Genomic DNA, 230,686 nt, shown 5'->3' on the forward strand with positions numbered 1-230,686 from the left:
TCATCATTCTTATAAGTAAAACTTGGAGACAACATTTCGATTTTATTTTCAATGCCTGAACGGAAACTGTTTGATTCTCCATATTCGCCAGTCAAACGTACAGCCACGTTATCCGTTAATACTTGGTTTAGATCAACTGTTGAACCATAGTTATCATATGATCCACCATAAATACCAACAGAACTTTTAGAATCAAAATTGGCAACTTTACTGACCATATTGATTACACCGCCACCAGAACTACGTCCATAAAGTACTGAGGCAGGACCTTTTAAAATCTCAATTCGCTCAACATTAGCAGTACTACGGCGCACCTGCCCACTTTCGCGAATACCATCACGATAGATATCACCAGTATCTGCATTAAATCCTCTTAGGCTAATCCCATCTCCACGCATGTCATAACTCGTAGAAACACCCGGTGTTCCTTGCAACATGACGCTCAGATCATTGGCTCCATAGATTTTATATTTTTGAACATCAATGGTATCAATGGTCTGGGGAATATCTTTTTTCTTAAGACCGTTACGAGTCACACTTGCCTGTTCATAATCAATATAACTTTTGATTGGATCAAGCTCACTCATCGCCTCGATTTTAATTGTAGGCATAACAGCTGTTTGCATATTTTCTTCGTTCGCAATCGCATATTGCGCTTGGATCAGCATCACCGTAAGTAAACTGAACTTAAAAACAGGCTTAGTATGTGCACTAGGTATCGAGAGACTCATAAAATATCCAAACTCAAATAAAAATTAAAAAAAGCTTAAAAATATAAAAACGATACAATTTTAATAAAAATAATTCTCATTTTCATCATCTTCAAGTCTATTTTTTGCTTTTAGTGCTTATTTATCGCCCAGATGAGATAGATAGAGCGGATACAGTGAGTAAAAAATTGCCAAAAATATTTTTAACATCCATGTGTTATTCTTTTTAAATTCGATTCTTTTTAAACAATTTTACATTCGGCTACGCACAAAATAATTCAATCTTTTTTAGGGTTCTAATGAAACATCCACTCTAATATGGAAGATTGAGTATTCTTAGTTCTTTATCGCTCAGTATAAATTCTACCCCTTGCCGCTAACAAGACGATTGATCTTCCTCTCCCCCTCCTCAAACTTCAGAAGTGATAACTGAAGGTATTCCATCGTTTCAAATAACGCTTTAAAAGAAACTCTAATTTTAGAGACTTAAATATTATGTATGATCGGTTAGCTACTACAATTTAACTGTTAAATCATCACTTATACGAAAGACTTCCCCTCTTAAACTTCACATTCTTTTATGTTCTGCTCTACGTATATTATGATGCAATTACCCATTAATGAAGATTTGAAGAGTTAGATGCGTACAGAACTGAGAACTAAAATCATAGAAGTATGTGATGATAAAATTGCCAAAAAAGGCAGTAATGTTGGTTTATCTTTTTATGCATTTTTTGCCAATAAAAATGATGATCCTGAGCAGCTTATGGAAGCAGCACATTGGTGGATTATGGAACATCAATTAAATCATTTTGAAAAAGCAACTAAAATTAAAACACTCGTTTTGGAACAACTAGATTAAATCGTAATAAAGACTGATTGCTTTAACTTGTGTTGCTTTAACTCAAACAAAAATATTTCCAATGAATAGCTTAATAGCCATATTTAAGTAAAAGGTAATTCATTTCCATTATGAAAAGAGCATAGTATATTGATTTTAAAACTCGTATTTATGTTCTTTTATGCACTCAAGAAAAACCAGCGATGCAGGCATCTTTTTGTGGATGGTGTATCAAACCATGCAAAAGATGGATTTAGATGCAGCAGCAATTTTTGCTAGTGTGCATTTACCTGACCAACCCCCAGATAAATTTGTTCGACGTGACAATTCAACCCAACAACGTTTTTGGCAAGCTGCGGAACAAATTAGTCATGATCAAGATATTGGGTTACATGTCGGCGCAAATGTACCCGCCTTTCGCGGTCAAGTAATTGAATATCTTTTTTTGAGCAGCCCAACATTTGGTGAGGGATTAAAACGAACTGTTCGTTATCAAGCCTTACTTACGGATGCAATGTCCTTTAAACTGAATGAATCAAATAGCGACTATATGATCATCTCAGGTTTAACACACCCTGTAAGACATTACCTTGAATGTGCGATTGGAATTTTTTTAAATTTTTTCAAATATATTAGTCAAGATACTTTTTCGCCTTTAGAAATTTGGCTGCCCTACAATGAGGGTGCTTGTTCTGAAGAATATCAAAAAATATGGAAATGTAAGGTTCAACTGGCACAAACTGAGGGTGCAATCTGTTTTGATCGAAAACTATTGGATCAACCCTCACCCGCTTACGAACCTGAATTATTAAAAATTCATGAGCATCATGCTAAATCACAACTTGAGCTTTTAGATAAACATCAACTAATTACCGAAATAGAAAGAATTTTAGCAAGTGGCTTATTGGAGTCAGGTGAATTCGATCAAAATTGTGTAGCTCAACATTTAAATCGAAGTGCTAGAAGCCTCAGAGCAGATTTACAACTGATTAATACCAGCTATGAAAAAGTGATTGCACAATATAGAGAACGCCTTTCTCGACGACTTTTATCACAAACCCAAGAAACAATTGATCAAATCGTATATTTAACAGGATTTTCTGAACCCTCTGCCTTTTCTAGAGCATTCAAGCGCTGGACCGGAGAAACACCTACTGCATATAGACAACGTAAGCAATCTGCATTTGATTAAGCCGGCAATATAAAACTGTCAGTTCAGTCAAAAGAAAACTTATTGTTTTTTCTAAAATCCAATTCATGTTTTAAGAGGTTTTTTACATGATTGGTTTTCCAGTAGGTATATTCGTTGCAAATGGCATGGAATGGTATTTTCATAAAGTGTGGTTACATGAGTTCCCAAGCAAAAATAGAAATAGCCCTTTCTTTACCCATATTGCCCATCACAAACGTGCACGTCTAAATGACTTTCATGATGAAGGCTATGCTGAATCTATGTTTAAAAATTCAGAAATGTATAATGAAAAATCAGCTTTAATTGGTTTAACCGTTGCATCAACAGTGTTTCTACCAGTAGCGCCTTTTTTTACAGCGGGTTTGTACTATGGCATTTGGAATTATTGGAAAGTTCATGCCAAATCTCATCTTGATCCAGAATATGCCAAAAAGCGCATCCCATGGCATTATGATCACCACATGACTAGCAATCAAAATGCAAACTGGTGTGTAACTAAGCCTTGGTTTGATTACATCATGGGGACTCGTGTTTTAACTGATGTATCGGATACCGAAACAAATCCTTTAGCGATTAAAATGCCATTATGGTTAGAAAAAAGAGTAAATCGCACTGCACGACGTCTACTTCCGAAAGCATTTGCTAAAATTGATAAGAATACACAAACAGATCAATTCAATTTAAGCCAAGGCATTGAAGTCGCACTTTAGAGAAGTTTAAGCAATAAAAAAGCCTAATCATAAAGATTAGGCTTTTTAGCAAAACCAACTTATTCAATAAAAATTAAGCTGTTTTCTTCGCCATATTATTTTTACGAATCGTAATCATCAGCAATTGAACTGCTGCTGGCGTCACACCGGGAATACGGCTTGCTTGTGCTAACGTTTCTGGACGTACTGTTTTTAGTTTCAATGTGATTTCACGAGACAAACCTGAAATATCATCATATTCAAAATCAGCAGGGATTCGGGTTTCCTCAAGACGCTTTAATTGAGCGACATCTTCGTGCTGACGGTTGATATACCCTTCATATTTCACAGCAATCTCAATCTGCTCACCAACTTGCTGAGATACCTCAGAACCTGTTAATTCAGCAATTTGAGTGAAGTTAATGTTTGGACGCTTAAGCAAATCAATTGCACTACATTCTTTACTTAAATCAGCACCTGTCATTTCAACAAACTTTTTACCCATTGGGTTGTTTGGTGCTGCCCATAAATGTTGTAGACGCGAAGTTTCACGCTCAACTGCTTCCATTTTTTCACTATAAGCAGCCCAACGTTCGTCATCAACTAAACCAAGCTCACGACCAATTTCAGTTAAACGCTGATCTGCATTGTCTTCACGCAACATCAAACGATATTCCGCGCGTGAGGTAAACATACGATATGGTTCTTTCGTTCCTAATGTAATCAAGTCATCAACGAGTACGCCCATATAAGCTTGATCACGTTTCGGCGTCCATTCTTCTTGCTCCCACGCACGGCGCGCAGCATTTAAACCAGCAAGTAAACCTTGTGCACCCGCTTCTTCATAACCCGTCGTACCATTTATCTGGCCAGCGAAATATAAGTTCTGAATCGCTTTAGTTTCGAGCGTGAATTTTAATGCTTGTGGGTTAAAATAATCATATTCAATCGCATAGCCTGGACGTAGGATATGCGCATTTTCCATACCACGGATCGAACGGACTAAATTAAACTGTACGTCAAATGGCAATGACGTTGAAATACCATTTGGATAAAGCTCGTGTGTATCTAAACCTTCAGGTTCAAGGAAAACTTGATGCGAATCTTTATCTGCAAAACGATGAATTTTATCTTCAATCGATGGACAATAACGTGGGCCTACGCCTTCAATCACACCTGTATACATCGGAGAACGATCTAGACCACCACGAATAATTTCATGGGTTTTTTCACTCGTATGTGTAATGTAGCAATTGACTTGTTCTGGGTGCATAGAGACATCACCCATAAATGACATCACAGGTGATGGAAAATCACCTGGCTGTGGAGTCATGACTGAAAAATCAACTGAACGTGCATCAATACGTGGCGGTGTACCTGTTTTCAAACGACCTACTGGTAATTTAAGTTCACGTAAACGATGAGCAAGTGCAATCGAAGGTGGATCACCTGCACGACCACCACTTGAGTTTTGTAAACCAATATGAATCACACCACCCAAGAATGTACCTGTCGTCAACACAACTGTTTTGGTATCAAAACGAATACCCATTTGTGTTACGACACCTTTAACCGTATCACCTTCAACAATCAGGTCATCAGCCGCTTGTTGAAAAATATCCAAGTTTGCTTGGTTTTCTAAGGTTTCACGAATCGCAGCTTTATAACGGACACGGTCTGCTTGTGCACGTGTTGCACGTACAGCAGCACCCTTACGTGAATTTAGGATACGAAACTGAATACCACCTTTATCAGCAGCCAACGCCATTGCGCCGCCCAACGCATCAATTTCACGTACTAAATGTGACTTACCAATACCACCGATCGCTGGGTTACAGCTCATCTGCCCCAAAGTTTCAATATTATGCGTTAACAATAATGTTTGTCTTCCCATACGTGCAGCAGCAAGTGCCGCTTCCGTACCAGCGTGACCGCCACCAATTACGATAACGTCGTAAACCTTAGGATAGTGCATAGTGGTAAATGTGTATTCAAAAAATGACAGAGTATTATACAGGAGTTTTCCATTAAATTGACAAAAACAGTCAATATTCTTGTTTTTAACACTCCGTTGAAATGACCACAAAATACACAAAAAGTAACGTTATGTTGCAATTCAACCCTACTGTTAACATAGCGCCCCATAATCGGTAACTTGAACACCACTGTTTTATTTAAGGAATTTCTTATCCTAGATAATGCATAACAAATACTTTAGGAAAATGATATGAACACTAAGCTTTTATTATCATCGCTAATTTGTGGCTTATGTTTCACAACAGTAGCGGCACATGCAAATACCAAATCAAACACAGACCAACTCGCTCAAAAGTATGTGCAAGTATGTAAGAGCAAAAAACAAGGTGATATGGTTTCTTTTGCTCAAAAAGGTGTAATTTTCAATGGTGTTTGTCAACCAAATGACGCAGGTAAATTAGTATTCCAACCACCAATGCCTGCAAACAATGCAATGCCTGAAACACAAAGTAAGATTTCAGAAACACAATCTGCACCTCGTCCAGTAAGCGCGCCGATGCAGGCACCAATGCAACATCAAATGATGCAGCAACCACCAGCAATGATGGCACCATCGGGTGATATGGATCAAACTGCTCCATAAACTTATATTTTCAGAAAAGGATGCTTAAATGCATCCTTTTTTATGGATTTTGAATACATAGATAGCTTAATTTCTAAAAAAATAGCCTTAAATTTGTAATCAGCTTATTTTATTGTCCCTTTCATGGTCATGAATCTATTACAATAATCGCAAATATATTTTCTTAGGTTTTCCTGTGAACTGGCTACAAATTCATATTACTGTTGATCAAAATCAAGTTGAACTCACCGAAACATTGCTTCTTTCTTTAGGTGCTGTCAGTGTGACTTTAGACGATGCAGAAGATCAGGCTTTACTTGAACCACTACCAGGCGAAACCCCTCTTTGGAATAAAGTTATCGTTACAGGGATCTACCAACAAGACGAAGAAGATCCAATCGACGTTGATACTTTAGAAGCTTTCTTAAAAGCTCAACTTCCAGATGTTCCAATGCGCCATGAGTATTTGGAAAACCAAGTATGGGAACGTGCTTGGATGGATTATTACGAGCCAATCCAAATCGGTGAGAAATACTGGATCGTGCCAGAATGGTTAGAACCACCTGAAGCAGACGCGACAAACATCAAACTTGATCCAGGTTTAGCATTTGGTACAGGTAACCATGCAAGCACCTTCTTATGCTTACAATGGTTAGGCAAAACCGATGTTAAAGACAAAATTGTCATCGATTATGGTTGTGGTTCAGGTATTTTGGGTGTTGCAGCATTGTTACTTGGTGCTAAAAAAGTTTATGCAACCGATATTGATCCACAAGCTGTGTTGGCAACAAAACAAAATGCAGAATTAAATGGCGTACTTGATCGCCTTTACGTTGGTCTACCTGAAGAGTTTGATCAGGAGTTCAATCAACAACAAGCTGATGTGTTAGTAGCAAATATTTTAGCTGCACCACTAATGGCACTAGCGCCTGAATTCTCAACTTTAATCAAAAGTGAGGGAGAGTTCGCACTTGCAGGTGTAATCGAAGAGCAAGTTGCTGATGTTTCTAGTGTTTACTCTGAGTTTTTTGATATATTAGACATCGAAAAGCGTGAAGAAAACTGGTGTCGCATTTCAGGAAAACGCAAAACAACAATTTGAGAATACTTTTTCTTATGAGTGAAAAACAGACCCGCTGCCCCAAATGTTCAACTGTGTACAAAGTGACCCTTTCACAACTCAGCGTTGCTCAGGGTATGGTTTGTTGCCCAAAATGCATGATCAACTTCAATGCATTGACCAATCTTTTAGATTCAGAGGCGAATGAAACGGTTCCTAGCACTACGAACCGTTCACTCTTTTCATCAATACAACCAGACAGCTCATTTGCAGAAAAACAAATGCAGATCTTAAGTATTTTTGATCAAAAAATTGAAAACTCAAATATCGACTTACTGACTTATTTAAATAACTTAAATTACTTTAATACCGAACCCGTTACAGCCCTTCCTAACCTAAATCTTTCGGAAGATGCCTTATTAATAGAGCACGAGCCAAATACCAAACAACACGGATGGCTTTATTACTCTTTATGGGGAATCGGCAATATTGTTTTAATTCTTGTATTTGCTTTTCAAATATTGTGGTTCAATCCAAAGCTTATGCATGAAAGCCCAGCATTGAATCGAATTTTCAATTATGCATGCGGTATTTTGACCTGCAAAACTTTAGACGAACAATATAAGTATCTCAGTTTTGAGAAAGTAAAAGTAAAACGTATCAGCAAAGATGAAACCAAGTTTTCTGGCGTGCTAATCAATCACCATGAAAACAGCATTTTGATTCCTTCTATTAAAGTTGTTCTAAAAGAAAAGGGTGAAACCATCACCGACATCACATTGAAGCCACAAGACTATCTTGTAGACAGTCTAAAAATGATTCAACGTATTCCATCAAACAGTCCTTTTAGATTCGAATTTACCATTCCAAAAAGCAAAAATAGCTTTGATGACTATAGTTTAGAAATTGTACAGCCCTAAAAGCATAAAAAAGTGACAAAAAAACAAAAAAAAGTGCAGTTAATTTGCTCACTTTTTCACAGACAGTGGTATGATACGCGCCACGAATGCTTTGACCTACATACTCCTCGTTATTTATAGACAATAAAATCGTTAAACGAACTGTGCTTCTATCCCATAAGCGCATTGTTGGTTTTTTTGTTTTTGAAAGTAGGCAGTAACAAATATTTAACTATTGTTACGCTTATTTTTTACACAAATCGAGGAATTGTGGCAAGCTAATAGTCCTTTTGTTTTAGAGTCACTGTTTTAGGATCTAAAACAGGGCTCAGTAATTTAGACCACATTTATATATCGCTTTACCCAAGCGATATTTGATTTTTCGGATTAACACGCATGAATAGCAAATCTCCTATTTTTACGGCTCAATCTGATGTCGCTCTTCGCATCCATGTAGATCGCGCAGTTCGTCATTATTTTGCACAATTGCAAGGTGAGCAACCATCTCAAGTTTATGACATGGTTTTAGCAGAAATGGAGAAACCTCTTTTATCTGTGGTCTTAGAATATACTCGTGGCAACCAAACACGTGCCGCTGAGATTTTAGGCCTTAACCGTGGAACTTTACGTAAAAAGTTAAAAGCTCACGGTTTAATGAGTGAATAATTGATAAAATGCTCACGTTCTCGTGGGCATTTTTTTATGCTTAATCTGTAGACTTCAAATTGTTGACTAAAATCATGACTATCAAACGTGCTTTAATCTCTGTCTCCGACAAAACTGGAATCGTTGAATTTGCTCAAAACCTTGTAGCTCTTGGGGTAGAAATCCTATCTACAGGCGGCACATATAAGTTGCTTAAAGACAACAACATCGCCGTAGTAGAAGTTTCAGAACATACAGGTTTCCCAGAAATGATGGATGGTCGTGTAAAAACACTTCATCCAAAAATTCATGGTGGCATCTTAGCTCGTCGTGGTCTGGACGAAGCTGTGATGCAAAAACACAATATTGATCCGATTGATCTTGTGATTGTGAATCTTTATCCATTTGCTGCAACTGTTGCAAAACCAAACTGCTCTCTTGCTGATGCAATCGAAAATATTGATATCGGTGGCCCGACAATGGTTCGTGCAGCAGCGAAAAACCATGCTTCTGTGGGTATTATCGTAAATGCATCTGACTATGACAGCGTCATTTCTGAATTAAAAGCAAATGGTTCATTGTCATACGAAACGCGTTTCGATTTAGCTGTTAAAGCATTTGAACACACTGCTCAATACGATGGCATGATTGCGTCTTATCTAGGTGCGCGTGTTGGTAAAGTTGAAGGTGAAGCTGACTTATTCCCTCGTACTTTCAATACTCAATTGAATAAAGCACAAGATTTACGTTACGGTGAAAATCCTCACCAAAATGCAGCATTCTATGTAGAAGAAAATGCAAAAGAAGCATCTGTTTCTACTGCGAAGCAATTACAAGGTAAAGAACTCTCTTATAACAATATTGCAGATACTGATGCAGCACTTGAATGTGTTAAATCTTTTGCAAAACCTGCTTGTGTGATTGTAAAACATGCAAACCCTTGTGGTGTCGCAGTTTCATTAGATGGCATCAAAGCAGCTTACGATCTTGCTTATGAAACTGATCCAGAATCTGCTTTTGGTGGCATCATTGCATTTAACCGTGAATTAGACACGGCTACTGCACAAGCTATTGTCGATCGCCAATTCGTTGAAGTGATCATCGCACCAAGCATTGCTGATGGCGTACTTGAAATCACAGGCGCGAAAAAGAATGTCCGTGTGATGGTGTGTGGTGAACTTCCAGCGATTGATGCTCGTGCTCCACAACTCGACTATAAACGTGTAAACGGCGGTTTGTTGGTTCAAGACCAAGACTTAGGCATGATCACGAAAGACGACCTTAAGGTTGTAACTAAGCGTGCGCCAACTGAACAAGAAATTGATGACCTTATCTTTGCTTGGAAAGTTGCAAAATACGTGAAATCAAATGCAATTGTTTATGCAAAAAACCGTCAAACAATCGGTGTTGGTGCAGGTCAAATGAGCCGCGTGAACTCTGCTCGTATTGCCGCAATCAAAGCAGAACATGCTGGTTTAGTGGTTGAAGGCGCAGTAATGGCATCTGACGCATTCTTCCCATTCCGTGATGGTATTGATAATGCTGCAAAAGCAGGTATCAAATGTATCATCCAACCGGGTGGTTCTATGCGTGACGAAGAAACAATTGCAGCAGCTGACGAAGCTGGTATTGCAATGGTATTCACGGGTATGCGTCACTTCCGTCATTAATACCCCGAAGTCCCTCTTTTCTGCGATGCCTTAGTCGCATTAGAGGGACTTTTTTATTCTTAACAGGTATATTCTTAAATACGGAAAAGGGAAATAACTTAATAATGAATATTTTAGTTTTGGGTAGTGGTGGCCGTGAACATGCACTTGCATGGAAAATCGCACAAGATCAGAAAGTGGCTAAAATTTTTGTTGCACCGGGTAATGCAGGCACAGCAACAGAAGACAAATGTGAAAATGTTGACCTTGATATTTTAAACAACCCAGCGATCATTGATTTTGCTAAAGCCAATGATGTTGCACTGGTGGTTGTTGGTCCAGAAGCACCGTTAGTCAATGGCGTTGTTGATGCTGCTCGTGCAGCGGGTGTTAAAATTTGGGGTCCAACTCAATATGCTGCGCAGCTTGAGGGTTCAAAAGCATTTGCTAAGCATTTCTTAAAACGCCATAATATTCCAACCGCTTTTTATGATGTATTTACAGAAGTAGATGCAGCTAAAGCCTATGTAGAACAAAATGGCGCGCCAATTGTTATTAAAGCTGATGGTCTCGCGGCAGGTAAAGGCGTTATCGTTGCAATGACCAACGAAGAAGCTTTTGCTGCAATTGATGACATGCTTGCAGGTAACAAGTTTGGTGATGCAGGTTCTCGCGTTGTGATCGAACAGTTCCTAGCTGGTGAAGAAGCAAGTTTTATCTGCATGATTGATGGTAAAAATATTCTTCCAATGGCAACCTCACAAGATCACAAGCGTATCTTTGAAGGTGATCAGGGTCCAAATACAGGTGGTATGGGTGCTTATTCCCCTGCTCCTGTTGTAACTGCTGACGTTTTCGAACGTGTCATGAATGAAGTTATGCGTCCAACTGTTGAAGGCATGGCTGCTGATGGTCATGTTTACACTGGTTTCTTATACGCAGGCTTAATGATTGATGAACAAGGTCAACCTCGTGTGATCGAGTTCAACTGTCGTTTTGGTGATCCAGAAACCCAACCGATTATGATGCGTTTAAAATCATCTCTTGTTGATTTAGTTGAAGCTGGTATTGATGGTAACTTACCAAGCGAAGCTGAATGGGATGAACGTAAGTCAATTGGTATTGTACTTGCAGCTGAAGGTTATCCTGAAACTGTACGTAAAGGTGATGTGATTTCTGGTATCGGACAATCTCCTGAAGATACAAAAATCTTCCATGCTGGCACAGCAACCACCGAAGATGGTCATATCATTACTGCGGGTGGACGTGTACTTTGCGTCACAGCATTAGGTGATACTGTACTCGAAGCCCAAATTAATGCGCTAGAAGTATGTGGTCAAGTGACATTCACGGGTATGCAATACCGTAGCGACATCGGCTATCGTGCAATTGCACGTGAAAAAGCTGAATAAGCCATTCTCTAAAGAGGCCTTCTTCGGAAGGCTTTTTTATTCCTGAAAATGCATAAAAATAAATTCTATATTCATTATTTAGATATAAAATTCAGAAAAATATATATTCATTATTCCACTGATTCAGCTCAATATCTTTTCTGAAAAATTTATAAAACTATCATCCATTTATGTTTACTATGAATGCAATTTCCCTCAAATAATCATACTCTTATACGCTTTAGTTCAATTTACGCCCCTATAACCTTATGTAAATTGTTGGTATCATTGCCCAAATTTTAGATGTTGTTTTTTTGTTAAACCGATGATCTTTTTCATTTATTTCAAATAATTAAGACATTGTAGTTTAGGGATTGAATTACAGCTAGATCCAAATTTGATGATGAAAATAATATGAAGGTTTCATTGTTCAAATAAGTTGTATTAAATTTGAACATGAATATTCATCTATTTTTATAATGTTGCAAGACGCAGATTTTAAAAGCAATTCACATGAATGTTTATGCATGATGCTAATTTGCAACATACAAAATTATTGCAATCACTAATGCTAGAGAAATACGAACCTTCTCAACATTATTTCGATTAGGATTTATACATGAAAAAGCTGATTGGTCTTTTTTTAAGTGTATCTGTGTTATTGCTTGCAGCGTGCAGCAAACAACCAGATACAGCATCGACTGAACAAAAAGGTGATGCTGGCGCGTTGCAAACTGTTGTAATTGCTTCTACTGGTTCTGATGCAGACATTTGGCGCTATATCGCAACATTACCTGAAACCAAAGCTGCTGGCGTTAAATTAGAAATTAAAAACTTCACAGACTATGTTGCAATGAATACCGCGGTTGCAAACAAAGAAGTTGATTTAAATGCATTCCAATCATATGCATATCTTGTTGCTTTCAATGCGGCAAATAAAGATAAGATTGCACCTGTTTCAACAACTTACTTAGAGCCAATGGGTATCTACTCAAGCAAAGTGAAAAAAGTTGAAGAGTTTGCTGAAGGCGCAACGATTGCGATTCCAAATGATGGTGCAAATGAATCACGTGCTTTATTACTTTTACAAAGTGCTGGCTTAATCAAATTAAAAGCTGATTTCGACCCTGTAAAAGGCACACCTGCTGACATCATTGAAAACAGCAAGAAAATCGTAATTAAGCCAATTCAAATGGCAACTGCTGTTCGTGTTAAAGACGAAGTGGATGCAATCTTGTTAGGTAATACGCTTGCAATGGAAGGTGGTTTAAACGTTCTTAAAGATGCAATCTTCTACGAACCAATCGATCAAAGCACAAAATTAAATGTGAACGTTTTAGCAACGGCAGAATCACGTAAAGATGATGCTGTATTGCAAAAGGTTGGTGCGTTGTATCACACCGAAGCTGTTAAGCAATATGTACAAGAACATTTTGCTGGTACTAAGGTTGACGTGAACAAACCAACAAGCTATCTCACAGAAGCAAATTCGTAATATAATCCTCTCAACGAAACAGGCAAAGTGACTTTGCCTGTTTTTTCTTTTTTGCTTAGTATTGACGAACATGATCCAATTTAAAAACATTTCGAAACACTATCAGCTAAAGGGTCAGACGATTAATGCGTTAGACCAAATTAATTTAGAAATTCCTGAAGGTAGTATCTTTGGGATTATTGGCTATAGTGGTGCAGGTAAAAGTACGTTAATTCGTTTGATTAATTTGCTAGAGCGTCCATCACAGGGACAAGTAATTATTAATCAAAAAGACTTTACTGCAATGGATGCGCGTACGCTTCGTCAAGAACGTGCAAATATCGGCATGATCTTTCAGCACTTCAATTTATTGCAAACAAAGACTGTCTCTGAAAATATTGAAATGCCGCTTAAATTACTTGGGCATAGCAAGGTTGAGCGTGAAAAGCGCTTAGCAGAATTATTAGATTTTATCGATTTAAAACATAAGAAAGATGCCTACCCTGATGAATTATCAGGAGGTCAAAAGCAACGTGTAGGTATTGCTCGTGCGCTTGCCAATCATCCTAAAATTCTACTCTGTGATGAAGCAACGTCTGCGCTTGACCCACAAACGACTAAATCTGTTTTAGCCTTATTAAAAAAGATCAACCAAGAGCAAAACATCACGATTGTCATGGTGACACATGAAATGGATGTAATAGAGTCAGTGTGTGATTATGTTGCGGTGATGGAATCAGGTCATGTGATTGAAACAGGTTCAACACTCGATATCTTTAGCCAACCCCAACATCCAACGACTAAAACATTTATTCAGACCGTGTTACAGCAACAACTCCCTGTCAATATTCTAAATAACCTTGAGCATAAGCATCATAAGAGTATCTATAACCTCCAGTTCTTAGGAACTTCAGCTCAAGAAACCGTTATTCAAGCGGTGATTAAACAATTTGATTTAAGCCTCAATATTCTTTTTGCCAATATGACTGAAATTAACGGAACTGTTATTGGCCAGATGTTTATTCAGCTCTTAGGTGATCCAAATATTATTCAGGAAGCAATTAAATTCCTTGAACAGCAAGGCGTTAAAGTTGAACAATCTGGAGTAAGCCAATGAGAGACTTCATCGTACAATGGCTAACAGAAGTCACAGCACCATTTTGGCATAGCTCACTGTCAATAGATCAATTCGTAACAGCTTTACAAGAAACATTTCAAATGGTGTTCTTCTCATTGTTGTTTGGTTGTATTTGGGGAATGATCCAAGGCATTACATTAGTCGTAACACGCAGTGGTGGTATTTTACAGAATCGCGCGGTTTATTATTTTCTCAATCCAATTGTGAATGCGCTGCGTTCATTGCCTTTCATTATTTTACTGATTGCAGTCATTCCATTAACCAAAATGATCGTAGGCACATCGATTGGAACATGGGCCGCGATTGTACCGTTAACGATTTATGTTGGTCCTTATCTCGGTCGTTTGATTGAAACCTCATTACTCGAAGTGAATGAAGGTATTGTTGAATCCGCTCAAGCGATGGGTGCATCACCTTGGCAAATCATTTTCAAGTTTATTATCCCTGAAGCTCGTAGTTCTCTGATCCTGAACTTAACGACTGGTACGATTTCTCTTATCGGTGCAACAGCGATGGCGGGTGCAGTCGGTGCAGGTGGTATTGGTGATTTGGCAATTTCTTATGGCTATCAACGCTTTGATACTAGTGTTGTGATTTTAACAGTTATTGTCTTATTACTTTTGGTCCAAATGGTTCAAATGCTTGGAGATTGGTTAGCTAAATTACGTTAATCAAGCTCAATCAAAAAGCACTCTTGTTTGAGTGCTTTTTTTATTTCAGCTCTCTATGGAAAGTAGATTTCGTTCGCAGCCTTGAATGTATTGACATGCAATGGAACTAAATCCTCAAGCTCCTGATATCCCCCCGCCAATACAAACAACATCGGAATTTTCATTTTTTTTGCCATTTCAAAAACCAATCGATCTCGTTCAAACAATAATTCTGTAGTAAACCATTTAGAACCATATTTATCCAGTTGATGACAATCCATTCCTGCTTGATAAATTATAAGATCCGCCTCCCAACGGGAAGCATAATTAAACGCTTCAAAGATCGCTTCTCGATAGAGATCAAAATTACCTTGTTTTGGATGAATATATCGGGTCAGACTGCGTTCATTCGCTTTACAGCCGAAACGGATACCAAAAATCCCAAAGTTGACTAGATTGGTCATTCGGTTGGTAAATATTGCTGTACCATCGCCACCATGCTGATCGCAATCCAAAATAAAGATTCTTTTTTCAGGGAGTTGCTTTGCTACCAGCGCTAAACCATTGAATGTGCAATATGCAGCGCCTGACTCATAACTTGCATGATGAAAGCCCTGTGCAATATTTGCAGCAATACCCTCTTTTAATGCGATTTCCGCTCCCAATAACTGCCCCGCCTGAACGGATAAAATCGCATCACGTAATTGCGTATTCCAAGGTTTAAACCCTTGCACCGTGGCAAAAGCAGATTCACCTGAGATAAAAGCTTCAACATATTGCGGATTGTGCAATTTCTTTAAAATTTCTACATCAATCATTCCAGGATCAATGAGCTCAACCATTTTATTTTCATACAGTACATCCGCAACTGCGGTCAATTTTTCCATGCTGTTGGTATGCGTTTGGGCATAATAGCGCGGAGAATAACAAGCTTTTAGCATGGATGTCCTACGCATATTTGATCTTGAGCAATTTCCATGAGTTGGCTCAACTCAGTTGTATCTGGTCGAAATAGCCCATTATCCACTTGCTGTTTAAAATGATAACCAAATGCACGCGCACGATTTTGCGGAGAAACAGCTAAAGTGGTTAACCGTAAAAACCAAAAACCGTTCATTTGTGAAATAGGAATGACATAACCTTTGTATTGCTGATTCTGATGTTTGTCCAAGTGATCTAAATCATAATTTGCAGAAAATAGACTCCCTGCAGGTAACCTTACCCCATTCATCATTAACGGCACTAAGCTGATACAGGAGTGATTGTCACCCATATTCATCTTTTCCATCATAATAGGCTGGTCTTGCTCATCTACAAAGATATTGATTTCACCTTGTCTGAGTAACCGATGATGTGCAATACGTAAGAAGAATTTTTCCGCCATTGGACATGAACCTACTTTTGGCTTTTCCTCCAAAGACTCACACTCAATCATTTCTAAATTTTTAGCATCTTGCGGGAGAATAATATCCGCGAGTAACTGACAAATTAAAATACTTTCTTCAAGTTCAGCATGTTGATACAAGGTTCTTAAAGTCGCTTGAAAATCAACTTCCTGCTTTAAATTCTGTGTAAATGTTTCTTGCGGATTGAGTTTTCCTAGGCAAGTTTGCACATCTGGATTCGTGTCCAAGTTGCGCCAAGTTCCTAGCTCCAAACCATATAAAGAAGCTTGATTTAAAATATTCTTTAAACCCTTGGTTTCATATTCTTCAAAAATTCTAAAGTCTTGAAAACCGATCAGATCACGCGGTTGAGAAACAAATTCTGCAATGACCCGTGTTGCTTGAGTATAACCACAGCCCCGACGCTCAGTTTGGTGACTAAAGTGCTCATTCAACATTTCGGTAAGCTTGGCAGACAAAGGGTGTAAATATTTTTTGAAGATAACAACAACTTCATGATCTACCAAATCAGACATAACTTCCCTCTCTTTCTTCTTATGATTTCCCTACATTCGATCTTATGCATTCACTCTATACTTATCTTATTCACTGTAATCTTTTAAATTATTTAGCTTAAATTAAATATCTGTTATTCGAGTCAAGATGAATGTAAATCATTAACTTATAAACCTTTTATATCATCTTTATTCAAAATACTACACTTGTCAACCATAAATATAATGGCTGATTTCAGTCGTCATATACTGCCCTAAAAAGTCAGTAAAACACATCGAACTCCTACAGCTTTTGCACTATGAATCTTTTACACTTAAACTAATACAATCGGTTAAATTTCATAATTGGCCGCACAATAACCTCTTGAAACAAAGATTTAGGATTCGGCTATGCATTATAAAATTCATGCAATTGACGTTAAAAACGCCTTAAAAAATTATATTTGGTTATTGGAAGATACGCATACCAAAGAAGTTGTTGTCATTGATCCTACTGAGGCACATCTTGTGACACAGTTCTGCGCCGAGCATCAATTGCAATTAAAGCAAATATGGCTGACACATTGGCATCGCGATCATACGGATGGAGTTTCAGGCTTATTGGCAGATCAAAATATTCCTGTTTATGGCCCTCGTGATGAGCTAAGTAAAATATCTTTAATTTCCAATCCATTACAAAACAATGATCATTTCCATTTTAATCATCTCAAAATTGAGATTATTGCAACTCCTGGTCATACTCTCGGTCATATCACCTATTTTATTGAAGAAATCGACAGCTTATTCTGTGGAGATACACTATTTGCGATGGGTTGTGGTCGTTTATTCGAAGGGACTGCCGAGCAAATGTATCACTCACTCAATCGGCTCGCAGCTTTGCCTATTCAAACCAAAGTGTACTGTACACATGAATATACATTAGCGAATGCCGAGTTTGCCTTAACCGTTGAACCACATAATGTCGCGTTGCAAGAACGCTTTAGAGAAGTTCAAGCACTGAGAGATGCGGGGCAAATCACACTGCCAAGTACAATTGAATTAGAGCTAGAAACTAACCCTTTCCTGCGTACAGAAAGTGCTGAAGACTTTACTCGAATTCGCAGTTTAAAAGATCAGTTCTAAACAAGAGCTTCCTCGCTGGGTACTCATTTTTCACTTTAGCAATAAAGTGAAAAATGAAATTATTTTTTTACATCTTTAAATACGAAAAACTTAACAATAGCAATTGCTTATTTTGCAACCAACGTTAATTTTATAATTAAAATACAAGTACATATAAAATATATTTTTTAAGATGATCTTTTTTAATTACTTCAGTTTTACAATATTTACAAGCCGAAAAATAAATATATGCATCACCCCTTTAAAAATTTTCAAGACACCCTTATTAATAATTACAAGTTCACAAGGAGTTCTGCTATGAAAAACAGAGTTGTTAAAGCAAAAAATTTAGTCGCTTTTCGTATTTGGTTAGAGAAATTAGGATATTCAGTTAAAAACTTAGCAGACAATCGTGGCTTTACTTTTAGTTTTAAAAAAGAATATGGTTTGGTGACTTGTGATCTTTCTGGTAATGCTTTAGCCATGCAACTTGGTGAAGAATTCGAAGATCATTTAAAAGCATAATGGTAAATTTTGCTGATTAGGGTTTCAAAAGGATAAGGAACCCTAAAATACGATTAACAATTTTTCTTTTATCTTTCCTCGCTGCAATCTCTCATTTTCTGACCATCTGACATAAAAATAACATTGGAACAAAAGTGATTTCCAAGTATTATATTGCCCTAGTCGAGGGATGCTGCGACAAGTGATCGTTACTAAAGATCAATTTGCCAGGCTCGACGATCGGTTGAACATTCGCTTTAACCAACAACGGCATCCGCGAACAGAATGATCCATACTATTTTTTCTAGGAGATCCTGATGAACGCGGTGAATGCTTCATTTACAGATTATAAAGTTGCTGATATTTCCCTTGCTGACTACGGTCGTAAAGAGATCAAACTTGCTGAAGCAGAAATGCCAGCTTTGATCGGCTTACGTAAGCATTATTCAGCGGCTAAACCTCTTGCGGGCGCAAAAATCTTGGGTTGTATCCATATGACAATCCAAACTGCTGTTTTAATTGAAACATTAGTTGAGCTTGGCGCAGAAGTCCGTTGGACATCTTGCAACATCTTCTCTACTCAAGATCATGCTGCTGCTGCGATCGCTGCAAGTGGTGTTCCTGTATTTGCTTGGAAAGGCGAAACTGAAGAAGAATACGTTTGGTGTTTAGAACAACAGATCAATGTGAATGGTCAGCCTTGGGATGCCAACATGATCTTGGATGATGGCGGTGACTTAACTGCACTTGTTCATGAAAAATACCCTGCGCTTTTAGAACGTATTCACGGTATTACTGAAGAAACCACGACAGGTGTTCAACGTCTGTTAGAAATGTGGAAAGATGGTTCACTTAAAGTTCCAGCAATCAATGTCAACGATTCAATCACAAAATCTAAGAACGATAACAAATACGGCTGCCGTCATTCATTAAATGATGCAATCAAACGCGCGACTGATATGTTGCTTTCTGGTCGTCGTGCGCTTGTGATTGGTTACGGTGACGTTGGTAAAGGTTCTGCTCAATCTTTACGCCAAGAAGGCATGATCGTTCGTGTGACTGAAGTTGATCCAATCTGTGCAATGCAAGCATGTATGGATGGTTACGAAGTTGTATCTCCATACAAAAATGGCGTACAAACTGGTAAGAAAGAAGACATCAACCATGATCTATTAGGTAACACTGATCTTGTTGTGACCACAACGGGTAACTACCATGTTTGTGACTCAGCAATGTTGGATAGCTTAAAAGCGGGTGCAGTTGTTTGTAACATCGGTCACTTTGACACTGAAATTGACACAGCATATTTGCGCGGTTATAAATGGGTTGAAGTTAAACCACAAGTCCACCAAGTGTATCGTTCAGAAGATGAAAGCAATTATCTGATCCTTCTTTCTGAAGGACGTTTAGTGAATCTCGGTAATGCAACAGGTCATCCATCTCGTATTATGGATGGTTCTTTCGCTAACCAAGTCTTAGGTCAAATGCATTTGTTCGCTGAAAAATTTGCTGATTTGCCTGCTGACCAAAAACAAGCTGCGATTCGCGTAGAAGTTCTTCCTAAGAAATTAGATGAAGAAGTTGCTGCTGCAATGGTTGTCGGTTTTGGTGGTGTGTTGACACAATTAACTCAAGTTCAAGCAGATTACCTTGGTGTTCCTGTAGAAGGTCCATTCAAATCTGACGCTTACAAGTACTAAGAAATAGAGGGCAGACGTTTTACGGACTGCCCTTTTTTCTAAAATTTCTAAGCAATTTTAAAAAGGATTTGAAATGACGAAAAGTGTTCCTATTTCTTTTGAATTTTTCCCACCAAAAACTGACGCTGGTGCAGAAAAATTACGAGTCGTTCATCAAGAGCTACAATTACTCAACCCTGAGTTCTTCTCGATCACTTATGGTGCTGGTGGTTCTACTCGTGAACGAACTTTAGCTGCAATTGATGACTTTAATGGTAAAGGCACGCCTGTTGCACCTCACTTGTCTTGTATCGGTGATGATAAAGCTCGTATCGCTGAGTTACTCGATTTGTATAAATCTCAAGGTATTGACCGTATCGTTGCGTTGCGTGGTGATTTACCATCAGGACAAGTTGGTCTTGGCGAACTCCCTTATGCACAAGACCTTGTACGTTTTATTCGTGAGCATTCTGGCGATCACTTCCATATCGAAGTGGCAGCTTATCCAGAAATGCATCCACAAGCAGAAAGCTTCGATGCAGACATCAAGCGTTTTGTAGAAAAAGTTCAAGCAGGTGCAAATGCTGGAATTACTCAATTCTTCTTCAATCCAGATGCTTATTTCTATTTCATTGACCGTCTAGAAAAAGCTGGAGTGAATATTCCAGTTGCACCAGGCATCATGCCAATTACAAATGCAAGCAACTTAATTCGCTTTGCTGATGGTACAGGTGCAGAGATCCCACGCTGGATTCGTAAGCAACTTGCAACCTATGGTGATGACAGTGCAAGCATTAAGGCTTTCGGTCATGAAGTGATTGTGAAGCTTTGTGAACGTTTAATTGCTGGTGGTGCACCAACACTTCACTTCTACTCAATGAACCAAACAGAACCAACTCGACAACTCGTTGTTGATCTTGGTTTGAACTAATTTGTAAGAGCCGTACCTAAGCATGAATCGTTTTTATATCGAAACTGAATTAAATACTGGAAATACAATCGAATTAACAGAATCAGTATTTCATCATTGGGTACGTGTGCTTCGAGCAAAAGAGCAAGAACAAGCCATCTTTTTCAATGGAAAAGGTGGTGAATACCTTGTAACACTCACTGAAATTAATAAGAAAAATGCCTTTGTTTCGGTTGATCAATTTAATGAGTTAGATCGAACTGCACCATTTAACGTAATTTTAGGTCAAGTCATGAGCAAAGGTGATCGCATGGATTATGCGATTCAGAAAGCAACTGAACTTGGTGTTACGACGATTCAACTCTTAACCAGTGACCGCTGTGAAATGCGTCTAAAAAATGATCGAGATCAAAAAAAATTAGACCATTGGCAATCTGTTGCTATCGCGGCCTGCGAACAATGTGGATTAAATAAAGTTCCCCAAATTCTTCCGCCGATTGCGCTGAATGATTGGGTAAAATCTGAATTGCCTACATCTCGTTTTGTGCTTGCACCAAATAAAAATCAAGAAAATGTTTTGCTAAAAAGTGACAATCATCTTGCTTTACTTATTGGCCCAGAAGGCGGTTTAAGTGAAGTAGAAATTGACACTGCCAACCAAAACAATTTTCAAAACTGGTGTATTGGAGATCGTGTTTTAAGGACTGAAACCGCTCCAGTCGTTGCTTTATCTATTTTAAATTATCACTTCAGCATGAAAGCATGATTGGCATTGCTTTCGATTTGGTTTAGCTGTAATTTAAAATAAAACGCTATTGTGTTTACAAAAAAACATAGACTGTGAACATAGATAAAAAATTAAAAGGACTATTCTTTATATGTTAGGGGCTCAGGAAAAAAATTTGCCACAATTTATCTATACGGATCAAATTAACTATCCTAATCATGTACGTTTATTTGTCATAAGCGTGTTTTGCCTCACTCTATTAGATTATGTTTTATTTGGATTTTTTTATTCATTCAACCTGAACGTTTTTTCAATTTGGACCGCACTAACACTCATTGTTCTACTTGTTTTTTACACTGTCTGCCATGTTTCTTTAAAACAATATTCTTCTGTCCGCTATGCAAAAAAAACCAATTTAATTTTTCAGGTCATTTGTTTCGTAACGGGCTTACTTCTAGGCTTGGGCGCAATCATCATTAATTACTTTTTAGCCAAAGATGTTCCAAACATTTCAAGCCCTCATCTTTTAACGTTAACCGCCTTTCTACTGACATCGTCTCATATCATTGCACTTACTTTTTTAACGCAGCATATCCGCTATTTCTTCTTATTTTTTATTCCAAGTATCAGCCCCTTAGTTATTTCACAACTATTGCATAAAGATCAAGAACACACCCTTTTCTATATAGCTTACTACCTCTCATTTTTCGCAACTTTGCTATGCGCTCAGGCGACATTCAAAATCCATAAACGTCTATTCCAAGTTCTAGAGAAAAATAAACAACTGATTGATGTAGCAGAACAGCACAATCAATGGACAGAAGAGTTATGTCAGCAGTTGCAACGTGAAGTTAACAAATCCAAAGACATCGAAGCACAATTACAATTTAATAATCATCTCTTAGAACAAAAGGTTCGTGAGCGGACATTTGACCTCACAGAAATGAATGAGAGCCTACAAGAGCATCGACAAAACTTAGCCTTTGCTCACGAAACAGCAGGTATTCGTCCTTGGGATTGGAATTTAGAAAACCACACTGTCGGCATTACCAACTCACATCTCAAAGAAGTAACTCGAAATTCAGAAAATCATTATTCACTACTCGAAAAAATTGTTCATCCTGATGATGCAGATCGTGTTAAAAATACGCTCTACAATCACTTATGCGGTTTAAATGATCGTTATGAGGAAACCTTTCGAATCAAGCGTCCGAATGGTGAATGGTCTTGGATTCATGATGTAGGACAAGTCATCCAAAGAAACCCTAAAGATGGGACTCCACTTCGTATGGTTGGTATTCATCGTGATATTAATCAAGAGAAAAAAGATCAAGAAAGACTTAAACTTGCAGCAAGTGTATTTGAACAAGCCTCAGAAGGTATTTTCATTTTAGATGACAACTTCCACTATTTAGAAATCAACCCCAAATACGAACAACTGACTGGTTTAGATAAACAATTTATTTTAAATAAACATATTTTTGAAATTACTAAGCAAAGTAAGCAACACCACCTTAATTTTCATCTTTCGATCCTTGATACATTATTTGAAGAGCATGAGTACGAAGGTGAATATCAAGAAACCTATGTTTCAGAAAAATCATGTTTCTTGTGGATGCATATCAACGCAGTTAAAGATGAGGCAGATCGTGTTATTAATTATATCGGTATTGTTTCAGATCAAACTGAACGTAAGCATCAAGAACAACGCCTATCTTATTTAACCAATTACGATACCCTCACCGATCTACCAAATCGTTTTTATTATCACCAACAACTGCATCAATACTTGGTAAATGAAGCTTCAATCCAACATCTTGCGGTCATTCGTCTCAATATTGACCGCTTTAGAGCACTGAATGAATTGCTAAGCAATCAAGCAGGTAACGAGCTATTAAAACAAGTGGCACAGCGTTTGCGTATCAGTAATATTGATGCATTGCTGGTTGCACACTTAAGTGCAGATGACTTTGCTATCATTTATGAAATGTCGCCGATTCATCCGCCAATTCACCAACTCTGCAACAATATTGTCGAGGCATTCAGCAAACCGTTTTATATTGCTGATCAAGAATACGTTGTCAGTATCTCTATTGGTGTTGCAATCTATCCCGAACATGGTAGACAAGTTGATAATTTAAATACTCATGCAGAACAAGCACTCACTGAGGCAAAGCGTTTAGGTGGCAACACAATTCGATACTATTCAACTGAACGAACCAATTTTGTTGCTAAACATACAGATTTAGAGCTAGACCTTAGAAAAGCAATTCAGAATAATGAGTTAGTTGTCTATTATCAGCCAAAAATTACAGCACAATCCTCTCATATCAGTGGTTTTGAAGCCTTAATTCGTTGGAACCATCCAACTAAAGGTTTGATCATGCCTGATATTTTCATCCCATTAGCGGAAAGTACCAGTTTAATTTCTGATATTGGCCGATTTGTCTTATATGAAGCGGCTAAGCAACTTCAGATATGGAAAAACTTAGGTTTTGCTGATATTCACGTTGCAGTAAATATCGTTGCACAACAGATATTACGTGGCCAATTACTACATGATATTGATGATGTACTAGAACAATATGCAATATCTGGTGAAAACTTAGAACTAGAAATCACTGAGTCAGCGTTTTTAGAAAATACTGAAAGTGTTAAAACAGTTTTATGTGCCATCAAAGAACGTCATATTTCGATTGCACTAGATGACTTCGGTACAGGCTATTCATCACTCGCCTACTTAACCGAATATCCAATTGACATTTTAAAAATTGACCGTGCGTTTATTTCAAAAATTGGCAATCCAAAACAAGATGCGATAGTTAATGCCATGATTGCGATGGGAAGAACAATTGGCTTAAAAGTCGTGGCAGAAGGTGTTGAAACTGAGCAACAAAGAGATTATCTGAAACGACAAAATTGTGACATATTACAGGGTTACTTATTTGCGAAGCCATTAACTGCTGCACATGCAACAGAATTTCTTCAAAAACATATGCAACTGTCAACCGCAAGATATTCCATTTAAAAGTAAATTTAGAGCATTTTGACAGTTTATTTTAAGCTGATTATAGATTGTCAATACGCATCTAGTTCACTGAAAATAAGCTTTTTTGACTGTGCGAAAGCATGAACTAGTGCTATATTCTTGTGCACTTATCTTAATATAATAATTAGACATATATATGCCTGATTATTATCGGAACAATCGAGACTCAGATGGACGATCAATCTTTAAAACAAGCCGCTTTGTATTACCATGAATTTCCAACTCCAGGAAAAATCAGTGTGACACCTAGCAAGCAGCTCGTTAACCAACGAGATTTAGCGCTTGCATATTCCCCTGGTGTTGCTGCTCCATGTTTGGAAATCGAACGTGACCCTTCAACTGCTGCGAAATATACAGCACGTGGCAATCTGGTCGCCGTCGTAAGTAATGGTACTGCTGTGCTTGGTTTAGGAAATATTGGTCCCCTAGCATCTAAACCTGTAATGGAAGGAAAAGGTGTACTTTTCAAGAAATTTGCTGGCGTAGATGTTTTTGATATCGAAATTGCTGAAAATGATCCAGATAAAATTGTTGATATCGTTGCTTCGTTAGAACCAACTTTTGGTGGTATCAACCTTGAAGACATCAAAGCACCCGAATGTTTCTACATTGAGAAAAAATTACGTGAACGCATGAAAATTCCTGTGTTCCATGATGACCAACACGGTACAAGTATCATTGTAGGTTCTGCGTTATTAAATGCTTTACAAATCGTGAATAAGAAAATTGACGAAATCAAAATCGTTGCTTCAGGTGCAGGTGCTGCTGCCCTTTCTTGTTTAGATTTACTTTGTGCTTTGGGTGTTAATAAAAAGAACATCGTGGTTGCGGACTCTCGTGGTCTACTTACAACTTCTCGCGAAGGACTTGACGACTCTAAAAAACGTTATGTTCAAGATATTCAAGCGAAGCAATTACACGAAGTAATGGCTGGCGCTGATATGTTCTTAGGCTTATCTGCTGCAGGTATCTTAACCAAAGAAATGGTTAAGGAAATGGCAGAAAATCCAATCATTTTTGCTCTTGCAAACCCAGATCCAGAAATTCTTCCTGAGCATGCACATGAAGTTCGTCCTGATGTAATTATGGCAACAGGTCGTTCAGATTACCCGAACCAAGTAAACAATGCACTTTGCTTCCCATACATCTTCCGCGGTGCACTTGATGTAGGTGCAACAACGATTAACGAAGAAATGAAAATTGCTTGTGTTCACGCAATTGCACGTATGGCACATGTTGAAGCTGATGCAGCAACTTATGGTGAGAAATCTGCTTCATTTGGTCGTGACTACTTAATTCCTCGCCCACTTGATCAACGCTTGATTTTAGAAATTGCACCAGCAGTTGCTAAAGCAGCGATGGATTCTGGTGTTGCATCACGTCCAATCGAAGATTTTGCAGCATATCGTCAAAGACTATCAGAGTTTGTTTATAACTCTGCATTCTTGATGAAGCCTATTTTCTCTCAAGCAAAAACTGATCCTAAACGTATCGCTTATGCTGAAGGTGAAGATGAGCGTGTATTACGTGCTGTACAAATTGCAGTTGATGAAGGTCTTGCTAAACCAATCTTAGTAGGTCGCACAACGGTAATTGAAGCCAATATCAAAAAATTAGGCTTACGTTTGCAACACGGTGTGAATATTGAAATCGTTGATCAAGAACAAAATCCGTTATACGAAGAATTCTGGAAAGACTATTATCAAACAATGCAACGCAAAGGTGTAACTGTCGAATACGCTCAACGTGAAGCTCGTCGTCGTTCAACACTGATTGCTGCTTTATTGGTAAAATTCGGCAAAGCTGACGGTATGCTTTGTGGTACGTACAGTAGTTATGACATTCATTTAGATTTCGTACGTAATGTAATTGGTTTAAAAGAAGGTCGTAGCACTTTCTTCACTCTGAATGCATTGATGCTTGAAGATCGTAATTTATTCATTGCAGACACCTATGTAAATACGAATCCAACTGCTGAACAGCTTGCTGAAATGACTATCTTAGCTGCTGAAGAAGTCCGCCGTTTCGGTATTACACCGCGCGTTGCGCTACTTTCTCACTCTAGCTTTGGTAGTGATCAATTTGATCCAAGCGCTCAGAAAATGCGTGAAGTTCACCGTCTTCTTACTGAACAAGCTCCAGAACTTGAAGTTGAAGGTGAAATGCATGGTGATGCAGCATTAGATGAAAGCATTCGTCACTTTGCCTTCCCTAATTCACGCTTCAAAGGTTCTGCAAACCTATTGATTATGCCTAACTTAGATGCTGCAAACATTTCATTCAACTTGTTGAAAGCAACATCTGGTAATAACGTAACAATCGGTCCAATCCTTTTAGGCGCAGCAAAACCTGTTCATATCCTTACACCAACGACAACAACACGTCGTTTAGTGAATATGACTGCGTTGACTGTTGCTGAAATTCAACAAAGTCAAAACTAATTATCTTAAGCGAAGCTTTTCGAGAAAAGCCTCGCTTAATGCTTGAGAAAACCTCTATTCTGTAGCATGATTGTGTGAAGAATAGAGGTTTTTTCATGCAAGTTTATTTAGTAGGCGGTGCTGTTCGAGATCATTTACTCGGCCATCCCTATCACGAAAAAGATTATGTAGTTGTTGGTGCCACCCCAGAACAATTATTAGCTGAAGGCTACCAACCTGTTGGAAAAGATTTTCCCGTTTTCTTACATCCCAAAACAAAAGAAGAATATGCACTTGCCCGCACTGAGCGTAAGTCAGGTGTGGGTTATCATGGTTTTCAATTTTTTACAGATACCACTGTTAAACTTGAAGAGGATCTGATTCGTCGAGATCTCACGATTAATGCAATGGCGATGGATGAAAATGGCACTGTCTATGACCCTTACGGTGGTCAACAAGACCTTGAACAGAAAATCTTACGCCATGTCTCTGATGCCTTTATAGAAGATCCATTGCGCGTGCTTCGTGTTGCACGTTTTGCAGCACGCTATGCAGCTTATGGCTTCAAAATTGCTGATGAAACTATCCAGTTGATGAAGAATATTGCAAAGACTGGTGAGCTAGACGCACTTACTCCTGAACGTGTATGGAAAGAAACATCTCGTGCATTGATGGAAGACCAAGCTGATGTCTATTTTCAAACGCTAAAAGAATGCGATGCCTTAAAAATATTATTTCCTGAAATTGATGCCCTGTTTGGCGTTCCACAGCGCCCTGAATATCACCCTGAGATTGATTGTGGTATACACACTTTGATGGCATTGAAAGAAGCATGTAAAGCAAACTATGCATTAGAAGTCCGCTTTGCTGTACTTGTACATGACTTAGGTAAAGCGTTGACTCCAGTGGAAGAATTACCAAGACATATCATGCATGAAGAACGCGGCTTGAAGCCAGTTACAGATGTATGTGATCGCTTGAAAGTTCCAACTCTGTTAAAAAATCTTGCACTAATTGTGTGTAAAGAACATCTAAAATGCCACCAAGCTAAAAATCTAAAACCGGGTACACTATGGCGGCTACTACAACGTTTGGATGTTCTTCGTAAACCTGAGAAAGTTGAAGCTTTTGTGCAAGCATGTGAATGTGATGCAAGAGGTCGCTTAGGATTGGAGACTCGCCCCTATCCTCAGGCTAAATACATTCTTGATGCAATGGAAATCGTCAGAAATATTCGTGCACAAGATCTACCATCTGACATTCAAGGTGCTGAAATAGGTGAAATGCTGATTCAATACCGAATTGAGGCTTTAGCTAAATATAAAGAACAATACGGCGAATAATTTTCTTTTTAATCTTATTAAAATAAAAAACCCAGTCAAAGACTGGGTTTTTTAACTTTTACTAAATCAGTAAAAATTATTGTGCAGCAGCAGCGGCTTGAGCAGCAGCAACTTCATCAGCAAAGCTCATTTCAGCTTTTTTCTCAATACCCTCACCCACTTCGAAGCGAACGAATTGAGCTACAACAGTACCAGTTGCTTTTAATACATCAGCAACTTTCTTGTCGTTATCGATAACATACATTTGACGATCAAGAGCAACTTCGTTCAAGTATTTTTCAACTGAACCAGTAACCATTTTCTCAACGATGTTCGCTGGCTTACCAGATTCTAATGCTTTCGCTTCAGCAATTTCTTTCTCTTTAGCGATTAAGTCAGCTGGAACAGCTTCAGCATTTACTGCAACTGGGTTGAACGCAGCAACGTGCATTGCAATGCCTTTACCAGTGTCAGCATCACCTGTGTAAGAAACAACAACACCGATTTTTAAACCGTGCTTGTAAACAGCCAAGTTTTCGCCTTCAACGATTTGAGCACGACGAACTTGAATGTTTTCACCAATTTTTTGAACCAATGCAACACGAGCTTCTTCTACAGTTGCGCCGTCTTCAAGCTTAAGTTCAGCAATTTTCGCAGCATCAGTTTCATTTGCAGCAAGTGCAGCAGTAGCAACTTTATCAGAGAAGCTTTTGAAGTTTTCGTCTTTAGCAACGAAGTCAGTTTGACAGTTAACTTCAACAAGAATTGCTTTGTTACCGTTTTGAATAATAGTGATCGCGCCATCAGCAGCAATGTTACCTGCTTTTTTAGCAGCTTTTGCTTGACCTGATTTACGAAGGTTATCAATTGCAAGTTCGATGTCACCGCCTGCTTCTGTTAATGCTTTTTTGCATTCCATCATTGCAAGACCAGTACGGTCACGTAATTCTTTTACCATGCTCGCAGTAACTGCAGTCATGTTGATCTCCTAAAATCGGTAGAAAATAAATCTGTTCAACAAAAACGGCCCAAAGAATCTCTGGGCCGTTTGCAATCTCGACGCTTTAATTTGCCACCATTACATGTCGCAAAAATGACAAGCTTGCGTCAAAACGCATTAAGCCTCAGAAGCGTCTTTAGCAGCGTCGTCGCCTTTCGCTTGTGCATTTGCTTGTGATTGAGCATATTCTTTACCAGCAAGAATCGCATCAGCCATAGCAGAAGCATATAAAGTTACTGCACGGATCGCATCGTCGTTACCTGGAATAACGTAATCAACGTTGTCAGGGTTAGAGTTTGTATCAACGATACCGATTACAGGAATACCTAAGTTTTTCGCTTCTTTGATTGCAATCGCTTCGTGATCAACGTCGATTACAAATAATGCGTCAGGTAAACCACCCATGTTCTTAACGCCGCCTAAAGCACGTTCAAGTTTGTCCATCTCACGAGTACGCTCTAAAGCTTCACGTTTAGTAAGCTTAGCAAAAGTACCGTCTTGAGATTGAGTTTGAAGATCTTTTAAACGGTTGATAGATTGGCGAAGTGTTTTCCAGTTCGTCAACATACCACCTAACCAACGGTGATCTACATATGGTTGACCAGCGCGTTGAGCTTGTTCACGGATGATGTTAGAAGCAGCACGTTTTGTACCAACAAATAATACTTTATTCTTTTTGCTAGCAAGGTTGTTAACAAAGTTCAAAGCATCATTTAACGCAGGAACAGTGTGCTCAAGGTTGATGATGTGAATTTTGTTACGCGCGCCAAAGATGTATTGACGCATCTTTGGGTTCCAGAAACGTGTTTGGTGACCGAAGTGAGCACCTGCTTGAAGAAGGTCGCGCATGCTTACGTTGTAATCTGCCATTTTCTTTACCTTAAAGTTTGGGTTAGGCCTCCATATATCCGCATTCTCCACCTATTGCTAGGCACCCAGAGTAATGTGTCGATATATGTGCGGATTTTTTACGACTATTATTATCAGATATTTTCGTAAAATATATTCACGAAAAGCATTTGATAAAATAGGCGGCTATTTATACCATAGACGCTTGCAAATTACCAAAAGTTTTTAGAGATCATGAATACAACTTATACAGCCCCACGTCGATTAATCAAAACACCTGAAGAAATTGAAAAGATGCGTGTTGCAGGGAAATTGGCGGCTGAAGTTCTAGACATGATTAAACCGCATATTAAGGCGGGTGTGAGCACACTAGAACTCGATACAATCTGTCGCAATCATATTGAAAATGTACAAGATGCTATTCCTGCTTGTGTGGGTTATGGTGCTGCACCAGGCCGCCCTGCGTTCCAACATTCGATTTGTACTTCTGTGAACCATGTGGTTTGTCACGGTATCCCATCTGAAAATAAAATCCTAAAAAATGGCGATATCCTGAATATTGATGTCACCGTGATTAAAGATGGTTATCACGGCGATACCAATATGATGTATATCGTGGGTGGTGAAACTTCAATTTTAGCGAATCGCTTATGTACAGTTGCTCAAGAAGCAATGTATCGAGGTATGGCAACAGTCCACGATGGATCTTATCTCGGTGATATTGGTCATGCCATTCAACAATATGTTGAGTCAGAACGATTTAGCGTTGTACGCGAATATTGTGGACATGGTATTGGTAATGTATTCCATGATGAACCTCAAGTTCTACATTACGGTCAAAAAGGCACCGGCATGCGTTTAGAAGCAGGAATGACCTTTACTATTGAACCAATGGTCAATGCAGGTGTATGGCAAACTAAACTTTTGGGTGACAAATGGACAGTTGTCACCAAAGACCATAAGTTGTCAGCTCAATATGAACATACGATTTTGGTAACAAAAACTGGTATTGAAGTGTTAACTGCACGCCCAGAAGAGGATTTATCTCGCTTTATGTAATTTATTCTATTTAAATTATTCTAAAAAAGTCACTTTGGTGGCTTTTTTTATTTCTTCATATTTTCTTCATCAATTTATCTAAATCAAACAAAAGTTTTCATAAGCAGAACAATTATAAAATTTAACTAAACAATGCTTGTCTAAAAATAACGTTATGGTGGGCGCAAGAAAAATCCTAACAAACTTCTGGACATGGAGTCCCTAAATGATGAAGAAATCATTCGCTTGTCTGATTACTGGTTTATGTATGTTACCTGCATCTGCTTTCGCTGACTCACCTTATTTCAGTCTCAAAGATGGAGATGGGTTTAAACGCTTTTCGGTTTCAGTAGGTGCTTTATATGTAAAACCAACAGGTAAAGCCCAACCCATTAAAGTTAATACTTCAGTCGAAAATGGAGAACAATCTAAAGTTGGAGATGTTTCGATAAAAACAGTTAAAGACAGTATCTCCAAAGATATGGATCCGAATTTATCGACAGCTTTTATAAATTTTTTAGATGGCTTGGGACAAGATACATTACCAGGTTCATTAAGTGGTAATGCCGAAATCTATGGCTTAAATGAATGGAACAATCCTAATACTGGATTAGAAGCAGACGATGTCACAACTTTGGGCATCATGACTAATTACTTTTTCACAGACAATGTTTCTCTAGAAGTAAAAGCTGGTATTCCTCCAAAGGTAGACATTCAAGGTAAAGGTCAAATTTATGCCCCATTAACAGCTACAGCGCATCCATCAATAGAATTACCTATTATTGGAGGAATAGATTTACCTACAATTGATTTAGAAAAACAAATTTTTATTACTGATCTAGAAGCACATGGTACAGCAGCAACAGCTAGAGCATGGACCCCAGCTTTTGAGTTTCAATATCATTTCGGTAAAACAGGAGTGAATAAATTTAGACCTTATGTAGGCTTGGGTCTCATGTACGCATATTTTAATGAATTGAAAATAAACTCCTCAATCGAAAATGATCTGATTAATGCAGGTCATATGATTGTCAACATTAAAGATGGTAAAGCTGGTGCTGCATTGGATCAAAAAACAAGTTCTGGTAATCCGAAGGTTAAACTAGAAGCTTCAGATGCATTTGCTCCAATTGCAACAGCTGGCTTCACTTATGATTTTAATGATCGTTGGTTTGCAGTTGGTTCAGTTTCTTATGCCCATCTTACTGGCGAGGCGACAATCACAGTTAATGATGATAAATACGGAGAACTTATTCGAGCAAAAACTGACATCGAGATCAATCCAATCTTAGGTTATGCAGGTGTTGGCTATCGTTTCTAAATAAATAAATTATCTTAAAAAGCAGCTTCAGCTGCTTTTCTTATTTAAAACGCAATGTTTTAAGTCATCATGCATAAAATTTGCGCACCAACTCTAAGCACTTTTTTATGGATTGTCTGACATCGTCATCATTAGTTTTATTGATTTTTAAATTCAATTTTTCAATTCATATTTATCTTTAAGTTTTTTAATGTAAATAAATAATGTGAATTAGTATCTTAAATTTTACATTTGGTTAATTCATCTTTTTGGCATGACGTTTGCTTAATACCAATTATGATGAATCAACGATGATTCACAAAATATTTTTCTGACGGCCAACGATGTCCGTTCTGTTCGACTTGCTTATGCAGAGTAATGGCATAGCAATAAATAATGACGTACAGTTCAGGAGAAGGCCATGTCCTCAGATATGAATTTAGATGCAAAAAAAGCTACAGAAATAAAATTATTTAGCTTTTCCACACCAGCTATGCGCGCTTTCCATATGACTTGGCTCGCGTTTTTTGTATGTTTCTTCGCTTGGTTTGCCTGTGCTCCACTTATGCCAGTAATCAAAGGCGAGTTCAACTTAACAAAAGATCAAATTGCAAATATCAATATTGCCGCAGTAGCAATTACGATTTTAATTCGGCTTATTGTCGGCCCACTATGCGATAAATATGGACCACGCAAAACTTATACCGCACTTTTACTACTCGGCAGTATTCCCGTTTTTGGTGTAGCTGCGGCCAATACCTATGAATCGTTCCTATTTTTCCGCTTGTTAATTGGTGCGATTGGCGCAAGTTTTGTGATTACCCAATACCATACAAGTGTGATGTTCGCTCCAAATGTAGTTGGTACAGCAAATGCTGCTTCTGCGGGATGGGGAAATGCTGGTGGTGGGGCTACACAAGCAATTATGCCTTTAATTTTAGGTGCGATCTTGATGTTTGGTGTTGAACAAGCAATGGGCTGGAGAGTTGCCCTGCTTGTCCCTGGTGTAATGATGCTTATTGTAGGCGTGATGTATTGGAAGCTCACTCAAGATTGCCCACAAGGTAACTTTAAAGAATTACGTGCACAAGGAGTCGAAGTCGGTAATGTTAAAAAAGGTGGTACTGCAATTTTAATGCAAGCTGCTCGTAACTATCGCGTTTGGATTCTATTCACTTCTTATGCCGCTTGTTTTGGTATCGAAATCTTCATTCACAACATTGCAGCAATGTACTACGTCGATCACTTCAACATGGGATTGAAAGAAGCTGGTATGACTGCTGGTATCTTCGGTCTACTGGCATTATTTGCACGTGCGTTGGGAGGCATCGTTTCAGATAAAGTTGCACTTAAAAAAGGCTTAGATGGTCGTACCAAAGTATTATTTGCCCTCGTGCTACTTGAAGGCATCTTCTTATTCGTATTCTCTCAAGTAAACGTTGTAATGTTCGCAATTATTGCCATGACGATCTTCGGCTTATTTACCCATATGGCATGTGGTGCAACCTATGCTCTTGTACCATTCATTGATCGTGATGCTTTAGGTGGTGTAGCAGGCATCATTGGTGCAGGTGGTAATGTGGGTGCAGTTGCAGCAGGCTTCTTACTAAAAGGCTTGCTTGATGTGCAAACATGTTTATCTATCTTAGGTATTCTCGTAACCATTGCAGCGTTTAGTGTCGTTCTTATCCGATTTACAACAGAGCACAAAGTAAAAGAACAAGAGCTATTTGAACAAGCATTACTAGAGCGTAATAGCGCAGCTTAACACCATCTCACATAGAGGATGAGTAAATCACTCATCCTCCCCCAAATTTCAAACAATTTTATAAAGGATATTCTGATGAATAAATTCTCCTATTCATTAATCACGCTCGCTTGTTTTTCAACACTAACAAACGCTGCTGATGAGTTCTTCTCTCAAACTAAGCTTTCACTCGATAGCCGTCTTCGCTATGAATGGGTAGAACAAGACAACAAACTCAATCATGCAGATGCATGGACATTAAGACTCCGCCCTGCAATTCAAACAGGTTCATGGCATGGTCTAAGTGCTTTTGTGCAAGGTGAAGGAACTGTAGAAATCAATGACGAATTTAATAGCACTCGAAACGATCAAACAAACTATAGCACCGTACCTGACGCTAAAAACCTACAGCTCAATCAAGCCTATTTGAAATATGTGTACAACCCTAAATTTGACATAACAGTTGGTCGTCAAGTCATTAATTTAGATAATCAACGCTTTGTTGGATCGGTTGCTTGGCGTCAAAACGATCAAACTTTTGATGCAATTGCTTTGAACATTAAGCCATGCAATGAGTTTGGTTTGTACTATGCCTATATAGATCAAGTGAATACTATTTTCGGTAACGAAGACCCTGAACCTAAATTTGTTCAAGCACAAGATGGTAAACAGGAAAGTAAAATTCATTTAATTCAGGCGAAAATGAATTATAACCCGCTGCTAAATGCAACTGTGTATGGCTATTTAATGGATTTTGAAGATATTTCAGCATGGTCAAATCAAACCTATGGTCTACGCTTAACAGGTAAAAAAGATAATTTTAAATACGCAGCTGAATATGCAAAACAAAGTGAATATGCCGACCTGCCTATAAACTACGATGCGGATTACTATGCTTTAGAACTAGGGTATGGTCTTAAAAATAAAGATGTAGCGCTCGGTGAAATCGCGATTGGTTATGAAGTACTTGGCAGTGATGATGGAAAAATAGCTTTCCAAACCCCTTTAGCAACCAAGCATAAATTCAATGGATGGACAGATTTATTCCTAGCAACACCAGCCAATGGTTTAACTGATTTATACATTTCTTCAAGCTTTAATGTTTTTGGTAAAGGTAAATTAGGCACTGAGCTGCATCAATACAGAAGTGACGAAAAGAATATGGATTATGGTCAAGAATATTCAGTTTCTTACTCACAAGCTCTGCCAGTTAAAGGACTTTCAGCTTTAGCGAAATTTTCAGACTTTCAAGCTGAAGAGTTTGGTGTAGACACACAAAAGTTGTGGCTACAACTCGATTATAAATACTAACTCAAGGAGCAATGTCATTTAATTATCAAAAAACTGTCATCAAAATATCAAATTTGGATGATTTAATAAAAAATAAAAAAAAGCTAAAAAAACGATGAAAAGCTCACTGATCGACCGTCAGTGAGCTTTTTTCTTTAACTAAAAAAAGGCCATTAATTAATAGCCTTTCTCATTTTTGATTACATTACTGGCGTTTAGGTAGTGGTATGTATTGTGATTGAGCATTTTGTTGAACTTTGCGCTCACCCACTTTCACCTGAACATTTTCTTGTTTACCCTCACGCTCAACTACGACGTTAATCACACTTTCAGGTGCCTGTAATGCAACATAATTAATCAAATGTGAAGCCGAAGTAATTTGCTCACTATTCACTTGAATAATTTTATCACCACGCTTAACACCTGCTTCGTCTGCAGGGCCACCTTTCAGCACATCTGCAACAACAACACCAATTGGTCTAGTCGCCATTACATCTTCATCCAAAGTATTTGGAATTAGACTAATACCCAACCAACCACGTACTACACGGCCATCTTTCAAAATTGAGTTTAAAACTTGCTGACAAACTTTGGCAGGAATCGCAAAACCAATTCCGAGTGAACCACCAGACTGAGAGAAGATTGCCGTATTTACACCAATTAAATTACCCGCAACATCAATCAATGCACCACCAGAGTTTCCTGGATTAATGGCTGCATCGGTTTGAATAAAGTCTTCATAGGTATTAATACCCAAATCTGAACGACCAGTTGCTGAAATAATCCCTTGAGTTACAGTTTGTCCTACGCCAAATGGATTACCAATTGCAAGAACCACATCCCCCACTTCATTACCACTTAACTTAAATGGCAGAACAGGTAGATTATCTAATTCAATTTTGATCACAGCCAAGTCTGTATCAGGATCAGTGCCAATCACTTTAGCTTCAGCACGACGACCATCTTGCAATGCCACCACAATGTGTTCAGCCTGAGCAATCACATGATTATTCGTTAAAATATAACCATCGGCACGAACAATAACACCCGAACCTAAACTATTTTCATTTTGCTGCTGTTGAGGCATTTGATTGCCAAAGAACTCGCGAAATACAGGATCATTCAATAATGGATGATTCATCTGTTTCACTTTTTGAGTGGTAAATATATTCACGACAGCTGGAGCAGCAACTTTAACAGCAGCGTTATATGAGACTACCCCGCCAGTTCGAGTTGTATCAACCAATGGTTCTACCTTTTCAGCAGGCATTTTTACACCATCAGAAGCCACAGTTGGTTTTGGTTGATGTGATTTCTGCCAAGCTAGAAAACTAAATACAACCAGAATGAGTAATACCCAAGGTAACCATGTAAATGCACGGCGCACGTCTATTATCCTCTTGGCAAATGTAAGTTATAAATAAGTAATATATTGAAGAACTGGAAATTTCCATCATTGTAAAGTAAATAGCTTAAAATCAATGCAAAAGTTAAAAAAGTTTTGTCTAGCTTTAGTTACATTTAAAAATGTGTTTTATTTACTCCCATAAAATGTTGAACATTTGAGGAATCGCATGGCAAATTTGCATGACATTGTGCAATGGTGTAATCAAACTTTAAAAGCAAACGAATTTAAAGATTACGCACCAAATGGCTTACAAATCGAAGGTAAAGCTGAAGTAAACAAGATTGTTTGTGCAGTCACCGCATCTGAAGATGCAATTGATGCGGCGATTGCCGAAAAAGCAGATGCGCTGCTCGTTCATCATGGTTATTTTTGGAAAGGTGAAGCTTACCCAATCACAGGTATGCGTGGAAACCGTATTAAGAAACTCATTCAAAATAACATTTCTTTGATTGCCTACCACCTTCCTTTAGATGCACATCCAAGTTTAGGCAATAATGTAGCAATTGCTGATTTAATTGGCTTACAAAACCTAGAAGCGTTAGACCCATCAGAAAAGCACCCAATCGGTAATATTGCTTATCTAGATCAACCGCTCAGCCCAGAACAGTTCAAAGCAAAGTTACAAAACATCTTTGATTTTGGCATCATTCATTTACCTTGTGACAAGACATTAATTCAAAAAGTTGGTTTTTGCACTGGCGGTGCGCAAGACTTTATAGCCAAAGCTGCTTCAGAAAACTGTGATGCTTATATTTCAGGTGAAGTGAGTGAACGTACTTTTTATGAAGCAAAAGAACTGGGCGTACACTATTTTGCATGTGGTCACCATGCAACTGAACGTTATGGCGTACAGCGTTTAGCCGATGCTCTTGCTGATCAATTCATGATTGAAGCTGTCTATTTTGAACTTAATAATCCGATTTAATAGAATTGAAGAATCCGATTTTGTTAAATCTTTTTTCCATTTGGGTTATACATTTAAATTAAGTCTTTATTGTGTATAGTTCTTTAAAAGACTGCCCTATTGTCTTTAGAATCATTTACAATAGAGCCACTTAATGTAAAACCCAGCAAATGCAAGGATTGAAACATGACAACCATTACTTTACCTGCACTTCCATATGGCTATGATGATTTAGCTCCGCACATTACTCGCGAAACTTTAGAATACCATCACGACAAACATCACAATACTTATGTAGTTAACTTAAACAACCTAATCAAAGGTACTGACCTTGAAGGTAAATCTTTAGAAGAAATCATCAAAGCTTCTGCTGGTGATGCATCTAAAGCAGGTATCTTTAACAATGCTGCTCAAGTATGGAACCACACATTCTATTGGAACAGCATGAAACCAAATGGTGGTGGAAAGCCTACTGGCGCGATTGCAGCTAAAATCGATGAAGCTTTTGGTAGCTACGAAAAATTTGCTGAAGAATTTACTGCTGCTGCAACAACTCAATTTGGTTCAGGTTGGGCTTGGTTAGTTGCTGACGAAGTAAATGGTAAATTATCAATTACTAAAACTGCAAACGCAGATACTCCACTTGCTCATGGTCAAGTTGCAGTATTAACAATCGACGTTTGGGAACATGCTTACTACATCGACTTCCGTAACTTACGTCCAAAATACATTGCTACTTTCTTAGAAAGCTTAGTGAACTGGGACTATGCAAATGCAAAACTTGCAGGTCAACCAGCAGGTGTTGAGAAATAATTATTATTTCTTGAATAAAAACTGCCCACTTCGGGCAGTTTTTTTATGCATACAGCTTCAAAAGAATATTTATCAAGCAAACAATTCATTTTCTTTACTATTCTTGTTGACGACATAGGTTTTCATGCCTAAAATGCGCATCAGATTCTCCAATAGCTCAGTCGGTAGAGCGACGGACTGTTAATCCGCAGGTCCCTGGTTCGAGCCCAGGTTGGAGAGCCAATCTACTATTCTCCCATAGCTCAGTCGGTAGAGCGACGGACTGTTAATCCGCAGGTCCCTGGTTCGAGCCCAGGTGGGAGAGCCAAGATTCTAAAAAGCCCTGATCATTTATCAGGGCTTTTTTTTATAACAAGATGAAATGAAATAGCCATAAAAAAAACCTCTACTGATCAGAGGTTTTTCTTTCGAATTCAGATTAAGCTGCAACCTTTGCGGGCACACCACTATGGAAACGAAAGGTATCGTCTGGACTTATAATCAGGTTCTTTTCCACTTCACGAATATGCTCAATGCGTTGCTGGATCGTTTCTTCTGGATCTTTGAGTTTTGCAGTTTGTGCAACATCCAAAGCCAGTGCCAAATAATCCTCAAAATGACGGGATTCTGATTTAAGTAGATAGCGATAGTAACGCCCCAGCTCATCATCAACAATAGGTGCCAGCGCATAGAAACGCTCACACGAGCGTGCTTCGACAAATGCACCAATAATCATCACATCAATTAGTGCCTCAGGTTCATAGGTCCGGATTTCTTTACGTAATCCACCTGCATAGCGCCCTGCACTCAAACCCTTCCACTCTTGGCCACGTTTGTTCATGAATTCCAAAACCTGCTCATAATGCAGCATTTCTTCACGCACCAATTGCGCCAGTTTCACTTGTAGGTCTGTAAAAAAACTATAGCGGAACATCAAATTCATAGCCGTACTTGCTGCTTTTTTCTCACAGTTGGCATGATCCTGCATTAAGATGTCGAGATTATTCAGCGCCTCATCTAACCATGCTTGTGGCGTTTTACAACCCAAAAATGCAATAACGGGTTGCATTAGCTCATCATAATTCAAACTACTCATCAACTTATCTCGCAGCAGCTTGAATCGCTGCTTTCATATCTTTAACTGCTTGAGAGAGCCCAACAAATACACTATCCGCAATAATCGAATGTCCAATATTTAATTCATGGATTTGTGGAATTGCAGCAATTGCAGCAACATTATCGAGATTTAACCCATGCCCTGCATTCACAACCAAACCTTTTGCTGCTGCGTATTCGGCACCTTTGATAATACGGACTAATTCTATTTGCTGTTCTGCATCAGTTTCCGCATCTGCATAAGCACCCGTATGGATTTCAATGGTTGGGGCACCACATGCCACAGCGGCATCAATCTGTGCCAAATCTGCATCGATAAATAAAGACACATCACTACCAATTGCTTTGAGTGCTTGAGTCGCTGCTTTGACTTTTTCAAAGTGACCGACAACATCCAAGCCACCTTCTGTCGTCACCTCTTGTCGACGTTCTGGTACAAAACACACATGTTGAGGCTGAATCTCTTTTGCAAATGCGACCATTTCATCTGTTACAGCCAACTCTAGATTCATACGCGTTTTTAATAACGGGCGCATACGACGTACATCATCATCTTGTATATGGCGGCGATCTTCGCGTAAATGTAAAGTAATCCCCTCTGCACCCGCCTCTTCACAAACCAAAGCAGCTTGAACTGGATCAGGGTAAGTCGTACCACGCGCTTGTCTTAATGTCGCAACATGATCAATATTTACACCTAAAATTACAGCCATAAAAATATCCTAACATTTACTCTCTAAACATTTAAAAATGCTTTAAGAAAATTAAGTTTGTGTACTTTGAATCCACAGCTGACGGCTTTTTAATGGCCGATCGCCTAATAAAGCACTAATCATCTGACGATATAGTTTACCCAACAATTGCAGTTGTTCTAAAGAAAAATCTCGACCATCTTCATAGCTTTGCATTGAAGTAATTAGAGCACCAGAAAGTGTAGAACGTGAAGCTTGCCTTACTGGTAAAAATCCATCATTGAGTTGGAATTGATAATGTTGCAAAGCTTCTACTGCTGTTTGATTTGCATCTACAGAAAAATCGATTGCATAACCTAGTTCTTGTAATAAAACATGTTCAAACTGTCGAAGAATTTGTCGAAGAAATAAAGCGGCTTGCTCATGCAAAGCAAGTTGCTGTAACTGCAATAAAATCAGTTGATATTGTTCAAATGTTTGTGGCATTGCCTCTTCCAAAGTACAAAGACGCAATAGAATTTCATTCAAATAAAAACCAGCAAAAAACGCATCACCGTGGAAAAATACAGGTTGATTGAGAATTTCTAATTTTGTGAAATTTTTAAGTTCAGATTTACCCGTCGCTTGAATACGAATCGGCTGATATTGAGGTGGAGGAATTTGTCTTAAAATTCCATCCACCCGACCATATTCTTGAGTAAATAAATGCACAATATGGCTTTTTTCACGATATTTACGATGATGAATTAAATAGCCATGTAGGACTTCATTACGCATCATAAAACGATACTAGTCCTTTTCTTTCTCGTCCTTTTCATCATCGCCGTCAGGAATAACTGCACCAACCACAGCTGCAGTCCCTTTCACCACGCCTTTTGTGGTTTTATAGGCAACTTTAACAGGGACTGTAACTATTTTAGTAATACAGCCCTGTAGCAAAAAGACACAAGAAACAATAACAAGAGCTTTAATCATTGTAGAACCTCTTAGATATCGCTATAACCTAAGCTTTTTAAAGCGCGTTCGTCATCAGACCAGCCACCTTTAACCTTTACCCAAAGAGTAAGCATGATTTTTTGTTCAAACATTTTTTCCATGTCTGTACGTGCATCCATACCAATACTTTTCAGCTTTGCACCTTTATCACCAATCACAATGGCTTTTTGTCCTTGACGCTCAACAAAGATCGTTGCATCGATATAAGTACATGGTGGTTTTAAGCGTCCTGTTTTTTCATTTACAGTTGCTTCTTCTGTTTTAAATGATTCAATTTGTACCGTTAAATCATATGGTAACTCTTCACCCAACTGACGCATGATTTTCTCACGAATAATCTCACTCGCAAGAAAACGCTCAGAACGATCTGTAATTTGATCCAATGAATACAAAGGTGGCTGATAAGGTAAATACTTTTCAATCGTGTCACGCAAATGTTCTAAATTCGCGCCGCGTAAAGCGGATACGGGAACAATTTCAGCAAAATTCATTAACTTCGCTCGTTCTTGAATCAGTGGCAATGCTTCATTTTTGTTTTCAAAAGTATCTAACTTATTAATTACAAGAATCACTGGCATATCTGCATTTTTCAGCTTTTCCAAAACAAGCTCATCGTTTTGAGTCCACTTTTGTGCATCAACAACAAATAAAACCAAATTCACATCACGTAACGCCGAATGTGCCGCACGATTCATCATCTTGTTAATCACACGTACTTCTTTCTTATGCATACCTGGCGTATCTACAAATACTGCTTGTGATTTTTCGCGCGAATCAATCCCCACAATCTTATGACGCGTGGTTTGTGGCTTACGGGATGTAATAGAAAGCTTTTGGCCCAAGAGGTGATTCATTAATGTTGATTTTCCAACATTAGGTCGACCAACAATTGCAACAAAACCGCTTTTAAAATCAGAAGGAATAGTCGTTCCTTGCGAACTAAAAAATTGATTAATTAAATCATTACCATCTTGCTGTTCAGTAGCTTCAGATGGATTTTGAGGTAAAGGATTTTCATTTGAATGAGACATCAGGTTATTGCTCCAATAATTTTAAAATTTCTGCCGCTGCCGTTTGTTCGGCAAAACGACGACTTGAGCCCTCGCCTTGAATTTTTGGCAATCCCTCAATCAAACATTCCACTTTAAAATGTTGATTTGGGGCATCACCCTGAATATCTACAACCTCGTAAACTGGGAGAGGTTTTTTACGTGCTTGTAAATACTCTTGTAACCGTGATTTGGGATCTTTGAGTTGATCAGTTGGTTCGATATGATCTAAATAAGGTTCATACCATTTTAGCACAATGCTTTGTAGCAAGTTCAGATCATTACAGTCTAAATAAATAGCGCCAATAATTGCTTCCACCGTATCAGCAAGAATGGATTCTCGATGGTGACCACCTGATTTTAACTCGCCAGTACTTAGAATTAATGACTGACTAAGCTGTAAATGATTTGCAATTTTCCCTAGCGCTTCTTGACGAACTAACGTCGCACGCATACGCGTTAAACGCCCTTCATTTTCTTGCGGGTAAGTACAATATAAATAATTGGCGACAATCATTCCTAATAATGAATCGCCTAGAAATTCTAGGCGCTCATAATTATGCTTATGACTCACAGAACGATGGGTTAAGGCAAGTTTTAGCAAGTCAATCTGCTTAAACTGGTACCCTATTCGCCCTTGTAATCTTGAATCATTCAGCTTGCTTTGCAGATTTTTGGTCAAAAGTCTTCTCAAAAGTCATAACTAAACTAATATTCAGCATAAAAGGCTTACGCACTTCATACTTCTTCTTTACGATAAGATCATCTTTGTAAGTGACCTGAGCAATATCCTTAAAATGGATATCACGTACACCATTCATATCGAAACGTTGATCTATTTGATTTGCAAATTTTGTCGGCGAAATATTTTCAGGACTATCCTTAAGTAAACCCTCAATTTGTGTATCAATAATTTTGTCATCCCAATATGCTGGCCAAATTGCTACCGCAGCTTTTACTGCAATTGCAAATAAAACCACCCCAAATAAAATTGCAATATACGAAGCCCCTTGTTGAGATTTACGCATTTGATATTTCCTTTATGTTTTTATTAGTCAATCTTACCATTTCGGTTAAAACTTGGAATATTAAATCCAGGTTCTTTATGCATCCATACATAAAAAGCACGACCCGTTAAATTCGTTTCAGGTACGAAACCCCAAAAACGACTGTCCGCACTTTGATCTCGATTATCACCCATTGCAAAGTATTGTCCTTGAGGAACTGTCACTTCCCAATCTTGACCATTACTTTGAATAAACACATCATTTTTTTTCGCAACAAAAGGAACTAAAGATTCAGCACCTTTTAATTGTGCAAACTGGAATTGTTCAGCCAAAGGATTTCGTCCATCTAAATAACGAATCAAATGCTGGTGTTCCCCTAAAGTTTCTTTAAAATAATAAACCGTAGGTGTTTCTAGCTGATCCTTCTCACGCGCAAACTCAGTCGCAACTTTTGCAATTTGCTTGCCATTAATAATCAACTGCCCTGCCTTAAACTGAATATGATCACCTGGTAGACCAACTACTCGCTTGATATAGCTAATTGTTGGTTGAGGCGGATAACGGAATACAATAACTTCACCACGTTTAGGTTCACCAACATTCAGCACTTTAGTATTGACAATAGGTAAACGCACACCATAGTCAAACTTATTAACTAAAATAAAATCCCCTGTCTCCAAGGTCGGTACCATAGAGTCCGAGGGAATGTTAAAAGGCTCATACAAGAAAGATCGAAGAATTAAGACGACAGCTAAGACTGGCCAAAAATCATATGCCCAAGTAATAACAAAATTTTCCTGATCACGCCCTTTATTCGCTCGCTGTTTAAACACAAACTTATCAAGCAACCACACCAAGAAAAAAATCAGCGTAGCGGGCACTAGAATCAAATTAAAATCAAAATCCACAAATCCTCACTCGCAGCCTTGCTGCTCGTCTTACGGCTAGAGAATGATAAGGCTCTCTAGCCTTATTTTTTATCGATCTACTTTCAATACAGCTAAGAACGCTTCTTGTGGAATTTCAACACTTCCCACTTGTTTCATGCGTTTCTTACCTTCTTTTTGTTTAGAAAGAAGTTTCTTCTTACGCGAAACGTCACCACCATAACATTTAGCCAATACGTTTTTACGCATCGCCTTTACAGTAGAACGTGCAATAATTTGCGCACCAATAGCAGCTTGAATTGCAACATCAAACATTTGACGAGGAATGAGATCCTTCATTTTCTCAACCAATGCGATCCCACGATGACGCGCATCCTGACGATGGCAAATCATTGCCAACGCATCCACCTTCTCGCTATTAATTAACACATCCACCTTAACTAAAGATGAACTCTCAAAACGTACAAAGTTGTAATCCAACGAAGCAAAACCACGCGAGCAAGATTTCAATTTATCAAAGAAATCCATCACCACTTCAGCCATCGGAATCTCAAAGGTAACTGAAACCTGATTACCTAAGAATTTCATATCTTTTTGAACACCACGACGTTCAATACATAAAGTCATGACATTACCAAGATATTCTTGTGGAACGAGAATATGGCACTCAGCAATTGGTTCACGTAAATCTTCAACCGTTGAAGCATCAGGCATTTTTGAAGGACTATCGATATAAATCGTTTCACCCTTTTTAGTTACAGCTTCATAAATTACTGTTGGCGCTGAGCTAATCAAATCGAGATCATACTCACGCTCTAAGCGCTCTTGTACGATTTCCATATGCAGCATACCTAAGAAACCGCAACGAAAACCAAAGCCTAACGCATCAGAACTTTCAGGTTCAAAAAACAAAGCTGAATCGTTAATCTGTAGTTTTTGTAGTGCTTCACGGAATGGTTCAAAATCACTTGAATCAATCGGAAATAATCCTGCATATACCTGTGGTTTTACCTTTTTAAAGCCAGGTAAAGTTTGAACTTCTGGTGTAGATACCAATGTAATCGTATCGCCGACTGGCGCACCAAAAATATCTTTAATCCCAGCAATAACGAAACCAACCTCACCTGCTTCAAGGATATCCGTTTCAGTATGCTTAGGGTTAAACACACCAACCGAAGTAACAGGATGCGCTTGCCCTGTTGACTTAACAAGCATTTTATCACCCTTACGAATACGACCTTGTTTAATACGAACAAGCGAGACAACGCCTAGATAGTTATCAAACCATGAGTCGATAATCAAAGCTTGTAAAGGTGCATCACGATCACCCTCAGGTGCAGGAATAACATCGACTAGACGCTCTAAAACACCTTCAACCCCCAAACCTGTTTTTGCTGAACATGTTGGAGCGTCAGTTGCTTCAATCCCAATAATTTCTTCAATTTCATGAATTACGCGCTCAGGTTCAGCCTGCGGTAAATCAATTTTATTGAGAATTGGTAGTACTTCTAAGCCCTGCTCAATTGCGGTATAACAGTTCGCCACAGATTGAGCCTCAACGCCTTGTGCAGCATCAACAACAAGCAAAGCCCCTTCACACGCAGCTAAAGAACGCGAAACCTCGTAAGAGAAATCAACGTGTCCAGGCGTATCAATAAAGTTTAATTGATATTGCTGACCATTTGGATGCGTATAATAAAGCGTAACTGATGCCGCCTTAATCGTAATCCCACGTTCACGCTCAAGCTCCATAGAGTCTAATACCTGAGCTTGCATTTCACGATCTTGAAGGCCACCGCACATTTGAATAAAACGGTCAGCCAAAGTCGACTTACCATGGTCAATATGAGCAATGATCGAGAAATTTCGTATATTTTTGATATCTACGGATTTTTTAGCTTGCGCCATGGGTTACCTTGAGAAAATAGAGCGCCCTATACTTATAAAAAGCAATGAGCCAAAATGGTTTAACAAAATTGTTGGGGATTATAGCAGAATGACATTTTAAAGTATTCAAAATAATTCTGCGCTTTTATACCAAAACTCAATGCAATAACGACTTAACACTTTCATTTTTCCGCATAGGAAATTGAAAAATCCATTGGATCTAATTCATTTGAAATTGGCTGATAAGCCTGAGTAAAACTCGGCGACATACGCTTTGGTCGGCCAGTTGCAATTTCAATACATGCCCATTTAGTATTTCCTACGAATAAAACACTTTGATCTTTTGGTCGATAAAATGCGTACTGCCGGAATGAATAGAGCGCATTAATGTCATCCAACCAAGTTCGTAAAATGATTTCTTCGCCCTCAAGCGCAGCTTTACGATATTGAACATGATGCTCAACCGCCACCATCGCATGTTTTAACTCTAAATATTGGGTTAAACCTAAACCCAACGTTTCTATATGTGCGGCTGCAACATCCTGCATCCATTGGATGTACATCACATTGTTGACATGACCCAATACATCAATATGTTGTGGTTGAACCTGTATTTTTAAATCAAGAATTGTGCTCATAATTTTTCGTACTTCAACAACAAAAGTTCAGTGCCGTACCTTAGTCTAAACAACTCAGTATTACAAAATAAAAAAACCACCCTATCCAATAGAGTGGTTTTCTTATTTATTTGATTACTTCGGTAAACGCAATCCTAAAATTGCACGTTGGCCTTGGCGAATAATCGTTATTCGCGCAACACTATTTTTAGGTAAAGCGGCAACCGTTTTTGCAAACATTTGACTGTTCGTAATTGCCGTTCCATTTACCTGAACAATAACATCGCCAGCAACGATATTAGATAGAGATGCTAATCCACCACGTTTAACATCTTGAACCAAAATTCCACCACGAACATTTAAACTTGCTAATTCAGCTTCTGTCAATGTACGGATACTCATGCCCAACCCACTGGTTGGATTATTTTTATCTTCTGCTGCTGGTGTATCATCAGGTGCCGTACCCAATGTCGCTGAAATTGTACGTGTTTTATCATCACGTAAAATCTCTAACTGAATTGTTTGATCTGGTGCAGTACGGTTCAACACATTGAGTAAATCACCTGTACGAGAAATCGAAGTACCATTGATTTTTAAAATCACATCACCTGATTTAAGCCCAGCTTTTTCAGCAGGTGATTTCGGCGAAACTTGATTAACCAGAGAACCTTCTGGTTTTGGTAATTTATAGGCTTCCGCTAAATTTCGATCAATATCCTGCAACATCACGCCTAGATAAGAACGTGTCACTTTGCCATTGGTTTTAAGCTGCTGAACAACATCCATTGCAACATCAATTGGAATCGAGAACGACAAGCCCATATATCCGCCCGTACCACTAAAAATACGAGAGTTCACACCAACCACTTCACCCTTTTGGTTGAAAAGTGGTCCACCAGAATTACCAGGGTTTAAAGCAGCATCTGTTTGAATAAATGGCACTGATGTTTCACCACTCATGTTACGGGATTTAGCACTCACAATCCCTGCTGATGCTGAGTAATCGAAACCAAATGGAGAACCAATCGCCAAAACAGGCTCACCGACTTTTAACTGGTCGACATTACCAACTTTTAATTCAGGAAAATTCGTACCATTTACTTTTAGTACAGCAACATCAGTACGTTCATCACTACCAACCAATGTCGCATCTAGTTCACGACGGTCATTCAATGTGATACTGATTCGTGATGCATTTTCAATAACATGATGATTTGTAACTAAGTAACCATCTTTACTAATGAAAAATGCACTTCCATAAGCTGTTTTTTCTTGTGGCCCCTGCTGTTGAGGGATAATCACTTGATTACCAAAGAAACGACGTAAGATTTCAGGAACCTGTTGTTGCAATAACTCTTCCTGAGTCATTTTCTTCACAACATTCACACTCACTACAGCTGGACTAACCTGCTCAACGAGATTTGAAAAATCTACTGGAGCTGCGGCATCGACTTGAGCTGCTGCTACTGTAAATACCGCTGCAAACATTCCTTGTTGTAAATATCGACTTTTCATGAAGCAAGAACCTACATACTGATGATCGAATAAAAATTTAAGGTTATGTTGTATCATAACCATTTCATACGTTTCGTTAAAAAATGTTTATATTTTCAATGTATACAAAGAAATAAAAACCTAAAATGTGAATAAATTGTGGAGGAAAATTAATATAACCACTGTTCAAAACAGGTTTTATAATGACCAACTTAAACTCACATTAAAAAAATGTTCCTAAACGTAATCGCATGATTATTGATATGTAGCAATACAACAAAACAAGCAAATTATTGACTCATTCGCCAAAAAATCGCTCAATTCTAAGCAGATTAGCTCTTGCCTTTTTGTTCAAAAAGCGTTGTCATTAGCGAACGTTTGAAATTGAAGCAGATCGACATGCCTGATTTAGAAACAATTCATCATTTTGACATGATTATTGTGGGCAGTGGCGGTGCAGGTTTAAGCCTAGCACTCTCTTTACCAAGTCATTACAACATCGCGATTTTAGCAAAGGCTGCGCTCACAGAAGCGAGTACCTATTATGCTCAAGGTGGTGTTGCTGCAGTATTAGATGAGACTGACTCAATTCAACAACATATTAATGACACGATGATTGCAGGTGCACATTTATGTGAACTAGATGCAGTAAAGCATACGGTCGAAGGTGGTAAACCCTCAGTTGATTTTTTATTAGAACAGGGTGTTCAATTTACATTAGATGATGATGAGCAACTCCACTTAACGCGTGAAGGTGGTCACTCGCAGCGTCGGATTATTCACTCAGCCGATGCAACCGGCAAAGCCATTTCAACAACTTTAGTTGAGCGTGCAAAAGAAAGAAAAAATATTACAATTTTTGAAAACTATATTGCGATTGATCTCATCACAAAACACAAACTTGGTCATTTAGGTGAAAAGAATAGAGCGATTGGCTTATATGCTTTAGATGAGAAAAATGAACAAGTCCATACTTTCTTAGCTCCATTTACAGCACTTGCTTGTGGCGGCGCAATGAAAGCATATCTTTATACATCTAATCCTGACATTGCTACAGGCGATGGTATTGCAATGGCTTATCGAGCAGGTTGCCGTGTTGCCAATATGGAATTCAATCAATTCCATCCAACTTGTTTATATCATCCGAAAGCGCGCTCTTTCTTAATTACAGAAGCAATGCGTGGTGAAGGCGCTTATCTACGTTTACCAGACGGTGAACGTTTCATGTTGCGTTTTGACGAACGTGCTGAACTTGCACCTCGTGATATTGTGGCTCGTACTATTGACCACGAAATCAAGCGTCTCGGGATTCGTCATGTGTGGTTAGACATCACCCATAAATCACCAGAATTTATTACCGAGCACTTCCCTACTTTATATGCACGACTTATTGAACTTGGTATCGATATCACCAAAGATATGATCCCTGTCGTTCCAGCTGCACATTATACCTGTGGCGGTGTCGTCGTCGACGAGAATAGTCAAACTGATTTAGATGGCTTATATGCGATTGGCGAGACCTCGTATACTGGTTTACACGGCGCCAACCGCATGGCAAGTAACTCTTTATTGGAATGTTTTGTCTATGGCATGAGTGCAGCTAAAGATATCCAACAAAAATTTGATTCGGACTTTAAATTTCCTACTGTACCGTCTTGGGATGAGTCTCAAGTCACGGATGCGGATGAAGATGTTGTAATTCTGCAAAACTGGGATGAGCTGCGTTCGACTATGTGGAACTATGTCGGTATTGTCCGGACTACTAAGCGTTTGCAACGTGCCTTACATCGTATTGAAATGCTAAAACGCGAAATTACTGAATATTATCAAGATTACCGTGTCAGTAAGAACTTGATCGAATTGCGTAATTTGGTTTTGGTTTCGGAAATGATTGTACGTTGTGCGATGGAACGGAAGGAATCTCGTGGTTTGCATTACACATTGGATTATCCAGAACTCTCAAATGAGATTCGTAAGACAGTTTTAACTCCACCAAACTTTAAAGTGGAACAGCCGTTGGTGAATGAATAATACTCATTTATTTACCTATTTTTTTAATTGGTACTGCCTCATACAATCAGAATAATTAGATCTTGTTTGTATAGGCAATACATTACTTTGAAGGATCAAAGTAATCAAAATCCCTTGTTGGACAGAGGGTACATCCTTGTTACCCCTGTCCAACGGGCGGCATCCATGCCGCCAATCTGGATAGTAAATAACAACTTGAATTCAAATACTAAAAATCAGGCTGTTTTCTAACTTGATATTGCTTAAGGCCTATTTCAAATATTGCAAAGCTTCTTCAAACACAACATCCGCATTCTGTGTTGCATCCAAACGCTTGATTCGTTCAGGCTCTGCTTGCCATAAAGTCTCATAACCCGCACGCACCTTAGCAAAGAAACTCAATTTCTCTTGTTCAAAACGATCCAATGCACCACGCTCTCGTGCACGGGTCATCCCCAACTCAATCGGGGCATCTAACCAAAAGGTAATATTCGGCATTTTCGCCACAAAAGTTTGATTTAACAGTTGCAACTTTTCCTGACTTAAACCACGCCCTGAACACTGATAAGCAAAGCTGGCATCGGTAAAACGATCACTCAGCACAATTTTACCTGCTTCTAATGCGGGTAAAATCACTTGCTGTAAATGCTGTGCACGTGCTGCATAAATCAATAACAGCTCGGTATCATGACTCATTTGCTCTTCATGATTCACCGCCAATAATAGTGAACGAATCTGCTCGGCAAGTGGTGTTCCACCCGGTTCACGAGTCAACACCACTTCTTTACCTTGTTGTTCAAAGTACTGATGAATTTTACGAATCAGTGTTGTTTTCCCTACACCTTCCGTCCCTTCAAAACTAATAAACATCATTCACCTTGCTTTTTCTTTGAACGTAGCACAGTTAAATATTCTTGAACTGCACGATTATGGTCTTCTAAAGACGCTGTAAATTTATGACCACCATTGCCGGTGGCGACAAAATAGATATTTTTGGCATCATCAGGGTGCATAGCCGCTTCAATGGCTTTTTTACTTGGCAATGCAATTGGTGTTGGTGGTAAACCGTTAATAGTATAGGTGTTATAAGATGTAGGCGTACGCAAGTCATTACGTGTGATATTGCCTTTATAATTTTCACCCATGCCATAAATTACCGTTGGATCAGTTTGCAAGCGCATACCTATTTTTAAGCGGCGTACAAAAACACCAGAAACTTGCTGAAGCTCACTATCCAAACTCGTTTCTTTCTCAATAATAGAAGCCATGATCAATGCTTCATACTTATCTTTATATGGCAGATTTGAAGCTTTATTTGCCCAAGCCTCATCTAATGATTTCATTTGGCGATGATATAAATCCGTTAGAATTTTCTTATCTGTTTCACCTTTGGCGAAGAAATAAGTATCTGGCGCAAATAGACCTTCTGGATGTGAATAAGGAATATCGAGTGCTTTTAACAATTGATCTTGGGGTAAATCCAAAATTGTTTTGGTTACATTCGAATCTTTTTTAAGATTTTGAACAAGCTGCTTAAATGTTGTCCCTTCTATCACCAAAATTCGATTCATCTGTGCATTTTCAGCATCAGACAACATCGATAAAACTTGGCGAATACTCATTCCCTGAGTGACTTCATATACACCAGCTTTCATAGTGTCATGGATTAAAAACTTTTGATAAAGCTTTAATACAATAGGCAAGCTGACTTTACCTTCTTTGGCTAGGCGATCAATAAATCGGGAATAAGTATCCCCAGATGAGATCACTAAAAGTTGCTTTTTGCCATCAACAGGGTAATTTTTAAAAAGATTTGCCCATAAAATACCAAATATAACCAAAGCTAAAAGGAAAACAGCAATCCAAAAGGCTTTGAAAGTAGATTTCGGTTTAGCTTTTGGCTTTTTCTTGCTTTTGCTCGTGTTTGGTGACTTTGGCATATTAATCAATCTGGTTAAGTTTTAAAGTATGAAATAAATCAAGGTAAGGCTGTTGAGCTAAAACTCGATGATCAAATCGAATTACGGCTTTCATAGGATGCAAAGCATTACAGAAAAATAAACTCTGAATCTGCCCAAGCTCATGCATTTCGACACAACGCTGTTCACATTTCACCAGATATTGTTGCATCAGAGAAAGGATTTTTGCTCGCATAACACCGTGGACGCCATTATAACGAAGTTCTGGTGTAATCCATTGATCATTTATACGAATGAAACAATTACTGCTCACCCCTTCAACAATATTTCCCTGAACATCACTCACCAAAGCCTCTAACCAGCCTTGTTGATCAGCCTCTTGCTTTAATAACACTTGTTCTAAGCGATTTAATGTTTTCAGTCCAACAAGATGAGGCATATTTAAACCTAAAGCATGTGTAAGTAAACCACTTTCAATCCATTCTGGTTGAAAAGCTTGCATGACTCTTGGGTAATACCACACATAAATATCCGCTGCATGTAAAGGCAGACTATAACCACGATCACCTTCACCACGACTAACAACCACTTTTAAAGTGCCATTTAGTTGAGAATTCTGTTGTTGCAGTTGTTCAAGTGAAGATTCAATCAAAGATAAATCTGCATCTAAACTTAAACTTTTACAGGCCAAAGCTAAGCGAGCAAAATGCAGCTCTTTTAACTCAAAATTATTTTGGAAAAGACGAGCCGTTGTAAAACAACCATCACCGTAATGAAAAGCGCGATCAAGCAAAGGAATAGACTCAATCAGTTGTCCATTTTTATAGCATTGCATGATCCAAACACCTTTCAAAATTTTGCATATAGTCGCACTAAATAGCAGAACAACCTATTGATTTTAAAAAATTATAACAACTTAAAATTTATAAATAAAAATTTCTTTTTTATCAATAATTCAGCATAGCTTATCTCATTTATATATTTCTCTATTTTTCATATCAAATTCGATTTTAATTATTTTTTTTGCAAAAAAACTGGCGTTATGCTGCATTCATATTCCAAACAAACATTGAATTTTTAGGGGTTTTCATGCGTTTATCTCAAATCAAAGTTGGTATTATTGCCACACTATTATCAGTTTCATCTTTTGCTGCTCAAGAATTCTTGAACGTTTCTTATGATCCTACACGTGAGCTATATACGGATTTTAATAAACAATTTGGTACTTTTTGGAAACAACGTACTGGGCAAGATATTGATTTCAAGCAGTCACATGGTGGTTCAGGAAAGCAGGCACGAGCTGTAATAGATGGTCTAAATGCAGATGTTGTGACCTTAGCGCTTGCCGCTGATATTAATGAAATTGCAGAAAAGGCAAAATTATTACCAAGCGATTGGCAAAAGAAATTACCAAATAATTCGACACCTTATACCTCAACAATTGTATTCCTCGTTCGTAAAGACAATCCTAAACAAATCAAGGATTGGGGTGATCTCATTAAACCCGGTGTAGAAATTATTACACCAAACCCAAAAACCTCTGGTGGTGCTCGTTGGAACTATTTGGCGGCTTGGGCATGGGCAAAACACCAGAAAGGTGGCAACGATGCAAAAGCGCAAGAATTTGTTCGCCAAATTTATAAACAAACCAAAGTGCTTGATTCTGGCGCTCGCGGTGCAACCACTACATTCGCTGAACGCGGTATTGGCGACGTCTTATTGGCTTGGGAAAATGAAGCTTATCTCGCAGTACGAGAGCAACCGGGTAAATTCGAGATTATTACGCCATCTCTTTCAATCCTTGCAGAGCCACCAGTTGCAATTGTAGAAAAAAATGCGGCAAAGAAAGGCAATTCTCAAATCGCTCGTGGCTACTTAAATTATCTGTATTCACCAGCTGGACAAGAAATCGCGGCTCGTAATTTCTACCGCCCACGTAATGCCGCAATTTTAAAAAAATACAGTACAACCTTTAAGCCACTGAAATTGGTGACGATTGATCAAGAGTTTGGCGGCTGGAATACAGTACAAAAAACTCACTTTGATAATGGTGGTGTGTTTGACCAGATCGTAAAACTCAACAGCACAGGAAAATAAAATCCCTCTCTTGCATAGCGACAAACGCAGCTCGTCTTTTAGCGTGTAGTTCACAAGAGAGATTTTCAGGGATTCTAAGGAGATTAGACATGATTCATACTGTAATTGTTCCCGGTGTTGGCGGTAGTGAAGCACAACATTGGCAGTCTTGGTTACAACGTAAGCTCGTGTCTAGTTCTCGCGTTGAACAAACTCACTGGGATCGCCCTGTGTTAAGTGAATGGATTACTCAATTTGTTAAAACTATTGTTGCAGCTCCCGCACCTGTTCAAATCGTGGCACATAGTTTTGGCTGTTTAACTAGTGTTGCTGCACTTGAGGAACACCCAGAACTCCGAACTAAAGTGAAAAATTTAGTCTTGGTTGCGCCTGCAAATCCTGCACGTTTTGGTGAATCAGGTTTCGCTCGTCATAGTTTGACTGACTACAAGCAGTATTTTCATCAACTTAAAATTGACGTACCAGCCACATTATTGATTAGCGAAAATGATCCGTGGTTAGGCTATGTCGATGCGCTACAACTGGCTCAGGCATGGAAACTAACACCCATCAATCTAGGTGCTGTTGGTCATATTAATGTCGCTTCTGGCTTTGGCCCATTCCCCGAGATCCTGAAATACTTGCTGCCTGAAAAAAACATACAACCTATCGTCCGAATGAGTCAGGCAAATTTTAATTTGAAATTTGCCTAATATCGCCTCCGTATTTTTAGTATTTGCATTATTTATTTGCTTGTTTTAGCAAACATTTCTCTTTGAGGAAATATCATGTCGCAGCGTTCCCGAGTGCTGCCTGGGTTTGGTCTCTCATTAGGCTTCACCCTCGCTTATGTGTCTTTGATTGTTCTTATTCCATTATCTGCTGTCTTTATCAAATCTTTAGGAATTGGATGGGATGGTTTATGGGAAATCTTAACCTCTGAACGAATTTTGAAATCCTTACAGCTGAGCTTTAGTGCTGCATTAATTGCTGCACTAGTTAACGTTATTTTTGGCTTGTTACTGGCTTGGTGTTTAGTACGTTATAGCTTTCCAGGTAAACGGATTGTTGATGCATTAGTTGATTTACCTTTTGCATTACCAACTGCTGTTGCAGGTATTGCATTAACCTCTTTATATGCCCCAACAGGCTGGATTGGACAATATCTTTCCCCTCTTGGGATTGAAGTGGCTTATACCCCTATTGGTATTACCCTTGCTTTAATCTTCATTGGTCTACCCTTTGTGGTCCGTACTGTTCAACCAGTACTCAGTGATATTGAAACCGAACTGGAGGAAGCTGCTTCTGCCTTAGGTGCAAATCGTTGGCAGACGATTACCAAAATCATTTTGCCGATTCTATTCCCTGCCTTGCTCACTGGATTTGCTTTGGCTTTTGCCCGAGGCGTTGGTGAATATGGTTCCGTGATTTTTATTGCAGGTAATCAACCCTATAAAACTGAAATTGCCCCCCTGATGATCATCTCTCGCTTAGAGGAATATGATTATGCAGGCGCAACGACCATTGCAGTAGTCATGCTCATTCTGTCATTTGCCATTCTATTTTTAATTAACTTAGTACAAGCGTGGGCAAGCCGTCGCACAGGGAGAGTTGCACAATGAGCTTAAACACCAATAGCAATGCTTTAGCATTGAAATTACAAGCCAGAGATGCAACCCGAGAACCAACTTGGGTCCGTTATACCTTGATTGGTGTTGCACTCATCTTTTTCTTAAGCTGCTTAATCTTACCGTTGATTTTGGTTTTTGTTGAAGCATTTAAACAAGGTCTAACTGTTTATATGAATGCTTTAACCGATTCAGATACGTTATCGGCAGTGAAATTGACACTACTTACAGCTGCGATTGCCGTACCAATAAATGTGGTATTTGGTGTTGCAGCAGCATGGGCCGTTGCAAAATTTCAGTTCCGCGGTAAAGCCATCTTAACCACCATCATTGATATGCCTTTCTCGGTATCACCTGTCATTGCAGGTTTAATGTTAGTCCTAATCTTTGGTACACAAGGTTGGATGGGCAACTGGTTAATGGATCATGACATCAAAATCTTGTATGCCGTACCTGCGATTGTAATTGCCACTATTTTTATTACTGTTCCATTTGTAGCTCGTGAACTCATTCCATTAATGGAAGCTCAAGGTACTGAGGAAGAAGAAGCAGCGATTGTACTCGGTGCATCAGGTTGGCAAACCTTTTGGAGAGTCACTCTACCCAATATTAAATGGGGTTTGATCTACGGTGTGATTCTGTGTAATGCCCGTGCAATGGGTGAGTTTGGTGCAGTCTCCGTGGTTTCAGGCCATATCCGTGGCCAAACCAATACCTTACCGTTACATGTTGAGATTCTCTATAACGAATATACATTTAGTGCTGCATTTGCTGTGTCTTCGTTATTGGCATTTTTAGCGATCATCACTTTGATTTTGAAAACATGGCTTGAAGTCCGCCAAGACCAAGCAAATAAACATCAGCCCAACCAAGATCAACCTAGCCACTAAGGAATGAACACATGAGTATTCAAGTAAAAAATATTGAAAAACACTTTGGTGCATTCCATGCGCTGAAAAATATCTCTTTAGACTTTCCTGAAGGTGAATTGGTCGCCTTACTTGGCCCTTCAGGCTGTGGAAAAACAACGTTATTACGCATCATTGCAGGCTTAGAATCTGCAGATGGTGGTCAGGTTTTACTTGAAGGTGAAGATGCCACAGACATTCATGTCCGTGAACGACAAGTAGGCTTTGTATTCCAGCATTATGCATTGTTCCGTCACATGAGTGTTTTTGACAATATTGCCTTTGGTTTACGTGTTCGCCCACGTGCAACACGTCCATCAGAAGCTGAAATTAAAAAACGTGTGACTCGCTTACTTGATCTCGTTCAACTTGGCTTTTTAGCAGACCGTTATCCAGCCCAACTTTCAGGTGGTCAACGCCAACGCATCGCTTTAGCACGTGCACTCGCTGTTGAACCGCGTGTTTTATTACTAGATGAGCCATTTGGCGCACTGGATGCAAAAGTTCGTAAAGAATTACGCCGTTGGTTACGTACTTTACATGATGAGCTACATATCACCTCGATCTTTGTAACGCACGATCAAGAAGAAGCTTTAGAAGTTGCAGATCAAATCATTGTCATGAATAAAGGTGATGTCGAACAAATTGGCTCACCACGAGAAGTTTATGAAAAACCAGCAACGCCATTTGTTTTTGATTTCTTAGGTCAAGCAAATCGCTTTGAAGGTGAACACTCGAACGGTATTATCCATATCGATGAAAATCGCATTCAGCTTCCAAATATAGTTGAAGCACCACAAGGAAAAGTGATTGCATTTGCAAGGCCAAATGAATTACATATTCATACCCAACCTCAGAACAACACCATTAAGGCTACTTTCCTACGTGAAGTATGGATAGCTGGGAAAGTTATTGCTGAATTACAAGATCGTAGTGGACGTACGATTGAAATTTTATTAAGTGTAGAAGAAGCAAATTTACATCAATTCAAACCGAATCAAACTGTTTGGATAAGTGCAACTCAACTTCATTTATTTGCAGACCAAACGACGCAAGTTGCTTAGAATAATACCTTGAGGATGGTTAAAATGTTCTTGCTGAACTTTAGCCGTTCCTCACCTTTTATGTGGAAAATGATTATGAACTTTCAACAACTCAGAATTATTCGAGAAACTGTTCGTCAAAACTTTAATTTAACTGAAGCTTCAGCGGCACTTTATACCTCCCAATCAGGTGTCAGTAAACATATTAAAGATTTAGAAGATGAATTAGGCGTGCAACTTTTTGTGCGTAAGGGCAAACGTTTACTTGGACTCACTGAGCCAGGTCAATCTCTCTTGAGTATCGTTGAACGTATGTTGGTTGATGCTGATAACATCAAACGTCTTGCCGATGATTTTAATAAAGTCGATGAAGGCACACTTACAATTGCAACGACACATACCCAAGCACGTTATGTTTTGCCTCCTATTGTGAACCAATTTAAAAAACTATTTCCCAAAGTGCATTTGGTTCTACAACAAGCTAGCCCCGTTGAAATTGCTGAAATGTTGTTACAGGGTGAAGCAGATATTGGTATTGCGACGGAGTCATTAACTACTGAGGAAAATTTGGCGAGCGTACCTTATTATGAATGGCACCACAGTATCATCACCCCGAAAGATCATCCTTTAGCAAAACTAGATAAAATTAGTCTCGACATTTTAGCTGAATACCCACTCATTACTTATCATGGTGGCTTCACAGGTCGTTCAAAAATCGACAAAGCATTTGAAGATGCACATCTGCACGCTGACATCGTCATGTCTGCTTTAGATGCCGATGTTATTAAAACCTATGTTGAGCTCAATATGGGTGTCGGTATTGTCAATGATGTTGCTTATGATGCTGAGCGAGATTATCGTTTGCAACAGATCAAAACAGAAATTTTTGGTACAAACACAACGTGGATCGCAGTTCGTAAAGGACATTTACTTCGTGGTTACGGCTATGAGTTCATTTCACTGTGTTCACCAAAAACAGACATTAAAGCACTTAAAAAAGTAGCCTACCCTGAAGAATAAATAAAAACAAAAGGCACATAAAAAGCCTTTTGTTTTCTTTAGATCATAAAAAAACGAGCTTAAAGCTCGTTTTTTTTATTTAGTTGTTTAGAACTTGAAGTTCACACCAACTTTAGCCACTGGCATCCACTCATATTTGCTCTTGTTAGCAATTTTGTCTGCTTCGCGATCAGCCGCTGATTGACCTGACTCAACACCACCAACTTTTACCAGACCTTCTGATTTCAGATCAACAGTTGGGTTGCCAGTATAGTAAGCACCGACTTCACCAAACACACCTATGTTTTTATAGACTGGAGTGTTAAGACCAAAACCTAAGTATGGAGCAAGCTGGTTGTCATAGTTTAAATGACCTTTTACAGAACCACTGCCGCCAGGTGCATAGTAGTTAGAACCATCGATTTTAATCGTATCGTTCGAGTTAGATACTGATTTTTTCAAATCATAGCTATTATCTAAATAACCAACACCAGCTGCTACATATAATGCACGAGCAAACGCATTTTCATTCGCACCCCATGGATAAATTTCTGCATTTAAATATGCGTTTTTATTATCCATATCCATATCATACTTAGTGCCATCAATTTTCAAGCTATCAGACCAAGAGATATCTCCGCCGTTATAACCTAAGCTTAGTGCCACATAAGGATTCACACGATATGAGATCGCACCACCATAACCTGTCGTACCTACTTCAGCACGTACAGAAACTGGATCTAAATATGAAGGGAAAGCATAAACTGATTCCTTCACAACTTGTTCATCTGCTGCAAATGCAGTACCTGCAATCGCTGTTAATGCACCTGCTGCTAACATAACACGCAAAGCTTTCATTGGAGTCTCCTCAAAAAATGCTCTTATTTAAAAATGTATAATTGTTGCTTGTGGAATTAGCATAAAAGAATGGTCGCTAACTTTTTATACAGAAAATGATTACTTTTTGTTATTTTTTGATACAAATTCAGAATAATTGTGAATTGTAAAATAATGAATAAAAAACAATAAAATCCGTTTTTATTACAATTTTGTTGCATAAATTTAAAACAGTTTATTGTAACTACTTTTTTCAAAGCTAATTGATCTAATTTAGTGTAAAATCTTCAAAATTTTTTTGGAAGATGGAAGATCATGTCTCAGCTTTCTACAATCATTGAGCAAGCATTTGAAGACCGCGCCAACTATAGCGCAGCGGACTGCCCTACTGAAATTCGTCAAGCTGTTGAAGAAGCTTTGACTGGCTTAGACAACGGTACACTGCGTGTAGCTGAGAAAATCGATGGTGAATGGGTTGTTCACCAATGGTTAAAAAAAGCAGTTTTATTATCATTCAAACTTAATGACAATAAACCAATCGAGTCTTGTGATCTTCGTTTCTATGACAAAGTTGATACAAAACACGCAGGTTGGACTGAAGAACAATTTAAAGCAGCTGGTGTACGTGTTGTACCGCCTGCTGTTGCTCGTCGTGGAAGTTTCCAAGCGAAAAATGTTGTATTAATGCCATCATATGTCAACATCGGTGCGTATGTTGATGAAGGAACAATGGTTGATACATGGGCAACTGTAGGTTCATGTGCACAAATTGGTAAAAATGTTCACTTGTCTGGTGGCGTTGGTATTGGTGGTGTTTTAGAACCATTACAAGCAAACCCAACAATTATTGAAGACAACTGCTTCATCGGCGCACGTTCTGAAATCGTTGAGGGTGTAATCGTTGAAGAAGGCTCTGTGATTTCAATGGGCGTTTTCATCGGTCAATCAACTAAGATCTTTGATCGTGAAACAGGTGAAATTCACTACGGTCGTGTACCTGCTGGTTCTGTTGTTGTTGCAGGTAACCTTCCTTCTAAATGTGGCACATACAGCTTATATGCTGCAATCATCGTGAAAAAAGTTGATGCTAAAACTCGTGCTAAAACGAGCTTGAACGACTTATTACGTGCAGACTAATCTGTCATTTATTTAAGGAACTTAACCGTTCCTTGGAGCTTCAGTCGCTCCTCGTCTCTACGATCAGACATGGTCGTAGAGATTTTGTTTTTATATAGCATGCTGCTTTTGTTATAACTGTTTGTGGTAACTCTTTATGGCTTCCTTACGTTCTTCTGCAATTCCTGTCTCTGATCCTGCGGCTGGGCTGCGTATTACTGAGATTTTTTATTCTTTGCAAGGCGAAGCGAATACCTTTGGTTTACCGACTGTATTTATCCGCTTAACAGGTTGCCCACTCCGTTGTAGTTACTGTGATACGACTTACTCCTTTGAAGGTGGTGAGCGTTTTTCACTTGAACATATCATCGAAACAGCAAGCCAATATAAAACACCTTATATCTGTGTCACAGGTGGAGAACCTTTGGCACAACCGAATTGCTTGATTTTGTTGCAACGCCTTTGCGATTTAGGTTTTCAAGTTTCTCTCGAAACCAGTGGTGCTTTAGATGTATCAAAAGTTGATTCACGCGTTTCTAAAGTGCTTGATTTGAAAACACCAACTTCAAAAGAAGATCATCGTAATTTATTGAGTAATATTGATCACCTCACGCAGCACGATCAAATCAAATTCGTCATTTGCAATCGAGAAGATTATGAATGGTCTAAACAGCAACTTGAACAATTTCAATTGCAGGAAAAAGTGAGTACAGTGTGGTTCTCACCAGCCTTTGCTGTTGAAAAAGGTGCCGTTGCCTTACCTGCTTTAGCATGTGATTTGGCACAATGGATTTTAGAAGACCATCTCCCCGTTCGGTTCCAACTACAGTTACATAAACTGTTGTGGAACGATGAATCTGGTCGTTAGAAAACTTTAAAAGTTCGTTCTCAAAATAGATCAGCTTTTTTTAAATTTATTTTAGGTTGAATCATGGAAAATAATATGCGTTCTCGTGCCATCGTATTATTGTCTGGTGGCTTAGACTCGACAACTTGTCTTGCTTGGGCACAAGCAAACTATGAGTGTATAGCTTTAAGTTTTATGTACGGTCAACGTTCAACAACAGAACTTGATGCAGCTAAAGCACTTGCGAAACGTGCAGGTGTTGAACATCGCGTGATTAATATTGATTTGGGTAACTTAGGTGGCTCAGCACTTACAGATCATAACATTGATGTTCCAGAGCAACTACAAGAAGGCATTCCTGTAACTTATGTTCCAGCTCGTAACACAATTTTCCTCTCTTATGCACTAGCAGCAGCAGAGGTTTTTGATGCTGAAGCGATTGTGATTGGGGTAAATGCTGTTGATTATTCAGGATATCCAGATTGCCGCCCTGAATTTATTGATGCTTTTGCAAATCTTGCTCGTCTTGCAACAAAAGCAGGTGTTGAAGGAAAACCACTTAAAATTGAAACACCTCTGTTACATTTATCCAAAGCGAATATTATACGCTTAGGGATCGAACATGGCGTAGACTATAGTCAAACGGTATCCTGCTACCAAGCAGATGCTCAAGGACGTGCATGTGGCAAATGCGACAGTTGCCGTTTACGTCAACAAGGTTTTATCGAAGCAGGTATTGCGGATCCTACACGTTATACTGAATAGACGATATAGGGTAATAATTAGGTACAATATATGAAGTTTTTCAAATCAAATCTTATTCTTTCTACAATGATGTCAGCTGCTGCATTACTGGCAACAGGGGCTCACGCAGCTGATAATCCTTTACAAACTGCGTATAAAAGTACCAATGTTAAAGCAGCATTGATCAACGTATGTAAAGATCAAACTGCGAAAGGCGGTAAACTCACTTCTGCAGAAGTAAGCAAATTCTGTGGTTGCCAAATTGATGCTCAAGGTAAAGTGACCGAAGCGCAAAAATGGGAAATCCAAAGCGCGATCAATGCTAAGAAAAGCCCTAGTTCTTTAGCTTTTGTACAAAAGCAAAATAAAGACTTACAAGCTTGCTTAGGCGCACCACTCGTTTCTAAGCTAGAAAAGCTAACTGAAGAAGCAATGAAAGCAGCTCAACAAGCGCAGAAAAAATAAGCCTTTGTTGTTCTAAAGAAAGCCTGCATTTTGCAGGCTTTTTTTCTTTTCTGTTAGACTCTATTGATCTTAATTCAGTTGAATTCGCATGCAAGATCAATGGAAAACTAACGCCAATCATAGGCGATCTATCGTGTCATTCAGTGGCGGTAAAGATAGCTCTCTCGCGTTATATCATGCGCTACAATCAGGCACAGTAATTGGTTTGATTGTCATGCTGGAAGAGCAAGGACAACGATCACGTTCACATGCCATGCCTCTTGATATTATTCAAGCACAAGCAGATGCAATTGGTTTACCTGTTTTTATGGCATCTTCGAGTTGGGCTGATTACGAAGATAAGTTCATAGATTTAATGAATCAAGCAAAGCAAAAAGGTGCTGAAGTTTTAGTGACAGGTGATCTGGATATGCCCCAACACGGTTGTTGGCACGATAGCGTGACCCAGCAAGTTGGTCTTAAATTGGCAATGCCCCTTTGGTTACGCCCACATCGTGAAGTCGTGGAAGAGTTCATCAATTTAGGTTTCCGAAGTGTCATCGTCACTGTAAATTTAAAGCTCGGTATGAAAGTCGAAGACCTTGGCAAAATCCTAACCTTAGAATATATCCAAGAACTTGAAAGCCGTGACATCGATCCATGTGGTGAAGGCGGTGAATTTCATACCACGGTTATTGATGGACCAATTTTTAACAAAGCTATACCTATACGTCAGTGCAATATTGTTTATCATGAAGAATATGCTTTTCTACCACTTGAATTAGATCAAATTTAATTTATTAAAAGGATGCACAATGTCTGAGAATATTCAATTACCAAATCACGTCTTCCCAACAACACAAGGCGAAATTAATCTAGCCGAGATAGCAAATGAATGGCTGGTGTTATACTTTTATCCCAAAGATTCAACACCTGGATGTACAACCCAAGCAGTAGGTTTTTCATGTTTGAAGGATCAATTTGACGATTTAGGTTGTCAAATTATTGGTGTATCTCGTGACTCAGTAAAAGCCCACCAAAACTTCACTGAAAAGCAATCACTAACCATTGATCTCATCAGTGATAAAGAAGAAGTGCTGTGCAAACATTTTGACGTAATTAAAGAAAAAAATATGTACGGCAAACAAGTGATGGGAATCGAGCGATCAACATTTATTTACCACAATAAGCAATTGGTGAAATCTTATAGAAAGGTTAAAGCTGCTGGTCATGCTGAACAGGTATTAGAAGATTTAAAAGCATTACAAGCTGGATAAATTAGTGTTTTAATGCTAAGGGCGAGTTTTAAACTCGCTTTTTTACTGAAGTAAATTGATCAGCGCTTTACTCTTCACGTATGATAAAAAAACTAAAAAAATTACATTTAAGACATCGCCATGGACAAGCTCAAACTTCTTCTTATTTTTCCTTTTTTTATCTCCGCATGTAGTGCAAATGCACCAGATAGCTCAATACCAGTCTCTCCTAGTGTGGATCAAATCTCAAAATCTGCGAAAGAAATTACTTGCCAAGATTTACGAAACCCAGCTTATCAACAATCAATTTTAAATGCGATTAACGAAATACGACAATATCCACGTCAATGCGGCCAAAAACTCTATCCAGCTGTAGCGCCTCTAGTTTGGAATAGTCATTTATACAACAGTGCATTTGCTCAGTCAGAAGACATGGCAAAATACAATTTTCTCGGTCATATCAGCACTGCGGGCTTAGACTTGAAGGCGAGATTAAAACTTTACCACTTCAAAGGTCGTGGCGGTGGTGAAAATGTAGCTCGCGGTCAGAAAAACTTAAATGAAGTCATGGCAACGTGGCTTGCGAGTCCAGTGCATTGTGCAAATCTGATGCACCCTAAATTCACGGATTATGCACTTGCTTGCACATCCGATCGATCTGCAAAACAAAAGGCTTACTGGACTCAACAATTTGGTGTTCGTTAGTCAGTCTGTAATTGATATTGAAAAACTTTCGCCATAATTTTCCATTCACCATGATCAAAAACGAAGGTTAGTGCATCATAAAAATATTTAGGTGAAATCGCACACTCTACATGTGCGACTGCCAGCTGATCATTGAGTAAATGAACTGACATAATTTTATCCTGCCTTGCTTCATGTTTAGATGCAGGTGAAATGCGCTGCGATACCATTGCAAAATAGGTTTGCATGTCCAACTTTAAAATAGGTTCATCTGTGGCATTGATATAAATCGCGTCAGGGTGAAACACATCATTCAACTTGCTCACATCACAAAAATACAAAGCATCAAAATATTTTTGTAGTTGTGAATGGATTTCAACTATTGCTTGCTGACTCATATTTTTACTCAACTTGATGAACTGTACATTGTGCTTGTTTCTGCCGTAAGGTCGTAACCAACTCCCCTGCAACCCCCCAATTATCTGTATCAACCTCATCGATCACGACAAAGGTAGTGGCAGGATCTTTATCGAGTACACGAACAACCAACTCTGTTGCTTCTTGAATCAACTGCTGCTTTTGCTGTTGTGAAACATTTTCTTTAGTGATCTGAATTAAAATATAAGGCATTTCATTTTCCTTGTGATGATTTTTATTATTCAGTTTCCGCCATGATTGCATCTTGAACCGTTTTTCGGTTAGCAACACGCTGCATAAAACTGGTTAAATACTTAAAATGCGTAAGCTCTAAACCAATAAATCCAGCCCATCTTGTCACCACAAATAGATAAATATCTGCAATGCTCAAGTCATTTCCTGTTAGATAAAGCCGCCCAGTGAGTTGTTGATCGATCCATGCATAATGTTGGTTTAGAATTTCAGTAAATAGTGCTTTTGTCCGCTCACCATAAGATTCATGGAAAAATGGTGAATACGCTTTATGAATTTCAGAGGCAATAAAGTTCATCCATGCCAAGACTTGATAACGTGGCAATGTATTGATTTTTGGTAGCAAATCATCACGCTTTGCTTGATCAACTAAAAATTGACTAATGATCGCCCCTTCAGTTAACAACTGACCATCATCAAGCTGTAAGAGTGGAACTTGCCCTTTCGAATTTAACTGATAAAAATCTTCGCCGGATGTAGTCAGGTGTTGCTGTAAGTCGACTTTGACCAATTCAAAAGGAATACCAAGTTCTCTTAAAACAATATGAGGCGCTAAAGAACATGCATTTGGTGAATAAAAAAGTTTCATAAAATCACTCCATCATTTGAGATAAAGCCATCTTATTATTTACATTAATGTGCTTAAATAGCATACAAATCAAATCATTTTTTACATGGTGTAATCAATGACACAACTCAAAAGAATGATGTTTAGCAGTGTGGAACTTTTTTGCTTAGTTGCTGAATATGAAAGTTTTTCCAAAGCCGCATTACATGCAGGCGTTAGCCCCGCGGCCGTGAGTCGTTCAATTGCTCGATTAGAAAAACGTTTAACCACGCCACTTTTTATTCGAACTACACGCCAAGTCCGATTGACCACACAAGGAAAAACCTATTTTGAGGAATGTAAACAAGCACTGAATCAAATTTTAGAAGCAGAACAGCATCTCAAAAATCAAAATCAACAACCTACAGGACTGATTCGCATCAGTGTGCCAACACCTTATGGGCATTATCGAATTTTGCCCTTATTGGCTAAATTTACACAGCAATACCCAGCAATTGAAATTGATGTTCAATTGACCAATAAGAATGTAGATTTCATTGCAGAAGGTTTTGACTTGGCGATTCGCGGTAGACAATTTGCCGATTCAAATTTGATTGCACGTAAGCTAGAACAAGCAGAGCTTATCGTGGTTGCATCACCAACATATTTAAAACGATTCGGTACACCACAACAGCTTGAAGATTTACAACATCATCAATGCATTCAGTTTGTGCTACCAAGCACGGGTAAAAATGTACCGTGGCTTTTCAACATCAACCATCAGACCATCGAATATATGACCAACGCTAAACTTCGTTGTTTAGATGATATTTTAGGCACGGTGACATTAGCTAAGCACAATGCAGGCCTATTACAAACTTATCGATTTATAGTGGAAAAAGAACTCGAAAGTGGTGCGCTAATAGAAGTATTGACTGATTTTTCTGACGCATCTCGCCCATTTTCTTTGCTTTATCCATCAAAAAAACACGAGTCTTTTCATATCCGTGTTTTCATTGATTTCCTAATCGAAGCGTTAAAGCCGTAAAATGATTAGGTTAAATTGCTTTTATCTTCAGCAAAATATTTTCGTTGCAATTCCGCATAGACATTCGTCTTTTTAAATTCACTCAGGAATTTAATCGTTCCTTGAGGAAAATATTCCTTTTGAATATCACCACGATAATACGCCTCTCGCATCGGTGTCGCCGAGATTGCCCCTTTTAAGCTATCCAACTCCACCATTTCCCATTCAGGAAATAGACTCAGGTAATAAGATGATTCATCTTTAAAATGACCAATCAAGCCTACTTTTGCATCGGGCTGAATGACGCTATTAACCAAATCTTTAACTTGCTTCACCCACTTTTGATCATTATAAACATCAACAACATGCACAAAACGAATCCGTTTCTGATCCTGTTCAGAGAAGTTCGAAAGAATCATTTGCTCACGTTCTATCGCTAAAAATGGATTCTTAATATTTCTCTCGGGCTGAGCTGAACCGAGCGCTAAAATCACAAATTGACTTTGTTGTAGTGCAATTTCAATGGTTTGCAGATGTGCCAAATGAAATGGCTGAAAGCGTCCAATAAAAACAAGATAGTCAAATGTGTACATAGGCTTAATTTCACTTTTTGTGAACTCATCAGTTGCACTATATTCAGTAAATATGCGACATAATGAGAGCACTTAAAAAATCAATCTGGATTAAAGCAAGGATAGTACGATGACACTTAGCTGTATTCAACAACCTCATCAACATTTGCAAGCAAATTTAGAAGATGGCGTACTCACCTTAGCCATTAACCGTTCAGAAGCAAAGAATGCGCTTTACGGCGAATTGTATCTTTGGATCGCTCAAGCATTAGATGAAGCTGATGCCAGCAAAGAAGTCCGTGTCGTAATTTTCCGTGGTGCAGAACAAGACTTTACCGCGGGTAATGATATGAAAGACTTTATGGGCTTCATGCAAAAACCATACGAAGGCAAAGCAGGTGACCAACCTCCATTTGTCCTATTAAAAGCAGCAGCTCGTTTCTCTAAACCTCTCATTATTGCTGTGAAAGGTGTTGCAATTGGTATTGGAGTAACGATTTTATTACATGCTGATATCGTCTTTGCAGACAATACTGCCCTGTTCCAAATTCCATTTGTCAGTCTTGGTCTTTCTCCTGAAGGCGCAGCAAGCCGTTTATTAGTGAAGCAAGCTGGTTATCAAAAAGCGGCCGAATTACTATTCACAGCGAAAAAATTTGATGCTGCAACAGCGGTTAAGGCAAATCTTGTCAATGATGTAGTTGAAGACGTTTATGCAACTGCTCAACAAACTGCACAACATCTAGCGGCATTACCTTTAGCATCATTAAAAAAAAGCAAAGCGCTCATGAAAAAAGACTTGGCTGAAATCATCGCTTGTGTAGATGACGAAGCAGAAATCTTTATGCAACGTGTTCGCTCACCTGAAATGATGGAAGCTGTGCAAGCATTTATGCAAAAACGTAAACCTGACTTTTCTCAGTTCAATTAATGAGACAATAACTCATTAATAAAACGAAACCACTTCATTGCAAAATCGAGGTGGTTTTTTTTATTGAACGTCCCAATATGAATATAAAAGTTTTAGGAAAATACCAAACTCATGTCAGATCAAAATCAAGTTGAAAAAAAGCGCTATTATGAACCTGCCCCACAAGACATCGATATTGCCAACTTCCGCAAGGTGGTTGAAAGCAGACGTTCTGTGCGTAAATTCACCGACAAACCGATTCCAAATGAAGTTTTAGATGAATGTTTAGATTTGGCGCTACTTGCACCAAACTCATCCAACTTACAACCTTGGACATTTTATGTCGTTCAAAACCCGAGTAAGAAAAAGCAACTTGTTAAAGCGTGTCTAAACCAACTTGCTGCGAAAACTGCCTCAGAATTGATTGTCTGTGTTGCACGTACAGATCGTCTGGATGAAATGGCAAAACGTAATATCAGCGAGTTCCCTTTTCCTGAAGCACCACCTGCTGTTCAAAAATATTATCGTTTTATTCCATACAATTATAAGACAGGCTATTTCAATGCCTTAGGTAACTTTAAAAAAGTGGCTTTCAAAGTTGTGAGGACACTGGATAAACAGCTTCCTGTTACAGCTTTTAATGCTGCTGATGCGAAACTATGGGCAACCAAAACTACTGCGCTCGCTTGTGAAAACTTAGTCTTGGCTCTACGTGCTTATGGTTTTGATAGCTGTATGATGGAAGGTTTTGATGAGCCTTTGGTTCGTAAAATCTTAAAATTGAATGATCAACAATACCCTGTGATGGTGATTGGTGCGGGTGAACGTGCCAAAGACGGCGTATTCTTCCCACAATATCGTTTTGATCGTGATTTATTCATTCAAAAAGTATAATTATTCAATATCTAATATTTGGATAAATTCAAAGGCAGGCTCTTCATAAGGATGGCTTGCCTTTAATGCTTTGGCGACAGTACTAGCTTTATCTTTTGGGACAATGGTTTCAACCCGCCATTCTTCAAGTTGTTCAAGTTCATCTAATTTCCCAAGAAAAGGATTTGCACCTTTAATAGGCTTAAATTGCCCTATTCCTTTCACTTGCCAAGCACAGTGTTCATAATTGCCAATACCACCAGCACCCGCTTCAAAAATAGCAAGTTTGGTTGACTCTAAATGTGATTCAGGTACGTAATAAATAAGCTTTAGCATAGTTTTAATGATGTTAATCTTTATATGATCATCAAATCATAAGCTCAAAAATGACGAAAAATCAAAGTGAAATATTCATCACAAGGTAACTTACCACGATAAACATCACTTGGATTATGACTGTTAAGCTAAACCAGAACCAGCCTTTATCTTTGGTATACGCTGTCCTTATATGATTCTCATGTTTCATCATATTGTTCTCCGAGTTTTATAATCATTATTGAGAAAGCAAAAATTGAACCAGTTTTTAAAAGCAAAATTGATCTGAAGCCATACTTCTTAAATCAGTTATGCCAAGTTATATTCATAATATATTACTAAATTCTTCGATTTCAAAATATGAGCAACTCATTTCAATCTCAATGGGATCAGTTCTATCCTAACAAACTCCCAATTTCTCATTATCTAGTTCAATACTTTCAACTGTCTTGGTTTAGAATCCATAGCCTGCCCGAATCAAAAAGGTATGCGGATACGCCTGCCGAATATGAATTGTTATTAAATCGACAAAATGAAATTATTACAGACTGTTTTAGGGAAAATACCTCTATCTTTATAGTTTCAGGTCACTATTTTAGCCGTTCCCGTAACAATAAAGCCTATGATCCAGCCTTTATACTTCCCTACAAATTTCATTTAGAGCAGGAAATCAACTTAACCCAAGCAAATCCTGAATATTATGATGGAGAAGATAAAGATCACTACTTTAGACCATGCTCTGTAAAAGTAACTTGGCAAGCTAGTGAACATAATGACTTATTGAAAAAAATCGCTGACGATGAATTAAGGGCTTTTATGATTTCTTTTGACCAGAACATTATCGTTGTACCTTATGATGGCGGTATTGATTTTATTATTTTTGACGATGCAAAAAGGCAAGCTTTAATGGATAAATATAGAGATTGGCTTTCACCAAGAGAAGATGGACTATAGGATATTAGAATAAATCTTGTTGTTCCTTAATAAAACCTAGGGCCTCTTGAAACATTACATGCCAATTATCATTTGGCTGTTGATATAAAGGAAACCAAAAAAACTCAAAATCTAAACCGCCACCATCCTGACAGTGATGTGTCCAAGTTTCAGCTAAATCTGCGCTTACCTTACATAAATAGAAATACCAATTTTGCTGGTTAAATTTAATTTGAAAGTTTCCAATAAAATTTGGATTCGGCTCAGCGATCAGTCCCGATTCCTCAAATAATTCACGAATAGCTGCATTTTGATGATGTTCATCTTTTTCAATTGTCCCTTTTACAAGCTGAATACCTGCGAGTGGATGTTTAAAAACCAATATATCCAACTGTTGTTTCTGACGTCTTAAAACAATAGGAACAACTTTTTTCATAATTCATATCAACAAAATAAGCCAATTTAACTGATTAGATTAAATTGGCTACATAGATGATTCAAACAAATCAAAGTTTAAATTTTAGATAGTTTAGTTCTGATCTATTGCCCAGCAATGTCATATTTTTTCTTAATCTCTTGATTGATCGCAGCTGAGACATATATCTCACTTTGCTGCTTGCCACTTGCAGCAGAACAACTCACTTCTACAGTAGATTTTGGCTCGTGATATTGTCCAAAAGTATTTGTATTACCATGAATACGACTTTCGATTGCACTTGAAAAAGGGTTAATCGCATTTGTTTGTGGAAATACCACACTGCTGATCATTTCGTTTAACGAATTAAGCACTTTAAAATTCAAACAACCTTTCGCAATCATCAACTCTGAAGCTCGTAACATTGCAAAATCATTGGCTTGTTTTTGTGAAGTCTTCTCATTGCCTTTAAACGTTACTTTATAGTGATTCTGAGATAATTCAGTTTCAGCAAAGCCATTTTGACCAATCAATGAGTGTGGTTGATAGGTCGTTGAGCATCCAGTTAATAGTACAGATAATATTAATATTTTTTTCATAGTGTGGTTCCCCTCTTACACATGAGAATACCACAATAAAACAAAATTAAATAAAATAACTTTTATTATCAATAATTTAAATTTAATACACTTATGTAGTTTATTCTTCTGCAAAATCGACAACTTGCCAAAAAAAATGCCACTAAAAAAGTGGCATTTTCAATCATCGGTTGTTTAATTAACCAATAAATTTACGTGCGTTGCGGAACATACGTAACCATGCACCATCTTCAGCCCAATCTTCAGGCTTCCATGAATGTTGTAAGGCACGGAAGTTACGCTCTGGATGCGGCATCATCACTGTTGCACGACCATCTTTAGAAGTTTGACCTGTAATCGCCTCAGGTGAACCATTCGGGTTCAATGGATAGTGCTGAGTTGGATTACCCAAGCTATCCACATAACGCAAGATCACTTGATTCTCTGCATTTAAAGCAGCAATTTGCTGTTCAGTTGCAACCAAACGACCTTCACCATGCGCAACCGCGATTGGTAAAATCGAACCTTGCATATCTTCAAGCAATACAGAAACTGATTTTTCTACGCGAACGTTCACTGCACGCGCTTCAAAAACTTCTGACATGTTACGATGGAAACGCCCCCAATGCTCTGCACCTGGAATCAGTGGTGCAAGTTGAGACATCATTTGACAGCCATTACATACGCCTAAGCTGAATGTATTTTCACGATGGAAAAATTGTTCAAATTGATCACGCAATTTTGCATTGAACAATACAGATTTCGCCCAGCCACCGCCAGCACCCATTACGTCACCGTATGAGAAGCCACCACAAGCGACTAAACCTTCAAAGTCGCTCAAGCTGACACGACCTGCAAGCAAGTCACTCATGTGTACGTCGATGGTATTGAAGCCCACTTTGTCAAATGCAGCCGCCATTTCCACATGACCATTAACACCTTGCTCGCGCAAGATTGCCATGTTTGGACGACGTGTATTAATAAACGGTGCTTCAACAGGCTCATTCAAGTCATAAGTTGCTTGTGCAATTAAACCTTTATGGTTTTTATCTGCAATCAAAGCAAACTCTTGATCAGCTGTTTCAGCATTGTCACGTAAACGTTGGATTTGATGAGAGACTTCAGCCCAAGCTTGTTGTAATTCAGCGCGCTCAAGCGTTAAACCATTTACAACCAATTGATCTGTTGTATTTACACGACCAACAACAGCAATTGCATCTTTCAGGCTTGATGCTGCAACTTCAACTTCTAACTGTGCCCAATCAGCAGCAGTAATTTGCAGTACTGCACCAATTTCTTCAGCAAATAAGCTTTCTGTTGATTGATTTTCTAATGCTACACCTAAGCGTGATGCAAACATCATCTCGGCAACAGTTGCTAATAAACCACCATCACCAATGTCGTGGTAAGCTTTGATTAAACCACGATTGTTCCAGTCTTGAATCAAGGCAAAGAATGCTCTGAAGTCATCAAAACTATCGACATCAGGTGTCACCGAACCAATCGCTTTATACACTTGTGCAAGGATTGAACCACCTAAACGGAACTGCCCTTTTGACAAATCAATACGTACAAGTACAGAGTCTTCCAAGTTTTTCAATTCAGGCGTTAAGGTTTTACGTACATCTAAAACAGGTGCAAACGCAGTGATCACACCTGTCATTGGTGAGGTCACGGCTTTGTCTTCGCCATCATTCCAAGTTGTACGCATTGAAAGTGAGTCTTTACCGACTGGAATTGCGATGCCTAATGCAGGACACATTTCCATACCAATCGCTTTCACACCTTCAAACAAGGCTTGGTCTTCACCTTTTTGACCAGCAGCAGCCATCCAGTTTGCAGAAAGTTTGATATCGCTGATTTGTTCAATGTTGGCACAGGCAATGTTAGTAATCGCTTCAGCAACCGCTAAACGCGCAGATGCAGCTGGATTTAACAAAGCAACTGGTGGACGTTCGCCCATCGCCATTGCTTCACCCGTGAAGCCTTGCAAACTTGTGGTGGTTACTGCTGCATCAGCAACAGGCACCTGCCAACGACCAACCATTTGATCGCGCGCAACCATACCAGTAATTGAACGGTCGCCAATGGTGATCAAAAATGATTTAGAAGCCACTGTTGGGTTCTTTAATACGCGGAAAATCGCATCTTTCAAATCAACTTTTGCTACGTCAAAGTCATTACCTGTACGCTCAATCGTTTCATATGAACGTTGCATACGTGGCGTACCACCCAACATCACTTGCATTGGGATATCGACCGCATTGTTTTCAAACAATGGATCTTCAACGGTTAAATGACGCGCTTCAGTCGCTTCACCGAGTACTGCAAACGGACAGCGCTCACGTGCACAGATTTCTTCAAACTGTTCTAAAGATTCTGGGCGAATCGCTAACACATAACGTTCTTGCGCTTCGTTTGACCAGATTTCCATCGGGCTCATGCCTGGCTCTAAAGATGGAATCTTACGAAGGTTTAATACTGCACCTAACTCATGATCATTCACAAGTTCAGGCATGGCATTAGATAGACCACCCGCACCAACGTCATGTACAGATACGATTGGGTTAAAGTCTTCTAAACGCCAGCACGTGTCGATCACTTCTTGGCAACGACGTTCCATTTCTGGATTTTCACGTTGTACTGAAGCAAAGTCTAAGCTCTCGCCCATGGTACCGCTGTCTACAGAAGATGCTGCACCACCGCCAAGACCGATCAACATTGCAGGGCCGCCCAATACAATGAGCAAGTCACCCGGTTGGATCGCATCTTTTTCAACATGGTCAGGACGAATGTTACCGTAACCACCAGCAATCATGATTGGCTTATGGAAGCCTTTGACTTCACCATTTACATTCTGTTCGAAAGTACGGAAATAACCATTCAATGCTGGACGACCGAATTCGTTGTTAAACGCAGCGCCACCCAATGGACCTTCAATCATAATCTGTAATGGCGATGCCATACGTGAAGGTTTGCCATAGTTTTCTTCCCAAGGTTGTTCAAAACCCGGAATATTCAAGTTTGATACAGTAAAGCCCGTTAAACCTGCTTTTGGTTTACCACCACGACCCGTTGCACCTTCATCACGGATTTCACCGCCCGAACCTGTTGCAGCACCAGCAAATGGAGCAATTGCTGTTGGATGGTTGTGTGTTTCAACCTTCATTAAAATGTGAGCAGCTTGACTCTTATATTTATAAACAAAGTGACCATTTTCATCCGCTTTCGGATAAAAACGCATCGTGTCATAACCCACGATCACAGACGCATTGTCTTTATATGCGGACAATACATCTGTTGGAGACTCTTTATAGGTATTTTTAATCATTTGGAACAATGATAACGGTTGTTTTTCACCATCAATTGTCCATTCTGAACCAAAGATTTTATGACGACAGTGTTCAGAGTTTGCTTGTGCAAACATCATCAACTCGATGTCATTTGGATTACGACCCAGCTTGGTAAATGCTTCGGTTAAGTAATCAATTTCTTGCTCAGATAAAGCAAAGCCAAACTCATTGTTGGCTTTAACTAATGCTTCTTTACCTTGACCCAAAATATCAATTGTGTTTAATGGCTTCGGCGCTGTTTCTAAGAATAGAGCTTTTGCATCATCAATTTGAGCAAAAACACTCTCTGTCATACGGTCATGTAAGGCCAATTTCACTTCGTTCGAAATCTCTTTCACACCTTTCAGTGTAAATAACAGACCACGCTCTAAACGGTGAATTGGCGTATTACAGTTTTGGAAAATATCCGTTGCTTTAGACGACCACGGAGAAATTGTTCCTACACGCGGGGTGACTAAAATCTGGATTTCATCACTTGCAGCTTGGCGAAGCTCGAAAGATTGACCATCGTTTAAAAGTTGTAATGCCGATTGATGTTGCTGCTCGTTGAGCGCTTGATCAAACAAATAAACCCACTGGCTGTCAAAAGATTGAACAGAACTCATTGACGCTAAACGGTTTAAGAGTTGAGTTTTCTTAAAAGAAGAATGTGCTGCTGCACCGGCCACGATAAACATGTTGACTTTGGCTCCACGGGCGGGTCTGACGAACCTACCACAATGTGACTTATGAGAGAGCGCATATTCTACTGTGAAAGGCTCATTTCAGCTAGACATATCCATCTTAAAAAACAGAGTTTTCTACCTCAAATGGTCTAATTTCTATTAGCTTTATCTGTTTTACTTTATTCGTAACAATTCATTTACTTCATTCATTAAGGATGCATGATTATTTCAACCTTTATATTTATGCATCTTAATCGACGTATAATTTATTTATCTGATCCTCATTTCAAGTAACGCCTTTTATTGTATTTTCAATCCTTAAACATTAATAAGACAAACTATGTCACACTACGCTAGTGCTTTAATCTTTTTTTTGGCATGATGCATTGAACTTAGTTTGAATAATGATAAATGGAACAAATGCGTTGGTTAGAGTTGCTTTCTGCAATTCGTTTAGGTAGTAAAAAAAGCAGTACAGAATTGGCTCGAAGCCCTTTCCATAAAGATTATGACAGAATTATTTTTTCCCAAAGCTTTCGACAACTGAATAGAAAAACACAGGTTCACCCGCTTACACAGCATGATGGTATTCATACTCGCCTTACCCATTCGCTTGAAGTCTCTTGTATTGGACGCTCATTGGGTATGCTCGCAGCCGAAAAAATCAAAGATGAATTACCGATGTGGATTTCACCTGCTGATGTTGGCGCGATTATCCAAGCGGCTTGCTTAGCACATGATATTGGCAATCCTCCCTTTGGTCACGCTGGCGAATATGCCATCCGTGAATGGTTTGATGATGCGTCACATCGAGATTTTTTAACAAAACTTACGCCAGAAGAAGAAGCCGACGTGCGTCAGTTTGAAGGTAATGCACAAGGTCTTCGTTTACTCAGTCGAATTGACTATCACCCCGATGATGGTGGTATGCGACTGACCTGTGCAACACTTGGCGCTTACTTAAAATATCCATGGCTTTCAAAAACGATTGATGAACAAGGTGATACGCCATCACATCAACGTGCAAAGTTTGGATGTTACCAATCTGAAAAAGAAATCTTAAAACAGCTTGCGGAACAACTCGGTTTGATTCAGCTTGGTGACTATCATTATTGTCGTCATCCACTCACCTACCTATTAGAAGCAGCTGATGATATTTGCTATGCACTGATTGATTTAGAAGATGGCATCATTCTGAATATGTTGAATTATGCAGAAGTTGAACCAATTTTTCTTAATCTAATTGCAGATTATGGAACACCTGAAGAACTGCATTTACCGCATACCACATGGCAACAAAAAATCGCAGCTTTACGTGGGCGTGTAATGAAACGCTTAGTCGATGAAGTCACAACCGCTTTTGCAAAGCATCATTATGAGATCATCACAGGTCAGCTTAAAGGTAGCCTTCTACAATATTGCTCACCCGATATTGAAGCAGGTATTCAAACAGCAAAAAATCTTGCGCGTGATCGAATTTTTGAGCATCCACAAAAATCTGGTTTGGAGATTATTGCTCATCAAAGTTTGCAAACAATTTTAGATGCTTTTGTGCCATTAACGATGCCACATAAGACATTAAGCTTTAAAGAACAGCGATTAATGTCAATTTTGCAACATTCGGGCGTAAATCTGCAAAACAACCATTATAATAATATTATGCAAGTCTTAGATATTATTAGTAAGTTTTCTGACCACCAAGCGTATAGTTTGGCACAAGAGCTACAAGGCAATAAAGTTGGATTCTTCTAATGGATAGATTTATTGATCAAGGAGTTTATAGCCTATCTCTTCTCAAACCTGAAATCTGGGTACATTGTCCATCTTGTCAGAAGCTTGCAAAAATTATCGAAATAAAGGATCGAGAATCAGAACCTGTAAAGGTCTTTTGTACTCAGTGTACCTATCGCAAAGCGTTACAGCATATTCGTATCCAAAGTTATGACTACATGAGTTATCACTTTAATTTGAATCAAAATATGACTGAATGGAGTGGTGCATGTGAAGTCGAAATCAATAAAAAATGTACAATATGCAAGCAAGGAAAATACAAATACCTTCAGCAATATGCTCGTAAATCACTTATTCCAAGACAAATAACTGTAAGTTGTAATTTTTGCCTACGAGAAAATAAGTTTGATGACTCTGTCTATATTTTAAGGAAGGTCAGTTATTCTAAAGTTGGCTTTGATCCCTATTATTCATATTCATTATTTTTAAATATTGCTGTTCGGCAAGGTCAAATCTGTGCTTATAACCCAACACATTTAGGAATATTAAAAAGTTTTATACAAGCTGAGCTAAGAGAACGTAAACTTCCTAACTACAATCGTAGTTATTTCTCACGTCTACCTGCTTGGGTAAAATCTAGTCGAAATCGAAAAGAAATTCTAAAAGCCATTTTGCGTTTAGAACAAATGGCATCTACTATTCAACCATTAACAAATAAGTGAAAGACTCGATGATCGGATGTTTAATTGGCGAAGTGTTTGCCTTAGAAGCCCCAACAGTATTACTCAATGTAAATGGTGTGGGTTATGAAATCGACACACCTCTTTCGACATTTTGCCAATTACAAAAAGGACAGAAAGTCACGCTATGGACGCATTTAGTTGTTCGGGAAGATGCTCAACAACTTTACGGTTTTATTGATTCGCAAGAGAAAACTATTTTCCGTACACTACTCAAAGTGAATGGTGTTGGGCCAAAAATGGCATTAGGAATTCTATCAACATTAAGTGTAGAACTACTCATCCATACGATTGAGCACGATGATCTTAATACACTCGTTAAAGTTCCGGGTGTTGGTAAAAAAACAGCTGAACGTTTAATGATTGAGCTACGAGATCGTTTCAAAGCATTGGCTCAAACCACAAGCAGCACAACAAATACCACTGCAACTCAAATACAATTTATGGCAAATTCACCTGTTGCTGAAGCTGAAGCCGCTTTACAATCTTTAGGCTATAAACCTGCGGAAGCACAAAAAGCGGTTGCTGCCGTAAAAGCAGATCATACTGAATCTGCCGATATTATTCGTGCTGCGCTTAAATCAATGATGAAGTAACTTTATGCAAGATCGTCTTATTAGTGGAACAGAAAAACCCGAAGATCATTTTGATCGTGCCATTCGCCCGACGTCATTGGCTGATTATATTGGTCAGCCTATCGTTCGTGAGCAAATGGAAATCTTCATCGGTGCAGCTCGTGGTCGTGGCGAAGCGCTGGATCATACATTGATCTTTGGCCCACCAGGTTTAGGTAAAACGACACTCGCAAATATTATCGCACGTGAAATGGGTGGAAATCTTAAATCAACTTCTGGCCCTGTCTTAGAGCGTGCTGGTGATTTAGCAGCCATGCTGACCAATTTAGAAGAAGGTGATGTGCTGTTTATTGATGAAATTCATCGTCTTTCACCTGTGATTGAAGAAATTCTCTATCCCGCAATGGAAGACTATCAGCTCGACATCATGATCGGCGAAGGCCCAGCGGCTCGCTCAATTAAGCTCGATTTACCGCCATTTACACTCGTTGCAGCAACGACTCGTGCAGGTCTACTCACCTCACCTTTACGTGATCGTTTTGGGATCGTACAACGTTTAGAGTTTTATTCTGTCGAAGATTTAACTCACATTGTCACACGTTCGGCAAACCTCATGGATGTACCTATTACTCATGATGGTTCAATGGAAATTGCACGTCGCTCACGTGGTACACCACGTATTGCCAATCGCCTACTCCGTCGTGTCCGCGACTATGCCCAAGTTAAAGGCACTGGTGAAGTGACACAAGACATGGCTCAACGCGCTTTAGATATGCTCAATGTTGACAAAATGGGTTTAGATACCTTAGATCGACGCTATCTGAGTATGTTACTTGAGCGTTTTGAGGGTCGCCCGACAGGTGTTGAAGCTTTAGCAGCAGCGATGGCTGAAGATAGCGGTACATTAGAAGATGTCATCGAACCTTATCTCATTCAACAAGGTTATGTGATGCGTACGGCCCGTGGTCGTATTGCTACTAATATGGCTTATTTACAATTTGGTATGACTCCCCCTGAATAATATAAAAACATTCTTAATAAAATACTTTCTATAATGAAGCAATTAAAATAATATACAGATTATTCTAATTGCTTCATTATTTTATTAAGGGTCGAAATGAAAAATAAGTTATTAACAACAACATTTTATAGTAGCATTGTATTATTAACAGCTTGCGGTGGTGGGAGTGATAGCAACAATAATGAAAACTCTTTTCAAAGCAAAGAAAAAGTAGACTACACCAAAGCAGAGACAATTGAATCAATTTATGAACCAATAACAAATTTATCTCAAGATCAAAACAACATCTTATTAATCGGTACTGAGTTTGCTGAAAGTCTCTATTACGGTATTTATGCTAATAATAACTTTAAATGTTCGGATGGATCTTATACAAAAAATAGCGATAAGAGCATTACATTTAATAAATGCTCATTTCTAGATTATGCCAATGACGATAGCATCATTACACAGTTACGAGTTATAACTATTTCTGGATCAGTAAACAGTAAAGAAACACTTTATACAGATTCAGGCCGTTATGAGACTACGCTAAAAAACTTCAAAATCACGCCATCAAATAATGATACTATTACTTATAATGGCAGTATTATCAGCAAATACAGTTATAACAATGCTCAATATCAAATTAAAAAAATGACTTTTAATGTATTTGATAACGAAACAAAAGAATCGAACCAACTGATTGCTAACAACTATCAACTCAACGTAAATAATCTGACAGTAACTAGTCAAGGAAATGTCGAAGGAAATCCAGACAACAAAATCTTCTCTGTGAATTTCAAAAGTGATATTAGATTTGAAAACATTAATGATAAAATTGCTTTCTACCCTAATTCAGCAGATATCGTAATTGAAGATACGAATAATGTGAAAAATTCAATTAAGATTTCGAATACGAGCAATTATAAAGCGCTCATTCGAGCTTATGCCGATGGAATCACAGTGGCCGGATATCCTAAAACGATTGAATGGTCTGACTTAGAGTAAAGATTATTTATTTCTTTTTGAAGAAGCCCTACTTGTTAGGGCTTTTTTATCAGCACCAAGAATATGTTATTTATTACTATTTCTTTAGTCTCATCGAGATCTTATCATTCCTTCATTGCTCCCAGTACGAAACCAATAGGTAAAAGAGATGGCAAATCATTTTGAGTTCAATATTCGCGTTTATATCGAAGACACTGATGCAGGCGGTATTGTTTACCATGCCAACCATATCCGCTTCATGGAGCGTGCACGTACTGAATGGCTACGCGCAGCAGGTGTTGATCACTACTGGCATCAACAAGACTACAACTTCGTTGTTCATCAAATTCAAGTCAAATATGTACGCCCAATATTAATGGATGATTTAATTACCGTTACAGCACGTGTTATTTCGTGTAAAGCAGCATCATTTGTGTTGCAACAAAATATTTATCGTGGTGAAATCTTGCTGGCTTCAGGTGAGGTAACGTTGGCATGTTTGAATAAAGAATTAATGCCACGTAGACTACCTGAGGAAATTCGTGATCTGATTCAAAAAGAATTAGCACAGGACTAAAAATAAACTTTCGGCACAGCAACTTATGGCAACTAACCTAGAATCTTCCCTGCATATTTCTGATTTGATTTTACAAGCAAGCCCTGTTGTACAACTGGTTATGCTGATCTTATTACTCGCATCCATTTATAGCTGGTATTTAATTGCCAAATTGCATATGGGTTTCAAGAAAGCAGGTCAAGAGGATGAACATTTTCAAAAAATGTTCTGGTCAGGTGCCGAATTAAATACGTTATATAACAATGCTCAACTCAACTCTAAACGTCGTGGTTTAGAAGATATCTTCTATCAAGGTTTAGGTGAGTTTTTCAAACTCCAAAAACGTAAAGCTGATACTAACCAAACCATTGAAGGTACTGAACGTATCCTCCGTGTTGGTTTAAGCCGCGATCAAGGTGGTTTAGAACAAGGCTTGGGTGCTCTCGCAAGTATCGGTTCAGTAGCTCCTTATATCGGTTTGTTTGGAACGGTTTGGGGCATTATGAATGCCTTTATCGGCCTGGCAGCCGTTGATCAAGTGACTTTAGCCACTGTTGCCCCTGGTATTGCAGAAGCTTTAATCGCAACCGCAATTGGTCTTTTTGCAGCAATTCCAGCAGTACTTGCATTTAACCATTTCACTGCAAAAGGCGAATCTATCTATTCTGATCGCGCATTATTTGCAGAAGAAATGGTTGCTCTTCTACAACGTCAGTCAATTGGAACGACACAGGAAGATGCATAATGGCAATTCAGCGCTCAGGACGTTTTGAACGTATCAAAAAACCACTTAAAAGTGATATGAACGTCGTTCCTTATATTGACGTCATGTTGGTGCTCCTTGTTATTTTCATGGTTACGGCACCAATGATCACCAGTGGAATTAAAGTAGATTTGCCGCAAGCAAATAATCATCCTATCGAATCAGAAGATAGACCACCAATTGTTACTTTACGCGGCGATGGACTACTATATCTAGAGTTTCAAAAGCATGATAAAAATCAGCCACTATCATTGAGTGAATTAGAAGAAATTTTAAATTACGCTCAAAAGCAAGCTGAACAAGACAACAAACAACTAACCGTATTGGTCAATGGTGATAAGACACGCCCTTACGGCGAAGTTGTATCACTTATGGCAAGTTTGCAAGAAGCAGGTTTAACACAAGTTGGTTTACTCACAGAGCCATTAAAATAAGCTATGAAAAAAATTCAAGAGCCTCCATTTAAACAAAATGCGATTGCACTGGGTTTTACACTCAGTGTTCATGCGATCGCGATTGTTGGCTTGCTTTTTTTAGGCTTGAGCAAACCACCTGAGCAGCCAAAAAAGCTGACAACAGTTTTAGTAAAACCCGAAGATCTTCCTCAAATCAATGATGAACAAGCTTCTGCAGAAAACCAAGCAAATGAAGTGCAAAGTCAGATCGTCGATCAAACCTTGCCAGAAAATATTCCTGTCGTACCGCCCAAACCAACGACTCAACAACCAAATTTGGAACAACAAAAAGCTGAGCAAGAAAAGTTAGCCGAACAAAAACGTAATGCTGATGAAGCTGCTCGTGCTAAAAAAATTGAAGAGCAACGCAAACTTGCTGAAGCTCAAGCACAAAAGCAACGTGATGAAGCAGAAGCCAAACAAAAGGCTGATGCTAAACGCAGAGCTGATCAAAAAGCGGAAGCTGACGCTAAAGCACGCCAAAAAGCTGAACAAGATGCCAAATTGAAGCAGCAACAGAAAGCTGCAGAAAATGCAAAGTTACAAGCTCAGCAAGATGCCAAGCGCAAAGCTGATGCGGAAGCTAAGCGAAAAGCCGATGCAGAGGCTAAACGTAAAGCCGATGCAGATGCCAAAGCTAAGGCTGATGCAGACGCTAAACGCAAAGCTGAAGCAGAAGCTAAACGTAAAGCCGATGCAGACGCTAAACGTAAAGCCGATGCAGATGCTAAACGAAAAGCTGATGCGGATGCCAAAGCTAAGGCTGACGCAGAAGCTAAACGCAAAGCCGATGCAGACGTTAAACGAAAAGCCGATGCAGACGCTAAACGAAAAGCTGATGCGGATGCCAAAGCTAAGGCTGACGCAGAAGCTAAACGTAAAGCCGATGCAGAGGCTAAAGCTAAAGCTAAAGCTGATGCAGAAGAAAAAGCTGCTTCTTCGAAAAAAGCTGAACAAGATGCTGCACAGAAAAAAGCGGAAGCTAAACGAATTGCATCGACAGCAAAACAAGATTTTGAAAAGAAAATCTATCGTACTTGGAATATTCCAATGGGCTCATCTGGTCAGAAAGCTACAGCTCGTGTAACTCTTAATGATAGCGGTGCTGTTATGTCTGTTATTGTAAATTCATCAGATCCAGACATGAAAGCAAGTATTGAAGCTGCCGTTCGAGCCGCTGCTCCATATCCGATGCCTCAAGATCCAGATGCTCGACGTGAAGCAAGAAGCTTTACTTCAAGTTTCACAGCAAAATAGTAATGAATAGTTAACATGCTTCGTTTTTAATAGCCGAAAGCATGTTAAGTATGTTAAATAATCAACTGTCTCAAAACACCAGCTCAAGTAATTGTAATTATGGAAAATACGCGTAGACATCTTATTTCTTTGGCAGTTCTTACAGCGCTTAGCTTAACTGTACCAGCCACGACCTTTGCACAATTACACCTAGAAATTGCAAAGGCACCCGAACAAGCACCAAAGATTGCAATCGTTCCTTTTGGCAATGACAATAATGCGCTCTACCCCATCATTGAAAACGATTTAAATCGCTCAGGTCGTTTTACAAGTGCATCACAAAACCTTCCCGCTACAGCACAACTCAATCAGATCCAAGCGGAAAATTGGCAAAGTGCTGGCGTTCCTTATGTTGTCGTTGGTCAACTTAAGCCGATTGCAGGCAATTCTTTTGAAGTCCATTACCAGCTATACGATGTACAAAAACGTCAATACTTACTCAACGAAGTTTTAACCGTACCAAATTCACGAGTACGCCAAGCGGGTCACATGATCAGTGATGCAATTTATCAAGCATTAACTGGCATTGCAGGTGACTTCAGCGGTCGTATTGCTTATGTATTACGAAATCAAGCTACTCCAGCTCAACGTTATACATTGCAAATTGCTGATACAGATGGCGAACAGCCGAAAACTGTACTTTCATCACGCGATCCTATTCTGTCACCGACATGGTCACCTGATGCCAAGAAAATTGCTTATGTCTCATTTGAAACCAAACGCCCTGCAATTTATATGCAAGATTTAGCAACGGGTGAAAGAGAGGTTTTAGCGAGTTTCCGTGGTTTGAACGGCGCACCAAGTTTCTCTCCAGATGGCAAGTCTATGCTCTTCACAGCATCTATGCATGGAAACCCAGAAATCTATCAAATGGATTTAGGAACTCGCCAAGTAAAACGAATGACTACGGACTCAGCGATTGATACTGAAGCACGTTACGCACCAGATGGAAAATCATTTATTTTTACCTCTGACCGTGGTGGCTCTCCACAAATTTATCGTTATAGTTTTGATGATGGATCAGTTAAACGACTTACATTCAAAGGTGCGTTCAATGCACGAGGTACATTGAGTGCTGATGGCAAAAAAATTGCACTTGTTCATCGACCTAGCGGCAGCAATTACAAAGTCGCGATTCAAGATATTAATACTGGCATCACAAATATCTTAACCCCAACAAGTCTGGACGAATCACCAAGTTTCTCACCAAATGGACAAATGGTGGTTTATGCAACGCGTGAAGGTAATCGTGGCCTGTTATCAATCATGTCAACAGATGGTCGTTTCCGTATGAACTTGCCAAGCGAACAAGGCGAAGTTCGAGAACCAGCTTGGGCACCAAAATAAATTCAATCTATTGGAGATTCAAATGAATATTAAATATTTAACACTTCCACTTATTGCTGCAACGCTTGTATTTACAGGATGTGCAAGCCGTAAACCAGCTGCTGAAATTACAACGGGTAATACACCAAATGGTTCAACTACTGTAAGCACAGAAGGTTTAAGCGAAGATGCTGCATTAAATGCACAAAATCTAGCAGGTGCATCGTCTAAAGGTGTTACTGCTGCAAATAAAGCATTTTTAGCTAAACGTGTTGTTCATTTCGACTATGACAGTAGTGATTTATCAAATGAAGACTATCAAACACTACAAGCACATGCTCAATTCTTAGTTGCAAATGCCAACTCAAAAGTTGCTTTAACAGGCCACACTGATGAACGTGGTACTCGTGAATACAATATGGCACTCGGTGAGCGTCGTGCAAAAGCTGTAGAAAGCTTCTTAATTACCAATGGTGTAAATCCACAGCAACTTGAAGCTGTGAGCTATGGTAAAGAAGCACCTGTTAATACAGGTCACAATGAAGCAGCTTGGAAAGAAAACCGTCGTGTGGAAATCAACTACGAAGCAGTACCACCATTATTAAAATAATAATGATTTAGCTTCAAATAAAAATGCTCACATATCGTGAGCATTTTTTATGTTTGAGATTCTGCATCATCTTTTTTATCAGATGGCTGCATCGACTCAATCATATCGTGTTTATTAAACTCTTTATATTCAGGTTTTGATTCGTACTCTTTCCACGCCTCTTGCACATTTTCTTTAGAAATCTTTTCTAAGCTAATTGGCTCACTTGGCGTTGGGGTAGCGTCAAAATTCTTAGTCGACATCTGTGCTCTCCAAACTTCCTGTCTAGTATGCGATCAACATAGCATGTAATCTGTCGCTTGTAATCATAAAAGCAACATAAATAAAGTAAGATAATTTTTATTTTCGAGCGTTCTCATCTAAAATAGCCGCATTCTTTTATCAATTTTTTGACGCGGCTAAATCGGAGCTATTCAATTATGTCAAACCTTACCTTGTCCCAATATCTAGAACAACAAAATGGGAATTTGACACCAGAGTTGGCACAAGTCATCGAAACAATTGCAGACACTTGTAAGACAATTGATCAGGCATTACAGAAAGGTGCTTTGGCAGGTATTTTAGGCAGTGCTGGTAATGAAAATGTTCAAGGCGAAACTCAAAAGAAATTAGATGTTATTTCTAATGATTATTTAATTGATGCTTTAAAGGTACATCCTCAAGTTGGCGGTTTAGCGTCTGAAGAATTAGATGATTTCACACCTGCACAAGAAAATGGTAAATACCTCGTGTTATTTGATCCATTAGATGGTTCAAGCAACATCGACATTAATATGTGTGTAGGCACAATCTTCTCAATCTTGCCAGCAAAAAATGCCGTAACTCAATCTACCGACTTCATGCAAGCAGGTACAGAACAAGTTGCTGCAGGTTACGTATTATACGGCCCATCAACAATGTTGGCACTTACTGTTGGTGCTGGTGTAGTGTTCTTTACATTAGATCCAGTAACACAAACCTATCTACTAACCACCGAACAAGTTCAGGTGTCAGCTGATACACAAGAATTTGCGATTAATGCATCGAATCAACGCCATTGGGAAAACCCTGTAAAACGTTATATTGATGAACTTTTAGCAGGTAAAACTTCAGTTCGTGAAAAAGACTTTAATATGCGTTGGGTTGCATGTATGGTTGGCGACATTCACCGTATTTTGTGCCGTGGTGGTGTCTTCCTCTACCCTTACGATTTAAAAGACCCTAAAAAAGCAGGTCGTTTACGTTTAATGTATGAAGCAAACCCAATGAGTATGTTAATCGAACAAGCTGGTGGTGCTTCAACAACAGGTCGTGTTCGTATTATGGAAATCCAACCGACAGAATTACACCAACGCGTTCCTGTCATTATTGGTTCTAAAAATGAAGTTGAACGTGTGACAAGCTATCACTAATCCAATCAAAATTTGATACTCGGAAACATCATCTACAACCTACGATGTATCAAAAATTTAAATATTTCATAGACATGATGAGATATTTTAATGAATAAAATCGATAGGTTTTGTGGATGACTATGGTTTACCTACTTTTCTCTCAAGAAAAGTAGGTTTAACCGAAGGCTAACCCTTAAATAAGATGAGAACTTAGCCTAATATTGCTAAACCATCCTATTCATTGAGCCTAAATTTATTAGACAAACTCTTATGGCCATTATTTTCCTAGAATCAAAAGACAATGCAAAAATCAAACATTTGCGTGGGCTGATCGAGCTGAATAGTGCCCGAAAGAAACATCAGCAAACCGTTCTAGAGGGTACTCACCTATGCCTAGCGTGGTTACAACAACAAAAGAAAATCTTTTCACTATTTACCACTGAACAAGCATTAGAAAATTCCGAGTTACAACAAGTCTTTGGGCTTCATCAAGGGCATATTTTCGTTATCAGTGAGGTTTTATATAAAGATTTAAGTACACTCGGTACAACATTACCTTGTTTGGCAATCATTGATTTACCACAGAATCCTGCACAAATTGATTTTACTCAAGACACTTTAATTCTTGAAAATGTCCAAGATCCAGGCAACGTAGGTACGCTTTTACGCTCAGCCGCAGCAGCAAATATCAAACAAGTTATTTGCACACAAAGATCTGCATCACTTTGGTCACCGCGTGTATTGCGCGCAGGAATGGGCGCACACTTTAGCTTAGTCTGCTTTGAAAATATTCAACTTGAAGACATTCTTCCACAATTTAAAATTCCAGTTTTTGTTACGAGTTCCCATCGTTCAACAAGCTTATATAGCAAAGACTTAACACAAGCTTGCGTATGGATTTTAGGAAATGAAGGCCAAGGTGCAAGTAATTATGCCCTCGAACATGCCGAGGCTGTTGCAATTCCACAACCAGGCGGACAAGAATCTCTAAATGTTGCAATTGCTGGATCAATTTGCTTTTTTGAAATGGTTCGCCAACGTCAGTAAAACGTTAATTTATTTTAAATACGATTTTTTTACTGAGAAAATCAATTACACTACTAAAAATAATTGCTTAAGTTGTCAACGAATCCACCATTTTCAACGTTATATGGTCAATGAATTGGAAATAATGGTGGGTATCCATGACAGGATTTTCCATCTCTATGGATTTAGCACCGAAACAGGCTCGAACAGATAGCAGTACTGATCACAGTACTGTTGAACAACGTCTGCGTTTTTTTATGCAAGACGTCACTGGTCGTGCCCTAGTGATGATGGAAAGTGCAACGCAAGGACAACAAGGTATTGCAATGGATTTAGTCCAAGAAGCCTTTATTTCCTTACACAAATCATATTCTGATAAAAGTACAGAAGAATGGTATCCCCTTTTCTATACCATCCTTAATAACAAATTACAGGATTGGCGACGTAAAGAAGCGCGTCGAGCAAGCCCATTTTCTCTATTCAAAAAAGTGAGTCTAGATGACGACAATGAAATTATTGATGTCGTCGATGAATCTACTCCAAATCCATTTGAATTTCTCAATCAAGAAGTAACAATGGAAGAAATTCAGGTAGCGATTAACCAGCTACCAGTAAGACAACAGCAAGCTTTTATGTTGAGAGCTTGGGAAGGTTTTGATACATCTACCACAGCTCAAATAATGGATTGTAGTGAGGGCAGTGTAAAAACACACTATCATCGTGCAATTCAAGGACTCAGAATCGCTTTAGAGCATTTAAATCCACATGGAGGATCATCAGATGAATAAAGATGAGTTCACAAAAAAAGTGACTTCCAAGCTCGATCAACTTGAGAAAGAGCAATATCACAACAAAATGTTAGTGATGAATCATGTTCTTGATACTGTTCAAAAGAAACCAACGTCTTACTACAGTATTTGGAAAATGACGGGCTTTGCTTTTGCAGCAGCACTTATGGGTATTGTTGTATTACCTAGTTCATTGCAACTTGCAGACAAACAGCAAAATCAAGTGATCGTAAATCCAAAACTGTCACCGCAAATGGTTGAAGATATGGAAATGTTAATGGCCTTTGGTGAAGATAGAGTTCCTCATGGCAGCTAAAAGAATTGCTCTTGTTGTATGTACACTCAGCCTGCTACAAACCAGTTTTGCTAGTTCAGAGCGTTTTTGGGTTTTTTCTAAACCTAACAAACCAACAACTGAAGAAGCTTGGGATGATCTCTCGCCTGAAGAACAACGTGTATTGATTCAACGCTATCAAACACTAAAAGAAATTCCGACAAATCAAAGCACTCAACTCCAGCAAAGAATGGAGTGGTTTACTCAACTGCCAGAAAATGAAAAACAAAAAATGCGTGACGTTTGGCAAAAAATGAGCACCCAAGAACGTAATACATTGCGCAAAAGAATGCAGAATGCCAGTGTTGAAGAAAGATTAAACATCCGAGAAGAATACTTAAGTAAATACTCTGAACATTAATTTCAGAAATTAAACTATGCATAAAAATAGCGCCTAAAGGCGCTATTTTTATTGAATCAAATTTTATTTCTTCATTCGGCGATAGCCCAGCAATCCAAATAGTCCAAGTAAAGAAAGCCATCCAATACTCCCCCCTCCACCATTACTTGCACTACGAGTATCATCTGTTGTTGTTGCTGTACTAATTACACTAACAGTGGCTGTGTTTGATGCTATACCATCTGCATCATAAACTTGATAGTTGAATGAGTAATTAAATGGGTTGAATGCATTTGCCTCTTGAATATAAATATTACCACCGTAACAAGTTTGACTATCATCGGGCTTAGGACATTTACCTTCTCGATCTGCTGTTACAAGAATATTTTTACTCGGTACATTAGATAAACGAATTGGTAACTCTATACCATCTTCATTTTTCCAAAAAGCAGGCTTATTTGGTTCATCATCAGGACCTTTACCACCTTCTCCTGTATCCCCATTATCATTAGAGAATTTTAACAAATCTAAAGCTACTTTTTCCTTTTGCTGATATTTTAAAGTAACAGAAGTATCTTTTGCTTCAGGTGCTATATTATTAAAGGCAGCTTTGATTAACCCTGTAGATTTAACATTAGAATTATCATTAGACTCAATCGTATATTGACAAAACTCTTTATCTCCAGCTTGAGTAATTGTATCATCTTTTCGATACATAATTATTTGGGCTAAATCATTGTTCCATTCGCAGATTAAATTTTCATCCTCTTGAACAGTATATTCAGAATCATTAATCTGACCAACACCTAAAGCCTTAGTCGTTACTTTATACAAACTCTTATCAAAAAATTGAAGCTTGTGCGTACCATCAGACAGTTCTATTTCTTCGGGCAGAGGTAGTTGATAATTTTTCAAATCAATATAAATAGCACGATAATGTAAATTATCTTTCGTTTTTTCTAAGAGATTTTTATAAATTTCAAGATTTTCTTTATCATAAGTTTCATATTTCGGATCATCAGGATTTTCTACCAAATACTCATAGTTATCAACTTGCTGTTTATATCCTGCCACTAAGGTAGAAATAGATGTATTTGATAAATCCTCTAAATCACCAGCTGTAAATTTCATCAGCTCCACAGACCCTACATCACAACTGTTACGCTCTTCAGGATTGAAATAGAGTGTACCATCCGCAATACGAGCAATACCTCTCTGATCGCTTTCACTACATCCATCAGCCCCTGCTTTACTTACGTCAATTAAAACAGAATCTTTTTTTGGATAATACATTGGCAAAAAGGCTGTATATTCGGTCTGTTTCGATAGATCACTTAATATAGATCTAACATCACTTATCCCACTAACATCGATGTTTTTATCTTCAGTCGGAAAGGCTTCTTTTGGTAAATCACATTTTTTTGAACCAGCTCGCTCTATCGCATTGTAGTTCGCAGACATTTTCATACTTTCTAGTTCCGCCGCATCACCTAACAGATATCTACAAGCAGATGTATTATTATTATGAGAAAGTATATTAAAGCTTAATGACTTACTTCCTAATTTATCATATAAAAAAATCGTATTAGCTGTATTTTCAACAATTGTATTACTTAGTAAATTCAAACTACTTGCATTACTTAAAATACTAGAACCATTATTACTATCACTACCAGCCTTAGTGTCACCACTAAACTTGATTAAACTACCATTAGAAGTATTTACTATATTTTTTGCAATAGTATTCGTGCTAAGAGTTGTAGCTGGTTGCCCACAAAACTCTAACATGCTGGATGAGGAGTTTGAACCATTATTAATTAAACTACTATTATTAATAGAAATAGTTCTCTTAGAATAAACATTATCATTAAAACAGCTCATCCCTACAACAGTAGATAAAGGGGCAGTATTATTACTAATTAAACTACTTGTAATCGTTAAAGAAGCTGAAGGTCCTGCTAAAAAGATTGCCCCACCAGCAATATTAGCTGAGGAATCTAGAATTTGACTATTTAATAGACTGACATCAGCACCGGCATAAATTGCCCCGCCTCGATCAGAAGTTTGACCATTCTTTAGTACAACACTATTTAAAGAGAGTGTCTTATTTGCAACAGTCGTATTAAAAATGCGGGAATTTTTCTGAGCATCAATTATTGATTCAAGCGCTTTTTGTGCTGGATACTGATTAGTAATGACATTCTTTTTTTCCCAATTTACTGGAGTAGCACCAATAATCAAAACATTGACCATTGGTACAAGCTCTTTTGTTAGGGTATAAGTTCCTGCCTCTAACTGAATCTGTTTAGTAGTCGTTGATAAAGTATCCGTTATACTACAACCACCATATGATTTACGTAACTCTGCAGTTTTTAAAGCTTCTCGTAATGAGCACGCATTAGTATTTTCACCATCCTCATCTACAAATGTAGTTACCTTAATTACATCGCTACTTGTTGCAGCAATCAATGGCATTGATGCAATAACCATTGTTGCTAATATCCCTTTTTTATAATTTTTCATCTTTAAAATCATCCTTGATTAAGCTCTATAACGACGCAAACCAATTAGTCCTAGCAACATAAAAATTGCAGAGATTCCAATACTACCACCACTAACATTTACAGTTTTACTTTCAAAATTATTTGGTGGATCCTGAACAATTGTGGTTGGTATAGTAATGTAATAATTTGACACATCATTGAATCGAGTGGTTGTAGTCATGATACGCATATTAAATTTATCTGCACCATGCCAATCTCCATTTGGCACATATACAACATTCCCATCTTGATCAAGAGTCAATTTACCTTTAGAAGGGGTTTGAGTTTGTACAATTTCCAAACACCCTGGCTGCCAAGGCTGCCCATTCTTATCAGTTTCTTGCTGAAGTACTACTTTACATGACTCAGGATCAAGTAATTCACCATCTAACAAACTATCTGCAATACTAAATTTAGCAATCTCGCCATACAGAATATCCTGTCCCGCAATTGGCACACTAGAGCGATCAACAATTAATTCGATAGCACCTAAATCACATAGCTCATCATACCCACTTCTATTTTTACCTCGCTGATCAACAGTTTCACAACTTGCTAACCCAACATTGCTACCATCACTATAAATTCGACCTTTGTTAACGATTAATGAATCTGTAAGTCTGTAATATGACATTAATAACCGTGGTTTAAAAAAACCTAACATTTGATCTTTTGGCGTATAATAGGGGCATAACAATCCATTTGCTGGAGGTGCACTACATATTCCCTCATCATCAACACCACCAATCAATGTATGCTGCGAATTATTTTTATCCCATATAAAATTTGGACGTTCAGCAGGTGCATTTAGATTACACTCTGTTTCAGTCAAGTTACTCTGAATAACGGTTTCATCACCTGATGCAATAACACAGTTTTTACCAGCGTTATCAACAATTATACTATTTGAGATATAAGCACTTGGGTATGTCTCAGTGCTTGTTGTACCACCATTTGTTGTTGTTAAGTTCCACTGAGGTGCTTGTAAATAAAAGCCGCCAGCATTTTTTATCATAGTAATATTATTTACAACCATACCCTGACGTATGTTTGCAATGTATCCACCTTTATTATTGAATATAGTAGAGTTTTTCAACCCACCTGTGTCTCTAACCAACACACTGCCAATGGTTTCATCCGTATAACCAGTCTGGACATAAAAAATAGAACCCTCAGGTGTAGCTTTCCCCTCATTATCACGGATAACAGATTGAGAAATCACATAACGAGGCATTTCACTATAAATCGCAGCACCCTGATCTGCACTATTATTTTGTATAATTGTATTATTTAAACTCACAAACCCAGCTGTTTTTTGTGTATTTGAATAAATACCAGCATTATAAATAGCTCCACCTCTATTTGCTTTACCATCATTTAGCCTTGAATAAGTAATGCTTAATGACTCACGATTATAAATTAATCCGCCATCATTTAATTTTGAAGTTGATCCTTTTAGATTCAACTCTGTGAAAAAAACATTGATTAACTCATTTTCTACACTTCCATCATCAATCAAAAATAAGCGCTCGTTGCCAGCCATTTTTATTGTAGGATTATTTAAACCCTTCTTACTATCATTAAAGTCCCCACTACTAGCCGCAATAATCGACATCGATGCTTTTATTTCAAGAGCTTTATTTAAAGTATATTCTTTATCACGCTGCAAAATAATTGTAGATGAAGCATCTTTATCTCCACAACCATGATATCCATTTTCGTATTCGGTCTGAGTTCTGTTATTTAAAAAGAATACGGCTTCACGTAATGAACAAGCTGTATCGTCTTTGTCTTCATCAACTAATGTTGTAACTTGAATATCTGCAGAATATACATGTCCAGTAATCGCAAATAAAGCACAGGCAAGCGTTCGCTTGAGCATACCGATCTCCTTCTATTTTTCATTTTTCTTCGTATCGCAAACTAATCATTTGCAACCACATTCCTTTGTGCGTACTTTGTCACAGCTCTCGAAATTACTCAAGAAATTTTGTGCTATTGGCGATATTCATCAATTAATGCATAAATTTGCTTAAGTGTTGTATTTGAAAGCTTTGTTTTTTCACCCTTCAACATTTTTTCGAGCTGCGCAAGAGTTTGTAATAAAATAGAGGCTTGGTGTGGGCCATTCAATAATAAATAATCAATGATTTGTTGATCAAAATGAATACCTCGACGGGTCATCACAGATTGAAGCAATGCTTGTCGATCAGTAAAAGAACTACCGTTGGGTACTTTAACACTCACAGCCTGCGTTAACCTTGACTGTAAATCTGGTAATTCTAGCTTTAACTCAATGGGAGCAACGCGAGAAGAAAAAACGAGTTGGCCTTCGTGATTATTCATTAAATGAAAAACAGCTTTTTGCCAATGTGGAACACCACTGATTGCATCAATATCATCTAAAGCAACTAAATCATAAAACTCTAATGAGGTAATCGCTTCAATAGGAGCATCTAATAATTCTAATAAAGATACCTTGATTGCTGGTCGCCCCAATTCAAGATAAGAGTCACAAATTGCTGATAATAAATGACTTTTCCCTGTTCCAGCACCACCATAAATATAAAAACGACTGACTAGGCCTGCATGTAACTGTCTAATTGCATCAACTACAGGCCCCCAACCTGGCCCCGAAAAATCACTGATTCGAGCATCCAGTTGGGGTTCAATATCCAGTTGGAGTTGACGCATATATGTCGTATTTTCCTCAATTACTTGGAAGTGTTTGTATCTGAAGTCTCTGTATCTTGAGAGTTTTTCACATCAATATCAATATCTATTTCATTCGTTTCAATACTAATGTGCTGAGTGCTGCCTTCTGCAACAATAATTTCGGTAGGTAATCCATAGAGACGACTTTTCTCATAGTTATTTCTTGCATGTTTAAGCAAAACAACGATGACCGCAGCGACAGGTAATGCTATCAACATTCCAAGAAAACCACCTAGTTGTGCACCTGCTAAAACAGCAAAAACAACAGCTACAGGAGATAAACCAATTTTATCACCTAACAGGAATGGTTGTAGAATATAACCTTCAACCATCTGACCAATCATGAATACAATACCAACTAACAATAATTGCATCCAATCAAGTCCGAATTGGAATAATGATGCAATTACAGCTGCAATAATACCAACGCCAAAACCTAAATAAGGAATAATACTCGCCAAGCCCGCAATCATTCCAATAATTAAGCCAACTTCTAAACCGATAAGTTGTAGACCTACCGCATAAACAATTCCAAGCAAAAGCATCACTAAGAACTGCCCTTTTACAAACGCACCTAATACACTGTGGCACTCACGAACGATTGTTAATGTCGATGCCTCATAAGGACGAGGAATTAAACGTCGAAGGCTTTGTAACATTCTTTCCCAATCAAGTAAGAAATAGAAAGAAATAATTGGAATAAGAATAACCACCCCACCAATTTGAATAAAATTCAAACCAGACTGAGCAAGTCTTAACGCCATCGTTTGAATACTATCCGCACTATAATTGGTTTGGATATAATCCATTACAGTCTTAGAAATTTGCTCAGTATCGATTTCCATTGGTACCACATTGAACGTATGAGAAACCCAAGGCAAGAACGTCGCGTTGATCCAGTGAATGCCCGCAGGAATACTGTCTCTAGCGTACATTAACTGCTTCCATACCAATGGTACAAGGAACCACAAAACAACTGTCAGACCTACGCCAATACCAACAAATACGATACTAATGGCTAACCAACGGGGTAATTTAATTTTTACAAGAACATCAACAAGTGGACTAAACAGGTAAGCAATAAAAAATGCACCTACAAATGGCAGTACAACAGGTTTCAATAAGTATAAGACCCAGAGAAGCAATGCGAGTCCAGCGATGATAAAGATACGGCGCAGTACCTGATCTTGCATAAAATCTAGCCTTTTTTCGTGTAATCGTTATAAATGGAAAAAAATTTTAAATAAAGATAGCATTTTCGAGCATAAATAACATAAGAGTTTCGTATATTCGGGTTATAATCTGCCGCCAATGCGGAGACTTCATTATGAGCAACTCAACTTCTACCCCAAACACTGGTTTAAGCTACAAAGATGCGGGGGTCGACATTGAAGCGGGCGACGCACTGGTCGATCGTATCAAATCTGTCGCTAAACGTACCACTCGTCCTGAAGTTATGGGCGGTCTAGGTGGCTTTGGTGCACTATGCAAAATTCCTAAAGGCTATGAAGAGCCTGTATTGGTTTCAGGAACTGACGGTGTAGGTACTAAGCTACGTTTAGCACTTAATCTGAACCGCCATGACACAATCGGTCAAGACCTTGTGGCAATGTGTGTAAATGACTTACTTGTATGTGGTGCTGAACCATTATTCTTCTTAGATTACTATGCAACAGGTCATTTGAATGTTGATGTTGCAGCGAATGTAGTCACTGGTATTGGTAAAGGTTGTGAGCTTGCAGGTTGTGCATTAGTCGGTGGTGAAACTGCTGAAATGCCTGGTATGTATGAAGGTGAAGATTACGATCTTGCTGGTTTTGCTGTCGGTGTTGTTGAGCAAAGCAAAATTATTGATGGCTCTAAAGTAAAAGCTGGTGATGTATTGATTGGTGTTGCCTCTAGCGGCGCGCATTCAAACGGCTATTCTTTACTACGTAAAATTTTAGATGTTAAAAATGTTGATTTAACTCAAATCGTTGATGGTCGTCCACTTGCAGATGTTGCAATGGAACCGACTCGCATTTATGTAAAACCTGTTTTAGAACTTTGCAAACAAGTTGATGTCCATGCAATGGCACATATCACTGGTGGTGGTTTGCCGGGTAACCTTCCGCGTGTTCTTCCAAATGGCGCTCAAGCCGTTATTGATGAATCAAGCTGGGAATGGTCTGAGTTATTCCAACTTTTACAGCGCGAAGGAAATGTAGAACGCTTTGAAATGTATCGTACATTCAACTGTGGTGTTGGTATGGTAATTGCCGTTGATCCAAGCGAAGCGGATAAAGCCGTTGAGGTATTGAACGCTCAAGGTGAAAAAGCTTGGAAAATTGGTCATATCCAAGAAAATGCTGAATCAGTTGAAGGCGCAGATGAAAAAATTCGTGTGATCTTTGCATAATGAAAATTGCTGTACTTGTCTCTGGCAATGGTAGCAACTTACAAGCCCTGATAGATGCCCAACAAGGCAAACAACTATCAGGGCAAATCATTGGTGTTCTTTCCAACAAAGCTGATGCTTATGCGTTACAACGTGCTGAGAACGCCAATATTGCAACTGCTGTCATTTCGCATAAAGACTTTCCAAATAGAGAAAGCTTCGATGAAGCAATGCATCAACAACTGCTGAATTGGCAGATTGATTTAGTCATTCTTGCAGGTTTTATGCGCATATTAACACCAAACTTTGTCAGTAAATGGCAAGGGAAAATGTTAAATATTCACCCTTCTCTCTTGCCTTTCTATAAAGGTGTTAATACGCATCAACGCGTATTAAATACAGGGGATCGCCTGCATGGTTGTACGGTTCATTTTGTAACAGCTGAACTTGATGCTGGTCAAAGTATTGCTCAGTCAGTTATTGAAGTTGGTTTGCATGATACCGCTGAAAGTTTAGCGCAGCGCATACATAAACTTGAGCATTTTATTTATCCTCAAGTTACACAATGGATATGTAATGGTCAGCTATCTTGGGAAAATGGCAAAGCCTATTTCAACCAAAAACCTTTAGAGCGTCCTATTCAATTTGCTCACTTGTAGTTAAAGAATCAGCAAATTTAGATTTGCTGATTTTCCTCATCTTTTTTATTTTGATTTAATCAAACTTCTAATCTTTTCTACTGTATCCAATGGATGTTCCAACGGGAACATATGCCCTCCATCAACAACTGAAAATGGAATATCCAATTTCTTTTGTGCTACTTGAGGCAGCTTCTGCTTCAAAAATACGCTGTCTTGACCTACAACCAAATCAACAGGAACTTTTGGCTTTGGCATCGGCAACCACCACATTGATGGTGTTGTTCTAAATATCTTAACTTCTGCGTGCTTAGGTATGGTTAACATGACGCCATTATTTTGCGGATCGTTTGTCAAGGCATGATCAATATAGGCTTGAAAACAATCTTCATCAAAAAATTGATAAAAACCTTTTGGTCTCAACAATTCTGCAGCCTGCTCTCGCGACTCCCAGCGATCTCTGCGTCGGGCAGATAAACCTGCTGGTGTAATCTGATCAACAAGTTTTGGCTTAAATAACTTTGCCAAATGAAAAGCGAAAGATGCTTTACCAATAATAAAAGGTGGATCAAGCATGATCACTTGAGAAAATAATTCAGGACGACGATATGCTGCCATTAAGGTCAAAACAGAACCCAAAGAATGACCTAATCCAATCACCTTACGTCCATGCGATTGCTGAACGATACTATCAATCACTTGGTCTACTAAAGATTTCCAACCGTGCGTAATTGGATAACGCTGATCAGAACCAATTTCTGATACATAAATGACATCATATTCATCTTTGAGTTGATCAAAAAGTTTTTGATAAACTTTTGAAGGGACACCGTTCGCATGTGCGAAATGGATTAAAGGTTTCATAAGTTTGTCTATAAATTTATTGATTGGTCAATTATCCCGCTATGTCACTTTAATGCAAATTAAAAGAAAGAACTAAGGAGTAATTTTTAGAGAGGGAAATTTGATGGATTAATTGATTTGCTTGGTTTCCCCTTACGAATAAGAGGAAACTAATTTTAAAAACTAAAATTATTGAATTTTTGCACTTTGCTGAGTTTCTAATTGAGCAGCTAATGAACTACTAATCCCTTCACCAATCTTTGCCCCCATACGTCCCAAAATTGACTCTAAAGGATTACGCTGTACTGTGTAATCAACTTTTTGCTCAACTTTCAGCTCACGCATTAGCGTTGTAAGACTACCACTACGGTCAGCAACACCCAAAGCAATCGCTTGTTCACCCGTCCAAAATAGACCTGAGAACACCGCAGGATCAGTTGATTTCAAACGCTTACCACGACCTTCTTTAACCGCATTGATAAAATGTGTGTGCACATTGTCTAAGACAGATTGTACATGCGCTTGTTGAGCAGGATTAATCGGTTTCGTCATACTCAAAATATCTTTGTTGTTACCCGATGTGAGTGTGCGATCTTCAATACCAAGCTTTTGTGCTAAGCCACTTAATCCATAATTTGGCATAATCACACCAATTGAACCCACCAAGCTTGAAGGATTCACGATAATTTCATCCGCTGCTGAAGCAATATAATAAGCACCTGATGCGCCCATATCACCAATTACAGCATAGACTTTTTTATCTGGATGTTGTTTTTTTAAATAACGAATTTCTTGCCAAATTTCATCTGATTGAACAGGAGAACCACCAGGTGAATTAATATTTAAAGCAATCGCTTTGCTACCGCTCGCTTCAAAAGCACGTTTTAATGCTTTATTGGTATCTTCACTATTGACAGTCGATTGACTGCTAGAAGAATCAATCGTACCAATAATATCCACCACTGCTAGGTGGTCGCTACTGATACTTGTTGTTGATTTTTCTGCTGATGTTGAACATCCTTTCGTCATCGCTATAAGTACAATCAGTAAATAAGCAAAACCTAAACATTTAAAGAAGATACTCCAACGACGGCTACGACGTTGTTCCTCTACGGAAGCTAAAACAGCCTTTTCTAAAATTTGCCATTCTTTGCCTGTGACATTATTACTATTTGTTGGTTCGTTTTGTGGTTTCGGTGGCCAATCGGACATAAGATTCCAATCCAATATATTGTAAAGTGGTTTTATTATATACGCGGATTTGCATAAAACTGTTTAAATAACTTGTCTTAACTTATAATTATTTTTTGCATTATACTTTCCTTTGTAATTCTCAATACCTTTGATAAATGACCCAACATACATCGACAAGTACTTCCTATCGTCTTATAAAATTGATTAGCCGCCAGCCGATTCAACTCGGGCGTTTCTTTGCGAAACTGCTGGCTGCACTATTTAATACATTTCAACTCTCTAAAATTTCTAAAATTATTGGTTTAAATCTCCGCATTGCTTTTCCACATTTATCTGAACAAGAATATCAACGACTCAAAAAACAAGCCATTCAAAATGAAATTACGTCCTATTTTGAGTTTTTGAGCATTTGGGGAACATCAAACAAAAAAAATATTCAACGTATTCATCATGTGAGTGGTGAACATTATTTCCATGAAGCTCTCGCCGCAAAAAAAGGGGTTGTCTTGATTCTTCCACACTTTGGCACCTGGGAAGTAATGAATGCATGGTTATCTCAACATACACAAATGACTATTTTGTATAAGCCCGTTAAAAACCCTGACGCTGATCGTTTTGTCCGTGATGCGAGAAGCCGAGAACAAGCAAACCTTGTTCCAACGGATGAAAGTGGCGTGCGTCAAATTTTTAAAGCTTTAAAACAAGGTGGAACCACAGCTATTTTGCCTGACCATACCCCTGATCATGGTGGTGAGATGGTCAATTATTTTGGTATTCCTCTAGCTTCAAGCAGCTTGAGTGCAAAACTGATTCAAAAAACTAAAGCTGCTGCATTATTGCTCTACACTAAACGTAATGATCAAGATGGATTTGATATGGTGATTGAACCTATTAATCCTCAAATCTATCAAGGAACTGCCGAGGATGGTACGCTGATCATTCATCAAAGCTTAGAACAACTGATTCGACGTTATCCTGAACATTATCATTGGAGTTATAAACGTTTTAGTGCCAATAAGGCATTGAAAAAAATTTATGACATTGATGAGAAAGAGGCATTAGAAAAAGTTGATGAAGTTCGGAAGCAAGCAACGCAGCAGTAAAATATTTAAGCTATTTCTGCTGCAACCATTTCACCTGTTGCCGTTGTTGCTTGAGCTGAACCTGTCCCTGATCAAAGATAAAGCTGATCGTTCCAGCATTTACAGTTGTCAATAATGGGATATTCAAAGTTTTCAATCGCTGTTGCAATTCTAAACTCGGATGACCATAACGATTGTCGAAACCTGCTGAGGCAATCGCTAGCTTTGGTCTTAATATTGCTAAAAAATCATAGGCAGAACTATGTTTGCTGCCATGATGACCAAGTACCAACACATCAACTTTTAAATCTGGATATTGCTGCAAAAGCTTATATTCAGTTTCCCACCCTGCATCGCCCATAATAAGAAAGTGCTGATAAGGCTGGGCATTGGAAAAAGTTAAATAAATGACACAGGATTGTTCATTTTGCTGATTATTCGCAAGTGCTAAGTCTTCAGTACGTGGTGATAGCACTTCAATTTTAAGATTAGTATAAGTCCACTGCTGTCCCTGCTGACACAATGAGAAATTATCTTTAAATTGCATAGTGCTACGATATTCATTTGACTGAACTTGCTCAATAGCGAAAGCATTTTGAATCTTAGGAAATGCGCCGCTGTGGTCTTGATCCAGATGCGATAGCATCACATGATCAAGTTCCCTTACACCCTGTTGACGTAAGAAGGGAATAATAACGCGCTCGCCTATACTAAATTTTGTTTCATCATAAGAACCACCTGTATCAATCATCAAAGTGTGCTCTGGGTGTTGCAGGAAAATCGCCTGCCCTTGTCCAACATCTAAAATATTTAAGACGGTTGGTTGTGCTTTGAGCCCCAACAGAATGGGCAAAAAACCAATCAATGACCAAGCTTTTGGAAGTGTTCCATGTGGCAAAAAAAGTATGATAAGTCCGACAATTAAACTCACCATCATAAGTGGAGTACAACTGACACCATATAACGCAGGTGAAGCTTGCTGTAAAAAGCTTAAAATCCACAACAAAACAGATAAACAGACATCATTTATATAAAATAAAAGCGTTCCTAATATTGGAATAATGGAACTTAGGCAAGCAGCAAGAATATCCAATGGTACGACAATCATACTTAAAAATGGTATGGCGATTAAATTAGTCAAAGGTGCAAATAAAGAAATTTGCTGAAAGAAAATGAGTACTAACGGCAGTAAAGCTACAAAAATTTTCCATTGTGATTCTACTAAGAGCTTAATCGCAAAATATCCCTTTTGCACATAAGTCATCGGTTGATCTTGTGGTAATTTCGCTATGGTTTGATAAATTCTCAATAGAATAAAACATGCGCCATAAGACAACCAAAATGCCGCTGATAAAATACTAAAAGGATCAAAAATCAGTAATAGACTTGCGCTATATACCAACAAAGCAAAAGGTCGAATCGACTGTCGAACAAGAAGAAAAAAGCCAACAATACAAACCGTGAGTAACGTTCTAAGTGCAGGGATTTCAAACCCGACAAATGCGACATAGAGTAATACGCAACCTATAAAAGGAAATAGCAGCACAATTTGTCGAGGCTGCCATAGATAAAGTTGTGGGCAATAACGTTGTATCACTTTCTGCAATAACCACGTCAGCATCAAAGCAAATATCAGTACATGAGGTCCTGAAATTGCCAATAAATGTGAGATGCCAAGCAATTGAAACTGTTGTTTGATTTCATCAGAAAGTAAACTTTCATCGCCAGTCAACAATGCTAACATCAGTCCTTTATTCTGATAATTTGAGGTCTGTAACTTTAATCGAAATGACAATCGCATCATTTCGACCTTCAAAAGAAATTTGGCAGTGATACTTTTTTGTTGTTTTAAATGTTGCTGATAACCAAGTTTATAAACCTCATCATCACTCAGAAGTTCTATATGCTTTACAGAAAATGCAGACATGACGTTTTGTTGCAGAAACCATTTTTCTTGATCAAATGCACCAGAAACAGCATAACTATGCGCTGGCTTGATCGTGCCATAAACTTTGTAATAGCTACCGAGTTTTAAGGAAGAAGATAAGTCAAACTGATCTTTATTTTTCTTTAAATACAGAAACCAATTTACAGGCTGATCATAGCGATTTAAAACTTCTGCAATTTGCTTGTGCCCATTGTCGCTAAGCTCATCTATTTTCTTGATATAAATAATGGCTTCAAATGGCTGCGTTTGAGTTTCTCTGAATTGTAGGCGTTGCTGCAATGCCTGATCAGCAAAATGATATCCAGCACAAAACAATGCCCAACTTGAACTTATTAAAATGAGAAAAATAGATAAAGGCTGACGAACGGCTGACTGTCGTTTTTTATAAAATCCTATAGCAAATATAAGGATTGCCAATACAAGCCATATCCACCATGTTGCATTGATAAAAGCAAGGTTGTGCCCCATCAAAGCAATACCCGCAATCCACCCTATAAGAATAAGTTTTAACATTTAATTTTTTAATTAAGTTTTTGATTTTTCTAAGGGCAAAATTAAAGCCCTTTTTCAGGGCTTTAACAAGAGTACAAACTAAAAAATTATGGCTGATCAATCCATAAACCATCTTGCATATGCAAAATTGAATCAGCAGATTGTGCCAATTGCTCGTCGTGTGTCACGATCAGCATCGCCATATTCAGCTCTTTTTTCAGATCAGTCAGCAGCTCAAAAATACTGAGTGCCGTTTTACGATCAAGGTTTCCTGTTGGTTCATCAGCAAGTACAACTGCAGGTTTCGTTACTAATGCACGCGCCAATGCAACACGCTGACGCTCACCACCAGACAGCTCACCAGGTTTATGCTCCATTCGATGCGATAAACCTACACGATCAAGTAAATATTCAGCTTGTCTTTTTACATCTTTAAAGTTGCTTTCACGACGCAACATCAAAGGCATTGCAACATTTTCAAGCGCTGAAAATTCAGGTAACAAATGATGGAACTGATAAACGAAACCTAGATGCTGGTTACGCTTATAACCACGTTCTGCTTCGCCTAAATTATCAAAACGTTGGCCATGTAAAAAAACCTGTCCTTGTGTTGGCTGCTCTAAACCACCCAACACATGCAATAAGGTACTTTTACCTGAACCACTTGAACCAACAATTGAAACAAATTCACCCGCATTAACTTGTAAAGATAGACCTTTAATCACTTCAACTTTAGTTTTACCATCATCAAAATGTTTAAAAATATCTTTGGCTTCTAATACAATTTTACTCATAACGTAATGCCTCAGCAGGTTGAACTTTGGCTGCACGCAATGCAGGATAAATTGTCGCTAAGAAACTCAGCAATAATGACACAATGACGATAATAACAACATCTTGCCATCTTAAATACGAAGGTAAGTAATGTACAAAATAGGCATCAAACAGATTCAAACCTAAGGCTGTATTAAACCAAGAAATAATATCACTGATGGTTAAAGCCAACGTTACCCCTAAAATCGTGCCCGCAATTGTACCGATTACCCCAATCACAGTTCCTTGCACCATGAAAATTTTAGTAATCATCGATGGTGAAGCACCTAAAGTACGTAAGATTGCAATATCTGACTTTTTATCTGTTACGACCATCACCAGTGATGAAACGATGTTAAACGCGGCAACTACGATGATGAGGAATAATAATAATCCAACAAGTGTTTTTTCCATTTGAATCGCATTGAACAAATTACCGTGGGTATACGTCCAGTTCGATGCGTAGAAATTACTTGGTAATTGACTCACGATTTCATCAGCGACTTTAGGCGCTGCGAAAATATTATCAAGTTTTAAACGTACACCTTGAGCCCCATCAGGTAGACGTAATAATGTCGATGCATCATTCAAGGCAATATAACCCACCATCGAATCGACTTCAGCGCCTACACTAAAAATACCCACGATTTTAAATCTTTTAAAACGAGGTACTACACCAGCTGGTGACGGCGTTGCTTCTGGTAAAACCAAAGTGACATTATCATTAAGCCCCAAGCCTAATGCATCTGTCATATCCTTACCAAGCACGATCCCAAACTCACCTTTTTTAAGTGAATTTAAATCACCTGCCACCATATGGTTCTGGATAATAGATACTTTCTTTTCGTATTCAGGTTCAATCCCTGTCACCATGATGCCTGCGACCTGCCCTTGAGCGGTCAACATGCCTTGTAATTGAGTAAAAGGTGCAGCTCCCGTCACATGCGAATGTTGCTCAACCTTTTTTACAAGCTCAGGCCAATCTGTTAGAATTTGAGTAGAAGAAACAGTAGCTTGAGGAACCATTCCAAGGACACGGTTTTTAAGCTCACGATCAAAACCATTCATCACAGATAATACTGTAATGAGGACTGCAACGCCGAGAGTTAAACCAATCATGGAAACCAAGGCAATAAAAGAAATAAAATGATTACTCCGCCGAGCACGAGTGTATCTCAACCCTATATACAGCGAAATTGGCTTAAACATACCATCTAGTCCGAGGTGATTTATTATGGAAAGTTCACAACATCATCTTGTTGACGACAACACAGAACGTCGTGTGATGTCTCGTATTGATGCCGTGTTGAGAATCAACTATCAAGTCATTCCAGATGATGTTGCACTGAATGACCCATATGACTCTCATTTTGTATTGCCACGCTATTTTCTACTACTTGCAGAATTAGATCAATTTGATCATGCGTTTCGCTACGAATTAGAACAATTAAATGAAAAAGATCAACAAATTGCTCGCATCTTATCCCTATTTAATCAGAAGTTGAACCTTATCACAGGGTCTTTCTATGACAATATTGTGCAATCTTTATTGCCAGTGCCTGAGCAAGTTAACTTCTCTGAAAACGGCTTAAGTTTCTTCAGTACCCAAGATCTGAATGAAGGCACCTATATCCATATTACGTTAAGCCACCCTGAAAACTTCTTTCACATCGCTGCAACTGCGCAAGTGGCATATAGTACAGCCGAAGAGCACGGAAAATTTAGAATCGGGGCTTACTTCATTACGATTAACCCTCAAGATCGTGCAAAACTTGCTGACAGTATTCAGCTGAGTGACAACAATCAAGGTTAAATTTTTAAACGACGGTACATCTTTAAATCTTTATAGAAATAAAGCAGCAAGCCAAATAAGATGATGACAGCACCAACAAACACGCGGATTGATAGCTGTTCATTATTGAGATAAGCACCAACTAAAATTGCTAACATTGGGGTCATCACTGTGGTAAGTGAAAGTGTCGTTGCTTTTAAATTTTGCACCAATTTGAAATAGCAGAACATTGCAATCAATGAAGCCATAATCACAGTATAAGCCAATGCTAAAAGTGACTTAGCCGAAGGAATGTGTGTAGGTGCATATTGCCAAATCCAAGGCAAGATCATAACTGCAATGATCGTCGAAAAAAGGATTGATCCCGTTGCTTGTGCCATCGCCTGCACATCAGCATTAATCTTTTTAACCAAGAAAATAGATAGTGAGTATGAAAAAACACTGATCAACATTAAGACAATACCGATTGGCTGTACATGCTTTTGGCTTCCACTCAAGCAAATCATGGCCAATCCAATAATCGATGTTCCCATACCAAGCCATTGCAACCCTGCTAACTTTTGGTGAAAGCCAAATCGCCCTATCAAACCCGCCATAATTGGCGCAAGCCCAAACATCAGCGCAATCAAACCCGAACTTAGATAAGCTGTTGCTGCATAAGTAAAAATCTGTGATCCGATCAAACTAAATGAGCCTGCAACATAACTTAGCAAGGCAATTTTATGAACTGGAAACTTAATTTTTAAAAATAGTAAAACCGTAGTTGCCAACGGTAATGCAATAAAGAACCGAATAACCAATGCCCACATTGGATGTAAATCTGAAACACTCCAGACAATTGCTAAAGGCGTTGTCGCCCAAATAAATACAAGCAATCCATAAGTGAGCATTAAGTTAAGACGTGATGGCATAGCATGCTCAACAAGTAGTTTTACGTTTTTGTTTTAAAATCGTTTGATCTAATGAGCTAGAGAATTCACGTTTATCTCTCTCAGAAATCGGTGGTGGCCCACCTGTCTGTACACCAGCTCCACGCAATGTATCCATAAAATCACGCAAATGAAGTCGGGCTTTTACATTCGCTGTGGTATAGATTTCACCGCGAGGATGAATCGCAATTCCACCTTTTTCAATCACTTGAGCCGCTAAGGGAATATCTTGCGTAATGACAATGTCATTCTCTTGCATACGTTCCACAATTTCTTGATCGGCACGATCAGCACCACTCATCACCTGAATAGATTTAATTCTGATAGAGGGTGTAATCCCAACATTCTGATTGGCAACAAAAGTGACTTCGAGTTGATAGCGATCAGAAGCACGTAAAATCACTTCACGTAAAATCTTAGGTAAAGCATCAGCATCTACCCATAACTTAAATGGCAGCACGTTTGCACAAGCCTAATTGAATAAATATATAGTTTAGCAGATTGCTAGAAAAGTAGAGTTAAAATGATCGAGTAAAAGCATTGCACTTTTCATCTAAAATCCATGATAAGAACATTGAATTAAAGGAAATAAAAAAGAAATAATTGCTCAGAATTACATATCCAGACTTGAAAAATTGAGGTTACCCTCGATTTAATAGAATAAGTTCAATCTTTTTAGCATCACGCTTTATGAAAAATCAAAACAGTCCAGAAACCATTAAAATTCAAGATCAAAATTTCGGTAATCATGTCGAGCATTGGAATTTATTGACAGATACACCCGAAGTGGATGTACCCAAATGGTTAGGATTGGCGCTAGATGCACCCGTAATGCCAATGGGCTTATGTGAAGATGAACAAGATATGGATCAGTCATTTTGGCTTATCCAAGGACCAAGTGGACAAAAGGTTTGCATCAATCAAATTATTGCAGTGGAAGACCAAAAACCTCGCGCATTAAAAACAGCTTTTCCAAGTTTTGAAAGTCCATATAAATATGATGCAAAAATTGAGCGTATTATTACCTGTGATTCTGCAACACAAGCAGTATTACGTCTAAATTTAAATAAAAATACCATTATTTATGCCTTCGATAATTTGTTCAGCGTAAATAACTGTCAGTATGATAAAAACCAAACCTATCAAGTTCAGTTTAATGCTTGGGCATATGAATTAGAACCTGTTGCTAAAGATGAGAAAATCGTTGTTGATGATCCAGCTTCAATTAAACATCACCGTGCTTTAAATGCAATTTTGGCTGAACATAATGGTATCGCACCTGAAAATTTACAGGAGCTTATTAATGAGTGGAAACCAAAAACGCCAGAAGATCAAGAACCTGTAACTGTCGACTTTTCTAAAATGGTTGCCTATTTATTTGGTGAGACATTAGGACAAGAAGATGAAGCTTGGTTTCAAGGTAATATCGTGGGTAAAACAACGATGCAGTTTATGCAGGATGAATATACCCTTTATGATGTCACTTTAGTTTTAGAAGATGATTTACCTGCAATCTTAATTCGTATTGCAACTAAAAACGTTTTGTATAAAAACTTTAACATTGGTGAATATATTCGCGGTAACCTATGGATTCAGGCGAATATTTATGCTAAAACTGCTTCTAAGTGACAAAAAATCACATAAATGGCATTTTAGGCGTTCTAATGAAAATTATACCAGAACAAACGACCACCAGTCTTATTCATTCAAGCGACCAAGGGCTTAAACTTGATGTTGGTGCTTTTTGCTTTTTTTTACTAGGTATGTTTCTAGCAGCAATCATTTTTCATCAAATTGGCTTGTTCTAATTCTAATTTTTGACCATGACCTAATTCAAATAAAAGCCCTCAATGATGAGGGCTTTTATTTTATCTATAAAATATAGCTTATCCGTGACGTTTCGCGAATTCATCCATAAAGTTCACAAGAGCTTGAACACCTTCCAATGGTACAGCGTTATAAATACTTGCACGCATACCACCAACTGAACGATGACCTGCCAAATTAAGCAAATGATTTTGCTCAGCTTCTTTTAAGAATGTCTTTTCAAGTGCTTCATCAGCAAGTGTAAATGGTACATTCATCATAGAGCGATTTGGTACCGCGATTGGGTTGTTATAAAAATCGCTTGAATCAATATAACCGTAGAGCAATTTTGATTTCGCTTGGTTCATTTTATAGATTGCATCTACCCCACCCTGCTCAAGTAACCACTCAAATACCAGTCCAGATAAATACCAAGCATACGTTGCTGGTGTATTCACCATAGAACCGTTCTTCGCTTGATCAGCATATTTCAAGATACTTGGGATCTCAGGTTTTGCTTGATCTAATAAATCTTCACGAATAATGACAATGGTTAAACCAGCAGGCCCAATGTTCTTTTGGGCACCCGCATAAATAAGTCCAAACTTATTCACATCTACTGGCGCAGACAAAATACTTGATGAATAATCGCAAACCAAAGGAGCAGCTACATCAGGTACACTCGCGAATTGCAATCCACCAATCGTTTCATTATCTGCATAATGAACATACGCAGCATCATTCGATAGATTCCAAGTACTTTGTTCAGTAATCGCATGTTTACCATCAATCATGGTGCCCGCTTCAACGATATTAATATCGCCATAACGTTTTGCTTCTTTTAATGCTTTCTCAGACCAAATACCCGTATGAATATAATCCGCTTTATTATTTTTACCGAGTAAATTAAGCGGAATCGCTGAGAATTGTAAGGATGCGCCACCTTGTAAGAACAACACTTTGTAGTTTTCAGGAATATTCATGAGCTTGCGTAAATCAGCTTCTGCCTTTTCTGCGACAGCAACATAGTCATTGCTACGATGACTCATTTCCATGATCGACAAGCCCTTACCCTGCCAATCCAACATCTCTTGTTGAGCTTTTTCTAAAACAGCAGTAGGTAATGCAGCAGGACCAGCGCAGAAATTATAAGCACGCATGAGTTTTCCCTTGTTAAAGTGAAACAAATTGAGATGGGAATTTAATCATAGATTGGCGAAGCTTGCAGCAGCTTATCCAGTAAATATTTCAATTTGACTGTAAAAAATAGTTTAATTTTTCAATGATGTTTTTGTGATTTCCATAAATTTTCAAATTGTCTTTTAATAAAAATTATGAAAGATAAATTATTTTAATTTTCAATCTGATATATAGATTAAATACTCTATTTTTTACAAATTAACTACACCAATTCTATGCATTCAACTATTTAATTAAAAACATAATATTTAAATTTTACAAAAAAAACTTAGACTAGCGCAGGTATTATTAAATTGCGATATATCATCATGTTGAAACGACATAATCGGCCCAATGTTCAGATCAAACGGTTTCCAAAGCAACTTTGTTTAAGTATTAGCTTAATCAGCAGTGCCTTATTTTCAACATCTTTATTCGCACAAACATTTAGTTATAACGAGGCGGAACAATATGTTGTAGAAAATGCCTACGCCTCTCAAGCGCAGCAAGCTTTACAACAAGCTTCACAACTCGAAATGGAGGCAGTTAAATACTTAGGACTGCCACGCATTGATTTAAATGCAACAGCCTATTCATTTCATAGTGAAACCAGCGTCCCACTCGAATCAAGTAAACGTAGGCTCGAAAACTCACTCACGCGTGGATTTGATGACAAATTATCGCAATGGGAAAATGTATTACCGCCAGATGTAATTGATCAAGTTGGTCAAGGATTCGATCAAGTTGTCAGTGATGGTTTAAATAAAGTACCGAATAATGTTGACGTCACAATTAAAGACCACGATGTTCGCACCTCTATTTCTATGGTGATGCCACTTTATACGGGTGGAAAAATTACCAGCGCCAAGCAAATTGCAACGATTCAAGCACAACGCTCTAACATTAGCGAAAAACAACAACAAGACTCTCAAAGATTCGAAATGATCCAATCTTATTTCAATGTGCAATTACAACAACAGTTGTTGAATGCAAGTTTATTTAATCTAAATGCGATGCAAGAACATTATAACAATGCTCTGAAACTTGAACAGCAAGGCTTTATTAATAAAGGCCAGCGTATGCAATTTGAAGTCGCTCGTAACAATGCAGAACGTACTTATCAAAATGCGAAATCAAATCTTCGCGCCAGTGAATTTAGTCTTCAAAATCTATTAAAAACTAAAGAAGATCTCAACCTGACAACACCACTTTTTGTAAATAATACGCAAAGTCAGTCTTTAGACAAATTACTAGCAAACTATGACGAAAACTCAAGTTTGATTAAAAAGCTAAAAATGGATACTGAGCTTGCGAATGAAAATATCAAAATTCAACAATCAGCGAAGAAACCAAGTGTTTTTGCCTTTGGTGAATACGGTTTAGATAGCAAAGAGAATTGGATTATTGGCGTTATGGCAAAGTACAACCTTTTCTCTGGAATCGATAATAATAAAAATATCCGAGCGGCTGAGCTGAAGAAATATGCTGCTGAACTCATGACAGAGCGAACCAAGCAAGAAGTTGAAAACGTCATATACAAATCTTATAGCGAGTTAAACTCATCACAGACTAGTCATCAACTTCTCACCCAAAATATTAAAGCTGCTCAAGAAAACTTACGCATTCAACAGCTATCTTTTAAAGAAGGAATGGGAACAGCAACCCAAGTGATTGATGCACAAAATGCATTAAGTGCTTTAAAAAGCGAAATGTCGATCAATGCGTATAAATATATTTTATCGCTCGCGACTTTATTGCAAAGCTATGGTTCGATTGACGAGTTCAAGCTTTATGTGAATCAACCACGAACTGACTATATCCGTTAATTGGAGAAACTTATGAGCCAAAATCAATCATCATCCAATTCTGAACGTGATACAGATCAAGTTAAACAAACGACTGATACTTCTTCAACAGAAACTCAGGTAGAACAAGTTTCACCTATTGAGCATACCGAAAAAGTGGATGCTATAAATACACCTTCAAATCAAGAAATTCAACCAACTGAACCACCGAAAAAAAGTAAAGCTAAAATTATTGGTTTAATTGTCCTAATTCTATTATTAGGCTTGATTGCTTTTGGACTATGGAAAGCCTATCAACCGCAATCGATTGAATTGCAAGGTCGAGTCGAAGCTGAAACTGTACATATTAGTACTAAAGTTCCGAGTCGTATTGAAGAATTTTATGTGACTGAAGGTCAAAGTATCAAAAAAGGACAAGCACTGGTTCGTTTTGTTAGCCCTGAATTAGAAGCCAAGAAAGAACAAGCCCAAGCAGCCTTACAAAGTGCGACAGCTTTTCACTCAACCATTTATCGTGGTGCGCAACAAGAAAATATCGATACTCTCTATGCCAACTGGCAAGCAATGAAGACACAAGCAGAGCTAGCCGCTACAACCCATAAACGTGGTGAAAATCTTTATCAACAAGGTGTTATTTCACGTCAGCGTCGTGACGAGATGTTAGCGGCAAAAACCTCTGCTCGTGAGGCCGCAGAAGCAGCATATCAACAATATGCTCGTGCAAAACGCGGCAGTACCGAGCAACAAAAATCTACTGCTGATGCGCAAGTTGCGATGGCTCAAGCAGCAGTGAAAGAAGCAAATGCACTGACTGAAGAAACTAAACTCTATTCACCTACCGATGGCACTGTCTCAAAAACTTATGGTAAACCGACTGAATTAGTTGCAACAGGAGTTCCTGTCGTCAGTATCATTGAAGACCATGATCTGTGGATCAGCTTGAACGTTCGTGAAGATATGTATAGCTCAGTGTATAAAACTAAAACACTGGAAGGTTACATCCCTGCCCTTGATCGTAAAACAACATTTAAGGTTAAGAGCATTGATGCCGAGGGTGACTTTGCGACGATTAAAACCACACGCCAAACTGGTGGTTACGATATTCGCAGTTTTAAATTTCACTTAGTCCCAGAGCAATCCATTCCTGATCTAAAAGTCGGTATGAGCGTATTATTCAAAATTGAAGAGGTAAAATAAGCAATGTTTGCAGTGATGCTGCGGGAGTTGCGTTATCTCAAACGTCATAAAGTTGATCTTTTTATGGCAGTGATTGCGCCTTTGCTGGTTATTTTGCTGTTTGGGAATATGTTTTCATCTGGTAAAGCCGAATATTTACCGATTGTGGTGATAGATCAAGATCAAAGTGAAATGAGTCGTAAGGTTATTCATGCGCTCAGTATTAATCATACGTTAAAAATAAAAACGATTACTTCTAGCCAAGATGAAGCAGAAAAACTGATTAATACAACTGAGGCGTGGGGATTTGTGATGATTCCCGAAGGTGCTGAGCAACGCTTAGTTAAAGCTCAGGATGCGCAAATTAGCATTGCCTATAACCAATCCTTTTTTAGTATTGGTAATACCATCTCCTCCGCCATGCTCATCAGTACTTTAAATGGTATGGCTGAGTATTTAGGGCAAAGCTATCTGGCAAATACTATTCCATATTTAGATGTCCCCACACCACACATCAAAATCTCGACCCTTTATAACCCAAGTATGAGTTATGAATTGTTTCTTGAGCCATTTATGGTGCCTGCTGTACTCCATCTCTTGTTATGTTGCTGTGTGGCTTTCGCCATCGGGCAAGAGTTTAAGCGGAAAACGGTTAATGAATGGGTCAATTCTAAACAGGTGATTTCAAGCTTATTAGGTAAAATATTGCCCTATGTTTTCATTTTCTGTGCATGGACAGCATGTTGGATGTTTTGGTTAGCGCATGTCCGCGGTTATTTCATTGCAGGTTCACTAACACTCATTTTAGCTGCACAATTTCTATTCTATTTTTCCTATGCTGTTATTAGCAGCACTGTTGTTCTTGCGACAAAAAACCTGCCAAAAACTTTTGGTTTTATTGCACTTTATGGTGGATCATCCCCTAGTTTTTCAGGAATCACTTTACCCTTGAATAATGCTCCTGCATTTACTCAATTTTGGTCAATGATTATTCCTTATACCCCCTATGCCAAGCTACAAACAGAACAATGGATTATTGGTAGTGACCTTTATGTTTCACTTATACCTTTTAGCATTTTAGTTATTTTCGCCATCCTGTTCTTTGCACTTAGCATTCGTCTACTCAAGAAAAATGTTCAGGAGATTCATCCATGAAATCATTTTTCGATTATTACATTCAGACGTTTAAGAATATTTTTGCCAATAGTTCAGTCTTTACAACATTGATTGCCGCGATCTTGTTATATAGTTTTTTTTATCCAACCGCGTATAAAGCACAAACAGCCGAAGATATTCCAATTGTGATCGTCGATGAAGAACAAAGTATTTTAACGTCAAAGATCATTAGTCAAGCGTCTAACAGCCCTCATATCAAGATCAAGACCGTGACTGATAATTTTCTTGAAGCTCAGCGAATGGTTCAAAATCAACAAGCGGAAGGCATTTTACTTTTACCAGAGAATCTAACCAATAGTCTCAAACGCGGTGAAATGGGAGGGATTGGCCTTTATCTGAGTACTGCATACTTCATTCGAACAAAAGAAGCCGGCGTAGGTTTAGCAGGTTCTATTGAATATACCTTGCAAGAATATCTAGAGAAATTTGGCAATGCTTCACAGTTTCATCCAGAGCTTTCAATTCATCAGATCCCGCTGTTCAATACTATCTCAGGCTATGGCAGCTATATTTTCCCAGCCGTCGCAAGCTTGATCATTCACCAAACAATTTTACTTGGTCTTGCCATGCTGATCGCCAGTTATCGTGAAAATGGCTGGGCTGCGAAACCCATCGAATTTTGGGCAACTTTTACAGCTATCTTTACCATTGGCTGTTTAGGATGTTTATATTTATTCGGATTTACATTTTGGTTGTATGAATATCCACATGGTGGCAATTTCTGGGGCATGCTGTTAGCTGTACCGATTTATGTCAGTTGTATAATTGGTTTAGGGATGCTAGTCGGTTCCTTAGTTGATATGCCAGAACGCGTGGGACATTTAATAGTCGTGACTTCTGTCCCCTTATTTCTACTTACAGGAACGGCATGGCCACATGAAGCAATGCCAGAATGGATGCAATGGTTTGCATGGACACTGCCGTCCACGAATGGCGTACAGATGTTTGTACAACTCAATCAAATGGGAGTACCAACATCTCTTGTAATCCCAAAACTTATTTATCTTATAACTTTGGGCACAATCTTTTTGGCACTGTCTTATTATCGCTTAGTTATCATGAAACCAATGAAAAAGGAAGCTGTTTAGCTTCCTTTTTATGATTGACCACTAAACTGTTTTTTGACGACATTCACCAATTTTTCTTTCGCTAAGTTTTCTATAACAGTTCCATGTGCCACAACTAGATGCTGAAAATCCAGTTCCAGCAATCGCTCAAAATCATTTTTTAAGCTTTTTGATTTTGGTGTCACTCGCTTTAACCAAGGTCCACCAATAAATAAACCCAATCGGAATCCCATTAAATAAATAATAATTTTGCTGAGAAAACTAAAATATTTCCAATCACCCCAATGTTGAATACTATCTGCCGTAATCAGAAGTTTTCTATCCTTAATAAATAAAATTGCTTCAGGACATGTAGCCTGTTCAAATATAAAAAACTCAGAATTTGTTATTGGAGGGTGTATTTCAGCTTGAATCATTTGATGAGGAATAAGCTTGGGATAATTCACATGTTGAGCTTGACTCCAAAGTTGTGCTTGATAACGGTCAATATAAAACTGATCATCCAAACCATGGAAATCACCCAAACGAATAACATGCCGTACTTGCCCCAAGCTATCTAATTTCTTTAATTCAGATTCAGACATACGAACAGCATTAATTAAGGTAAGTTCATTCCCTTGTTTTAAAATGATCATATTACGATTCATTAAAAGACCTAAACCAAGCTTTATACTCCCCCTCAATAAATAAATATTTTCAAATATTTCAACGATTGGATCATGTGGATAGATAGGCGCATAGTTTTTTGTCATGGTTATTTTCTCAATTATTTTAATATCAGTATATCTTATACGATAAAACAAAAAATATTAGATTGACCAATATATATGAAGCTCAGTCAACAAAGTGATAAACATAAAAAAACCCAAAGCTGACTTTGGGTTTTTTGTTAAGGCATTAATTATGCATCAGTTGCATCATCTTTTGGCTCTTGTACTGCTTCTTCAGAAGTTGCTGCATCAAGCTCAGTATTTTCTACCGATTCCTCTATAGCATCCAACTCTTCGTCATCTTCTACAGCTTCAATAGATACAACACCTACAAGTGTTTCAGCATCACTTAAACGGATTAAACGAACACCTTGAGCATTACGTCCAGTCGTCGCAACTTCTGCAGCACGCGTACGTACCAATGTACCACCATCAGAAATCAACATAAGTTCTTTGGTTTCATCAATTGATACCGCACCAACAAGCTCACCATTACGCTCACTTGTCTTAATTGCAATGACACCTTTACCACCACGTTTCTTAGTTGGGAAGTCATCTACAGGTGTACGTTTACCATAACCGTTAGCACATGCACACAATACTTCGCCAGTTTCTGGCACAACTACCAATGAAACGATACGGCTGATTAAATTCGAATCTGATGAATCATCATTGTCATCACTATCATCATTTTCAACATCTGCATCTTCAGCTTCGATGGTATTGCTTGCAAAACTTACACGCATACCACGCACACCTTTCGCTGTACGCCCCATTGCACGAACATCAGTTTCAGCAAAACGAATCGCCTTACCTTCATTCGAGAACAACATAATCTGCTGATTACCATCCGTAATCGCAACACCAATTAAGGTATCTTCCTCATTCAGCTCAATCGCACGTAAACCATTTGAACGAACATTACTAAATTGCGCGAGTTCGACACGTTTTACCGTACCTGATGCAGTCGCCATGAATACATAGTGATTGTCAGGGAACTCCGTCAACGGCAAGATTGCTGTTACGGTTTCATTTGCTTCCAGCGGAAGTAAATTAATGATTGGACGACCTTTAGCACCGCGAGATGCTTGTGGTACTTCAAACACACGTAAACGATAAACTTTACCCACATTGGTAAAGCACAATACCGTTGCATGGTTTGAAGCCACAATTAAATGCTGAATAATGTCATCATCTTTCATTGCAGTTGCAGACTTACCACGACCACCGCGACGTTGTGCTTGATAATCAGAAAGTGGTTGAGTTTTTGCATAACCTGTTTGAGACACAGTTAATACAACTTGCTCTTCAGGAATTAAGTCTTCACGGCAGAAATCAATACCTGACTCAACAATCTCAGTACGACGACCATCACCGTATTGTTGCAAAATCAAGGCAAGTTCTTCACGAATCACATTCATCAACAAGTTAAAGTCATTTAAAATTGCTGTTAATTCAGCGATTTGACCTAGAATCTCAGTATATTCTGCGTGTAACTTATCTTGTTCTAAGCCAGTTAAACGGTGTAAACGTAATTCTAAGATTGCGCCAACTTGAGTTGGTGATAAGCGATAGATATCACCAGACAAACCGAATGGACGTGCAGGATCTTCGCCTTCGATCTCATCAGGTCGAACTGAAATTGCACCCGCTTTTTCTAGCAATGCAACAACACCACCGCCAGCCCACTCACCCGCTTGCAAACGCTCACGTGCTTCAGCTGGGTTTGCAGATGTTTTAATGGTTTCAATAATGGCATCGATATTTGCCAAAGCTACCGTTAGACCTTCTAAGATATGACCACGTTCACGAGCCTTACGTAATTCGTACATAGTACGGCGAGTCACAACCTCTTGGCGGTGACGAATAAATGCCGCAATAATATCTTTTAGGTTCATCAACTTTGGCTGACCATTGTCTAGGCAGACCATGTTGATGCTGAACGAGTTTTGTAGCTGTGTATGCAAGAATAAATTATTGACTGCAACTTCAGCGTTTTCGCCACGCTTCAAGTCGATGGCAATACGCATACCCTCTTTATCAGACTCATCACGAAGCTCAGAAATACCTTCGAGTTTCTTTTCTTTCACTAACTCAGCAATACGCTCAATGGTTTTTGCTTTGTTGACTTGATAAGGAATCTCAGTAAAGACAATCGTGGTACGACCTGTTTTTTGGTCTTCTTCAAAGTGATATTTACCGCGAATATGCAAACGACCTTTACCTGTACGGTAAGCATCTACAATACCTGATTTACCGTAAATAATGCCGCCTGTAGGGAAATCTGGACCAGTAATGTGTTCCATCAAACCTTCTACAGAAATATTCGGATTATTTGCATAAGCCAAACACGCATTCACAACTTCGGTCATATTGTGTGGCGCCATATTGGTCGCCATACCTACCGCAATACCTGTCGTACCATTAATCAAAAGATTAGGGATACGTGTCGGCATCACTTGAGGAATACGCTCAGAGCCGTCGTAGTTATCTTCCCAATCAACCGTATCTTTTTCAAGATCAGCCAAAATCTCATGGGTTAATTTTTGCATACGAACTTCGGTGTAACGCATTGCAGCTGCGCTATCCCCATCGACAGAACCGAAGTTACCTTGACCATCAACAAGCATATAACGCAAGCTAAAGTCTTGCGCCATACGAACGATCGTTTCATAAACTGCGCTATCACCGTGTGGGTGATATTTACCGATCACGTCCCCGACAACACGAGCAGACTTTTTGTACGCTTTGTTATAATCGTTGCCCAATTCATGCATCGCATATAGTACGCGGCGGTGAACAGGTTTTAGACCGTCTCTAACATCTGGCAATGCACGAGAAACAATTACGCTCATCGCGTAATCTAAATATGAATGCTTGAGTTCGTCCTCAATGGCAATCGGTCTGATTTCCGATACGCTCATGCATACTCCTTGTGTACAAATAGAAATTTCTATCTGTTTTTATGTCTTCAATCTTGCAAAAATTTAGCCCAGAAATTGGAACTAAAAATAAAAAATACAGCGAAAAATTATAGCATAAAGGTCATATAAACGGGGAGTACAGCAATCGGAAAATAGCATTTTTTTACAATAAAAAGTTTATTAGAATTAACAAGTTAAAAACATTGAATTGGATTGGAAAAGATACGAATAATTAAAGACCCAATTTGATTAAAATATAAACAAAACGGCTTGTGAAAATAATGATTCCTAGGATTGCAATATAGATTTTAAAGCCCACTAATCTAGAACAATAGCTGCAGGCTTTTTAAATCTTAGTTAGATTCCGTACACACCATTGCCATATCAACCTCAACTGGTCGATCTTGCTGCATAAAGAAAAGAGCAGCAGAAAATAACGCAAAAATAAATGGTGTTTCATATAATTCTTCTACAACATCTTGGCTCGCTAGATCAGTCAATAGCCATGAACCAATAAGACGATGATGCTCGACACAGTCGGCGAAAAATAAAGATACGATTGCTATCATTAAATACCAAAATGGAAACCTGACAAAGCGTACTTTATACGCAATCTCAGCACGTAATTTCGATGAGAAAAGCATAAATACGACTGGTGCAATCACAACCACAGAGATGGCTCTAAAGTAAATCTTTGCAACATCAGGAAAAAAATCACGTCCCCAACTGATACTCCGCCCAAAAAACATAAACCACCATGCGATAGCCCACATCCAAAACCATTTCTTTTGATCTGATAAGCTTTTAGGCTTCATATAGAACCAAGTAAAAGGCACACATAGAAGTAAGATTAAAGCTTGCACATCCTCGATTAAATGTACATTCCACGTCAACAACCACTCAACTTTTGTAATAGAGATCAGGAGAGTAAGCAATACTAAACTAAGCAAAAATAGCGCCTTAGCATCAAAGCGCATATCAAATTTCATCAGGAGATAACCTATCCAAATTGGATAAAAGCTAATTTTAGCAAAAGTGTACTAACAAGTACACTTTAAGATTAAAACAATAACTTAATTTGATAATAGAATTTAGGACGCGATACATATTATTCAGATTTTTTTAATCATAAAAAAACGCTCCTTTCGGAGCGTTTTTCAACTTAATTCAAAGAATTAAAGTTTAGATACCAATTCTGGTACAACAGTGTTCAAATCACCAACTAACCAGTAGTCAGCAACGCTGTTGATTGGCGCTTCTTCGTCTTTGTTGATCGCAACAATAACTTTAGAATCTTTCATACCAGCTAAATGCTGGATCGCACCAGAGATACCGATCGCCATGTAAAGATCAGGCGCAACGATTTTACCAGTTTGACCAACTTGGAAGTCGTTTGGTACGAAACCAGCATCAACCGCAGCACGTGAAGCACCTTGTGCTGCACCAAGCTTATCAGCTAATGGGTCAAGTACTTTATGGTAGTTCTCACCAGAACCTACACCACGACCACCAGAAACTACGATACGAGCAGCAGTTAATTCTGGACGATCAAGTTTAACGATTTCTTCGCTAACAAACTTAGAAATACCAGCATCGTTTGCTTCAGCAACAGCTTCAACTGCAGCAGAACCACCTTCAGCAGCAACCGCATCAAATGCAGTACCACGAACTGTACCAACGATAATTGCTTCGTCAGATTGAACAGTTGCGATCGCGTTACCTGCATAGATAGGACGCTTAAACGTATTTGCAGATTCTACAGCAATGATGTCTGTAATCATGCTTACGTCAAGAAGCGCAGCAACACGTGGAAGAAGGTTCTTACCAGTCGTTGTAGAAGCAGCTAATACGTATTTGTAACCACCTTTCGCGATGTCAGCAACTAAGCCAGCAACGTTTTCAGCAAGTTGGTTAGCATAAGCAGCATTGTCAGCAAGCAATACTTTGCTCACACCAGCAACTTTAGCAGCAGCGTCAGCAACTGCTTGAGCGCCAGAACCAGCAACTAATACAGTAATGTCACCACCAATTTTTTGAGCTGCTGCAACAACGTTTAAAGTTGCACCATTCAAAGTTTGGTTGTTGTGATCTGCGATAACTAAAATACTCATGATTTTACTCCCTTAGATCACTTTCGCTTCATTTTTCAATTTTTCAACAAGCTCGTCTACAGACTTCACTTGTACGCCAGCTTTACGTTCAGCAGGTGCTTCAACCTTAACAGTTTTAAGCTTAGTGCCAGTTGCAACGCCGTAATCAGCTGGAGTTTTAGTATCAAGAGGCTTCTTACGAGCTTTCATGATGTTTGGAAGAGCAGCATAACGTGGCTCATTCAAACGTAAGTCAGTTGTGATGATTGCAGGAAGTGCAAGCTCAACAGTTTGTAAACCACCGTCGATTTCACGAGTAACTTGAACTTTACCGCCATCAACTTTAACTTCAGATGCGAAAGTACCTTGACCTGCACCAAGTAAAGCACCAAGCATTTGACCTACTTGGTTAGAGTCATCATCGATTGCTTGTTTACCAAGAAGAATAAGTTCTGGTTTTTCAGCATCAACAACGCCTTTAAGAATCTTAGCAACTTCTAAAGCGCCAACTTCATCTGCAGTTTCAACTAAAATACCACGGTCAGCACCTAAAGCCATTGCAGAACGAATTTGTTCTTGCGCGTCTTTAGAACCCACTGAAACAACAACGATTTCTGAAACCGTTCCTTTTTCTTTTAAGCGAACCGCTTCTTCCACTGCGATTTCACAGAATGGGTTAATTGACATCTTAACGTTGGTAAGGTCAACCCCACTATTGTCCGGCTTAACACGAACTTTAACGTTGGCATCAACCACACGTTTTACAGCAACAAGAGCCTTCATGTAATCCTCGGCTGTTCTAAGCAAGTAAATGTAGTGAAGAGTATTCTAACTCTTCGATTGAAACTTTTTAGGTGCCCTATCTTGCAATGTATTTGGCATTTCGGTCAAGTCAGAATTTCCGCTATGCTTGTAAAAAAGATGAAATGCTCAGTTCACTAAATAAAAGTTGAGTTTGATAAACGCAATTCAGAACAATTAAATTAAAATTATTATGCTTTGATTTATTTAATATTTTAATAAATTCAATGATCTAAAAAACACAAAATTGATTTAATGCTTAAAACCCCAATTAATCATTTTGACTTATGCTTGAACACATTTTTCATTTTACTAAAACTTGGCAAAAAAGTAAGAACACGAATTAAACATTCTCTAACGATAAAGTGTGTATACAGCTGATTATTAATCAACCGCATTTGAAACATAATGTATCGTTCAAAGTTTATCTAAAGCACAATCATAAGTTCTAGCTACCATTTAAACATCGGTAGTGGGCTCCATGGTTTTTGCAATAGGCGTTTTATTCCCAAATAAACTAAGGTCTTATGAAAACCATTATTTGGGAATTCTCTTGTCAATTTATGAAATTCACTGAATGGAATATTTGATCGAACTAACCCAAGTGTGAAATCGGCATAATCAGCCCGTCGAAATTTTTCAACTAAATGATATTCAGAACATTCAGCCTTAGTGACCTTATGATGCTCAGTAATCATTAATGTGATTTCTTTTTCCCACATTAACAACTCATTTGATACAAGATATTGCTGCATTTCCTCAACCGAAGGTTCGATATAATCAATAGTGTGTGCAGTCCATATACCAATATCATGAAAAGCCGCAGCAATAGCAATTTTACGCAGTGTTTCGTTACTGTCATCCTTACTTAACATCAAACAACATGCCGCCACACGCTTACAGTGATTTAAATAACCTTGATAGCTTTGATTTATAACTGCTCGATAATCTTGCAAAATCTCATCAATTAATTCACAACATTGCCTAAATTCGACTTGATCTAATAATTGTGGCTGTTTTTTAGTGTTCATTCTTTTGCGCCCGTGGATGTGTCTGATCGTATACTTTTGCCAACTGATCAAAGTCGACATGTGTATAAATTTGCGTGGTCGATAAATTGCTATGTCCTAGCATTTCTTGTACTGAACGTAAGTCCCCACTGGCTGACAGCATATGACTGGCAAAACAATGTCTTAATAAATGTGGATGTAAATCGATATTTACACCAGCGCGTTGCGCTTGCAGCTTAACTCGATTTTCAATCTGCCGAGGTGTTAATGCATGACCCCGTTGAGAAATAAAAACCGCTGATTCAGCAGTGAAGTTACCTTGCCAAATACGATAAATCTTCAGCCAATCAATCAAGCTTTGTTTTGCTGGGGAACCGAAGGGAACTATTCTCGTTTTATTTCCTTTACCTGTGATCCGTAAAAGCTGTCTATTGAAATCAATATCTTTAACGGTTAATCCTTGCAACTCAGCCAAACGCAGACCGCTTGAATACAATAATTCCAATATTGCTTTATCTCTTGCCCAAAGTTGCTGCTCTATCGGTTTTTCAGGCAAAGCCTGATCTAATATTTGATGAACCGTTTCGATATCAATTAGCCCCGGTAAAGGTCTTGGCTGGCGTTTTAACTTAAAGTCTTCTGATGGATTTTGTGCTAAATACTGACCTTGCTCTGCCCACTTCATAAACTGACGAATAGAGGTTAAATGACGCTGTAAACTGCTTGAACTCAATTGGTCACGCTCAACACGTGCCGCTAAATACTCTCTCAGGTCTGAAGCTTCAACATCTTGCAAATTTAATTGCTTATTTTCACAAAATTTAAAAAAGTCAGTTAGATCACGTTGATAGGCTGAAATCGTATGTTCAGACTGATTTTGAATAATTCGTTCTTTTAACCACATGGACAGCAGTTTTTCTGGGGCTTCCAATTCGCTCTCCATTCTGACCTGAATCACCTATTATTAAAGTCTAACAAATATTTCCTAAATAGCGCTAACAGCACTCCAAGAATCATTATTGATGTAATACAATCGAATTCAAGCTTTACTGAGCGCCCCCAAAATGTCAACGATACTTATTCCATATTTGATTGCAATCACGGTACTTACCATCACGCCTGGATTGGATACAACATTGATTATCCGAACAGCAACACTGGAAGGTCGAGCGAAAGCTTTTCAAGCTGCTTTAGGAATAAATTTAGGTTGTGTCGCATGGGGTATTATTGTGGCCTGTGGTTTAGGTGCGCTGTTGATGACGTCTGATCTTGCCTTCAATGTATTGAAGTGGGCTGGAGCAATTTATCTTGCTTGGTTAGGTCTCAATCTTATTTTAAAACCACGTACTCAACTTGCAAATATCAATGAAATAGCAGTAACTCAAAATTGGTTCATACGAGGGTTTTGGGGAAATTTATTGAATCCCAAAGTTGGTATTTTCTATATTTCTTTTCTTCCACAATTCATCCCTCCATCCTCTTCTCCAGTAATTTGGACGATGGGTCTCGTCTCTATCCATGTCGTATTGGGTTTTATTTGGTCTATTTTCTTAATTGCAGCAATGCAGTCAGTCTCTAGTTATTTAAAACGACCTAAATTTATTCAGTATATGGATCGCATCACAGGCAGCATTTTTATTTTATTTGCTTTAAAACTCGCATTCAGTAAAAGATATAATTCAATTTAACCAATGCAAATTAGAAATTTTATCAAGCAATTTCAGTATACATAAATAGATGCACCTTATTATTGCAAAATGTCACCTTGATTAAACAGTAAACCAGCTTCTGGTTTACTAATTCTTATGTGGTTTATAATATTATTAAATTCATCAACACTCTGTTTATCATCCCCTTTTCCTTCAAACGTGATTAATACAATCCCTGCATTTGTAGCTATTGTTGCACCAATTAAAAATCTTGTTTCTTCAGAAACTTTATAGAGATATTGAGTAAACTGAACAGGTATACCATTCGCTGATGTCACTAGCTTTTCTCGCTCAATGACTTGAACATTAGGAATTATATTCTCTAAAGCATCAATTGAGTTTTGAGCGACAATTAATGCTCTTTGTCCATCATTAACTGTTGGAGGGTATACAACTGAAAGAATCAAAGTATCTTTTTCAGGTGAAAATGCTATTAATTGTTTTTGAGTATTTTCTTGAGTTTTCCATTCTTCTGAAAAGTTAATTTTTACATTTTTATAAATTACTTCTTGAGCATTAATATTTAAGCTTAGCCATAAAAATGACAATCCCAAGAAGAATTTAATTTTTTTTAATTCCATTTCTTACCCTGCTAAAAGTGTTAATACTAACTTAATAAGCATAGCTAGTATTAACATAATTTTGCTAGCCTTGGAAATACCTTAAATCCAAACGGGCATCATAAACATGCGTGGTTGGGCCTGTCATCCAAACCACATCACCTTCACGCCAAGCAATATGTAGTTTTCCACCAGCCAGTTGAACTTCAACCTCATTGGCAAGTAAACCACGGCGCATACCACTGACCGCAGCCGCACAAGCACCTGTACCACATGCCAATGTTTCACCAACGCCACGCTCAAATACACGGAGTCGCACTTGTTTTTCATTCAAGATTTGCATAAATCCAGCGTTAACACGTTCAGGAAAACGAACATGAGACTCAACTTGCGGACCAATTTTGGCAACATCAGCAGTCAGTACATCAGAAACAATCGTCACCGCATGGGGGTTTCCCATATTCACGACATCTATGTTAATGCTCTTCTCTTCAGCTAAAGCCAATGAATACAAACCTTCAGCATCTTCATTTTCTTCCGCAACAAAAGGAATTTCCTGCGGCAAGAACTTTGGATAGCCCATATTCACTCGAACCCAACCGTTCGCACCTAATTCAGGTTCAACGATGCCAGCCTTAGTTTGTACGCGAATTTTGGTTTTGGTCGTGAGTTGACGCTCATGTACAAAACGCGCAAAACAACGCACGCCGTTACCACATTGCTCTACTTCAAAACCATCTGCATTAAAAATACGATATTTAAAATCAACATCAGGTAAATCAGGTGGTTCTACAATCAGAAGCTGGTCAAAACCAACGCCGAAGTGACGATCAGCCAAACGTTGAATCGTGACTGTATCTAAATAAGCTCGCTGGGTGACAAGGTCAACGACCATAAAGTCATTGCCCAGACCATGCATTTTGGTAAATTCTAAATACATCTCAATTTACTCCTCAGGCAATAAACGCTCTTTTTCCCAAAGAGATTCTATTGTTTCACGCTCACGAATTAAATAGGCTTGATCACCGCTGACCATAATCTCAGCAGCACGACCACGCGTATTATAATTTGAGCTCATCACAAAACCGTAAGCACCTGCACCCAATACTGCAAGAACATCATTTTCTTGTAGTGCTAAATCACGCTCTTTACCCAAGAAATCGCCAGTCTCACAGATTGCACCAACCAAGTCCCACGTCTTTGTTTCAACTTCAGGATTTGGGTTAACTGATTGAATATCCATCCAAGCTTCATATAAAGATGGACGAATCAAGTCATTCATTGCGGCATCAATAATAGCAAAGTTACGATGATTGGTCGGTTTTAATAAATCTACCTTGGTGAGTAATGCACCTGCATTGGCAGAAATACTACGTCCCGGTTCCATATAAACTTTTAAACCGAGTTGTTCTAATACTGGACGCATCGAGTTTGCATATTCTGCAACGCTTGGCGGCGTTTCATCTTTATAGCGAACACCCAAGCCACCACCGATATCAATGTGTTTGAGATTGATACCTAATTTTTTTAACTGCTCAATCATCACGACAACACGATCAAGCGCATCCACAAAGGGCTTTGTTTCTGTTAATTGTGAGCCGATATGACAATCAATTCCGACAATATCTAAATTTGGCAAAGATGCAGCATATTGATAGGTTTGATCTACCGTATCACTCGGAATACCAAACTTATTTTCTTTTAAACCAGTCGAAATATAGGGATGTGTTTTTGCATCAACATCTGGATTCACACGTAAAGAAATTGGCGCTTTTTTACCCAGTTTTGCCGCAACTTTTTGAATACGATCAAGCTCGGCATGTGATTCCACATTGAAACAAGCAATACCAACATTTAATGCATTTTCAATATCTGATTCTGATTTACCCAAACCAGAAAAGACAATTTTTGCAGGATCACCGCCAGCCGCAAGTACACGAGCTAGCTCACCACCTGTAACGATGTCAAAACCAGCGCCTAATTTTGCTAAAACATTCAGAACAGCTAAGTTTGAGTTTGACTTCACCGCAAAACAGATTTGATGATCAATGAAATCAAAAGCACGATGCATATCTAAATAATGCTTCTCCAAAGTTGCTTTTGAATAAACATATAAAGGTGTGCCAAATTGCTGTGCGAGCTGATCTAATGAACATTGCTCAGCATGCAATACTCCATTAATGCGAGTGAAACCCATGAAGATGTCCTTATTTACAAACTTAAGGTGAGATTGTCTGTGATTGAGTCGTCGAAGCTGTGTTCTGATCTTCTGTAATTACATCAGATGAAGCTTTACTTTGAGATGCTTCATTTTTATAAAGCAGATATTTGGCACGTTTGTCATGATTTGGATCAGATGGTAATTGCAATGCACCTGATTGACCACATGCTGTTAACACGATACTGCTCAGTAATAAACTGATCGAACAAATGACTTTAAGCATCTGAGCACCTAACTTTTACAATTCGCAGCAGTATAGCGTGATCATAAGATTGGCTAAAGACCAAACATAAAAAAACGCCAACTTATGCTGGCGTTTTTTTCTTATCGAATGTTTCTGCCTATTTCTTTTTCGCAAAAAAATAACCAATGATCAATACTACAAACCAAATTGGACTGACTTTTAACGCCTCTAAAGTGGTCTCATCCAAAGCAAGGAAATAAATCGTTGCAAGGAAAAATACGATCACAACCCAACAGGTTGCAATTCCACCAGGAAGCTTAAATGTCGATTGTGCATGAAGCTCAGGACGATTCTTACGGTAGTTAATATAACTCCACATAATAATCATCCAAACACATATAAACAGAATCGTTGATAAAGTCGTCGCTAAGGTAAATGCTGTGACTTCATCATTTGTTCCCGTTTTCAACTTATAGACAAATTGTACGAATGCACCAATGAAGATACAGATTGATGAGAAAATCAATGCTTTGGCTGGTACAGCAGACTTAGACAACTTACCGAATAACTTTGGTGCTTGGCGGTCTATAGATAAACCAAACAACATGCGACTTGTAGAAAATACGCCACTATTCATCGATGACATTACCGAAGACAATACCACCAAATTCATAATAATCGCCGCAGAAGCAATACCCGCTTGAGAGAAGATGTTTACAAAGGGACTAACTTTTGGATTGATTTGATCCCAAGGTGTAACACACATGACAACGAACAAGGCCAACACATAAAAAATAATGATACGAATTGGAATCGAGTTAATTGCTTTAGGAAGATTTCGTTTCGGATCTTGTGTTTCAGCTGCCGTTGTACCCACCAACTCCACCCCAACAAAGGCGAAAATTGCGATCTGGAAACCAGCTAAGAACCCATCCAATCCTTTAGGAAATAAACCACCATGTGTCCACAAATTACTGACACTTGCCGTTGTTCCTAAATTATTAGTAAAACCTGTAAATATCATCCATAAGCCCACAGCGATCAACACAATAATTGCTGTGATTTTGACCATCGCAAACCAAAACTCCATCTCACCGAATAATTTGACAGTGACAAGGTTCAAACCAAGTACGAATAGAATGGCAACCGTACTAATCAATAATCCTTCTGCTGCACCAAAAGATTCACCACCATTGAAAAACTCAAGGTAATAAATAATTGCGGATAAATCTGCAATACCAATCGTGACCCAACAAAGCCAGTAGGTCCAACCCACAAAATAACCAGCCCAAGGCCCAATTAAATCAGTAGATAAGTCGATGAAGGATTTATAATTTAAGTTGGATAATAATAATTCTCCTAATGCACGCATTACGAAGAACACCATCAAACCAATCATCATGTAAATAAACAGAATAGATGGACCAGCTAAACTAATTGTTTTACCTGACCCCATAAACAATCCCGTTCCGATTGCTCCGCCAATCGCAATCAACTGTAGATGTCGATTGGATAAGCTACGGTGAAGTCCGTCTTGTTCTACAGACTCACTCAGATTTTGATTCGACATTTTTACAAAAACGCTCCAGTATTCTTAGTGAGCTAGCTCAGAGCCAAACCAAAAATAATCTTGCACCATTTATAGGCATCTTTTCTGCTGAGTATTTTCGACAAGTTTCCAGCTAACCAATTCTTTGTGTGTATTACTCAATATTTCATGGGAGATACAATGGGCATCGATAATACGCACAAGAATGGAGCAATACAATGCACTTTTTTGACACAGCAGTTTTTAGAAAATCCGAATATTGACAATAAAAAAGCAGCCTATATGGCTGCTTTTTTAAGTTTTACTGAATGAATCATTCAATATTTAGTCATTCTTTTGTTGTTTCTTTAAACGTTCTTCCCAGTAAGTTGCATTACGGATACCTAATTTCACTGGATCGAAAGTAAACTCTTTTACGCCAGCTTTCTGCTGTTGTTCATAGTCTTTCAATGCTTTCATGGTTGGCTTCCAGATGAAATAGGTCAAGATAATACCAATGATATTAATCCAAGCCATTAAACCTACGCCGATATCACCAATACCCCAGATATAACCTGTCGCACTAATCACACCATAAATTACTGAAATCATAATGAAGCACTTAGTTATGAACATTAATGATGGCATCTTCATGATATAGCTAAGATAAGTAATGTTGGTTTCAGCAATATAGTAATACGCAACGATTGTTGTGAACGCAAAGAAGAATACCGCTAATGCAACAAAGATTTGACCAAAACCACCGAATACAGTGCTTACAGCCATTTGAGTGAATGCAGGAGAACCAATCTCAATCGTTGCACCTACGTTTTGTACAATAAAGCTTCCAGCTTCTAAAGTTCCTTGTACGTTATACATACCCGTAATGAGGATCATAAATGCTGTTGCTGAACATACAAATAAGGTATCTACATACACAGAGAATGCTTGGACAAAACCTTGTTGTGCAGGATGTTGAACTTCAGCGGCTGCGGCTGCATGTGGACCAGTACCCTGACCCGCTTCGTTTGAGTAAACACCACGTTTTACACCCCAACCAATTGCAGCACCAATACCTGCCATTGGAGAGAATGCATCAGCAAAGATCATTTTGATTACGCCAGGAAGTTCATGAATATTCATAAACACAATCACAAGCGCCATCAAGATATAACCAACAGCCATGAATGGAACAACAAACTCTGCGAAACGTGCGATACGCTTAATACCACCAAAAATAATGATGGCTAACAGTGTCACAATCACAACCAGAGCTAATAGTTTATAAGCACCGATCCCAGCAAATACGACTGCACCTTCACCCGTAATCTGAGTAAAGGCATTACCAACTGCATTTGCTTGGATACCCGGTAGGAATAAACCACAAGAGATAATTGCAGCGATGGCGAAGAGAATACCTAACCAACGTTGTCCCAAACCTTTATCGAAATAGAACGCAGGCCCACCACGATACTGACCTTGATATTCAACTTTATAAATTTGACCTAAGGTTGATTCGACATAAGCTGTACTCGCACCTAAAAAGGCAACAACCCACATCCAAAATACAGCGCCCGGACCACCAAAACCAATTGCTGCGGCAACCCCAGCAATATTACCTACACCCACACGTCCTGAAAGCGAAACTGCCAGTGCCTGAAACGATGAAATACCTTGTGCTGATGAAGATCCATTTATCAGAAGCTTCATCATTTCTTTGATCTGTCGGACTTGGACAAATCGCGTTAAAACCGAGAAAAATAAACCTGCACCTAAACATAAATAGATTAGAGCTTTGCTCCAAATAATTCCATTTACCCAATCAACAATTTCTGCTGCACTCATAAACATCAACCTTTTTATATAATTTGAAAATATAGCAAATGATATATTTTCATTTGTCTGAGCAGGAGCAATATCTATGCCATTCAACCTGCGCTATATGACAAGAATTGAACAACTGCTCGCAGACCTTCCATGGTAAAAGTGAATTGAACGAATATTTTGACTCAAAAACACACTGTATCTTACTTGTAAAAGTCTTATATCATGTTATTTTTCTGAGCACTTCCCTTTAACCAATGAGTTACGAAAAACGCCCTTTTTCTTTATTCCTTATTCAGAAAAATGGACTCGACGCATCGTTTTCGTAATTACTATACTTTTTAACTAATTTATAGAAAATTTTCAATTTAAAATATGGCAAAAGTTAAAACAGTTTACCGCTGTGAACAATGTGGTGCAGATCATCCAAAATGGGCTGGGCAATGCACTGAATGTGGCGAGTGGAATAGTCTCGTTGAAGTGCGTATCGAACCAGTGGTGACGCATCGCGGTCAAACTAAGTTGGGCGGTGGCTATGCTGGTCAAGCAGCAAGCATTACAACATTAAATCAAGTTTCAGTTTCACATGAAACACGTCTTGCAACAGGTATCGGAGAATTTGATCGCGTACTCGGTGGTGGTTTAGTCACAGGCTCTGTTGTGCTAATTGGTGGTGATCCGGGGATTGGAAAGTCTACAATTTTATTGCAAACAGCAACGCACATGGCCGCAGCAAAGAGTTCTGCACTCTATGTCACAGGAGAAGAATCACTTTCCCAAGTTGCTCTTCGAGCACAACGTTTAGACTTACCAACAGATCAACTCAAGGTTATGGCAGAAACCTGTGTTGAACGGATTTGTGAAGTATTAGCACATGAACGACCTGCCGTTGCTATTTTAGATTCGATTCAAACCTTATACACAGAAACCTTACAATCAGCTCCGGGTGGTGTTTCTCAAATCCGTGAGTCAGCAGCCCTGCTGACGCGCTTTGCAAAAAATAGCGGAACAGCACTATTCATCGTTGGTCATGTGACCAAAGAAGGTGCTTTAGCAGGTCCTCGCGTACTCGAACATATGGTTGACTGTGTGTTGTATTTTGAGGGGCAATCTGACTCGCGATATCGCATGATTCGTGCAGTAAAAAATCGTTTTGGTGCAGTCAATGAACTCGGCGTATTCGGTATGACCGATAAAGGGCTTCGTGAAGTTGCCAATCCTTCTGCTATTTTCCTCAGTCGATATGATGAAGCAATTCCGGGTTCAATCGTCATGATTAGCCGTGAAGGTACGCGTCCTTTATTAGTCGAAGTACAAGCGTTGGTAGATGATGCTCACGGACAACCTCGACGCGTTGCACTTGGTTTAGAGCAGAATCGTCTCAATATGCTGCTCGCAGTAATGCATCGTCATGGTGGCGTACAAACTTCAGGACAAGATGTTTATGTCAATGTCGTCGGTGGTTTAAAAATTACTGAGACAGGCTCCGATCTCGCGGTCTTACTCGCATGTGCCTCCAGTCTTCGCGGTAAAGCACTACCACAACAATTAGCTGTCTTCGGTGAAGTGGGCTTATCAGGAGAGATCCGTCCTGTACCGAATGGACAAGAACGTTTAAAAGAAGCAGCAAAGCATGGCTTTAAGTATGTGATTCTACCTAGAGGCAACGCACCTCAAAAATCAATTGAGGGAGTTCAGATCATTTCTGTCGCTCGCTTACATGAAGCACTAACTGAAGCAATGCAGTTAAGTGACGAGCTTAGCTAATGGTATAAGCAATATTGCTTGATCATTGGTATGATTGGATAAAGTCCAATAGGTCTGATTTTTAATATAAAGCGTAGAAAGCTGTTTTTTATATTTTAAAATAAAATCTATTGTGATTTTATCCTTTACAGCTCCTATTTCAAATTATAGGCTTAAATCTCACTCCGCTATAATCACTCTATTTAAAATAATAAATTAGCTCAAACTTACTGTTTATTATCAACAGGCTATAATATTAGAACAACCATAAATGTAAGCTAAATAAATCCTTAATAAAAAAACATATTTTTCTAGTTGAAATTACTGACAAATGCCTGCATAAATACACTGACAAATTGGATTTAAATAGGAATTTTCGATGCAAGTACATCAGCGTGGCTTGATGGCAGCTTTATTAATGGCGACTTTGGTTGCAGCACCGATTGCAGAAGCAAAACGTGCAGGTGGCGGTAAAAGTCATGGTATGAGCCGTTCTAGCTCAACTAGCCAGTCGTACCAACAACCTCGTCAAGCGACTCCGACTCAACAACAAACAACTACTCCACAAAAGTCTGGTCCTGGTGTAGGTTCAATGGTTGCTGCTGGTGTGGCAGGTGCTGCTGTAGGTGCTGTTGCTGCAAATGCGCTTGCTGATGATAAGAATCCAACTGCAACAGAACAACAAGCTGCTGAACAAGCTCAACAAGAAGAAAAAGGTGGCATTCCTAGCTGGCTTTGGGTTCTTCTTGCAGCTGCTATCGCCTTCTTTGTATTCCGCAAATTAGGCGCAAAAAAAAAATTAGCAGCCAATAACCCATACGCTCCAAACAACAGCGGTCAAAACAATTTTGGCCGCCCTAGCTCACCTCAATCAACAGCTCGTCAATCTGGCGATAACACCAATATCTTTGGTCAATCCGTCGCTGGTGGTGCTGCAACACAAGCGCCTTTCGGTGCCGCATCTATGAATAGCGGAAATCAGCTACCAGATGGCACTGAGCCTGCTGCATTCTTACGTATCGCACGCCAACGTTTCAATCATATCCAATCCGTAAATAGCGCAAGCAATGTTGAAGAAATTCGTCGTTATTTAACACCTGAACTTTATAACTCAATGTACAGTGACATCGTGGCAAACCAAGACCAAGATGTAGCTGAATTTAGTAATTTAAATGCAATGGTTGTTGAAAGCACGACAGAAAACGGTCAATACGTTGTAAGTGTTCGCTTTACAGGTACAGTAAGTGAAGATTTAAATAGCTTACCGCAACCGTTTACTGAGATTTGGCATTTTGTAAAACCTGCTGGCTCACAACAAGATTGGGTTGTTGCGGGTATTCAGCAAGCTTAAAGCTTGAAAAAATAAAAAAAGAGCTGCTCCGTCAGCTCTTTTTTTATTACTCAATTTAGGGCCTGTTGGCATTTCAGATTGCGAGCTATTCAGCTCTTATTTCGACAGAGTAGACTCTTTAGATGATACAACGCATGACTTGCGAAATTTAACCATGCTAATTGAGCCAAGTTATGATGCAATAATGGCAAAAATAACCTTATCTCTATTAAAAGCTAAAAAAAGCCACCCTCTATTTCAGAGAATGGCGGAGTGTAAATGAAATCAAATTTAGCTACTTTGTGAAGTAGCAACTTAATACATAGGCAAATTAATACTAGTAGATAATTTTGTAGAAAAACATTCCCCGTTTGGGGAATAAACCCTATTTTTCACCCGCTTATTCTGCTCAACTCATCACAGAACAAGATATTAAAACACTTAAAAATAATATGATCAGTTACTACATACTTTAACGTTGGTTAAAAGATTCAGAACCAGATATTCGCTCAATTTTATGAGCTATGCTTTAATTTTATCTCTACATCCAATTAAGTAACTGAACTCATCTATGATGATAGACATAAAAAAAGCTTTGCCGAAGCAAAGCTTTTAAAGAAACGATTTTATATTTGTGTTGATCTATCAAGATACAAACTGTAGGAACAACCAATATAGACCGCCTGATAATGCAATCGTCACAGGCAATGTAAATATCCATGCTGAAAGAATTGTCTTCACAGTCGCAAAGTTTAGACCTGACTTGTTAGCAACCATTGTACCTGCAACCGCACTGTTCAATACGTGAGTTGTAGAAACAGGCATCCCTAAACCATCTGCGGCAGCAATCGTGCTCATCGCAACAAGTTCAGCAGACATCCCTTGGCCATAAGTCATATGGTTTTTACCAATACGCTCACCAACAGTCACAACAATACGCTTCCAACCCACCATCGTCCCTAGACCCAGTGCAAGTGCTACTGCAACTTTTACCCAGTTAGGAATGTATTGTAAGAATGAATCCAAGTTACTGCGGTATTCTTTAACAACTTTCTCTTGGTCTTTATCCATAGCTGGTAAAGCTTCAGCTTTATCTAAGCGCTTGAATGTTGTCGTGCTTAAATACATGTCATTACGGATTTCACTTACAGCACCTTCAGGAATCGCCTTAAGATCACCATAAGTTGCTACACGCTCACCTAAATGCATTGTCATACTTGCTAGTGCTGGTACAACTTCAGCCGTTTGTTCTTTGGTTTGGATATATTTCGTCAATACATCACGGGCTTTTTCATCAGATAGCTCATTTTGATTAACATTCAAAACGGTTGCTGTCTGAACTGAAAGCTGTTCAAAAGACTGTAAATGATGTGCATCAAGGTTCTTATTTAAAGAATAAGCCAATGGAACCAAACCGATCAAAATTAACATGATTAACCCCATGCCTTTCTGACCATCATTTGAACCATGCGCAAAACTTACACCAGTACAAGTGAAAATTAAGATCGCACGAATCAATGGTGGTGGTGGCTTATTACCAACTGGTGGTTGGAATAACTCCATTTGACGCTTAAAGATTTTCTTTACTAATAAGAACAGGATCGCAGCAAAAGCAAAACCAATTAAAGGAGAGAACAATAAAGCCTTACCGACTTTAATTACTTGATCAATATCAATTCCACTCGTTGCACCAGTCGATGCATTTAAAAAGTGGTTCATGATACCCACACCTAAGATTGAACCAATCAAAGTATGCGAGCTAGACGCAGGAATTCCTAAAAACCATGTTCCAAGATTCCATAGAATCGCCGCGATAAGCAAAGCAAAGACCATAGCAAAGCCAGCACCACTGCCGACATTCATGATCATTTCTACAGGAAGTAACGCGATGATACCGTATGCCACTGCACCACTTGCAACCATAACTCCCAAGAAGTTACAAAAGCCAGCCCACATGACTGCCACTGGAGCAGGCAGAGCATTGGTATAAATAACGGTAGCTACAGCATTCGCTGTATCATGGAAACCATTTACAAATTCAAAGCCTAAAGCAATGAAAAGAGCCGTCGATAAAAGAATAACGGAATATAAACTCAAAGGTGGCACGTGTGCCAAATCTGCACTTACCTGAAAACCAATGTAAATCAATGTCGCGACAATGATCGTCAGGAACACCGGCATAAAGAATTTTGGTGTTGGTACATGTACATTCGTCGATTGTGCCGAAGAGTCGGCAAGCGGTGAATCCGAAACAGGAGGAAGATTTGAATTCATGTAGACGGCTAGAGGATAATAAAATCCCCTGTATTGTTTAATTAAATTATGACAATTATATGACAAAGCACTGTCACATAAAGCCAAAATTTCATGTTTTTAATACATTTTCTTGCCGTTTTTTGCGATAATTTAGCCCTGATTTTTTATTTATTCAAATAAAAACATATAGATAGAATAAGACAAACACAGTAAAAACTGTTTGTCTGATTTTGCAACAAACGCAAATAAATATGACAACAGCTTGTCATATTTCATTCATGCGTTTTCTTTTTAAACATTATTCAACTCAATTATTACAGCCTGATGAAGCTTTTATGACATTTTCAAATTGAACTCAGCAATCACCTCTCCTTTTTGATGAAAATACGCGCTTTGGCTTCGCTTCTGTTACAATGCGCCTGCTTTTTCAATTTGTTATGTACTGGGGTTCCTTATGTCCACGCTTGCCACCCTAAAATCCCTTCTCGCCCAACGCATCTTAATTATTGATGGTGCAATGGGGACTATGATTCAACGCCATAAATTAGAAGAAGAAGATTATCGTGGTGATCGCTTTGCAGATTGGGCATCAGACCTAAAAGGCAATAATGACTTATTGGTTTTAACACAACCACAAATTATTCAAGGCATTCACGAAGCTTATCTTGATGCTGGTGCTGACATTATTGAAACCAATAGCTTTAACGGCACACGCGTTTCAATGTCTGACTATCATATGGAAGATCTTGTGCCTGAGATCAACCGTGAAGCAGCACGTTTGGCTAAAGCAGCCTGTGAAAAATATTCAACACCAGATAAACCCCGTTTTGTTGCTGGTGTACTCGGTCCAACATCACGTACCTGCTCGATTTCACCGAATGTGAATGACCCTGCTTACCGTAATATTACTTTCGATGAATTAAAAGAAAACTATATTGAAGCAGCACATGCATTGATCGAGGGTGGTGCTGACATCATCTTGATCGAAACTGTATTCGATACATTAAACTGTAAAGCAGCGATCTTTGCCGTTAAAGAAGTATTTAAGCAAATTGGTTATGAATTGCCATTAATGATTTCAGGGACGATTACAGATGCTTCTGGTCGTACCTTAACAGGTCAAACCGCAGAAGCGTTCTGGAACTCTGTTCGTCATGGTGATCTACTTTCAATCGGCTTTAACTGTGCGTTGGGTGCAGACGCAATGCGTCCGCATGTTAAAACCATTGCTGATGTTGCTGATACTTTTGTTTCTGCCCATCCAAATGCGGGCTTGCCAAATGCCTTTGGTGAGTATGACGAAACACCTGAACAGACTGCAGCATTCATTAAAGAATTTGCTGAAAGTGGACTGATCAATATTACAGGCGGTTGTTGTGGTACAACTCCTGATCATATCCGTGCTATTTATAATGCGGTTAAAGACATTAAACCGCGTCAAGTGCCTGAAACGGTTCCTGCGTGCCGTTTAAGTGGTTTAGAACCATTTAACATTGATGAAAATTCATTATTCGTCAACGTGGGTGAACGTACCAACGTAACAGGTTCTAAAAAGTTCCTACGATTGATCCGTGAAGAAAACTTTGCTGAAGCATTAGAAGTTGCACAACAACAAGTTGAAGCAGGTGCTCAGATCATCGATATCAACATGGATGAAGGGATGCTCGACTCGCAAAATGCGATGGTACATTTCTTGAATCTCGTTGCATCTGAGCCTGATATTTCTCGTGTGCCGATCATGATTGACTCATCAAAATGGGAAATCATTGAAGCAGGTTTGAAATGTGTACAAGGTAAGCCCGTTGTAAACTCTATTTCACTGAAAGAAGGTTATGACGAGTTTGTTGAAAAGGCTCGCCTATGCCGTCAATACGGTGCTGCGATCATTGTTATGGCCTTTGATGAAACAGGTCAGGCGGATACTGCTGCACGTAAGCGTGAAATCTGTAAACGTTCTTATGATGTATTGGTCAATGACGTTGGCTTCCCTGCTGAAGATATTATTTTTGACCCGAACGTATTTGCTGTTGCAACAGGGATCGAAGAACACAATAACTACGGTGTCGACTTTATTGAGGCAACAGGCTGGATCAAACAGAATCTACCTCATGCCATGATTTCAGGTGGTGTTTCTAACGTCTCATTCTCTTTCCGTGGTAACGAGCCTGTACGTGAAGCGATTCACTCTGTGTTCCTTTACTATGCCATCAAACAAGGCATGACTATGGGGATTGTGAACGCAGGTCAAATGGCGATTTATGACGATATTCCAAAAGAACTCAAAGATGCTGTTGAAGACGTTATCCTGAACCAAAATCAAGGTGAAAGCGGTAACGATGCAACGGAAAAGCTACTCGAAGTTGCTGAGAAATTCCGTGGTCATGGTGGTGCAGCGAAAGAGGCTGAAAATCTTGAATGGCGCAATGAATCTGTTGAAAAACGTCTTGAATATGCATTGGTCAAAGGTATCACCACGTATATTGATGAAGATACTGAAGAAGCGCGTTTAAAAGCCAAACGTCCACTTGATGTCATCGAAGGCGCTCTCATGGATGGCATGAATGTGGTGGGTGACTTGTTCGGTTCGGGCAAAATGTTCCTACCACAAGTGGTGAAATCTGCACGTGTAATGAAGCAAGCCGTCGCTTGGCTCAACCCATATATCGAAGCGGAAAAAACGGGTAGCCAATCTAAAGGTAAAGTGTTGATGGCAACTGTTAAAGGCGACGTACACGATATTGGTAAAAATATTGTCAGCGTGGTGCTTGGTTGTAATGGTTATGACATCGTTGACCTTGGCGTGATGGTGCCATGTGAAAAAATCCTACAAACAGCGATTGATGAAAAATGTGACATCATCGGTTTGTCTGGTTTGATCACTCCATCTTTGGATGAAATGGTGTTTGTTGCTAAAGAAATGCAACGTAAAGGCTTTGATATTCCACTGTTGATTGGTGGTGCGACGACATCTAAAGCACATACCGCAGTAAAAATTGATCCGCAATACCAAAATGATGCGGTGATTTATGTGGCGGATGCATCTCGTGCTGTCGGTGTGGCAACCACCCTGCTCTCTAAAGAAATGCGTGGTAACTTTATTGCAGAACACCGTGCTGAATATGCCAAAATTCGTGAGCGTTTGGCCAATAAGCAGCCAAAAGCAGCCAAACTGAGTTATGCCGAATCAATCAAAAATGGTTTTAAAGTGGATGACAATTACGTGCCGCCAAAGCCAAATGCTTTAGGTACTCAAGTTATTACTAATTATCCATTGGCAACACTGGTTGAATATTTTGACTGGACACCATTCTTTATTTCTTGGAGCTTGGCGGGTAAATTCCCGAAAATCTTAGAAGACGAAGTGGTTGGTGAAGCTGCAACTGATTTATACAACCAAGCGCAAGCGATGTTGAAAGACATCATCGAAAATAATCGTTTCGATGCGCGTGCAGTATTTGGTTTATACCCTGCACAACGTACAGGTGCAGATAGCGTCAGCGTATTTGATGAAGCTGGTCAAAAAGTTACACATACTTTTGAGCATATTCGCCAGCAATCTGACAAAGTCACCGGTAAACCAAATTTATCTTTAGCGGACTTTATCAGTACCTCTAAAGACAATACTGACTACCTTGGTGGTTTCACTGTGTCGATCTTCGGTGCAGAAGAACTTGCTGATGAATACAAAGCCAAAGGTGATGATTACTCTGCAATTTTGGTTCAGTCTTTAGCTGATCGTTTTGCAGAAGCTTTTGCTGAGCATTTGCATGAGCGTATCCGTAAAGAGTTCTGGGGTTATAAAACTGATGAAATCTTGACGAATGAAGAACTGATCAAGGAGAAGTATGTCGGTATTCGTCCTGCGCCAGGCTACCCTGCTTGTCCAGAGCATTCTGAAAAAGCGGTGTTATTTGACTGGTTAGATTCTGAAGCGAAGATTGGCACGAAGCTAACTGAACACTTTGCGATGATTCCTCCTTCTTCTGTCAGTGGTTTCTATTATTCGCACCCTGAAAGTGAATACTTTAACGTAGGTAAGATTTCTCAAGATCAACTCGAGGATTATGCGAAGCGTAAAGGTTGGACATTGGATGAAGCGAAGCGTTGGTTAGCGCCGAATTTGGATGATTCGATTGGTTGAGCTGTATATCATGAATCCCCCTAAATCCCCCTTTTTCAAAGGGGGACTTGCACGTATCTAATAAATTACGAGACTGCTCCTCCCTTTTTCAAAGGGAGGTTGGGAGGGATTACATTAACAAATTAATATTAAGTTGTAATTCTAGTAAATTTATTATTATAGTTTTTTCAAAATATTTATATAGCTTTTAAATATGCCATCATTCAAAAATCAACATTTTGTACCCCAATGCTATCTTAGATCTTTTAGCTTACAAAAAGATATTAAAGCTAAAAGCATTAATCTATTTAATTTAAAATCAAAAAAACTCTTCGAAAATGCACCCATTAAAAATCAATGTTCTAAAGACTACTTTTATGGGAAGGATTTAAAAATAGAAAAGGCTTTACATAAATATGAGGGAAGCTACGCAAACCTATTGCAAGCCATTCAACAAAATCCCGCATATAGATTAACAAAAGAAGATAACAAATGTCTTATAAATTTTTGGTTTATACAATACATAAGAACTGAATATCACATAAAAGAATCTTTACAATCCTTTCAAAGATTTGTTGAAGAAAATGAAATTCAAGAACATATTGATAATACAATTTTAAATCAATATGAAACCACAAAAATGATCATGAAAAACATGAATATTGGTTTTGAAATTCTAAATGATCTTACATGTATTTTAATTAAAAATTATACAAAAGTACCTTTTATTACATCAGATAATCCTTCAATTCTAACAAATAGATACTATTTCAAAAAAAAATTATTGAAGTATTTTTCATTTGGTTTAAATTCAATGGGAACTTTATTAATATTACCTTTAAGCCCTGAATATTGCTTTGTAGCTTATGACAAAAAAGTATACTCAATCCATCACAATAAAAATACTTTAAAAATTAAAAGAGATAGGGATATAGAAATCATAAATCAGTTTCAAATTATAAATTGCAATTACAATATTTATCTTAACTCAACTTCCTCATTTGAGAGTTATTACAAGAAATATTTAGGATTAAGATTACCCTCACGATATAAAATCACCTATTCCATTTTAGATGAAGAGAATCATAATTATAAAAAATTTAAAGTCATTCCCTCCTCTGAACTAAAAAACTATAAATATTCTGAAACTCTCACACATATGTCTACACGCCATCCAGAGCCTGATTTTTGGCCTAGCTTTCTTCAATGGAATATTCTAGGTTATGGTTTCTCGAATGATTCTGGTCAAGGACATGTAAGAGAAAAGTTTAAGGGCATGTTGGATCAAAAAAATATACACAAAGTCAAAATCTAATAGTTACTAAATCTTAAAGTGAGCAGCCCTAATTCACTCAAAGCATAATCTCGATTTTGATCAGCCTCTAATCCAACTTCGGTGTAATGTTGCCCACCATCATATTCAACGACCAAGTTTACTGATAGACAATAGAAATTCCTTAATTTTAGGGATCAAACCAGTGAACCTCCATTATCAATTAACAGTTGCACGAGTTCATCCTGTTTATCCTCTTCAACTGGAATGAGATAAACTTTATTATTAATCTGGATGCCTACACAATTAAAATATTCTTTTTTAAAACCATTCCAATGTCCAATACGATGTTTAGCAATCATAATACCATAATTTTTAGATTGAATATTTTTAAACAAACAAATATTAAAAACCATAGAGCTGTCTTTAGAATAAAAGTTAAAAATGGTATGGCAATAGAACTTAAAAAAATTTCTCAACAAATAAGTCAGTCCTAAAAAACCACTGAAAACAGGATAAAGATAATACAAAGACACGTGGTAATCAAAAATAATTATCACCCATCGATCTGAGTCAAATACGAATGGTACTAAGTACCCCACACAAACTATAAGAAATATAATTCCAAAAAATTCTCCCTGTATTAATTTAATACAATCAGTGTTTATAAAAGAATTATATTTAGTTAACTTGAGTACATTCATTAGTTTGTTCCTATATCAACTCAAGTAAGAACTGATATTGCTCCACTTTTAGTTTATCTACTGGGTTAAATTCAGTTGCTATTAAAGCAATTACTCAGCATCAGTTATATTGCTTCGTAAATCACGCGATGGAAGTTTTAAGTTTTTATTATAAGATTTCATTGTTTTTATTTTCTAAGCACTCAACCTATCCACAAACAACACACCATCTAAATGATCCACTTCATGCTGAACAATTCGTGCAGGAAAACCCTCAAAGTTCGTTTCAACTACTTCACCTTGTAGGGTGTGATAACGAACTTTGACAGCTAGTGCTCTTTCTACCTCTCCACGCTCATTCGGTACACTCAAACATCCTTCTTCCCCCAAACAAGTCGCTTGAGAAAATTCTAAAATCTCAGGATTCACCATCACAACAGCATCCATTTCTGGTGCATCTGGATAACGTGGATTAGGTCGGGATGCCACAATAATCACACGCTTAGAGATATACACTTGCGGTGCTGCAATGCCTACACCATTACGTTCAAGCATAGTGGCATGCATCGCAGAAGCCAGTTGCAATAGCCACTCGCTATTAAACTCCCCATGAGCAACCGTTGCCGCTTTAATTTTTAAAATTTCTTCACCACGTTGCGCTACAGGTAAAATTACACTCATCCCACGACCTTATTGTTTTTGATCAATACTCATACACATCGTATTCGATATTTATTCACGCTTCTATAATTTTCATTTAAGAATATTGTCATATTATTTACATAATAAAAATTCAATTCACGGTATAAAACAATGAACGCAACACAACTTTTTCTAGGGGTCATCTTTAGCTCGATAGGCTTAGGCTATTTTCTGTATGGCAAAAAACAAAAGATGACGATACCTCTCGTCTGTGGATTGGTTCTCATGCTATTTACCTATTTTATTGATAACACCATGATCATCAGCGTAATTAGTATTGTTCTATCGATCCTTCCCTATTTTCTACGCTTTTAAAAATAAAAAACTCCCCAAATGGAGAGTTTTAGATTTAGGTTAAATTAAAGATGTTTCTTTAATTCATCCTCAACGATTTCAATTTCAAGCTGGCTAAATTTACGAATTTCGCCTTCTGCATGTTTCTCCAGCATACCGCCAATCAACGGAACTTTAACTTTTACAGTCCATTTTAATGTTATATCAACTTGCTGGCTATTGCCTGTCACTTTACGCTCAGCTTTCGCATCCAAAGGCAAGTTTGCACCTAGCTCCACTGTCGAAGTTAAGTTTTTTAAATGTGTAATATCAGAACGCTTTAAGCGAAATGCATTTTTTAATAGTTTTTTTGCAACTTCAGGAATATTGACATCAAGGTTATATTCACGGCGTAAAGTATAAATATCACCATTTACATTAGATTCAATAATTTCTAAATTTTCACCCGGAATACGTTTACACACTGCTTCATGCAATGATGTTTCAGCAACTAATCTTGAAAAGTCTTCAATCGAAACACCATGAATTGTTTCATTAACCGTAAATTGATGTGCCATCTTTAAATTTCCATTTCGTTTTATTTAGGATCTCATCATTGCGCAAAAGTATAGCATTCTCATTAAAAACTCAAAATCTGATCAGTCAAAAATGGATGACTGCGCGGATTAGTTATTTTTATTGTAATGATGTCGACGACCTAATTTTACCGTTACACGTTCGGCGCGACTGATATATAAATAATGATCCCCATATTCAATCACCGCATAAAACTGCTCAGCACCATCATCCAAACCTGTTGCTGACCATGTTGTTCCTTGAGGAAATTCATCTAACCAAGCTGCTTTATAAAAATCTGACACCGACTCAAAATCCAAATAGAGTTCTGGATCTGCCATAATTTTGGCAGCAACTTGATCAAATTTTTGCTGTTTAAAGGCTTCTAAACTGAGTAGCACAGATATTCCTATGATCAAAAATAATGGTTTAATTTCAGCATTACATCTAAAGTAAATTTTTAACTAAATTACAAAAATACAGTGATTTTCTTATACCCCTATTTTGCTGAGGAATTTCCAACAATTCCACATTAATTTCAGTTTTATCAGATGCTTTTGATCAAGGTCTAATTTGCTTGAACCTGCTCAATATGCTATCAACTTATTATAACTTTTATCTTTTTTTACAACGATAAACTATAAGGAGCAAACATGTCTTATCAAAATATTTTAGTGCCTGTCGATGACTCTCCAATTTCTTATGCGGCGGTTGAACATGCACTTTCTTTAGCGAAATTGTCAGGGGCAAAAGTTACGATTCTCAGTGTGGTTGCAGTTGATCCATTTGTAGGTGTCGATTTTTATCAAGTTGCACCCGCTGTGACTGATTATTTCATGCAGGCTGAATCACATGCCAAGACACAACTGCAAGATATTGCTCAGTCATTTGTACGTGATGGAATCGAGGTTGCAACCAAGATCTATCATGGCTCTGCTAGCGAAGGCATTATTTTCGTTGCGGATGAAGTCGGTGCTGATTTGATCGTCATGGGTTCTCATGGTCGTACTGGCGTAAAACGCCTATTACTGGGTAGTGTTGCGCGTGCAGTTCTCACAGAATCACATATTCCAGTGTTGATTGTTAAGCAATAAATTTGTTAAAAAATCTTAAAGCCTTGTACGTCATTACAAGGCTTTTTTATTGTCTATCGTTTTTATTTGACCGATCTCCCCCCCATTTTGATGAATTACAACCCTACTCCATCATTTCAAAAGATGCTTCACTACGCTATGGACATAGACTTTCTATCAAAATAGTAAATGGAATCATGCTGCTATAGATAGAAAAAATGACCGTTTATAAAAAATAGAACCTCAACAATAAAACACGGTTTAACAAGGATGATGCCTATGAAACTCAACCCTATAGTGCTTGGTATATTTGGAATATGTATCTCGACATTGAACCATGCAGCAGCACTGGATCAATCAGGACAAACCATTCTGCCCTTTCTGGAAAATGGCAATTATGTTGAGGTGAATGCTACAGCAGTTGATCCAGATATTTCAGGAACGATCCGCAATCGTCCTGAACTTGTGAATGATCCTAATAATCTGAACTCTGGCAATATGGGGAATAGTTTTCATTATTACAGTGCTGCTTTAAAGCTCCAGCTCACTGAAAAAATTAGTTTTGGTCTACTCTATGACCAACCATTTGGCGCGGATATTCGCTATCCGATGCAATCCAATAATACATTCTCGGATAATGAATATACTCAGCAAGGAACATCGGTCAATGTTGATACTGAAAGTATTAGCATGATCTTCGGATTAAGCCCATTTACCAATTTTCAACTTTACGGCGGCGCAGTTTATCAATCCGTTAAAGGTGATGTCGCTTTACGTGGTAATTCTTATAGCGAAGCATTTAATGGCTACGATGCAAAATTTAAACAGAATCATGCAGTAGGTTGGCTTGCAGGTTTAAGCTATCAAATTCCAGATATTGCATTAAAAGCAGCTGTGACGTATCGCTCAAAAATAGATCATGACATGCAAGTCACAGAAACCATGTTCGGTGAACCATTAGAAGTAACCACACCAAGTAAAACCACAATCACGACGCCACAATCAGTCAATATTGATTTTCAAACAGGTGTTTATAAAGACACGCTCGCCTATGCGAATCTACGTTGGGTCAATTGGAAAGATTTTCATATCCGCCCCACACAATTTGGAGCAGTCACCGAATATCTCACTGGTTTAATCAGTGAAGGTTCTTATACAGGTGGTTTTGATTTAGATAGTTATCAAAAAGATCAATGGGCAGCGACGCTAGGAATTGGTCATCAATTTACTGAAAAATGGAGTGCATCCACTGAGGTGAGTTGGGACTCAGGCACAGGTAATCCTGCATCGACCTTAAATCCAACCAAAGGTTCTTGGGGGCTTGGTTTAGGCGTACAATTTAACCCTGCTGAGAACTACTTTATTGCAGGCGGTATTAAATACTTCTGGCTAGGCGATGTGGTAGCTGAAGACGGCACGTATTATATTCCTGTAGCAGGAATCAAACCGATTGCAGAGCAAGCAGATTTTAAAGATAACTCAGCGATCGCCTATGGTTTGAAAATCGGCTATAAATTCTAAGTTTTTAAATGTTGGGCATATGAAATATCTAGTTGGACTTCATCTTTTTAACGATCTTTTGACCGACTAGATATTTTTATGATTTAAACAAAAAATAACACCATTAAAAAGTTTAAAAACTGTTCTTAATTTACTGAGTTTATATAAAATAACCCTGTCTCATTGAATAAATTCTTTCAATACAATATCCGCATATTTCTTTATATTGCTACTCACCAATTCGGAAAACTCAATGAAAAAAACTTATATTTTAATTTCTATGCTTACATATGGGTTGCTTCAACCTGTTATCGCTTTTGCAGACAGTACAGAGCCAAAAGAAATAATGGATATGTTTATTGGTACTTTAAGTGTTAAAGATAAAAAAGCAATTTTGACTCGCTGCGATCTTGCTGAAAATAAATATACATTAAAAGATGCAGATTGGGCTGAAACAAAAGCAGTCGAAAATTATTTGTCAAAAGCAGAAAAACTAAAACAACCCATTTATGCAGAAGTGCTTGGTGCATATAAGCAAGAAGCAGATACAAATGTACTTTTAGTTGATTCAATTGAAAATATAACAGAAGCCAAAAGCTGTCACTTAAACGATTTATTTTAAAATTTATATTTTCATTGAAGATAGAAACGCTCTCATTTCTACTTAACAAGCCCCTTTGTTTAAAATATAAGGGGCTATTTATACCGTATCGTTATTCACGCAATGTATCCCATGCTTCAAAGGTATTTTGCTTATATCGTATTAACGTTGAAAACTGAGGAAGAATTGCTTCACTTTGCTTCGGTCTAAGAAAAACAAAATCATCAACTTGAATATCACAATCCTTCGGCACATTGACCAATTCTTGATTAGTACTACGCCCGTACAATGCATGGATATGCGCTTGGTTAGGATAGACATAGTCAGCCAGCCAATATCCACCATAGATGAATAGCGCCTTATGCTTATGTGGTAATTTATCCAATAAAGACATAGAGGGAAGCTGGGTAAACGGTAGGACTTTTAACACAGGCGCAGCAATCCACAATGCAGGTTGTAATGCCTTTAAAAAATCACTGTCAAAATCACTCGGTTTTAGTAGCATTGAACCAAAAGATAGATCATTACAAACACTATTGTCAGTATGAAAACTAAAAGTTGGACTCCCCCCACCATTAAAACAAAGTTGTTCTGACCATAGTGAATTAAACTGTTCTTGAATTAGCTTTTTATAACCCGCGTAAACATGTTGTGATTCTTGATAAGCAAGTTCTGGTTTTTTAATGATAGCTGGGATTTTGGTGACATGCGCATCATAGCCCATCAAACCAGAAAGTTTTAAATACTGCGGATATTGCTGAATCAGCTTTAAGATTTCGATCAGTTGTTGTGTCGACTGTAGCCCACCACGATGTAAACCAACATCAATTTCAATATTCACATCGAAGCACAGAGAATACAGTTGAGCGATCTCAAGATATTGCTGTAAGCGTTGCTTGCTATCAATCAGCCATTGAATTTTGGCATTCGACCACTCCGCATGCTGATCAAAAAAATGACGTACAGCGTGGGCAGGCATCGGCTTACCCAATAAAATATCTGCTTCAGCAAAATTTTCTAGGATCGAAACAATATGTGGTAAGTGAAATACCATAAAGCGTTGCGTATTGATTTGCTCAGATAACAACTTAAGTAAATCTAGGCTTGCTAATGATTTCACCACCAAACGTGCTCTTAAATGTTTGGCATGAGCAAGACGAATCTGAACATGTTGGATATTTTGTTTTAAAGCCGCTTCATCAACAATCAGTTGCGGTGTCGCTATCCCCTGTTTTTTCAGGTCTAGATTGAGTTGTTTAAAATAATGATCCAACATGGCTATACCTTTTTTATTTAATCGTGATCCTAAAAAAAATCTTATACGAGGGAATGTCATCTACAACCTGAGCAAGCCGAAGCGACTATAGCTTTAGTGAAGCGCAAGACGAAGAGGCTTATCCTAAAATAAATAAAACTCGACAAGACTCCGTTAAGTTAATTATTTTTCAATAAATTAAATCAATATTTAAGTCGAACCTGAATTAAAACTAACCTAAAAAAAGCTTTTCCAGATAGGGGTTTAAAAACTTGGCTTCTGGATCAAGTTGCTGACGTAAAGCCATAAAATCATCCCACTTTGGATATGAAGCCCGAAGCTGTGCCGTAGTCATAGTATGCATTTTTCCCCAATGAGGTCGCCCTCGATATTTCTGCAAAATCGGTTCAACTACATCAAAAATTAAACGTGGATCTTGCTTATGATATTGATGCACTGAAATCGAAATTGAATCTTGCTGATAAAAAGGGCTAAGCCAAATATCATCCCCTTTTACAAAACGAAATTCGAGCGGAAAAAAGGTCGCGACTTTATGTGTTCGCAGTGCATGTAATACTTCGTCTAAACAAGCAACCCCTTGATTGACTGGAATCTGATATTCCATTTCATTGAACTTGGTATTTCGTGGCGTCGGAAATATTTTGCTCGACCAATCGACATAGGTGGTCGGTTTGACAAAGATGCCCAATAGCTTTTGTAAATAAGGATTCAATGAAGGAAATGTTCTAGTTAACTCTGAGCACATCGTGAGTAAAGTATCATCCGAAGGAAAATTTTCTTTCCTAGGCAAAATTGCTTCCTCTGTCTCATCTAAAGTTTTCAGCATCAATTGCTTTTCATACGAAAATACAAAGCACTCGATATGTCGATGCTGATGCTTCCATTGATGAATATGTTGCATCATGTCCTCTACAGGACGAAGTTCAATATGTTCTTTAAGCTTATAACGCGGGCGATTTTGCATGGTGATCTTAGTTAAGACTCCCATGCTACCCAAAGAAACTCGTCCAGCAGCAAAGATTTCGGGATGCTCTGTTCGGCTACATGTCAGGATTTCACCAGAAGCCGTCAATAACTCAAAAGCTTCAACATAACCAGAAATACAATGTAAATCTGCACCTGTACCATGTGTTCCCGTAGAAACAGCTCCAGCTAAGCTTTGCTGATCAATATCACCCTGATTCATCAAGGCTTGGTTGATCGATTGCTGCTGTAGATGTTGGTCTAAATCATATAAGCGTGTCCCTGCATAAATACTGCTCTGACATCGATTAGTATCCGTCGATGCGACACCTGAAATATGATCTAAAGACAAAAGAGTTGCATCAGTACACACTAAGGGCGTGAATGAATGCCCTGCACCGACAATCCTGATCTTGTCATGATCTCTAACGATATTTTGTAACTCTTGGATGTTTGCAGGTTGTAAAATTTGCTGCGGATTGGACGTTTGAAAACCAGACCAATTTGACCACTTCGCTTGATGCCTATCACTCATACAGCCTCTCCTTGGTTCACAGCAGTTTTTAGATTTCCATGATTGGTACGTTTTGCTAGTTCTTGAAGTGGAATTGGTTTGGGTCGAGTCACTTGATCATAATCACGATATTTTTTATCTAACAATAATTGTTCAGCGAATAATTTAAACTTGCTTTGACACGCGGCTAAAGTCCATTGTCCAAATAAGGTATGCCCACCTTCATAGGCTTGTTGTTGATATTCCTCATACGTGGTGACATAGCCCATGTAATCATTGCAATATGAGGCAAGCCAAACTTGATCAATTGACGATTTACCAATAAGTTGTTGCTTTACTGTTTCCATAACGCGTTGCCCTGCAATCGTCGTAAACTCGCCCGGACAGCAAACAAGCGCTAAATTGCCTAAACGAACAATCTGTAGCGGCACAATACTCGGAACGAGTGGGCTTTGTTGAATCGCGCCAGCACGGACTTGTCGATTCATCTCTGCAATCAATGGATCAAGAATACTGGGAGGAAAACCAATCGGTTGACCTAATATTTTTTTAGCGTCAGCTTCAAGCAAAATCTGCTTAGGCCCTTGTGAAGCGTACAGCTGTTGATAAGCAGTAAAATCATGCGCAGCGTCACTCTTTAATTTTTGCTTTTTAAATTGATCAGCAAGAAATTGCATTCCTTTGATCAATGGCTTTGGCGCACCTAAACCATCAACAGGCGTACCTGCAAAAAATGATACGCCATGACAGGGCTGACTGGTTTTTGCATCCTTCTTGCCATGTGCAAACTCAGGAGGAACATCAATATGACTCAGATCAACATAAGAAAAAATTGCATCAATCTGACCTTGCACTTTCTGCATTGGTTGCTGCAAACCAGTTAATGCCAAATCACTTTGATAACGACCATTTTGCTGAGCGTAGTAATATTCCTGCTCGCCTTTAATCTTGTTGCGAATCTTGAGTTGATCTTTGCCATGAAAATGCGGTGACACATCGCCTGCTGTCGCTTGAGCAAAAATCGTGACTGGATTTTCAATTCCGCGTTCAATTAAATCCTGCTCTGAAAATGACGCTGCATAACCTTTATTATCCCCATCATAAGCACCTAAACTATTTCCTAAACAGGTGGCATGCACACCAAACAGAGAAATAAATGACTGTAATTTCTGCTCTCTATAAAAACCAATCAATTGCATTTCACGATTGATTGCTAAATGCGTTTCATGCTCTGAATGCTCAATCACCTCTGGATTTCGGTTATAAGCACGGATCGAGCGATTCCATGCAACAGGCGTATCATTTTCAAAATGTTGGGTGGAAAGACCGATTTCGGTATTTTGTTCATTTTCAATTGCAGTCTGAATACTGAGAACAATCGCATGCACTATTGCATTGACATGTTCAGGAACAAATCCCGGTGTGGGCATATTATATAAGGCTTCATGCGCGCAGCCCCCCGGTCCTGAATGGGTATGTGTTGCCATGAGTACCAATTGATTTTCATCAAACTCAGCACCCAACATTTCTCTTAATCGAGCGACAGTCTTACTTCGCATCGCATGAGTAATACAGCCCAAATCTAAACAACACAGAATCAGTCGACTCTGTTGCTGATCCACAATACTAAAGCTTCGCACATACAAAGCAGTTCGCTGCTCATAAGCACGATGTGACCATTGACCATAGCCAAACATGGCATAGCCTTTCGGTGCAATCTTGATTTCTTGTTTATCCCAACCAACTTGATACATTGGCACATCCTTTGTAAATTCTTTTTCTAACTGCAATAAAGCATGTTGAAAGTTAAACAAAATTATGAGATACCCAAAAGGGTTAAAGAATCTTCTTTTTGGGGGGCTAAACGGACTTATGCCTAAACAAATCATTCATGCGGAAAGCGCACAGCAATTCATACCACCTACAATTTTGGCAAGTTTGATCCATTATGCAGAACAGCAAGAATGGGATTATAAAAAATGGTTTGAAGATTCTGGTTTAGATTTAAATCAAGTGCAGCAAAGCAATGGCTTTGTTCGTTTTAGCCAAATCTGTGATGTGATTCATAAGGCAATTACCACCTACGACCAACCTGATTTAGGTTTAAATATGGGTCGTAGTGAAGGCCTCATTTCGATGGGAATATTAGGCTTTGCAATGCAATCTTGTAAGACTGTTGCCGATGCACTGGAAATAGCACTCGAATTTCATCGCGTTTCAGGTAGTGTGTTGAACATCGAATTTTCAATTCACGATGATATTTGTACGCTAGAAGTGACTGAATCGAGCCCAACTTTTGATCTCAAAGCTTTTTTTTACGATGAATTATTTAGTAGTGTAATTGCCTGTTTAAATGCAATGCTAGGTGACCACGATGATGTTATTGGGCTTGAACTTAACTATGCTCCCACCGCAAATTTAGAAGATTATCAATATCTTTTTGGCTGCCGTGTTCAGTTAAATACTACCAGCAATAAAATTCATTTTAAAAGCAGCATGCTCAGTCGAAATCTCAAAAATTACAGCCCCGCGAACTACGCTACGGCGATACAAATCTGTAAACAGGCTTTAAAAGAAATTGATCAGCTCAATCAAGTCGGCTTTGTGCATATAGTCGAGCATTTGATTGAACAATATTTACCTGAACGTTTTGAGATGCAACAAGCAGCAGATCATCTGCAAATGAGTGAACGCCATTTAAGACGTAAATTATTATCTGAAGGTTTGAGTTTCCAACAAATTCGACAAAATGTCTTGGAGCGTAAAGCTAAACAATTACTGGAAAAGAACCTATCCATGAGTGAGATTAGCCTACAATTGGGCTTTAGCGAATTACGTGAATTCCGACGCGCCTTTAAACGTTGGACAGGACAAGCCCCTTCGGTTTATAAACAAGAGACTCATCTTAATTAAATATACTTTGAAAATTCTGGATTAATTTTTTGCTATCCAACATTTTATAAAGAACTTATCCCTGAAATCACTGGTGCTACACGTCATCCACAACCTGCGTGAGATTAATCAAATGCTATTTCTGCAATTAATTTAAAGAGATGTTGGAAGTAAACAGGTTTTGTGGATGACAAAGTTTTTGGTTACTTTTTCAAAAAAGTAACTCCAGCCGAAGGAAAATCCTAAAATAGGATGAGATCTCTGTAAGATTCCACCGAAGCGATCAAATTATAAAATAAAACCGAAGGGATCAAACTATAAAATAAAAAAGCTCAGGATTTTACCAAGCTTTTTATCAAAACTAAATTTTAACTTGCTGCTTGATAAAACGGTACATCACCATTAATCGTGGCACGGTGCATAATCCGATGCGCATCACCATAATCAAATAAAGCTTTATGTTGCGTACAACGATTATCCCAAATCGCCACATCACCCGCCTGCCACTGCCAACGTAGATGAAACTGCTCATTGGTGGCATGCGCAAATAAGTACTGCAGCAATTCAGCACTTTCGGTCTCATCCAACTCATTAATACGTGTGGTAAAACCTTCACTCACAAACAAAATTGGCTGACCTGTAACTGGATGCGTTCTCACCACAGGATGAACAACAGGCGGATTACGCTTAAAGGTTTCTTCCAGCTTTTGACGCTCAACATCATTATGCGCAAAACGCTCAATCGGGAAAGACTGGCGGATATCATGCGTTGCGGTTAAGCCCTTTAACTTCGTCTGTAAATCTTGATCTAGCGCAGCAAATGCAGCAGCCCCACTCGACCATAGCGTATCACCGCCTACAGGAGGAATCTTGATGGCTTGTAATACACAACCCAATGGCGGTTTCTGGCTAAAAGTCACATCGGTATGCCAAAGCTCATTGTCACGTAAATCCTGTTTCCAGCTATCCAATACAATGATTTCAGGTACATTTTCGACTGATGGATAGATCGGATGAATATGCAAAGAACCAAAGCTACGTGCCAGTTCAGCTTGCGCGTGTGGCGCTAGCTGCTGATTGCGAAAGAAAATGACATGATGATCAAGCAATGCTTGTTGAATGTGTTGGGTGGTATGTTCATCAGCCGTGTTTAAATCAACATCGTGAATAATTGCACCGATTGTTGATTTAATCATTTCAATATTTAACGTCATCTCTAACTCTCTCATCTTTACCATTTGCACTTACAGCTGTTGACCATACCAAGGAGATAATTGCTTCTGTAACCAACGTAAGAATAATTCAAAACTGACTGCGACAATCGCAATCACAATAATGCCCAGCACGACAGTATCCGTAATCAGGAACTGCGCCGCCGACTGCACCATAAAACCAATACCACGATCTGCCGCGACTAATTCTGAAGCCACCAATGTTGACCAACCCACACCTAATCCAATGCGAATACCCGTTAAAATATGCGGTAATGCGGTCGGTAAAATCACATGCCAAAATACCTGTGACTGACTTGCACCCAATGATAAGGCTGCACGTTCACGATTAAGCTGATGACTCAGCACCCCATGCGTACTACTGATAATCACTGGTGCAAGAATGGAGAAGAAAATCAAAAGCACTTTGGTGGTTTCACCAATCCCGAACCAGATCACCAATAATGGCAAATACGCTAATGGTGGAATTGGACGCAACAACTCAACCAAAGGATCAAGCACTGCACGAACCCATTTATTCAGCCCCATCCACAATCCTAAAGGCACACCAATCGCAATCGCTGCAACAAGTGCCAGCAAGACGCGCGAAATACTCGCTGCCAAGTGCTGCCATAAGGTCGCTTTCATAAAGCCTTGCTGGCTGACTTCAAGGAACTTTTGCCATACCGATTGTGGACTCGGCAGAAATAAACTTGGAACAATTTTTAATGCAGTGATCAGGTACCAAATCACCAAGACACTCAATACGCTCGATAAACTCAATACCAAGCTACGATGGCGAGCAATAAATCCACCTAATGCATTCAAAACTGAAGCCGATTGTTTATCCGATGCTTGAAGTGCAACTGGCTTGGTCACTTCATAGGCTGTATTTTTAGCTTGACCCGTCATACAACTACCTCATGCCCTGCCTGTTTCTGCACACGTAAACGTTCAAACAGTTGTTCACGTAATTGAATAAATTTGGGATCGGATTTAATTGCTCGAATCGATTCGCCCTGCTTATAACGATCTGCAAAATCCAGCTTTAACGTTTCCACAATCTTGCCCGGTCGAGCTGTCATCAACACCAGTTGATTACTCAACAACAAAGCTTCTTCAATATCATGCGTGATCAGGAAGAACGATTTATTTTGCTCAATCCACAAATCTAGAACCAATTGCTGCATGGTTTCACGAGTAAAAGCATCTAAAGCTGCAAAAGGCTCATCTAATAAAATAAAGGCTGCGTGGCTAATCAAGGCACGTGCAATACCAACACGTTGTTTCATGCCACCCGACAATTCCCAAATATTGGCTTGAGCAACATGGCTTAAACCCACAATTTTCAGAATAGCATCGACTTGTTGTTGAATTTCCTGTGCTTTTAAGCCCTTAAGCTGCAAAGCAAAACCAATATTTTCCGAGACATTTAACCACGGCAATAAGGCATGATCCTGAAATACCACCGCACGGCGCGCATCAGGCGCAGTCACGACTTCATGATCCAGTTTAATCTGGCCTGAACTCGGTGCTTGGAAACCTGCCAAAATATTTAACAAAGTGGTTTTACCACAGCCAGACTCGCCCAAAATCACAGTCAAAGTGCCTTCTTCAATCTTCAGATTAATATCTTGAAGCACAGGTACCGTCTGCTTTGGAAAAGTTAAATGAAGATGCTCAGCAGCTAATACGCTCATTTCGATCTCCTATGGCTGTAAGAATTGAGTCGTGACATTGCCCTGATAATCAGGCTTCACCTGATCGACCTTGCCCTGACTTTTTAAGAAAGTCGCTGTATCAAAAATATTCTTGGCAAATTCACCTGCTAAAGTCGCTTGTTGTTGCTGACCATCCAGATAAATATTTCCAGAAAGTAACAATGGAATGTCTTTGGCATCAGAACCCGTCAATTCAGCAATTTTCTGGATATGATCTGCATTCTGCTCAAATGCTTTGGGATCTTGGTTATAAGCTTCGATCTGTTGCAAACTGGTCTTCACGAATGCTTTCAAGAACTCAGGATTTTTCTCGGCAAAGTCTTTACGGACCACCCAAAGATCATAAGTTGGCGCGCCCCATTCACCGACCTGTTTCGAGTCAGTTAAAACATGGCCGCTGGCTTTGACTTTGCTTAAAGCAGGTTCCCAGACATAAGTCGCATCGATATCACCACGTTCCCATGCCGCTGTAATTTCAGGTGGACGTAAATTGATGATCTTGACCTGATTGTCTGCAATATTCCAATGCTTTAAAGCGGACAATAAGCTGTAATGTGTGGTTGAAACGAATGGCACAGCGATGGTTTTTCCAATCAAATCCTGCGGCGTTTTAATGCCTGATTTGTTGCTGACCACCAATGCCTCAGAACCACCTAATTTTGCTGTCACCAAAAACACTTCAATCGGTAAATCACGGCTGGCTGCAGCAGCCAATGGACTTGAGCCAATATTGCCAATCACGACGTCGCCCGAAGCCAATGCATTGACCACATCTGAACCCGCATCAAATTTACGCCATTGAATCGCCTGTCCACTCTCTCGCTCATAGTCACCGTTAGCTTGTGCGACTTTGGTTGGATCAATACCAGTCTGATAGGCAATCACCACCGCTTTATTATTTCTAGACTGTGCGGGTGCGGCATCTTTTTGATTTTGATAGACAATAAAAGCAACAATCGCCACAAGGACGATCGCTGTAACGATTAACGGCTTGGTGTTCTTGATGGCCATAATTAGATGATCTTTCAACAATATCGACTTATGTTATGCGCCACGCTTTATGATTAAAAATAAGAAAAAATGCGTTGCTTATTTATTTTTAATATATAGAAATTAAGATTATCTGATGAACTCTATTGAAGTGACTTTAACAATTCATCATTCTGAATTATTCAATCGCTAAAATGTCCTATCTGACTTAGGTGATTTATTTCAATGACCTAAATGAGTAAAAGAATATACTGAGAAATCTGAATGCAGCAGTACAATGATGTTTCAATCCAGCCAGCAATTCCATTTTGGCAAGCTTTTTGGTTTTGGCTAAAACTAGGGTTTATCAGTTTTGGTGGACCAGCAGGTCAAATCGCAGTGATGCATCACGAGCTAGTTGAACAAAAACGCTGGATTTCAGAACGAAGATTTTTACATGCACTGAACTATTGCATGCTATTACCCGGTCCTGAAGCACAACAATTAGCGACCTATATGGGGTGGCTGATGCACCGAAACGTTGGTGGACTAATTGCTGGGATACTGTTTATTTTACCCTCTCTCTTTCTACTGATTTTATTGTCATGGATTTATATTCAATTTGGTGATGTTCCAATTATTGCGGGGCTTTTTTATGGGATCAAACCCGCAGTAACAGCCATCGTATTTCATGCAACGTATCGTATTGGCCATCGAACTTTAAAAAATCACCTTTTATGGTTAATTGCTGTCGCAGCATTTATTGCCATCTTTGTATTTAGTCTTCCTTTTCCATTCATTATTTTTTGTGCAGCGGCATTAGGATATGTATTTAGCAAATATTATCCTCAGTTATTTAATCAACAAAATATTCAACAACATCAGCAAAAGAATTACGGCACTGCACACATTGATGATGATACCCCTTTACCCCAACATGCGATCTTTAGTTGGTCTCGACTCGGGAAAATTTTAATCATTGCCGCTATTTTATGGTGTTTGCCGATACTTATTTTGAGCTTCAGCTTAGGTTGGCAACATACCTATACTCAAATGGCATGGTTCTTTAGCAAAGCGGCATTACTGACCTTTGGTGGCGCGTATGCTGTGTTACCGTATGTTTATCAAGGTGCAGTTGATCATTATGCATGGCTCAATCCAACACAAATGATTGATGGTCTTGCATTGGGTGAAAGCACACCAGGCCCATTAATCATGATCGTTGCTTTTGTCGGTTTTGTGGGTGCTTTTAATCAAGCTTTATTCGGTGTAGAGCATCTCTTTATTGCTGGTGTTGTAGGTGCAATCATCGTTACCTGGTTTACTTTTCTTTTTTCTTTTGTATTTATTTTAGCTGGTGCTCCAATTATCGAATCCACCCACAATGAATTGAAATTTACAGCACCTTTAACTGCCATTACGGCAGCAGTCGTCGGTGTCATATTAAATTTGGCATTATTTTTTAGTTATCATGTACTTTGGCCAAATGGCTTTGAACAAGCTTTTGATTATAGTGCAGCACTCATCACCATTGCCGCATTGATCGCTTTATTTAAATTTCAAATCAACGTCCTGTACGTGATTTTTGTCTCAGCGCTTTGTGGTTTAGCCCTATATTTACTTATTTAAAAAAATCAAACCACACTAGAATTGGGTCAGCTCTAGTGTGGTTTATCGATTAGATGTGATGAATCTCAATTGAGGCATGTACAATTTCTTCGTGAATCGATAATTCAGCTTTGATTCGATCAGGGTTTAAATCAGCGATTGTCGTCTCTAAACCAAGGATACAGGAAAATTTACCCTTACCCACTTTCCATACATGCAGATCGGTAATTTCAACATCCTTAAATGATTCAATAAGCTCTCGAATTTCTGCGACCACAGGATGCTCCATTTCAGCATCTAATAGCGTCTTCCCTGTTTCCTGAATCAATCCCCAAGACCACTTTGCGACCAATAATGCTCCGACAATTCCTAATAGCGCATCTAAAAAATTCCAACCAAAATATTTGGCTGCAAATAAAGCAATAATCGCAAGGACTGAAGTTACAGCATCAGCGACTACATGTAAAAAAGCCGCTTTTTGATTTAAATCATGATGATGATCATGTGAATGGTGATGGTGTGAATGTCCATGATGATGATCATGATGGTGGTGATCATGTCCACCTTCATGTAGTAACCAAGCACAAACTAAATTAATCACTAGCCCAACAATCGCAATCGGAATTGCTTCATTAAAATGAATCGTAACAGGATTAAATAAGCGCTCAAGTGATTGAATACCCATCATTAAAGCAACAACCATCAATAAGATTGCACTGCTATAACCAGCTAAGACTTCAATTTTCCAAGTACCAAAACTAAATCGTGGATCATGCGCATAATGACGTGCCATTCGGTAAGCAAAATAAGCTAAACCTAAAGCCAACATATGAGAGCTCATATGCCAACCATCAGCCAATAACGCCATTGAATTAAAAATCCAACCGCCCGCGATTTCTAAAACCATCATGATTGCAGTCAAAATTGTTGCAATTAAAATACGCTTTTGCGCTAGAGGATTGCCTTGATCAAACTGATGTGAATGACGTCTTTCTAGGTTACTATGCTGCATTTGTTTTAGCTTTAAAATATACTCCCCTACAGTATATATTTTTTTGGAAAAAAAGTATGTCTCATCTCCATCATGACAAGAAAATTTTAAATCGGGTTAAACGAATCCAAGGACAAGTTGCGGCTGTTGAAAAATCCATACTCAACCCAGAAAGCTCATGTATTGAAGTTTTACAACAAGTTGCCGCAGTCAAAGGTGCGGTAAATGGTTTAATGAATCAGCTCATAGAGCAACATTTAAAACAACATGTGCTGAAAGATGCAGATCATGTAAATGATGAGGAAATGCAGAAGTTTTTAGCTTTGTTACAACGCTACTTATAAATACCAAATGTCTTCGGTCAGTTGTTCAAGCTCTGATTTGTCATGGCTGACATAAAGCATAGGAATCTTTAATTCATTTTTAACCATTTGAAAAAAAGGAATAATTTCAGCTTTATGATCAGCATCAAGCGCAGACAACGGTTCATCCATTAACAATAAATGAGGTGAATATAACAACGCACGTCCTAATGCAACACGTTGTTTTTCTCCACCAGAAAGCTTGATCGGCATACGCTCAGTCAAATGTCCTAATTTAAGCAAATCTACAATATAGTCGAGTTCAAACTGACTTTGCTCTGGTCGAATATACTTAAAACCAAACAACAGATTTTGCATTACATTCTTATGAGGAAATAACTGCGCATCTTGAAAAACTAAACCAACACGGCGCTGTTGCGTGCTCAGGTTTATTTTATGTAGGTGATCAAACCACGTCTGACCCTGAACTTTTATCCATCCAGATTGAGGCGTAATCAAACCTGCAATGCTATGAAGAATTGTTGTCTTGCCCGAACCCGATGCACCAAATAGACCAACTACAGCATGTGCAGAGCTATAAGCTTGATCAAGGTGAAACTGCCCTTGCTGGATCGAGATATGACAATCAATCATGATGAAAAACCACGTTTATTTCTTTGATAACGGTTGAACCATTGAGCAAACCACAATGCAAAAAATGCAACCGACAATGAAATCATAATCAATCGCCAAACAGCCGTCTCAGTATCTGGTTGTTGCATCAAACTATACATCGCCAAAGGTAAAGTTCGTGTTTCACCTGCAACATTACCTACAAAACTGATGGTCGCGCCAAACTCACCTAAGCTACGACAAAAGCAAAGAATTCCACCCACTAAAATTCCACTACTAGCTAAAGGCAAGGTCACTTGCATGAAAGCACCAAGCGAAGAAGCACCCAAAGTTTTGGCAGCCATTTCTAAACGTTGATCAACCAGCTCTATTGCTAAGCGTACCGATTGGACCAGAAGTGGAAAACCCATAACAGCGGAAGCCAACACAGCTCCTTTCCAATTAAATGCAAACTCCAATCCATAAGGTGCGAGATATTGCCCAATTAATCCACGATTTCCAAAAACTTGTAGTAATAAATAACCCGGCACCACTGGAGGTAAAACTAAAGGAAGAAAAATGAATGTTTCGAATAGAGATTTACCAAAAAACTCTTTTCTTGCTAGAACCCAAGCGATGAATACGGCTGGAACCAGACTAAAGATGAGGCAACTTGCAGCCACTTTGCAAGACAGCTTCAGTACTTCTAACTCATCTGGGCTTAATATCATGACTGAATCACTTTAATACGCTAAACCCATACTTCTGAAATATAGTTTTAGCCTGCTGACTTTGTAAAAATTGATAGAACTTTACTGAATCCGCATTCTTTTCAACTAGACCAATCGGGTAAATAATTGGAGGGTGAGTGTCTTCTGGGAAAATACCTGCTATCACGACGTCTTTGCTGATAGCAGCATCTGTTGCATAAACAATTCCAGCTTGGCATTCTCCCCTAGCAACAAAATTTAAAGCCACTCGAACGTCTTCTGTTTCAACAAGTCGAGGTTTTATCGTTTCCCACCATCCGAGTGAGTTTAAAGCTTGCTTGGCGTATTTTCCGACTGGAACACTATTGGTCTCCCCTGTACATACCTTACCTTGTAGTACCTTACTTGGATCGAACCCTTTAACCATTTTAAGTTTTAGAGGATGATCTTTAGGGGTTATGAGCACAAGGCGATTCCCTAATAAATTAATACGATCTTTGGCGTTAATGATTTGTTTATTCTGTAAGTAATCCATCCATTGTATGTCTGCCGACATAAATACATCAGCTGGAGCACCTGCCTCAATTTGCTTCGCTAATGTTGAAGACCCAGCATAGGAGGTTTTCACTTGCGTCTTATAATTTTTTTCATACAACACATCTAATTCATTTACTGCATTGGTTAAGCTGGCAGCAGCGTAAATGGTTACTGAATCAGCTGCATAGATTTGAGAGCTTATTAATAAACTTCCAAAAATCATCCCTATCGTATGTTTCTTATGTCTTTTGATCAGCATTTTCTATCCTCACATTTCGATATATTTCCAAAAACATATCGCTTGATAAAGATACACTAAAAATGACATTTAGCTAATCATTCTTTCAAATTTAAGGGAAACGTATCGGCTAGAATACTTAGTTAGCAAAGTATTTTAAGCTCTAATATCTCTTAAAATAGATTTATCCCTTTACCACCAAACTCTGCTTAGGCAACAACTTACAACCACATGACAAAGCATCATTTACTCTTGCCACAGCTTTACCCATCACTTGAACTGTGGGATCACCCGCAACAATTGTGGCAACTGTTTGATGCTTTGGACAAGTTGCTTTATCGCCAACACAAGCAACAGGAATACCTTCAACTAAAAAACTACTATTTCCAGTAATTACTTGCCCACCACCTGTCGTTGGACAGCCAATAACAATATAAGGTGTTGCCATGCGGATATCTCTCTTATACTTTTCAATAAATTAAAGTACTTCAAACTCGATTCGACGATTTTTTCTACGTCCATCAGCAGTTGCATTGTCAGCGACTGGCTGGCTAGAGCCTTTACCCTCTGTACTCAAACGATCAATCGCAATATTTTTACTTACTAAATAGCTTTGTACAGCTACAGCACGTTCTTGGCTCAAAATTGTATTTTTAGCTGCATCACCAGAACTATCAGTATGACCAATAATTTTGACTTTCTTAGTACCTACTTTATTTAACGCGACAGCCATTTCATCAAGAATACTTTTACCTGCCGCAGTTAATATTGCACTTCCTGATTCAAATTCGATGATGCGATTTTTAAGCGCATCGTCAATAATTTTTTGCTCGGCTTGATTTACTGTAAGTTGTGCACTAAAACGATAAGGCTGTTGAACCAATGATTCAAATTTCGATGTTGTTGGTGTTATCTCATTCCGGTCAGTCATTTTTCCTGTCAATTCGATCTGAGTGCCACGAACATTCAATTGACCCTGCTTCACTTTTTTTAAATCAGAAGTAATGACTTGAGTAACAGAATCACTCCAATCATTAGGCGCAGAAACAGGTCGTACTTGTATTTTGTCTACGACTTGGTCTGCACCATAAACCGACTGCATTTTAGTTAAGATCGCCTGTTTGCTTGCATCATTCGGTACAACACCCTCTACGACTATCGGGGCAGCATTAATCGCGGCACTGTAACTTAAAACTGTTAGCCCAAAAGATAGTGTAGTCAATATCACTTTCGAATTATTTTTCATCGTTACTCATCTAAAAAAGTTTGTCTGAAAAGTTTTAAACCTTGATTTAGGCTCAATTGACGCTGGCAAAGAGATTGCTCTAATGTCGCAAGACCTGCATTCTGTTCAAGATAAGCATCAATCCACTGTGCTTGAATCAAAGAAACCCAATGCTCACTCTGCATGTTCTGAGTGAAAATATCACTCAGTGCCATGATGTCTGCACCTTGAAAGCCAATAAACAGAAGTGGTTCATCGCGATGTAAAATCCCTATTAACACCTCGGTATTACTACCTCCTAAGAATCGACCAATCATTCCTACCCAAAAAGCAGCGATTTCATAACAATACATATGGTTATTAATTGGAAGAATCAGCACTTTATTTAAACGGCTTGTACCATTATTTAAAATTGGCTGTAACAAAAGTCCAAGACCAATCATACTTTGAGCCAATTCATACACATTGATCTTCATCAATTGAGCAAATGAGTGCATCGTATGATTTTCATAAAAGCTATTACATTCAGTGGATGTAAATACTTGAATAACATTCGGTAAATTATTCAACTTTTCAATCATGATATTGGTATCAGCAATACTACGAAGAACTCTATTTCTTTGGAATAAATCCACCAAAACAGCTTTATAAATGTACGGCGCTTGCAAAAGGTTTTGGTATGGTTGTTCAACCTCAAGTAGCTGACTTACCACCATTGGAAAAGCACGTCCAGAACTGTCTTGACTTGCAATCAAATTTGCAGCCAAAAACATTGGCTCGGCTGGATTTGCAATAAAGAAGTCAAGTGCAGGTAAGGAAGCGTAGCGTTGTTTAAACTCAGGAGTACGCATTGCAAGCTCTAATGCTTCAGTAATCCACTGATCAAGCACTTGGATCAAAGCATATTGACCTTTGGACTTAATGAAATCCCCTCTTGCAGGTGTCTTTCCATAATACAATGGGGTGCTTTTTAATTGCTGCATATCAGCACCTCTTGCTTAATGATGATCATCCCTATCATTGCTGTACTGCTCCTGATTGTGGTGATAAAACTGGCGGTGCTTTCACCCCCTCTCCAGCTGGCGTTGCTTGCGCTGCAACAACACGAACAGCTTTGTCTGTTACCACTTTATCAACCAGTTTCAATCCAGCATATCCACGACTAGATCCAATATTTCCTGAGCTATTTCCACTGATCAATCTGAACTTCACTTTAATTGAAAGAGATGGCTCAGCCTTGCTCGTCCACGTCATTTCAAAGCTGCCATTTTGTTCTTTGCGTTGTGCCGCATCAATCAAACGGTTAATCCCATATTCGCCGGGCTCTTCAAAAATCGTATGCGTCTTACCTTCCAAATCTACAGCCGTGATGCGCGCACCAGGAATCGCTCCCTTATTTGGCCAAACGAAGTTCACCCACTGCTGAATACCATTTTCAAAGACCATTCGCTGACCATCGATATCAATCGTGTAAGACAAATACTGTGGATTTTGTAATGGATAAAATTGGAAATTAGACTGATTTGAAGTAGGCGCAGCAGCAGGCTGATCTAAACTGCCTGTCGCCATCCCATTGATTGGTGCAACATATTGCTGGAAAGCCATAACAAATTGTGGATTTAAACTAATACCTAAATCTTTCCACGTTTTTGAAGTAAGAACGTATCCTCGGCGTATGACAAATGGATCTAAGGCTTCTTTAACAAATCTAGAAATGCTTCCAGTCTCACCAAAAATTTGAGCAATTTCATTACTTGTTGCTTGTAAAGTAACACCTGAATTAAAGGGATATTTTTGACTTAAATTCGCTTGGAATGGTTGATAAGCTTGAATACCCCATAGTTTGTTTAATTCATCCTGAGTCGGAACAATCAAACTTGCAAATGATTGCGTTAATGGTCCCATCAGTAGCTTTTGCAATAACTGCTGGTCAGTGTCTTTCAAACCGACCATCATTTTTTCATCAACATATTTCTGAGTTACATTAAAGACTGAGCTTTGATCATTAATGGTTTGTTTCACCAATGTCATCGCACTCGGTCCAATTTCACCAGCAGTTTTTAAATCATTAAACTTACTACGCACTTGAGCAAGATTGTTCATGTACTCATCAAACAACGATTTATCTTGCAAATCATCCCGCTTACGAACTAGCTGATAGAACATTTGATATTCTTGAGAGATCGCACCTTGCGCTTTATTCACTGCCTGTGCAGCAGCTTTATCGTCGGTATTATTTAAAACTTTTCGTTTAAACCATGCCACAAAACCTTTTTCAGGCACAGCAAGTTCAGCTTGCACAATCGGATTATCCCAGTTCGTCTCTATTGCAATCCGTTGTAATAATGCTCGAATTGGCGAGTTTTCAGGTTCACCCAAAACATCAATCGTTTTTACTTGTTGGCTGAATTGATCGGCTTTTGCGTAATAAATTCCGTTCAGAAACTTCTTCCACTCAGCTACATATTCTTGTTTATATAACGCAACCAATTGCTTACGAATCTGTTCAGGACTACCAGAGAAAGTCAAATCATCAGATTGATTGCTGTTCAGCACCCAATCCTTACTATCGGTTGGTTTATTTGCGGCATCATCAATTGCTTGTTCTACATATTCCTCCCATGCTTTATGAGTAAATACACCTGGTAGCGCATAACTTCCCAAAACAATATTACGATTTTGCTCACCCACGATTTGACCAACCGTTACTGCAGGGAAGCGCACTGCGGCACGCATTTTAATTTCGTTATAGACACGATCTCGCGCAGGCATACCACGTATAACAGACAATAAAACTTGGCGTGTTTGGTCGACGACTTGCGCATCTGTTTCTAAAATAGGGAAATCTTCTTGATTAGTTAAAGACATCGCATAAGATAAAATTTTCTCAGCATCTTGAATCATCTCACCACGCGGCATATCACCACGATTTACATCTAACCACGAACGCCAGAATCTAGACACCTGATCACTCAAATGACTACTATCCATATATTCAGGATTGCTCAACATAAGATATGCTTTCAAGGCGTTATAGGCATCTTGAGGATTGCTATCAGATGGCTCTAAATATTGTTGAGTCTTGGCAACTTGTTTAATTTCAACATTTGCATGATTGGCTTTGAGCGTTGCCTCATTATTTTTCACACGCTGTAAATACTGCGCAATATTTTGCTGTGTTGGAGTTAAAACAATCTGTTGTATCCCTTTCAGATACTCAGCCTTTAGACTTTCGCGTAACTGATTGCCTTGATATAAACCAAAACTAAATTTTAAAGGGCGATTTGCATCAAATTCATCTAGCTGTTGTAAACGCTCTTGCAAAATCAGTAAAGATTCAAGTTGGGTTGATAATTGTTGTCCAGATGCTTTTTCTAAATGTACAACTTTATCTAAATCCGCCTGAACATCTGCAATCAATTGCTGATTATTTCGATATGACCATACCCATACACCCAGAACCAAAGACACACCCACCAAAGCAGCAATAAAAGCAATATAACGCTGACGTTTTTTAGCAGGATTAATATGTTGTTTAACGAGATCCTTATCTCGTAAGATCACATTCGAGAAAAGACCTTGTAAGAAGTAACCATGATTAGGTGTAAGCGAAGAGTTTATTCCATCCTGATCTTGATTTGAGATTTGCTGTAATTGGAATTCTTGGGCAATATTTTCAGTCATTGGACTTTCAATAGCGCCTTCCTGTAAAGCACTAGTGAAATAAAAACCACGGAATACAGGTTGGAACTGGTAAGGATTTTCTTCGAATAATGTTCCAATAAAACTTTTCAACGCTGGTTTTAGCGTTTTAAACTCTAGTGGAAATGTCATGACGCTTGGTGAAATATTTTGTGAATGACGACGACTCAAATGCGTTGTACTAACACTTTTTAGTCCATCGTAAAGAATACTGTAATGCTTATCGAATAATTCAACTGCATTATGAGATGAACTTTGCTCATAGGGTAAAGTAGCACCCCAAGCTTGATTGTATTCTTGAGATTCATAGCAATCGAAGAACTCAGTAAAACCAGCAATTAAGTCCATTTTTGAGAAAACTAAATAGACAGGAACCACAACTTCTAGTTTTTCAGTCAAATCTTGAATTCGAGCACGTAGATTTTTAGCTAGTTTTAATGAACTTTCAGGACTTTGGCTAATCAACTCAGCAATACTGACAATCACAATAAGGCCGTTCACAGGTGCTTTTGAACGGTTTTTCTTTAATATATTTAAAAAACCTAACCATTCAGAATGGTCTTCGGAATAAACTGAATAACGCCCTGCTGTATCTAATAAAATACCTTCTGTTGAAAAGAACCAATCACAGTTACGCGTTCCACTCAAACCGGCTGATACCATTTTTTGATGTGTTTCTTCAAATGGAAACTTCAATCCAGAATTATAAATTGCAGAACTCTTCCCTGCGGCTGGATTACCGATCACCATGTACCAAGGCAATTCGTATAAAGCAGCATTGCCCTTTTTGTCACCCAGTTTAGATTTACGAATCAATTGAATTGATTCTTTAACCTGTTGATTGATCAGTTGCAACTCGGCTTTATCTTTTTGTTGACCATTTTCTGAGTTGCCCTCTTGCTCTATCGCATTAGCAAGCTCTTCGCCTTGTGCAGCATGACGTTTTCTTTGTATTAACCAATAAATTCCATAAACAATTAGCCCCAAAGCATAAGTCGCAGCCAACGCCCAAAAGATATGGCGAGGAATAGAAGAATATGAGGAAATAAGCGCCACAAATAATGATAAGGCAATGATTGCCTTAGGATTTGTGATGTACTGCCATAGATAACCTAAAATGATGTACATTGAGTTCTCGAATTCTTAATAAAATTAATCAATCAGCAATTGCGACACTTTCCTGATCTGCTGAGACCTCTGGGAAAGTTTGAAAAAATGCTTTTAAATCTTGACTATAAACAAATGCAACGTATTGATCCGAAAGCTGAGCAGCAAGCATCACTGCAAAAACTTTTGCGACATTTAACGTATTTCCAACTGCAGGTTTACAGTACAAATAATGATGTTGCTCAACTGAACTTTGTCCAAAAAACTGCTCAAGTCTCTTTACAACTTTGATGTCTGATCCATCTTCAGCAACAAATACAAATGGAGCTTCATCTTGATATTGCGGTAAATCATGGATATCTAACTCTTTAAATATTTGATTTAAATTATTTTGATGAGCAACCAACTTTAAAGTTTTTAAAGGCTGAAACTGCTCTATTTCTAGACAAGGGTGCGCCACAAAACAACTACTGATAAATTCAGCTGGAATATACACTTTCGCACTCCAGCTCTTTTCATCAATAACATCCTGATCAATTTCAGAATCGACAGCAATCAACCATGAAATTTCATGAGGTTGTTTTTGAATACGATCAAATAGTTCAAGTAAATACTGATCAGAAGATGCTGCACTCACAAAGTGATATTCGATATGCAATTTTTGCGGAATGATTTCTAAATCATAAAAAATGGTCTGAATATATTCATTACAATCGTGTTCATTCCACGTATGTAGGAGATCTTCAGACAGTAGAATATGTAAATTGAGTTTGTCTATACGATAAACTTGTTGAACCTGCTGAGGTTCTAGATCTTCTTCACTATCATGCGTTGGATCAGTCCAAGCAGGATGCATACGGTATTCATACAGATTTTGGCTTTCATAGAATAAACTTGAAGCTTTTAAATGCTGAGAAACCCGCATGAGGAATTCAGTATTTTGTTCAATTTGATGCTGAAGCAATGCGGTAATACGTTGCTGACGAATTGATAGAAAATCTTGCTCAGATTCTTCATCATGTCCGAGTTGTTGATCTAGATCAGCAACTCGATAAGATAAAATCGGTAGTCCTTGAAAATTCAAAAGCGCTGTATCAAGTTGTGCGCTCGTAAATTGTTTGATCCCTTCAACAATTGCATCATTTTCACCAAAGGAGTGATAAGCACTCGCAGCAAATACATTCAATGCTATCCATTGACTAGGTTGATTAACTTGTTCTACATCAACCTTCTGATCACTCCCCTCATCTTGTTGACTCAATGCCTGCTGCTTTTTCTTCTTGCGATGTTGGTAAACGCTATAAACAAACCAAGGTGAAAGTAAAACAACTGTGATAACAAGAGGGAGAAAAATAAAATAATTAATTAAATCAGCAGATTCAGGTTGATACTGTATGTCACGCCAGTAAAAAATCACAATCAGAGCAACCAATACAAAGCAACTCATCAAAGTTGCAAGGATTTTCTTAATCATTATGCCGCTCCCAAAAGTGCATAACGAGTTTCCTTGTTATGATGCAGTTGTTCTGATGGCATTAGAAATGTACCCTGCCCCAAGCCCAACTCATGGCTAGAATCAAGACACAGAGGACTGACGTTATCTTTATCTAAAATCAACCGAACATCGATAAATAAAGTTGGGCTACACCAAGTTTGGATGAGATCTTTTAATTTTTTATTTAATGGTTGATTTGGTAAAAAAGCTAAATATTTTTCGCGTGATAGTGGACCAATTTGGATTTCAATCTTGCCATCTATCTGCTCAACCGTGTCACCACAAAACGTGTTCACACCAAGTAAACTTGGGTTTGTGCCCCCTAGCGTTGTTTTTTGATCTTCGCCTAACTTAAATTTTTCTTTTATAAATTCCTCAACATTGACTTGTTCATTAAAAACACAGGATAAAACGGTTTTCAAAGCGTGTGCCGTGTTGTTTTGCCCTTGCATCAAACCAGAAAATTCAGCGAAATATTCATCTAAATCATGTTGTTGATGCTGAGCACGAACATAGCCATTCAAAGCATGCAAGATATCAAGATAATGATTTTCTTGTTCTATTTCATAACGGATAGGTAAATTATAAGTAAGACTTGCATCTACATATTTAGCGGTGAGATTATGGTTAAATAAACCAAGAAATTCTTTAATCTCAAGTCGTTGTTGTCTTGAGCTTTGCTTTACCTTATTGGTATACGTATATGGTAAAGCTCCTTGTGTTCCTGTTAAACCGACAATCAAATTAGTCAAATGAATACGATCATCTTGATAACTTAATTCTTCAATTTCTGTCACAGGAAAACTTAAGCTAAAAGAAGTGTCGAACTTAAAATCAGCCGACCAATTTTTTACGCTACTGCTATTGGGTACATGACGCAATAATCGTGTTGACTGAATAAACTCAAATGCACTCGATCGATTAAAAACCTGATCAACTACAGAAGTGTCTTGCCACCAACGTTCTGAACGCATTGGTACATCTCCTGCTGATGAATACTGTCTTTAACCACGACATCGACGAAACTATTGATTTGGACTTTTAGATTAAAAATATGGCTTAATAATTGAATGAAAATATATAAGCTATGTCCTCTAAATACACTACTATTCACAGTCAACTCAGCTTGAACACCTCGAATAAACATTGGAAAAGGCTTTGCATGAACGAGCTTATTCGTTGTCGAGAAACTCAGACTTTTAAGCGCATCAATTAACAAAATATTTTCTTTTGAATGTGGCAAGTTATACAAAGCAAGCAATTCTTTAACATGACTCAAAGCATCCCCTTTCATCAAAGCCAAAGTGTTCAAAGACAAATGTGAAATGATGCGCCATTGTTCATTTTTATTTTGATCAAAATAGAATGGAGATGTTGGACGCTTTAAAATCAGGGCGCGTCTTGCCAGACTACTATCATTCAAATTTAAAATATTATTGCTTTGACTCAAAGCTTCATTTGGCAAATCGCCATTTGAGCAAAGTAATTTCGTACTGATGAAATCTGATTTTATTTCATAGGGTTTTAGGTCTTTTGAAATGATTGAATATCCCATTTGCTTATGTTTGCTTCGGGAAGTTAAATAATTCAAAGAATAGAAAAATTGTACTTTGTCATTGTGATAATGACTCATTGCAAAAAAAGGCAATACAGGAAGATGTGTCTGCTCCTGATTTGTCTTTTCTCGTACCATATTCATTCCAACAACTGAATAAACATGATAAAGCTCAGGATGATGAGCATCTGTAATGAGTGGATATTGCAATTGTGTATGAGAAATTTTTTGTGGTTCAGCCTGCTTTTCAAATAAGTTAATCGCAGGTGTAGTAAATAATTTGAAGTTTGCGACATTCAATTCGGAGTAATTACGAACAACGGCTTGATCATTTAAATTGAGCTTAAGATGAATCAAGATTTCAAAATGATTGCTACTCCCTACCAGTGTCTTGAGTTGGCTTAGATCCAAGTTTAAATAGTTAAACTTCTCTGGGAAGCAAAAATACTCCATCAACAAACGATAAGCATGGTGAGTATGCTGATCAATAGGCAACAAACTTTCTTGCTCAGTAAACCCCATCACTTCAAAAGGATTATCAATTTGGACTAACCGCTGCCCGACACGAACCGAAAAACCAGTCTCTTTTCGAAAAATGCTATCTAAAACCTGCAATGGGAAATTAGAAATTGCATCTAAATAAATTGATAACTTTTCATCTAAAACCCAATTCTGCGTATCATTGAAGATTTCAAATTTTAAGCTAAGTGATGCATTTTGATTTAAATGCATATGACTGCTTGGAGACGTCTGGAACGCTAAACTTGTTAATGTAATCGGCAATAATCGAACCGTATTCGTACTATTAAACTCACACTGTACCCCTTTAAAACTACGAGATTTCAATGTGGTTTTTTGAGGAATGATATGTGCTGTTGTAAGTTGCTTAATTTTATTTATATCTTCAAAACTAACTACTGTACATGCAGGGAAATGGCGTAGATATTGAGGGAACATAACCTCAAACAAGGAATGAGTAAAAACGTCATAACTATCTGCTAATTTTTTATCAATACGTGCAGCAATAAGTGAAAAAGCTTGAATAAGCCGCTCAATATGTGGGTCATCAATTTGTTCTTGGTTTAATGACAGACGTTGCGCAATTTTGGGATATTTCTGCGCAAACTCTCTAGATTGCTGGCCAAACTCTTGTAATTGTTTTTCGTAATACGGTAAAAGTTGTTCTATCACGGTACGCTCACACTAAGTTCTAGCAGAAATAACATATTGCTGTGTTGTCGGTTTCAGTAAAGCGTCGAAAAAAACAGGTTCGTACAATGGGTGAATGTTTAAGTACGCTTGAATACTTAAGCATAGTGATCCCATATTGTGACCATCTAATAACATCTCAACTTTAATCTGACGTAACCGTGGTTCATGCGCAGCGATAGACTGTTCGATAGACTGACAAATTTTATCCCGATCCAAAGGATTCGCTGTTGAGAGTCCTACGAAATCAATAATTCCAAACTGCAAAATAGATTGTTTTGCCAATGGATAGTCATCCATGTCTTCATCAAACTGTGCAATACGACTATTAAGTAAATCCTCTAAATCACGAGCAACAGATTCTCGTAATTGCTGAATAGATAAACCTCTTAAATAATCTTCATGCTCAGGAACTAAACGATCAAATAACGTTGATCGAAATCCATAAGGATATAAATGATCTAGATTCATTTCACAAAACAAAATATGGGAGAAATAGAGGCTAATGAATAATTAACCTCTATTAGAAAATCACGATATCTATTACGCAGCGTATGAAGCTGTGTTATTAGAAAGTGACCATTTCTTAGTAACAGCACCTTTCGCAGTACCGTTAATATCTTGTTGATTATATGTCCACTCAACAGCAGCATATTTCAAACCAAATGCTTCTGTTGGTACACCTTCTTCATTTACAGTTGGTGTCACGCTTGATACAAGCACATGCTTCAATTTGATTTGTAAGTACTTGATGCGCTTATCACCATTTGCACGGTAAAAATCGATTTGTACTTCATCAAATGTATAACCAGCAGAACATGCTTCCCAAAGTTTAGGGCTTGTTGCATCTAAATCTTTAACAAAGATCATGTCTGAGTGTTCAACACGTTCAGCAGTATGGCCACCAACACTACTCGAAGTAGCTGATTTTGGTTGGCGGATGTTGTGCGACCAAGAGTTAACTTCTAGCCAACCTTTGTGCTCAGAGTCACGAGACTCACCATCCACTTTATATTTGCCGCGAAACTCAACGTATATATCTTTCATTTAAAAATTACCTCTATTTATTTAAAGTTATTATCTAGCTGATCTCATTTTTAATTTGAGGACTGCGGTAGTTCAGTCACGAGTCGCAAAGAAACGGACAACTCATCCAGCTGGAAATGCGGTCTTAAAAAGACCACTGATTTGTAGTGACCTGGTTGAGCAGGATCTTCTACAACTTTTACTGATGCTTCACGAAGCGGATATTGCGCCTTCGCTTCTTGAGAAGCACCATCATCAAGCAATACATATTGAGAAAGCCATTCATTCAAAAAGGCTTCAACATTTCCTGCTGATGCAAAACTTCCTACTTTGTCACGCATCATTGCTTTTAAGTAATGAGCAATCCTTGACACTGCCATGATGTATTGAATTTGGCTTGAAAGTGCTGAGTTCGCATTTGCGGTATCGTTGTCATATTTCTTCGGTTTTTGCGTAGATTGGGCACCGAAGAAAGCGGCATAGTCAGTATTTTTACAATGCACCAATGGAATAAAACCAAGATCACTTAGCTCTTTTTCACGACGGTCAGTAATTGCAATTTCAGTTGGGCACTTAAATACCACTTCACCGTCTGAAGTTTTGAATGTGTGAACAGGAAGTCCTTCAACTAAACCACCACCTTCAACACCACGAATCGCAGCACACCAACCATGCGAATCAAATGCATTAGTTAAACGCGTACCAAATGCATAAGCAGCATTCATCCAAAGATAATCATGATGATTTTCACCAGAAACATCTTCAGCAAAGTTGAAGCCTTCTGTCGCTGTTCCTTCTTTTGGATGGTACGGCAAACGACCTAAAACATGTGGCATAGTCAAAGCAACATAGCGAGAGTCTTCACTGTCACGGAAAGATCGCCATTGAACATATTCAGCAGTTTCAAAAATTTTAGATACGTCACGAGGTCGGTCAATATCAGTAAACGACTCAAGACCTAAAATACTTGGGCTGGCTGCTGAAATAAACGGCGCGTGAGCTGCTGCGGCAACATGCGATACTTGTTCTAATAAATACATGTCAGATGGCGTACGATCAAATTCGAAATCACCAATCAATGCAGAGTATGGCGCACCACCAAATGAACCATATTCTTCTTCATAAATCTTTTTGAACAATGTGCTTTGATCAAAATCCGTTGCACCTTGAAAGTCCTTAACCAATTCTTTTTTCGTCGTATTTAACATACGAATTTTGATCATTGGATTAGATGGTGTTTCTTGGCAGAAATAATAAAGACCACGCCAAGTAGACTCAATTTTTTGAAATTGTTCGTGATGCATAATTTGACTTAATTGATTTGAAATCAATGCATCAATTTCAGCAATACGTTTATCAATAGACAAAGTCATATTTTCAGAAACAGTGATTGTTCCTGCCATTACTTCTTTAGCCAACTCACCAATTAAACTTTTAGCGCGAACATGCTCATCATCATTACGTGCGATGCGACTTTGCTCAACGATTGAATCTAATAAATTATTAGAATCTGCGGCTACTGCTGTTGCAGCTAAGGCTTGTGCATTACTCATTTTCAGCCTCCGCACTTAATTGACGTACTTGATCTGTATTTTGTAAGACCTCATCCAACAAATCTTCTAGTCGCTCACTGTTAGAGATTTTGTTACGAAGATCTGTTAAACGTTCACGTGCAGCAACTAATTTGCGTAATGGATCAACCTGCTGAACAACTTGCTCAGGTCTAAAATCTTCCATTGAGTTGAATGTCAAATCCACTGACATGCGACCACCGTCCTCAGTCAAAGTATTTTCGACTTGAAAAGCAGCTCTAGGCGCTAAAGATTCCATAACTTCATCAATATTATCTAAATCAACATTGATGAATTTTTTATCTTTTAATTTGGTTTTTTCTAATTCAGAAGCCGCAGAGAAATCACCCATTACACCAACAACAAAAGGTAATTCTTTTGACTCTTTCCCATCCCCAACTTCAACATCATATGTTAGCTGGACGCGTGGTGGTCGAATGCGTTGCAGTTTCTTCTGTACACTTTCTCTTTTCGCCATAACTCTATACCTCTGATTGTTATTTCAACGAATCGAATGGATTCGAACCTGTCTTTTGAACAGTATTTGGTTGTTTAGAAACAGTTGGGGTCACTGTTGTCTGACGTTTTGTAGTCGTGTTGACCTGATTTACTGTTTTTCGGGTTGATTGCGTATTCCGAGTTTTCTGCCTATTGGAGGTACGGCGAGAATTCGTAGTTTGTTGAATTTCTTTTTGAAGTGATTCATCAGTAATTGCTTTACTTGTTGATGTATCTGGTGCCGGAATTGCACTGCGAATATTGTCACTCAATTGCTTTGCAGGCGGATAAGTTGAGTCATTACTGAGATAACGCATTTCTTCAGAACGCATATGCTTTAAAGCATTATTTGCAATTTCTACACTTGCAAGAAAAGTTACATCTGTGAGTGTCGCGCCTCGCACGTTTTGTTGTTGCAATTGATTTGCTAACTGCAATGCATTCATGGGTTGCTTTAACTGATACATACGCATGGCCGCTTGAGCTAACAAATCATTAACTCGCGAAGCATTGTCTTTATCACACACCTGTTGGTAAATATTTAATAACTCATGATCCGTCTGATTCGCAGCTAATGGGTTGTGTCTAATACACTTACTTTTTAATTTAATTGGCTTAATTTCTTGATCTCCAGCATAAACAGAGCTGTCTACTAGACAAATCGTTATACAAAGAGTTGATATTAAAATACCTTTTTTCAAAATATGCCTCATCATTATTTAGTTTATAATTGAAGAGTGGACAATTATTGTTAAAAAACCCTCTTACTCGTCAATTTTTATACACACAGAACATTTCGGCGAATTTAACAAAAAAATCACACAGAAAGTCAATACTAATTACGTTTATTAACATTATTATTTTTTTGATAGAATTTTTTTTAATAAGTCTGATGCAATTTTTGTTTAAATGTGACAATTTTTGTAGTAGAATAATCTGTATACCTTTTCAAGGTTTAGATAAGTTTTTGATTTTATTCAAAAAATATATATTTAACATAACAAACATATCAAGCCAAAACTTATGAACTAGCGCTTGGTATTCGAAAAACTTGTGAGTCGTAAATGAGTAATCTTAAGGTTTTAATTACAAAACTATCCCAACCTACTCGTTCAGCTTTAGAAAAATCTGCAAATTATTGTATTAACCAATTAAATTATGAAATAGAAATAGAACATTTATTTGTAGAGTTATTAAATCAAAAAGAACCCAATGATTTACTTATTTTATTAAAGAAAAATAATATATCTTACGAAGCATTAATTAATGATTTAAAAGAAACCATTCTATCCTTACCCAAAGGAAATACTAGAACCCCTATTTTTGCAAAATCTATCGTTAAATTATTTGAACAAGCATGGTTATTAGCCTCTGCGGAACAAACACCTATCATTCGCAGCGGCCACTTGCTTGTTGCATTACTAACTGCACCTGATTTGCAACAAATTGCCGCGAGAGCTTCAAGTTTATTTGAGCTATTCCCAATAGATACAATGAAACACAAGTTCCTTGATATTTGTGAACAAAGTAGCGAACAAACCCAAATAGAAAATAGCCTTTCAATAGATGGGCAACAGAATAAATCTCAAAATGCTCCGATCCCTGTTAAGACGCCAGCCCTAGATCAGTACACAATCAATTTGACCGAAAAAGCGCAAAAGGGATTGATTGATCCAGTGATTGGTCGTGAATTCGAAATTCGTTTAATGCTGGATATTTTGATGCGTCGTCGTCAGAACAATCCAATTTTGACAGGTGAACCGGGCGTAGGAAAAACGGCTGTTGTGGAAGGCTTAGCTTTAAAAATTGCTCAAGGTCTGGTTCCAGATGCACTCAAGAATGTACATATCCATGTTTTAGATATGGGATTATTACAAGCAGGCGCTAGCGTAAAGGGTGAATTTGAAAACCGATTAAAACAAGTGATTCAAGAAGTTCAAGCATCAACACATCCTATTATTTTATTTATTGACGAAGCGCACACATTAATCGGTGCTGGTGGTCAAGCGGGACAAAATGATGCTGCAAATCTACTTAAGCCTGCTTTAGCACGTGGTGAGTTAAGAACGATTGCCGCAACAACTTGGGCTGAATATAAACAATACTTCGAAAAAGATGCGGCACTTAGCCGTAGATTCCAAGTTGTCAAAGTTGAAGAACCCACAGAAGAAGTTGCTATTGATATGCTACGTGCCATGATCCCAGTCATGCAAAATCATTTCAATTTACATATTGATGATCAAGCAATAATTACTGCGGTTCAAGCCTCTCATCGTTACATTAGTGGTCGACAACTTCCAGACAAAGCAGTTAGCGTATTAGATACGGCAGCAGCCCGTGTTGCATTAACCCAGAATGCTCAGCCAGTTCTTCTAGATCAACTTAAAGCACAGCAACACAACTTAAACCTTGAGCAACAGATTTTAATTCAAGAACATCAGCATTTCCCAATTCATCATGAACGATTAGAGTCACTTAAACAGCAACTTGCGACTTTAGATCAAGATATTCAGGCAACAGAGGAAAAATGGCAGCAAGAATTAAAACTTGTACAAGAAATTAACCAACTAAATACTCAATCTGAGGATGAATCAGCACATTCTAAAATTGAGGCTTTAAGGACAGAATTAGAGCAACTGCAAGGCCAAGCACCATTGGTATTTGAACGTGTAAATGCACGCATCATTAATGAAATTATTTCTGACTGGACTGGTATACCTGTTGGAAATATGGTCAATGATGAAATTAAGCAGATTTTAACCCTTGAAGATAAATTAGCAGAACGAGTTATGGGGCAAGACTATGCCCTGTCACAACTCGTACAAGGAATCAAAACTTCTAAAGCAAAATTAGAAGATCCCAATAAACCACAAGGTGTTTTTTTGCTGGTTGGTCCAAGTGGTGTAGGTAAGACAGAAACTGCGCTCGCGCTTGCAAATGAACTGTATGGTGGTGAACAACATTTGATTACGATCAATATGTCTGAATATCAAGAAGCACATACTGTTTCATCTTTAAAAGGTGCACCTCCAGGTTATGTCGGTTATGGACAAGGTGGTGTCTTAACTGAAGCTGTACGCCGAAACCCATATAGCGTGGTTCTATTAGATGAAATAGAAAAAGCACATAGTGATGTTCAAGAACTTTTTTATCAGGTCTTTGATAAAGGTATGCTTGAAGATGGAGAAGGTCGTATTATTGATTTTAAAAATATCACGATCTTGTTGACCTCAAATACTGGTTCAAGCGCGATTATGCAAGCCTGTTTAAACCAGCCTGTTGAAGATTGGCCAAATGCTGAGGATCTGATTGAGCATCTAAAACCAAGTTTATATAAACAATTTAAACCTGCTTTTATTGGACGTATGCGAATTGTTCCATACTTTCCATTACATGATGACCTACTTGTTCGAATCATTAAACATAAACTTGGCAAAATTATTCAACGTATTGAAAACCAATATGCAACGGCAGTTGAATATTCTGATGACCTCGTCGAATTACTTTTAAGTCGTTGTACAGAAGTTGATAGCGGCGCACGTAATGTCGATAACATTTTGAATTCAAGTGTATTACCTTCTCTCGCGACTGAGATTTTAGTGGCATTAGCTGAACATAAACTCCCTAAACGTATCATAATTGATATTAAAGATGATGATATTAGCTATCAATTAGAGCCAGCAGAGAAAGTCACTAAAAAGCGCACTAGTAAGAAAACTAAAGCTGACGTTTAGTAATTTAAAGATTGAGTCAACATTGTTATGTACATGGATATATCATCTCTCCTCACCCCAATTTACGAGCAAGCGCCGTGTGGTGAGGATTTTTCTTTTTCCAATGAGTTTCATGCAATTAAAAAAGCAAAAACTCAAGATGACCTACTGTTAGATCAAGGTGATTGGGTTACTGAACCTAAACAAGCGGATTGGGATTTTGTCGCATCTACTTCAGTCGATTTACTTCAATCCAAAAGTAAAGATATTCGCTTACTTACTTGGCTCTCTGAAGCTTGGGCCAATCTTTATGGTTTTGAAGGGATCTCGAAAAGTCTTGAATTAAGTCATCAACTCCTTGAGCAATATTGGTTAAGCATACATCCAGAAGTAGAAGATGATGACTTAGATCAACGCATAGGTTTATTACAAGGCTTAATTAATCAACTTCCTTTATTAATTAAGAAAGTCCCACTAATCAATCAAGCTCCTTTCTATCATCTTTTAGATTATGACAACTTTCTCTATCATGAAAATATTCGTCGCAAACAGAGCGATGAATATGAGAGTTCACAAAATTCAACAGAGTTAGAATTATTTGAACAAGCTGTATCGAATACCGATAAAAATTTTGTTATCAAAAATTACCAATATTTTAATGAAATACTCCAGCAATGGTCTGTTTTAAAACAAGTATTGGATGACTTATTAGGCTTAGACTCACCAAGTTTTGCTTCAATAGATTCAAATTTAGATAACATTCATATCAGTCTGAAAAAAATTTATAAAACAGAGAACTTTGTGCAGACCTCTCAGCAAAACATAACTGTGACTGAAACAATAATGGCACCGACAACAACCGAAATATTGACTCAACAAAGCATTCCTCAAAACCAAATGTCTTTTCAGCCTCAAATTCAATCCCACATTGAGAATCGTGAACAAGCAATGCGAGTATTACAGGATATTGCAACTTACTTTGAGAAAAATGAACCTCATAGCCCTGTTAGTTATATGCTGCAAAAAACAATTAAATGGAGTCAGATGCCACTTCATGAATGGTTAACACATGTAATTAAGGATGAACATCCGCTGCAAATGTTGCAAGACACATTAGGTGTTCAACCAAAGAATGAATATGAATAAAGATTGGTAAGTAAAGATGTTTAAAGCAGAAAAAGTATTGTGGGGTGAAGGATTATTTTTACGCCCTCAACATTTCCAGATCCAAGATACCTATCATGAGCAGCGTTTGAATCATACTGTTCGAGCAATGATTCCTCATGCTTATGGCGTACAGAAACTAAAATTTGATTCAATACAACTTTCTACACACGTACTTGCTTTAGAAGATGTAGAAATTATTTGGCAGGACGGTGAAATCTACCACGCCCCTGCCCAAGATCTGTTACCTGAACCGCTTTTACTAGACGATTTAAATCTTCAGGGTGAAATGATCGTTTATTTGGCTTTGCCAATGTTACAAGCAAACAAAAAGAATATTGCAGATGACACTCGAACCGTATCAAGCCGTTATCATAATTATTTAACGGAAACTCATGATTTATTCACAGATGCAAGTCCTGCAGAACTCAATTTATTACGCCGTAGAGCTGAATTCAAATTACTCGAACCACATATTCAACCCAGCCAAAATTTGGATGGTTTCTTATATTTAGCGATTGGGAAATTAAAACGTCAAAGTTCTGGCAGCTTTGAACTTGATCAAAAATTCATTCCACCCATTTTACATATTGCGGCTTCTGAGTCTTTAACTGGAAATCTAAAACGTACACTGAATGTCATTAAGGCAAAAATTAAAACGATCCAAAGTAATAATCGTGAGAATGAACAAAAGCTGATTGAGTTCCGTTCCGGTGATATTGTCTCTTTCTGGTTAATTAATGCATTAAATACCGCTTATGCAGGTTTAAATCATCTTCAACAATATCCATTGGTGCATCCTGAACGTTTATTCGCTGAATTGCTGAGACTTGCAGGTTCACTGCTGACATTTTCAACTGCTTATGATGTTGATCATTTACCACATTACCAACATCAACAGCTGCAAGACAGCTTTCAAAAACTGGATATTATTTTAAGAGACTTGTTAGACACTATTATTTCAAGTCGTTATTTCAATATTGCATTAAAAGAAACTCGACCATCTTATTGGGTCGGTAGTCTAGAGTCAGACAAAATTACCCGTGATACACGGTTATATATTGCTGTTTCTAGCAGCATGATGCAAACCCATGAACTCATTCAAATCGTTCCTTTGCGCTTCAAAGTTGGCAGTACCATTGACGTTGAGCAACGGGTTATTGCTGCACTTCCAGCTGTACCAATTCATCACTTAATGCAAGTTCCTACCGCAATTCCAGTGCGCTCTGGGGTGAGCTATTTTGAAATTGAGCCACACCATGAACTGTATCAAAGAATGCTTGAATCAGAAACGATATGTGTCTATGTCCCTGCGGGCTTTCAAGACATTAGCATTGAACTGATTGCTGTAATGAATACCTAAGAGAATAGCAATGACGCAACATCCTACAGGCATCCCGTCTTTATTTGATGATGGTAAAATTGGTTCAGGACTTCCAAGTTCTGATCAGACGCTAAATAAAACTCAAGCAACGAATTTAATTGATTTATTGCATGATGGTTTTTATCTGGTCTTCTTACTCCGAAACAAATATATTCCTTCAAATCCCAATGATTTTCGCGAAAAGATTTTGGACTTACTCAATCGCTTCGAACAACAAGCGAAACGATTACAATTCCCTGCTGATGATATTCACGATGCGAAATATGCCTTTTGTGCTTTAATCGATGAAACTATCGCAACACAACAAGATGCTGCTTACTTTAATCTACAAAACACATGGTTAATAAGCCCATTGCAGCTCAGTTTGTTTGGCTCACAACTGGCTGGCTATCGTTTTTTTGAAATCCTCGAACAACTTCGTAGTCGAGGAAAAGAACGTTTAGCATCGCTAGAAGTTTTTCACTACTGTTTACTTCTTGGTTTTCAAGGTAAGTATCGTTTGGAATCAGTGGAAAGTCTAAACCATCTAGTTGCTCGTGTCGGTGATGAAATTGATTATTTAAAAGGGAAAAAAGCCGCTTTCTCACCTTTTGCTGCGATCCCTGACCAAATTAAAAATATTATCCATCATGAGTTACCGTTTTTGTGGATTTTGATCTTCTTATTAATATTCAGTGTACTGACATTTTCTGGACTGAGATTTATGTTGTCAAAACAAAATCAAAGTGCTTTATCGCCTTATCAGAATGTTATTTCAGCACCAGCTGAAGAAGCACATATCACCATCCATTTACCTTAGTTGATAGCGCATGATTCAGGAAAAACCAACTTCTTTACGCTTATTACAAACCAATAAGAAAAAAAGTCTATCTCCTATCGTTTATGTTTTGATTGGATTTATTTCAGGTGTAGCTTGTACTTTATTGATTGGCTTTGTTTTCTTTATGACGCAACAGAAAAGCAAAACAGAAGTAGATAATATCCAAACGGAGCAAGAACATTCTTCATTACCAGTTGAAACGCAAAAAGAATCATCAAAAGAAATTGCTGTAACCTCAACTCATGATGATGCTATGGGAGCAGAAGAGGACAATAATCTCGTACAACCTGGCAGTAATGACTTAAATAAATTCTTCCAGCATGCGCCAACAGTACCAACAACTCAGACAGAACAAAGAAGCTCACCATTTGCAAATGAACCAAATAAAAAAGTGGCACATCCACCTTTAGTTGTTAAATCAACTACGACAGCAAACAGAACAACCTCACCGCAAAATAACAATATTTCGAAACCTGTCCAAACAAACGAACCTAAATCACAAGTTACCGAACCAGAAGTTGAAGCACCTCAAGCAACAGTTCAAATTAAAGTGACGCAAAAACCTTTTACAGTGAACGAACTCCATTAAACAATGATTTGGTTTATTGCAATCTGCTTCATCAGTATTGTCATTACACTAACACTATTAATGTCACACGAATTGCGTTTTAAAGTTAAGCAAAGTTTGCTGTCTTTAATTCCTGATAGTAAGAAGCGATTAGCAAATGCAATGCAGTTTGCTGAAAATATGCATCAAGCGGCATCTCCTTCGCGAATCCAGTCGGATTGGCATTTACAACAATGGTGGATCTTAATTGCAGGTTTCTTTTTATTTTCTAGTATTCTGATCTTTGCATTTACACGGCCGATCGATTCTACTCGAATCGAAGCAGAATATTTAAAAGAAACTGATCCGCAAATTTATGCCTTACTTGATGGAGAAATACTTAGTCCTCCACCAGAAGTAGATGAAACACTAGTTCAAGATGCAATTGTCGAAGCAACTCGATTAGAGCAAGCATATCAGGCTCAACATAATATGAGCATTGATGCATCTCAAATCGAGATTCCAATAACACACTCACATGGTAATTTAGACTCGCCTCTTGTTGATCGTAAATGGGATAAAATTAATCCTCGTTATAAACAACGTCTACTTATGGTCTTTAAAATCATGAAGGAACAACATGGGTATGACCTTGTGTTACTGGAAGGTTATCGCAGCCCAAGTCGACAAAACATGCTAGCAGGCAATCCAAATACAACACGTGCTAAAGGTTATCAAAGCTATCACCAGTTTGGGCTTGCTGCCGATGTCGCATTTAGACGCAATGGAAAAATTGTGATTACGGAACGAGATCCTTGGGCAATGCGCGGCTATCAACTTTATGGGGAAGTTGCAGAATCTGTAGGATTGACTTGGGGTGGCCGTTGGAAGTCAATCAAAGACTATGGTCACACTGAATATAGAATGCCTGGTTTAAGAAAAACCAAAGAAATGGCAGAGCAACTTATTGCCGAAGGGCAGTTAACGGCAAGTCAATCTTAGCTTGTGTTTTAAATAAAAAATTAAGGCTTGTACTTCATCAAGTATTTAAAATATATCTATCTAAACTTATGTAAATAGATATATTACAAAGATAATTAGCTATCAATCTTATCAAACTGACGATCAACTAAACTCAATCGTCCACGTACAACATCTGACAACATACGCCAATCTGAAATAAAGCTATATAAAGGTTGCTTGAAACTTGCTGGCTTATTATGTTCAAAGAAGAAATGCCCCACCCATGCACAAGCATAACCAGATAGTAGACCATAAACCAAATATTTTGCCTTGCGTTGGCGAATCGCTTTACTCCAGAAATACAAACCGATCGAACTGCCTACCACATGCAAACGGCGGCTCGTAATATTTCGATGCTCAGTTAAATAAAAACGGTAAAACTCATTGTAGTTTTTAATAGGCAAAGAGAATTCCACTGGCTGAGGTAAATTTGCTGGCGCATTCATTTTATGATCATCCTAATCTTCTAAGGCTTAGCACACGTTAATGCATTTTTTGTTCAAAATAAAGTCATTGCATACCATCCTTTTCCAACTTAAAACAACTTTACAATGATTGTTAAGATCAACAGGTTATACTCATTTTTATATTTATCAGTCTCATTGATCAGGAGTCATTACATCATGGAAATAGAGTTAAAATTTCAACTTCCTGAATCTAAGAAAAAAAATGTCTTACAAACTTTAAATAAGCAAAAAGCACAGAAAATTCGTTTACAAGCTAAGTATTACGATACAGCAGACCGCCTACTTGCGAAAAATTACGTTGCGATTCGTCTACGTCAAGAAGGTGAACATTGGGTACAGACATTTAAAGCGGCGAGCAAAAATCATTTACAGCGTATCGAAGAAGATATTTTCTTGGGTAAATGCGCAGAAGAACCTGAACTCGATCTATCTCTTTATAAACATAACCAAACTGTTCAAAGTGTCCTACGTGATATTTTGGGTAATAATGCTCCAGAATTAATCTTGCAGTTTCAAACTGATGTACAAAGAAGCTTTCATGTATTTGAATTTGAAAACTCAAAAATAGAAGTCTGCTTAGATGACGGAGAAATCCGTACACCTACCGATCAAGCAAAAATCTGTGAGGTAGAATTTGAACTGAAACAAGGTTCTGCTCAAGATTTAATTCTTTTCTCTAAAACTTGGGTAGAAAAATATCAGTTATGGCTCGATGTAAGAAGCAAAGCAGAACGCGGTAATTTATTGGCTATTGGCAAAAAAGTTTCTCCTGCCACCAAAGCTAAATCGTTAAATTTAGAATCAAATGCCAGTGCCGAACAAGCAATAAAACAGATTATTGAAAATACCTTGAACCATATTCTGCCTAATGCAGCTGCGATTGCAGATGGTGTAGCCGAAGCGACCCATGTCCATCAAGCGCGTGTTGGATTACGCCGCTTGCGTTCTGCTTTGAAACATTTTTCCAATTGGTCAACACAAATTGATCCAACATGGGAAAGCCAATTGGCAGAAATTTTCCAAGCTCTAGGGCAATCTCGTGATCTTGATGCAATCAAAGACGCTGTCATTCCTTTGGTTCAACAGGTATCGCATTTTGAATTTCCGCTGATCGCCAATCAAACAAAGGACATTGCTCAACAGTTTAGCCATCCCAAAACAACTCAGTTATTTTTATCATTATTGAACTTTCTGTATAGTGAAAATGAACATAAAGCCAAACTATCTAAACAGGCAGCAAAAAGCTTATCGAAATTGTACGCCAAAATTCTAAAAGACTCGGCTCAGTTTCTGGATCTTCCTGTTGAGCAACAACATCGCACTCGTAAACGTGTTAAACAATTGCGTTACTGCATCGACTTTATTGCAGGTCTTTATCCTGAGAAAAATATCCAACCATTTTTAGATAAACTGGAGCCGATTCAGGAATATTTAGGTTTTTATAATGATCTTTATGTTGCTGAAAAAATCTTTGAGCAACAAGCAGTAGGACAATCAGAATTTCTATTTGCATTAGGTTGGGTCAAAGCGCAACAACCGCATGTTGCAAAGAAAGCAGATAAAAAGCTGAAAACTCTATCTGTTCAAGACGCTTTTTGGTAATAAATTTTCATTTTCTAAGTTTATTTCATATCGGAGTCATGCCGACTTTTCATTCAATTTCAGAAGATACCTTCGGAGACCTACCTTGCGAAACGTTGTTTCTCATTTCGGGAAAAGTAGGTAAAACCTGAGTTGCGGTTATAGCAACGTAAGATCTACAAAACCTGAGGTACGAATAGCAAAGATTAATAATCTTTGCCGTACCGCAAGGTGAAAGCTTGCTTGAGCATGAACTACGCACTTCGTTTGTCTTGCGCTGTGCCAAAGCTTTAATCGCTTTGGCTTGCTCAGGTTGTAGATGACGCTCCCGACACTCATATTTTCGAGTAAAATACTCAATTAAATCATTTACCGATACTTTCCAAAAATTTTCCAAATCCCATTATCTGCAATCGGATCACTATAACTATCATTACGTTGCTTACGTGGCTTATCCCGTGCATCTACTAATTTAAAATGTGGCTCAACACTCAGAATCACGCCATTCATATAAAAACGTGTTCGTGTATATTCACTTTGTCCATGCTGAAACACATAAGTTCGTAAATCAATAAATTCACGATGGGCGACTAAAGCTGCCGTGTCATCACTTCCCAACCATTCCTGCATCGCAAAGATTTGATCTGTATCAAACTGCCCGCATTTCTCCACCAAAGCAGCCACACCACGAAAGGTCTTTGATTCTTTAGCTCGCGTTTTATTAATACGAATTCGATCTACATGAAAGAAAAACAAGGGTAGATTTAAATGGCTTGGTAGATGAATCGCTTCCACAGCTTCATCTTCCATAAACGGCTGACACAACTGCTGTGCTCTTTCGATCAAAGGCTGCCATTGACGATAATACGCTTCAACTTCTTCTTTCAATCCATAATAAATTGGCAAACCTTCGACATGCTGCAAGTATTGTGGTGGATAAATATGTTGACGAAGTAAAGCTATATCTGTTTTTAGACTTTGAATGGCGATCGTATCTTGCATCATCTTGATCCGAATTGCTTAGGCTATTTTAGATTAAGACAAAGGTTTAGTTTCGACAAGGCTTTGTCTATAATAATGTGTCTTATTTGTTGTTTGGAAATACCATGTCTCAAAAAATTAATGCCACTGATGTAACGGAAGAAGAAGCTTTAAATGCGGTGTTTTTTGAGCGTGCGGATGAGTTTATCAAGCAAGCAAATGATTTCTGTCACCCACCGAAAGGTCAACAAGCAAAGCCAGAAGAATTACGTGGTCAAGTGAGCGCGGCTATGTTATTCGCCACTGCTCGTTTTAATACGTGGGTTGCTGCCAATAACTTTAAAGATGGCGAAGAAATGCGTGAAGCGAAAGAACAAGTGATGTCTTATTTACTCCAACAATTCCAAATGATGTTAGAAGATAATTTTGATGAATATTGCGAACAATTTGAAAACTATCTTCGCTTCCGTAAAAACGAAGACTTCCACGCACATAAGCATGATCACTAATTCGAATGTACGGGAATGACTATTTCATTCCTCAATAAGAAAAAGGCATTGAATATTTCAGTGCCTTTTTCCATTTAAAATGCAGTATTAATCAAATAACATGTGTATGCAACAAAACTAAATAGCCAGATACTACCTTTAACGCGTCCAATCCGACCTTGCCCTTTAAAGCTCAACGTGAAAAGTAACAAGCTCAATGTCAGTGTGCCCATGACAACCATATCGCGCTGTAAAACTTCTGGCGGCACTATCGTAGGATGAATTATGCCAGCAAGCCCAACCACAGCGAGTGTATTAAACATATTTGAGCCGATCACATTGCCAATCGCAATATCAAGCTCTCCTTTTCGGGCCGCTGCAATAGAAGATGCCAACTCAGGTAAGGATGTACCAACAGCAACAACGGTTAAACCTATAATCAGCTCACTAACACCAAAAGCTTGAGCGATTTCCACAGATCCCCAAACCAATAGTCGTGAACTAATCACTAAGACAATCAAACCAAAAATCAGTTGAAATATTGATGTTTTTAAAGGGACTTCTTTCTCTTGTAATTGGTGATCAAACTCATGACTTAATACATCACTTTGGTTTCTCATTCCTTGCCAAATCGTCCAGCCCATATATAAAACAAGCATCAACAGCATAATAATGGCATCATTTCGACTAAGCACACCATCAAAGATCTGAAAAATACAAATACCTGTCACAAGCAATAACAGAGGAAGTTCTTTACGCACAACAGCGGAATGCACCATGATCGGTTGAATTAGAACCGTAACACCAAGTATTAATGCAATATTTGCGATATTGGAGCCATAAGCATTGCCTAATGCCAGTCCTGGATTGCCATCTATCGCAGCCATCACAGAAACAACAATTTCAGGTGCAGACGTGCCAAAGCCTACTATCACCATACCAACCAATAATGGCGGCATACCAAAATGACTTGCCGTTGCTGAAGCACCATCAATAAACTTGTCTGCGCTCCAGACTAATAAGACCAATCCGAGAATGACCGCGATCACAGCCCAAAGCATGATTTGTTCCTCTATTTATAATGATCAACATCATAACAATTGATTGTACGCATAATAAAATGCAAGCAGAAAGAAACGATCTATCTACTTGCATCTAAGTAAGGTTGCTAGCTAAAGCTAACCCACTATATTCAATAAATTATTGAGAGTTCTGAGCCTGTCCATATTGATCAGCCATCACCTCAACAAAATGATCTAACTTGATGTATTTTTTAATCACTGCATCTACATCTGCTTTGGTTAATTTAGCAAGTGCTTGATCTCGAGTAGCACGATCAAGTAGCGTTTTATTACGCTCTAATTGACCAGTGAGCATCCCATGAATATTTCGTTCATCTTCCAAAGAAGTCACACGTTTTTTCATAATGTCTGCTTTTGCAGCTTCAACTTCTTGTTCAGTCACACCTTTACTCAAAAGCTCATTCAACACTTTATGTACAGATTGAGAAACTTGATCAGAACGACCAGAAGTATAGTTTGCCGTAATACTTAGCGTACCATCATTCACATCTGGATCTAAGTCTAAGCCGCTACCAAAACCGTAAACTAATGCATTCTTCTCACGTAGCTCTTGCGCTAAACGAGAAGACAATTGCGAATTACCTAGAATATGGCTGAGTACAATTAATGCTGGTGCATCTTGATGATATGAACCTACAGGAAGTGCCAAAATACTTTGATAACTACCAAATTCACGCTGTTCAGAAAGTGCATGAACTTTCTGTGCTTTATAGACGGTATATTGCCCAGTTACCTTTTCATAAGGTTGTTTTGATTTCCAAGAACCAAAAGCTTTCTGCAACGTTTTTTGCATTTTCTTCGCATCAAAATCACCTGTTACAGCAATCTGAGCATGATCAGTAACAAAGAACTGATCATAGAATTGTTTTACTTGAGCTTGAGTCGAATTACTGATTTCTTTTTTCGCAAGTTCAGGTTCAAAGTGATAACGTAAATCACCAGGCTGATAAATTTCTAGAATTTTAGAGAGTGTCATTGAAGCCACTACCGCAGGTTCGGTATATGGTCGATCTAAAACAGACAAGCTCTGATTCTTTGCTAGATCAAATTCAGTTTGCGAGAATTTTGGTTGTTTAATGACATCAATTATGAAGTTTAAGAAATCCTCAAATTTATCTTTCTTCGCTTGAACAACGATCGTAAAACCATTGCCATTTGAACTGACTGACGCACCACCACTTGCAGCAATGGCTTTATCTGTAATTTCTTGCAAGGTATGCTTCTCAGAACCACGCAACATTAAATAGCTGGTTAAATCTAAAGTAACGCCTTTGCCAAATAATGATTTTTCGTTACCGAAGTCTAAGCTAATCGTCGCATAGGTTTTATCATCACGAGTTGATGTTGGGAACAAAGCATAGCGAATCCCATTTTTTAACTCACCGCGTTTGATCTTCTGCTCATTCTTTTGCAATTCTTGTGCAGACTGAGCTACAAACTGAGCAATTTCTTGTTTATATACGCTTGGATCTTTCATTGGTTCAGGCTTTTCAGCAGTTTGATCCAATGTTTTTGGTTTATCCTGTGTTTTTAAAGTCATCGCTTTCTTTTGATCTTCAGGCGTAGGTAATATGTCGCCTGAAATACGATGTGATGACACTAAAAACTGTTTTAGTGTTTTATTCGCATCATCAAGTTTTAAATCTTGAACTGCTTGTAAATCTTTAAAATATTGATCCCATTGACCATGAGATGAAACAGCATAATCACTTAAACGAGAACCTAAAGCCACCGCATCATTCATAATAGTATCAGCAGAGTTTTGGGTAATATTTTTAATACGTTGCAATTCAGCTTCAGTAAATGGTTGGCTATTTTCAACCCCGACCTTTAGAGATTCATCAACCTTTTTAGCATCATGATTTGGTGCGTAAATTGCCCCCATAAACACAACATTAAAATCTTGATCTAGCCATGTTGTCGATTGCACAGCGGTGCTTATACCCGTTTCAACCATACTCTTATACAGCACTCCACTTGGTTGCATTGTATATAGTGCAGGTGCGAGGGCTAAAGTTGGTTGTAATGCTGTATTTTTTCCATTCATGTAAATATGGAATTTGGCTAAGTCACTGCCCTTTTGAACGGTAAACTGACGTTGTTCAATTTTACTTGAATCTAAGACTGGCACTTGAACTGGTGCAGGTACAGGACGAGCAGCAATCGGACTGAAGTATTGGTCGATTTTGCTTAAAACTTCAGCCTTATCAAATTTTCCTGAAATCACCATCACTGCATTATTTGGTGCATACCATGTTCTATAAAACTGATTCAGCTCATTCATTTTTATAGATTTTAACTCTGGTAAATCACCAATCGGCAAACGACCTAAATATTGATTGCCATAAGCGGCTTTCCACATCTGATCTAATAAAACAGCAAAAGGTTGATCCATACGGATTTCACGTTCACGTTTTACGATTTCAATTTCAGAAGGAACGAACTTTTCTTGCAACACCAATTTATCCATACGCTCAGACTCAAGGTATAGAATTTCATTCAATGCATTTTTTTCAGGGCGAACAATATTTAAATACTTAGTCGAATAATAATCCGTACTGGCATTGGTCATTAATGTGTATTGATCTAAACGGCGCTGGAACTCTTCACCTTTAACATTTTGTGTGCCTTTAAATGCCAAATGTTCAAGTAAATGAGCCAGACCACCTTTACCTTTTGGATCATTTAACGAACCTGTTAAATAAACGGTATTTACATAAACTTTATTTTCTTTATCGTTTGGCGCAAGAATAACTCTAAAACCATTATCTAATTTATATTCCTCAATATTCTTTTCACTTTTTACGAGCACCGTCTGAGACCAAGACGCTGCACTCAACCCGATTAAACAAAGAGAGAGAGTAAGCTGCTTAAACCGCATTAACATAGATTATCCAATTATTTTTGGTGATTTAAATAAAAATGACAGTCTATAGTAGAGAATGATTCGCATCTTTAATAGTTATGTTTTGAAAAAAGCTGCTTATTTAAACAGCTTTTTTCTTTGTTTTTATATTGATTTAGTTAAAAACTTAAAGCGTAAGTTCAGCTTGCATATACAGACGTGCATAACCTGAGATTTCAATACGATCTTCAGATGCGATAACACATTCTAAAATCCCACCACGTTTAGAAGCTTGTAAAGCAATTAATCTTGTCTGATCTAATTTTTCAGCCCAAAGAGGTACAATCGCAGTGTGGATTGAACCCGTTACAGGGTCTTCATCAATCCCAATTGCTGGAGCAAAATAACGGGATACACAATCAAACTGCCCTTCTCCTCGTGCTGTAATTGCAACATCTGGCTGAGATGCCGTAATCGCTGTACGGACTTGTCCCAATAATTTGAGTTTTTCCAAGTTAGGCCGCTCGTCCAATACATCTTGCACTGTTTCATACTCAACAATATAAGCTTGAGCATTTCGATAAACTGCTTTAAATGGCTTGGTTAATCCATCACGTAACGCTTGTGGATACTCAGAAACTAATTCAGCTTTACGGATCGGAAAGTTCATTTTTATTTTGCCATCTGCATCTTGGCTAACAATAAAAACCCCCAATTCACGTACATGAAATTGAATTGTTTTCGCCGTGGTAAAATCCTTAAAAAGAACAAAAGCACTGGCTAAAGTTGCATGACCGCAAAATGCAACTTCATCCGTTGGAGAGAACCAACGAATCTCATAGTTGCTCTCATCAAGCGTTTTCACAAAAGCTGTTTCTGATAGATTGTTTTCCATGGCAATATTTTGCATCAGCTGTTCATCTAACCATTCATCCATCACAAAAACTGCCGCTGGATTTCCTTTGAATAATTCTTTTGTAAAAGCATCAACTTGATACATTTTCATGGCACAGCACCTTCTCTGATTTTCAATTATTTTGAACGTTTGGTAGATAAATCATAGATACAGTTTTTTCTAAATTTTCGATACAACTACTTTTTTAAATACTTGGTCGCTCGAATGTTCAAAAAATCCTCTAAATTCAGGCATCGCTTGCTATCAGATCAGCTCAAAAGTCCAATGATTTAGCATAAATAAAAATAAGCCATACAGTTATTCACACAGAAAAATAGGCAGCTCTTTATGGTGTTATGCAGATTAAATCTGTGAGAAATAAAATGCCTATTCCAGTGAATGCTATCGTATTTGATGACTTTGAGACGCTCGATATATGGGGCCCGTTGAACTCTTTGGCTTACTGCAAACCCATTATCAAGTGCAATTCTATAGTCTACATGGCGGATTAATTTCCAATAAACATGGGGTCACAGTTCAGACTCAAGCTTTTAAGGCAATCGAAATCAATAGCCAAAGTATTTTAGTCGTACCAGGGGATATCGTCACTTTTGAACTGATTAAAAATCAAGAATTCCTAGGTAAGCTAAAAACTTTGGCTTCTCAAAGTGGCTCTGTCCTAAGTATTTGTACGGGTAGCTCACTGCTTGCTGCGACAAGTATTCTTGATGGAATCAAAGCCACTTCGAATAAAATGGCCTTTGAACTTGTCAAAAAGCTAAATGACAAAGTGTTATGGCAAGCACAAGCGCGTTGGGTAAATGATGGAAAATTTTATACATCTTCAGGTGTGAGTGCGGGAATGGATATGATCCTTGCATTTATCCACGAGACTCAAGGTGAAAAAGTTGCACAGTTATGTGCAGAAGAAGCAGAATATATTTGGAATAATGATCCAAATGTAGATCCTTTTTCTAAACTAACAACCACTGAAATAGTAGGCTAAAAATTACGTCAAGAATTCTTAGCTGAAAATAAAAAAGAGCGGATCATACCGCTCTTTTTGCTTAACTCAATAAAAGTTAATCTTCCATATGTTCAATGATCGCTCGACCAAACTCTGAACAACGTAACAAAGTTGCATTTGGCATTAGACGCTCAAAGTCATAAGTCACAGTACGAGCGGAGATTGCACCAGAAACCCCTGTGATAATCAAATCAGCAGCTTCTACCCAGCCCATATCACGTAACATCATTTCAGCTGACAAAATAATCGACCCCGGATTGACTTTATCTTGTCCTGCATATTTCGGAGCTGTACCGTGAGTTGCTTCATAAACCGCAATTGCACCACCAATATTGGCACCCGGCGCAATGCCAATTCCCCCAACCTCAGCAGCAAGCGCATCAGAAATATAATCACCATTAAGGTTTAATGTCGCAATCACAGAATAGTCAGCAGGTCGCATCAAAATTTGTTGCAAGAAGGCATCTGCAATCACATCTTTGATAATAATGTCTTTGCCTGTTTTGGGATTTCTAATTTTTACCCAAGGACCACCATCTAATAACTCACCACCAAAACGCTCAAGAGCCAATTCATAGCCCCATTCTTTGAATGCGCCTTCGGTGTATTTCATGATATTGCCTTTGTGAACAAGCGTCACAGAAGGTTTGTCATTATCAATTGCAAACTGAATTGCTTTGCGTACCAACCGCTGAGTACCTTCTTTCGAAACAGGTTTGATTCCAATGCCACAACCCTCTGGGAAACGGATTTTGGTCACACCCATTTCCTCTTGCAGAAATTTAATGACTTTTTTGGCTTCTGGAGAGTCGGCCTTCCATTCAATCCCAGCATAGATATCTTCAGAGTTTTCGCGGAAAATCACCATATCCGTGAGTTCAGGATGTTGAACAGGCGAAGGAACGCCCTCAAACCAACGTACTGGGCGCACACATACATATAAATCTAATTCTTGGCGTAAAGCGACATTCAATGAGCGAATACCACCACCAACAGGTGTGGTTAATGGGCCTTTAATTGATATAATAAACTCACGTAGAGCTTCAAATGTTTCTTCTGGCATGTATGTGCCATAAATTTTATCGGCTTTTTCACCGCAGTAAACTTCCATCCATTCGATCGAACGTTTACCACCGTAAGCTTTTAAAACTGCAGCATCTACTACTGCTTTCATTGCTGGTGTAATATCCACACCAATACCATCACCTTCAATGAAAGGAATGATTGGATGATTTGGAACATTCAGTGACAGGTCTGCATTCACTGTGATTTTGTCACCATCTGCAGGAACCACGATCTTCTGATAACCCATTTTGCAGGTTCTCCCTCATGTATTTAGCGAATTTATACATGCCTTCTATGGCATACTTTCGTTTTTTATTACATGAAACAGTTTAGTTCAAAACAAAGGTTGTTTGCGATTTATACGGGAAATAACAACATTTTCCCTATAAATAAAAACCGTTACTTTTGTGATGCCGCCTAAAACCCAAGTAGTATATTTATATGAAAATAGTCGTATTTAACAAACCTTTCGACGTATTGTCGCAGTTCCGTGAGGATGAAGCTCATCTCACGCTTGCTCATTTTATTCACGACCCAGATTTACGTCTCGCAGGTCGATTAGATCTTGACTCAGAAGGTCTAATGTTTCTTACTGATCACGGCGGTTTAAATCAATACATTACCAACCCAGTGAATAAGAAATTTAAAACTTATCTCGCTCAAGTTGATGGTGATGTAACTGAAGAAGCACTTGAGCAACTTCGTAAAGGGGTTGAACTTGCTGATGGTATGACTTTACCTGCAAAAGCGATCAAGGTTGATGCACCTGAATGGTTATGGGAGCGTGATCCACCTGTTCGTTACCGTGCGAATATTCCGACGAGTTGGATTGAGCTGCAAATCTGTGAAGGTCGTAATCGTCAAGTTCGTCGTATGACAGCTGCTGTTGGTTTTCCGACTTTGCGTTTGATTCGTACTAAGATTGGTTCTATTGATTTAGTTCGTATGGGTTTACAACCGGGCGAGCAAACCGAAATCGAACCTTTGCTATATCCTGATTTTAAAGATGTGCCTGAAGATAAGCCTTATCGCTCTCGTTCTTATGTGAAAAAACCGGGTGGTACTGGCGGTAAGGCAATGCACCAGAAGAAGAAAGATAGCGATGCTAAAGGTGGTGAAAAGAAAAAGTCAGGTACTAAGCGTATTTGGCAAATGGATGAGAGCGAAAAACCACGTCGTAAGACCAATGGTACAACGCGTCCAAATACCAAAGCACCACGCGGTCGCACCCGTAATGGTCGTTAATATCTTTTAAAGTATTAGTATTAAGGAGCTATAAAATAGCTCCTTAATAACATATTTATTTTTCCAAATCTTTATGTTTAAACCTTAAATAGACTGAAATTTATTAAAAAACAAGATGAAAGCCGCAACCATACTCAATGGCAATCCAATTTTAACTATCCAATATTCCAATTGATTCACTTCAGTAAAATCCTTTTTCCTCGTTAAAAGCCATTTCCTTATAATCCAAATATGTGCAGCCAAACATAATAAGAGAGCAATGATTATAAAAAAAATATTATTTCCCTTTTTAGGACTAGTATCTACCAAAGAATAATCAATTTTTTTATTTTCCCCATTATTTATTATCTCAAAAGACTGAACATAATAAATAACATCTTGATTAGATCCCCCTATGCCTTCCTTATATTTTAAATTTTGAATTGGTAGGCCTCCACTTTCAATTATAGATTTACAGTAATTTTCTAAAGATAAGGCACATTCATCTGTATAAAAAAGTTGATCTCCTTTATATATTTTTAAATAATAATTCTTAAAAAAGCTTTTCCTTTTTACTTTATAAGAACTATATATCTTAAATGAAGAATCTTCATGAATAAATTTCTCAGTCCATTTGTAATTAAAGTTTTTATGATAAATATCAACTTGCATTGCCAAGATACCATAAGTAATTACAAGCAAAGTACAACTTATTAAGATTTCATTCCAACTCTTTCTTTCAACCATTATTTTCATCAAAACAATCTTCTATAATTTTAATTAGCGTTTGAAGTTTTCATCTTTACAACGTCATATCCTATTAAATTAATTTCCTTGGTATTTTGGGTCTATTTTAATTCAACCATTTAATATTATAAATAAAAAACCGATGCTTACGCATCGGTCTCTTTACATTACCAACAAGCTTGTTAGTTCTGTATTAACACTTAAATTGTTTCAAGCGCAGCATTAAGCGTAGCACTTGGACGCATTACAGCATTTACTTTTGCAGTATCTACTGCATAGTAACCACCAATGTCCGCAGCTTTACCCTGCACCTCACTTAATTCAGCAACAATTTTCTGCTCATTTTCAGCCAATGCTTTTGCAAGAGGTGCAAATTTAGCTTTCAATTCAGCATCTTCGTCTTGAGCAGCCAAAGCTTCAGCCCAGTACATTGCTAAATAAAAGTGGCTACCACGGTTATCCAATTCACCTGTACGGCGTGATGGAGACTTATCGTTGTCAAGAAGTTTACCAGTTGCTTGATCCAATGTTGTAGCAAGCAATTTAGCGCGATTGTTATCTTCTTTGATACCAAGCTCTTCTAAAGAAACAGCTAACGCAAGGAACTCACCTAAAGAATCCCAACGCAAGTGATTTTCTTCTACAAGCTGCTGTACGTGTTTAGGCGCTGAGCCGCCCGCACCTGTTTCGTACATTCCACCGCCAGCCATCAACGGTACGATAGACAACATTTTCGCTGAAGTACCCAATTCCATGATTGGGAACAAGTCAGTTAAGTAGTCACGTAAGATGTTACCTGTTACAGAAATCGTATCTAGACCACGAGCTACACGCTCAAGCGTATAACGCATTGCACGAACTTGTGACATGATTTGGATATCTAGACCATCTGTATCGTGATCTTTCAAGTACTCTTCAACTTTCTTGATCAACTCATTTTCGTGTGGACGGTATGGATCTAACCAAAAGATTGCTGGCATACCAGAGTTACGCGCACGCGTTACAGCAAGTTTCACCCAGTCACGGATTGGTGCGTCTTTCACCTGACACATACGCCAGATATCGCCTTCCTCAACATTTTGAGACATCAAAACTTCGCCAGTTTCTAGGTCAGTGATGTTTGCTACACCTGCTTCAGAAATTTCAAAAGTCTTGTCGTGTGAACCGTATTCTTCTGCTTTTTGCGCCATCAAACCAACGTTTGGCACAGTCCCCATGGTACGTGGGTCAAAGTTACCATTCCATTTACAGAAGTTGATCATTTCTTGGTAAATACGTGCGAAAGTTGATTCAGGCATAACCGCTTTAGCATCGTACTGCTTACCATCAGCACCCCACATTTTACCGCCCGCACGGATCATTGCTGGCATAGATGCATCGACAATGATGTCATTTGGCGAATGGAAGTTAGTGATGCCTTTTGCTGAATCTACCATTGCTAATGCAGGGCGGTGTTCTTGGCAAGCGTGTAAGTCTTCGATAATTTCTTCACGGAGTGATGTAGGAAGCGTCTCAATTTTCTCGTAGAGACCAGCCATACCGTTATTGACATTAATACCTAATTCGTCAAATAACTTACCGTGTTTTTCAAAAGCATCTTTGTAGTAAATTTTCACACAGTGACCGAATACGATCGGGTGCGAAACTTTCATCATGGTTGCTTTTACGTGTAATGAGAACAAGATACCAGCTTCACGACAATCTTCGAGTTCTTTCTCATAGAAATCGCAAAGTGCTTTTTTGCTCATAAACATTGAATCAATGATTTCACCGTCTTGAAGCGCAACTTTCGGCTTAAGCACAATGGTTTCACCATTTTTAGTGATGAGTTCCATTTTTACATTACGTGCGCGATCAAGCGTCATTGATTTTTCACCATGGTAGAAGTCACCTTCTTCCATGTGTGAAACGTGAGTTTGTGACCATTGCTTCCACTCGCTCATTGAGTGCGGGTGTTTTTTAGCATAATTCTTAACAGCAGTTGGCGCACGGCGATCAGAGTTACCTTCACGTAAAACAGGGTTTACTGCTGAACCAAGACATTTACCGTAACGAGCTTTGATTGCTTTCTCTTCTTCAGTGGTCGGGTTTTCTGGATAGTCAGGGATTGGAAAACCTTTTGATTGAAGCTCTTTGATACATGAAGTCAACTGAGCAACAGAAGCACTGATATTTGGAAGCTTAATGATGTTTGTATCTGGATCTTGCGTGAGACGACCTAGCTCCGCAAGGTTGTTAGTCACTTTCTGCTCGTCGCTTAAATAGTCCGAGAATTCTGCAAGTACACGTGCAGCTACAGAAATGTCACTCTTGACAATCTCGATGCCAGCTGGCTTAGTAAAGGTCTCAATGATCGGCAGTAGAGAATAGGTCGCCAGTAGTGGCGCCTCATCAGTCAGTGTGTAAATGATTTTTGACTTTCCACCAGCCATATATAGCCCCTTGTGTTAGGTTGAGTTTTTGAGGAGCGAGCTTTTGACCCAGTCCTTTAAAACCGGTTTGCTTAAATAAGGTCTGAGAGTATCAGCCCTGATCTTGTCGCAGTCAACGCAATATCCCGTGATAATGACATTTCGCTACGAAATAATAGTATAAAGCTTAAGCTTTACCACTAACGAACCGGTTAGATTAAATAAAACATGAGAGTATCAGCTTTGATTACTTCTCAGTCAATGCAATATATCGTGATAACGACATTTCGCTACGAAATACCACAATATGAATATTTTTTTATCCAATTTGTGCATTCATCTTTGAACTTATATTTGTACATAAATATATGTCCAATCTTTTACAAGAAATATCTATTCATAATAGATTGTTTAAATCGAAACGAATATTCGACTCTAGTTTCATATACATTTTGTAAACCTAAATTTTGAACAAATGATTAAAATCATTTTTTTATTTTTAGGATCAGAAACATGATTAAAGCGCTTGTTCCGCTTTCAGCGATTTTTATTTCATCTTTTAGCTTTGCTCAAAACCCGCTAAGCGTACACGTCCTCAATTTAGAGAATGGTCTTCCCTCTGCTGGTGTAAAAGTGATTTTAGAAAAACAAGAAAAGAATCAATGGAAAGAACTAAGTGAAAGCACGACGAATCAACAAGGTCGAATCACTGCACTATATCCACAGGACACACCTTTTGAAAAAGGTATTTATAAAGTGACGTTTAAAACAGGTGAATGGTTTCAAAAGAATAAACAGAGTTCATTTTTCCCAGAAGTTCCTGTCATCTTTTCTGTTGATGGAAAACTTGAACACTATCATATCCCACTGCTCATCAGTCCTTATGGATATTCAACATATCGTGGGAATTAAATTTAAAAAAAGAGGGACTCTAAATCGAGTCCCTCTTTTCGATCAAGATCTTGATCTAAGAATTTAGATCATTGACTAAATCAGCCTTTCAACCAAGCGTCTAACTTCACTTGATCATCAATGTTAAATTCAACTGTTGGTAGTGAATTTTCTCCAGCTGAAATTTCAAACTGCAACAATTCATCACGACGGAAAGCAAACACAGTAAATGTGCCTTGTTGCTTTGCATACTTCGCCAACAACTTTTCAGATGCCTTTAAACCATCAATTGCAATAATGACATCGTTAGCAGATAAGCCTGCCTGAGCAGCAGCACTCTCGCGACGCACTTGTTGAATCACAACACCTTCCGCCTTATCTGCCACTTTTAAACCAAATGGCAAAGCCTTGTCATTTTTAATGCTGTAACTTAAACCAAACTCAGGAAACAACTGATCGAGTGGTAATTCATCTGTAGTATTGATGAGGTGATTGATTTGTTCAATCCAATTATCCCCCGTCAACTCATTGCATAGCTCAACAATGGTACGATCATTTACTTGCATCCCATTTTGAGTATTTTCATATAAACGACGCATGAGAGAGTCAAGATTCGAACCACGCAAACGCAATCCTAAATCTAAACACAGTGCGACTAAGCTGCCTTTGTTGTAATAACTCGTTCCCGCATTATTTGAGTTCTCATCTTGGCGATAGAATTTAATCCATGCATCAAAACTCGACTCAGAAACTGACTGAATAAAGCGACCAGGATTTTGCAAATAACGATCAATTTGTGCTTTGAGTAAATCTAAATATGACTTCTGAGAAATCACACCGCTACGCAATAAAATTAAATCATCATAGTAAGAGGTGAAACCTTCAAAAATCCAAAGTAAGCTGGTGTAGCCTTCTTTGTGCAAATCATAATTGGCAAAATTTTCAGGACGGATAAATTTAACTAACCATGAATGGAAATACTCATGACTACATAAGCCTAAGAAACGTTGATAATCCTTGGATGGTTCTTCAGCTTCGCCTGCTTTTGGAAGGTCATCGCGTGGCGTAATTAAACTCGTACTATTACAGTGTTCTAATCCACCATAACTATTACCAGTCGCCATCGTCATAAAGGTATAGTCTTTAAATGGCGCAGAACCAAACATGTTAATTTCAGTTTCACAGATTTTCTTGATGTCTGCTTTTAAACGATCTAAATCGGTACTGTGTTTACCAGAAATCACAAACTCATGTGGAATACCATTAGCTTCGAAACAAAAACGACTTTGATCAGCAAGTTCAAATGGACTATCAATCAACTGATCATAATTTTCAGCTTTTAATGTGAAACGACCTTTGACGAGGCTCTTTGAAGTTAGACCTGTTGCAATCTGAAAATGCTTTAGCTCATCAGGTAGGAAGACCTCAACTTCACAAGGCGCTTGTTCTTGATCTTGTAAACCTAAGCAAACACATGCTGGGTTGATATATAAGCGAGTTTGGTCAACGTAAGCACCACGAACAGATAGATCATATGCATAGACATCATATTCAACTGTAATCAGCTCATGATCCGTATTGAATAAACGCCAGCGATTCTTTTCTGTCTTTTTAATGCTCAGTATGCGCCCTGCTTCATCAGAAGCCTTCACTGATTCGATATGCTTTGAAAACTCTCGAACCAAATAACTACCCGGTATCCACGTTGGCAACCAAAGTTCTTGGTTAGGATTTGCTAGAAAACGAAGGGTGACATGAACAAGATGTTGGCGATAATCGTCGAACTCAATTTGGTAGTGCAACATAGCTTTAGATCGTAAAAATAAGAACAATTTCTCACAGCTTAGCATTTTTTTACAAAGTCATGCGTAGATGTCGTAATTGTCAGCAAAAGTCGCTAGCTTCCATAGCCAAAAAGTCATAGGATGCTTCTTTCGCATTTCGTGCCATTGGATCGGCAACACAAGGTGTTTACGTGAAATTCATCCTCTCTCTCTTTACGTTGTTTAGCTTGCTATGTGTCAACTTCGCGCATGCAAATTTACTTAATATCGCACCAGAATCAGTTGAAGCACAGGCTTGGTCTATCATTGATGCTCAGTCAGGACAGATCATTTCAGAGCACAATAGTCATGTACAACGTGCCCCTGCCTCACTGACAAAAATGATGGTTGCTTATATCGCGTTAAAAGAAATAGAAGCTGGAAAATTACGTAAAGAAGACGTTATTACGGCAACGCCTGTGGTGAATACCATCATGTGGGATGAGTCCCAGATGTATTTAAAAACGGGCGAACAAATTTCTGTTGATCAGCTTTTAGCAGGCTTGATTGTCATGTCTGCCAATGATGCGGCAGTAACACTTGCGGAAAAGATTTCAGGTAGTGTTCCTCAGTTTGTTGCTCGAATGAACCAAGAAGCTCAAGCACTTGGTATGAAAGACACTCACTTTAGTAATCCAGCTGGGATCACGATGACTGATCACTACTCTACTGCGGCTGATCTGAGCATGCTTGCAAAAGCAATCGTGAAACAAACACCAGAATATTTATACTATTCAAAAATGCCAAGCTTTAGCTATAACCAACATTTCCATCATGCAACTAACCTTGCATTAAAAATGGATCCAACAGCAGATGGTTTAAAGACAGGTTATACCAAAGCAGCGGGTTATAATTTGGCACTCACTGCTGAACGCCCAACCCTTAATCCTCATGTTGAAAAACGCCGTCTGATTGTTGTGGTTCTAGGTACGCCAAGTGCGGAAAAGCGTGCGGAAGTGGCGCATAAGCTTATGAACCTAGCTTATACCTATACGCGTGACGAAGAAGTTATTCCACAACAAAGATTGATCGCTGAGTTACCCGTAATTAAATCAACGTTAAAAATGTTTAAGGTTGAAACTCAACAACCCACGATTGTAACTACCTCTTTATACGCTCCAACGGCACCCATCGACTTAAATAGCTTTGACTTAACGACACAACGTATTCATTTAGTGGATGCTAACCAGCAAGTAACATCGGTTGAGCCATTACAAACAACAAATACGCATATCAATATTGAGTTGAATGAACAGCATTTAACTGCACCATTGATGCAAGTGATGAACTTGGCAACTGTGTCAATTTATCAAAATAATCAGTTAATTCGCAGCTTTCAGATTGAGAATGATGTGCATATTGAAGAGGCTAATATTTTCCAGAAAATTATGATTTGGTTCTCTAATTTATTCTCATTTTTTTCAACCAATGATTCTAAGGTTGCCAAACTTTACCCTCTAAATCAAGGATAAAAAGTCTACTATTTTTATCAAGATTGACCATACAATCGTGAAAAAAGGATGGCATAATCCAACCATCCTTTCACAAAAATAATTAGGTTAATCATGAGCAAAACCTTACATCATATCGTGATTGTGGGCGGTGGCGCAGGTGGTTTAGAGCTTGCAACACAACTAGGTGAACGTTTTGGTAGACGAAAGAAAGCTAAAATTACCCTAGTCGATCAAAACCTCACACACATATGGAAACCTCTCCTTCACGAAATAGCCGCTGGCTCTCTCAATCCTCACGAAGAACAAACCAATTATTTTGCCCACGCTGAAAAGCATCATTTCGAGTTTGTACTCGGCACACTCATTAAGGTCAATAAAGACCAAAAGCAAATTGTGATTTCTCCCCCACAGCTTTCCAAAGAACACACGCCTCAAATTCAAAACCTCACATACGATACCTTAGTGCTTGCTGTCGGCTCGGTATCTAATGATTTTGGAACAGAAGGTGTTCGTGAACATTGTCATTTCCTAGATAGCCGCCAGCAAGCTGATATTTTCCAACAAGATTTATTCCATCTTTATATCGAGGCGCAAAATCAAGCAGATGTACGCGCTTTGAATATTGGAATTGTCGGTGCGGGTGCAACAGGCGTTGAACTTGCTGCTGAGTTAATTGAAACCACCAAGAACTTCTACCGTTATGGCTTGAAGAAAATTGACCCTAAACAAGTCAAAATTACGCTGATCGAAGCATCTGACCGTATTTTGCCAGCATTAAATGAAAAGACTGCTGCGCATAGTGCAAAACAGCTTAAAAAAATGGGCATTGAAATTTTGACTCAACATAAAGTCCAAAAAGTGGATGAATCAAATGTCTATTTTAGTCATGGTGAAGTCATCCATTCAGATATCACAGTATGGGCAGCAGGTGTAAAAGCACCTAAGGTTTTAGAAAGTTTCGATGATTTCAAACGAGATAAGATTAATCGTTTGATGGTTTACGCGACGCTACAAACCTACTCCGATCAAAATGTCTTTGCTTTTGGTGACTGCGCGAATTGCCAGTTAGATGCACGTCAACCACCATTGGGCCCTCGTGCTCAAGTAGCCAGTCAGCAAGCAACGTTTCTAGTGGATGCAATGGCGGCTCGCATAGCAGGCACGCCACAACCTATGTTTAGCTTTAATGATAAAGGTTCATTGGTTTCATTGAGCCGTAATCAAGCTGTAGGAGAATTGCTCGGCGATGTCAGCGTTCAAGGCTTTATTGCAAAAACCATGTACGTCTCACTCTACCGACTGCATCAAGCGAATATTCATGGTTATACCCAAGCAGGTATGTTAACAATGAAAGATTTTCTGACGCGTCGTGTCCGCCCAAAAATTAAACTGTATTGAGTTGAAATCTCAAATTTCGTTCCCATTTATAGTTGAATAGTGTCAAAAAGTGGAAAAGAACCTATTTTTCACTTTATGATGTACACCTAAATTGATTGAATGGATCAAATAACATGACTGCTATTGCAAATAACCACGTGGTTTCATTCCACTACACTTTAACAAACGCTGAGGGTGAAACACTTGATCAATCTCAAGGTGAACCACTTGCATATTTGCACGGCGCGGGCAACATCATTCCTGGTTTAGAAAATGCACTTACAGGTAAAACTGTTGGTGAGAAATTCACTGTAAACGTTCCAGCTGCTGAAGGTTACGGCGAATACAATCCTGACCTAGTTCAAGAAGTTCCAGCTCAAATGTTCCAAGGTGTAGACAACATCCAACCTGGTATGCAATTCCAAGCTCAAACTGATGACGGCGTTCAAATCGTTACAGTTAAAGCGATCGAAGGCGAAAACGTTATCGTTGATGCAAACTTCCCGCTTGCTGGTCAAGACCTTACTTTCGAAGTTGAAATCGTAGAAATCCGTGACGCTTCTCAAGAAGAATTAGATCACGGTCACGTACACGGTGTAGGTGGTCACCACCACTAATTCATTTCTTGAATTAGATTTTAAAAAAGCAAAGCTTCGGCTTTGCTTTTTCTTCACATAGACTTAGATAAAATAATAGTTAATCTTTTAAATTGAATTTTAATACAGCCATTCTATGTCAAATGCTTATCAGTTAATTTGGTTTCGCCAAGATTTAAGAATCCATGATCATGCTGCGCTATGGCATGCAACTCAAGCTGGTCCTTGCATTGCAATCTGCATTTTGTCACCTGCACAATGGCAACGACATGATGATGCAGCAATTAAAATAGATTTTTATTTACGCCAATTACAAAAATTGGAACAACAACTAAACGCACTCAATATTCCGCTGATTATAAAAAACATTGATTTTTGGAAAGATATTCCTGATTACTTCAACGCACTTCTGCAAGAGATTCAGATTGAAAACATCTTTGCCAATATCGAATTCGGTGTCAATGAGTTAAAACGAGATAAGGAAGTACAAGCCTTTTTCAATTCACAAAAAAAAGAGTTTCATCTTTTTCATGATCGTACTCTATTCCCTATTGCTTCGATCCGTAATCAATCAGATACCCCTTATCAAGTTTTTGGCGCATTTAAGAAAACCTGCTATCAACGTCTAGAACATGGTCTACCGCAATGCTACCCATCACCCTCTTCTCAGAAAAAAATACAAATTGATATTGCTCAATCATCAACAGCGGATATCGAAACATTACGTTCAGTTTACTTGACCCAAATCAAGGATCGCCATTTAAAAGAATGGCCTGTTGGAGGATCTTATGCTTTATCGTTGTTAGATCAATTTATCAAAGATCATGTCACAGATTATAAAACAGCAAGAGACTTTCCAGCCCTATCTGGAACGAGCCAATTATCCGCTTACTTAAATATCGGTATTATTTCGATTCGACAATGCATTCAAGCGTTGTTCAGACAACAACATGGTGATTTTTTAATTGAGTCTGAAGGTCAACAGACATGGTTAGATGAGTTGTTGTGGCGTGAATTTTATCAACATATCTTATTTGACTTCCCGCAAGTTTCTAAGCATCAGCCATTTAAAGCATCTACTCAAAAAATCACATGGAATGATGATCCGAGTGGACTGGAACGATGGCAACAAGGGCAAACAGGGATTCCAATTGTTGATGCGGGTATGCGTCAACTCTTAGCGACTGGCTGGATGCACAATCGTGTTCGCATGATCTGTGCCATGTTCCTCAGCAAAAATCTACTCATCGACTGGCGCAAAGGTGAACAATGGTTTATGCAACAGTTGATTGATGGAGACTTGGCAGCCAATAATGGTGGCTGGCAATGGTGTGCTTCAACAGGAACAGATGCTGCTCCTTATTTCCGTATTTTTAATCCAATCAGCCAATCACAAAAATTTGATGAAAATGGTGACTATATCCGTCGATGGGTACCAGAGCTTGCCCATTTAGATGCTAGAACCATCCATGAACCTTATGCAAAAAATGCAATAAAACACTTAGATTATCCACGCCCTATGGTTGATCTAAAGACATCAAGAGCAAAAGCGATTGAAGTATTTAAGACTTACTTATAAGTTGCTTCGTATATCATAAATTTAATAGATAAAAAATTTATGTTACTGTTTTATACAATTATTTTAAAAAATAAATAACATAAAACAATCGAATGCATACGGCTAAAATGCTAAATTAATCACAGAATAATTTAATAAAATTAAAACTATTATGCAAAAAAATCCTGCTCCAGCCCTCGTCTTATGGATTATCTCCTCTCAAATTTTTATGGGAATAATCGCATATGAGTGGCTGCCTGCAACTTATCGCGGTAGTTGGATTTTCCTATTGCTCTTATTAATCGCGGGTGCTTTTTTAAATGTCGGTTTAGCACTGATTTTAGGCTTAGTAGCATTCGTAAGTATGGCTGTTTATTTTGCCTTAGATTTAGCCAATCAAACCTATATTGAAAGACAGCTACTCTTACTTTTTGTGATTCCAATGGCACCAATTTTTATGAGTGCAGTACGTCATAATATTCAAAACGCCCTTAAAACTTATCGTGATATTCAAAGTTATGATCGAAACTATCAACATGATATTTTACCGCTAACAGCTTTAAATCATTTTCAGGTTGAATTACGCAAGTTATTGAAACTCACTCAAAAAGATCATTATAAAGTATTTAGCATACATATCACTAACACTGTTCTTATCCGAGAAATGTTAGGTGAAGATATTTGGAAAGAAACTCAGAATAAGATCATGGAGATTTTATCAAGTGATCAAGACAGTGTCATTTATCATTTCATTAGTGAAGAACTTAGTGAAATTAGAAGTATTGTCATTCATGAAAATAAATCAGATGATGACCTCTCAGCCCCTCTATTTGTACAACGCTTACAAGAACTAAGCGTGCTTAAGCTTCAAATTGAACAACACAATGAATGCGTTGCTCCTATTAGTGGAGATGCATAAATGTCAGTGATCGTAAACATTTGCGGAATATTAGTGGCAACCGCTAATTTCCCAGATCAAACCTTACAGGATTTTTATCAAGAATATTATCATTGTAAAATTGAGCGACGTTATGATGACTCATTAACGCAAATCCAATCTACTCAGGCAATTCCGCACTTTTTTTCAAAGCCTCCGACATGGTGGCCAGTATTCACTTCCGATCAATTACAGTCTGAAAGTTTTCAAAAGTTAGTTGAACACGGTATTAAGCCTGGTGTTATTTTACCCAATGAATATTTTAGTTTAATTGATTATATAAGAATTAAAAAAGCAGTGAGTGAAGGTGCTATTCCTGTTGCTTACTACCAAATGAAGCAATCAAGATACTTTGCCTCCAAAGCGACTTTTTCAACCGCAATTGGTTTACGACCATTGGTTGCGTTTGTACAAACAGGCTGGGATGAAAACATCATTTCACAACCTGCGGGGAGTTATATCATCCAATCACAAGACGATGATTTAAATATTCCAGCTCGTGCCATCCAACGTAAACAACAATATTTTTATAATGCGACCACAGATGCGACATTAAGCTCAGGTTATCAAGTGATTATCAATCCTCCTGAGAATATGTCTCTAAATAATATTGAATATCCACAGCTTGGAATTTCTTGGAAAATACATAAGACCAAGTTTCAAAGTACACCTGAGGGAGTAAAAACCAGCCTATCGGGTTACTTTTTAATAGTGATGAGTACCGTGGTAATTCCACTCGATTATATCTTTTCTGCCCGTTATCCAAGCTTATTAAGTACATTTGGTAGCTCGATTTCATGGATTTCTTTATTACTCGGATGCACTTTATTGCTGATCCTGATTATTTCAATCATTCGTAGGAGAAGAATAAATGCCCGCAATTGATGTTCTTTTCTTATTTGGTTTTTTGGGTATTTGGATTCCCCAAGCCTTTTGGGCATGGCTCAGTTATCAAGCTTGGAAATACTCAAAAAATGCCGCACGCGAACTCGAAAATATGCCTGTACCCGAGCAATGGCCATTTTTAAGTGTCTTGATTCCTGCCTATAACGAAGGTGTTGTAATCGAAGATACTTTGCATGCGATTGCCCAACAAGATTATCCAGCTCATGCCTATGAAGTCTTACTGATCAATGATGGTTCCAAAGACAACACCTTGGAAATTGCGGAGCGCATGGCGGCAATTTATCCCTGTATTAAAATCGTCAATGTACCTAAAGGCATGGGAGGTAAAGGCAAATCTCGTACCTTAAATAATGGTTTACCTCATGCCAAAGGTGAATTAATTGTTGTTTATGACGCTGACAGCACCCCTGAACCTGATTGCGTTCGTTTACTTGCTCAGACCTTACTTGCCGATAAAAAGCTGGTTGCAGTAAACGGTAAAGTTCGAACACGGAACTGGCGAGATAGTATTTTGACTCGCTTTATTGCGATTGAATTTATTTTCTTTCAGTGGATTTTCCAAGGTGGACGCTGGCAACGTTTTGAGCTGTCAACATTGATGGGAACCAACTATGTGATCTGGCGTGATGCCTTAGAAACCTTAGGTGGTTTCGATGAAAAATCGCTGGTAGATGATACAGAAATGAGCTTTAGGATTTTCTTGGGTCAGCGAAGAATCAAATGGGTGCCTTACGCGGTGGGTTGGCAACAAGACCCTCCTTCACTCAGCGTATTTATCAAACAACGTTCTCGTTGGACACAAGGTAACTTTTATGTAACCAGTAAATATTTACCTATTGCATTAAGAAAACCTTTTCCAATTGGGATCGAGATCTTTAATAACATCATGTGCTATGTACTGTTTGTGCCAGCACTAATATGGAGTCATATCACATTAAGCTTAGGCTTACTCGGTATTGCAGGGATCACACTTGCGGGTCCATTCACCTTACTTTGGGGCTTATCATTTTGCTTATATGTTGCCCAAATGTGGTTCACGCTTTCATTAGAAAGAGCAAAACCACAACTGTATTTCTTCTCAGTTTTATCCTATGTAACCTATTCCCAAATTTTCTTATTCATCGTTTTCAAAGCAGCATACGATATGTTGAAAAATAAAATACAGGGAAACTCATTACAGTGGTACAAAACTGAACGTAGCAAAGAGAGAAAATAAATGAAAAAAAATCCATTACATCATCAAGTATTGAAAGTTCTTTTAACCAGCGCAGCACTCTCTTTGCCGATTTTATCCAATGCAGAGACATGGAATACTTGGACTTTTGACAATATTGATACCTCAAATAAATACACCATTGAGCCTCACTATTTCTATATCGGAAAAGGTTCAGAATGGCAAAGTATTCGTTTTAGCAGTGAATATGCTACTGAACACTACACATCTCTACTGGTGAAATATGATGACAAACTCATCTATAACACTATGCTTAACGGCACGGGTGAACTGAGTTTTAATATTCCTGCGAGTAAAAGTGGCTTTCATCGCCTTGATTTTATTCTGCAACAATATTCACCATCAACTTCACCTGCAGCGAATCGCACGACATTCTGTAGTGAAGATGTGGATCAAGTTACCTACCTAACCAACTCAGAAATAGATTATTTACGTCATCGCCCAGTTTATAAACTAAAAGACCTACCTGATGCCCTTTTCAATCCACAAATTGTGCGTCCAACACCTTTTATTGGTGTTTTAAAATATAACCCAGCCAATTTAACTGAAGCTTCGATGCTTGGTCGCTTAGTGAGTGCATGGACGCCAGTTACTCAAATCAAATGGTTTGAACAAAGTTCACCTCCTGAACAACCTGCTAATTTCTTTATTGAACTGAAAAAGTCAGCGACACCTTTACCAAATGGCACATTCGCTCAAATTATTCTAAAGGATGATATTCCTACTTTAGAAATTCAATATGACCAACCTGAGAAACTAAAATCGGCAATCAATGGCTTACTCAATACTAATTATTTAGATCAATTAGATACTTCGGCAACATATCTTCCAAATAAAATTGCTGCGCCTAATTGGGCACAGTTGAAAGAAATTAAAACGCTTGCCGATCTAGGGATTAGTGATTTTCGATTAAACCAAGCTGAGAAAAATCTATTTTTAAACTTCCCTGCTGTTTGGCAACCGACCGATATCTTACAAGGTCAAATTGCACTTCGGGTACAAAGTGGTTTACTCGAAGGCTCAAATATCACCACGTGGATTGATGGTGGATTAGCAGGCAGTTTAAAAACTGCTGACTTAGCTTCTGATCCAGTCAATCGCCAATTCAACTACTTTGCTAAAAATATTTCTAATGACACAACGTTTAGCATGAAGTTGGAAAACTCAGTGATTGTAAACTCACAATGTTTACCGACGGCAAAAGGTTCATTATGGATTGATACCCAAAAATCAACCGTAAAATTACCGCATAAAATGAAAAACGGTGTTGGATCACTCTCAGTAAGCTTTGCAACTCACCCAACCATCGCAATAGATAGCCATCCTGGTAGTTTAGAAATGGCGATTGCAATTAGTCAAACAGCCAAGAAAATGTTGATGACCAATGATCCTGTGCCATTAAACCTAGTGAAGTTTGACAATGCCAAACCAGAAGTCTTAAACGTTCAAGTCAATCCAAATATATATCGACAACAAGTTTTAATGCACCCTGACGTGATATATGCACCAGCAACTGCACGTGGTTTTTTGGTGAGTTCACATGATCAACGTTTTGATGTTATTACAGACTCGTTAGAGGGAGCACAGAACTTCACACGACTTTGGGATAAAATTCAGCATGACATTCCAAATAATGCCAGCAAGATTTTAGTTGCTGAAAATGGCCAAGTTTTTATTTTGCAAAAAATCATCGTTGGTAATCAAAAAGCGCCTTTAGTACAACAATCTTCATTTTTCATCTTGATTGTTACCATCTCTACGATCATTATAATGGTGATTCTATTCTGGTATTGGCGAAAACGTCGCAATGATAACAACAAGGCCGACTAAAAAAAAATCAATTATAATTGGCCTTATTCTCTCAGCGCTAATTGCCTCAGGTTGTATGCACAGTAGCCCTGACATACAACCTCCTCAAATTGAAGGTATGTTTTGGCAACCAGACCTAGCCACAACTGCCCCCAAGGGAAATTGGGACTTATTAGGTGTGAATACTTTTGTTCCGCAGTGGTCAATTGTTGAATCAAAATCTTGGTTTGATCTCGATATGGATATTCCCAAATGGGAAAAAAATATCAGCCTAAAAAAACTGAATCAAAAACCGTGGGCAGAAAATATTATTTTAGGTCTTGCTGGTGAATATGATGAAAAAACAGCACGAGCAAATGTTGTAAATCTGGCAACACACTCAAAAAAAATTATTGAGCAAACTCAATCATACCCGCTTAAAGGATATTACTTCCCCGTAGAAGCAGATCCAACATGGATTTGTGTAGACGATCTAGCTAAAGCGATTAATATTCTAGCCAAGCCAGTCTGGATCAGTATTTATAGCGCTGAGCAAACACCACATCACTTAGATTCTTGGTTAAGAAGTTGGTTACCTGAGCATACTGGTGTGTTCTTTCAGGATGGCGTCGGTGTAGGAACTCGTACTCCTGAACAAGCAAGAAAGACTTTGGAACAGCTTCAACTTGAGTTTGGTAAAGAACATATCATTATTGTATTAGAAGCATTTAGGCCAAAGAAAAATGGACAATTTCGTTCAGCATATCCTTGGGAAATCGCTGAACAATTAAAAGCTTATGAAGGTCAAAAAGTTTATATTTTTGACGGCCCACATTACATGAACCGCTGGACTGTTTATGCTGTTACGCTATGGTATAAATTGCGTTATGGTTCTTAAAAATCCTTATAAAAAACAAGTTCGGTACGGGTATTGTTATAGCTGTCAGTACCATCCGCCAAAGCATCTTTAAAGTAGTTCCCATATAGACGTTCAACACGAATTTTCACAGGTATGTAGTTAAATGGTTGCCATGCCACACCAGCTCCATATTCAAATAAGTTATTGTAGTTTTCACCTTTTGAATCGGCTAAGGCATGTAATTTGCCATAGGCCTGTACCGTACCAGCTTCACCTCGATATACATTAAAACCTGAACGTAATCTCAAATCAGCAATCACGTTATAGTCCTCTCTGGAATAACTCGCTATGTTTCCATATAAGTCAGTAAAATAGTCATTCCAAACTGTACGTTGCTCAAGAGCTGGATTGGCATACCACTCTTGATAACCTGTTACACCACCGACCACACTTTCACGGAATTTATCGCGATTACGATCAATCAGATCATAACTGCCACCGATTTCTAAATAAGCTCGAAGTGGTATTGATGTCCAAGGTTGGTAATTGGCACCAACACCGACAGTTACAGCATTCTCATCGATAATTTCTGGTCGAACACCACCTTTAGACTTTGTATCTCGGTTAAGGTTTATAAAACCATAAACTTGCGCACGCCCATTATCTAAGTTTTTCCCATAACGCATTTTTAATGGGAAAATAAAGTCGTCATAACGTGATTCATATGATGGCGCGAAATAGATATCTTTAAATGTTGATTTTACAGTGCCACCACTTAAATTATGAACTGCCTCTTGTGCTTTGCTTGCAATTTCAGGATTATTTGAAGTCGTTAAATCTTTAAAAATCGGCAGTGCATCTTTGTCTTTTTTGAGCTGATTTAACAGATAGGCTTGTTGTAATTTAAGTTGGTCATCTTGCGGGGCAAGTTTTGAGGCTTGTTGTACACTCTGAAGTGCTTGATCTTGTTTATTTAGGCGAATTTGTAGGTAAGTTAAGCTTTTCCAAACCTTTACATCTTGAGGTGTAAGCTCGCTCAACTCCAGTAAAACTTTTTCAGCCTGTTCTGGCTGATTTGGCTCAAGCTTATAAAACCGATCCCAACGATCATAAATCGGGTTACCTGGCTTATACTCAGCATCACCTTCTTTGACAAAAGTAGTCTCTGCGCTCAATGCAAATTGAAAAGGAAACATTAAACTGAAAGCTAATAATGAATAAGTTATGGGCTTTTTCTTGGAATAGTTCATCTTATATCTCAACTAAAAGCACTCAGCGCAACTACCACGAATAGTAGATTAAACAAAGAGTTAAAACGGCGAATTATTCACATATTATAACTAAACAGCTGTTCTGGTATCGTTAAAATAAGTTATTTTATAAGTAAGTTAAGTTGATGAATCATTGATAAAACTAAAATAACACTTGAATACATCACTTTTTAGATAACCAACAATATTTTATATAAGAGTAAAATTATGTCGCATTCTCACCACTCTGAAATTCATGTTATGCAGCGTTCTGGCTGGCTTCGTGCAGCCGTACTTGGTGCAAATGATGGAATTATCTCTGTAACTAGTTTAATTATGGGGATGGCAGCTAGTGGCGCTAGCTCACATACACTTTTAATTACCTGTATTGCTGGGCTAATTTCTGGTGCTACATCTATGGCTGCTGGAGAATATATTTCTGTTAAATCACAAGAAGATATTGAGAAATCTGATCTACGCTCAGAAGCCCATGAACTTGAGAAAAACCCTCATGCCGAGCTAAAAGAATTAACTCAAATTTATATTTCGCGTGGTTTAAGCCCTGAACTAGCCCATGAAGTTGCAGTACAGTTAACAGCTCATGACGCGCTTGGTGCACATGCACGTGATGAAATCGGTATTCATGAAAATACCGCAGCAAACCCTGTGCAAGCAGCACTTTCATCAGCTGCATCATTTTCATGTGGTGCAGCCCTCCCCATGTTAGCGATTCTACTCAGTTCGCATGAATGGGTAGCGCATTCTGTATTAATTACAGGTGTCATTTCCCTTGCGATTTTAGGTGCTTTATCGAGTTATTTTGCGAGAACATCAATGTTCAAAGGCAGCTTACGAATCACTATGTGGGGAATTTTAGCAATGGCATTTTCAGCATGGGTCGGTTCTTTATTCAACGTTCAACCCCTATAAGAAACTATAGCAAAATCATTATGTAATAAATCACATTTAAAAATAATAATATATGTAATTTATAAGTAAGATTTTTCTAAAATTTAGGTGTATGATGACTACTAATCGAAAGTTGAGTTAGCCAGTAAGAATTACTTGAAATCTCAACTTACTGGTTTGAAATACCAATGTAGAGAAGTGTCTTGATACATCGACTTGGGATATTGTTTGCTTTTGCAACAATAGCATTACAGATAGCTGTCTTCTTGCAGCCTCTATTGCCAGAGAAATATCAAATTTCTCCAGCTTGTGAGACTGTAACGCATCTGTCTTCCCAAATGAAACATGAACACACTGCTCACTCAGCACATGTATCACATCAAAATCATTTAGAACATAATCACGCAACAAGTGATCATGTACATGTTGATTCGACACATCATTCGCATCAACACGACTTTAACCATCAATGTCCATTCTGTTTCTTTTATGGTCATTTAGTTGCTCCTCCAACCCTTGGGGTTAAAGAAGTTTTTGTTCGCTTACAAGTCCGCTTTTTACACTTATATCAAGTTTTTATTGCGTTCTTTTTCTCATTACAGCGTTTATTTCTCATCCCCCAAGGTCGAGCCCCTCCTTTTGCTTTCTCAATGTAATCATTTATTTAACTAAATTATTGAGAAAGTGAGTTTTATATGCTTTATCGAATTTCTTTTGCTGATCAACAGCAAGAGCGAGACAAACACATCGCTAAAAAAGTGTCTGTTGAACTAGTTTTTCAACGATTCAATTATCCGTTGGAGGACTCATTATGGACTTAGGTTTAACAGCGTTAGAGTTAGCACGTATCCAATTTGCCTTTACAGTCTCGTTTCATATTATTTTTCCTGCAACGTCAATCGGTCTCGCTTGTTTTTTAGCAGTTCTAGAATGGAAATGGCTACGTAGTCATAATCCAATCTATCAAGACCTCTATAAATATTGGCTCAAGATTTTTGCCGTGACCTTTGGTATGGGTGTCGTTTCTGGGGTCGTCATGAGCTATCAGTTTGGAACAAACTGGAGTGAGTTTTCTCGAATTGCAGGAAGTATTACAGGGCCACTGCTGACCTATGAAGTATTATCCGCCTTTTTCCTTGAAGCAGGATTTTTAGGAATCATGCTGTTTGGTTGGGGACGAGTCAGTGAAAAAGCCCATTTCTTTGCAACATTCATGGTGGCAATTGGCACCTGTATTTCCATGTTTTGGATTTTGTCTTCAAACAGTTGGATGCAAACGCCACAAGGCTTCAGCATCGAAAATGGCATCATTGTGCCTCAAGATTGGTTTGCGATTGTCTTTAACCCATCATTCCCGTATCGCTTTGCACATATGGCGGTTGCAGCTTTTCTAGTCTCTGCATTAGTTATCGCAGCAACAGCGGCTTGGCATTTAATTCGCGGTCGTCGAGATGAGTTAGTAAAGAAATCCTTCTCTATGGCGATGTGGATGATCTTATTCGCAGCACCTGCGCAAGTCTTAATTGGCGATCATCACGGTTTGAATACCTTAAAGCATCAACCAGCTAAGTTAGCGGCGATGGAAGGTCACTGGGAAACAAATGTCAATGAACCAATGCCCCTCTATTTGTTTGGTATTCCTGATATGCAAGCAGAAACCACTAAATATGCTGTGGGTATTCCTTATTTAGGTAGCTTAATTCTAACCCATAGTCTCGATGGTGAAGTCAAAGGGTTGAAAGAGTTTGCCCCTGAAGATCGTCCAAATTCAACTTTAGTTTTCTGGAGCTTCCGTATCATGGTTGGTCTAGGAGCACTGATGGTTTTACTGGCTGTGGTTGGCTTATGGTTGCGCAAAAAAGAACGTATTTATGAGAACAAATGGTTTCATAAATTCGCCTTAATCATGGGGCCAACGGGTTATATCGCGTTACTTGCTGGATGGTTTACCACTGAAATTGGCCGCCAACCTTGGGTTGTGTATGGAGTCCTGCGTACAGAGGATGCTTTGTCCAATGTTTCTGCAAATCAAGTCGGTATAACGCTGATTATCTTTGTATTGGTCTATACCGTTGTCTTTGGAACAGGTATCTATTACATCCTGAAACTCATGTACAAAGGCCCTCAATTCATTCATACCCCTGTTGAAGAACAAGGTGGTGTTGGACACTTTAGAACGCCAATGCGCCCACTCAGTGCGGTTGAGGATAGCCTCGAAACCAAAGATCAGACGAAAGGAGAATAAAGATGGATATTTCTCTCATTTGGGCCATGATTATCGCGCTAGGCGTATTGATCTATGTCATTTTGGATGGCTTCGATCTTGGTATCGGCATCCTGTTCCCATTTATTCATGGACAACAAGAGCGTGATGTCATGATGAATACCGTTGCACCTGTTTGGGATGGCAATGAAACATGGATGGTACTGGGAGGCGCTGGATTATTTGCAGCCTTTCCAATTGTCTATGCAACTGTTTTATCTGCGCTATATATGCCGATTACCTTGATGGTAATTGCGCTAATTTTTAGGGGCGTTGCGTTCGAGTTTCGTTTTAAAGCGAATCGTTCAAAAGCATTATGGGATATGGCTTTTATTTGCGGTTCAACCTTAGCAAGTTTTCTACAAGGCGTGATTTTAGGTGCTTACATTCAGGGTTTAGAGACTGAAAATGGGATCTTTGTCGGTGGCAGTTTGGATTGGCTAACACCCTTTTCTCTCTTTACAGGTTTAGGCGTTGTGATCATGTATGCCGCTCTGGGTTGCGGATGGTTAATTTTGAAAACTGATGATGGTTTACAAGATAGAATGTACCAATTAATGCCTAAATTAATCTTTGCACTGTTCGTTATTTTCGCAGCCGTCAGTTTATATACTCCTTACAGCCAACCTACTATTGCTGAAAAATGGTTTGCAATTCCACAACTGATCTATTTCAGTCCTGTTCCTATTTTAGTGGTTATTTTTACATTCTTGACATGGCAAGCTTGTCTAAAAAGAAGTGAATACAAACCTTTCATTTATACCTTGATGCTGATGTTCTTGGCTTACACTGGCTTTGTCATCACCCTATGGCCAAACATTATTCCTCCATCTGTTACCATTTGGGAAGCTGCTGCACCTCGAGACAGTCAGGTCTTTGCATTAATTGGTGCATTGATCATGATCCCAATCATTTTGGTGTACACCTTTTGGGGATATTGGATTTTTAGAGATAAAGTCCGTGTTGGCGATCAAGGCTACCACTGAGGTGAACGACAATGAAATCATCACAAATCAAATGGTTTATCGGCTTATGGATCGTGGGTTTTGTAGGTTTAGCAATTATTGCTGGCCTATTTAAAGCCTTACTGGTTTTAGCCTATCAATAATCGATAATATTGTCAGATGTTTGGTTAATTCATTAGCCAAACATCTTTTTATTTTCAGATAGATAAACAATGCATGTATCTCCATTCTAAAAAGAAATAACCAGTATTATTTGCTATTTTTTTGATATTTAAGCTATGTTGAATCAAAACCAATTAGGTATATATGACATGACAATTTTAGAATTATTAGAAATTAAACATCCTATTTTTCTTGCACCAATGGCTGGTGTTTCTACACCTGAACTTGCTGCTGAAGTTTCTAATCAGGGAGCTTTAGGTTCATTGGGTTTAGGCGCGAATACACCTTCGGCAGCTAAGGAGCTTATTTTAAAAACTCAAGCGCTGACTGAAAAACCATTCCAAGTAAACTTTTTCTGTCATCAATCTGAATCACTCAATCCAGACATCGCACAACAATGGATTGAATATATTTCTCCACATTTTGAAAAATTTGGCACAACTCCACCGACACAACTGAACTGTATTTATCCAAGCTTTTTGGATAATGATGATTTCTTAAATATTGTTTTAGAAACGCAACCTAAAGCAGTGAGTTTCCATTTTGGGATTCCCCATCCTCATCAAATTAAAGCATTAAAAGATGTAGGTATTATCACAATGGTATCTGCAACTAACTTGATCGAAGCGCAGCAAATTGAAGCTGCTGGAATTGATTTGATTATTGCTCAAGGGATCGAAGCAGGTGGACATCGAGGAATATTTAATCAACATTTTGATGCTGCAATCAAAACCTTAGATCTGGTGCAGCTAATTTCTAAACATTGCACAACACCTGTAATTGCTGCTGGTGGCATCATGAATGGCGAACAAGCAAAGCAAATGTTGAAAGCTGGTGCTTCAGCTGTTCAATTAGGCACAGCCTTTGTTCAATGTAAAAGCTCAAGTGCGAATGCTGCATATCGTAAAGCATTATTTAATCAAAATATTACCCAAATTAGTGCTAGCTTATCAGGTCGCCCTGCACGAGGTCTGATCGGGACTTGGCATACTGAAATTGATCGTCCTGACCGACCAAATGTACCTGCCTACCCATACACATATGATTTAGCCAAACAGTTGATGGCGATTGCCAATCAACAACATGATTTTAGTTATGGTGCATTTTGGGCAGGTAGTAATGTTGCTCAAATTCGGGAACTCGAAGCTGCTGATCTAGTAAATCAATTGGTTTTAGAAATCAAAAGTAACTAAACAGACAATAAAAAACCGATCTCAAATCGATCGGTTTTTTAAAGACATCTTGTTGAAGAATCTCCATAAGATGTCTAATTTTAATTACTTAATCGCATCCAACAAAGTCTGTTGCGCATTATGTGGCTCTTCACCTTCAACAGGTTTAGCGCGCTCCCAGACACCATCACCTTGCAACAACCACGCTTGTTGATTGTCTTTTAGATAGTTCAATAAACCTAGTTGATAGATACGCTTTTTCAAAACTGGATCTTCAATCGGGAAGCATGCTTCTACACGGTTGAATAAGTTACGATCCATCCAATCTGCACTTGAACCATAAATACGTGGATTACCATTATTACTAAAATAAAACACGCGTGTATGTTCTAGGAAACGTCCAACAATTGAGCGAACACGAATATTTTCTGACAAGTTTGGTAAACCCGGACGTAAACAACAAATCGAACGAATGATCAAATCAATTTGTACACCCGCTTGTGAAGCTTCATACAATTTATTGATGAGCTGAACTTCGGTCAGTGCATTCACTTTCACAATAATCTGCGCAGGTTTACCAGCTTTTACATTGGCAATTTCATCGTCAATGAAGTTAATCAGTTGAGCATGTAAAGTGAATGGTGCATGAAGCAGCTTTTTCGGCTTCGCCATTTTCCCCATACCAGTCAATTCTTGGAAAATACGGTGCACATCTTCACAGACATCTTTATCTGTCGTCATCAAACCATAATCAGTATAAATACGTGCATTACCGGCATGATAGTTACCTGTTCCCAAATGTACATAGCGTACTAATTTATTATTTTCACGGCGTACCACTAAAATCATTTTAGCGTGAGTCTTATAGCCTACAATGCCATATACAACGACTGCACCTGCTTCTTGCAATACGTTAGCAACCTCGATATTTGATTCTTCATCAAAACGAGCACGCAACTCAATAACTGCGGTCACTTCCTTACCGTTACGCGCAGCTTCGGCAAGCACTTGTACAATCTCAGAATCTACACCGCTACGATAAAGTGTTTGCTTGATTGCAAGCACTTGCGGATCACGTGCTGCTTCACGTAACAATTGAATGACTGGTGCAAATGATTCAAATGGATGATGCAACAAAATATCTTGCTTTTGCATTGCAGCAAAAATGCTTTCCGATTTTTTGAATGCTTTTGGAATCACAGGTGTATGTGAGTCATAACGTAAATGCGGACGTTTAAAATTTGAAAGTAAACGCGCTAAATTTACTGGCCCATCAACACGATAAAGCTGCTCTTCGTTTAAGTCGAACTCGTCCAGTAAATATTCATAAATATGTTTTGGACAATTATGCGTTACTTCTAAACGTACCGCTCGGCCAAAACGACGTGAACTCAACTCACCTTTTAACGCTTTAGCAAGATCTTCAACATCTTCATTCAATGCTAAATCGGCATTACGCGTCACACGGAATTGATAACAACCTGTTGCTGTCATGCCTGGGAATAGATCAGAAACATGCTCGTGAATAATCGCAGAAAGCATGACATGGTGTTCTTTACCATCGGTCAGCTCATCTGGTAAACGGACAACACGAGGCAGTGAACGCGGCGCAGGAACAACGGCTAAATCAATTTGACGACCAAAGGCATCTTTGCCTTCTAAAGTAACAATGAAGTTCAAGCTTTTATTGACTAAGCGAGGAAATGGATGCGCTGGATCAAGGCTGATTGGTGTCAATACTGGCGCTACTTGCTCTTGGAAATACTTTTTGATCCAAGCAGATTGTGCAGGTGTTAACTCACCGCGACGTAAGAAGCAAATGTCTTCTTCACGTAACTTCGGTAAGATTTCTTCATTTAAAATACGATATTGGCGTTCGATTGCCGCATGTGCAGTTCTAGAAATTTCATCCAAAACTTGTTTAGGTGTCAAACCATCAGGAGTGCGACTTTCATTGCCTAAAGTCAGTTGTTCCATCATGCCAGCAACACGAATCTCGAAAAACTCGTCTAAATTACGCGAAAAGATGAGTAAGAAATTCATCCGCTCTAACAAGGGATGGAGTGGATCAACCGCCTGTTCTAGTACACGTAAATGGAAATCGAGAATCGAAAGTTCACGATTTATATAACGATCGTTGTAACTATATTCTATTGGCGCTGTTGTCGTCACTGCAGTATTCATACCGAACCTTATCGCTTTAATTTATCAAGTGATCGTTTAAGTATGCTGCAAAATTATGTCATTTTGGTAAAAAAGCCCAAAAATATTAGGCTTTTTTTAAATAAAATGAACTATTGAGGAATTTGTGTACCATTCATATATTTTAAAATGACACGTTTGCGATATTGCAACTTACGATCATTTCTATGGTCTTGGTAATATTTAGGATTCGGTAATAAAGCAGCTAAAAATGCAGCTTGTTCACGCGTTAAACTTTTTGCACTTTTTCCATAATAAAACTGAGTTGCTGCCTCAACGCCATAAATATTTTGTCCAAACTCCACAGAGTTCATATACACCTCTAGGATTCGACGCTTTGACCACATACGCTCCATCATCCAAGTAGCTACGGCTTCCTGACCTTTACGGATGAATGATCGTTGATTGTAGAGAAATAAATTCTTGGCAAGTTGTTGTGAGATCGTAGAGCCGCCTGCGACCACTTCACCTTTTTCACTATTCCGTTCTAAAGCATGTTGGATACCCGCCCAATCAAAGCCATGATGATGAATAAACTTCGCATCTTCACCAGCTAAGATTGCGTGCTTGAAGTTATCACTAATGTCATCGTAATCACGCCATTCTTGCTGAATAGGCTTGAAATCCGACCAATAATCTAGCCGCATGAACATTGTTGTTTGAACAGGATGTGTTCTCCACCACACCAAGCTAGAAAAAATCCATAGCTGGATGAGCAGAATTACCCCAATAATCAACATGACTGTACGTGCTAAAAAGGCTTTCATTAAAGTGCTTCACTCCTTCGGACATCGGCGTTATGACATATGATCCATGTCTCGTCCCGTCAATTCATGCTAAGCTATTTTTCATATTCATGGCTAGCTCAAACATATGACTGAAACGACTCCACCACAAATCAATCAAAAATTGCAAATACAAACATGGTGGTTTACTGCAATCTTAATTGCGGTCAATGTTGGATTATTTGGTTGGCAAATCCTTACAGGTGTGAATATTACCGACCCATCCCCTATGGATGCAATCGCTTGGGGCGCCGATTTTACACCACTCACCTTTTCGGGTGAGCCTGAACGCCTTTTTAGCAGCATGTTTTTCCATTTTGGATTGATCCATTTAATGTTAAATATGTGGGCACTCTATATATTTGGCAGTGTCGCTGAGCAGTTATTTGGTCGTTCCTATTATATCGGTATGTATTTTCTTGCGGGTTTGATGGGAAGTGTACTTTCTAGCTATCTGAGTATTCGTGACGGTTATCAACTCTTACAACATTTTGACCCAAGCTTGCTCCCTCATATCAGTGCAGGTGCATCAGGAGCAGTCATGGGGCTGGGCGCAGCACTGACCGCTGTTTCATTATTTCCAGCATTACCAAGACAACGTTTTTGGTTAGATAAAAAATCTCTAGTTATGGTGATGGCGATCAACCTAATCTTTGGTTTTACGGTTTCAGGAATTAACAATGCAGCCCATATCGGCGGCATGATCATGGGGGCTTTGCTTGCAAGTCTTTGGTATTTCGGTCAAAAGACTCAACGTAAAGTTACTATACAAATGATTGCACTGGTTCTGTGTAGCGTATTACTTGCTGGATTCTATTTTTATTGTACGCAGTTAAGTACAGGTCTCACCCCATTATGGGATGAGATTCTTCGTCAAAATCAACTGACTTTTTAAGATTGATTGATTTCTCTTAAACTTTGTAATGGCGGAATATCGCATAAATAACTCAGACGATATCGTCCAATTAAAGTACATACCAGCATCATTGCTAAAGGTAAAATAAACCAAATTTCTGGATGCAATTGGACTGCCATTTGCATCTTATAACTTGCAATTGCACTGATTACCTCTGCAAATAAACACGCCACAATACCAGCAAGTAAACCAATAAAACCAATCTCTAAGCTGAGCATCCGCTTTAATTTATTTTTAGCGACACCAAATGAACGCAATAATGCAACCTCTTTACGGCGCTCATCCATTAATACATTTAAGCAGGCAATTAAAACCAACACACCTGACATGCCAACAAGCACAGCCAATACCGTCACGATCTGAACCAATACATTCATCAAGCGTTTAACTTCATCCAATATCCGCCCAACATCAATAAATACCGTATTGGAAAATTGCTGAATGAGCTGTACCATTTTTGGCTGATCGACTGTCGGAACATAAAAACTGCCTAAATAACTTCCTGCATTCTCATCCATGGTTTGAGGAGAGAAAATAAAGAAGAAATTGGGACTAAAACTTTCCCATTCCACTGAGCGAAGATTAATTACTTTGGCTTCTAATATTCCCTCAGGCAAGCTGAAGCGTAATTGATCACCAATTTTAATGCCTAACTCAGTGGCTAATTTTTCTTCAACAGAAACTTGCCCTACTGCACTGAAATTTGCTTTGCCTTGTGTAATGACATTGTCCGTCGGATATGCACTCGCTTGCGTCAGATTCAATTCACGTCGAAGTGAATTATTTTGCTTAATCAACTCAGGAGAAAATGCTTGATTATTCTTCGCAATTAATCGCCCTCGAATGTTCGGATATAGTGGTGTTGAAGACCAGTTATTCTGCTCAAGCTGTTGTTTAAATTGAGGCATATCAAATGGAGGTAAACCATATACAAATTGGTTTGGCGTTCCTTCTGGTAATTGTTGCTGCCAACGTTGTAATAAATCTGTTCTTAATACACTTAAAACCGTAATTAAACTTAAACCAAGTGCTAATGCCGTGATTTGTAATGCCGTTTGATGCGGTGTACGTACATAAGCTGACAAAGGATGCTTTAATCGTTTAATGGCTTTTAACAGCAACCAGATCATCGCAAAAAGCACAGTACATAGCACAAGAATCGCCACTAAAACCAAAAGGCTTAACTGTAAGTTATCACTCAATACCAAACTGAAAACAATAAGGCTGGAAATCCCCACGGCGAACATCGCCACATAGGACTTACGAGAACGTTCTTGTTGACGAATGACTCGAATAGGCGGAGTGTTTAACAGCTCCCAAATACTTGGCAGAATAAAACCGATCAACACCATTACACTGGTAAAAATGGCGATAGGCAAAGCCATGAGTAAATCACTTACCGCAAAGCTCAGCTGCAATTGAGGAATCAACTGTAGCATTAACTGCAACAATCCATATCCCAAGCCAATCCCAATCAAACTACCAAGTGCAATCGAAATCAAACTCACAATCCCAAGCAAAATAATGTAAGCCGATAAAATCTGCTTCTTACTCGCGCCTAAACAGCGCATCAGTGCAATATGATCTTGGTTTTGTTGTACATAACGCTGGCTCGTTAAAGCAATCGCAATACCACATAGCAGAATCGTCAAAAGATTGGCAAGCTGTAGAAAAGTATCTAAATTCTCTATGGGCTTCATCAATCTTGTATTGGATTGACTTGCATCTCGTAACTTAAGTGATGTTTGTTCGGCTGTTTCTGCTTGTGACTCTACTTTTTGATTATCGGATTCAGGGTCAATTTGTTGCCTAAATATCTTCTTATAAGCATCGACAGCATTTGGTTCTCCAGCCATCAATAAGCGATATTCGATACGACTACCAACTTGAATTGCATTGGTTTTAGCAATATCAGCTTGATGAATAATTACGGTTGGAGAAAAACCTGAGAACCCAAGCTCTTGATTTGAATCATGTTCAATCAGACCTGTGACTTTAAACTCACCATCAGCAATTGCAACATTATCCCCCAGTTTCACGGCGAGAAGATCCATCGCACGGGGACTCAACCACACCTCTCCTTGTTTTATTTGCTGAGCTTTTGGTGCAATCTCAAGCTGCCCACGAAGCGGAAAAGCGCCATCAATGGCTTTGACATTCACCATGACAAATTGATCTTGAGTATGCGCCATTGAACCAAACAGCGTGACCGAAGCCTGTTTTAAATTGAGTTTTTTTGCCTGTTCATGCCAATTTTCTTGAATCGGTTGATTATCAGATAGAACGAGATCTGCACCCAGCATTTCAGCAGCTTGAAGCGTTACTGCATTCTGAACTTGAGTATTACTGAACTTTAAAGCGGTTGTCGCACTAATAGCCACTGACAGTGCAATGATCAGTAAATATAAACCACCTGTGCGAAAGCTTTGTAACAGTAAAGGTTTCAGGATCGAGTTCATATTCTCTCCTCAGCCTTTACAATTTCTTGAATCTGACCATCCACAAGTGTGACATGACGTTGACACAGCGCTGCTAAATTTTGATCATGCGTTACCAACACTAAAGTTGTGCCCAACTCATGATTTAAATCAAATAATAGTTGTTCAATTTCTTCCGCTGTTTGCCCATCCAAGTTGCCTGTAGGTTCATCTGCAAAAATAATTTTTGGCTCAGCAATCAATGCTCGTGCAATCGCAACGCGTTGTTGCTCACCGCCTGATAAAACTTTAGGTGTTTGTTGAGCCTGACGACTTAATCCAACTCGCTCTAACCAAGCCAAAGCCTTTTGCTCAGCTTGTTTAAAATGAAAATCAGGCTGTAGACGCAAAGGTAACATCACATTTTCCAATGCGCTAAGCTGTGGCAACAATTGAAATGATTGGAAAACAAAACCAATATTCTCCAAGCGAACCTGCGCTCGTTGCTCTTCAGTCAACGAATGCACAGCCTTTCCACACACCCATAATTCACCGTCACTCGGACGATCTAGTGTTGCTAAAATACCGAGTAAAGTCGATTTCCCTGAACCTGAACGTCCTGTAATGGCAATTTGCTCACCTGCATAAATCTCTAAATCAATCTCTTTTAAGATGGTGAGATTTTGCTGATTGATTTGAATATTTTGTGTAACTTTTTGGGCAGAAATAATCGCTTGTGGCATGATGTCACGTATCCTTTAGGACAAATTTGAAGTGCTATGCAAATATCTAAAGTTATCTTGTCGGTATCAAAAACGCTTGGAACAATCACTCTATGTTTAGTACCAACATTGGTTTCTGCAAAGACTATTTTAATTTTGGGTGATAGCCTGAGTGCAGGTTATGGTATTGATGCAAAACAAGGTTGGGTTCATTTACTCCAACAACGCTTAAACCAACAGTATCCGAAACAACATAAAGTGGTCAATGCAAGTGTCAGTGGAGAAACAACAAGTGGTGCGCTGGCGAGACTGCCAAAACTACTACAGACCTATAAACCAGAAATTGTTGTAATCGAACTTGGCGGTAATGATGGTTTACGCGGTCAGCCACCGCAAATGATTCAAAAAAACTTGGCGCAATTGGTACAACTCAGTCAGAAACAAAAAGCCAAAGTTTTACTGTTTGGTATGAAGATACCACCAAACTATGGAACAGCGTATAGCACTGCCTTTGAAAATAATTATAAAGTTGTAAGTCAGCAATATAAGATCAAGCTACTGCCATTTTTTCTTGAAGGTGTAGCGGGAAATAAAAGTTTGATCCAAAACGATCAAACCCATCCAAATGCGAAAGCTCAACCGATTCTACTCAATCTCGCCTACCCATACATAAAAGGTGCTTTATAAGCACCTTTTATGACGAAATCTATGAGTCGTTAGAAATCAAAAAAAATCACTTCACCAGTTTCTAAAGAATACTCAGCACCCACTACAATCAATTTGCCTTTTTCAATCAAGCTTTCAAGCACAGCTGAACCGTGACGTAATTGATTCACTGATGCAAATACGTTTGAACGAACAGCATGTGCAGACAATTTTTTCAAATCATCCTTTAATTCAGTCTGCATTAAAATTTCTACAGAAGGACGCACACGATTGACAATCGACATTAGATTTGATGATGGTGGTTGATCTGGATTTTTTAAGGTATCAATCGTTGCTTGAATCGCACCACAGTGGCTATGACCCAATACAACAACAACGGCGCAATCATAACGCTCAGCTGCGAACTCAACACTTCCGACTTGCGATGGCGCAACAACATTGCCCGCAACACGAATAACGAATAAATCCCCTAACCCTTGGTCAAATACCATTTCAGCTGGTACTCGAGAATCTGAACATCCTAAAACAATTGCAAAAGGATTTTGTTCACTGGCCATTTCGGCGCGCTCTTGGTGAGAGAGTAGTTTCTGTTGGGTTGCTTCCCCTTTCACAAAACGAGCATTACCAGCTTTTAATCGTTCTAGCGTTTCTTGGGCGGTGAGCATGCTTAAATCCATCTATGATTGACATGAAAAAATAGTTTAATGTGGACATGTTCGAAAGTCACTGACAAAAATAAAAACTCTCAAGTTAAAGGCTGTCGTTTTCATCAAGGAAATAGTGGAAATTTACTCATTTCATTGGCAAGAATTTCCAGACCCTTGTAGATTATGCAAATGACTCAGCTGGAAACTTCAACAATAATCAATTGGTTTAAAAATAAATCAAGGATAGAACAATGATGATGAATACCCTATTACCGATACCATTTCGTAAAACATTTACAGCTTTTTTACTCAGTTGTAGCCTTGGGGCGATGGCAATTCAAACTACACAAGCTGCTGAAATTGAAATGAGTTTTCAAAATTTATTACAACAAGAACGTGCTTGGGCAGGCTTACAAACCAAAACTTTAAAAGTTGGCGATATTACGTGGTCATACAGCGAAGGCGGACAAGCTGGTAAGCCAATTGTTCTTTTAATTCACGGCTTAGCTGGAAGTCGTGATAACTGGAATCGTGTGGCACATGCTTTAACGGCAAATTATCATGTGATCATTCCTGATCTGCCTGCCAGTGGTGAAACAAAAGTCCCTAAAGAATTTGATTATTCTGTTCCAAACGTCACAGAAAAATTACGTCGTTTTATTGAAGCTGCAAATCTTACAGGTCCAGCTCATATCGCAGGACATTCATTAGGTGGCTCAATTGCAATGCTCTACGCTGGTCAGTATCCATTCGAAACGAAAAGCCTGTTTTTAATCGATGCAGCAGGTGTTTATAAGTCAGCGACCACACCTTACCTAAAAGATCCAGCTCAAGTTAAAAATATGATTGTGAGCAAGAAAGGTGATTTTAATTACTTAATGCAACAAGCGATGTACTCGCCACCATTCATTCCGAAAGAAATTGCGCAAGCACAAGAAAAAATGATGATTGGGCAAGTTGAAGAAACACAAAAGATGGTTGATCAAATTATTGCGCTCAATAAGCTCTTTACGCCTGACTCTTTTGCTTTACTTGCGAAATCAATTGATGCCCCAACACTGATTTTATGGGGCAAACAAGATAAAATTATTAATGTTGAAGTAGCACCTGAGTTAAAATCCCTGCTGAAAAATGCACAGACCCCAGTGATTTTGGATAATGTTGGTCACATGCCAATATTAGAAGCAGATCAATTGGTGGTTCAGCAATATTTACCATTTTTAAGCAAGATTCAGGCGCAAAAACCTGCAACTGCCCCATCACCATAATTTAAATCATTATTTGAGCTTTTATGTCTAAACATCCAATGATAGAACAACTGATTGATGCACAACTTGATTTTTTAGATCATGAATTTGCACAAGCTGAAACTATTCAACATGAGTTAAAGCAGTTCTATCATTGGTTGCGTTTACAACAACTTCAGCATATTTGGTCATTTGAACAGATTATTGATCTGATCGAAAAACAAATTTTAGCAACGCCTGCGAGTTCTTTTTTAGTCGAACAAATTGCTGAACATATCCGATTTGCTTTAATTCATCCGTTAAATGATCAAACTACAATCGAAGATGTAATTCCTGTACTGACCATTGATTCAATCGCGCAATACGTTGCGAGTAAAAGTGGTCATCGTCAACGGCTCATTAAAACGATTGTCAATAATCCTGCGTTCTCAGCATTAGTCACTCAACTGATCCAACACTCAATTCAAGACTATTTAGATAACTCTGTTATCTCTAAACGTGTACCTGGTGTGGGTCACTTTATGAAAATGGGGAAATCTGTTTTAGAAACAGTCACTGACTCAAACCTAAATGATACTATCGGGCATTATTTACAAAAGAACATTTTGAAGATTAGCCAAATGAGTGAAAATGTTTTAAATCAACACTTTAATGATGAAAAACTATATCATTTTCAGGCAAATCTTTGGCATAAAATTAAAGTCATGCCATTATCAGTTTTACGTAATTATTTAGAAGTTCAGGATTTACCCAAAACCGTAGGTATGGGACATGAAATTTGGGAGCATATTCGTCAAACACCGTATTTAAAACAGCAAGTTCATGACGGTGTTTATGCATGGTATGCACGCAATCAAGAGCGAAGCTTTGATCTATTGTTACGTGATCTCAATATCGATGAAGACTTAATTCAAAATGAGCTAAGCAAATTATTAGAGCCAGTTTTAAAGCAAGTGATTGAAACAGGTTATTTAAGAGAAAGAGCACATTCTTATTTAGAAAAGTTTTATTATTCTGAACAAGTGATGAGTATTTTAAAACAAGAAAGATAAGGCAAATTCACCTTACCTTTCTTGCAATCAACTTAGAAGCTATAAGTCACACCGAGATTATAACGACGACCATCTAAAACATAGTTATAGGTATCTTTATCAATCTCTTTGTCAAATAAATTATAAACACCTGCTGCAACTGCGATGTTTTGTGTTGGCTTATAGTTCAATCCAACATCAACCATCGTATAAGCAGGTTTACCTTTTGCCATTGCGGTACGACTCAAATAATCAGATGTTTTACTGCGATAGTTGACACGTCCCCAGCTTGAGAATTGATCATTAATTTCCCAGTCAGCAGTTGTATTGAACATATGCTTTGGCATTTCATTTAAAGGTTTTCCTTTATTAATACCACTTTTTTGCTCTGTATCCGTGAAGGTATAATTTGCAGATACATTTACATTTGGTAGAGCCTGCCAACCAAACGTCAATTCAGCACCACGCATGCTCGCTTTATCAACATTCTCACGTAAGCTAACAAAGTCAAATTTTTCACCTAACCAATCACACTCTAACGCACCAACATTTTCACCCTGACAAGTTCTAACTTCAGTGATCTTATCTTTAAACTCACTATTAAATAGTGTTAATCCAGCATTTAAGTTATCTAAATTATCCCAGTTAAATGACACTTCATAGTTCACACTTTTCTCTGGTTTTAGATCAGGATTACCGACAATAACTCCCTTACTTTGTCCACCGCCTGTTGCTTGTCCCCATTCAGCAACGGTTGCACGCAATGCTGGTGTTTTATAGCCTGTAGATACACCGCCTTTAATCACCCAGTTATCATTTAAACCCCAAACGCCATAAACCTTTGGACTCCAATGATCACCAAACTTCTCGTCTTCATCTAGACGTAATGAAGTTGTCAAAGTGAAATCATCCACAATGTTCCATGCATTTTCAGCAAATAGTGCCCAGCTATAACGATCTAAGCTCGAAACAGGTGTAGAACCACCGATGCTTAATTGATTGCCCTTATCTTCTAATTCTTCTTTTAAATACATCCCACCAAAGCTGAGACTGTGACGATCAAAATTAATTTTATTGATTGTATTAAATGTCGTATTAATCGCTTCCATATTACGTGATGGATTTTCATTTTCCTCACGTTGGATATAAGAATGTGTTTCCACTGCACCAACTGTACCACGGTGTGTCAAACTGTATTCTGTACGGTAATAATCTGTGAGTGAGTTTACTGGTGGATTTCTGCCTGTTTGAATTGGCGAAATACTCTTGCCAACCGTTGCATCACGATTTTGAATTGAACGTTGATATTCCAAATCAAAAGTATGTTGATCATTTGGCGTAAGTGTTAATG

General features: G+C 38.4%; 212 protein-coding genes, 2 tRNA genes and 2 pseudogenes (2 of these 216 only partly in view). 114 read left to right on the forward strand and 102 right to left on the reverse strand.

What is annotated here, in order from left to right; all coding sequences use genetic code 11:
- Positions 1-731, reverse strand: the beginning of a protein-coding gene (locus tag ACF8D3_RS13755; protein ID WP_392471929.1) for a TonB-dependent receptor. Its footprint begins 1,477 nt before the window's first position; only the first 731 of its 2,208 coding nucleotides appear in the window; its start codon is at positions 729-731; its stop codon lies off the left edge, out of view.
- A 619-nt stretch (positions 732-1,350) separates the two neighbouring features.
- Here ACF8D3_RS13755 and ACF8D3_RS13760 point away from each other — a divergent pair.
- The 3 genes from ACF8D3_RS13760 (at position 1,351) to ACF8D3_RS13770 (ending at position 3,453) form a co-directional block, all read left to right on the forward strand.
- Entirely contained in the window at positions 1,351-1,572 is a 222-nt protein-coding gene (locus ACF8D3_RS13760) for a DUF6500 family protein (protein ID WP_392471931.1), read from the forward strand.
- A gap of 160 nt (positions 1,573-1,732) precedes the next feature.
- A complete protein-coding gene (locus ACF8D3_RS13765) occupies positions 1,733-2,743 on the forward strand; it encodes an AraC family transcriptional regulator (RefSeq protein ID WP_019384092.1) in 1,011 nt (336 codons plus the stop codon).
- Between the two features lie 86 nt (positions 2,744-2,829).
- The gene (locus ACF8D3_RS13770; RefSeq protein ID WP_007479214.1) at positions 2,830-3,453 is read left to right on the forward strand and encodes a sterol desaturase family protein; all 624 of its coding nucleotides are present in this window, start codon (positions 2,830-2,832) and stop codon (positions 3,451-3,453) included.
- Positions 3,454-3,526: 73 nt separating this feature from the next.
- Here ACF8D3_RS13770 and mnmG read toward each other — a convergent pair whose 3' ends face one another.
- Positions 3,527-5,407 carry a tRNA uridine-5-carboxymethylaminomethyl(34) synthesis enzyme MnmG gene (gene mnmG, locus ACF8D3_RS13775; protein ID WP_392471932.1) on the reverse strand — a complete coding sequence of 627 codons (1,881 nt, stop codon included), beginning with the start codon at positions 5,405-5,407 and terminating at the stop codon, positions 3,527-3,529.
- Positions 5,408-5,659: 252 nt separating this feature from the next.
- On the opposite strand from mnmG, the gene ACF8D3_RS13780 reads away from it, so the two are divergent.
- The 9 genes from ACF8D3_RS13780 to ACF8D3_RS13820 all read left to right on the forward strand — a co-directional run bounded on the left by ACF8D3_RS13780 (position 5,660) and on the right by ACF8D3_RS13820 (position 14,958).
- On the forward strand, positions 5,660-6,052 hold the full coding sequence (locus ACF8D3_RS13780) for a hypothetical protein (protein ID WP_061518436.1): 393 nt from the start codon (positions 5,660-5,662) through the stop codon (positions 6,050-6,052).
- Between the two features lie 175 nt (positions 6,053-6,227).
- A complete protein-coding gene (prmA, locus tag ACF8D3_RS13785; RefSeq protein WP_061515744.1) occupies positions 6,228-7,133 on the forward strand; it encodes a 50S ribosomal protein L11 methyltransferase in 906 nt (301 codons plus the stop codon).
- Between the two features lie 14 nt (positions 7,134-7,147).
- Positions 7,148-8,011, forward strand: coding sequence for a DUF3426 domain-containing protein (locus ACF8D3_RS13790; RefSeq protein ID WP_004878574.1), 864 nt, complete (start codon positions 7,148-7,150; stop codon positions 8,009-8,011).
- Between the two features lie 375 nt (positions 8,012-8,386).
- Positions 8,387-8,656: a DNA-binding transcriptional regulator Fis gene (fis, locus tag ACF8D3_RS13795; protein WP_001086304.1), complete on the forward strand. Its 270-nt coding sequence runs from the start codon at positions 8,387-8,389 to the stop codon at positions 8,654-8,656.
- A gap of 74 nt (positions 8,657-8,730) precedes the next feature.
- Entirely contained in the window at positions 8,731-10,305 is a 1,575-nt protein-coding gene (gene purH / locus ACF8D3_RS13800; RefSeq protein ID WP_392471934.1) for a bifunctional phosphoribosylaminoimidazolecarboxamide formyltransferase/IMP cyclohydrolase, read from the forward strand.
- A gap of 104 nt (positions 10,306-10,409) precedes the next feature.
- On the forward strand, positions 10,410-11,696 hold the full coding sequence (gene purD / locus ACF8D3_RS13805; RefSeq protein ID WP_278395877.1) for a phosphoribosylamine--glycine ligase: 1,287 nt from the start codon (positions 10,410-10,412) through the stop codon (positions 11,694-11,696).
- A gap of 598 nt (positions 11,697-12,294) precedes the next feature.
- Positions 12,295-13,170 carry a MetQ/NlpA family ABC transporter substrate-binding protein gene (locus ACF8D3_RS13810; RefSeq protein WP_019384086.1) on the forward strand — a complete coding sequence of 292 codons (876 nt, stop codon included), beginning with the start codon at positions 12,295-12,297 and terminating at the stop codon, positions 13,168-13,170.
- A gap of 70 nt (positions 13,171-13,240) precedes the next feature.
- Positions 13,241-14,266 (forward strand): methionine ABC transporter ATP-binding protein, encoded by a 1,026-nt coding sequence (locus ACF8D3_RS13815; protein ID WP_023014318.1) that lies wholly within the window; start codon positions 13,241-13,243, stop codon positions 14,264-14,266.
- Positions 14,263-14,958 (forward strand): methionine ABC transporter permease, encoded by a 696-nt coding sequence (locus ACF8D3_RS13820; protein WP_004878561.1) that lies wholly within the window; start codon positions 14,263-14,265, stop codon positions 14,956-14,958. Before ACF8D3_RS13815 ends, ACF8D3_RS13820 begins: the two co-directional genes overlap by 4 nt.
- A 53-nt stretch (positions 14,959-15,011) precedes the next feature.
- On the opposite strand, the gene ACF8D3_RS13825 is transcribed toward ACF8D3_RS13820, so the two are convergent.
- Positions 15,012-15,878 carry a hypothetical protein gene (locus tag ACF8D3_RS13825; protein ID WP_004878559.1) on the reverse strand — a complete coding sequence of 289 codons (867 nt, stop codon included), beginning with the start codon at positions 15,876-15,878 and terminating at the stop codon, positions 15,012-15,014.
- On the reverse strand, positions 15,872-16,858 hold the full coding sequence (locus ACF8D3_RS13830; RefSeq protein WP_061393446.1) for a hypothetical protein: 987 nt from the start codon (positions 16,856-16,858) through the stop codon (positions 15,872-15,874). The genes ACF8D3_RS13825 and ACF8D3_RS13830 overlap by 7 nt, the downstream gene beginning before the upstream one ends.
- Before the next feature lie 369 nt (positions 16,859-17,227).
- Here ACF8D3_RS13830 and gloB point away from each other — a divergent pair, with 369 nt between their 5' ends.
- From gloB to ACF8D3_RS13870, 8 genes are all read left to right on the forward strand, one after another.
- Positions 17,228-17,959, forward strand: coding sequence for a hydroxyacylglutathione hydrolase (gene gloB, locus ACF8D3_RS13835; RefSeq protein ID WP_392471937.1), 732 nt, complete (start codon positions 17,228-17,230; stop codon positions 17,957-17,959).
- 297 nt (positions 17,960-18,256) lie between these two features.
- A complete protein-coding gene (locus ACF8D3_RS13840; protein WP_004878555.1) occupies positions 18,257-18,463 on the forward strand; it encodes a hypothetical protein in 207 nt (68 codons plus the stop codon).
- 296 nt (positions 18,464-18,759) lie between these two features.
- Positions 18,760-20,142 (forward strand): adenosylhomocysteinase, encoded by a 1,383-nt coding sequence (gene ahcY / locus ACF8D3_RS13845; RefSeq protein ID WP_392471938.1) that lies wholly within the window; start codon positions 18,760-18,762, stop codon positions 20,140-20,142.
- Between the two features lie 73 nt (positions 20,143-20,215).
- Positions 20,216-21,052 (forward strand): methylenetetrahydrofolate reductase [NAD(P)H], encoded by an 837-nt coding sequence (metF, locus tag ACF8D3_RS13850; RefSeq protein ID WP_392471939.1) that lies wholly within the window; start codon positions 20,216-20,218, stop codon positions 21,050-21,052.
- A gap of 22 nt (positions 21,053-21,074) precedes the next feature.
- Positions 21,075-21,797, forward strand: coding sequence for a 16S rRNA (uracil(1498)-N(3))-methyltransferase (locus ACF8D3_RS13855; RefSeq protein ID WP_392471940.1), 723 nt, complete (start codon positions 21,075-21,077; stop codon positions 21,795-21,797).
- Positions 21,798-21,909: 112 nt separating this feature from the next.
- Entirely contained in the window at positions 21,910-24,786 is a 2,877-nt protein-coding gene (locus ACF8D3_RS13860; RefSeq protein WP_392471942.1) for an EAL domain-containing protein, read from the forward strand.
- A gap of 191 nt (positions 24,787-24,977) precedes the next feature.
- Positions 24,978-27,248, forward strand: coding sequence for an NADP-dependent malic enzyme (locus ACF8D3_RS13865; RefSeq protein ID WP_004878546.1), 2,271 nt, complete (start codon positions 24,978-24,980; stop codon positions 27,246-27,248).
- A gap of 95 nt (positions 27,249-27,343) precedes the next feature.
- On the forward strand, positions 27,344-28,570 hold the full coding sequence (locus tag ACF8D3_RS13870) for a multifunctional CCA addition/repair protein (RefSeq protein ID WP_392471943.1): 1,227 nt from the start codon (positions 27,344-27,346) through the stop codon (positions 28,568-28,570).
- 76 nt (positions 28,571-28,646) lie between these two features.
- On the opposite strand, the gene tsf is transcribed toward ACF8D3_RS13870, so the two are convergent.
- Together tsf and rpsB are read right to left on the reverse strand one after the other, a co-directional pair.
- Positions 28,647-29,528 (reverse strand): translation elongation factor Ts, encoded by an 882-nt coding sequence (tsf, locus tag ACF8D3_RS13875; RefSeq protein ID WP_004878544.1) that lies wholly within the window; start codon positions 29,526-29,528, stop codon positions 28,647-28,649.
- 138 nt (positions 29,529-29,666) lie between these two features.
- Positions 29,667-30,419: a 30S ribosomal protein S2 gene (gene rpsB, locus ACF8D3_RS13880; protein ID WP_004878543.1), complete on the reverse strand. Its 753-nt coding sequence runs from the start codon at positions 30,417-30,419 to the stop codon at positions 29,667-29,669.
- Positions 30,420-30,632: 213 nt separating this feature from the next.
- Between rpsB and map the strand changes: the two genes are divergently transcribed.
- The 4 genes from map (at position 30,633) to ACF8D3_RS13900 (ending at position 35,794) form a co-directional block, all read left to right on the forward strand.
- Positions 30,633-31,457, forward strand: coding sequence for a type I methionyl aminopeptidase (map, locus tag ACF8D3_RS13885; RefSeq protein WP_392471945.1), 825 nt, complete (start codon positions 30,633-30,635; stop codon positions 31,455-31,457).
- A gap of 205 nt (positions 31,458-31,662) precedes the next feature.
- Positions 31,663-32,757 carry an OmpW family protein gene (locus ACF8D3_RS13890; RefSeq protein WP_392471947.1) on the forward strand — a complete coding sequence of 365 codons (1,095 nt, stop codon included), beginning with the start codon at positions 31,663-31,665 and terminating at the stop codon, positions 32,755-32,757.
- 400 nt (positions 32,758-33,157) lie between these two features.
- A complete protein-coding gene (locus ACF8D3_RS13895) occupies positions 33,158-34,504 on the forward strand; it encodes an MFS transporter (protein ID WP_023014308.1) in 1,347 nt (448 codons plus the stop codon).
- Positions 34,505-34,579: 75 nt separating this feature from the next.
- Positions 34,580-35,794, forward strand: coding sequence for an alginate export family protein (locus ACF8D3_RS13900; RefSeq protein ID WP_392471949.1), 1,215 nt, complete (start codon positions 34,580-34,582; stop codon positions 35,792-35,794).
- 184 nt (positions 35,795-35,978) lie between these two features.
- Here ACF8D3_RS13900 and ACF8D3_RS13905 read toward each other — a convergent pair whose 3' ends face one another.
- Positions 35,979-37,160, reverse strand: coding sequence for a trypsin-like peptidase domain-containing protein (locus ACF8D3_RS13905; RefSeq protein ID WP_004878538.1), 1,182 nt, complete (start codon positions 37,158-37,160; stop codon positions 35,979-35,981).
- A 187-nt stretch (positions 37,161-37,347) separates the two neighbouring features.
- Here ACF8D3_RS13905 and ACF8D3_RS13910 point away from each other — a divergent pair, with 187 nt between their 5' ends.
- From ACF8D3_RS13910 to ACF8D3_RS13925, 4 genes are all read left to right on the forward strand, one after another.
- Entirely contained in the window at positions 37,348-38,106 is a 759-nt protein-coding gene (locus ACF8D3_RS13910; RefSeq protein ID WP_392471951.1) for a Nif3-like dinuclear metal center hexameric protein, read from the forward strand.
- A 165-nt stretch (positions 38,107-38,271) separates the two neighbouring features.
- A complete protein-coding gene (locus ACF8D3_RS13915; protein WP_004878536.1) occupies positions 38,272-38,898 on the forward strand; it encodes a superoxide dismutase in 627 nt (208 codons plus the stop codon).
- A 146-nt stretch (positions 38,899-39,044) separates the two neighbouring features.
- Positions 39,045-39,120 (forward strand) — tRNA-Asn (locus tag ACF8D3_RS13920).
- 9 nt (positions 39,121-39,129) lie between these two features.
- Positions 39,130-39,205, forward strand: a tRNA-Asn gene (locus tag ACF8D3_RS13925).
- 111 nt (positions 39,206-39,316) lie between these two features.
- Here the strand turns inward: ACF8D3_RS13925 and ACF8D3_RS13930 are convergent.
- From ACF8D3_RS13930 to ACF8D3_RS13980, 11 genes are all read right to left on the reverse strand, one after another.
- Entirely contained in the window at positions 39,317-39,973 is a 657-nt protein-coding gene (locus ACF8D3_RS13930; protein WP_392471953.1) for a tRNA-(ms[2]io[6]A)-hydroxylase, read from the reverse strand.
- Between the two features lie 4 nt (positions 39,974-39,977).
- Positions 39,978-40,706, reverse strand: coding sequence for a pyridoxine 5'-phosphate synthase (gene pdxJ / locus ACF8D3_RS13935; protein WP_392471954.1), 729 nt, complete (start codon positions 40,704-40,706; stop codon positions 39,978-39,980).
- Positions 40,707-40,757: 51 nt separating this feature from the next.
- Complete coding sequence (locus ACF8D3_RS13940; protein ID WP_019384070.1) at positions 40,758-41,465, reverse strand: DNA repair protein RecO; 708 nt, start codon at positions 41,463-41,465, stop codon at positions 40,758-40,760.
- A 9-nt stretch (positions 41,466-41,474) separates the two neighbouring features.
- Positions 41,475-41,660, reverse strand: a complete 186-nt coding sequence (locus ACF8D3_RS13945; RefSeq protein ID WP_004878531.1) for an NF038104 family lipoprotein — start codon at positions 41,658-41,660, stop codon at positions 41,475-41,477.
- Between the two features lie 11 nt (positions 41,661-41,671).
- On the reverse strand, positions 41,672-42,712 hold the full coding sequence (gene era / locus ACF8D3_RS13950; protein WP_392471956.1) for a GTPase Era: 1,041 nt from the start codon (positions 42,710-42,712) through the stop codon (positions 41,672-41,674).
- A 4-nt stretch (positions 42,713-42,716) separates the two neighbouring features.
- Positions 42,717-43,412, reverse strand: a complete 696-nt coding sequence (gene rnc, locus ACF8D3_RS13955) for a ribonuclease III (RefSeq protein WP_392471958.1) — start codon at positions 43,410-43,412, stop codon at positions 42,717-42,719.
- Positions 43,381-43,758: a DUF4845 domain-containing protein gene (locus ACF8D3_RS13960; protein WP_392471959.1), complete on the reverse strand. Its 378-nt coding sequence runs from the start codon at positions 43,756-43,758 to the stop codon at positions 43,381-43,383. The genes rnc and ACF8D3_RS13960 overlap by 32 nt, the downstream gene beginning before the upstream one ends.
- Positions 43,759-43,781: 23 nt before the next feature.
- Positions 43,782-44,645 (reverse strand): signal peptidase I, encoded by an 864-nt coding sequence (gene lepB, locus ACF8D3_RS13965; protein WP_392471961.1) that lies wholly within the window; start codon positions 44,643-44,645, stop codon positions 43,782-43,784.
- 69 nt (positions 44,646-44,714) lie between these two features.
- The gene (gene lepA, locus ACF8D3_RS13970; RefSeq protein ID WP_004878526.1) at positions 44,715-46,532 is read right to left on the reverse strand and encodes a translation elongation factor 4; all 1,818 of its coding nucleotides are present in this window, start codon (positions 46,530-46,532) and stop codon (positions 44,715-44,717) included.
- A 161-nt stretch (positions 46,533-46,693) separates the two neighbouring features.
- The gene (locus ACF8D3_RS13975) at positions 46,694-47,149 is read right to left on the reverse strand and encodes an acyl-CoA thioesterase (RefSeq protein ID WP_392471963.1); all 456 of its coding nucleotides are present in this window, start codon (positions 47,147-47,149) and stop codon (positions 46,694-46,696) included.
- 114 nt (positions 47,150-47,263) lie between these two features.
- Positions 47,264-48,643, reverse strand: coding sequence for a Do family serine endopeptidase (locus ACF8D3_RS13980; RefSeq protein ID WP_392471964.1), 1,380 nt, complete (start codon positions 48,641-48,643; stop codon positions 47,264-47,266).
- Positions 48,644-49,015: 372 nt separating this feature from the next.
- On the opposite strand from ACF8D3_RS13980, the gene nadB reads away from it, so the two are divergent.
- Positions 49,016-50,653: an L-aspartate oxidase gene (nadB, locus tag ACF8D3_RS13985; RefSeq protein WP_392472222.1), complete on the forward strand. Its 1,638-nt coding sequence runs from the start codon at positions 49,016-49,018 to the stop codon at positions 50,651-50,653.
- 249 nt (positions 50,654-50,902) lie between these two features.
- On the opposite strand, the gene tmk is transcribed toward nadB, so the two are convergent.
- The 3 genes from tmk to pabC are packed head-to-tail and all read right to left on the reverse strand — an operon-like array spanning position 50,903 to position 53,386.
- On the reverse strand, positions 50,903-51,502 hold the full coding sequence (gene tmk / locus ACF8D3_RS13990) for a dTMP kinase (protein WP_392471966.1): 600 nt from the start codon (positions 51,500-51,502) through the stop codon (positions 50,903-50,905).
- Positions 51,502-52,572 (reverse strand): endolytic transglycosylase MltG, encoded by a 1,071-nt coding sequence (gene mltG / locus ACF8D3_RS13995; RefSeq protein WP_392471967.1) that lies wholly within the window; start codon positions 52,570-52,572, stop codon positions 51,502-51,504. The genes tmk and mltG overlap by 1 nt, the downstream gene beginning before the upstream one ends.
- 1 nt (position 52,573) lies before the next feature.
- Positions 52,574-53,386: an aminodeoxychorismate lyase gene (pabC, locus tag ACF8D3_RS14000; RefSeq protein ID WP_392471969.1), complete on the reverse strand. Its 813-nt coding sequence runs from the start codon at positions 53,384-53,386 to the stop codon at positions 52,574-52,576.
- Between the two features lie 254 nt (positions 53,387-53,640).
- On the opposite strand from pabC, the gene ACF8D3_RS14005 reads away from it, so the two are divergent.
- The 6 genes from ACF8D3_RS14005 (at position 53,641) to ACF8D3_RS14030 (ending at position 59,226) form a co-directional block, all read left to right on the forward strand.
- Positions 53,641-54,648, forward strand: coding sequence for a sulfate ABC transporter substrate-binding protein (locus ACF8D3_RS14005; RefSeq protein WP_392471971.1), 1,008 nt, complete (start codon positions 53,641-53,643; stop codon positions 54,646-54,648).
- An 89-nt stretch (positions 54,649-54,737) separates the two neighbouring features.
- Positions 54,738-55,340 (forward strand): RBBP9/YdeN family alpha/beta hydrolase, encoded by a 603-nt coding sequence (locus ACF8D3_RS14010; protein ID WP_392471972.1) that lies wholly within the window; start codon positions 54,738-54,740, stop codon positions 55,338-55,340.
- Positions 55,341-55,415: 75 nt separating this feature from the next.
- A complete protein-coding gene (gene cysT / locus ACF8D3_RS14015) occupies positions 55,416-56,249 on the forward strand; it encodes a sulfate ABC transporter permease subunit CysT (RefSeq protein WP_392471974.1) in 834 nt (277 codons plus the stop codon).
- Entirely contained in the window at positions 56,246-57,145 is a 900-nt protein-coding gene (cysW, locus tag ACF8D3_RS14020) for a sulfate ABC transporter permease subunit CysW (protein ID WP_061523581.1), read from the forward strand. The genes cysT and cysW overlap by 4 nt, the downstream gene beginning before the upstream one ends.
- An 11-nt stretch (positions 57,146-57,156) precedes the next feature.
- Complete coding sequence (locus ACF8D3_RS14025) at positions 57,157-58,227, forward strand: sulfate/molybdate ABC transporter ATP-binding protein (RefSeq protein WP_392471975.1); 1,071 nt, start codon at positions 57,157-57,159, stop codon at positions 58,225-58,227.
- A 75-nt stretch (positions 58,228-58,302) separates the two neighbouring features.
- Complete coding sequence (locus ACF8D3_RS14030; RefSeq protein ID WP_061396832.1) at positions 58,303-59,226, forward strand: CysB family HTH-type transcriptional regulator; 924 nt, start codon at positions 58,303-58,305, stop codon at positions 59,224-59,226.
- An 87-nt stretch (positions 59,227-59,313) separates the two neighbouring features.
- On the opposite strand, the gene carO is transcribed toward ACF8D3_RS14030, so the two are convergent.
- On the reverse strand, positions 59,314-60,063 hold the full coding sequence (carO, locus tag ACF8D3_RS14035) for an ornithine uptake porin CarO (RefSeq protein ID WP_004878512.1): 750 nt from the start codon (positions 60,061-60,063) through the stop codon (positions 59,314-59,316).
- Between the two features lie 294 nt (positions 60,064-60,357).
- Between carO and dapD the strand changes: the two genes are divergently transcribed.
- The 7 genes from dapD (at position 60,358) to ACF8D3_RS14070 (ending at position 65,154) form a co-directional block, all read left to right on the forward strand.
- Positions 60,358-61,179 carry a 2,3,4,5-tetrahydropyridine-2,6-dicarboxylate N-succinyltransferase gene (dapD, locus tag ACF8D3_RS14040; RefSeq protein ID WP_004878511.1) on the forward strand — a complete coding sequence of 274 codons (822 nt, stop codon included), beginning with the start codon at positions 60,358-60,360 and terminating at the stop codon, positions 61,177-61,179.
- A gap of 136 nt (positions 61,180-61,315) precedes the next feature.
- Positions 61,316-62,026, forward strand: a complete 711-nt coding sequence (gene queE / locus ACF8D3_RS14045; RefSeq protein ID WP_061393423.1) for a 7-carboxy-7-deazaguanine synthase QueE — start codon at positions 61,316-61,318, stop codon at positions 62,024-62,026.
- A gap of 75 nt (positions 62,027-62,101) precedes the next feature.
- Positions 62,102-62,770: a 7-cyano-7-deazaguanine synthase QueC gene (gene queC / locus ACF8D3_RS14050; RefSeq protein WP_023014288.1), complete on the forward strand. Its 669-nt coding sequence runs from the start codon at positions 62,102-62,104 to the stop codon at positions 62,768-62,770.
- Positions 62,771-62,800: 30 nt separating this feature from the next.
- On the forward strand, positions 62,801-63,214 hold the full coding sequence (locus ACF8D3_RS14055; protein WP_004878508.1) for a hypothetical protein: 414 nt from the start codon (positions 62,801-62,803) through the stop codon (positions 63,212-63,214).
- Between the two features lie 88 nt (positions 63,215-63,302).
- Positions 63,303-63,989: a diphthine--ammonia ligase gene (locus ACF8D3_RS14060; RefSeq protein ID WP_392471979.1), complete on the forward strand. Its 687-nt coding sequence runs from the start codon at positions 63,303-63,305 to the stop codon at positions 63,987-63,989.
- Between the two features lie 19 nt (positions 63,990-64,008).
- Positions 64,009-64,470, forward strand: coding sequence for a peroxiredoxin (locus tag ACF8D3_RS14065; protein ID WP_392471981.1), 462 nt, complete (start codon positions 64,009-64,011; stop codon positions 64,468-64,470).
- A gap of 120 nt (positions 64,471-64,590) precedes the next feature.
- The gene (locus ACF8D3_RS14070) at positions 64,591-65,154 is read left to right on the forward strand and encodes a CAP domain-containing protein (RefSeq protein ID WP_392471983.1); all 564 of its coding nucleotides are present in this window, start codon (positions 64,591-64,593) and stop codon (positions 65,152-65,154) included.
- Here ACF8D3_RS14070 and ACF8D3_RS14075 read toward each other — a convergent pair.
- From ACF8D3_RS14075 to gstA, 3 genes are read right to left on the reverse strand one after another with little or no spacing between them, the layout of a single operon-like run.
- A complete protein-coding gene (locus tag ACF8D3_RS14075) occupies positions 65,151-65,531 on the reverse strand; it encodes a nuclear transport factor 2 family protein (RefSeq protein WP_392471984.1) in 381 nt (126 codons plus the stop codon). The two genes, ACF8D3_RS14070 and ACF8D3_RS14075, sit on opposite strands and share 4 nt — an antisense overlap.
- A gap of 4 nt (positions 65,532-65,535) precedes the next feature.
- On the reverse strand, positions 65,536-65,763 hold the full coding sequence (locus ACF8D3_RS14080) for a 2-hydroxymuconate tautomerase family protein (RefSeq protein WP_392471986.1): 228 nt from the start codon (positions 65,761-65,763) through the stop codon (positions 65,536-65,538).
- Between the two features lie 25 nt (positions 65,764-65,788).
- Positions 65,789-66,391: a glutathione transferase GstA gene (gene gstA, locus ACF8D3_RS14085; RefSeq protein WP_019384047.1), complete on the reverse strand. Its 603-nt coding sequence runs from the start codon at positions 66,389-66,391 to the stop codon at positions 65,789-65,791.
- 97 nt (positions 66,392-66,488) lie between these two features.
- Between gstA and ACF8D3_RS14090 the strand changes: the two genes are divergently transcribed.
- Complete coding sequence (locus tag ACF8D3_RS14090; protein ID WP_392471989.1) at positions 66,489-67,397, forward strand: LysR family transcriptional regulator; 909 nt, start codon at positions 66,489-66,491, stop codon at positions 67,395-67,397.
- Positions 67,398-67,402: 5 nt separating this feature from the next.
- Here the strand turns inward: ACF8D3_RS14090 and ACF8D3_RS14095 are convergent, their stop codons facing one another.
- Positions 67,403-67,969: a nicotinate-nicotinamide nucleotide adenylyltransferase gene (locus ACF8D3_RS14095; RefSeq protein ID WP_392471991.1), complete on the reverse strand. Its 567-nt coding sequence runs from the start codon at positions 67,967-67,969 to the stop codon at positions 67,403-67,405.
- 109 nt (positions 67,970-68,078) lie between these two features.
- On the opposite strand from ACF8D3_RS14095, the gene ACF8D3_RS14100 reads away from it, so the two are divergent.
- Both ACF8D3_RS14100 and ACF8D3_RS14105 read left to right on the forward strand, forming a co-directional pair.
- Positions 68,079-68,879: an enoyl-CoA hydratase-related protein gene (locus tag ACF8D3_RS14100; protein WP_392471993.1), complete on the forward strand. Its 801-nt coding sequence runs from the start codon at positions 68,079-68,081 to the stop codon at positions 68,877-68,879.
- 111 nt (positions 68,880-68,990) lie between these two features.
- The gene (locus tag ACF8D3_RS14105) at positions 68,991-69,752 is read left to right on the forward strand and encodes a nitroreductase family protein (RefSeq protein ID WP_392471995.1); all 762 of its coding nucleotides are present in this window, start codon (positions 68,991-68,993) and stop codon (positions 69,750-69,752) included.
- Here ACF8D3_RS14105 and ACF8D3_RS14110 read toward each other — a convergent pair whose 3' ends face one another.
- Positions 69,753-70,067 carry an NGG1p interacting factor NIF3 gene (locus tag ACF8D3_RS14110; protein ID WP_392471996.1) on the reverse strand — a complete coding sequence of 105 codons (315 nt, stop codon included), beginning with the start codon at positions 70,065-70,067 and terminating at the stop codon, positions 69,753-69,755. It lies immediately after the preceding gene.
- A gap of 61 nt (positions 70,068-70,128) precedes the next feature.
- Positions 70,129-70,260: a KGW motif small protein gene (locus ACF8D3_RS14115; RefSeq protein WP_252152115.1), complete on the reverse strand. Its 132-nt coding sequence runs from the start codon at positions 70,258-70,260 to the stop codon at positions 70,129-70,131.
- Positions 70,261-70,406: 146 nt separating this feature from the next.
- Here ACF8D3_RS14115 and ACF8D3_RS14120 point away from each other — a divergent pair, with 146 nt between their 5' ends.
- Positions 70,407-71,000 (forward strand): hypothetical protein, encoded by a 594-nt coding sequence (locus ACF8D3_RS14120; protein ID WP_392471998.1) that lies wholly within the window; start codon positions 70,407-70,409, stop codon positions 70,998-71,000.
- Between the two features lie 4 nt (positions 71,001-71,004).
- On the opposite strand, the gene ACF8D3_RS14125 is transcribed toward ACF8D3_RS14120, so the two are convergent.
- From ACF8D3_RS14125 to purL, 3 genes are all read right to left on the reverse strand, one after another.
- A complete protein-coding gene (locus tag ACF8D3_RS14125) occupies positions 71,005-71,415 on the reverse strand; it encodes an NUDIX domain-containing protein (RefSeq protein ID WP_061518198.1) in 411 nt (136 codons plus the stop codon).
- A gap of 104 nt (positions 71,416-71,519) precedes the next feature.
- Positions 71,520-71,993 (reverse strand): CC0125/CC1285 family lipoprotein, encoded by a 474-nt coding sequence (locus ACF8D3_RS14130; RefSeq protein ID WP_392472000.1) that lies wholly within the window; start codon positions 71,991-71,993, stop codon positions 71,520-71,522.
- Between the two features lie 178 nt (positions 71,994-72,171).
- Positions 72,172-76,002 (reverse strand): phosphoribosylformylglycinamidine synthase, encoded by a 3,831-nt coding sequence (gene purL / locus ACF8D3_RS14135; RefSeq protein WP_392472002.1) that lies wholly within the window; start codon positions 76,000-76,002, stop codon positions 72,172-72,174.
- 399 nt (positions 76,003-76,401) lie between these two features.
- Here purL and ACF8D3_RS14140 point away from each other — a divergent pair, with 399 nt between their 5' ends.
- From ACF8D3_RS14140 to pal, 11 genes are all read left to right on the forward strand, one after another.
- Entirely contained in the window at positions 76,402-77,742 is a 1,341-nt protein-coding gene (locus tag ACF8D3_RS14140) for a deoxyguanosinetriphosphate triphosphohydrolase (protein WP_004878490.1), read from the forward strand.
- Entirely contained in the window at positions 77,742-78,443 is a 702-nt protein-coding gene (locus ACF8D3_RS14145) for a hypothetical protein (RefSeq protein WP_392472004.1), read from the forward strand. Before ACF8D3_RS14140 ends, ACF8D3_RS14145 begins: the two co-directional genes overlap by 1 nt.
- 8 nt (positions 78,444-78,451) lie before the next feature.
- The gene (ruvA, locus tag ACF8D3_RS14150) at positions 78,452-79,057 is read left to right on the forward strand and encodes a Holliday junction branch migration protein RuvA (protein ID WP_004878488.1); all 606 of its coding nucleotides are present in this window, start codon (positions 78,452-78,454) and stop codon (positions 79,055-79,057) included.
- 4 nt (positions 79,058-79,061) lie between these two features.
- Complete coding sequence (ruvB, locus tag ACF8D3_RS14155) at positions 79,062-80,057, forward strand: Holliday junction branch migration DNA helicase RuvB (RefSeq protein ID WP_007481508.1); 996 nt, start codon at positions 79,062-79,064, stop codon at positions 80,055-80,057.
- Between the two features lie 96 nt (positions 80,058-80,153).
- Complete coding sequence (locus ACF8D3_RS14160; protein WP_019384035.1) at positions 80,154-81,047, forward strand: hypothetical protein; 894 nt, start codon at positions 80,154-80,156, stop codon at positions 81,045-81,047.
- A 148-nt stretch (positions 81,048-81,195) separates the two neighbouring features.
- On the forward strand, positions 81,196-81,603 hold the full coding sequence (gene ybgC / locus ACF8D3_RS14165; protein WP_004878485.1) for a tol-pal system-associated acyl-CoA thioesterase: 408 nt from the start codon (positions 81,196-81,198) through the stop codon (positions 81,601-81,603).
- A 25-nt stretch (positions 81,604-81,628) separates the two neighbouring features.
- A complete protein-coding gene (gene tolQ / locus ACF8D3_RS14170) occupies positions 81,629-82,327 on the forward strand; it encodes a protein TolQ (RefSeq protein WP_023014274.1) in 699 nt (232 codons plus the stop codon).
- Positions 82,327-82,779 carry a protein TolR gene (gene tolR / locus ACF8D3_RS14175; RefSeq protein ID WP_392472007.1) on the forward strand — a complete coding sequence of 151 codons (453 nt, stop codon included), beginning with the start codon at positions 82,327-82,329 and terminating at the stop codon, positions 82,777-82,779. The genes tolQ and tolR overlap by 1 nt, the downstream gene beginning before the upstream one ends.
- A gap of 3 nt (positions 82,780-82,782) precedes the next feature.
- Positions 82,783-84,057 (forward strand): cell envelope integrity protein TolA, encoded by a 1,275-nt coding sequence (gene tolA / locus ACF8D3_RS14180; RefSeq protein WP_392472008.1) that lies wholly within the window; start codon positions 82,783-82,785, stop codon positions 84,055-84,057.
- 99 nt (positions 84,058-84,156) lie between these two features.
- Entirely contained in the window at positions 84,157-85,443 is a 1,287-nt protein-coding gene (tolB, locus tag ACF8D3_RS14185) for a Tol-Pal system beta propeller repeat protein TolB (RefSeq protein ID WP_007481519.1), read from the forward strand.
- A 22-nt stretch (positions 85,444-85,465) separates the two neighbouring features.
- Positions 85,466-86,032, forward strand: a complete 567-nt coding sequence (gene pal / locus ACF8D3_RS14190; RefSeq protein WP_004878480.1) for a peptidoglycan-associated lipoprotein Pal — start codon at positions 85,466-85,468, stop codon at positions 86,030-86,032.
- Between the two features lie 47 nt (positions 86,033-86,079).
- Here pal and ACF8D3_RS14195 read toward each other — a convergent pair whose 3' ends face one another.
- The gene (locus ACF8D3_RS14195; protein WP_007481521.1) at positions 86,080-86,274 is read right to left on the reverse strand and encodes an NF038105 family protein; all 195 of its coding nucleotides are present in this window, start codon (positions 86,272-86,274) and stop codon (positions 86,080-86,082) included.
- Positions 86,275-86,451: 177 nt separating this feature from the next.
- Here ACF8D3_RS14195 and ACF8D3_RS14200 point away from each other — a divergent pair, with 177 nt between their 5' ends.
- The 5 genes from ACF8D3_RS14200 to ACF8D3_RS14220 all read left to right on the forward strand — a co-directional run bounded on the left by ACF8D3_RS14200 (position 86,452) and on the right by ACF8D3_RS14220 (position 89,914).
- Complete coding sequence (locus tag ACF8D3_RS14200) at positions 86,452-87,423, forward strand: class 1 fructose-bisphosphatase (RefSeq protein WP_061393402.1); 972 nt, start codon at positions 86,452-86,454, stop codon at positions 87,421-87,423.
- Positions 87,424-87,675: 252 nt separating this feature from the next.
- Positions 87,676-88,452 carry a TrmH family RNA methyltransferase gene (locus tag ACF8D3_RS14205; RefSeq protein ID WP_392472012.1) on the forward strand — a complete coding sequence of 259 codons (777 nt, stop codon included), beginning with the start codon at positions 87,676-87,678 and terminating at the stop codon, positions 88,450-88,452.
- A gap of 158 nt (positions 88,453-88,610) precedes the next feature.
- Entirely contained in the window at positions 88,611-89,219 is a 609-nt protein-coding gene (locus ACF8D3_RS14210; RefSeq protein ID WP_004878475.1) for an RNA polymerase sigma factor, read from the forward strand.
- Complete coding sequence (locus tag ACF8D3_RS14215) at positions 89,212-89,535, forward strand: hypothetical protein (protein WP_004878474.1); 324 nt, start codon at positions 89,212-89,214, stop codon at positions 89,533-89,535. Before ACF8D3_RS14210 ends, ACF8D3_RS14215 begins: the two co-directional genes overlap by 8 nt.
- Positions 89,525-89,914, forward strand: coding sequence for a DUF3106 domain-containing protein (locus ACF8D3_RS14220; RefSeq protein ID WP_004878473.1), 390 nt, complete (start codon positions 89,525-89,527; stop codon positions 89,912-89,914). The genes ACF8D3_RS14215 and ACF8D3_RS14220 overlap by 11 nt, the downstream gene beginning before the upstream one ends.
- Positions 89,915-89,977: 63 nt before the next feature.
- On the opposite strand, the gene ACF8D3_RS14225 is transcribed toward ACF8D3_RS14220, so the two are convergent.
- From ACF8D3_RS14225 to cxpE, 4 genes are all read right to left on the reverse strand, one after another.
- Complete coding sequence (locus ACF8D3_RS14225; RefSeq protein WP_392472013.1) at positions 89,978-92,416, reverse strand: CSLREA domain-containing protein; 2,439 nt, start codon at positions 92,414-92,416, stop codon at positions 89,978-89,980.
- Between the two features lie 18 nt (positions 92,417-92,434).
- Positions 92,435-94,318 (reverse strand): rhombotarget A, encoded by a 1,884-nt coding sequence (gene rbtA / locus ACF8D3_RS14230; RefSeq protein ID WP_392472016.1) that lies wholly within the window; start codon positions 94,316-94,318, stop codon positions 92,435-92,437.
- A gap of 113 nt (positions 94,319-94,431) precedes the next feature.
- Positions 94,432-95,130 (reverse strand): DnaA regulatory inactivator Hda, encoded by a 699-nt coding sequence (gene hda, locus ACF8D3_RS14235; protein WP_007481527.1) that lies wholly within the window; start codon positions 95,128-95,130, stop codon positions 94,432-94,434.
- Between the two features lie 20 nt (positions 95,131-95,150).
- Positions 95,151-96,344 carry a chloramphenicol efflux transporter CxpE gene (gene cxpE / locus ACF8D3_RS14240; RefSeq protein WP_004878469.1) on the reverse strand — a complete coding sequence of 398 codons (1,194 nt, stop codon included), beginning with the start codon at positions 96,342-96,344 and terminating at the stop codon, positions 95,151-95,153.
- 134 nt (positions 96,345-96,478) lie between these two features.
- Here cxpE and purM point away from each other — a divergent pair, with 134 nt between their 5' ends.
- Both purM and purN read left to right on the forward strand, forming a co-directional pair.
- Entirely contained in the window at positions 96,479-97,549 is a 1,071-nt protein-coding gene (purM, locus tag ACF8D3_RS14245; RefSeq protein ID WP_004878468.1) for a phosphoribosylformylglycinamidine cyclo-ligase, read from the forward strand.
- The gene (gene purN, locus ACF8D3_RS14250) at positions 97,546-98,187 is read left to right on the forward strand and encodes a phosphoribosylglycinamide formyltransferase (protein WP_392472225.1); all 642 of its coding nucleotides are present in this window, start codon (positions 97,546-97,548) and stop codon (positions 98,185-98,187) included. Before purM ends, purN begins: the two co-directional genes overlap by 4 nt.
- Positions 98,188-98,232: 45 nt before the next feature.
- Here the strand turns inward: purN and ACF8D3_RS14255 are convergent, their stop codons facing one another.
- Both ACF8D3_RS14255 and sppA read right to left on the reverse strand, forming a co-directional pair.
- A complete protein-coding gene (locus tag ACF8D3_RS14255; protein WP_392472020.1) occupies positions 98,233-99,030 on the reverse strand; it encodes an alpha/beta hydrolase in 798 nt (265 codons plus the stop codon).
- A gap of 168 nt (positions 99,031-99,198) precedes the next feature.
- Positions 99,199-100,221 carry a signal peptide peptidase SppA gene (sppA, locus tag ACF8D3_RS14260; RefSeq protein ID WP_061517166.1) on the reverse strand — a complete coding sequence of 341 codons (1,023 nt, stop codon included), beginning with the start codon at positions 100,219-100,221 and terminating at the stop codon, positions 99,199-99,201.
- Positions 100,222-100,358: 137 nt separating this feature from the next.
- Between sppA and ACF8D3_RS14265 the strand changes: the two genes are divergently transcribed.
- Entirely contained in the window at positions 100,359-101,306 is a 948-nt protein-coding gene (locus ACF8D3_RS14265; RefSeq protein ID WP_392472022.1) for a lysophospholipid acyltransferase family protein, read from the forward strand.
- A 10-nt stretch (positions 101,307-101,316) separates the two neighbouring features.
- Here ACF8D3_RS14265 and ACF8D3_RS14270 read toward each other — a convergent pair whose 3' ends face one another.
- The 3 genes from ACF8D3_RS14270 to ACF8D3_RS14280 all read right to left on the reverse strand — a co-directional run bounded on the left by ACF8D3_RS14270 (position 101,317) and on the right by ACF8D3_RS14280 (position 105,747).
- Complete coding sequence (locus tag ACF8D3_RS14270; protein WP_392472024.1) at positions 101,317-103,746, reverse strand: DNA internalization-related competence protein ComEC/Rec2; 2,430 nt, start codon at positions 103,744-103,746, stop codon at positions 101,317-101,319.
- An 86-nt stretch (positions 103,747-103,832) separates the two neighbouring features.
- Positions 103,833-104,519 carry a lipoprotein-releasing ABC transporter ATP-binding protein LolD gene (gene lolD, locus ACF8D3_RS14275; protein WP_004878462.1) on the reverse strand — a complete coding sequence of 229 codons (687 nt, stop codon included), beginning with the start codon at positions 104,517-104,519 and terminating at the stop codon, positions 103,833-103,835.
- Positions 104,512-105,747 (reverse strand): lipoprotein-releasing ABC transporter permease subunit, encoded by a 1,236-nt coding sequence (locus ACF8D3_RS14280; protein WP_004878461.1) that lies wholly within the window; start codon positions 105,745-105,747, stop codon positions 104,512-104,514. Before ACF8D3_RS14280 ends, lolD begins: the two co-directional genes overlap by 8 nt.
- Before the next feature lie 25 nt (positions 105,748-105,772).
- Here ACF8D3_RS14280 and ACF8D3_RS14285 point away from each other — a divergent pair, with 25 nt between their 5' ends.
- On the forward strand, positions 105,773-106,351 hold the full coding sequence (locus ACF8D3_RS14285; protein WP_007481538.1) for a PilZ domain-containing protein: 579 nt from the start codon (positions 105,773-105,775) through the stop codon (positions 106,349-106,351).
- Here the strand turns inward: ACF8D3_RS14285 and ACF8D3_RS14290 are convergent.
- Entirely contained in the window at positions 106,348-107,241 is an 894-nt protein-coding gene (locus tag ACF8D3_RS14290; RefSeq protein WP_392472026.1) for a DMT family transporter, read from the reverse strand. The genes ACF8D3_RS14285 and ACF8D3_RS14290 overlap by 4 nt on opposite strands.
- Positions 107,242-107,248: 7 nt before the next feature.
- Positions 107,249-107,719, reverse strand: a complete 471-nt coding sequence (locus tag ACF8D3_RS14295; protein WP_061396499.1) for a YaiI/YqxD family protein — start codon at positions 107,717-107,719, stop codon at positions 107,249-107,251.
- A gap of 230 nt (positions 107,720-107,949) precedes the next feature.
- Between ACF8D3_RS14295 and ACF8D3_RS14300 the strand changes: the two genes are divergently transcribed.
- Both ACF8D3_RS14300 and ACF8D3_RS14305 read left to right on the forward strand, forming a co-directional pair.
- A complete protein-coding gene (locus tag ACF8D3_RS14300; RefSeq protein ID WP_019384014.1) occupies positions 107,950-108,888 on the forward strand; it encodes a hypothetical protein in 939 nt (312 codons plus the stop codon).
- A 35-nt stretch (positions 108,889-108,923) separates the two neighbouring features.
- Positions 108,924-109,067, forward strand: a complete 144-nt coding sequence (locus tag ACF8D3_RS14305) for a hypothetical protein (protein WP_004878454.1) — start codon at positions 108,924-108,926, stop codon at positions 109,065-109,067.
- Positions 109,068-109,145: 78 nt separating this feature from the next.
- Here ACF8D3_RS14305 and serC read toward each other — a convergent pair whose 3' ends face one another.
- Entirely contained in the window at positions 109,146-110,225 is a 1,080-nt protein-coding gene (gene serC, locus ACF8D3_RS14310; protein WP_392472028.1) for a 3-phosphoserine/phosphohydroxythreonine transaminase, read from the reverse strand.
- 348 nt (positions 110,226-110,573) lie between these two features.
- On the opposite strand from serC, the gene ACF8D3_RS14315 reads away from it, so the two are divergent.
- From ACF8D3_RS14315 to ACF8D3_RS14330, 4 genes are read left to right on the forward strand one after another with little or no spacing between them, the layout of a single operon-like run.
- Entirely contained in the window at positions 110,574-112,070 is a 1,497-nt protein-coding gene (locus ACF8D3_RS14315) for a TolC family protein (protein ID WP_392472030.1), read from the forward strand.
- Positions 112,071-112,082: 12 nt separating this feature from the next.
- Positions 112,083-113,246: an HlyD family secretion protein gene (locus tag ACF8D3_RS14320; protein WP_392472032.1), complete on the forward strand. Its 1,164-nt coding sequence runs from the start codon at positions 112,083-112,085 to the stop codon at positions 113,244-113,246.
- Between the two features lie 3 nt (positions 113,247-113,249).
- On the forward strand, positions 113,250-114,380 hold the full coding sequence (locus ACF8D3_RS14325; RefSeq protein WP_392472034.1) for an ABC transporter permease: 1,131 nt from the start codon (positions 113,250-113,252) through the stop codon (positions 114,378-114,380).
- On the forward strand, positions 114,377-115,489 hold the full coding sequence (locus ACF8D3_RS14330) for an ABC transporter permease (RefSeq protein WP_392472035.1): 1,113 nt from the start codon (positions 114,377-114,379) through the stop codon (positions 115,487-115,489). Before ACF8D3_RS14325 ends, ACF8D3_RS14330 begins: the two co-directional genes overlap by 4 nt.
- A gap of 8 nt (positions 115,490-115,497) precedes the next feature.
- Here ACF8D3_RS14330 and ACF8D3_RS14335 read toward each other — a convergent pair whose 3' ends face one another.
- The 7 genes from ACF8D3_RS14335 to xerA form a co-directional block, all read right to left on the reverse strand.
- Positions 115,498-116,220 carry a hypothetical protein gene (locus ACF8D3_RS14335; RefSeq protein WP_392472037.1) on the reverse strand — a complete coding sequence of 241 codons (723 nt, stop codon included), beginning with the start codon at positions 116,218-116,220 and terminating at the stop codon, positions 115,498-115,500.
- A 149-nt stretch (positions 116,221-116,369) separates the two neighbouring features.
- Positions 116,370-119,102, reverse strand: a complete 2,733-nt coding sequence (gene gyrA / locus ACF8D3_RS14340; RefSeq protein ID WP_392472039.1) for a DNA gyrase subunit A — start codon at positions 119,100-119,102, stop codon at positions 116,370-116,372.
- Between the two features lie 353 nt (positions 119,103-119,455).
- A complete protein-coding gene (locus tag ACF8D3_RS14345) occupies positions 119,456-120,091 on the reverse strand; it encodes a hypothetical protein (protein WP_392472041.1) in 636 nt (211 codons plus the stop codon).
- Between the two features lie 186 nt (positions 120,092-120,277).
- The gene (locus ACF8D3_RS14350; RefSeq protein ID WP_004640175.1) at positions 120,278-121,213 is read right to left on the reverse strand and encodes an FAD-binding protein; all 936 of its coding nucleotides are present in this window, start codon (positions 121,211-121,213) and stop codon (positions 120,278-120,280) included.
- Between the two features lie 12 nt (positions 121,214-121,225).
- A complete protein-coding gene (locus ACF8D3_RS14355) occupies positions 121,226-121,975 on the reverse strand; it encodes an electron transfer flavoprotein subunit beta/FixA family protein (protein WP_004878445.1) in 750 nt (249 codons plus the stop codon).
- A gap of 470 nt (positions 121,976-122,445) precedes the next feature.
- A complete protein-coding gene (locus ACF8D3_RS14360; protein WP_392472044.1) occupies positions 122,446-123,024 on the reverse strand; it encodes an HD domain-containing protein in 579 nt (192 codons plus the stop codon).
- Positions 123,014-123,907 (reverse strand): site-specific tyrosine recombinase/integron integrase, encoded by an 894-nt coding sequence (xerA, locus tag ACF8D3_RS14365; protein ID WP_192415315.1) that lies wholly within the window; start codon positions 123,905-123,907, stop codon positions 123,014-123,016. The genes ACF8D3_RS14360 and xerA overlap by 11 nt, the downstream gene beginning before the upstream one ends.
- Before the next feature lie 160 nt (positions 123,908-124,067).
- Between xerA and ACF8D3_RS14370 the strand changes: the two genes are divergently transcribed.
- A complete protein-coding gene (locus ACF8D3_RS14370) occupies positions 124,068-124,691 on the forward strand; it encodes a LysE family translocator (RefSeq protein WP_392472047.1) in 624 nt (207 codons plus the stop codon).
- 59 nt (positions 124,692-124,750) lie between these two features.
- On the opposite strand, the gene ACF8D3_RS14375 is transcribed toward ACF8D3_RS14370, so the two are convergent.
- From ACF8D3_RS14375 to ACF8D3_RS14395, 5 genes are all read right to left on the reverse strand, one after another.
- Positions 124,751-125,293 carry a hypothetical protein gene (locus tag ACF8D3_RS14375; RefSeq protein WP_392472049.1) on the reverse strand — a complete coding sequence of 181 codons (543 nt, stop codon included), beginning with the start codon at positions 125,291-125,293 and terminating at the stop codon, positions 124,751-124,753.
- Between the two features lie 64 nt (positions 125,294-125,357).
- A complete protein-coding gene (gene dapF, locus ACF8D3_RS14380) occupies positions 125,358-126,212 on the reverse strand; it encodes a diaminopimelate epimerase (protein ID WP_392472051.1) in 855 nt (284 codons plus the stop codon).
- A 6-nt stretch (positions 126,213-126,218) separates the two neighbouring features.
- Positions 126,219-127,469, reverse strand: coding sequence for a diaminopimelate decarboxylase (gene lysA / locus ACF8D3_RS14385; protein WP_019384000.1), 1,251 nt, complete (start codon positions 127,467-127,469; stop codon positions 126,219-126,221).
- A gap of 22 nt (positions 127,470-127,491) precedes the next feature.
- Complete coding sequence (locus ACF8D3_RS14390) at positions 127,492-127,716, reverse strand: lipoprotein (protein ID WP_392472054.1); 225 nt, start codon at positions 127,714-127,716, stop codon at positions 127,492-127,494.
- A gap of 118 nt (positions 127,717-127,834) precedes the next feature.
- Positions 127,835-129,247: an amino acid permease gene (locus ACF8D3_RS14395; protein ID WP_023014248.1), complete on the reverse strand. Its 1,413-nt coding sequence runs from the start codon at positions 129,245-129,247 to the stop codon at positions 127,835-127,837.
- A 159-nt stretch (positions 129,248-129,406) separates the two neighbouring features.
- Between ACF8D3_RS14395 and ACF8D3_RS14400 the strand changes: the two genes are divergently transcribed.
- Positions 129,407-129,538: a hypothetical protein gene (locus ACF8D3_RS14400; protein WP_392472056.1), complete on the forward strand. Its 132-nt coding sequence runs from the start codon at positions 129,407-129,409 to the stop codon at positions 129,536-129,538.
- 12 nt (positions 129,539-129,550) lie between these two features.
- On the opposite strand, the gene ACF8D3_RS14405 is transcribed toward ACF8D3_RS14400, so the two are convergent.
- Complete coding sequence (locus tag ACF8D3_RS14405; protein ID WP_392472058.1) at positions 129,551-131,050, reverse strand: alanine/glycine:cation symporter family protein; 1,500 nt, start codon at positions 131,048-131,050, stop codon at positions 129,551-129,553.
- A 354-nt stretch (positions 131,051-131,404) separates the two neighbouring features.
- Between ACF8D3_RS14405 and radA the strand changes: the two genes are divergently transcribed.
- Complete coding sequence (gene radA / locus ACF8D3_RS14410; protein WP_004878434.1) at positions 131,405-132,796, forward strand: DNA repair protein RadA; 1,392 nt, start codon at positions 131,405-131,407, stop codon at positions 132,794-132,796.
- A gap of 358 nt (positions 132,797-133,154) precedes the next feature.
- Complete coding sequence (locus ACF8D3_RS14415) at positions 133,155-134,126, forward strand: Tim44 domain-containing protein (RefSeq protein WP_130133572.1); 972 nt, start codon at positions 133,155-133,157, stop codon at positions 134,124-134,126.
- Between the two features lie 624 nt (positions 134,127-134,750).
- Here ACF8D3_RS14415 and ACF8D3_RS14420 read toward each other — a convergent pair.
- Positions 134,751-136,379: an inorganic phosphate transporter gene (locus ACF8D3_RS14420; RefSeq protein ID WP_392472060.1), complete on the reverse strand. Its 1,629-nt coding sequence runs from the start codon at positions 136,377-136,379 to the stop codon at positions 134,751-134,753.
- A 436-nt stretch (positions 136,380-136,815) separates the two neighbouring features.
- On the opposite strand from ACF8D3_RS14420, the gene metH reads away from it, so the two are divergent.
- Both metH and ACF8D3_RS14430 read left to right on the forward strand, forming a co-directional pair.
- Positions 136,816-140,502 carry a methionine synthase gene (metH, locus tag ACF8D3_RS14425; protein ID WP_392472062.1) on the forward strand — a complete coding sequence of 1,229 codons (3,687 nt, stop codon included), beginning with the start codon at positions 136,816-136,818 and terminating at the stop codon, positions 140,500-140,502.
- Between the two features lie 193 nt (positions 140,503-140,695).
- Entirely contained in the window at positions 140,696-141,796 is a 1,101-nt protein-coding gene (locus tag ACF8D3_RS14430) for a DUF4238 domain-containing protein (protein WP_392472064.1), read from the forward strand.
- Here ACF8D3_RS14430 and ACF8D3_RS14435 read toward each other — a convergent pair.
- The 3 genes and pseudogenes from ACF8D3_RS14435 to def all read right to left on the reverse strand — a co-directional run.
- Positions 141,796-141,936 (reverse strand): annotated as a pseudogene (locus ACF8D3_RS14435) (endonuclease domain-containing protein); the annotation flags it as partial. The gene ACF8D3_RS14430 and the pseudogene ACF8D3_RS14435 overlap by 1 nt on opposite strands.
- Before the next feature lie 15 nt (positions 141,937-141,951).
- A complete protein-coding gene (locus ACF8D3_RS14440) occupies positions 141,952-142,116 on the reverse strand; it encodes a hypothetical protein (RefSeq protein WP_197664932.1) in 165 nt (54 codons plus the stop codon).
- Positions 142,117-142,632: 516 nt separating this feature from the next.
- Complete coding sequence (gene def, locus ACF8D3_RS14445; protein WP_061393553.1) at positions 142,633-143,118, reverse strand: peptide deformylase; 486 nt, start codon at positions 143,116-143,118, stop codon at positions 142,633-142,635.
- 132 nt (positions 143,119-143,250) lie between these two features.
- Here def and ACF8D3_RS14450 point away from each other — a divergent pair, with 132 nt between their 5' ends.
- Positions 143,251-143,454 carry an amino acid transport protein gene (locus ACF8D3_RS14450; protein ID WP_392472067.1) on the forward strand — a complete coding sequence of 68 codons (204 nt, stop codon included), beginning with the start codon at positions 143,251-143,253 and terminating at the stop codon, positions 143,452-143,454.
- Between the two features lie 44 nt (positions 143,455-143,498).
- On the opposite strand, the gene ACF8D3_RS14455 is transcribed toward ACF8D3_RS14450, so the two are convergent.
- Both ACF8D3_RS14455 and ACF8D3_RS14460 read right to left on the reverse strand, forming a co-directional pair.
- Entirely contained in the window at positions 143,499-143,990 is a 492-nt protein-coding gene (locus ACF8D3_RS14455) for a DUF2505 family protein (protein WP_061393554.1), read from the reverse strand.
- 108 nt (positions 143,991-144,098) lie between these two features.
- Complete coding sequence (locus ACF8D3_RS14460; protein WP_019383991.1) at positions 144,099-144,389, reverse strand: hypothetical protein; 291 nt, start codon at positions 144,387-144,389, stop codon at positions 144,099-144,101.
- Between the two features lie 252 nt (positions 144,390-144,641).
- Here ACF8D3_RS14460 and ACF8D3_RS14465 point away from each other — a divergent pair, with 252 nt between their 5' ends.
- From ACF8D3_RS14465 to ACF8D3_RS14475, 3 genes are all read left to right on the forward strand, one after another.
- Positions 144,642-145,082, forward strand: coding sequence for a universal stress protein (locus ACF8D3_RS14465; RefSeq protein WP_004878423.1), 441 nt, complete (start codon positions 144,642-144,644; stop codon positions 145,080-145,082).
- A 258-nt stretch (positions 145,083-145,340) separates the two neighbouring features.
- The gene (locus ACF8D3_RS14470; protein ID WP_061393555.1) at positions 145,341-146,582 is read left to right on the forward strand and encodes an outer membrane protein transport protein; all 1,242 of its coding nucleotides are present in this window, start codon (positions 145,341-145,343) and stop codon (positions 146,580-146,582) included.
- Positions 146,583-146,814: 232 nt separating this feature from the next.
- Positions 146,815-147,183 carry a hypothetical protein gene (locus tag ACF8D3_RS14475; protein WP_004878421.1) on the forward strand — a complete coding sequence of 123 codons (369 nt, stop codon included), beginning with the start codon at positions 146,815-146,817 and terminating at the stop codon, positions 147,181-147,183.
- Positions 147,184-147,274: 91 nt separating this feature from the next.
- Here ACF8D3_RS14475 and ACF8D3_RS14480 read toward each other — a convergent pair whose 3' ends face one another.
- The 3 genes from ACF8D3_RS14480 to ACF8D3_RS14490 form a co-directional block, all read right to left on the reverse strand.
- Positions 147,275-148,438, reverse strand: a complete 1,164-nt coding sequence (locus ACF8D3_RS14480) for an alanine racemase (RefSeq protein ID WP_392472070.1) — start codon at positions 148,436-148,438, stop codon at positions 147,275-147,277.
- Between the two features lie 211 nt (positions 148,439-148,649).
- Positions 148,650-149,936 carry a D-arabinono-1,4-lactone oxidase gene (locus ACF8D3_RS14485; protein WP_392472071.1) on the reverse strand — a complete coding sequence of 429 codons (1,287 nt, stop codon included), beginning with the start codon at positions 149,934-149,936 and terminating at the stop codon, positions 148,650-148,652.
- Positions 149,933-151,669, reverse strand: a complete 1,737-nt coding sequence (locus ACF8D3_RS14490) for a neutral/alkaline non-lysosomal ceramidase N-terminal domain-containing protein (RefSeq protein ID WP_392472073.1) — start codon at positions 151,667-151,669, stop codon at positions 149,933-149,935. Before ACF8D3_RS14490 ends, ACF8D3_RS14485 begins: the two co-directional genes overlap by 4 nt.
- 64 nt (positions 151,670-151,733) lie before the next feature.
- Here ACF8D3_RS14490 and ACF8D3_RS14495 point away from each other — a divergent pair, with 64 nt between their 5' ends.
- Positions 151,734-152,828 carry an AraC family transcriptional regulator ligand-binding domain-containing protein gene (locus ACF8D3_RS14495; protein ID WP_392472075.1) on the forward strand — a complete coding sequence of 365 codons (1,095 nt, stop codon included), beginning with the start codon at positions 151,734-151,736 and terminating at the stop codon, positions 152,826-152,828.
- A 347-nt stretch (positions 152,829-153,175) separates the two neighbouring features.
- Here ACF8D3_RS14495 and tauD read toward each other — a convergent pair whose 3' ends face one another.
- The 4 genes from tauD to tauA are packed head-to-tail and all read right to left on the reverse strand — an operon-like array spanning position 153,176 to position 156,768.
- Positions 153,176-154,021 (reverse strand): taurine dioxygenase, encoded by an 846-nt coding sequence (gene tauD / locus ACF8D3_RS14500; protein ID WP_392472078.1) that lies wholly within the window; start codon positions 154,019-154,021, stop codon positions 153,176-153,178.
- A gap of 30 nt (positions 154,022-154,051) precedes the next feature.
- Entirely contained in the window at positions 154,052-154,930 is an 879-nt protein-coding gene (gene tauC, locus ACF8D3_RS14505; protein ID WP_069579761.1) for a taurine ABC transporter permease TauC, read from the reverse strand.
- A complete protein-coding gene (locus ACF8D3_RS14510; protein WP_392472081.1) occupies positions 154,927-155,718 on the reverse strand; it encodes a taurine ABC transporter ATP-binding protein in 792 nt (263 codons plus the stop codon). The genes tauC and ACF8D3_RS14510 overlap by 4 nt, the downstream gene beginning before the upstream one ends.
- Positions 155,719-155,727: 9 nt before the next feature.
- Positions 155,728-156,768, reverse strand: coding sequence for a taurine ABC transporter substrate-binding protein (tauA, locus tag ACF8D3_RS14515; RefSeq protein WP_392472083.1), 1,041 nt, complete (start codon positions 156,766-156,768; stop codon positions 155,728-155,730).
- Positions 156,769-156,993: 225 nt separating this feature from the next.
- Between tauA and chrA the strand changes: the two genes are divergently transcribed.
- Complete coding sequence (gene chrA, locus ACF8D3_RS14520; protein ID WP_392472085.1) at positions 156,994-158,337, forward strand: chromate efflux transporter; 1,344 nt, start codon at positions 156,994-156,996, stop codon at positions 158,335-158,337.
- 49 nt (positions 158,338-158,386) lie between these two features.
- On the opposite strand, the gene dmeF is transcribed toward chrA, so the two are convergent.
- Positions 158,387-159,328 carry a CDF family Co(II)/Ni(II) efflux transporter DmeF gene (gene dmeF, locus ACF8D3_RS14525; RefSeq protein WP_392472086.1) on the reverse strand — a complete coding sequence of 314 codons (942 nt, stop codon included), beginning with the start codon at positions 159,326-159,328 and terminating at the stop codon, positions 158,387-158,389.
- Between the two features lie 56 nt (positions 159,329-159,384).
- Between dmeF and ACF8D3_RS14530 the strand changes: the two genes are divergently transcribed.
- The gene (locus ACF8D3_RS14530) at positions 159,385-159,651 is read left to right on the forward strand and encodes a metal/formaldehyde-sensitive transcriptional repressor (protein ID WP_004878410.1); all 267 of its coding nucleotides are present in this window, start codon (positions 159,385-159,387) and stop codon (positions 159,649-159,651) included.
- Here the strand turns inward: ACF8D3_RS14530 and ACF8D3_RS14535 are convergent.
- The 15 genes from ACF8D3_RS14535 to ACF8D3_RS14605 form a co-directional block, all read right to left on the reverse strand.
- Positions 159,646-160,263 (reverse strand): ATP-binding cassette domain-containing protein, encoded by a 618-nt coding sequence (locus ACF8D3_RS14535; protein WP_392472087.1) that lies wholly within the window; start codon positions 160,261-160,263, stop codon positions 159,646-159,648. The genes ACF8D3_RS14530 and ACF8D3_RS14535 overlap by 6 nt on opposite strands.
- Positions 160,260-160,952, reverse strand: a complete 693-nt coding sequence (gene modB, locus ACF8D3_RS14540; RefSeq protein WP_004878408.1) for a molybdate ABC transporter permease subunit — start codon at positions 160,950-160,952, stop codon at positions 160,260-160,262. Before modB ends, ACF8D3_RS14535 begins: the two co-directional genes overlap by 4 nt.
- A gap of 7 nt (positions 160,953-160,959) precedes the next feature.
- Positions 160,960-161,727, reverse strand: a complete 768-nt coding sequence (gene modA, locus ACF8D3_RS14545) for a molybdate ABC transporter substrate-binding protein (RefSeq protein ID WP_392472090.1) — start codon at positions 161,725-161,727, stop codon at positions 160,960-160,962.
- Positions 161,728-161,890: 163 nt separating this feature from the next.
- Positions 161,891-162,154 carry a PAAR domain-containing protein gene (locus tag ACF8D3_RS14550; protein ID WP_007481631.1) on the reverse strand — a complete coding sequence of 88 codons (264 nt, stop codon included), beginning with the start codon at positions 162,152-162,154 and terminating at the stop codon, positions 161,891-161,893.
- A gap of 30 nt (positions 162,155-162,184) precedes the next feature.
- A complete protein-coding gene (locus ACF8D3_RS14555; RefSeq protein ID WP_392472091.1) occupies positions 162,185-162,952 on the reverse strand; it encodes an OmpA family protein in 768 nt (255 codons plus the stop codon).
- A gap of 2 nt (positions 162,953-162,954) precedes the next feature.
- On the reverse strand, positions 162,955-163,914 hold the full coding sequence (gene tagF / locus ACF8D3_RS14560; RefSeq protein WP_392472093.1) for a type VI secretion system-associated protein TagF: 960 nt from the start codon (positions 163,912-163,914) through the stop codon (positions 162,955-162,957).
- Positions 163,915-163,948: 34 nt separating this feature from the next.
- Positions 163,949-167,761 carry a type VI secretion system membrane subunit TssM gene (gene tssM, locus ACF8D3_RS14565; protein ID WP_392472095.1) on the reverse strand — a complete coding sequence of 1,271 codons (3,813 nt, stop codon included), beginning with the start codon at positions 167,759-167,761 and terminating at the stop codon, positions 163,949-163,951.
- Between the two features lie 28 nt (positions 167,762-167,789).
- On the reverse strand, positions 167,790-169,214 hold the full coding sequence (locus ACF8D3_RS14570) for a hypothetical protein (protein ID WP_392472097.1): 1,425 nt from the start codon (positions 169,212-169,214) through the stop codon (positions 167,790-167,792).
- On the reverse strand, positions 169,214-170,209 hold the full coding sequence (gene tssG, locus ACF8D3_RS14575) for a type VI secretion system baseplate subunit TssG (protein WP_392472099.1): 996 nt from the start codon (positions 170,207-170,209) through the stop codon (positions 169,214-169,216). Before tssG ends, ACF8D3_RS14570 begins: the two co-directional genes overlap by 1 nt.
- A complete protein-coding gene (tssF, locus tag ACF8D3_RS14580) occupies positions 170,173-171,981 on the reverse strand; it encodes a type VI secretion system baseplate subunit TssF (RefSeq protein ID WP_392472100.1) in 1,809 nt (602 codons plus the stop codon). Before tssF ends, tssG begins: the two co-directional genes overlap by 37 nt.
- A gap of 12 nt (positions 171,982-171,993) precedes the next feature.
- On the reverse strand, positions 171,994-172,470 hold the full coding sequence (tssE, locus tag ACF8D3_RS14585) for a type VI secretion system baseplate subunit TssE (protein ID WP_007481642.1): 477 nt from the start codon (positions 172,468-172,470) through the stop codon (positions 171,994-171,996).
- Positions 172,471-172,542: 72 nt separating this feature from the next.
- A complete protein-coding gene (locus ACF8D3_RS14590; RefSeq protein WP_007481644.1) occupies positions 172,543-173,046 on the reverse strand; it encodes a type VI secretion system tube protein Hcp in 504 nt (167 codons plus the stop codon).
- A 50-nt stretch (positions 173,047-173,096) separates the two neighbouring features.
- Complete coding sequence (tssC, locus tag ACF8D3_RS14595) at positions 173,097-174,578, reverse strand: type VI secretion system contractile sheath large subunit (protein WP_007481645.1); 1,482 nt, start codon at positions 174,576-174,578, stop codon at positions 173,097-173,099.
- Positions 174,571-175,074 carry a type VI secretion system contractile sheath small subunit gene (gene tssB / locus ACF8D3_RS14600; RefSeq protein WP_007481647.1) on the reverse strand — a complete coding sequence of 168 codons (504 nt, stop codon included), beginning with the start codon at positions 175,072-175,074 and terminating at the stop codon, positions 174,571-174,573. Before tssB ends, tssC begins: the two co-directional genes overlap by 8 nt.
- Before the next feature lie 19 nt (positions 175,075-175,093).
- Complete coding sequence (locus ACF8D3_RS14605; RefSeq protein ID WP_061393574.1) at positions 175,094-175,795, reverse strand: hypothetical protein; 702 nt, start codon at positions 175,793-175,795, stop codon at positions 175,094-175,096.
- Positions 175,796-176,158: 363 nt separating this feature from the next.
- Between ACF8D3_RS14605 and tssH the strand changes: the two genes are divergently transcribed.
- From tssH to ACF8D3_RS14635, 6 genes are read left to right on the forward strand one after another with little or no spacing between them, the layout of a single operon-like run.
- Positions 176,159-178,828, forward strand: coding sequence for a type VI secretion system ATPase TssH (gene tssH / locus ACF8D3_RS14610; protein ID WP_392472103.1), 2,670 nt, complete (start codon positions 176,159-176,161; stop codon positions 178,826-178,828).
- A gap of 27 nt (positions 178,829-178,855) precedes the next feature.
- Positions 178,856-179,953, forward strand: coding sequence for a type VI secretion system protein TssA (gene tssA / locus ACF8D3_RS14615; protein WP_392472105.1), 1,098 nt, complete (start codon positions 178,856-178,858; stop codon positions 179,951-179,953).
- Between the two features lie 16 nt (positions 179,954-179,969).
- Positions 179,970-181,334, forward strand: coding sequence for a type VI secretion system baseplate subunit TssK (gene tssK / locus ACF8D3_RS14620; RefSeq protein WP_007481653.1), 1,365 nt, complete (start codon positions 179,970-179,972; stop codon positions 181,332-181,334).
- A 10-nt stretch (positions 181,335-181,344) separates the two neighbouring features.
- Entirely contained in the window at positions 181,345-182,154 is an 810-nt protein-coding gene (gene icmH / locus ACF8D3_RS14625) for a type IVB secretion system protein IcmH/DotU (RefSeq protein ID WP_278397482.1), read from the forward strand.
- Positions 182,155-182,164: 10 nt separating this feature from the next.
- The gene (locus tag ACF8D3_RS14630; RefSeq protein ID WP_392472107.1) at positions 182,165-182,764 is read left to right on the forward strand and encodes a hypothetical protein; all 600 of its coding nucleotides are present in this window, start codon (positions 182,165-182,167) and stop codon (positions 182,762-182,764) included.
- A gap of 3 nt (positions 182,765-182,767) precedes the next feature.
- Positions 182,768-183,724, forward strand: a complete 957-nt coding sequence (locus tag ACF8D3_RS14635; protein WP_392472108.1) for a M15 family metallopeptidase — start codon at positions 182,768-182,770, stop codon at positions 183,722-183,724.
- Between the two features lie 95 nt (positions 183,725-183,819).
- Here the strand turns inward: ACF8D3_RS14635 and ACF8D3_RS14640 are convergent, their stop codons facing one another.
- A complete protein-coding gene (locus tag ACF8D3_RS14640) occupies positions 183,820-184,191 on the reverse strand; it encodes an Mpo1-like protein (RefSeq protein ID WP_392472110.1) in 372 nt (123 codons plus the stop codon).
- A 177-nt stretch (positions 184,192-184,368) separates the two neighbouring features.
- On the opposite strand from ACF8D3_RS14640, the gene ACF8D3_RS14645 reads away from it, so the two are divergent.
- Complete coding sequence (locus ACF8D3_RS14645) at positions 184,369-185,814, forward strand: CHAD domain-containing protein (protein WP_392472112.1); 1,446 nt, start codon at positions 184,369-184,371, stop codon at positions 185,812-185,814.
- A 348-nt stretch (positions 185,815-186,162) separates the two neighbouring features.
- Here the strand turns inward: ACF8D3_RS14645 and ACF8D3_RS14650 are convergent, their stop codons facing one another.
- Entirely contained in the window at positions 186,163-186,795 is a 633-nt protein-coding gene (locus tag ACF8D3_RS14650; RefSeq protein ID WP_392472114.1) for a hypothetical protein, read from the reverse strand.
- 104 nt (positions 186,796-186,899) lie between these two features.
- On the opposite strand from ACF8D3_RS14650, the gene ACF8D3_RS14655 reads away from it, so the two are divergent.
- A complete protein-coding gene (locus tag ACF8D3_RS14655) occupies positions 186,900-187,283 on the forward strand; it encodes a DUF3144 domain-containing protein (RefSeq protein WP_392472116.1) in 384 nt (127 codons plus the stop codon).
- 74 nt (positions 187,284-187,357) lie between these two features.
- Here the strand turns inward: ACF8D3_RS14655 and ACF8D3_RS14660 are convergent, their stop codons facing one another.
- The 3 genes from ACF8D3_RS14660 to ACF8D3_RS14670 form a co-directional block, all read right to left on the reverse strand.
- Positions 187,358-188,323, reverse strand: a complete 966-nt coding sequence (locus tag ACF8D3_RS14660) for a calcium/sodium antiporter (protein WP_392472118.1) — start codon at positions 188,321-188,323, stop codon at positions 187,358-187,360.
- A 139-nt stretch (positions 188,324-188,462) separates the two neighbouring features.
- Positions 188,463-191,231: a M16 family metallopeptidase gene (locus tag ACF8D3_RS14665; RefSeq protein WP_392472120.1), complete on the reverse strand. Its 2,769-nt coding sequence runs from the start codon at positions 191,229-191,231 to the stop codon at positions 188,463-188,465.
- A gap of 145 nt (positions 191,232-191,376) precedes the next feature.
- A complete protein-coding gene (locus ACF8D3_RS14670) occupies positions 191,377-192,195 on the reverse strand; it encodes a PhzF family phenazine biosynthesis protein (RefSeq protein WP_392472122.1) in 819 nt (272 codons plus the stop codon).
- Between the two features lie 272 nt (positions 192,196-192,467).
- Between ACF8D3_RS14670 and ACF8D3_RS14675 the strand changes: the two are divergent.
- Positions 192,468-193,090, forward strand: a pseudogene (locus tag ACF8D3_RS14675) (DJ-1/PfpI family protein).
- 76 nt (positions 193,091-193,166) lie between these two features.
- Here ACF8D3_RS14675 and icd read toward each other — a convergent pair.
- On the reverse strand, positions 193,167-194,423 hold the full coding sequence (gene icd / locus ACF8D3_RS14680; protein WP_004878398.1) for an NADP-dependent isocitrate dehydrogenase: 1,257 nt from the start codon (positions 194,421-194,423) through the stop codon (positions 193,167-193,169).
- Between the two features lie 194 nt (positions 194,424-194,617).
- Here icd and ACF8D3_RS14685 point away from each other — a divergent pair, with 194 nt between their 5' ends.
- A complete protein-coding gene (locus ACF8D3_RS14685; protein WP_392472123.1) occupies positions 194,618-195,421 on the forward strand; it encodes an rRNA large subunit pseudouridine synthase E in 804 nt (267 codons plus the stop codon).
- Between the two features lie 84 nt (positions 195,422-195,505).
- On the opposite strand, the gene ACF8D3_RS14690 is transcribed toward ACF8D3_RS14685, so the two are convergent.
- Both ACF8D3_RS14690 and ACF8D3_RS14695 read right to left on the reverse strand, forming a co-directional pair.
- Positions 195,506-196,156: a hypothetical protein gene (locus ACF8D3_RS14690; protein WP_392472124.1), complete on the reverse strand. Its 651-nt coding sequence runs from the start codon at positions 196,154-196,156 to the stop codon at positions 195,506-195,508.
- Between the two features lie 191 nt (positions 196,157-196,347).
- On the reverse strand, positions 196,348-198,579 hold the full coding sequence (locus tag ACF8D3_RS14695; protein WP_392472126.1) for an NADP-dependent isocitrate dehydrogenase: 2,232 nt from the start codon (positions 198,577-198,579) through the stop codon (positions 196,348-196,350).
- A 492-nt stretch (positions 198,580-199,071) separates the two neighbouring features.
- On the opposite strand from ACF8D3_RS14695, the gene uraH reads away from it, so the two are divergent.
- Positions 199,072-199,470, forward strand: a complete 399-nt coding sequence (gene uraH, locus ACF8D3_RS14700) for a hydroxyisourate hydrolase (RefSeq protein ID WP_061516628.1) — start codon at positions 199,072-199,074, stop codon at positions 199,468-199,470.
- A gap of 80 nt (positions 199,471-199,550) precedes the next feature.
- On the opposite strand, the gene ACF8D3_RS14705 is transcribed toward uraH, so the two are convergent.
- Positions 199,551-201,254 carry a M61 family metallopeptidase gene (locus tag ACF8D3_RS14705; protein WP_392472128.1) on the reverse strand — a complete coding sequence of 568 codons (1,704 nt, stop codon included), beginning with the start codon at positions 201,252-201,254 and terminating at the stop codon, positions 199,551-199,553.
- A gap of 170 nt (positions 201,255-201,424) precedes the next feature.
- Between ACF8D3_RS14705 and ACF8D3_RS14710 the strand changes: the two genes are divergently transcribed.
- The 9 genes from ACF8D3_RS14710 (at position 201,425) to ACF8D3_RS14750 (ending at position 212,020) form a co-directional block, all read left to right on the forward strand.
- The gene (locus ACF8D3_RS14710) at positions 201,425-202,744 is read left to right on the forward strand and encodes a D-alanyl-D-alanine carboxypeptidase PBP6B (protein ID WP_007481682.1); all 1,320 of its coding nucleotides are present in this window, start codon (positions 201,425-201,427) and stop codon (positions 202,742-202,744) included.
- Between the two features lie 93 nt (positions 202,745-202,837).
- Positions 202,838-204,124, forward strand: a complete 1,287-nt coding sequence (locus ACF8D3_RS14715; protein ID WP_061396605.1) for an NAD(P)/FAD-dependent oxidoreductase — start codon at positions 202,838-202,840, stop codon at positions 204,122-204,124.
- A gap of 113 nt (positions 204,125-204,237) precedes the next feature.
- A complete protein-coding gene (locus ACF8D3_RS14720; protein ID WP_004878390.1) occupies positions 204,238-204,720 on the forward strand; it encodes a peptidylprolyl isomerase in 483 nt (160 codons plus the stop codon).
- A 115-nt stretch (positions 204,721-204,835) separates the two neighbouring features.
- Positions 204,836-206,278 (forward strand): deoxyribodipyrimidine photo-lyase, encoded by a 1,443-nt coding sequence (gene phrB, locus ACF8D3_RS14725; RefSeq protein ID WP_392472130.1) that lies wholly within the window; start codon positions 204,836-204,838, stop codon positions 206,276-206,278.
- Between the two features lie 151 nt (positions 206,279-206,429).
- Positions 206,430-207,176 carry a hypothetical protein gene (locus tag ACF8D3_RS14730; RefSeq protein WP_061396607.1) on the forward strand — a complete coding sequence of 249 codons (747 nt, stop codon included), beginning with the start codon at positions 206,430-206,432 and terminating at the stop codon, positions 207,174-207,176.
- The gene (locus ACF8D3_RS14735) at positions 207,177-208,079 is read left to right on the forward strand and encodes a hypothetical protein (protein WP_392472131.1); all 903 of its coding nucleotides are present in this window, start codon (positions 207,177-207,179) and stop codon (positions 208,077-208,079) included.
- Positions 208,066-209,316: a glycosyltransferase family 2 protein gene (locus ACF8D3_RS14740; RefSeq protein WP_007481689.1), complete on the forward strand. Its 1,251-nt coding sequence runs from the start codon at positions 208,066-208,068 to the stop codon at positions 209,314-209,316. Before ACF8D3_RS14735 ends, ACF8D3_RS14740 begins: the two co-directional genes overlap by 14 nt.
- Positions 209,317-211,164, forward strand: a complete 1,848-nt coding sequence (locus ACF8D3_RS14745) for a hypothetical protein (RefSeq protein ID WP_392472132.1) — start codon at positions 209,317-209,319, stop codon at positions 211,162-211,164.
- A gap of 55 nt (positions 211,165-211,219) precedes the next feature.
- Positions 211,220-212,020 carry a hypothetical protein gene (locus ACF8D3_RS14750; protein ID WP_392472133.1) on the forward strand — a complete coding sequence of 267 codons (801 nt, stop codon included), beginning with the start codon at positions 211,220-211,222 and terminating at the stop codon, positions 212,018-212,020.
- Here the strand turns inward: ACF8D3_RS14750 and ACF8D3_RS14755 are convergent.
- Positions 212,017-213,231 (reverse strand): tetratricopeptide repeat protein, encoded by a 1,215-nt coding sequence (locus ACF8D3_RS14755; protein ID WP_392472134.1) that lies wholly within the window; start codon positions 213,229-213,231, stop codon positions 212,017-212,019. The genes ACF8D3_RS14750 and ACF8D3_RS14755 overlap by 4 nt on opposite strands.
- Positions 213,232-213,459: 228 nt before the next feature.
- On the opposite strand from ACF8D3_RS14755, the gene ACF8D3_RS14760 reads away from it, so the two are divergent.
- The 5 genes from ACF8D3_RS14760 (at position 213,460) to ACF8D3_RS14780 (ending at position 218,723) form a co-directional block, all read left to right on the forward strand.
- Positions 213,460-214,161, forward strand: a complete 702-nt coding sequence (locus ACF8D3_RS14760) for a VIT family protein (protein WP_392472135.1) — start codon at positions 213,460-213,462, stop codon at positions 214,159-214,161.
- A gap of 182 nt (positions 214,162-214,343) precedes the next feature.
- Positions 214,344-214,796 (forward strand): DUF2946 domain-containing protein, encoded by a 453-nt coding sequence (locus ACF8D3_RS14765; protein ID WP_171254136.1) that lies wholly within the window; start codon positions 214,344-214,346, stop codon positions 214,794-214,796.
- Between the two features lie 155 nt (positions 214,797-214,951).
- Positions 214,952-216,385, forward strand: coding sequence for a cytochrome ubiquinol oxidase subunit I (locus ACF8D3_RS14770; protein WP_392472137.1), 1,434 nt, complete (start codon positions 214,952-214,954; stop codon positions 216,383-216,385).
- A gap of 2 nt (positions 216,386-216,387) precedes the next feature.
- On the forward strand, positions 216,388-217,389 hold the full coding sequence (gene cydB, locus ACF8D3_RS14775; RefSeq protein ID WP_392472139.1) for a cytochrome d ubiquinol oxidase subunit II: 1,002 nt from the start codon (positions 216,388-216,390) through the stop codon (positions 217,387-217,389).
- A 290-nt stretch (positions 217,390-217,679) separates the two neighbouring features.
- On the forward strand, positions 217,680-218,723 hold the full coding sequence (locus ACF8D3_RS14780) for an NAD(P)H-dependent flavin oxidoreductase (protein WP_392472140.1): 1,044 nt from the start codon (positions 217,680-217,682) through the stop codon (positions 218,721-218,723).
- 84 nt (positions 218,724-218,807) lie between these two features.
- Here the strand turns inward: ACF8D3_RS14780 and ppk1 are convergent, their stop codons facing one another.
- Complete coding sequence (gene ppk1 / locus ACF8D3_RS14785) at positions 218,808-220,886, reverse strand: polyphosphate kinase 1 (protein WP_392472141.1); 2,079 nt, start codon at positions 220,884-220,886, stop codon at positions 218,808-218,810.
- A gap of 110 nt (positions 220,887-220,996) precedes the next feature.
- Positions 220,997-221,671, reverse strand: a complete 675-nt coding sequence (gene mtgA, locus ACF8D3_RS14790) for a monofunctional biosynthetic peptidoglycan transglycosylase (protein ID WP_019383930.1) — start codon at positions 221,669-221,671, stop codon at positions 220,997-220,999.
- A gap of 106 nt (positions 221,672-221,777) precedes the next feature.
- Between mtgA and ACF8D3_RS14795 the strand changes: the two genes are divergently transcribed.
- Positions 221,778-222,584 (forward strand): rhomboid family intramembrane serine protease, encoded by an 807-nt coding sequence (locus ACF8D3_RS14795; protein ID WP_392472144.1) that lies wholly within the window; start codon positions 221,778-221,780, stop codon positions 222,582-222,584.
- Here ACF8D3_RS14795 and ACF8D3_RS14800 read toward each other — a convergent pair.
- Together ACF8D3_RS14800 and ACF8D3_RS14805 are read right to left on the reverse strand one after the other, a co-directional pair.
- Positions 222,581-225,064: an ABC transporter permease gene (locus ACF8D3_RS14800; RefSeq protein WP_392472146.1), complete on the reverse strand. Its 2,484-nt coding sequence runs from the start codon at positions 225,062-225,064 to the stop codon at positions 222,581-222,583. The genes ACF8D3_RS14795 and ACF8D3_RS14800 overlap by 4 nt on opposite strands.
- Positions 225,061-225,765: an ABC transporter ATP-binding protein gene (locus tag ACF8D3_RS14805; protein ID WP_392472147.1), complete on the reverse strand. Its 705-nt coding sequence runs from the start codon at positions 225,763-225,765 to the stop codon at positions 225,061-225,063. Before ACF8D3_RS14805 ends, ACF8D3_RS14800 begins: the two co-directional genes overlap by 4 nt.
- A 42-nt stretch (positions 225,766-225,807) precedes the next feature.
- Here ACF8D3_RS14805 and ACF8D3_RS14810 point away from each other — a divergent pair, with 42 nt between their 5' ends.
- Complete coding sequence (locus tag ACF8D3_RS14810; protein WP_392472227.1) at positions 225,808-226,431, forward strand: arylesterase; 624 nt, start codon at positions 225,808-225,810, stop codon at positions 226,429-226,431.
- 29 nt (positions 226,432-226,460) lie between these two features.
- Here the strand turns inward: ACF8D3_RS14810 and ACF8D3_RS14815 are convergent, their stop codons facing one another.
- A complete protein-coding gene (locus ACF8D3_RS14815) occupies positions 226,461-227,075 on the reverse strand; it encodes a carbonic anhydrase (protein WP_004878368.1) in 615 nt (204 codons plus the stop codon).
- Between the two features lie 236 nt (positions 227,076-227,311).
- On the opposite strand from ACF8D3_RS14815, the gene ACF8D3_RS14820 reads away from it, so the two are divergent.
- Both ACF8D3_RS14820 and ACF8D3_RS14825 read left to right on the forward strand, forming a co-directional pair.
- On the forward strand, positions 227,312-228,325 hold the full coding sequence (locus ACF8D3_RS14820) for an alpha/beta fold hydrolase (RefSeq protein WP_392472229.1): 1,014 nt from the start codon (positions 227,312-227,314) through the stop codon (positions 228,323-228,325).
- Between the two features lie 23 nt (positions 228,326-228,348).
- Entirely contained in the window at positions 228,349-229,356 is a 1,008-nt protein-coding gene (locus ACF8D3_RS14825) for a hypothetical protein (RefSeq protein WP_392472149.1), read from the forward strand.
- 32 nt (positions 229,357-229,388) lie between these two features.
- On the opposite strand, the gene ACF8D3_RS14830 is transcribed toward ACF8D3_RS14825, so the two are convergent.
- Positions 229,389-230,686, reverse strand: partial view of a ligand-gated channel protein gene (locus tag ACF8D3_RS14830; protein ID WP_392472151.1) — the 3' portion only. It continues 712 nt past the right edge of the window; the window shows 1,298 of its 2,010 coding nt (coding positions 713-2,010); the start codon falls outside the window, past its right edge; the stop codon is at positions 229,389-229,391.

The organism is Acinetobacter sp. YQ_14 (assembly GCF_043102985.1).
GTDB lineage: Bacteria > Pseudomonadota > Gammaproteobacteria > Pseudomonadales > Moraxellaceae > Acinetobacter > Acinetobacter venetianus.

Bases quoted from the DNA above. Each gene is read 5' to 3' on its own strand.
- ACF8D3_RS14530 (WP_004878410.1), top strand. From the start codon at position 159,385: ATGTCTCATCTCCATCATGACAAGAAAATTTTAAATCGGGTTAAACGA.
- ACF8D3_RS14640 (WP_392472110.1), bottom strand. From the start codon at position 184,191: ATGAATGCGCCAGCAAATTTACCTCAGCCAGTGGAATTCTCTTTGCCT.
- tssK (WP_007481653.1), top strand. From the start codon at position 179,970: ATGTTTAAAGCAGAAAAAGTATTGTGGGGTGAAGGATTATTTTTACGC.
- ACF8D3_RS13945 (WP_004878531.1), bottom strand. From the start codon at position 41,660: ATGATTAAAGCTCTTGTTATTGTTTCTTGTGTCTTTTTGCTACAGGGC.
- ACF8D3_RS14825 (WP_392472149.1), top strand. From the start codon at position 228,349: ATGTCTAAACATCCAATGATAGAACAACTGATTGATGCACAACTTGAT.
- ACF8D3_RS13930 (WP_392471953.1), bottom strand. From the start codon at position 39,973: ATGAGTAGTTTGAATTATGATGAGCTAATGCAACCCGTTATTGCATTT.
- rbtA (WP_392472016.1), bottom strand. From the start codon at position 94,318: ATGCTCAAGCGAACGCTTGCCTGTGCTTTATTTGCGATTACTGGACAT.
- purD (WP_278395877.1), top strand. From the start codon at position 10,410: ATGAATATTTTAGTTTTGGGTAGTGGTGGCCGTGAACATGCACTTGCA.
- tauC (WP_069579761.1), bottom strand. From the start codon at position 154,930: ATGACGGGTCAAGCTAAAAATACAGCCTATGAAGTGACCAAGCCAGTT.
- ACF8D3_RS14215 (WP_004878474.1), top strand. From the start codon at position 89,212: ATGAATAAAGATGAGTTCACAAAAAAAGTGACTTCCAAGCTCGATCAA.
- ACF8D3_RS14720 (WP_004878390.1), top strand. From the start codon at position 204,238: ATGACTGCTATTGCAAATAACCACGTGGTTTCATTCCACTACACTTTA.
- ACF8D3_RS14550 (WP_007481631.1), bottom strand. From the start codon at position 162,154: ATGGCAACACCTTATATTGTTATTGGCTGTCCAACGACAGGTGGTGGG.
- uraH (WP_061516628.1), top strand. From the start codon at position 199,072: ATGATTAAAGCGCTTGTTCCGCTTTCAGCGATTTTTATTTCATCTTTT.
- ACF8D3_RS14220 (WP_004878473.1), top strand. From the start codon at position 89,525: ATGGCAGCTAAAAGAATTGCTCTTGTTGTATGTACACTCAGCCTGCTA.
- ACF8D3_RS14755 (WP_392472134.1), bottom strand. From the start codon at position 213,231: ATGAACTATTCCAAGAAAAAGCCCATAACTTATTCATTATTAGCTTTC.
- ACF8D3_RS14005 (WP_392471971.1), top strand. From the start codon at position 53,641: ATGCGTTTATCTCAAATCAAAGTTGGTATTATTGCCACACTATTATCA.
- ACF8D3_RS14685 (WP_392472123.1), top strand. From the start codon at position 194,618: ATGAAAATAGTCGTATTTAACAAACCTTTCGACGTATTGTCGCAGTTC.
- tssM (WP_392472095.1), bottom strand. From the start codon at position 167,761: ATGTACATCATTTTAGGTTATCTATGGCAGTACATCACAAATCCTAAG.
- tmk (WP_392471966.1), bottom strand. From the start codon at position 51,502: ATGTTTATTAGTTTTGAAGGGACGGAAGGTGTAGGGAAAACAACACTG.
- pal (WP_004878480.1), top strand. From the start codon at position 85,466: ATGAATATTAAATATTTAACACTTCCACTTATTGCTGCAACGCTTGTA.
- dmeF (WP_392472086.1), bottom strand. From the start codon at position 159,328: ATGCAGCATAGTAACCTAGAAAGACGTCATTCACATCAGTTTGATCAA.
- cysW (WP_061523581.1), top strand. From the start codon at position 56,246: ATGAGCTTAAACACCAATAGCAATGCTTTAGCATTGAAATTACAAGCC.
- modA (WP_392472090.1), bottom strand. From the start codon at position 161,727: ATGCTGATCAAAAGACATAAGAAACATACGATAGGGATGATTTTTGGA.
- mnmG (WP_392471932.1), bottom strand. From the start codon at position 5,407: ATGCACTATCCTAAGGTTTACGACGTTATCGTAATTGGTGGCGGTCAC.
- purM (WP_004878468.1), top strand. From the start codon at position 96,479: ATGAGCAACTCAACTTCTACCCCAAACACTGGTTTAAGCTACAAAGAT.
- ACF8D3_RS14795 (WP_392472144.1), top strand. From the start codon at position 221,778: ATGACTGAAACGACTCCACCACAAATCAATCAAAAATTGCAAATACAA.
- ruvA (WP_004878488.1), top strand. From the start codon at position 78,452: ATGATCGGATGTTTAATTGGCGAAGTGTTTGCCTTAGAAGCCCCAACA.
- tssB (WP_007481647.1), bottom strand. From the start codon at position 175,074: ATGGCGAAAAGAGAAAGTGTACAGAAGAAACTGCAACGCATTCGACCA.
- ACF8D3_RS14010 (WP_392471972.1), top strand. From the start codon at position 54,738: ATGATTCATACTGTAATTGTTCCCGGTGTTGGCGGTAGTGAAGCACAA.
- ACF8D3_RS14140 (WP_004878490.1), top strand. From the start codon at position 76,402: ATGGAACAAATGCGTTGGTTAGAGTTGCTTTCTGCAATTCGTTTAGGT.
- ACF8D3_RS14485 (WP_392472071.1), bottom strand. From the start codon at position 149,936: ATGAGTGATAGGCATCAAGCGAAGTGGTCAAATTGGTCTGGTTTTCAA.
- ACF8D3_RS14655 (WP_392472116.1), top strand. From the start codon at position 186,900: ATGTCTCAAAAAATTAATGCCACTGATGTAACGGAAGAAGAAGCTTTA.
- ACF8D3_RS14125 (WP_061518198.1), bottom strand. From the start codon at position 71,415: ATGAAAAAAGTTGTTCCTATTGTTTTAAGACGTCAGAAACAACAGTTG.
- ACF8D3_RS14555 (WP_392472091.1), bottom strand. From the start codon at position 162,952: ATGAAAAATAATTCGAAAGTGATATTGACTACACTATCTTTTGGGCTA.
- ACF8D3_RS13915 (WP_004878536.1), top strand. From the start codon at position 38,272: ATGACAACCATTACTTTACCTGCACTTCCATATGGCTATGATGATTTA.
- tssG (WP_392472099.1), bottom strand. From the start codon at position 170,209: ATGCGTTCAGAACGTTGGTGGCAAGACACTTCTGTAGTTGATCAGGTT.
- ACF8D3_RS14345 (WP_392472041.1), bottom strand. From the start codon at position 120,091: ATGAAATTTGATATGCGCTTTGATGCTAAGGCGCTATTTTTGCTTAGT.
- tolR (WP_392472007.1), top strand. From the start codon at position 82,327: ATGGCAATTCAGCGCTCAGGACGTTTTGAACGTATCAAAAAACCACTT.
- mtgA (WP_019383930.1), bottom strand. From the start codon at position 221,671: ATGAAAGCCTTTTTAGCACGTACAGTCATGTTGATTATTGGGGTAATT.
- ACF8D3_RS14200 (WP_061393402.1), top strand. From the start codon at position 86,452: ATGTCAAACCTTACCTTGTCCCAATATCTAGAACAACAAAATGGGAAT.
- era (WP_392471956.1), bottom strand. From the start codon at position 42,712: ATGTCTCATTCAAATGAAAATCCTTTACCTCAAAATCCATCTGAAGCT.
- ACF8D3_RS14590 (WP_007481644.1), bottom strand. From the start codon at position 173,046: ATGAAAGATATATACGTTGAGTTTCGCGGCAAATATAAAGTGGATGGT.
- ACF8D3_RS14210 (WP_004878475.1), top strand. From the start codon at position 88,611: ATGGATTTAGCACCGAAACAGGCTCGAACAGATAGCAGTACTGATCAC.
- ACF8D3_RS14440 (WP_197664932.1), bottom strand. From the start codon at position 142,116: ATGATTGCTAAACATCGTATTGGACATTGGAATGGTTTTAAAAAAGAA.
- lysA (WP_019384000.1), bottom strand. From the start codon at position 127,469: ATGGGTTTCACTCGCATTAATGGAGTATTGCATGCTGAGCAATGTTCA.
- cydB (WP_392472139.1), top strand. From the start codon at position 216,388: ATGGATATTTCTCTCATTTGGGCCATGATTATCGCGCTAGGCGTATTG.
- ACF8D3_RS14280 (WP_004878461.1), bottom strand. From the start codon at position 105,747: ATGTTTAAGCCAATTTCGCTGTATATAGGGTTGAGATACACTCGTGCT.
- ACF8D3_RS14255 (WP_392472020.1), bottom strand. From the start codon at position 99,030: ATGAAACCTTTAATCCATTTCGCACATGCGAACGGTGTCCCTTCAAAA.
- ACF8D3_RS14330 (WP_392472035.1), top strand. From the start codon at position 114,377: ATGAAATCATTTTTCGATTATTACATTCAGACGTTTAAGAATATTTTT.
- ACF8D3_RS14400 (WP_392472056.1), top strand. From the start codon at position 129,407: ATGGGCATCGATAATACGCACAAGAATGGAGCAATACAATGCACTTTT.
- ACF8D3_RS14375 (WP_392472049.1), bottom strand. From the start codon at position 125,293: ATGGAATTAAAAAAAATTAAATTCTTCTTGGGATTGTCATTTTTATGG.
- ACF8D3_RS13895 (WP_023014308.1), top strand. From the start codon at position 33,158: ATGTCCTCAGATATGAATTTAGATGCAAAAAAAGCTACAGAAATAAAA.
- ACF8D3_RS14390 (WP_392472054.1), bottom strand. From the start codon at position 127,716: ATGCTTAAAGTCATTTGTTCGATCAGTTTATTACTGAGCAGTATCGTG.
- dapF (WP_392472051.1), bottom strand. From the start codon at position 126,212: ATGTATTTAGAATTTACCAAAATGCATGGTCTGGGCAATGACTTTATG.
- tssA (WP_392472105.1), top strand. From the start codon at position 178,856: ATGTACATGGATATATCATCTCTCCTCACCCCAATTTACGAGCAAGCG.
- ACF8D3_RS14820 (WP_392472229.1), top strand. From the start codon at position 227,312: ATGATGAATACCCTATTACCGATACCATTTCGTAAAACATTTACAGCT.
- ACF8D3_RS14145 (WP_392472004.1), top strand. From the start codon at position 77,742: ATGGATAGATTTATTGATCAAGGAGTTTATAGCCTATCTCTTCTCAAA.
- ACF8D3_RS14670 (WP_392472122.1), bottom strand. From the start codon at position 192,195: ATGAAAATGTATCAAGTTGATGCTTTTACAAAAGAATTATTCAAAGGA.
- gyrA (WP_392472039.1), bottom strand. From the start codon at position 119,102: ATGAGCGTATCGGAAATCAGACCGATTGCCATTGAGGACGAACTCAAG.
- icd (WP_004878398.1), bottom strand. From the start codon at position 194,423: ATGGGTTATCAGAAGATCGTGGTTCCTGCAGATGGTGACAAAATCACA.
- ACF8D3_RS13890 (WP_392471947.1), top strand. From the start codon at position 31,663: ATGATGAAGAAATCATTCGCTTGTCTGATTACTGGTTTATGTATGTTA.
- tolQ (WP_023014274.1), top strand. From the start codon at position 81,629: ATGGCAACTAACCTAGAATCTTCCCTGCATATTTCTGATTTGATTTTA.
- ACF8D3_RS13960 (WP_392471959.1), bottom strand. From the start codon at position 43,758: ATGCGTAAATCTCAACAAGGGGCTTCGTATATTGCAATTTTATTTGGG.
- ruvB (WP_007481508.1), top strand. From the start codon at position 79,062: ATGCAAGATCGTCTTATTAGTGGAACAGAAAAACCCGAAGATCATTTT.
- tssE (WP_007481642.1), bottom strand. From the start codon at position 172,470: ATGAATCTAGATCATTTATATCCTTATGGATTTCGATCAACGTTATTT.
- ACF8D3_RS14130 (WP_392472000.1), bottom strand. From the start codon at position 71,993: ATGAAAAAAATATTAATATTATCTGTACTATTAACTGGATGCTCAACG.
- ACF8D3_RS14455 (WP_061393554.1), bottom strand. From the start codon at position 143,990: ATGGCACATCAATTTACGGTTAATGAAACAATTCATGGTGTTTCGATT.
- ACF8D3_RS13790 (WP_004878574.1), top strand. From the start codon at position 7,148: ATGAGTGAAAAACAGACCCGCTGCCCCAAATGTTCAACTGTGTACAAA.
- ACF8D3_RS14660 (WP_392472118.1), bottom strand. From the start codon at position 188,323: ATGCTTTGGGCTGTGATCGCGGTCATTCTCGGATTGGTCTTATTAGTC.
- ACF8D3_RS13940 (WP_019384070.1), bottom strand. From the start codon at position 41,465: ATGATGCGTAATGAAGTCCTACATGGCTATTTAATTCATCATCGTAAA.
- cysT (WP_392471974.1), top strand. From the start codon at position 55,416: ATGTCGCAGCGTTCCCGAGTGCTGCCTGGGTTTGGTCTCTCATTAGGC.
- gloB (WP_392471937.1), top strand. From the start codon at position 17,228: ATGCATTATAAAATTCATGCAATTGACGTTAAAAACGCCTTAAAAAAT.
- ACF8D3_RS14305 (WP_004878454.1), top strand. From the start codon at position 108,924: ATGAAAATTATACCAGAACAAACGACCACCAGTCTTATTCATTCAAGC.
- ACF8D3_RS14320 (WP_392472032.1), top strand. From the start codon at position 112,083: ATGAGCCAAAATCAATCATCATCCAATTCTGAACGTGATACAGATCAA.
- ACF8D3_RS14650 (WP_392472114.1), bottom strand. From the start codon at position 186,795: ATGCAAGATACGATCGCCATTCAAAGTCTAAAAACAGATATAGCTTTA.
- metF (WP_392471939.1), top strand. From the start codon at position 20,216: ATGACGAAAAGTGTTCCTATTTCTTTTGAATTTTTCCCACCAAAAACT.
- ACF8D3_RS14420 (WP_392472060.1), bottom strand. From the start codon at position 136,379: ATGAATTCAAATCTTCCTCCTGTTTCGGATTCACCGCTTGCCGACTCT.
- rpsB (WP_004878543.1), bottom strand. From the start codon at position 30,419: ATGGCAGATTACAACGTAAGCATGCGCGACCTTCTTCAAGCAGGTGCT.
- ACF8D3_RS13975 (WP_392471963.1), bottom strand. From the start codon at position 47,149: ATGAGCACAATTCTTGATTTAAAAATACAGGTTCAACCACAACATATT.
- ACF8D3_RS14290 (WP_392472026.1), bottom strand. From the start codon at position 107,241: ATGCCATCACGTCTTAACTTAATGCTCACTTATGGATTGCTTGTATTT.
- ACF8D3_RS14805 (WP_392472147.1), bottom strand. From the start codon at position 225,765: ATGCCACAAGCGATTATTTCTGCCCAAAAAGTTACACAAAATATTCAA.
- ACF8D3_RS14570 (WP_392472097.1), bottom strand. From the start codon at position 169,214: ATGATTAAGAAAATCCTTGCAACTTTGATGAGTTGCTTTGTATTGGTT.
- ACF8D3_RS14475 (WP_004878421.1), top strand. From the start codon at position 146,815: ATGAAAAAAACTTATATTTTAATTTCTATGCTTACATATGGGTTGCTT.
- hda (WP_007481527.1), bottom strand. From the start codon at position 95,130: ATGCGTCAACTCCAACTGGATATTGAACCCCAACTGGATGCTCGAATC.
- tagF (WP_392472093.1), bottom strand. From the start codon at position 163,914: ATGCAGCAATTAAAAAGCACCCCATTGTATTATGGAAAGACACCTGCA.
- xerA (WP_192415315.1), bottom strand. From the start codon at position 123,907: ATGTGGTTAAAAGAACGAATTATTCAAAATCAGTCTGAACATACGATT.
- ACF8D3_RS14025 (WP_392471975.1), top strand. From the start codon at position 57,157: ATGAGTATTCAAGTAAAAAATATTGAAAAACACTTTGGTGCATTCCAT.
- ACF8D3_RS14070 (WP_392471983.1), top strand. From the start codon at position 64,591: ATGGACAAGCTCAAACTTCTTCTTATTTTTCCTTTTTTTATCTCCGCA.
- lolD (WP_004878462.1), bottom strand. From the start codon at position 104,519: ATGAGTAAAATTGTATTAGAAGCCAAAGATATTTTTAAACATTTTGAT.
- pabC (WP_392471969.1), bottom strand. From the start codon at position 53,386: ATGCAATGCTATAAAAATGGACAACTGATTGAGTCTATTCCTTTGCTT.
- ACF8D3_RS14535 (WP_392472087.1), bottom strand. From the start codon at position 160,263: ATGATTGATTGTCATATCTCGATCCAGCAAGGGCAGTTTCACCTTGAT.
- ACF8D3_RS13815 (WP_023014318.1), top strand. From the start codon at position 13,241: ATGATCCAATTTAAAAACATTTCGAAACACTATCAGCTAAAGGGTCAG.
- ACF8D3_RS14110 (WP_392471996.1), bottom strand. From the start codon at position 70,067: ATGCTAAAGCTTATTTATTACGTACCTGAATCACATTTAGAGTCAACC.
- ACF8D3_RS13780 (WP_061518436.1), top strand. From the start codon at position 5,660: ATGAACACTAAGCTTTTATTATCATCGCTAATTTGTGGCTTATGTTTC.
- ACF8D3_RS14770 (WP_392472137.1), top strand. From the start codon at position 214,952: ATGGACTTAGGTTTAACAGCGTTAGAGTTAGCACGTATCCAATTTGCC.
- ACF8D3_RS13830 (WP_061393446.1), bottom strand. From the start codon at position 16,858: ATGTCTGATTTGGTAGATCATGAAGTTGTTGTTATCTTCAAAAAATAT.
- ACF8D3_RS14705 (WP_392472128.1), bottom strand. From the start codon at position 201,254: ATGTTGCACTACCAAATTGAGTTCGACGATTATCGCCAACATCTTGTT.
- tssC (WP_007481645.1), bottom strand. From the start codon at position 174,578: ATGAGTAATGCACAAGCCTTAGCTGCAACAGCAGTAGCCGCAGATTCT.
- tsf (WP_004878544.1), bottom strand. From the start codon at position 29,528: ATGACTGCAGTTACTGCGAGCATGGTAAAAGAATTACGTGACCGTACT.
- ACF8D3_RS13760 (WP_392471931.1), top strand. From the start codon at position 1,351: ATGCGTACAGAACTGAGAACTAAAATCATAGAAGTATGTGATGATAAA.
- ACF8D3_RS14285 (WP_007481538.1), top strand. From the start codon at position 105,773: ATGGAAAGTTCACAACATCATCTTGTTGACGACAACACAGAACGTCGT.
- ACF8D3_RS14205 (WP_392472012.1), top strand. From the start codon at position 87,676: ATGGCCATTATTTTCCTAGAATCAAAAGACAATGCAAAAATCAAACAT.
- ACF8D3_RS14415 (WP_130133572.1), top strand. From the start codon at position 133,155: ATGCAAGTACATCAGCGTGGCTTGATGGCAGCTTTATTAATGGCGACT.
- dapD (WP_004878511.1), top strand. From the start codon at position 60,358: ATGTCTCAGCTTTCTACAATCATTGAGCAAGCATTTGAAGACCGCGCC.
- ACF8D3_RS14105 (WP_392471995.1), top strand. From the start codon at position 68,991: ATGTCAGATCAAAATCAAGTTGAAAAAAAGCGCTATTATGAACCTGCC.
- ACF8D3_RS14735 (WP_392472131.1), top strand. From the start codon at position 207,177: ATGTCAGTGATCGTAAACATTTGCGGAATATTAGTGGCAACCGCTAAT.
- fis (WP_001086304.1), top strand. From the start codon at position 8,387: ATGAATAGCAAATCTCCTATTTTTACGGCTCAATCTGATGTCGCTCTT.
- tolA (WP_392472008.1), top strand. From the start codon at position 82,783: ATGAAAAAAATTCAAGAGCCTCCATTTAAACAAAATGCGATTGCACTG.
- ACF8D3_RS14480 (WP_392472070.1), bottom strand. From the start codon at position 148,438: ATGTTGGATCATTATTTTAAACAACTCAATCTAGACCTGAAAAAACAG.
- purH (WP_392471934.1), top strand. From the start codon at position 8,731: ATGACTATCAAACGTGCTTTAATCTCTGTCTCCGACAAAACTGGAATC.
- ACF8D3_RS13980 (WP_392471964.1), bottom strand. From the start codon at position 48,643: ATGAAAAGTCGATATTTACAACAAGGAATGTTTGCAGCGGTATTTACA.
- ACF8D3_RS13840 (WP_004878555.1), top strand. From the start codon at position 18,257: ATGAAAAACAGAGTTGTTAAAGCAAAAAATTTAGTCGCTTTTCGTATT.
- ACF8D3_RS14065 (WP_392471981.1), top strand. From the start codon at position 64,009: ATGTCTGAGAATATTCAATTACCAAATCACGTCTTCCCAACAACACAA.
- tauD (WP_392472078.1), bottom strand. From the start codon at position 154,021: ATGACGTTAAATATTGAAATGATTAAATCAACAATCGGTGCAATTATT.
- ACF8D3_RS14645 (WP_392472112.1), top strand. From the start codon at position 184,369: ATGGAAATAGAGTTAAAATTTCAACTTCCTGAATCTAAGAAAAAAAAT.
- ACF8D3_RS13910 (WP_392471951.1), top strand. From the start codon at position 37,348: ATGGCAAATTTGCATGACATTGTGCAATGGTGTAATCAAACTTTAAAA.
- ACF8D3_RS14360 (WP_392472044.1), bottom strand. From the start codon at position 123,024: ATGAACACTAAAAAACAGCCACAATTATTAGATCAAGTCGAATTTAGG.
- ACF8D3_RS14120 (WP_392471998.1), top strand. From the start codon at position 70,407: ATGAGCAACTCATTTCAATCTCAATGGGATCAGTTCTATCCTAACAAA.
- ACF8D3_RS13855 (WP_392471940.1), top strand. From the start codon at position 21,075: ATGAATCGTTTTTATATCGAAACTGAATTAAATACTGGAAATACAATC.
- radA (WP_004878434.1), top strand. From the start codon at position 131,405: ATGGCAAAAGTTAAAACAGTTTACCGCTGTGAACAATGTGGTGCAGAT.
- tolB (WP_007481519.1), top strand. From the start codon at position 84,157: ATGGAAAATACGCGTAGACATCTTATTTCTTTGGCAGTTCTTACAGCG.
- metH (WP_392472062.1), top strand. From the start codon at position 136,816: ATGTCCACGCTTGCCACCCTAAAATCCCTTCTCGCCCAACGCATCTTA.
- ACF8D3_RS14225 (WP_392472013.1), bottom strand. From the start codon at position 92,416: ATGAAAAATTATAAAAAAGGGATATTAGCAACAATGGTTATTGCATCA.
- ACF8D3_RS13860 (WP_392471942.1), top strand. From the start codon at position 21,910: ATGTTAGGGGCTCAGGAAAAAAATTTGCCACAATTTATCTATACGGAT.
- ACF8D3_RS14315 (WP_392472030.1), top strand. From the start codon at position 110,574: ATGTTGAAACGACATAATCGGCCCAATGTTCAGATCAAACGGTTTCCA.
- ACF8D3_RS13870 (WP_392471943.1), top strand. From the start codon at position 27,344: ATGCAAGTTTATTTAGTAGGCGGTGCTGTTCGAGATCATTTACTCGGC.
- ACF8D3_RS14470 (WP_061393555.1), top strand. From the start codon at position 145,341: ATGAAACTCAACCCTATAGTGCTTGGTATATTTGGAATATGTATCTCG.
- ACF8D3_RS14695 (WP_392472126.1), bottom strand. From the start codon at position 198,579: ATGGCTGGTGGAAAGTCAAAAATCATTTACACACTGACTGATGAGGCG.
- phrB (WP_392472130.1), top strand. From the start codon at position 204,836: ATGTCAAATGCTTATCAGTTAATTTGGTTTCGCCAAGATTTAAGAATC.
- ACF8D3_RS14100 (WP_392471993.1), top strand. From the start codon at position 68,079: ATGACACTTAGCTGTATTCAACAACCTCATCAACATTTGCAAGCAAAT.
- ACF8D3_RS14265 (WP_392472022.1), top strand. From the start codon at position 100,359: ATGACCCAACATACATCGACAAGTACTTCCTATCGTCTTATAAAATTG.
- gstA (WP_019384047.1), bottom strand. From the start codon at position 66,391: ATGAAACTTTTTTATTCACCAAATGCATGTTCTTTAGCGCCTCATATT.
- ACF8D3_RS14800 (WP_392472146.1), bottom strand. From the start codon at position 225,064: ATGAACTCGATCCTGAAACCTTTACTGTTACAAAGCTTTCGCACAGGT.
- ybgC (WP_004878485.1), top strand. From the start codon at position 81,196: ATGGCAAATCATTTTGAGTTCAATATTCGCGTTTATATCGAAGACACT.
- ACF8D3_RS14270 (WP_392472024.1), bottom strand. From the start codon at position 103,746: ATGTTAAAACTTATTCTTATAGGGTGGATTGCGGGTATTGCTTTGATG.
- ACF8D3_RS14160 (WP_019384035.1), top strand. From the start codon at position 80,154: ATGAAAAATAAGTTATTAACAACAACATTTTATAGTAGCATTGTATTA.
- ACF8D3_RS13770 (WP_007479214.1), top strand. From the start codon at position 2,830: ATGATTGGTTTTCCAGTAGGTATATTCGTTGCAAATGGCATGGAATGG.
- ACF8D3_RS14750 (WP_392472133.1), top strand. From the start codon at position 211,220: ATGCACAGTAGCCCTGACATACAACCTCCTCAAATTGAAGGTATGTTT.
- ACF8D3_RS13810 (WP_019384086.1), top strand. From the start codon at position 12,295: ATGAAAAAGCTGATTGGTCTTTTTTTAAGTGTATCTGTGTTATTGCTT.
- ACF8D3_RS14745 (WP_392472132.1), top strand. From the start codon at position 209,317: ATGAAAAAAAATCCATTACATCATCAAGTATTGAAAGTTCTTTTAACC.
- ACF8D3_RS14030 (WP_061396832.1), top strand. From the start codon at position 58,303: ATGAACTTTCAACAACTCAGAATTATTCGAGAAACTGTTCGTCAAAAC.
- ACF8D3_RS14690 (WP_392472124.1), bottom strand. From the start codon at position 196,156: ATGAAAATAATGGTTGAAAGAAAGAGTTGGAATGAAATCTTAATAAGT.
- ACF8D3_RS14090 (WP_392471989.1), top strand. From the start codon at position 66,489: ATGACACAACTCAAAAGAATGATGTTTAGCAGTGTGGAACTTTTTTGC.
- ACF8D3_RS14665 (WP_392472120.1), bottom strand. From the start codon at position 191,231: ATGTTAATGCGGTTTAAGCAGCTTACTCTCTCTCTTTGTTTAATCGGG.
- queE (WP_061393423.1), top strand. From the start codon at position 61,316: ATGGCTTCCTTACGTTCTTCTGCAATTCCTGTCTCTGATCCTGCGGCT.
- ACF8D3_RS14395 (WP_023014248.1), bottom strand. From the start codon at position 129,247: ATGTCGAATCAAAATCTGAGTGAGTCTGTAGAACAAGACGGACTTCAC.
- icmH (WP_278397482.1), top strand. From the start codon at position 181,345: ATGACGCAACATCCTACAGGCATCCCGTCTTTATTTGATGATGGTAAA.
- ACF8D3_RS14060 (WP_392471979.1), top strand. From the start codon at position 63,303: ATGCAAGATCAATGGAAAACTAACGCCAATCATAGGCGATCTATCGTG.
- sppA (WP_061517166.1), bottom strand. From the start codon at position 100,221: ATGTCCGATTGGCCACCGAAACCACAAAACGAACCAACAAATAGTAAT.
- queC (WP_023014288.1), top strand. From the start codon at position 62,102: ATGCGTTCTCGTGCCATCGTATTATTGTCTGGTGGCTTAGACTCGACA.
- ACF8D3_RS14495 (WP_392472075.1), top strand. From the start codon at position 151,734: ATGAGATACCCAAAAGGGTTAAAGAATCTTCTTTTTGGGGGGCTAAAC.
- ACF8D3_RS14405 (WP_392472058.1), bottom strand. From the start codon at position 131,050: ATGAGTGCAGCAGAAATTGTTGATTGGGTAAATGGAATTATTTGGAGC.
- cxpE (WP_004878469.1), bottom strand. From the start codon at position 96,344: ATGCAAGATCAGGTACTGCGCCGTATCTTTATCATCGCTGGACTCGCA.
- ppk1 (WP_392472141.1), bottom strand. From the start codon at position 220,886: ATGAATACTGCAGTGACGACAACAGCGCCAATAGAATATAGTTACAAC.
- mltG (WP_392471967.1), bottom strand. From the start codon at position 52,572: ATGCCAAAGTCACCAAACACGAGCAAAAGCAAGAAAAAGCCAAAAGCT.
- def (WP_061393553.1), bottom strand. From the start codon at position 143,118: ATGAGTGTAATTTTACCTGTAGCGCAACGTGGTGAAGAAATTTTAAAA.
- ACF8D3_RS14055 (WP_004878508.1), top strand. From the start codon at position 62,801: ATGAAGTTTTTCAAATCAAATCTTATTCTTTCTACAATGATGTCAGCT.
- lepA (WP_004878526.1), bottom strand. From the start codon at position 46,532: ATGGCGCAAGCTAAAAAATCCGTAGATATCAAAAATATACGAAATTTC.
- ACF8D3_RS14355 (WP_004878445.1), bottom strand. From the start codon at position 121,975: ATGAAGGCTCTTGTTGCTGTAAAACGTGTGGTTGATGCCAACGTTAAA.
- ACF8D3_RS14635 (WP_392472108.1), top strand. From the start codon at position 182,768: ATGATTTGGTTTATTGCAATCTGCTTCATCAGTATTGTCATTACACTA.
- tssH (WP_392472103.1), top strand. From the start codon at position 176,159: ATGAGTAATCTTAAGGTTTTAATTACAAAACTATCCCAACCTACTCGT.
- purL (WP_392472002.1), bottom strand. From the start codon at position 76,002: ATGTTTATCGTGGCCGGTGCAGCAGCACATTCTTCTTTTAAGAAAACT.
- ACF8D3_RS13820 (WP_004878561.1), top strand. From the start codon at position 14,263: ATGAGAGACTTCATCGTACAATGGCTAACAGAAGTCACAGCACCATTT.
- ACF8D3_RS13900 (WP_392471949.1), top strand. From the start codon at position 34,580: ATGAATAAATTCTCCTATTCATTAATCACGCTCGCTTGTTTTTCAACA.
- ACF8D3_RS14095 (WP_392471991.1), bottom strand. From the start codon at position 67,969: ATGTACACATTTGACTATCTTGTTTTTATTGGACGCTTTCAGCCATTT.
- serC (WP_392472028.1), bottom strand. From the start codon at position 110,225: ATGCGTGCTTATAATTTCTGCGCTGGTCCTGCTGCATTACCTACTGCT.
- ACF8D3_RS14510 (WP_392472081.1), bottom strand. From the start codon at position 155,718: ATGAGCGTATTAGCTGCTGAGCATCTTCATTTAACTTTTCCAAAGCAG.
- ACF8D3_RS14450 (WP_392472067.1), top strand. From the start codon at position 143,251: ATGAACGCAACACAACTTTTTCTAGGGGTCATCTTTAGCTCGATAGGC.
- ACF8D3_RS14815 (WP_004878368.1), bottom strand. From the start codon at position 227,075: ATGCTCACCGCCCAAGAAACGCTAGAACGATTAAAAGCTGGTAATGCT.
- ACF8D3_RS14715 (WP_061396605.1), top strand. From the start codon at position 202,838: ATGAGCAAAACCTTACATCATATCGTGATTGTGGGCGGTGGCGCAGGT.
- ACF8D3_RS14325 (WP_392472034.1), top strand. From the start codon at position 113,250: ATGTTTGCAGTGATGCTGCGGGAGTTGCGTTATCTCAAACGTCATAAA.
- ACF8D3_RS14350 (WP_004640175.1), bottom strand. From the start codon at position 121,213: ATGAGTATTTTAGTTATCGCAGATCACAACAACCAAACTTTGAATGGT.
- map (WP_392471945.1), top strand. From the start codon at position 30,633: ATGAATACAACTTATACAGCCCCACGTCGATTAATCAAAACACCTGAA.
- ACF8D3_RS13825 (WP_004878559.1), bottom strand. From the start codon at position 15,878: ATGCTAAAAGCTTGTTATTCTCCGCGCTATTATGCCCAAACGCATACC.
- ACF8D3_RS14195 (WP_007481521.1), bottom strand. From the start codon at position 86,274: ATGTCGACTAAGAATTTTGACGCTACCCCAACGCCAAGTGAGCCAATT.
- ACF8D3_RS14115 (WP_252152115.1), bottom strand. From the start codon at position 70,260: ATGATGAAACATGAGAATCATATAAGGACAGCGTATACCAAAGATAAA.
- ACF8D3_RS14740 (WP_007481689.1), top strand. From the start codon at position 208,066: ATGCCCGCAATTGATGTTCTTTTCTTATTTGGTTTTTTGGGTATTTGG.
- modB (WP_004878408.1), bottom strand. From the start codon at position 160,952: ATGATATTAAGCCCAGATGAGTTAGAAGTACTGAAGCTGTCTTGCAAA.
- ACF8D3_RS13865 (WP_004878546.1), top strand. From the start codon at position 24,978: ATGGACGATCAATCTTTAAAACAAGCCGCTTTGTATTACCATGAATTT.
- ACF8D3_RS14075 (WP_392471984.1), bottom strand. From the start codon at position 65,531: ATGAGTCAGCAAGCAATAGTTGAAATCCATTCACAACTACAAAAATAT.
- chrA (WP_392472085.1), top strand. From the start codon at position 156,994: ATGCAGCAGTACAATGATGTTTCAATCCAGCCAGCAATTCCATTTTGG.
- ACF8D3_RS14300 (WP_019384014.1), top strand. From the start codon at position 107,950: ATGAAAAATCAAAACAGTCCAGAAACCATTAAAATTCAAGATCAAAAT.
- ACF8D3_RS14630 (WP_392472107.1), top strand. From the start codon at position 182,165: ATGATTCAGGAAAAACCAACTTCTTTACGCTTATTACAAACCAATAAG.
- ACF8D3_RS14760 (WP_392472135.1), top strand. From the start codon at position 213,460: ATGTCGCATTCTCACCACTCTGAAATTCATGTTATGCAGCGTTCTGGC.
- ACF8D3_RS14080 (WP_392471986.1), bottom strand. From the start codon at position 65,763: ATGCCTTATATTTTAATTCAGATCACTAAAGAAAATGTTTCACAACAG.
- ACF8D3_RS14370 (WP_392472047.1), top strand. From the start codon at position 124,068: ATGTCAACGATACTTATTCCATATTTGATTGCAATCACGGTACTTACC.
- carO (WP_004878512.1), bottom strand. From the start codon at position 60,063: ATGAAAGCTTTGCGTGTTATGTTAGCAGCAGGTGCATTAACAGCGATT.
- ACF8D3_RS14730 (WP_061396607.1), top strand. From the start codon at position 206,430: ATGCAAAAAAATCCTGCTCCAGCCCTCGTCTTATGGATTATCTCCTCT.
- ACF8D3_RS14465 (WP_004878423.1), top strand. From the start codon at position 144,642: ATGTCTTATCAAAATATTTTAGTGCCTGTCGATGACTCTCCAATTTCT.
- ACF8D3_RS14335 (WP_392472037.1), bottom strand. From the start codon at position 116,220: ATGACAAAAAACTATGCGCCTATCTATCCACATGATCCAATCGTTGAA.
- ACF8D3_RS14430 (WP_392472064.1), top strand. From the start codon at position 140,696: ATGCCATCATTCAAAAATCAACATTTTGTACCCCAATGCTATCTTAGA.
- ACF8D3_RS14780 (WP_392472140.1), top strand. From the start codon at position 217,680: ATGACAATTTTAGAATTATTAGAAATTAAACATCCTATTTTTCTTGCA.
- ahcY (WP_392471938.1), top strand. From the start codon at position 18,760: ATGAACGCGGTGAATGCTTCATTTACAGATTATAAAGTTGCTGATATT.
- ACF8D3_RS13765 (WP_019384092.1), top strand. From the start codon at position 1,733: ATGCACTCAAGAAAAACCAGCGATGCAGGCATCTTTTTGTGGATGGTG.
- ACF8D3_RS14490 (WP_392472073.1), bottom strand. From the start codon at position 151,669: ATGTATCAAGTTGGTTGGGATAAACAAGAAATCAAGATTGCACCGAAA.
- pdxJ (WP_392471954.1), bottom strand. From the start codon at position 40,706: ATGGCTGTAATTTTAGGTGTAAATATTGATCATGTTGCGACATTAAGA.